The 228,520-nt window shown below is 64.6% G+C and carries 197 protein-coding genes, 3 tRNA genes, 1 other RNA gene, 1 pseudogene and 1 riboswitch (1 of these 203 cut by a window edge); of the genes and pseudogenes, 104 read left to right on the forward strand and 98 right to left on the reverse strand.

The annotated features are described in order from the left end of the window. The 9 genes from ACM608_RS02950 to glk all read right to left on the reverse strand — a co-directional run. Positions 1–319, reverse strand: partial view of a hypothetical protein gene (locus ACM608_RS02950; protein ID WP_419681743.1) — the 5' portion only. Its footprint begins 41 nt before the window's first position; 319 of the gene's 360 nt are visible here — the first part of the coding sequence; the start codon lies at positions 317–319; the stop codon falls past the left edge of the window. Between the two features lie 62 nt (positions 320–381). Continuing rightward, on the reverse strand, positions 382–933 hold the full coding sequence (locus ACM608_RS02955; RefSeq protein WP_419681745.1) for a response regulator transcription factor: 552 nt from the start codon (positions 931–933) through the stop codon (positions 382–384). A 154-nt stretch (positions 934–1,087) separates the two neighbouring features. After that, positions 1,088–3,532 (reverse strand): glycoside hydrolase family 3 N-terminal domain-containing protein, encoded by a 2,445-nt coding sequence (locus tag ACM608_RS02960; RefSeq protein WP_419681746.1) that lies wholly within the window; start codon positions 3,530–3,532, stop codon positions 1,088–1,090. Next, entirely contained in the window at positions 3,532–4,806 is a 1,275-nt protein-coding gene (locus ACM608_RS02965; RefSeq protein ID WP_419681748.1) for a cation:proton antiporter, read from the reverse strand. The genes ACM608_RS02960 and ACM608_RS02965 overlap by 1 nt, the downstream gene beginning before the upstream one ends. A 163-nt stretch (positions 4,807–4,969) precedes the next feature. Beyond that, positions 4,970–6,253, reverse strand: coding sequence for a sugar MFS transporter (locus ACM608_RS02970; RefSeq protein WP_419681750.1), 1,284 nt, complete (start codon positions 6,251–6,253; stop codon positions 4,970–4,972). Positions 6,254–6,390: 137 nt separating this feature from the next. Further along, positions 6,391–8,634 (reverse strand): beta-glucosidase family protein, encoded by a 2,244-nt coding sequence (locus tag ACM608_RS02975; RefSeq protein ID WP_419681752.1) that lies wholly within the window; start codon positions 8,632–8,634, stop codon positions 6,391–6,393. Continuing rightward, the gene (locus ACM608_RS02980; RefSeq protein WP_419681754.1) at positions 8,631–10,187 is read right to left on the reverse strand and encodes a tryptophan halogenase family protein; all 1,557 of its coding nucleotides are present in this window, start codon (positions 10,185–10,187) and stop codon (positions 8,631–8,633) included. The genes ACM608_RS02975 and ACM608_RS02980 overlap by 4 nt, the downstream gene beginning before the upstream one ends. 21 nt (positions 10,188–10,208) lie before the next feature. Next, the gene (locus ACM608_RS02985; RefSeq protein WP_419681756.1) at positions 10,209–12,695 is read right to left on the reverse strand and encodes a TonB-dependent receptor; all 2,487 of its coding nucleotides are present in this window, start codon (positions 12,693–12,695) and stop codon (positions 10,209–10,211) included. Between the two features lie 267 nt (positions 12,696–12,962). Further along, positions 12,963–13,934: a glucokinase gene (gene glk / locus ACM608_RS02990; protein WP_419681758.1), complete on the reverse strand. Its 972-nt coding sequence runs from the start codon at positions 13,932–13,934 to the stop codon at positions 12,963–12,965. A gap of 298 nt (positions 13,935–14,232) precedes the next feature. Here glk and ACM608_RS02995 point away from each other — a divergent pair, with 298 nt between their 5' ends. Continuing rightward, positions 14,233–15,225 carry a LacI family DNA-binding transcriptional regulator gene (locus ACM608_RS02995; protein ID WP_419681760.1) on the forward strand — a complete coding sequence of 331 codons (993 nt, stop codon included), beginning with the start codon at positions 14,233–14,235 and terminating at the stop codon, positions 15,223–15,225. A gap of 92 nt (positions 15,226–15,317) precedes the next feature. On the opposite strand, the gene ACM608_RS03000 is transcribed toward ACM608_RS02995, so the two are convergent. Next, positions 15,318–16,133, reverse strand: coding sequence for a shikimate 5-dehydrogenase (locus ACM608_RS03000; RefSeq protein ID WP_419681762.1), 816 nt, complete (start codon positions 16,131–16,133; stop codon positions 15,318–15,320). A gap of 133 nt (positions 16,134–16,266) precedes the next feature. Between ACM608_RS03000 and ACM608_RS03005 the strand changes: the two genes are divergently transcribed. From ACM608_RS03005 to queG, 4 genes are read left to right on the forward strand one after another with little or no spacing between them, the layout of a single operon-like run. Beyond that, positions 16,267–16,680, forward strand: coding sequence for a PepSY domain-containing protein (locus tag ACM608_RS03005; RefSeq protein WP_419681764.1), 414 nt, complete (start codon positions 16,267–16,269; stop codon positions 16,678–16,680). Positions 16,681–16,715: 35 nt separating this feature from the next. Then, positions 16,716–17,381, forward strand: a complete 666-nt coding sequence (locus ACM608_RS03010; RefSeq protein WP_419681766.1) for a response regulator transcription factor — start codon at positions 16,716–16,718, stop codon at positions 17,379–17,381. A 4-nt stretch (positions 17,382–17,385) separates the two neighbouring features. After that, a complete protein-coding gene (locus tag ACM608_RS03015) occupies positions 17,386–18,753 on the forward strand; it encodes an ATP-binding protein (RefSeq protein ID WP_419681768.1) in 1,368 nt (455 codons plus the stop codon). Continuing rightward, positions 18,750–19,880 carry a tRNA epoxyqueuosine(34) reductase QueG gene (gene queG / locus ACM608_RS03020; protein WP_419681770.1) on the forward strand — a complete coding sequence of 377 codons (1,131 nt, stop codon included), beginning with the start codon at positions 18,750–18,752 and terminating at the stop codon, positions 19,878–19,880. Before ACM608_RS03015 ends, queG begins: the two co-directional genes overlap by 4 nt. A gap of 54 nt (positions 19,881–19,934) precedes the next feature. On the opposite strand, the gene ACM608_RS03025 is transcribed toward queG, so the two are convergent. The 4 genes from ACM608_RS03025 to ACM608_RS03040 form a co-directional block, all read right to left on the reverse strand. Continuing rightward, positions 19,935–20,294: a hypothetical protein gene (locus ACM608_RS03025; RefSeq protein ID WP_419681772.1), complete on the reverse strand. Its 360-nt coding sequence runs from the start codon at positions 20,292–20,294 to the stop codon at positions 19,935–19,937. Positions 20,295–20,437: 143 nt separating this feature from the next. Continuing rightward, positions 20,438–21,466, reverse strand: a complete 1,029-nt coding sequence (locus ACM608_RS03030; protein ID WP_419681773.1) for a GGDEF domain-containing protein — start codon at positions 21,464–21,466, stop codon at positions 20,438–20,440. A gap of 207 nt (positions 21,467–21,673) precedes the next feature. Further along, on the reverse strand, positions 21,674–23,026 hold the full coding sequence (locus tag ACM608_RS03035) for a DEAD/DEAH box helicase (protein ID WP_419681775.1): 1,353 nt from the start codon (positions 23,024–23,026) through the stop codon (positions 21,674–21,676). Between the two features lie 174 nt (positions 23,027–23,200). Next, positions 23,201–23,605 carry a hypothetical protein gene (locus ACM608_RS03040; RefSeq protein ID WP_419681777.1) on the reverse strand — a complete coding sequence of 135 codons (405 nt, stop codon included), beginning with the start codon at positions 23,603–23,605 and terminating at the stop codon, positions 23,201–23,203. A 123-nt stretch (positions 23,606–23,728) separates the two neighbouring features. Between ACM608_RS03040 and ACM608_RS03045 the strand changes: the two genes are divergently transcribed. Both ACM608_RS03045 and ACM608_RS03050 read left to right on the forward strand, forming a co-directional pair. After that, a complete protein-coding gene (locus tag ACM608_RS03045; protein ID WP_419681779.1) occupies positions 23,729–25,147 on the forward strand; it encodes an FAD-binding oxidoreductase in 1,419 nt (472 codons plus the stop codon). Between the two features lie 223 nt (positions 25,148–25,370). Next, positions 25,371–26,144 (forward strand): SapC family protein, encoded by a 774-nt coding sequence (locus ACM608_RS03050; protein ID WP_419681781.1) that lies wholly within the window; start codon positions 25,371–25,373, stop codon positions 26,142–26,144. A 319-nt stretch (positions 26,145–26,463) separates the two neighbouring features. On the opposite strand, the gene ACM608_RS03055 is transcribed toward ACM608_RS03050, so the two are convergent. Next, positions 26,464–27,330, reverse strand: a complete 867-nt coding sequence (locus ACM608_RS03055) for an N-formylglutamate amidohydrolase (RefSeq protein ID WP_419681783.1) — start codon at positions 27,328–27,330, stop codon at positions 26,464–26,466. A gap of 120 nt (positions 27,331–27,450) precedes the next feature. Between ACM608_RS03055 and cpdR the strand changes: the two genes are divergently transcribed. Together cpdR and ACM608_RS03065 are read left to right on the forward strand one after the other, a co-directional pair. Beyond that, the gene (gene cpdR / locus ACM608_RS03060; protein WP_419681785.1) at positions 27,451–27,834 is read left to right on the forward strand and encodes a cell cycle two-component system response regulator CpdR; all 384 of its coding nucleotides are present in this window, start codon (positions 27,451–27,453) and stop codon (positions 27,832–27,834) included. 68 nt (positions 27,835–27,902) lie between these two features. After that, positions 27,903–27,977: transfer RNA gene (locus ACM608_RS03065), tRNA-Val, on the forward strand. 58 nt (positions 27,978–28,035) lie between these two features. Here ACM608_RS03065 and ACM608_RS03070 read toward each other — a convergent pair. Further along, complete coding sequence (locus ACM608_RS03070) at positions 28,036–31,878, reverse strand: calcium-binding protein (RefSeq protein ID WP_419681786.1); 3,843 nt, start codon at positions 31,876–31,878, stop codon at positions 28,036–28,038. A gap of 105 nt (positions 31,879–31,983) precedes the next feature. Continuing rightward, positions 31,984–33,315 (reverse strand): capsule biosynthesis protein, encoded by a 1,332-nt coding sequence (locus ACM608_RS03075; RefSeq protein ID WP_419681788.1) that lies wholly within the window; start codon positions 33,313–33,315, stop codon positions 31,984–31,986. A gap of 168 nt (positions 33,316–33,483) precedes the next feature. Between ACM608_RS03075 and ACM608_RS03080 the strand changes: the two genes are divergently transcribed. The 6 genes from ACM608_RS03080 (at position 33,484) to ACM608_RS03105 (ending at position 40,303) form a co-directional block, all read left to right on the forward strand. Further along, on the forward strand, positions 33,484–34,725 hold the full coding sequence (locus ACM608_RS03080) for a dicarboxylate/amino acid:cation symporter (RefSeq protein ID WP_419681790.1): 1,242 nt from the start codon (positions 33,484–33,486) through the stop codon (positions 34,723–34,725). A gap of 204 nt (positions 34,726–34,929) precedes the next feature. Beyond that, on the forward strand, positions 34,930–35,640 hold the full coding sequence (locus ACM608_RS03085; RefSeq protein WP_419681792.1) for a response regulator transcription factor: 711 nt from the start codon (positions 34,930–34,932) through the stop codon (positions 35,638–35,640). After that, on the forward strand, positions 35,637–36,962 hold the full coding sequence (locus ACM608_RS03090) for an ATP-binding protein (RefSeq protein WP_419681794.1): 1,326 nt from the start codon (positions 35,637–35,639) through the stop codon (positions 36,960–36,962). Before ACM608_RS03085 ends, ACM608_RS03090 begins: the two co-directional genes overlap by 4 nt. 92 nt (positions 36,963–37,054) lie before the next feature. Further along, positions 37,055–37,753 carry a carbonic anhydrase gene (locus ACM608_RS03095; protein ID WP_419681796.1) on the forward strand — a complete coding sequence of 233 codons (699 nt, stop codon included), beginning with the start codon at positions 37,055–37,057 and terminating at the stop codon, positions 37,751–37,753. After that, a complete protein-coding gene (locus tag ACM608_RS03100) occupies positions 37,750–39,252 on the forward strand; it encodes a SulP family inorganic anion transporter (RefSeq protein ID WP_419681798.1) in 1,503 nt (500 codons plus the stop codon). Before ACM608_RS03095 ends, ACM608_RS03100 begins: the two co-directional genes overlap by 4 nt. A 208-nt stretch (positions 39,253–39,460) precedes the next feature. Further along, the gene (locus tag ACM608_RS03105; protein WP_419681799.1) at positions 39,461–40,303 is read left to right on the forward strand and encodes a TorF family putative porin; all 843 of its coding nucleotides are present in this window, start codon (positions 39,461–39,463) and stop codon (positions 40,301–40,303) included. A gap of 91 nt (positions 40,304–40,394) precedes the next feature. Here ACM608_RS03105 and ACM608_RS03110 read toward each other — a convergent pair whose 3' ends face one another. Both ACM608_RS03110 and ACM608_RS03115 read right to left on the reverse strand, forming a co-directional pair. Next, complete coding sequence (locus tag ACM608_RS03110) at positions 40,395–40,649, reverse strand: hypothetical protein (RefSeq protein ID WP_419681801.1); 255 nt, start codon at positions 40,647–40,649, stop codon at positions 40,395–40,397. A gap of 39 nt (positions 40,650–40,688) precedes the next feature. After that, on the reverse strand, positions 40,689–41,486 hold the full coding sequence (locus ACM608_RS03115; protein WP_419681802.1) for a TetR/AcrR family transcriptional regulator: 798 nt from the start codon (positions 41,484–41,486) through the stop codon (positions 40,689–40,691). Here ACM608_RS03115 and ACM608_RS03120 point away from each other — a divergent pair. The 3 genes from ACM608_RS03120 to ACM608_RS03130 are packed head-to-tail and all read left to right on the forward strand — an operon-like array spanning position 41,468 to position 45,600. Further along, the gene (locus tag ACM608_RS03120; RefSeq protein ID WP_419681804.1) at positions 41,468–42,925 is read left to right on the forward strand and encodes an efflux transporter outer membrane subunit; all 1,458 of its coding nucleotides are present in this window, start codon (positions 41,468–41,470) and stop codon (positions 42,923–42,925) included. The genes ACM608_RS03115 and ACM608_RS03120 overlap by 19 nt on opposite strands. Then, the gene (locus tag ACM608_RS03125) at positions 42,918–44,066 is read left to right on the forward strand and encodes an HlyD family efflux transporter periplasmic adaptor subunit (protein WP_419681805.1); all 1,149 of its coding nucleotides are present in this window, start codon (positions 42,918–42,920) and stop codon (positions 44,064–44,066) included. The genes ACM608_RS03120 and ACM608_RS03125 overlap by 8 nt, the downstream gene beginning before the upstream one ends. 7 nt (positions 44,067–44,073) lie before the next feature. Then, positions 44,074–45,600, forward strand: a complete 1,527-nt coding sequence (locus tag ACM608_RS03130; RefSeq protein WP_419681807.1) for a DHA2 family efflux MFS transporter permease subunit — start codon at positions 44,074–44,076, stop codon at positions 45,598–45,600. On the opposite strand, the gene ACM608_RS03135 is transcribed toward ACM608_RS03130, so the two are convergent. The 3 genes from ACM608_RS03135 to ACM608_RS03145 all read right to left on the reverse strand — a co-directional run bounded on the left by ACM608_RS03135 (position 45,597) and on the right by ACM608_RS03145 (position 47,355). Beyond that, a complete protein-coding gene (locus ACM608_RS03135) occupies positions 45,597–46,151 on the reverse strand; it encodes a DNA-3-methyladenine glycosylase (RefSeq protein WP_419681809.1) in 555 nt (184 codons plus the stop codon). The genes ACM608_RS03130 and ACM608_RS03135 overlap by 4 nt on opposite strands. A gap of 14 nt (positions 46,152–46,165) precedes the next feature. Continuing rightward, entirely contained in the window at positions 46,166–46,669 is a 504-nt protein-coding gene (locus tag ACM608_RS03140; RefSeq protein ID WP_419681810.1) for a hypothetical protein, read from the reverse strand. Positions 46,670–46,800: 131 nt separating this feature from the next. Continuing rightward, entirely contained in the window at positions 46,801–47,355 is a 555-nt protein-coding gene (locus tag ACM608_RS03145; RefSeq protein WP_419681812.1) for a MucR family transcriptional regulator, read from the reverse strand. Positions 47,356–47,599: 244 nt separating this feature from the next. On the opposite strand from ACM608_RS03145, the gene ACM608_RS03150 reads away from it, so the two are divergent. Then, entirely contained in the window at positions 47,600–47,962 is a 363-nt protein-coding gene (locus ACM608_RS03150) for a hypothetical protein (protein WP_419681814.1), read from the forward strand. 499 nt (positions 47,963–48,461) lie between these two features. Here the strand turns inward: ACM608_RS03150 and ACM608_RS03155 are convergent, their stop codons facing one another. Continuing rightward, a complete protein-coding gene (locus tag ACM608_RS03155) occupies positions 48,462–48,815 on the reverse strand; it encodes a hypothetical protein (RefSeq protein WP_419681816.1) in 354 nt (117 codons plus the stop codon). Between the two features lie 300 nt (positions 48,816–49,115). Beyond that, complete coding sequence (locus ACM608_RS03160) at positions 49,116–50,375, reverse strand: TetR/AcrR family transcriptional regulator (RefSeq protein ID WP_419681818.1); 1,260 nt, start codon at positions 50,373–50,375, stop codon at positions 49,116–49,118. Between the two features lie 356 nt (positions 50,376–50,731). Here ACM608_RS03160 and ACM608_RS03165 point away from each other — a divergent pair, with 356 nt between their 5' ends. The 6 genes from ACM608_RS03165 to ACM608_RS03190 all read left to right on the forward strand — a co-directional run bounded on the left by ACM608_RS03165 (position 50,732) and on the right by ACM608_RS03190 (position 57,496). Continuing rightward, complete coding sequence (locus ACM608_RS03165) at positions 50,732–53,314, forward strand: TonB-dependent receptor (RefSeq protein ID WP_419681820.1); 2,583 nt, start codon at positions 50,732–50,734, stop codon at positions 53,312–53,314. A 70-nt stretch (positions 53,315–53,384) separates the two neighbouring features. Then, positions 53,385–54,572 (forward strand): phosphotransferase family protein, encoded by a 1,188-nt coding sequence (locus tag ACM608_RS03170; protein ID WP_419685069.1) that lies wholly within the window; start codon positions 53,385–53,387, stop codon positions 54,570–54,572. Next, positions 54,569–55,087, forward strand: a complete 519-nt coding sequence (locus ACM608_RS03175; RefSeq protein WP_419681822.1) for a hypothetical protein — start codon at positions 54,569–54,571, stop codon at positions 55,085–55,087. Before ACM608_RS03170 ends, ACM608_RS03175 begins: the two co-directional genes overlap by 4 nt. Positions 55,088–55,118: 31 nt before the next feature. Next, entirely contained in the window at positions 55,119–56,060 is a 942-nt protein-coding gene (locus ACM608_RS03180) for a DUF7064 domain-containing protein (RefSeq protein WP_419681824.1), read from the forward strand. Between the two features lie 119 nt (positions 56,061–56,179). After that, positions 56,180–56,476: an EthD family reductase gene (locus ACM608_RS03185; protein ID WP_419681826.1), complete on the forward strand. Its 297-nt coding sequence runs from the start codon at positions 56,180–56,182 to the stop codon at positions 56,474–56,476. 12 nt (positions 56,477–56,488) lie between these two features. Then, positions 56,489–57,496, forward strand: coding sequence for a DUF7064 domain-containing protein (locus tag ACM608_RS03190; protein WP_419681828.1), 1,008 nt, complete (start codon positions 56,489–56,491; stop codon positions 57,494–57,496). Between the two features lie 51 nt (positions 57,497–57,547). On the opposite strand, the gene ACM608_RS03195 is transcribed toward ACM608_RS03190, so the two are convergent. After that, entirely contained in the window at positions 57,548–58,297 is a 750-nt protein-coding gene (locus ACM608_RS03195) for a Crp/Fnr family transcriptional regulator (protein WP_419681830.1), read from the reverse strand. Positions 58,298–58,639: 342 nt separating this feature from the next. Here ACM608_RS03195 and ACM608_RS03200 point away from each other — a divergent pair, with 342 nt between their 5' ends. After that, positions 58,640–59,008, forward strand: a complete 369-nt coding sequence (locus ACM608_RS03200) for a response regulator (RefSeq protein WP_419681832.1) — start codon at positions 58,640–58,642, stop codon at positions 59,006–59,008. Here the strand turns inward: ACM608_RS03200 and ACM608_RS03205 are convergent, their stop codons facing one another. Further along, positions 59,009–59,737: a Crp/Fnr family transcriptional regulator gene (locus ACM608_RS03205; RefSeq protein WP_419681834.1), complete on the reverse strand. Its 729-nt coding sequence runs from the start codon at positions 59,735–59,737 to the stop codon at positions 59,009–59,011. 153 nt (positions 59,738–59,890) lie between these two features. On the opposite strand from ACM608_RS03205, the gene ACM608_RS03210 reads away from it, so the two are divergent. Both ACM608_RS03210 and ACM608_RS03215 read left to right on the forward strand, forming a co-directional pair. Further along, positions 59,891–60,445 carry a Crp/Fnr family transcriptional regulator gene (locus ACM608_RS03210; protein WP_419681835.1) on the forward strand — a complete coding sequence of 185 codons (555 nt, stop codon included), beginning with the start codon at positions 59,891–59,893 and terminating at the stop codon, positions 60,443–60,445. Further along, positions 60,442–60,600, forward strand: a complete 159-nt coding sequence (locus tag ACM608_RS03215) for a hypothetical protein (RefSeq protein ID WP_419681837.1) — start codon at positions 60,442–60,444, stop codon at positions 60,598–60,600. The genes ACM608_RS03210 and ACM608_RS03215 overlap by 4 nt, the downstream gene beginning before the upstream one ends. A gap of 23 nt (positions 60,601–60,623) precedes the next feature. Here ACM608_RS03215 and ACM608_RS03220 read toward each other — a convergent pair whose 3' ends face one another. Together ACM608_RS03220 and ACM608_RS03225 are read right to left on the reverse strand one after the other, a co-directional pair. Further along, the gene (locus ACM608_RS03220) at positions 60,624–61,322 is read right to left on the reverse strand and encodes a DUF2490 domain-containing protein (RefSeq protein WP_419681838.1); all 699 of its coding nucleotides are present in this window, start codon (positions 61,320–61,322) and stop codon (positions 60,624–60,626) included. 104 nt (positions 61,323–61,426) lie between these two features. Next, the gene (locus ACM608_RS03225; protein ID WP_419681840.1) at positions 61,427–62,593 is read right to left on the reverse strand and encodes a phospholipase D-like domain-containing protein; all 1,167 of its coding nucleotides are present in this window, start codon (positions 62,591–62,593) and stop codon (positions 61,427–61,429) included. Positions 62,594–62,730: 137 nt separating this feature from the next. On the opposite strand from ACM608_RS03225, the gene ACM608_RS03230 reads away from it, so the two are divergent. From ACM608_RS03230 to ACM608_RS03275, 10 genes are all read left to right on the forward strand, one after another. Continuing rightward, complete coding sequence (locus tag ACM608_RS03230; RefSeq protein ID WP_419685071.1) at positions 62,731–63,849, forward strand: DUF47 family protein; 1,119 nt, start codon at positions 62,731–62,733, stop codon at positions 63,847–63,849. A 14-nt stretch (positions 63,850–63,863) separates the two neighbouring features. Next, complete coding sequence (locus tag ACM608_RS03235) at positions 63,864–64,877, forward strand: anion permease (protein WP_419685072.1); 1,014 nt, start codon at positions 63,864–63,866, stop codon at positions 64,875–64,877. Between the two features lie 75 nt (positions 64,878–64,952). Then, positions 64,953–65,978 (forward strand): aspartyl protease family protein, encoded by a 1,026-nt coding sequence (locus ACM608_RS03240; protein WP_419681842.1) that lies wholly within the window; start codon positions 64,953–64,955, stop codon positions 65,976–65,978. A gap of 360 nt (positions 65,979–66,338) precedes the next feature. Then, complete coding sequence (locus ACM608_RS03245; protein ID WP_419681843.1) at positions 66,339–66,428, forward strand: potassium-transporting ATPase subunit F; 90 nt, start codon at positions 66,339–66,341, stop codon at positions 66,426–66,428. A gap of 12 nt (positions 66,429–66,440) precedes the next feature. Beyond that, entirely contained in the window at positions 66,441–68,144 is a 1,704-nt protein-coding gene (kdpA, locus tag ACM608_RS03250) for a potassium-transporting ATPase subunit KdpA (RefSeq protein WP_419681845.1), read from the forward strand. Positions 68,145–68,158: 14 nt separating this feature from the next. After that, complete coding sequence (gene kdpB / locus ACM608_RS03255; RefSeq protein ID WP_419681847.1) at positions 68,159–70,195, forward strand: potassium-transporting ATPase subunit KdpB; 2,037 nt, start codon at positions 68,159–68,161, stop codon at positions 70,193–70,195. Positions 70,196–70,206: 11 nt separating this feature from the next. Continuing rightward, complete coding sequence (kdpC, locus tag ACM608_RS03260; protein ID WP_419681849.1) at positions 70,207–70,737, forward strand: potassium-transporting ATPase subunit KdpC; 531 nt, start codon at positions 70,207–70,209, stop codon at positions 70,735–70,737. A gap of 347 nt (positions 70,738–71,084) precedes the next feature. Beyond that, positions 71,085–71,318: a hypothetical protein gene (locus tag ACM608_RS03265; protein WP_419681850.1), complete on the forward strand. Its 234-nt coding sequence runs from the start codon at positions 71,085–71,087 to the stop codon at positions 71,316–71,318. A gap of 18 nt (positions 71,319–71,336) precedes the next feature. Beyond that, positions 71,337–71,750, forward strand: a complete 414-nt coding sequence (locus ACM608_RS03270) for a hypothetical protein (RefSeq protein ID WP_419681851.1) — start codon at positions 71,337–71,339, stop codon at positions 71,748–71,750. Between the two features lie 142 nt (positions 71,751–71,892). Further along, on the forward strand, positions 71,893–72,303 hold the full coding sequence (locus tag ACM608_RS03275) for a YybH family protein (RefSeq protein WP_419681853.1): 411 nt from the start codon (positions 71,893–71,895) through the stop codon (positions 72,301–72,303). Between the two features lie 126 nt (positions 72,304–72,429). Here the strand turns inward: ACM608_RS03275 and ACM608_RS03280 are convergent, their stop codons facing one another. Continuing rightward, the gene (locus ACM608_RS03280) at positions 72,430–73,431 is read right to left on the reverse strand and encodes a LysR family transcriptional regulator (protein WP_419681855.1); all 1,002 of its coding nucleotides are present in this window, start codon (positions 73,429–73,431) and stop codon (positions 72,430–72,432) included. Between the two features lie 334 nt (positions 73,432–73,765). On the opposite strand from ACM608_RS03280, the gene ACM608_RS03285 reads away from it, so the two are divergent. The 3 genes from ACM608_RS03285 (at position 73,766) to ACM608_RS03295 (ending at position 79,511) form a co-directional block, all read left to right on the forward strand. Beyond that, the gene (locus ACM608_RS03285; protein ID WP_419685074.1) at positions 73,766–76,228 is read left to right on the forward strand and encodes a TonB-dependent receptor; all 2,463 of its coding nucleotides are present in this window, start codon (positions 73,766–73,768) and stop codon (positions 76,226–76,228) included. 94 nt (positions 76,229–76,322) lie between these two features. Continuing rightward, entirely contained in the window at positions 76,323–77,426 is a 1,104-nt protein-coding gene (locus tag ACM608_RS03290; RefSeq protein WP_419681857.1) for an alkene reductase, read from the forward strand. An 810-nt stretch (positions 77,427–78,236) separates the two neighbouring features. Beyond that, positions 78,237–79,511, forward strand: a complete 1,275-nt coding sequence (locus ACM608_RS03295) for a tyrosine-type recombinase/integrase (RefSeq protein ID WP_141459524.1) — start codon at positions 78,237–78,239, stop codon at positions 79,509–79,511. 8 nt (positions 79,512–79,519) lie between these two features. On the opposite strand, the gene ACM608_RS03300 is transcribed toward ACM608_RS03295, so the two are convergent. Then, positions 79,520–80,437 carry a nucleotidyl transferase AbiEii/AbiGii toxin family protein gene (locus ACM608_RS03300; RefSeq protein ID WP_419681859.1) on the reverse strand — a complete coding sequence of 306 codons (918 nt, stop codon included), beginning with the start codon at positions 80,435–80,437 and terminating at the stop codon, positions 79,520–79,522. A gap of 5 nt (positions 80,438–80,442) precedes the next feature. Then, positions 80,443–81,240 carry a type IV toxin-antitoxin system AbiEi family antitoxin domain-containing protein gene (locus ACM608_RS03305; RefSeq protein WP_419685076.1) on the reverse strand — a complete coding sequence of 266 codons (798 nt, stop codon included), beginning with the start codon at positions 81,238–81,240 and terminating at the stop codon, positions 80,443–80,445. 294 nt (positions 81,241–81,534) lie between these two features. On the opposite strand from ACM608_RS03305, the gene ACM608_RS03310 reads away from it, so the two are divergent. After that, positions 81,535–81,846, forward strand: coding sequence for a helix-turn-helix domain-containing protein (locus tag ACM608_RS03310; protein WP_141459520.1), 312 nt, complete (start codon positions 81,535–81,537; stop codon positions 81,844–81,846). A 231-nt stretch (positions 81,847–82,077) separates the two neighbouring features. Here the strand turns inward: ACM608_RS03310 and ACM608_RS03315 are convergent, their stop codons facing one another. The 4 genes from ACM608_RS03315 to ACM608_RS03330 all read right to left on the reverse strand — a co-directional run bounded on the left by ACM608_RS03315 (position 82,078) and on the right by ACM608_RS03330 (position 85,073). Further along, positions 82,078–82,860 carry a DUF5131 family protein gene (locus ACM608_RS03315; RefSeq protein WP_141459519.1) on the reverse strand — a complete coding sequence of 261 codons (783 nt, stop codon included), beginning with the start codon at positions 82,858–82,860 and terminating at the stop codon, positions 82,078–82,080. 2 nt (positions 82,861–82,862) lie between these two features. Further along, positions 82,863–83,978 (reverse strand): three-Cys-motif partner protein TcmP, encoded by a 1,116-nt coding sequence (locus tag ACM608_RS03320; RefSeq protein ID WP_141459517.1) that lies wholly within the window; start codon positions 83,976–83,978, stop codon positions 82,863–82,865. Positions 83,979–84,192: 214 nt separating this feature from the next. Next, complete coding sequence (locus ACM608_RS03325; protein WP_298090957.1) at positions 84,193–84,372, reverse strand: DUF5818 domain-containing protein; 180 nt, start codon at positions 84,370–84,372, stop codon at positions 84,193–84,195. A gap of 44 nt (positions 84,373–84,416) precedes the next feature. Next, positions 84,417–85,073 (reverse strand): lytic transglycosylase domain-containing protein, encoded by a 657-nt coding sequence (locus ACM608_RS03330; RefSeq protein WP_141459515.1) that lies wholly within the window; start codon positions 85,071–85,073, stop codon positions 84,417–84,419. 126 nt (positions 85,074–85,199) lie between these two features. On the opposite strand from ACM608_RS03330, the gene ACM608_RS03335 reads away from it, so the two are divergent. The 4 genes from ACM608_RS03335 (at position 85,200) to ACM608_RS03350 (ending at position 91,604) form a co-directional block, all read left to right on the forward strand. Further along, positions 85,200–86,090 carry a DUF7146 domain-containing protein gene (locus ACM608_RS03335; RefSeq protein ID WP_141459513.1) on the forward strand — a complete coding sequence of 297 codons (891 nt, stop codon included), beginning with the start codon at positions 85,200–85,202 and terminating at the stop codon, positions 86,088–86,090. 87 nt (positions 86,091–86,177) lie between these two features. After that, complete coding sequence (locus tag ACM608_RS03340) at positions 86,178–90,452, forward strand: strawberry notch-like NTP hydrolase domain-containing protein (protein ID WP_419681862.1); 4,275 nt, start codon at positions 86,178–86,180, stop codon at positions 90,450–90,452. A 19-nt stretch (positions 90,453–90,471) separates the two neighbouring features. Then, positions 90,472–90,885 (forward strand): MbcA/ParS/Xre antitoxin family protein, encoded by a 414-nt coding sequence (locus ACM608_RS03345; RefSeq protein ID WP_066704270.1) that lies wholly within the window; start codon positions 90,472–90,474, stop codon positions 90,883–90,885. Continuing rightward, positions 90,882–91,604, forward strand: a complete 723-nt coding sequence (locus ACM608_RS03350) for an RES family NAD+ phosphorylase (protein ID WP_419681864.1) — start codon at positions 90,882–90,884, stop codon at positions 91,602–91,604. The genes ACM608_RS03345 and ACM608_RS03350 overlap by 4 nt, the downstream gene beginning before the upstream one ends. Before the next feature lies 1 nt (position 91,605). Here the strand turns inward: ACM608_RS03350 and ACM608_RS03355 are convergent, their stop codons facing one another. Next, positions 91,606–92,190, reverse strand: coding sequence for an SLATT domain-containing protein (locus tag ACM608_RS03355; RefSeq protein WP_066704264.1), 585 nt, complete (start codon positions 92,188–92,190; stop codon positions 91,606–91,608). Beyond that, positions 92,183–93,502 (reverse strand): SMODS domain-containing nucleotidyltransferase, encoded by a 1,320-nt coding sequence (locus tag ACM608_RS03360; RefSeq protein ID WP_141459507.1) that lies wholly within the window; start codon positions 93,500–93,502, stop codon positions 92,183–92,185. The genes ACM608_RS03355 and ACM608_RS03360 overlap by 8 nt, the downstream gene beginning before the upstream one ends. Before the next feature lie 249 nt (positions 93,503–93,751). On the opposite strand from ACM608_RS03360, the gene ACM608_RS03365 reads away from it, so the two are divergent. The 7 genes from ACM608_RS03365 (at position 93,752) to ACM608_RS03395 (ending at position 100,231) form a co-directional block, all read left to right on the forward strand. After that, positions 93,752–95,740: a ParB/RepB/Spo0J family partition protein gene (locus tag ACM608_RS03365; protein ID WP_141459505.1), complete on the forward strand. Its 1,989-nt coding sequence runs from the start codon at positions 93,752–93,754 to the stop codon at positions 95,738–95,740. A gap of 155 nt (positions 95,741–95,895) precedes the next feature. After that, positions 95,896–96,837, forward strand: coding sequence for an ArdC family protein (locus ACM608_RS03370; protein WP_141459503.1), 942 nt, complete (start codon positions 95,896–95,898; stop codon positions 96,835–96,837). An 11-nt stretch (positions 96,838–96,848) separates the two neighbouring features. Continuing rightward, entirely contained in the window at positions 96,849–97,271 is a 423-nt protein-coding gene (locus ACM608_RS03375; protein WP_066703946.1) for a hypothetical protein, read from the forward strand. A 302-nt stretch (positions 97,272–97,573) separates the two neighbouring features. Continuing rightward, on the forward strand, positions 97,574–98,527 hold the full coding sequence (locus tag ACM608_RS03380; RefSeq protein WP_141461853.1) for a DUF2493 domain-containing protein: 954 nt from the start codon (positions 97,574–97,576) through the stop codon (positions 98,525–98,527). Positions 98,528–98,654: 127 nt separating this feature from the next. Continuing rightward, positions 98,655–99,101 (forward strand): DUF6878 family protein, encoded by a 447-nt coding sequence (locus tag ACM608_RS03385; RefSeq protein WP_141459501.1) that lies wholly within the window; start codon positions 98,655–98,657, stop codon positions 99,099–99,101. Positions 99,102–99,111: 10 nt separating this feature from the next. Next, positions 99,112–99,540 carry a DUF6915 family protein gene (locus ACM608_RS03390; RefSeq protein WP_141461851.1) on the forward strand — a complete coding sequence of 143 codons (429 nt, stop codon included), beginning with the start codon at positions 99,112–99,114 and terminating at the stop codon, positions 99,538–99,540. A gap of 301 nt (positions 99,541–99,841) precedes the next feature. Next, positions 99,842–100,231 (forward strand): single-stranded DNA-binding protein, encoded by a 390-nt coding sequence (locus ACM608_RS03395; RefSeq protein WP_066703960.1) that lies wholly within the window; start codon positions 99,842–99,844, stop codon positions 100,229–100,231. 116 nt (positions 100,232–100,347) lie between these two features. Here the strand turns inward: ACM608_RS03395 and ACM608_RS03400 are convergent, their stop codons facing one another. Further along, positions 100,348–100,680 carry a DUF6437 family protein gene (locus ACM608_RS03400; RefSeq protein WP_419681869.1) on the reverse strand — a complete coding sequence of 111 codons (333 nt, stop codon included), beginning with the start codon at positions 100,678–100,680 and terminating at the stop codon, positions 100,348–100,350. 220 nt (positions 100,681–100,900) lie between these two features. Between ACM608_RS03400 and ACM608_RS03405 the strand changes: the two genes are divergently transcribed. Beyond that, positions 100,901–101,137, forward strand: coding sequence for a hypothetical protein (locus ACM608_RS03405; protein WP_419681871.1), 237 nt, complete (start codon positions 100,901–100,903; stop codon positions 101,135–101,137). 104 nt (positions 101,138–101,241) lie between these two features. Here the strand turns inward: ACM608_RS03405 and ACM608_RS03410 are convergent, their stop codons facing one another. After that, entirely contained in the window at positions 101,242–101,436 is a 195-nt protein-coding gene (locus ACM608_RS03410; RefSeq protein ID WP_066703980.1) for a hypothetical protein, read from the reverse strand. Positions 101,437–101,877: 441 nt separating this feature from the next. Here ACM608_RS03410 and ACM608_RS03415 point away from each other — a divergent pair, with 441 nt between their 5' ends. From ACM608_RS03415 to ACM608_RS03430, 4 genes are all read left to right on the forward strand, one after another. Then, a complete protein-coding gene (locus tag ACM608_RS03415; protein ID WP_141459498.1) occupies positions 101,878–102,204 on the forward strand; it encodes a ribbon-helix-helix protein, CopG family in 327 nt (108 codons plus the stop codon). Continuing rightward, complete coding sequence (locus tag ACM608_RS03420) at positions 102,201–104,570, forward strand: type IV secretion system DNA-binding domain-containing protein (protein ID WP_141459496.1); 2,370 nt, start codon at positions 102,201–102,203, stop codon at positions 104,568–104,570. Before ACM608_RS03415 ends, ACM608_RS03420 begins: the two co-directional genes overlap by 4 nt. A gap of 37 nt (positions 104,571–104,607) precedes the next feature. Then, the gene (gene mobF, locus ACM608_RS03425) at positions 104,608–107,532 is read left to right on the forward strand and encodes a MobF family relaxase (RefSeq protein ID WP_141459494.1); all 2,925 of its coding nucleotides are present in this window, start codon (positions 104,608–104,610) and stop codon (positions 107,530–107,532) included. Between the two features lie 71 nt (positions 107,533–107,603). Further along, a complete protein-coding gene (locus ACM608_RS03430) occupies positions 107,604–107,873 on the forward strand; it encodes a hypothetical protein (protein ID WP_141459492.1) in 270 nt (89 codons plus the stop codon). A gap of 16 nt (positions 107,874–107,889) precedes the next feature. On the opposite strand, the gene ACM608_RS03435 is transcribed toward ACM608_RS03430, so the two are convergent. The 3 genes from ACM608_RS03435 to ACM608_RS03445 all read right to left on the reverse strand — a co-directional run bounded on the left by ACM608_RS03435 (position 107,890) and on the right by ACM608_RS03445 (position 108,685). Then, on the reverse strand, positions 107,890–108,087 hold the full coding sequence (locus ACM608_RS03435) for a DUF6961 family protein (RefSeq protein ID WP_141459490.1): 198 nt from the start codon (positions 108,085–108,087) through the stop codon (positions 107,890–107,892). Then, the gene (locus tag ACM608_RS03440) at positions 108,087–108,377 is read right to left on the reverse strand and encodes a DUF5818 domain-containing protein (RefSeq protein WP_419681875.1); all 291 of its coding nucleotides are present in this window, start codon (positions 108,375–108,377) and stop codon (positions 108,087–108,089) included. Before ACM608_RS03440 ends, ACM608_RS03435 begins: the two co-directional genes overlap by 1 nt. Positions 108,378–108,538: 161 nt before the next feature. Continuing rightward, a complete protein-coding gene (locus ACM608_RS03445) occupies positions 108,539–108,685 on the reverse strand; it encodes a hypothetical protein (protein WP_181443429.1) in 147 nt (48 codons plus the stop codon). Positions 108,686–108,955: 270 nt separating this feature from the next. Between ACM608_RS03445 and ACM608_RS03450 the strand changes: the two genes are divergently transcribed. The 3 genes and pseudogenes from ACM608_RS03450 (at position 108,956) to sul1 (ending at position 111,539) form a co-directional block, all read left to right on the forward strand. Further along, positions 108,956–110,311, forward strand: coding sequence for an IS1380-like element ISKpn23 family transposase (locus ACM608_RS03450; RefSeq protein ID WP_003168745.1), 1,356 nt, complete (start codon positions 108,956–108,958; stop codon positions 110,309–110,311). A 192-nt stretch (positions 110,312–110,503) separates the two neighbouring features. Next, positions 110,504–110,590, forward strand: a riboswitch (ZMP/ZTP riboswitch). Between the two features lie 47 nt (positions 110,591–110,637). Beyond that, a pseudogene (locus tag ACM608_RS03455) lies at positions 110,638–110,706 on the forward strand (QacE family quaternary ammonium compound efflux SMR transporter); the annotation flags it as partial. Next, on the forward strand, positions 110,700–111,539 hold the full coding sequence (sul1, locus tag ACM608_RS03460) for a sulfonamide-resistant dihydropteroate synthase Sul1 (protein WP_032072921.1): 840 nt from the start codon (positions 110,700–110,702) through the stop codon (positions 111,537–111,539). The pseudogene ACM608_RS03455 and the gene sul1, both read left to right, overlap by 7 nt. Positions 111,540–111,811: 272 nt before the next feature. Here sul1 and ACM608_RS03465 read toward each other — a convergent pair whose 3' ends face one another. The 10 genes from ACM608_RS03465 to ACM608_RS03510 are packed head-to-tail and all read right to left on the reverse strand — an operon-like array spanning position 111,812 to position 119,028. Next, positions 111,812–112,702 (reverse strand): MBL fold metallo-hydrolase, encoded by an 891-nt coding sequence (locus tag ACM608_RS03465; RefSeq protein ID WP_066706259.1) that lies wholly within the window; start codon positions 112,700–112,702, stop codon positions 111,812–111,814. Positions 112,703–112,723: 21 nt separating this feature from the next. Beyond that, on the reverse strand, positions 112,724–113,320 hold the full coding sequence (locus tag ACM608_RS03470; RefSeq protein WP_234036267.1) for a DsbA family protein: 597 nt from the start codon (positions 113,318–113,320) through the stop codon (positions 112,724–112,726). Positions 113,321–113,367: 47 nt separating this feature from the next. Next, positions 113,368–113,994 carry a DsbA family protein gene (locus ACM608_RS03475; RefSeq protein ID WP_066706255.1) on the reverse strand — a complete coding sequence of 209 codons (627 nt, stop codon included), beginning with the start codon at positions 113,992–113,994 and terminating at the stop codon, positions 113,368–113,370. Then, positions 113,991–114,800, reverse strand: a complete 810-nt coding sequence (locus ACM608_RS03480; RefSeq protein WP_066706253.1) for a TlpA family protein disulfide reductase — start codon at positions 114,798–114,800, stop codon at positions 113,991–113,993. The genes ACM608_RS03475 and ACM608_RS03480 overlap by 4 nt, the downstream gene beginning before the upstream one ends. After that, positions 114,800–115,582, reverse strand: coding sequence for a sulfite exporter TauE/SafE family protein (locus ACM608_RS03485; protein WP_066706250.1), 783 nt, complete (start codon positions 115,580–115,582; stop codon positions 114,800–114,802). The genes ACM608_RS03480 and ACM608_RS03485 overlap by 1 nt, the downstream gene beginning before the upstream one ends. Further along, positions 115,579–116,811 (reverse strand): NAD(P)/FAD-dependent oxidoreductase, encoded by a 1,233-nt coding sequence (locus ACM608_RS03490; protein WP_066706247.1) that lies wholly within the window; start codon positions 116,809–116,811, stop codon positions 115,579–115,581. Before ACM608_RS03490 ends, ACM608_RS03485 begins: the two co-directional genes overlap by 4 nt. After that, entirely contained in the window at positions 116,808–117,242 is a 435-nt protein-coding gene (locus tag ACM608_RS03495; protein ID WP_141459488.1) for a TIGR01244 family sulfur transferase, read from the reverse strand. The genes ACM608_RS03490 and ACM608_RS03495 overlap by 4 nt, the downstream gene beginning before the upstream one ends. Positions 117,243–117,260: 18 nt before the next feature. After that, positions 117,261–117,686, reverse strand: a complete 426-nt coding sequence (locus ACM608_RS03500; RefSeq protein ID WP_066706242.1) for a DUF6691 family protein — start codon at positions 117,684–117,686, stop codon at positions 117,261–117,263. Continuing rightward, a complete protein-coding gene (locus ACM608_RS03505) occupies positions 117,686–118,123 on the reverse strand; it encodes a YeeE/YedE family protein (protein WP_174525784.1) in 438 nt (145 codons plus the stop codon). The genes ACM608_RS03500 and ACM608_RS03505 overlap by 1 nt, the downstream gene beginning before the upstream one ends. Then, complete coding sequence (locus ACM608_RS03510; protein WP_371423995.1) at positions 118,123–119,028, reverse strand: MBL fold metallo-hydrolase; 906 nt, start codon at positions 119,026–119,028, stop codon at positions 118,123–118,125. The genes ACM608_RS03505 and ACM608_RS03510 overlap by 1 nt, the downstream gene beginning before the upstream one ends. Positions 119,029–119,124: 96 nt before the next feature. Here ACM608_RS03510 and ACM608_RS03515 point away from each other — a divergent pair, with 96 nt between their 5' ends. The 3 genes from ACM608_RS03515 (at position 119,125) to ACM608_RS03525 (ending at position 120,729) form a co-directional block, all read left to right on the forward strand. Then, a complete protein-coding gene (locus tag ACM608_RS03515; RefSeq protein ID WP_066706236.1) occupies positions 119,125–119,748 on the forward strand; it encodes a peroxiredoxin in 624 nt (207 codons plus the stop codon). Beyond that, positions 119,745–120,155 carry an ArsR/SmtB family transcription factor gene (locus ACM608_RS03520; protein WP_419681880.1) on the forward strand — a complete coding sequence of 137 codons (411 nt, stop codon included), beginning with the start codon at positions 119,745–119,747 and terminating at the stop codon, positions 120,153–120,155. Before ACM608_RS03515 ends, ACM608_RS03520 begins: the two co-directional genes overlap by 4 nt. 70 nt (positions 120,156–120,225) lie before the next feature. Next, positions 120,226–120,729: a DsrE family protein gene (locus ACM608_RS03525; protein WP_419685080.1), complete on the forward strand. Its 504-nt coding sequence runs from the start codon at positions 120,226–120,228 to the stop codon at positions 120,727–120,729. Between the two features lie 142 nt (positions 120,730–120,871). Here the strand turns inward: ACM608_RS03525 and ACM608_RS03530 are convergent, their stop codons facing one another. After that, positions 120,872–122,215 carry a transposase gene (locus ACM608_RS03530; RefSeq protein ID WP_141459483.1) on the reverse strand — a complete coding sequence of 448 codons (1,344 nt, stop codon included), beginning with the start codon at positions 122,213–122,215 and terminating at the stop codon, positions 120,872–120,874. Between the two features lie 150 nt (positions 122,216–122,365). On the opposite strand from ACM608_RS03530, the gene ACM608_RS03535 reads away from it, so the two are divergent. Genes ACM608_RS03535 through ACM608_RS03545 form a run of 3 tightly spaced genes read left to right on the forward strand, consistent with a single transcriptional unit; the run spans position 122,366 to position 123,944 of the window. Continuing rightward, positions 122,366–122,641: a metal/formaldehyde-sensitive transcriptional repressor gene (locus ACM608_RS03535; protein ID WP_018251376.1), complete on the forward strand. Its 276-nt coding sequence runs from the start codon at positions 122,366–122,368 to the stop codon at positions 122,639–122,641. A gap of 11 nt (positions 122,642–122,652) precedes the next feature. After that, positions 122,653–123,594, forward strand: a complete 942-nt coding sequence (dmeF, locus tag ACM608_RS03540) for a CDF family Co(II)/Ni(II) efflux transporter DmeF (protein WP_018251375.1) — start codon at positions 122,653–122,655, stop codon at positions 123,592–123,594. Beyond that, the gene (locus ACM608_RS03545; protein ID WP_018251374.1) at positions 123,594–123,944 is read left to right on the forward strand and encodes a DUF3147 family protein; all 351 of its coding nucleotides are present in this window, start codon (positions 123,594–123,596) and stop codon (positions 123,942–123,944) included. Before dmeF ends, ACM608_RS03545 begins: the two co-directional genes overlap by 1 nt. Here ACM608_RS03545 and chrA read toward each other — a convergent pair. Together chrA and ACM608_RS03555 are read right to left on the reverse strand one after the other, a co-directional pair. Continuing rightward, positions 123,941–125,350 (reverse strand): chromate efflux transporter, encoded by a 1,410-nt coding sequence (chrA, locus tag ACM608_RS03550; protein WP_018251373.1) that lies wholly within the window; start codon positions 125,348–125,350, stop codon positions 123,941–123,943. The genes ACM608_RS03545 and chrA overlap by 4 nt on opposite strands. Continuing rightward, positions 125,347–126,297 carry a chromate resistance protein ChrB domain-containing protein gene (locus ACM608_RS03555; RefSeq protein WP_018251372.1) on the reverse strand — a complete coding sequence of 317 codons (951 nt, stop codon included), beginning with the start codon at positions 126,295–126,297 and terminating at the stop codon, positions 125,347–125,349. The genes chrA and ACM608_RS03555 overlap by 4 nt, the downstream gene beginning before the upstream one ends. 94 nt (positions 126,298–126,391) lie before the next feature. Here ACM608_RS03555 and ACM608_RS03560 point away from each other — a divergent pair, with 94 nt between their 5' ends. The 3 genes from ACM608_RS03560 to ACM608_RS03570 all read left to right on the forward strand — a co-directional run bounded on the left by ACM608_RS03560 (position 126,392) and on the right by ACM608_RS03570 (position 127,993). Further along, a complete protein-coding gene (locus ACM608_RS03560; protein WP_267903937.1) occupies positions 126,392–126,514 on the forward strand; it encodes a hypothetical protein in 123 nt (40 codons plus the stop codon). A 16-nt stretch (positions 126,515–126,530) separates the two neighbouring features. Continuing rightward, positions 126,531–127,430, forward strand: coding sequence for a DUF1259 domain-containing protein (locus tag ACM608_RS03565; RefSeq protein WP_018251370.1), 900 nt, complete (start codon positions 126,531–126,533; stop codon positions 127,428–127,430). Between the two features lie 221 nt (positions 127,431–127,651). Next, complete coding sequence (locus tag ACM608_RS03570; RefSeq protein WP_133497062.1) at positions 127,652–127,993, forward strand: Rap1a/Tai family immunity protein; 342 nt, start codon at positions 127,652–127,654, stop codon at positions 127,991–127,993. Between the two features lie 235 nt (positions 127,994–128,228). On the opposite strand, the gene ACM608_RS03575 is transcribed toward ACM608_RS03570, so the two are convergent. Together ACM608_RS03575 and ACM608_RS03580 are read right to left on the reverse strand one after the other, a co-directional pair. After that, a complete protein-coding gene (locus tag ACM608_RS03575; protein ID WP_419685082.1) occupies positions 128,229–129,791 on the reverse strand; it encodes an AMP-binding protein in 1,563 nt (520 codons plus the stop codon). A 56-nt stretch (positions 129,792–129,847) separates the two neighbouring features. Continuing rightward, positions 129,848–130,492, reverse strand: coding sequence for a TetR/AcrR family transcriptional regulator (locus ACM608_RS03580; RefSeq protein ID WP_141459479.1), 645 nt, complete (start codon positions 130,490–130,492; stop codon positions 129,848–129,850). Between the two features lie 76 nt (positions 130,493–130,568). Between ACM608_RS03580 and ACM608_RS03585 the strand changes: the two genes are divergently transcribed. Beyond that, a complete protein-coding gene (locus ACM608_RS03585; RefSeq protein ID WP_141459477.1) occupies positions 130,569–131,468 on the forward strand; it encodes a crotonase/enoyl-CoA hydratase family protein in 900 nt (299 codons plus the stop codon). Positions 131,469–131,841: 373 nt separating this feature from the next. Here the strand turns inward: ACM608_RS03585 and ACM608_RS03590 are convergent, their stop codons facing one another. Then, on the reverse strand, positions 131,842–132,249 hold the full coding sequence (locus ACM608_RS03590; protein ID WP_141459475.1) for a thermonuclease family protein: 408 nt from the start codon (positions 132,247–132,249) through the stop codon (positions 131,842–131,844). A gap of 10 nt (positions 132,250–132,259) precedes the next feature. Then, positions 132,260–132,904 carry a S24 family peptidase gene (locus ACM608_RS03595; protein ID WP_141459473.1) on the reverse strand — a complete coding sequence of 215 codons (645 nt, stop codon included), beginning with the start codon at positions 132,902–132,904 and terminating at the stop codon, positions 132,260–132,262. Between the two features lie 409 nt (positions 132,905–133,313). On the opposite strand from ACM608_RS03595, the gene ACM608_RS03600 reads away from it, so the two are divergent. From ACM608_RS03600 to ACM608_RS03635, 8 genes are all read left to right on the forward strand, one after another. Further along, the gene (locus tag ACM608_RS03600) at positions 133,314–134,171 is read left to right on the forward strand and encodes a WYL domain-containing protein (protein WP_141459469.1); all 858 of its coding nucleotides are present in this window, start codon (positions 133,314–133,316) and stop codon (positions 134,169–134,171) included. Then, entirely contained in the window at positions 134,168–137,116 is a 2,949-nt protein-coding gene (locus tag ACM608_RS03605) for a DEAD/DEAH box helicase (RefSeq protein ID WP_419681887.1), read from the forward strand. The genes ACM608_RS03600 and ACM608_RS03605 overlap by 4 nt, the downstream gene beginning before the upstream one ends. A gap of 4 nt (positions 137,117–137,120) precedes the next feature. Then, on the forward strand, positions 137,121–142,073 hold the full coding sequence (locus tag ACM608_RS03610; RefSeq protein ID WP_181443428.1) for an Eco57I restriction-modification methylase domain-containing protein: 4,953 nt from the start codon (positions 137,121–137,123) through the stop codon (positions 142,071–142,073). A 1-nt stretch (position 142,074) separates the two neighbouring features. Next, positions 142,075–148,464: a DEAD/DEAH box helicase gene (locus ACM608_RS03615; protein WP_419681889.1), complete on the forward strand. Its 6,390-nt coding sequence runs from the start codon at positions 142,075–142,077 to the stop codon at positions 148,462–148,464. After that, on the forward strand, positions 148,461–150,635 hold the full coding sequence (locus ACM608_RS03620) for a UvrD-helicase domain-containing protein (protein WP_419681891.1): 2,175 nt from the start codon (positions 148,461–148,463) through the stop codon (positions 150,633–150,635). Before ACM608_RS03615 ends, ACM608_RS03620 begins: the two co-directional genes overlap by 4 nt. 117 nt (positions 150,636–150,752) lie before the next feature. Next, positions 150,753–157,970, forward strand: coding sequence for a sacsin N-terminal ATP-binding-like domain-containing protein (locus ACM608_RS03625; RefSeq protein WP_419681893.1), 7,218 nt, complete (start codon positions 150,753–150,755; stop codon positions 157,968–157,970). Further along, a complete protein-coding gene (locus tag ACM608_RS03630; RefSeq protein ID WP_181443427.1) occupies positions 157,948–160,644 on the forward strand; it encodes a DEAD/DEAH box helicase in 2,697 nt (898 codons plus the stop codon). Before ACM608_RS03625 ends, ACM608_RS03630 begins: the two co-directional genes overlap by 23 nt. A 99-nt stretch (positions 160,645–160,743) precedes the next feature. Then, on the forward strand, positions 160,744–160,971 hold the full coding sequence (locus ACM608_RS03635; protein ID WP_141459454.1) for a hypothetical protein: 228 nt from the start codon (positions 160,744–160,746) through the stop codon (positions 160,969–160,971). Between the two features lie 9 nt (positions 160,972–160,980). On the opposite strand, the gene ACM608_RS03640 is transcribed toward ACM608_RS03635, so the two are convergent. From ACM608_RS03640 to ACM608_RS03725, 18 genes are read right to left on the reverse strand one after another with little or no spacing between them, the layout of a single operon-like run. Then, entirely contained in the window at positions 160,981–163,683 is a 2,703-nt protein-coding gene (locus tag ACM608_RS03640; protein WP_141459452.1) for a conjugal transfer protein TraG N-terminal domain-containing protein, read from the reverse strand. A gap of 40 nt (positions 163,684–163,723) precedes the next feature. Further along, positions 163,724–165,148, reverse strand: coding sequence for a conjugal transfer protein TraH (locus ACM608_RS03645; protein ID WP_141461845.1), 1,425 nt, complete (start codon positions 165,146–165,148; stop codon positions 163,724–163,726). 1 nt (position 165,149) lies between these two features. Next, on the reverse strand, positions 165,150–165,986 hold the full coding sequence (locus tag ACM608_RS03650; RefSeq protein WP_141459450.1) for a conjugal transfer protein TraF: 837 nt from the start codon (positions 165,984–165,986) through the stop codon (positions 165,150–165,152). Further along, on the reverse strand, positions 165,967–167,688 hold the full coding sequence (locus ACM608_RS03655; protein WP_141459448.1) for a conjugal transfer protein TraN: 1,722 nt from the start codon (positions 167,686–167,688) through the stop codon (positions 165,967–165,969). The genes ACM608_RS03650 and ACM608_RS03655 overlap by 20 nt, the downstream gene beginning before the upstream one ends. Further along, positions 167,685–168,449 carry a type-F conjugative transfer system pilin assembly protein TrbC gene (gene trbC / locus ACM608_RS03660; RefSeq protein ID WP_141459445.1) on the reverse strand — a complete coding sequence of 255 codons (765 nt, stop codon included), beginning with the start codon at positions 168,447–168,449 and terminating at the stop codon, positions 167,685–167,687. Before trbC ends, ACM608_RS03655 begins: the two co-directional genes overlap by 4 nt. Beyond that, the gene (gene traU / locus ACM608_RS03665; RefSeq protein WP_141459443.1) at positions 168,446–169,474 is read right to left on the reverse strand and encodes a conjugal transfer pilus assembly protein TraU; all 1,029 of its coding nucleotides are present in this window, start codon (positions 169,472–169,474) and stop codon (positions 168,446–168,448) included. Before traU ends, trbC begins: the two co-directional genes overlap by 4 nt. After that, entirely contained in the window at positions 169,471–170,115 is a 645-nt protein-coding gene (gene traW / locus ACM608_RS03670) for a type-F conjugative transfer system protein TraW (RefSeq protein WP_141459441.1), read from the reverse strand. Before traW ends, traU begins: the two co-directional genes overlap by 4 nt. Then, positions 170,112–170,636 carry a S26 family signal peptidase gene (locus ACM608_RS03675; protein WP_141459439.1) on the reverse strand — a complete coding sequence of 175 codons (525 nt, stop codon included), beginning with the start codon at positions 170,634–170,636 and terminating at the stop codon, positions 170,112–170,114. Before ACM608_RS03675 ends, traW begins: the two co-directional genes overlap by 4 nt. Beyond that, a complete protein-coding gene (locus ACM608_RS03680) occupies positions 170,623–170,991 on the reverse strand; it encodes a TrbI F-type domain-containing protein (RefSeq protein WP_234036265.1) in 369 nt (122 codons plus the stop codon). The genes ACM608_RS03675 and ACM608_RS03680 overlap by 14 nt, the downstream gene beginning before the upstream one ends. A 35-nt stretch (positions 170,992–171,026) precedes the next feature. Continuing rightward, positions 171,027–171,422, reverse strand: a complete 396-nt coding sequence (locus tag ACM608_RS03685; RefSeq protein WP_141459435.1) for a hypothetical protein — start codon at positions 171,420–171,422, stop codon at positions 171,027–171,029. 32 nt (positions 171,423–171,454) lie between these two features. Next, complete coding sequence (gene traC, locus ACM608_RS03690; RefSeq protein WP_141459433.1) at positions 171,455–174,001, reverse strand: type IV secretion system protein TraC; 2,547 nt, start codon at positions 173,999–174,001, stop codon at positions 171,455–171,457. Next, positions 174,001–174,744: a conjugal transfer protein TraV gene (locus ACM608_RS03695; protein ID WP_419681899.1), complete on the reverse strand. Its 744-nt coding sequence runs from the start codon at positions 174,742–174,744 to the stop codon at positions 174,001–174,003. The genes traC and ACM608_RS03695 overlap by 1 nt, the downstream gene beginning before the upstream one ends. 5 nt (positions 174,745–174,749) lie before the next feature. Beyond that, on the reverse strand, positions 174,750–175,640 hold the full coding sequence (locus tag ACM608_RS03700) for a DsbC family protein (RefSeq protein ID WP_141459431.1): 891 nt from the start codon (positions 175,638–175,640) through the stop codon (positions 174,750–174,752). After that, positions 175,637–176,971, reverse strand: a complete 1,335-nt coding sequence (locus ACM608_RS03705) for a TrbI/VirB10 family protein (protein ID WP_141459429.1) — start codon at positions 176,969–176,971, stop codon at positions 175,637–175,639. The genes ACM608_RS03700 and ACM608_RS03705 overlap by 4 nt, the downstream gene beginning before the upstream one ends. Continuing rightward, positions 176,964–177,722 carry a type-F conjugative transfer system secretin TraK gene (locus tag ACM608_RS03710; RefSeq protein WP_141459427.1) on the reverse strand — a complete coding sequence of 253 codons (759 nt, stop codon included), beginning with the start codon at positions 177,720–177,722 and terminating at the stop codon, positions 176,964–176,966. Before ACM608_RS03710 ends, ACM608_RS03705 begins: the two co-directional genes overlap by 8 nt. After that, positions 177,722–178,294 (reverse strand): type IV conjugative transfer system protein TraE, encoded by a 573-nt coding sequence (locus ACM608_RS03715; RefSeq protein WP_141459425.1) that lies wholly within the window; start codon positions 178,292–178,294, stop codon positions 177,722–177,724. The genes ACM608_RS03710 and ACM608_RS03715 overlap by 1 nt, the downstream gene beginning before the upstream one ends. Positions 178,295–178,306: 12 nt before the next feature. Beyond that, complete coding sequence (gene traL, locus ACM608_RS03720) at positions 178,307–178,594, reverse strand: type IV conjugative transfer system protein TraL (protein ID WP_007013892.1); 288 nt, start codon at positions 178,592–178,594, stop codon at positions 178,307–178,309. 26 nt (positions 178,595–178,620) lie between these two features. Further along, positions 178,621–178,965 (reverse strand): TrbC/VirB2 family protein, encoded by a 345-nt coding sequence (locus ACM608_RS03725; RefSeq protein WP_141459422.1) that lies wholly within the window; start codon positions 178,963–178,965, stop codon positions 178,621–178,623. A 270-nt stretch (positions 178,966–179,235) separates the two neighbouring features. Here ACM608_RS03725 and ACM608_RS03730 point away from each other — a divergent pair, with 270 nt between their 5' ends. The 3 genes from ACM608_RS03730 to ACM608_RS03740 are packed head-to-tail and all read left to right on the forward strand — an operon-like array spanning position 179,236 to position 180,816. Further along, the gene (locus ACM608_RS03730; RefSeq protein ID WP_419681902.1) at positions 179,236–179,772 is read left to right on the forward strand and encodes a transcriptional regulator; all 537 of its coding nucleotides are present in this window, start codon (positions 179,236–179,238) and stop codon (positions 179,770–179,772) included. A gap of 50 nt (positions 179,773–179,822) precedes the next feature. Beyond that, positions 179,823–180,086: a helix-turn-helix transcriptional regulator gene (locus ACM608_RS03735; RefSeq protein ID WP_007010920.1), complete on the forward strand. Its 264-nt coding sequence runs from the start codon at positions 179,823–179,825 to the stop codon at positions 180,084–180,086. A gap of 37 nt (positions 180,087–180,123) precedes the next feature. Continuing rightward, positions 180,124–180,816, forward strand: coding sequence for a HEPN domain-containing protein (locus ACM608_RS03740; protein WP_141459419.1), 693 nt, complete (start codon positions 180,124–180,126; stop codon positions 180,814–180,816). Here the strand turns inward: ACM608_RS03740 and ACM608_RS03745 are convergent. From ACM608_RS03745 to ACM608_RS03765, 5 genes are read right to left on the reverse strand one after another with little or no spacing between them, the layout of a single operon-like run. Further along, positions 180,798–183,923, reverse strand: coding sequence for a helicase-related protein (locus tag ACM608_RS03745; RefSeq protein ID WP_141459417.1), 3,126 nt, complete (start codon positions 183,921–183,923; stop codon positions 180,798–180,800). The two genes, ACM608_RS03740 and ACM608_RS03745, sit on opposite strands and share 19 nt — an antisense overlap. Continuing rightward, positions 183,920–185,782 carry a phospholipase D family protein gene (locus tag ACM608_RS03750; protein ID WP_141459415.1) on the reverse strand — a complete coding sequence of 621 codons (1,863 nt, stop codon included), beginning with the start codon at positions 185,780–185,782 and terminating at the stop codon, positions 183,920–183,922. Before ACM608_RS03750 ends, ACM608_RS03745 begins: the two co-directional genes overlap by 4 nt. Continuing rightward, a complete protein-coding gene (locus ACM608_RS03755) occupies positions 185,772–186,938 on the reverse strand; it encodes a DUF6361 family protein (protein ID WP_141459413.1) in 1,167 nt (388 codons plus the stop codon). The genes ACM608_RS03750 and ACM608_RS03755 overlap by 11 nt, the downstream gene beginning before the upstream one ends. Before the next feature lie 60 nt (positions 186,939–186,998). Then, positions 186,999–190,385, reverse strand: coding sequence for a UvrD-helicase domain-containing protein (locus tag ACM608_RS03760; RefSeq protein WP_419681906.1), 3,387 nt, complete (start codon positions 190,383–190,385; stop codon positions 186,999–187,001). A gap of 8 nt (positions 190,386–190,393) precedes the next feature. After that, on the reverse strand, positions 190,394–193,003 hold the full coding sequence (locus ACM608_RS03765; protein ID WP_141459409.1) for a PD-(D/E)XK nuclease family protein: 2,610 nt from the start codon (positions 193,001–193,003) through the stop codon (positions 190,394–190,396). A 205-nt stretch (positions 193,004–193,208) separates the two neighbouring features. On the opposite strand from ACM608_RS03765, the gene ACM608_RS03770 reads away from it, so the two are divergent. The 6 genes from ACM608_RS03770 to ACM608_RS03795 all read left to right on the forward strand — a co-directional run bounded on the left by ACM608_RS03770 (position 193,209) and on the right by ACM608_RS03795 (position 198,469). Next, positions 193,209–193,550, forward strand: coding sequence for a hypothetical protein (locus ACM608_RS03770; protein WP_141459407.1), 342 nt, complete (start codon positions 193,209–193,211; stop codon positions 193,548–193,550). An 8-nt stretch (positions 193,551–193,558) separates the two neighbouring features. Next, complete coding sequence (locus ACM608_RS03775; protein ID WP_419681908.1) at positions 193,559–194,563, forward strand: helix-turn-helix transcriptional regulator; 1,005 nt, start codon at positions 193,559–193,561, stop codon at positions 194,561–194,563. Positions 194,564–194,628: 65 nt separating this feature from the next. Beyond that, positions 194,629–195,207 carry a hypothetical protein gene (locus tag ACM608_RS03780; protein ID WP_419681910.1) on the forward strand — a complete coding sequence of 193 codons (579 nt, stop codon included), beginning with the start codon at positions 194,629–194,631 and terminating at the stop codon, positions 195,205–195,207. Between the two features lie 105 nt (positions 195,208–195,312). After that, positions 195,313–196,488 carry an SHOCT domain-containing protein gene (locus ACM608_RS03785; protein ID WP_419681912.1) on the forward strand — a complete coding sequence of 392 codons (1,176 nt, stop codon included), beginning with the start codon at positions 195,313–195,315 and terminating at the stop codon, positions 196,486–196,488. Positions 196,489–196,594: 106 nt separating this feature from the next. Further along, positions 196,595–197,641, forward strand: coding sequence for a competence protein CoiA (locus ACM608_RS03790; protein WP_419681914.1), 1,047 nt, complete (start codon positions 196,595–196,597; stop codon positions 197,639–197,641). 87 nt (positions 197,642–197,728) lie between these two features. Then, the gene (locus ACM608_RS03795) at positions 197,729–198,469 is read left to right on the forward strand and encodes a PGN_0703 family putative restriction endonuclease (protein ID WP_141459399.1); all 741 of its coding nucleotides are present in this window, start codon (positions 197,729–197,731) and stop codon (positions 198,467–198,469) included. Positions 198,470–198,705: 236 nt separating this feature from the next. Here ACM608_RS03795 and ACM608_RS03800 read toward each other — a convergent pair. The 6 genes from ACM608_RS03800 to ACM608_RS03825 form a co-directional block, all read right to left on the reverse strand. Then, positions 198,706–198,781, reverse strand: a tRNA-Lys gene (locus ACM608_RS03800). Positions 198,782–198,858: 77 nt separating this feature from the next. Next, entirely contained in the window at positions 198,859–199,956 is a 1,098-nt protein-coding gene (rodA, locus tag ACM608_RS03805) for a rod shape-determining protein RodA (protein ID WP_419681916.1), read from the reverse strand. Beyond that, entirely contained in the window at positions 199,953–201,881 is a 1,929-nt protein-coding gene (mrdA, locus tag ACM608_RS03810; protein WP_419681917.1) for a penicillin-binding protein 2, read from the reverse strand. The genes rodA and mrdA overlap by 4 nt, the downstream gene beginning before the upstream one ends. Then, on the reverse strand, positions 201,878–202,387 hold the full coding sequence (gene mreD, locus ACM608_RS03815; RefSeq protein ID WP_419681919.1) for a rod shape-determining protein MreD: 510 nt from the start codon (positions 202,385–202,387) through the stop codon (positions 201,878–201,880). The genes mrdA and mreD overlap by 4 nt, the downstream gene beginning before the upstream one ends. Beyond that, entirely contained in the window at positions 202,384–203,259 is an 876-nt protein-coding gene (mreC, locus tag ACM608_RS03820) for a rod shape-determining protein MreC (RefSeq protein WP_419681921.1), read from the reverse strand. Before mreC ends, mreD begins: the two co-directional genes overlap by 4 nt. A 16-nt stretch (positions 203,260–203,275) precedes the next feature. Further along, on the reverse strand, positions 203,276–204,319 hold the full coding sequence (locus ACM608_RS03825) for a rod shape-determining protein (RefSeq protein ID WP_419681922.1): 1,044 nt from the start codon (positions 204,317–204,319) through the stop codon (positions 203,276–203,278). Positions 204,320–204,449: 130 nt separating this feature from the next. Here ACM608_RS03825 and mutL point away from each other — a divergent pair, with 130 nt between their 5' ends. Further along, on the forward strand, positions 204,450–206,219 hold the full coding sequence (gene mutL, locus ACM608_RS03830) for a DNA mismatch repair endonuclease MutL (protein ID WP_419681924.1): 1,770 nt from the start codon (positions 204,450–204,452) through the stop codon (positions 206,217–206,219). Here the strand turns inward: mutL and ACM608_RS03835 are convergent. Continuing rightward, complete coding sequence (locus ACM608_RS03835; protein ID WP_419681926.1) at positions 206,216–207,712, reverse strand: O-antigen ligase family protein; 1,497 nt, start codon at positions 207,710–207,712, stop codon at positions 206,216–206,218. The two genes, mutL and ACM608_RS03835, sit on opposite strands and share 4 nt — an antisense overlap. 277 nt (positions 207,713–207,989) lie before the next feature. Here ACM608_RS03835 and ACM608_RS03840 point away from each other — a divergent pair, with 277 nt between their 5' ends. Continuing rightward, positions 207,990–208,325, forward strand: a complete 336-nt coding sequence (locus ACM608_RS03840) for a hypothetical protein (protein WP_419681928.1) — start codon at positions 207,990–207,992, stop codon at positions 208,323–208,325. 22 nt (positions 208,326–208,347) lie between these two features. Next, positions 208,348–209,178, forward strand: a complete 831-nt coding sequence (locus ACM608_RS03845; protein WP_419681930.1) for an OmpA family protein — start codon at positions 208,348–208,350, stop codon at positions 209,176–209,178. A 53-nt stretch (positions 209,179–209,231) separates the two neighbouring features. On the opposite strand, the gene cysK is transcribed toward ACM608_RS03845, so the two are convergent. After that, positions 209,232–210,146 (reverse strand): cysteine synthase A, encoded by a 915-nt coding sequence (cysK, locus tag ACM608_RS03850; RefSeq protein WP_419681932.1) that lies wholly within the window; start codon positions 210,144–210,146, stop codon positions 209,232–209,234. Between the two features lie 12 nt (positions 210,147–210,158). Then, positions 210,159–211,421, reverse strand: coding sequence for an MFS transporter (locus ACM608_RS03855; RefSeq protein WP_419681934.1), 1,263 nt, complete (start codon positions 211,419–211,421; stop codon positions 210,159–210,161). 105 nt (positions 211,422–211,526) lie between these two features. On the opposite strand from ACM608_RS03855, the gene ACM608_RS03860 reads away from it, so the two are divergent. Next, entirely contained in the window at positions 211,527–213,233 is a 1,707-nt protein-coding gene (locus tag ACM608_RS03860; protein ID WP_419681936.1) for a DUF885 domain-containing protein, read from the forward strand. 196 nt (positions 213,234–213,429) lie between these two features. Here the strand turns inward: ACM608_RS03860 and ACM608_RS03865 are convergent, their stop codons facing one another. After that, on the reverse strand, positions 213,430–214,077 hold the full coding sequence (locus ACM608_RS03865) for an alpha/beta hydrolase (RefSeq protein WP_419681938.1): 648 nt from the start codon (positions 214,075–214,077) through the stop codon (positions 213,430–213,432). A 92-nt stretch (positions 214,078–214,169) separates the two neighbouring features. Between ACM608_RS03865 and ACM608_RS03870 the strand changes: the two genes are divergently transcribed. The 9 genes from ACM608_RS03870 to ACM608_RS03910 all read left to right on the forward strand — a co-directional run bounded on the left by ACM608_RS03870 (position 214,170) and on the right by ACM608_RS03910 (position 222,235). Beyond that, a complete protein-coding gene (locus ACM608_RS03870) occupies positions 214,170–215,267 on the forward strand; it encodes a cysteine desulfurase family protein (protein ID WP_419681940.1) in 1,098 nt (365 codons plus the stop codon). Further along, the gene (locus ACM608_RS03875; protein WP_419681941.1) at positions 215,264–216,370 is read left to right on the forward strand and encodes a cysteine desulfurase family protein; all 1,107 of its coding nucleotides are present in this window, start codon (positions 215,264–215,266) and stop codon (positions 216,368–216,370) included. Before ACM608_RS03870 ends, ACM608_RS03875 begins: the two co-directional genes overlap by 4 nt. Next, the gene (locus ACM608_RS03880; protein ID WP_419681943.1) at positions 216,367–216,702 is read left to right on the forward strand and encodes a 2Fe-2S iron-sulfur cluster-binding protein; all 336 of its coding nucleotides are present in this window, start codon (positions 216,367–216,369) and stop codon (positions 216,700–216,702) included. The genes ACM608_RS03875 and ACM608_RS03880 overlap by 4 nt, the downstream gene beginning before the upstream one ends. Positions 216,703–216,753: 51 nt before the next feature. Further along, the gene (locus tag ACM608_RS03885) at positions 216,754–216,954 is read left to right on the forward strand and encodes a hypothetical protein (RefSeq protein WP_419681945.1); all 201 of its coding nucleotides are present in this window, start codon (positions 216,754–216,756) and stop codon (positions 216,952–216,954) included. A gap of 55 nt (positions 216,955–217,009) precedes the next feature. Continuing rightward, an RNA gene (gene ffs / locus ACM608_RS03890) (signal recognition particle sRNA small type) lies at positions 217,010–217,107 on the forward strand. A gap of 246 nt (positions 217,108–217,353) precedes the next feature. After that, on the forward strand, positions 217,354–219,048 hold the full coding sequence (locus tag ACM608_RS03895; RefSeq protein ID WP_419681947.1) for a DNA polymerase III subunit gamma/tau: 1,695 nt from the start codon (positions 217,354–217,356) through the stop codon (positions 219,046–219,048). Further along, positions 219,045–219,374 (forward strand): YbaB/EbfC family nucleoid-associated protein, encoded by a 330-nt coding sequence (locus ACM608_RS03900; RefSeq protein WP_419681948.1) that lies wholly within the window; start codon positions 219,045–219,047, stop codon positions 219,372–219,374. The genes ACM608_RS03895 and ACM608_RS03900 overlap by 4 nt, the downstream gene beginning before the upstream one ends. 483 nt (positions 219,375–219,857) lie before the next feature. Then, the gene (locus tag ACM608_RS03905) at positions 219,858–221,048 is read left to right on the forward strand and encodes a glycosyltransferase family 4 protein (protein ID WP_419681950.1); all 1,191 of its coding nucleotides are present in this window, start codon (positions 219,858–219,860) and stop codon (positions 221,046–221,048) included. Further along, positions 221,045–222,235 (forward strand): glycosyltransferase family 2 protein, encoded by a 1,191-nt coding sequence (locus ACM608_RS03910; protein ID WP_419681952.1) that lies wholly within the window; start codon positions 221,045–221,047, stop codon positions 222,233–222,235. The genes ACM608_RS03905 and ACM608_RS03910 overlap by 4 nt, the downstream gene beginning before the upstream one ends. On the opposite strand, the gene ACM608_RS03915 is transcribed toward ACM608_RS03910, so the two are convergent. The 4 genes from ACM608_RS03915 to ACM608_RS03930 are packed head-to-tail and all read right to left on the reverse strand — an operon-like array spanning position 222,232 to position 226,410. Continuing rightward, on the reverse strand, positions 222,232–223,209 hold the full coding sequence (locus ACM608_RS03915; RefSeq protein WP_419681954.1) for a glycosyltransferase: 978 nt from the start codon (positions 223,207–223,209) through the stop codon (positions 222,232–222,234). The genes ACM608_RS03910 and ACM608_RS03915 overlap by 4 nt on opposite strands. Next, entirely contained in the window at positions 223,206–223,916 is a 711-nt protein-coding gene (gene mtgA / locus ACM608_RS03920) for a monofunctional biosynthetic peptidoglycan transglycosylase (RefSeq protein WP_419681956.1), read from the reverse strand. The genes ACM608_RS03915 and mtgA overlap by 4 nt, the downstream gene beginning before the upstream one ends. After that, positions 223,916–225,286: a cytochrome P450 gene (locus tag ACM608_RS03925; protein WP_419681958.1), complete on the reverse strand. Its 1,371-nt coding sequence runs from the start codon at positions 225,284–225,286 to the stop codon at positions 223,916–223,918. Before ACM608_RS03925 ends, mtgA begins: the two co-directional genes overlap by 1 nt. Beyond that, positions 225,283–226,410, reverse strand: coding sequence for a hypothetical protein (locus ACM608_RS03930; protein ID WP_419681960.1), 1,128 nt, complete (start codon positions 226,408–226,410; stop codon positions 225,283–225,285). Before ACM608_RS03930 ends, ACM608_RS03925 begins: the two co-directional genes overlap by 4 nt. An 18-nt stretch (positions 226,411–226,428) precedes the next feature. On the opposite strand from ACM608_RS03930, the gene ACM608_RS03935 reads away from it, so the two are divergent. Then, the gene (locus ACM608_RS03935) at positions 226,429–226,716 is read left to right on the forward strand and encodes a hypothetical protein (RefSeq protein ID WP_419681961.1); all 288 of its coding nucleotides are present in this window, start codon (positions 226,429–226,431) and stop codon (positions 226,714–226,716) included. Here ACM608_RS03935 and ACM608_RS03940 read toward each other — a convergent pair whose 3' ends face one another. Next, a complete protein-coding gene (locus tag ACM608_RS03940) occupies positions 226,717–227,121 on the reverse strand; it encodes a DUF3775 domain-containing protein (RefSeq protein ID WP_419681963.1) in 405 nt (134 codons plus the stop codon). Between the two features lie 157 nt (positions 227,122–227,278). On the opposite strand from ACM608_RS03940, the gene ACM608_RS03945 reads away from it, so the two are divergent. Together ACM608_RS03945 and ACM608_RS03950 are read left to right on the forward strand one after the other, a co-directional pair. Further along, positions 227,279–227,355: transfer RNA gene (locus tag ACM608_RS03945), tRNA-Met, on the forward strand. A 122-nt stretch (positions 227,356–227,477) separates the two neighbouring features. Next, the gene (locus ACM608_RS03950) at positions 227,478–227,642 is read left to right on the forward strand and encodes a hypothetical protein (RefSeq protein ID WP_419681965.1); all 165 of its coding nucleotides are present in this window, start codon (positions 227,478–227,480) and stop codon (positions 227,640–227,642) included. An 88-nt stretch (positions 227,643–227,730) separates the two neighbouring features. Here ACM608_RS03950 and ACM608_RS03955 read toward each other — a convergent pair whose 3' ends face one another. Beyond that, a complete protein-coding gene (locus ACM608_RS03955) occupies positions 227,731–228,321 on the reverse strand; it encodes a PEPxxWA-CTERM sorting domain-containing protein (protein ID WP_419681967.1) in 591 nt (196 codons plus the stop codon). Positions 228,322–228,520 lie beyond the last annotated feature (199 nt).

Raw genomic sequence — 228,520 nt, forward strand, 5'->3', positions numbered from 1 at the left:
CCGGAACCATCGGAGACTTCGGGGGCTTGCCCGCATCACCCGTGGCAAGCACGTCCAGGCCCAAGTAGGACCGCACCTCGGCGAGCTGCTCGTGGCTCTCGACGGTGCGCTCGCGGCCTTCGGTGATGCACGACAGCGCCTTGATGACGTTCTGCAGCGCGTCCTGGCCGACGGCGGCGGCGAGCTTCGCCTTCTGGCGGGCGCGGATCATCTCGGAACCGAGCGCAAAGCCCTTGATCAGGGCCTCGTCCATCGCGGTCTCGAATTCGCGGAGCGAGGCGGTCACGTCCTTCACGGCTTCCAGGCGGGTGTTGAGCATGAGTTTCTCCCTTCGCGCGGACGGCATCCGCACGTTTCGTCAGTTGGCCATGCAGCAGAACCTCAGGAGTTGAGGGCGTCCACGACGGGGGTAAGGTTGGCGAGGGCGCCGACCATCATGGCCGTACCCAGCAGCAATCCCACCACGATCGTCCCGATCCAGGCGAGGCGCAGCCACGGCCCGAGATCGTTCTTCGCCCTCCCCTGCGTCGGGAAAGGCAGGTCGGGGAGGAAGGACTGGGTCTCCGCGAAGGCGTCGAAGAACGCCTGATCCTCGTGGAGCGCCTGATCCGTCACCGCCCCGAACCGGCCGTTCCCGTAGTTCGGTTGCGGGACGATGGGTGACAGGTCGGATAGCCGTTCGGCAACCTGCTCCGGACCATGTATGGATTGTCCATAGGTGTCCCTACCCTCGTAAAGGGCGAGAATCTGGGCAGCCTCGCGGCTGTCGGCGGCCCCCAGCGCGGTGCGCGCAGCCTTCAGGTGCATCTCCACGGTCGTAGGGGCGATCCCCAGCTCCCGCGCGATCTCCTTTTGTCGCATATGCTTGTAGACGAGACGCAGGCACTCGCGCTGGCGCTCGCTGAGGCGGAGGCAGGCGTCAGCGCCGGACATCGTCCGCTCCGATCCGCGCGCTCAAACCGCCAGCCACCCGCTCGCCTCCGTCCGGATGCGGAGGACGCACCCGGCCGGAGAATACCGCCAAAGCGGATTCGTTCATAGACCATGTAAACAGTTGTTACGTTTTCCCGCGCCGGAACGGGACAGGTCAGCCCCCGCAGCGGTCCATCGGCACGTTCACGCTTTCGATGCGGATGTCGGAGAGGGTGATGTCGAGGGGTGCGGCGGCCGACAGGATGAACGGGCGGGTGAGGCTGCTCATGTCCAGCCCCGCCGACGCGAAGCAGCGGAGCGGAACGGCAAGGCTGGTCCAGTCGCCAACTTTCGTGAAGGCGGCGGTGAAGTGGACGTCCGCCGATCGCGCCGGATTGGCCATGCCGATGACGACCGGAGCCGTGGCCGGGCGATCGACCTTGTACTCGATGACCAGGCTCAGCTCGCCATTGGTCTCCCGCCCGAGATCGACGGGTTTGTCGGCGGTGAGGATCAGCTTGCCCGCGCCTGCCCAGGTGAGTCGGCGCGAATCCTCCTGCGCGCGGCGGTCGACGGGGACGATGCGCGCGGCGCCCTCCGCCGTCATGGTCCAGCCGTCGGGCAGGCGGCCCTTGCCGAAGAAGGTGCCGGTGGCGCCGGTCTCCATGCCGGCCGGGCGGCTCTCGTCCAGCTTCGGCAGGTGGCGGTCGTCCTGATAGGTCAGGCCGTAGCCATAGGCGAAGAGCGGGTCGTAGCCGGGATCGCGGCGGTTGAGGACGTACTGGTCGGGGCGCTTCGGCCAGGAGAAGGTGAGCTTGCCGTGGAAGTCGCGGTTCACCGTGCCGTCCACCTTGCGGAACAGCACGTCGGACACCCCGCCCCCCTCGCTGCCGGGCAGGAAAGCGGCGACGAAAGCGTCACTCGCGTTCAGTTCGGCATTCACCCAGAGCGGGCGGCCGGAGAGGAAGACGGCGACCACCGGGACACCCTTCGCCTTCAGCCCCGCCATCAGGGCGAGGTCGGCCTTGTCGCCGGGGCTGAACTCCAGGTTCGGCCGGTCGCCCTTGAACTCGGCATAGGGCTCCTCGCCGAAGACGACGATCGCGGCGTCGGGCTTGTCGGTGAAGGCACCGTCGGGCGCGTAGGTGGCAGTGCCGCCCGCCTTCTCCACCGTCTCGCGGATGCCGGACCAGATCGATTGGCCGTTGGGGAACGCCTTGTTGTCGACGCCCGTGCCCTGCCAGGTGATCGACCAGCCGCCGGATTGTTGCGCGATGCTGTCCGCCGCCTTGCCCGCGACGAGGATGCGCGCCTTGGGGCTGAGCGGCAGGGTGCGATTCTCGTTCTTCAGGAGGACGAGGGACTCGGCGACCGCCTGACGCGCGACTGCGCGGTGCGTGGGGGCGCCGATCAGCTCCATCTTGCCGGCAAGCTGGCGGGAGGAGGGGCGACCCCGGTCGAAGGTGCCGGCGCGCAGCTTGACGCGCAGGATGCGGCGAACGGCATCATCGAGGCGGGCGGGGGTGATCTCGCCCGATTTCGCCTGCGCCAGCGTGTTGGCGTAGAGCTGCTTCCAGCCGTCGCCCGAGTACATGAACATGTCGAGGCCGGCGTTGATCGCGGCGGCGCAGCTTTCGTTGGTGCAGCCTTCGACCTGGCCGTGACCGTTCCAGTCGCCGACCACGAAGCCGTCGAAGCCCATCCGATCCTTGAGCACGCCCGTCAGCAGGCTCCGGTTGCCGTGCATCTTGACGCCGTTCCAGCCGGAGAAGCTGGCCATGACCGACTGGGTGCCGGCGGCGATCGCTTGCGGATAGCCGCCGAGATGGACGTCGCGCAGCACGGTCTCGGGCACGCGGGTGTCGCCCTGATCGCGTCCGCCGGTGCCGCCATCGCCGAGGAAGTGCTTGGTCGTGGCGATGACCCGGGTGGGGGAGAGGAAGTCGCTGGTGCCGACGCGGCCCTGCACGCCCTCGATCATCTTGCCGGCATAGGCCTTCTGCACCTCCGGCTCCTCGGAGTAGCTCTCGTAGGTGCGGCCCCATCGGTCATCCTGCACGACAGCGAGGGTGGGGGCGAAGGTCCAGTCAATGCCGGCGGCGGCGGTCTCGGCGGCGGTGACCTCGCCGATCCTGCGGATCAGCTCCGGATCATGCGCCGCGCCCAGGCCGATATTGTGCGGGAAGAGGGTCGCGCCGACGATGTTGTTGTTGCCGTGGACGGCGTCCGTTCCCCAGATGATCGGGATTGCCGGACGGCCGTCGCTGCGCTGCATCGAGGCGTCGTAGAAGGCGTCGGCGAGCTTCAGCCACTCGATTGGCGGGGCGAGCTCGTCGCCGTTCGGGGCGGAGTTGCCGCCGTTGAGGATCGAGCCGAGCTTGTAGGTCTTCACGTCCTCGGGCTTGATGCTGGCGATATCGACCTGGAGGAGCTGGCCGACCTTGTCCTCGATCGACATGGCGGTGAGGAGCCGGTCGATCTTCGCCTCGACCGCCGGATCGCGCTTGGGCTGCGCGGCAACCTTCGGCCAGAGGTCCGGATGGGCGACCGGCGACAGATCCTGCGCGGCGATCGGGGTGGCGATCAGGGCGGCGCCCGTGAGCAGATGGGTGAGTTTCATCAGGCCTCGACAGTCTGGAGTTTTGTCCCACGCGGGGCGAGGAGCAGGCGGAGAAGCGGGCCGGTCATCACGGTGGTGACGACCGCCATGACGACCAGAATGGTGAACATCGGGCGCGGCAGGATGCCGAGATCGTAGCCGACGTTGAGGACGATCAGCTCCATCAGCGCGCGGGTGTTCATCAGCGTGCCGAGGATCATCGAGTCGCGATGGGCGAAGCCGCTCGCCCGGCCGGCGACGTAGACGGGCACGAGCTTGCCCATGATCGCGGCGGCGCAGACCACGGCCAGCCAGCCAAACTCGGCCGGGCTGAGCGCGAGGAGGTTGGTGCGCAGGCCGGTGAAGGTGAAGAAGACGGGCAGGAAGAAGACCATGACGAAGCGGCCGACCTGATCCGCCCAAGCGCGCGCGAAATCGGCATGGCGGTGGAACAGCAGGCCCGCCGCGAAGCCGCCGAAGATCGCGAAGATGCCGATGCGGTAGGTGACGATGGCGAGCAGCAGCATCAGGCAGAGCGCGAAGGCCATCAGGTTGGGCGGCAAGCGACCATCGGCGACCGGCCATCTCGCGAGCAGCCTGTCGATCAGCGGCATGGCGAGGCGGATTCCCACGATGAGGACAGCCAGGCCGGCGAGCTGGCCGAGCGCGTGGCCGCCGGAGAATTGCGCGGCGGCGAGCGCGGAGATGCTGGCGAGGAGGAGCCAGCCGGCGACGTCGTTGATCGCGGCGGCGGAGATCGCGACGATGCCGGTATCCTGATCGGTCAGCCGGTATTCGTTGATGATCCGGCCGAGGATCGGCACGGCGGTAATGGCCAGCGCCACGCCGCAGAACAGGCTGGAGGGCAGGGGTGACGCGCCGGGAACGAAATGCGCCGCGCCAGCCCAGCCGAGGCCGAAGCCGAGGGCGAAAGGCGCGACCAGCGACGCGGCGGCGACGAGGACGACGGCCTTGCGCAGGCGCGGCTGGGCGAGGCGACCGAATTCGAAGCCGGAGCCGATCTGGAACATCAGCAGGATGAGGCCGATCTGGCTGAGCACCGATATGACCGGCTGCGCCTCCGCCCCGAAGACGGTGGCGGAGAAGCCGGGCAGGAAGTGACCGAGCAGCGAGGGGCCGAGGGCGAGACCGGCGACGATCTCCCCGACAACGCCCGGCTGTCCCATCGCGCGAAACAGGCTGTGCATCGCGCGGGCGGCGGCGATCATCACAACGATCTGGAGGAGGACCGAGGAGAGCAGGAGTTCGGTCGCGTGGACGGAGGAGGTGGTCATTGTCATCCTCCCCTAGAAGGGGAGGTGGCGCGCCGAAGGCGTGACGGAGGGGTAGCCCCGTTAACCGCGAGGCATTCCTTCTGAAGCGTTGATACCCCTCCACCACCGGCTGCGCCGGCGGTCCCCCTCCCCCTGCGGGGAAGGATTTGGACTGCGTGCCCCATCACCCCCGCAGCACCGGATTGCGGCGGCAGTACTGGCCGAACAAGGCAATCAGCGCGTAGCAGATCGCCGGGACGATCAGCGCGAAGCGGAGCGTCGTTTCGTCAGCCACGCGGCCGGTGAACAGCGGCACGATCGCGCCACCGACGATCGCCATGCAGATGATGCCCGACCCTTCGGCTGCGCGGGTGCCGAGGCCTTCGCTGGCCAAAGTGAAGATCGTCGGGAACATGATCGCGTTCATCAGGCCGATCGCGAGCAGCGACCAGCCGGAGACCGCGCCGGCGGTGTTGGCGGAGATCAGGATGAGGGTGATCGCGCCCGCGGCGACCCCGGTCAGCACCTTGGCCGGGCTGACCGCGCGCAGCACGAAGCCGCCGATGAAGCGACCGACCAGCGCGCCGCCCCAGTAAAAGATAAGGTGCTGACCCGCCGCCTCTTCACCGAGGCCGAGGGCGTCGGTCTGCATCAGGTAGTTCACGATCAGCGATCCGATCGCGACCTCCGCGCCGACATAGAGGAAGATGCCGAGCGTGCCGAAGGCGAAGCGGGGGCGCTTCAGCAGGTTGAACGCCTGCAGGATGTTGTCCTGCGCCTGGGTCTCGCGAAGGCGCTTGCGGCCGAGCCAGACGACGGCGGCGATGACGAGGAGGGCGACGGCGAGGCCGAGATAGGTGTGGACGATGGTCCGCGTTTCTTCCGCATGGAAGGCGGCGAGGGCGGGGCCGGAGAGCGTCGCGGGATCGACGGTGGCGAGGCTGCCGAGGATCAGCGTCGAGCCGACCGCCGGGAAGATTGTGGTGCCGAGCGAGTTGAACGCCTGCGCGAAGGTGAGGCGGCTCGACGCGCTTTCCGGTGCGCCGAGCATCGAGATCAGCGGGTTGGCGACCACCTGCACGACCGTGATGCCCGAGCCGAGGACGAAGAGCGCGAGCAGGAAGACTCCAAAGGTGCCGGAGCCGGAGGCGGGGATGAAGAGCAGGCAGCCCGCCATCATCGTCAGCAGTCCGATGGCAGCGGTGCGGAGGTAGCCCACCCGCTGCACCACCATTGCGGCGGGTAGCGAGACGATGAAATACGCGGCGAAGAACGCCGATTGGACCAACATCGCCTCGTGATAGGTGAGCGTGAATAGGCCCTTCAGCTTGGGCACGAGCACGTCGTTCAGGCTGGTCAGCCCGCCGAAGATGAAGAACAGGGCGAAGACGAACCAGCGTAGGCTCGCGACCGAGCCGGTTGTCTGGGCCGCGGCGGGCGGTGTGCTGTCGGTGCCGATCGCGGCCATTGCTATCTCTCCCAAGCCGTTCGTCCTGAGTAGGCATTGAGCTTGTCGAAATGCCGTATCGAAGGATGCTTCGATACGCGTCTTCGACTTCGCTCAGCCGCTACTCAGCACGAACGGAGTTATTGTAATGAATTGACTTACGGCTTCATCGTCTTCGCGGCCAAGGTCGCCGTGCCCACCAGCGCGCGGGTCTGCGCGTCGGGGCCGACCGCCACGTCGTAGCTGCCGGCCTCCAGCGCCCAGCCCTTCGCCGCGATGTCGTAGCGGGCGATGGTGCGAGGATCGACGGTGACGGTCACACGGCGGATCTGGCCGGGTTCGAGCCTCACCTTCTCCCAGCCGACGAGGCGGAAGGTCTTAATGCCTTGGGCATCCACCGCGCGGACATAGACCTGCGGCACGTCGGCGCCCGCCACCCGGCCGGCGTTGGTGACATCGAAGGTGACGCTCAGCTTGTCGCCGCCCTGCACCTGCAGCCCGCTGTAGCGGAACGACGAGTAGGTGAGGCCGTAGCCGAAGGGGAAGAGCGGCCTGCGCGCCTTCATCTCGTACCAGCGATAGCCGACATTGGCACCTTCCGGGTAATCCACCTTGAAGGGGGCGATGCCGGCGGACTGGCCGTAGTTGACGTTGCCGTCCGCCGCCCGGCGCGCGTCCGCCGCCTTGAGGTTGGCAAGGCCGACCGGCGCGGGGCGCGGCGCATCCTCGGCACGGACCGGGAAGGTGATCGGCAGGCGGCCGGAGGGGTTCACGTCGCCGAACAGGATGCTGGCGATCGCCTCGCCCCCGCGCTGGCCCGGATACCAGGCGGCGAGGATGGCGGGTACCTTGGCGACCCACGGCATCAGCACCGGCCCGCCGGTTTCTAGCACGACGAGGGTCTTGCGGTTGGCCTTGGCGACCGCCTCGATCAGCGCGTCCTGCCTGTCGGGGAGAGCCATGGTCTCGACGTCCTGCGCCTCGGTCTGCCACTGCCAGGCGAAGACGATGGCGAGGTCCGCGTCCTTGGCAGCGGCCGCAGCGGCGCGGGGGTTCGAGCCATCGACATAGGTGACCTGCGCCTGCGGGGCGAGCGCCTTGATCGCCTTCAAGGGCGAGGAGGCGTGCCAGGTCATACGGGCGAAGGAAGCCGCCTGACCCTCGGTCAGCGGGATCTCGACCGGCGCGCCGCCGACAGAGCGGACCTGGCTAGAGCCGCCGCCGGAGAGGACACCGACATCGGCATGGCCGCCGATCAGCACGATTCTGCGCGCGGTCTTCGCGGCGGGGAGGATGTTGCCCTCGTTCTTCAGGAGGACGATGCCTTCCTCCGCCGCCTTCTGCGCGACCTTGGCATGGGCGGCATAGTCGATGGGCTGCGGCGTGGCGGCGACGGGGGTGTCCATCGTGCCGGTGTCGATCAGGCCGTAGAGGAAGCGGGTGACCATGTCGTCCAGCCGCGACATCGGCACGTCGCCCTGGCCGATCGAGACCGCCAGCGGGGTGCCGAAGTAGATCGCGGGATCGAGTTCCTGCCCGGACTGCTGGTCGAGGCCGGCGAGCGCGGCCTTCACCGTGCTATGCACCGCGCCCCAGTCCGACATCACCCAGCCGGGATACTTCCACTCGCCCTTCAGCACGCCATTCAGCAGCGCGTCGTTCTCGCAGGCCCAGTCGCCGTTGACCTTGTTATAGGCGCACATGACGGAGCCGGGCTTGCCGCGCTCGATCGCGATCTTGAAGGCGAGGAGGTCGCTTTCCTGCAACGCCGCCGGATCGATCCGCGCGTCGAGGACGTGGCGGCCGGTTTCCTGCGAGTTGAGCGCGAAGTGCTTGATCGTGGAGACGATCCGGTTGCTCTGCACGCCCGCGATCGCTTCGCCCGCCAGGACGCCGGCGAGGAGCGGGTCCTCGCCGAGATATTCGAAGTTGCGGCCATTCCACGGATCGCGGGTCAGGTTGACGCCGCCGGCGAGGAGGACGTTGAAGCGCTTGGCCCGCGCCTCCGACCCGATCATCACGCCGCCTTCGCGCGCGATCTGCGGATTGAAGGTGGCGGCGGTGGCGAGGCCGGCGGGGAGGGCGGTGGCGACATCGCCCTTGCGCTGCTCGACCTGGTTGGCGACGCCGAGGCTGGCGTCGCTCTCCCGCGTAGTGGGAATGCCGAGGCGCGGAATGCCCTCCAGGTGGCTGGCCGAGGGGATGAGGTCGAGCGGCTTGTCAGGCTTCGCCATCGGCGGGAAGTAGGTGTGGACGAGGCTCAGCTTCTCGGCGAGCGTCATCTTCTTCACGATCGCCTCCGCGCGATCTTGCGCCGCCTTGTTGACCGGATCGGCGGCGATCGCGCCGGAGAGCGCGGTGCCGGCAAGCGCGAGGCCGAGGATTGCGGAGGATGGCTTCATGACTGTCCCTTTACGCTGGAAAGCTTGGCCGCGGGCGCGGCGGTATAGGATGCAAGGAGCGCGCGGTGCGGTGGCAGGTGCTGGCTTGCCTGTGCGCCCGCCTGTGCCACGCGGATGAAGGCGGAGGCGGCCTGTGCGCTCTCCTTGTACCGCTGCGGCTGCGCGAGCTTCGTCTCGAAGCCCATCCCGTAGAGGATGTACTGGTAGCTCGCCGGCAGGAACGTCTCCAAGTCGACGATGAAGTCGAAACGCGACGGCGGGCGGTGCCGCCATTGGACGAGCAGGTCCTGCAGCCGCTCGGGGATCGAGGCGGCGTCGGCATTGTCGCGCCAATAGGCCGTGTCGGTGCGGCGGGTGACGCAGTAATGCAGCTTCAGGAAGTCGACGATCCGATCGAAGCGGCCTGCCATGATGCGGTTGAAGCTCCGCGCGGCGGCGTCGCGGGCGGCGCGATCGGGCGAGACGAGGAAGTCGCCGATCATCTTGCACGCCACCTCGATCAGCATGATGCCGGTCGATTCCAGCGGTTCGAAGAAGCCGGCGGAGAGGCCGACGGCGACGCAATTGCCGATCCACTGGCGGTCACGATAGCCGGTTTCGAAGCGGAGCATGCGGGGTTCGAGGCCGTCGCCCGCCGTCCCGACATAGCGGCGAAGCGTCGCCTCCGCCTCCTCATCGGTCGCATGGGCGCTGGAGAAGACGTAGCCTGTGCCGCGCCGGGTATCGAGGCCGATGTCCCAGGTCCATCCCGCCTGATGCGCGGTGGCGAGGGTATAGGGGCGGATCGCCTCGTCCGGGCTGGCGTAAGGCACCTGGAGCGCGAGCGCGCGGTCGTTGAAAAGGTGCTTGCCAACCGACCGGAAGCCAGAGCCGAGCGTCTCCCCGATCAGCTTGGCGCGGAAGCCGGAGCAGTCGATGAAGAAGTCGCCGGTGACGGTGCGCCCGTCGGCGAGGGTCAGTTCGGTGATGTCGCCGCTCTCGTCCTGCGCGACGGAGGCGACGGTGCCCTCGATACGGGTCACCCCCGCCGCCTCCGATATGCGGCGGAGGAAGGCGGCGAAGCGGGCGGCGTCGAAATGATAGGCGTAGTTCATCGGACCGGAGAAGTCCGGGTCCTGCGACCGCTTGGGCGCGAGGCCGGCGCGGATCACGCGCTCCTGCGCGGTCACCGCATCGGCATAGGCGCGGCGCTGCGGCGACCTGTCCGCGATCCAATAGGGGAGGAGCGCGTCGTCATCGCCGCCGAAGGGCAGGTTGAACGGGTGGAAATAGCTGTCCGCGCCGGTCGCCCAGCCGTCGAACAGGACGCCTTGTTTGAAGCTGGCGCTGCTTTCGCGGAGGAACTCCGCCTCGCTGACCTTCAGGCTGGCGAGGGTGGAGCGGATGGTGGGGAAGGTGCCTTCGCCCACCCCGATCGTGCCGATGTCGGCGGATTCGATCAGTGTCACCCCGCGCAGCCCGAGCGCGCGGGAGAAATGGGCGGCGGCAAGCCAGCCGGCTGTACCGCCGCCCAAGATGACTAAACGGCCGGGGGAGGGAGAAGCCGTCGTCATCGGATGCTCCTGTCCGTCAGGTCAGAAATTGGCCTTGACGCGAACTCCATAGGTGCGGGGAGGCTGGAGGTTCGACAGGAACACCGGATCGTACCGCGGCGCGCCGAAGGAACCGGCGCCGGTGCGAATATGCTTGTTCTCGATATTCTGGACGAAGGCTTCGACCAGATAGGCGCGGCTGTCCGGCTCGTAACGGAGCGAGAAGTCCGAGCGGAAATACGCCTTCTGGCGATCCCAGTCGGTGCCCCAATTGCCACGGTTCGGGATGCCATCCGTATTCGCGGTCACGAACGGATTGCTGTCGCCGTTGAAGTAGCTGAGCCAGCTCTTCGACTCGTAGTGGGTGGTGAAGCGCGGCGTGATCTTGCCGCCGTTCGCCAGCTCGAAGTCATGCTCGTAGCTGATCGTGCCGGAGAAGCGCGGCGCGTGCGCCAGCTCGTTGCCCTTCAGCTGCGCAACGGCAGACGGCAGGGACGAGTTGTAGAGACGGCCATCAACGGATGCGAGCTCGTCGAGCTTGGTCTTCTGCACGGTGCCCGACAGCTGCAGGCGGTCGTTCGGCGTGAAGTTCGCCACCGCCTCAAGCTCGAAGCCATAGGCGGTCGCGCCCTTGGCGTTCTGGGTCACGATCTGGCTGGAGATCACGTCGCCGTCCGCATCGCGGAAGGTGACGGCCTGGTTCACCTGATAGCCCTTGAAGTCCGAATAATAGGCCGCGACGTTCAGGGTCACCTTGTTGTCGAACAGCCGGTTCTTCAGGCCGAGTTCGTAGTTGGTCAGCGTCTCGGGATCGGTCAGGCCGGCATTGTCCTGGATGTTACCCGACTTGAAACCGGTCGACACGCTGGCGTAGCCGAGGATGCCGGGCGCGAGATCCGCGTCGGCACGGGCGAGCCAGGTCACCTTGTTCCACTTGCCCTTCACGTCGTTCTTCGAGATCGAGAAGCCGGGCAGCGCATCGACCAGTTCATCGGCCGTCGCACCCGGGAAGGCACCGAAGATGCCGCCGGTGCAGGCGCCGCCGGGCAGCTGATCCTCAGGCTCGCAGCCCGCGCCGCTGAACGTCACGTTGCGGCCGCCGATGTCCTCCTTCTTGTCGGAGGTGTAGCGGATGCCGCCAGTCAGGCGGATCGCGTCGTTGACGTTCCAGGTCGCCTGACCGAAGGCCGCGCGGCTGTCGATCTGACGATTGGCCTGGATGAAGGAGCCGGCCCAGCTGAAGGTGCCGTCGCGATAGCCGTTCCGCTGATCGATGTCGAAGCGGATGCGGTTCTTTTCGTGGCTGTAATAAGCGCCCAGGATCCAGTCGATCGTGTTCTCGCCGGTCGACTTCAGCTGAACTTCATGGCTCTGGAAGTTGTAGCGCGAGCTGAGCGTGCGGTTCTCGTTGAACGCGCCGATCGGATCGGTGTCGCTGGTCGGCGGCAGCGCGCCGGCGTCGGCGTCGGTGCGGGTCGAACCACCGATCCGCGACCAGCCGGCGATGTAGCTGAACTGGATGTTGTCGGTCAGGTCGTAGTTCATCGTCGAACGGATCGCGGCCGAGTAACGGTCGGTATCCGGCGCGGTGTCGGAGAGGGTGGACCAGCGCTTTTGGCCGGCACGCGGCGTCTGCATCAGGCCGATGACCGGAGCGCCCTGGTCCCAGAAATACTCGCCGGACAGCGTCCAGTCGAAGCGATCGGACGGCTCCCAGCGCGCGCTGACGCGGACGGACTGCTGGTCCTGCGCGTAATACTTCTTGCCGTCGGTGATGAAGGCGGAGCGGTTGATGCCGGCGACGTCGGGGGCGTCCTGATAGCTGGCATAGCCGTCATGCTTGTCGCTGACGAAGGCGACGCGGAAGGCGAGGGTGTCGGTGACCGGCAGGTTGATGGCACCACGCACGCCGATGCGGTCGTAGTTGCCGTACACCGTCTCGACATTGCCGTAGAACTTGTCGAGCGTCGGCTTGGCCGAAGTCAGGTTCAGCGCGCCGACCGTGGCGTTGCGGCCGAACAGGGTGCCCTGCGGACCGCGCAGCACCTCGACACGCTCCATGTCGTACATGAGCACGGACGCACCCTGCGAACGGGGCGAGTAGACGCCGTCGATGTAGATCGCGACCTCAGGGTCGGCGACCTCGGTGTAAGCGCTGTCATTACCGATGCCGCGAAGGGTGAGGAGAACCGCCGACTGGTCGCCCTGCTGGTTGAACTGCAGCGAGGGGACGAAGCGAGCGAGGTCGGTGACGTCGCGGACCTGCTGACGATCGAGGGTCGCCTGGCTGAAGGCCGACACCGCGAGCGGGGTCTTCTGCAGGCTGGTCTCGCGACGGGTGGCGGTAACGATGATGTCGCCGTCGTCGCTGGGAACAGGGCCGCTCGCGGTCTGCGACTCGGCGGCACCGCTGTTCGCGGTCGGGCTGGCCTCACCGGTCGCGGGATCGACCTGCTGAGCGAGGGACGGGGAAGAATAGAAAATCGCCGCAGCGAGCGCAGTGCTCGCGCAGAGGGTACGCCGGATCATAGCATCCTCCAACTGAACTCACCCCTATGAGGGGGCTTCAGGGCGCTTCAAATCAGGTTCAGACAACGGTGTCAATTAAGACATTGCCCGTTTGTTACAGGCATGGTCCAGACTGTGGCTGGAATGCTGCATCGCATCGGAGGATCGGCCTCCGCACAGAGAGAAACGATGACGTAAATCCGACATATCGGCAGCGGCGATGAGCGGCATGAGCCAAGTTCGCGTGCGCCGCAGAAAACCGACAACGCTTGCATTTTCGTCTGGGGATCAGACGCGATGCTCTTCCGCATAGGCCGCAGCGGCGCCGAGGAGACCGGGCTGCGGGTGGGTGATGAGCTTGACCGGGATCCTGGACATCATCCCCTCGAACCGCCCTTTGGCGACGAATTGCTCGCCGAAGCCGGAGCGGGGGAGGTGGTCGGCGAGCCGCAGGCCGAGGCCGCCGGCTATCACGACGCCCTTGGCGCCATGCGCCAACGCGAGGTCGCCCGCGACCGCGCCGAAGCAAAGGCAGAAGCGGTCGAGCGCTGCGGCGGCGAGACCATCGCTGCCCGTCATCGCCGCCTTCCACAGGCTCTTGTCGTCGCGATGCTCGACGGCGCGGCCGTCGCGCGCGGCGAGCGCGGTGTAGATGTTGACGAGGCCAGGCCCCGAGACAATCCGCTCGACCGAGACGCGGCGGTATTGTTGGCGGAGATGCGCGAGGATCGCGTCCTCGAGGCTGTCGAGCGGGGCGAAGTCGATATGCCCGCCCTCCGTCTCGCTGACCAAGTCATGGCCGCCGCGCCGGAGGATGCTGGCGACCCCCAAGCCGGTGCCGGGGCCGACGACGGTGACCGCGCCGGCATCGGGGAGCGGCTCGTCGGGGCCGCAGAGATGGCGGAAATGCTCCGGCCCCGCCTGCCCGACGGCATGGCCGACCGCACCGAAATCGTTGACGAGTGTGTAGCTGTCGACCTCCAGCTTGGAGGGGATCAGCGCCGGGCGGATGATCCACGGATTGTTGGTCATCTTCAGCACCTCGCCCCCGATCGGGCTGGCAATGGCGATGGCGGCGGCGCGGGGAAGGGCGCGTCCGGCACTCTCGGCAAAGGCCTGCCAGGCGAGCTGGAAGCTGGCGTGGCGCGCGGTTTCGAACACCGTCTCGGGGCCGAGCTTTACGACGCGGCCGTCCGCCACCTCCGCGATCGCGAAACGCGCGTTGGTCCCGCCGATATCGACCGCAACAAGCTCCGTCATCCATTCGCCTCCTGCAGACAATACGCACCACGCACGCGGTTTGGTTCCCTCGCGATGGCGTGCCGGGTCGGATCCGGCGATGTGGCGAATGACGCGTTCCAGCGCATTTCCAGGCCTCTCCCCCGATCGATTTGCGCGATCTGCCGCCGCCGAAGCCGCATGCGTTGTTGAGACAACGCTGTCAATGGCGAGCCAAGAAACGGCGCCCGCCATTGACCTGAGGGGGCCGCGCTGACAATCGTCAGGAACCGCCGCGATCCCGCGGCTATCGCCCGCCTTAACCCGCCTGGGGAGTGCCTTGGCCACAATCAGCGACGTCGCCGCCCAAGCCGGGGTCTCGATCAAGACGGTATCGCGTGTCCTCAACAAGGCGCCGCACGTCCGGGACGAGCTGCGCCAGCGGGTCGAGCGCGCGGCGCAGCAGCTGAACTACCGCCCCAATCAGGCGGCGCGGCGGCTGGCCGGCAGCAAGTCGTTCCTGATCGCCCATCTCTACGACAACCCGAACCCGCAGTATATCGCGGGCATCCAGGCTGGGGCGGCGCGGCGTTGCCGGGAACTCGGCTACCATCTGGTGGTCGAGCCGGTGGACGCGCATTCCCGGCATCTGGACGACGCCGCCGAGCGGATGGTGGCGACGCTGGCACCGGACGGCATCCTGCTGTCGCCGCCTTTGTCCGACAATGCGCAGCTGCTCGCCACCTTGGATCGGCTGGGAACGCCGGTCGCGCGGCTGGCGGCGGCGCGGCATGATCGCAACATCCACATCTTCATGGACGAGCGCGCGGCCGCCCGCGCCGTGACCGAGCATCTGATCGCCCTCGGTCATAAGCGGATCGGCATCGTGCGCGGCCATCCCGAGCACGCGGCGGCGAGCGCGCGCCTGTCCGGCTATCAGGACGCGCTCTCGGCGGCCGGCCTCCGTCCGGAGGCGGGGCTGGTGGCGCAAGGATATTTCGACATCCATTCGGGCATGGAGGCGACCCGCGTCCTCCTCGCTGCCAACCCGCGCCCGACGGCGATCTTCGCGACGAACGACGAAATGGCACTGGGCGGGATCATGGCGGCCCGCGCGATGGGCGTGGACGTGCCGGGCGAGCTATCGATCGCCGGTTTCGACGACACGCCGATGAGCCGCCTGATCTGGCCCGCGCTGACGACGGTGCGGCAACCGCTGGAGGAGATGGGGTGGACGGCGGTCGAGTCGCTGCTGGCCGGCCCGGCGGACTTCGCGGAGCACAAGCTGCCGTTCGAGCTGATGATCCGGGCGTCCACCGTGGCGGTGGGGTAACGCACCACCGCCCGTTCGCACTGAGCTTGTCGAAGTGCCTGTGCGACGGTGGCGCTGGCGCTTCGACAGGCTCAGCGCGAACGGCGTTGAGGTCAGCCCGCTCGCGCCCAGTCGGCCGCTTCCACGACCTGCGCTTCCGTCGGTGTCACCCCGGTATAAAGCGTGAACTGCTCCAGCGCCTGCAGCACGATGATCTCCGCGCCAGTGATGGTGGGCTTGCCCGAGGCGGCCTTGAGTAGCGGGGTCTCGGTCGGCATGGCGACGACATCCACGATCAGGCTGGCGGCCTCGATCTCTTCTGGGGGAAATGCCAGCGCGCCCTCGTCGCTCCCCGCCATGCCGAGGGGCGTCACATTGACCAGCACCGGCGCGGTCGTCTGCCCAAGTTCAGCCTGCCAGCGATAGCCGTAGCGTTCGGCAAGCGCCGGGCCGGTCGCCGGATTGCGCGCGACGATCGTGCCCTGCGTGAACCCCGCATCGTGGAAGGCGGCGGCGACCGCCTTGGCCATGCCGCCCGATCCGCGCAGCAGGATCGGCTGCGCGGGATCGGCCCCGCTCTCCTCGACCAGGCGGCGCACGGCGGCGTAGTCGGTGTTGTGGCCGGTGAGCACGCCGTCGTCGTTGACGATCGTGTTGACGCTGTCGATCGCCGCCGCTGAAGGGGCGAGACCATCGAGGAGCGGGATCACAGCTTCCTTGAACGGCATCGAGATCGCGCAGCCCCGCACGTTCAGCGCGCGGATGCCCGCCACCGCGCCCACGATGTCCGTGGTGGCGAAGGCCTTGTAGACGTAGTCGAGGCTAATCAGATCGTAGAGGCGGTTGTGGAAGCGCGTGCCGAAATTGCTCGGCCGCTCGGACAGCGAAATGCAGAGCCGGGTGTCGCGGTTGATCGGGGGCTTGGTCATCGGCCCGCCTTGGCAGATCGGGGCGAACGCCACCAGAAACCAGGGCCCTGGGGCTTCTCTGCAACACTCGCGCGTGCGATGAAACGACGGACATTCACGGCCTGTTCAACGCGCGAACCCTATGTCACAGCCTATGGCCGTGAGGACACAGTATTTGCGCAAGGCGTTGCTTTCGCTGGCGTTGATCGCCGGGCCGGCTCTCGCCGACCCTGGCCTTGCGCAGCATCGACCGGGGTCCGAGCCGGGCTCGCACCGCGCCCGCGAGGATCGCAGCCGCCCCGGTCGCTTCGGCGCTGACGACGGCCGGCCGGCCCGCAATCGCCCCGAACAGGACGCCGCGTTCCAGATGCGCCGCTCGGGTGCGATCCGCTCGCTCAGCGATATCGAAGGCCGGGTGATCCCGCGCATGGGCGGGGCCTCGTATCTTGGCCCGGAACTCGATACCGGAACGGGAACGTACCGCTTGAAGTTCATGCGGGGCGGATCGGTGATATGGGTCGATGTCGACGCGCGTACCGGCGCGATCATCGGGCGCTCGGGTCGTTGAGGGGCCGGCCGTAAACGGCATAGGAAAGGAAGCGAATGCGGGTTCTGATCGTCGAGGACGAGCCTAATCTCGGCCGGCAGCTTCGCGCCACGCTGGAGGGTGCGGGCTACGCCATCGACCTCGCGACCGATGGTGAGGACGGGCATTATCTCGGCGCGACCGAGAATTACGACGCCATCGTGCTCGATCTCGGCCTGCCGGAGGTGGACGGGCTGACGGTGCTCGACCGCTGGCGCAAGGACGGCAAGGAGACGCCGGTGCTGGTGCTGACCGCCCGCGACAGCTGGTCGGACAAGGTGGCGGGCCTCGATGCCGGCGCGGACGACTATCTCGCCAAGCCGTTCCAGACCGAGGAGCTGATCGCCCGCCTGCGCGCGCTGATCCGCCGCGCCTCGGGCAACGCCTCTTCCGAACTGACGGCGGGCGGGGTGCGGCTCGACACGCGTTCGGGCAAGGTCACGCTGGACGGATCGCCGGTCAAGCTGACCGCCCAGGAGTACAAGCTCTTGAGCTACCTCATGCACCACAAGGGCAAGGTGGTCAGTCGGACCGAGCTGATCGAGCATATCTATGACCAGGATTTCGATCGCGATTCGAACACGATCGAGGTGTTCGTCACCCGCATCCGCAAGAAGCTGGGTCAGGACGTGATCACCACCATCCGCGGGCTCGGCTACAGCCTCGAAGACCCAGCCGGCTGACATCATGAGCGCCGATGCGAGAAGACCACGCCGGGTAAGCGGATCGCTGACCCGGCGCATGATCGGCGTCGCCTCGCTGTGGATCGGGCTGATGCTGACCGGCGGCGGCCTGGGCCTCGATCGCATCCTGACATCGGCCATCACCCGCAATTTCGACCAGCAGCTCGACTATGTGCTGACCGCGATGATCGCCTCTTCCGAGGTCGGCCCGGACGGAGAGGTGCGTTTCAACCGGCCGCTCGCCGACCAGCGATTCCTGGAACCGAACTCGGGCGTCTATTTTCAGGTGTCCGGCGCGGGGTACGATCCGTTCCGGTCGCGCTCCTTGTGGGACCGGCAGCTAAGGGTGCCGGCGGATCGCGATCCTGACGTCCACATCTATGACAGCAAGGAGTTTCCGGGCGAGACCCTGCGGATCGAGGAGCGGGACATCGTGCTCCCCGGATCGCCGATCACCTGGCGGTTCCAGGTTGCGCAGAGCCGTGAGGTGCTCGACGAGCAGATCGCGACCCTTCGAAAGACGCTGGTCCGTTCCTTCGCGCTCCTGGCGCTCGGTCTTATCATCATGGCGGCGCTGCAGGCGAGCTTCGGGCTCTGGCCGCTCCGCAAGGTGCGGCGGGCGATCGCCGACATCCGCTCCGGCCAGGCGAGTCGCGTCGACATCAAGCTGCCGCGCGAGATCTCGCCGCTGGTCGAGGAGCTGAACGACCTCCTCGCGCATAACGAGCGGCAGGCGGAGGAGGCGCGAACCCATGCCGGCAATCTCGCCCACGCGCTGAAGACGCCGCTGACCGTCATCATGAACGAGGCGACGGCGAATAGCGCCGACCTGTGCAAGACGGTGATCCGCGAGGCGACGACGATGCGGCGGCAGGTGGACCATCACTTGGCTCGTGCCCGCGCCGTTGGCCGGCGGGGGCAGGCGCAGAGCCGCGCGGAGGTCTGGCCGTCGCTGGAGGCCGTCGAGCGGGCGGTCGCGCGGCTTTATCCCGAGGCGACCATCGATCTGGACGGCGCGCGCGATCTGGTGGTGCGGATCGAGCGGCAGGATCTGGACGAAATTCTCGGCAACCTCATCGAGAACGCGGCCAAATATGGCGGCGGGCGGGTGTTCGTAACCGTGCAGCGGCCGGAGGACAGGAAGGACCAGGTGCACATCCTGGTCGAGGATGACGGGGCGGGCATTCCCCAGGCGCAGCGCGACACCCTGTTCAAGCGAGGTGCGCGGCTGGACACGGGGAAGCCCGGCACCGGCCTCGGCCTCGCGATCGTGCGCGACGTGGCGGAGATATACGGCGGCACCGTGACGCTGGACGAGAGCGAGGATCTCGGCGGGCTGCTGGTGCGGCTGTGCCTTCCGGCGGCAGCATGATCGAGGCTGCCATCAAGACGCAAGCGGCGGCGCTCGGCTTCGTCGCCTGCGGGATCGCGCGGGCGGATGCGACGCCCCGCACGGCGGAGCGGCTGCGGCATTGGCTTGCCGAGGGCGCGCATGGGTCGATGATCTGGATGGAGGAGCGCGAGGGGCATCGCGCCAGTCCGGCGGGCCTCTGGTCGGAGGTGAAGTCGGTGATCGCGCTCGGCATGAGCTATGCGCCGCCCGCCGATCCGATGCTGCTGGCCGGGGAGCCGCGGGTGGCGCGGATCGCCAGCTATGCGCAGGGGGCCGATTATCACGATGTGATGAAGAAGGCGCTGAAGGCGCTCGCCCGGTGGATGGTGGCGGAGGCTGGGGGCGACCTGAAGGTCTTCGTGGATACCGCGCCCGTCATGGAGAAGCCGCTGGCGGAGGCGGCGGGTCTCGGCTGGCAGGGCAAGCACACCAACCTCGTCAGCCGCGATCACGGCAGCTGGCTGCTGCTCGGCGCGATCTACACCACGCTGGAGCTTGCGCCGGATCGGGCGGGGGAGGAGCGGTGCGGGTCGTGCGATGCCTGCCAGACGGCGTGCCCGACGGCCGCCTTTCCTTCGCCCTTTCGGTTGGATGCGCGGCGCTGCATCTCGTACCTGACGATCGAGAGCCGCGCGCCGATCCCACATGCGTTTCGGGCGGCGATCGGCAATCGCGTCTATGGCTGCGACGACTGTCTGGCGGTCTGCCCATGGAACAAGTTCGCCGCGTCGGCGTCCGCAAACCGGGCGTTTGCCCAGCGGGCGGAGCTTGCCGCGCCATATGTGACGGACCTGCTGGCGCTGGATGATGCCGCGTTCCGGCAGGTGTTCTCCGGCTCGCCGATCAAGCGGATCGGGCGGGACCGGATGGTGCGCAACGCGCTGATCGTCGCGGGGAACAGCGGGGATCGCAGGTTGGTGGATCAGGTCGTGGGGTTGCTGGACGATGCCGACCCGGTGGTGCGGGGCGCGGCGGTCTGGGCGCTCGGACGGCTGGATGTGGAGCGGGCATTGGCTGAGCAAGCGGTGCGCGCGGACGATCCCGATGAGAGTGTGCGCGAGGAGTGGCGCCTCCTCACACCCTCCGTGGCGGTCATGCCAGCGTAGGCTGGCATCGGTTGGTTCTCCAGGCGCAGCGATCCCAGCCTTCGCTGGGATGACTTAGGGGGTGCGAGGCCGCAAAGCCAACGCACCGACGCAGGACGCGCGGTCGAAATCATCGCCATTCGGCTTGCGGGCATCGACCCAGGTGACGACCGGCTCCGGCTGACCGGGTTTCGCGTAGAGATAGGCGTCGAGGACGCAGGCGGGACTGATGAAGACCAACCGCCGTACCTTGGGCTCGCGGAGGTCCTGCGCGGGTTTGCCGAGGAGGGCGGTCAGCTGGTCCAAGGTCTTGCCCATGACGCGGTCGAGGCCGGGCGGGGGAGGCGGCGGGGCGCTGACGGGGGCGGGGGGCGACGCGGTCGGGTCGCACGCAGCGAGGGTCAAAGCGAGGGCGAAGGCGACGGGTGTGCGCATCGGGCCCGCCGTAGACTTGGTCCGGCGAAGGTTCAAATCAGGCCGTGCTCCTGCGCAGGCAGGAGCCTATCGACGGGTGCGCGTAGGCTCCTGCTTCCGCAGGAGCACGGGTGGGCGAAAACACCCCTCGCCTTCACCGTTCCTTATGCCGCGTCGCTCTTCACTTCGAGTTCGTCGATGACCACGCGGTTACGGCCTTCGGACTTGGCGCGATAGAGGGCCCGGTCCGCGCGGTCGATGAGGCGGAGGGTGCCCTCCTCGGCGCCCAGTTCCGCGACGCCGATCGACAGCGTGATCTTGCCAACGTCGCGCTGCTGATCGCGCGAGCGGACGTTGCGGGCGGAGACGAAAGCGCGGAAGCGATCGGCGATGGCGGCGGCCTCGGCGAGGCTGCGGCCCGGCATCACCACCACGAACTCCTCGCCGCCCCAGCGCGCGACGAAACCGATGCCGTGGAAGAACTTTTCCAGCGCGCTGCCGACCAGCCGCAGCACCTCGTCACCGAGGCGGTGGCCGTAGCGGTCGTTGAACTGCTTGAAATAGTCGATGTCCATGAAGACGAGGCTGAGCGCCCGGTCTTCGGAGCGGACGCGGGTGACGTTCGCAGCGAGATAGTCGGAGCCCGCCTTGCGGTTGGCGAGGCCGGTGAGCGGATCGGTGCGCGACTCGGTGCGTGCGACCTCCAGATCGGCCTTGAGCGACTGAATCTTCTCGCCGGACTGCTCCAGATCCTTCTCGAGGAGCGAGGTCTTCTCGATCATCGCGTTCGTGGCGCGGATCATCTCGGACAGCATCGCGCGCTGGCGCTCGGCGGTGTTCGGCTCGGCCAGCGCCTTGTTGCCGGTGTCGAGACGGCCGCGATAGTCGCGCGCGTCCTGACCCGATTGATCGACATGCGCGGTCAGGCGCGCGATCTGCTGCTGCGTATCGTCGAGGAGCTTGCCCATGCCCCCGTGGTCGGCGCCGCCGTACAGCTCCAGGCGGATGTTCGTCATCGCCTGATGGCTGACCTTGCCGGCGCTGCGGCGCACGGCGTCGATCGCCTCCACCAGCTCGGGATCGGCGCCGGTGACGTAGCGATACCAGAATTCGTAGTTCGTCGGCGACGGCGCGATGTCGCCATCGGCCATGAGGGCGCGGACGCGATCGAGGATGTCGAGCGAATGGTTCACGGTCGCCTGCCTTGCTCTCCCGGCCGTTCGCCGGTTGCGCTCATGTAAGCCGGAGAAGGTTAATTAGGCGTAAGTCCGGGCGTTGATGGGAAGATTTGTCTCACCCCGTCATCCCGACGGAAGTCAGGATCCATGCGGCGCTACGTTGCCATTACGAGAGAGCGCGAATTGATGCTGAATCACGTTCAGCATGACGAAAACCGGGGACTAGTCCGTGGTTCCGAAGCCGAAGCTGAGGAAGCTCGGGATCGGGCCGTTCCAGTGTGCGTCCGCATCGGCGGCGACAGGTTCGGGCGGAACCGCTTCCGGCGTTCGTTCGGCACGCGACTCGGGTGCGCGCTCGCGGCGCTCTTCCCGTGGGCGCTCTTCGCGACGGGGGCGACGCTCGCGGCGCTCGGCCTTCTTCGGCTCCTCGCGTGCCTCTTCGGCGGGGGCCGGAGCGGGGGCGGGGCCTTCGACGCGCTCGATCTTGGTGGAGGTCAGCTTCTCGATCGCGGCGACGGCGTCCGCATCCTCGCTGGTGGCAAGGGTGAAGGCCTTGCCGCTCGCCCCCGCGCGGCCGGTGCGGCCGATACGGTGGACATAGTCGTCCGGCTGCCACGGCACGTCGAAGTTGAAGACGTGGCTCACCCCCTTGATGTCGAGGCCGCGCGCCGCGACGTCGGAGGCGACGAGCAGGTTGATGTCGCCCGCCTTGAACCGGTCGAGTTCCTTCAGGCGCGCGCCCTGATCCATGTCGCCGTGGATCTGCCCGGCGCGAAAGCCGTGGCGGTTAAGGCTGTCGGTCAGCTCGCGCACCGTCGTCTTGCGGTTGGCGAAGATGATCCCGGTGCTGACGTCCTCGGCCTTGAGCAGTTCGCGCAGCCGCTCGCGCTTGGCGCGGGGGGTGACGGGAACGAGGCGCTGGGTGATGAGGTTGTTGGTCTCGGCCGGCCGCGCGACCTCGACGGTCTTCGGGTTTGACAGGAACTTGTCCGCCAGCTTCTTGATCGGCGGCGGCATCGTCGCGGAGAACAGCAAAGTCTGCCGGTTGGGCGGCAGCTTGGTGCAGATCTCCTCGATGTCCGGGATGAAGCCCATGTCGAGCATCCGGTCCGCCTCGTCGATGACGAGCGTCGAGCAGCCGGAAAGGAGGATCTTGCCGCGCTGGAACAGGTCCATCAGGCGGCCGGGCGTGGCGATCAGCACGTCGACGCCCTTTTCCAGCGCCTTGATCTGGTCGCCCATCTGCACGCCGCCAATCAGCAGGACCATGCTGAGCTTGTGGTACTTGCCGTACTTCTCGAAGTTCTCGGCGACCTGCGCCGCCAGCTCACGCGTCGGCTCCAGGATCAGGCTGCGCGGCATCATCGCGCGGGCGCGGCCATGCGCCAGGATGTCGATCATCGGCAGGACGAAGGATGCGGTCTTGCCGGTGCCGGTCTGCGCGATACCGACGAGGTCGCGGTTCATCAGCACGGGCGGGATCGCGGCCGCCTGGATCGGCGTCGGCTCCTTGTAGCCGGAATCGTCCAGCGCGCGGAGAAGTTCGTCGGAGAGGCCGAGATCGGCGAAGGTCATGCAGGTTCCGGAACTGTCGCGGTCAACGGACACGCGTCAGGGCAGGCGCTTGGGGGAAGGGGGCGCTCAAGTCAAGGGAGAGGTGGTTCACGCGGAGGCGCGGCGGCGCGGAGAAGTAAAGGCAAGTGATTGCGCCTTGGGCGCCTTTCCCATTCTCTGCGTCTCCGCGTGAGCCTATTTGCCCGTATCCGGCACCAGCTTGCGGAAGCGCTCGATCATGCAGGAGCCGCCGGAGCGGGTGCGGACGAGGTCGCGGTCGGCGCAGATCTGCCCGTCCTCGCTCGGCCGCATGTAGAAGCCGGAATAGTAGTCGAGCGCGGGGCACTGCTTTTCGAGCTTGGCGCGGAGCCTTTTGCCGCCCCGCAGGATGAAGTCGACGCTGCTCGGCTCCGCCACGGCAGCACCCGCCACATCCGCCAGGTCGAGGCACTTGGGGGCGTGCTTCTCCTTCCACTTGGTGGAGGAGCCGGGGACGCCCGGCTGGCGGCGGAGGCGGACGACGATGCTCTCCCGCACGATCACCTGCGCCAGGCGCAGGTTGCCGTCTTCGGCCGCGCCTGCATCGGCGGCGGACGCCATCGCCAGAAGGCTCGCCAGTATCACGCCTGCCCCATCATCCGGCGCCGATGTCTCCCAAATCCGTTGAATGTCCGATGAACCCGCTCGGCTTTCGCCAGGCGTCGCGAGCGGTTAGATGACGGCATGGCCTCCCACATCGACATCGTCGAACGCTTGACCGCCCTCCTGGGTCCGCGCGGGATCACCACCGATCCGCAGGACATGGAGCCGTGGCTGACCGACTGGCGTGGGCGCTATTCGGGGCGCGCGCTGGCGCTCGTCTCGCCGGCGGACACGGCCGAGGTGTCGGCGGTGGTGAAGATCGCGGGAGAGGCCGGCGTGCCGATCGTGCCGCAGGGCGGCAATACCTCGATGGTCGGGGGCGCGACGCCGGATGCCTCGGGCTCCGCCATCATCCTGTCGCTGCGCCGGATGAATGCGATCCGCGCGCTCTCGCTCGAGGATGCCAGCGCGGTGGTGGAGGCGGGGGTGATCCTGTCGAACCTGCACGATGCTGCGGCGGCAGTCGGGTGGCGCTTCCCGCTTTCGCTGGCCGCCAAGGGGTCGGCGACGATCGGCGGGCTGGTCTCCACCAATGCCGGGGGGACGCAGGTGCTTCGCTTCGGCACGATGCGGTCGCTGGTGCTGGGCGTCGAGGCGGTGATGCCGGACGGATCGGTCTATGAGGGGCTGAGCGCGCTGCGGAAGGACAATCGCGGGCTGGACCTCAAGCATCTTCTGATCGGCACCGAAGGCACGCTGGGCATCGTCACGGCGGCGAGCCTGCGCATCGTGCCGGCTGCCGGCGAGCGGATGGTGGCGTGGCTGGGACTGCCCTCGGCAGAGGCGGCGCTGACGGTGCTGCGCGGGCTGGAGGCGGCAACGGGCGAGGCGGTCGAGAGCTTCGAGCTAGTGCCCGATGTCGGGTTGCAGCTGGTCCTTCAGCACCTGCCCGGCACCCGTGCGCCTTTGGCCGGCGCGCATGGCTGGCATGTGCTGGTGGAGGTGACCGGGCCGAAGGGCGCGCCGGTCGTCGAGCAGGTCGAGGCGGCGTTGGGCGAGGCGATCGAAGCGGGACTGGTCGAGGATGCCGCGATCGCCGCCAATGATGCGCAGGCGGAGGCGTTCTGGCACCTGCGCGAGTCCGTATCCGAGGCCGAGCGGATCGACGGCATGGCCGCCAAGCACGACATCGCCGTGCCGGTCGCCCGCATGGCGCGCTTCATCACCGAGGCGACGCCGAAGGTGGAGGATCGGTTTGCCGGCGCGCGCGTGCTCGCCTTCGGGCATCTCGGCGACGGCAATATCCACTTCAACGTGCGCGCGCCGGCGGGTGCCGACAGCAAGGCGTGGCTGGCGGAGACGGGGGCGGAGGTTTCCGCCTTCGTTCACGATCTTGTTGCGGCGGAAGGCGGTTCGCTGTCCGCCGAACATGGCATCGGCCAGATGAAACGTGTCGAACTCGCCCGGCTCGGCAATCCCGTCCAGCTCGCCGCGATGCGTGCGGTGAAGGCGGCGCTCGACCCGCAGGGCCTGATGAATCCGGGTAAGCTGATCCCGTGAAGGATCATCCTTCCCCGCAAGGGGGAGGTGGCAGGCGAAGCCTGACGGAGGGGGAGGACGACGGCTTCCCCCAGGCCTTCCTATCCTCCCCCTCCGTCGCCTGCGGCGCCACCTCCCCCTGGCGGGGGAGGATAGGGCTTCGGCTTGCGTGCGGGGCAGTGGGGCAATAGAGCCGCAGCTCTCAAATCCAGCCGACGAAATTCGAGACCAAGGGAGAATACCGATGGCGAGCGCGCCGCAGAACCTGCCGCTCTTCTACCAGCAGCTTGAGCCGCTCTCGACGCAGCGCCATGCCGACTTCAAGGTCCGCCGCACCGACACCATCGGTCATCTCGCGAACACCCATGCCGTGCCGATCACGGTGGATGAGTTCACGCTGGGCCAACGGCACTATCCGATCGTGTTCTCGGTGGGGCCGTCGCCGGTGCCGCTCGCGCTGCTCGGCCTGAACGAGGGCGTGAACACCTTCGTCGGCCAGGACGGCAAGGTGCTGGACGAGTCGGTCTACATCCCGGCCTATGCCCGCCGCTATCCCTTCATGCTGGCGCGCCTGCGCGAGGGGAATGACGAGATGTCGCTCTGCTTCGATCCCAGCTGCGAGCTGATCGGCGCGTTCGACGAGGGCGAGGCCTTGTTCGAGGACGGCAATCCCAGCGCCGCGACCCGCGCAATCCTGGAATTCGCCGAGCAGTACGAGATGGCGATGCAGCGCACCGCATCCTTCATGAACGACATCGTCGAGGCGAAGCTGCTCATGGAAGGCGAGCTGACCATCAACGCCGAGGGTGTTTCCGATCCGATCGTCTATCGCGGCTTCCAGATCATCAACGAGGAAGCGCTGATCGAGATGCGCGGCGACCAGCTCCGCAAGCTGATGCGCGCGGGCGCGATCGGGCTGATCTATGCGCAGACCTTCTCGCTGCGCCTGACGCGCGAGGTGTTCGACCGCCAGGTGCGCCAGGGCAAGGGGCCGATCGCGGCGCCTGCGAAGGCCTGATCTTCATCCTCCCCAAGCTTGCTTGGGGAGGGGGACCAGCGAAGCTGGTGGAGGGGACGCCGCGAAGACGGCGCTGGCGCACCGCCCCTCCACCATGCTGCGCATGGTCCCCCTCCCCACGCTTCGCGCAGGGAGGATTTTTCAGCCGCCCGATTATTTTTTTGCGTGTGCTCTTGCAGACACAGATCGGCTTTCCTATTTCGGGACTGGCGCTGGTTACGTCCCCCCCTTTCGTAGCCGCGCTGACGCACTTCGGTGCGTCTCCTCCCTGAACCTTGGCCACCCTGCGCTTTTAGCGCGGGGTGGTTTTTTATGGGGGCTACTCGGCGGCGAGGGGCCAGCCGACGGACAACTCGTCCGCCAGGCCGCTTGCTATGGCCGCGATCAGGCGGCGGATCCGCGCGATGCCGCCGCCGGGATGGCGGCCGTCGGGGGTGAGGTAGAGTTCGCGGTCTACCTCCACCTGGATCGCCTGCACGCCCCGGCGCGGCGCGCCATGCCGGTCGAGGGTGAAGCCGCCCGAATAGGGATCGTTGCGGGTCGTGCGCAGACCCTGCGCCTGCGCTTCGGCCACGGCACGCTCGGTGAAGCGGCCGGACGCGCTCCGCCCGAAGCGGTCGCCGATCACTACCTGCGGCGGATCGGTGACGCGGCGAAGCGGCGGCATGGAGTGGCAGTCGATCAGGATCGCGGCCCCGTATCTCCGCCGCATCTCCGCAAGGATCGTCGCGACCAAGGTGTGATAGGGGCGGTGATCCCGGTCGATCCGCTCGGCGACGGCCGCATAGGCTATCGCCCCCTTCAGGATGTCGCCACTGGCGGGCAGGCGGCGCGGGATGAGGCCAAGGCCGCCGCGCAGCTTGGGCGTCGACAGCAGCCGGTCGCGCGGGAAGGGGCCGGAGAGCATGCCGGAGTCCACCTCCCGCTCGTCGCGGTTGAGGTCGATCCAGGCGCGCGCGCGGGTGACGACGATCGCCGTCGCGCCAAGCTGCAGGGCGTCGTCGATCAGCGCGTCGGCATGGCGGTCCTCCAGCATCTCCAGTCCGGCCCGGTCGATCCGCGCATCGGCGATGAGGCTGTCGGGATAGTCCCGCCCGGCATGGGGCACCGTGATCAGGACCGGGAGGGAGGGGCCCTGCGGATCACGCCGGTAGAACGAAGGCTGTTCCGAAGCGTTGTCGGGCATGTCATAAGCCTAAGTGGGCCCACCGGCCGTGGCAATCGGGCGGCTCAAGGAAAATTAAGGGCTGCGGGTTACGATGGTGCAGCCCCACGATGACGCGTTTGCTGCCGGAGCCGCTGGACCATGATCCGTATTCTGCTTGCCGAGGATGACGACTCCATGCGCGAGTATCTCGCCCGCGCGCTCGAGCGGACGGGTTATGCGGTGACCGCGGTCGATCGCGGCACGGCGGCGCTGGCACTGATCGAGAAGGACACCTTCGACCTGCTGCTGACCGACATCGTCATGCCGGAGATGGACGGGATCGAACTGGCGCAGCGCGCGGCGACGATCGCGCCCGCCATGCGGGTAATGTTCATCACGGGCTTCGCGGCGGTGACGCTGAAGGGCAACCGGACCCCACCGGACGCGCGGGTGCTGTCGAAGCCGTTCCACCTGCGCGACCTGGTGCTGGAGGTCGACCGCATGTTCGAGGTCGGCACCGCGACGGGGCTGACCGAAATCTAGGCAGGCCGGATCGGGCGCGAAACGCGGTTGCATCCGCGCGTGGCCGCCGCTAGAGGCTCGCTTCCCGTGGGCGTGTAGCTCAGTGGTAGAGCACTGTGTTGACATCGCAGGGGTCGCAAGTTCAATCCTTGCCACGCCCACCATTAAAAACCCCGCCGTTCTTTGGACGGCGGGGTTTTTTCGTGGGCGCGGCGTTGCGCCTCAGCCGTTCTGATAGAACTGGAAATCGGCGTAGTTGATCTCGGTGCCCTTGTTGACGGTCGCGAGGAGGACCGCGGCGGTGAATGCGGCGCCGTCGCTATCCCACAGGATGCGGCCGGTGGTGTTGTCGTAGATGATGCAGGCGTTGAACGCGGTCGCCGCCTTTCCCTCCACGAAGCTTCCCGAATACAACACGCCGTTGCCGTCATAGGGACGGCCCGACCATCCATTGTCGCCGAAGAAGGCGCCGATGTTCAGGAGGAATTGGTCGTCCTTCGACGAGAAGTCGGTGATCCGGTCGGCGTCCTTGGACTTCGGCGCGGTGGAGAACGCGAAGGCATCCCTGCCGCTGCCGCCCTTCAGCGTGTCGGCGCCCGCGCCGCCGTCCAGCGTGTCGTTGCCGGACATGCCGGACAGGCTGTTCGCGGCCTTGTTGCCCTGGATGATGTTGGCAAGGCCGTTGCCGGTGCCGTTCACCTTGCCGCCGCCGGTCAGGGCCAAGTGTTCGACATTCTGCGCGAGCGTGGCCGAGACCGAGCTTTTCACCCAGTCGATGCCGCCGTTCGCCTTTTCGATCGCCCTGTCGCCCTTGTTGTCGAAGACATAGGTGTCGTTGCCGGCGCCTCCGGTCAGCGTGTCCGCGCCGCCCTTGCCGTCGAGGAGATTGTCGTAGCGGTTTCCGGTGATCTTGTTGGCAAGGCTGTTGCCGATGCCGCCGCTCGCCTGATTGTTCCTCATCAAGGTCGTCATGTCGTAGTCGATGATGACGAGGTTCTCGACATTGGCGGAGAGCGTGTAGGCCGGACGATCCTGGGGAAGCCAGCCCGGCAGGTAGACCTTGACGGTATCGATGCCGTGATTGGCCGCTTCGACGACGGTGTCGTGCTCGCCGACGATGTAGGTGTCGCCACCGCGGCCGCCCTTCAGCGTGTCGTGATTGCTCCCGAAGTAGCTGTCCGGGCCCCCGGCGCCGCGGCCGTCGAGCACGTTGGCGGCGTCGTTGCCGATGATGAGATTGGCGTGGCCGTTGCCGGTGCCGTTGATCGCCTTGGTGCCGGTCAGCGTCAGATTGAACAGCCGGGCGTCGGACATGAAGGCGTCCACCCGCGCGCGCAGCGTGAAGCTGACCGAGCTTATGATCGAGTCCCTTTCGGCTTCCGGGCCGGCGTCCAGACGAAGCTCGTCCTTGGTCGAGTCGATCACGAAGGTGTCATCCCCAGGGCCGCCGTATAAGGTGTCGGCACCGGCGCCGCCGTCCAGCGTGTCGTCGCCCGCGCCGCCCCAAAGGACATTGTTGCCGCTATTGCCGATCAGCCAGGTGGCGTCGTCCTTATTCCCTCTGGCGGTGATGTTGCGCTTGCCGGTCAGCACCACCTTCTCGATGCGGTACCAGCCCGTTTCGTAGTTGACGGACGTGTAAACGGTGTCGTGATCGCCGACCGTCCCGTCCAAAGCCTCGTCGCCGATGTCGTCGATATAGAAGGTGTCGTTGCGTCCGGTGCCGGCCATGCGGTCCTTGCCCGCGCCGCCATAGTAGACATTCCTGCCATCGCCGCCGTCCAGGGTGTCGTCGCCGGCGCCGCCATAGAGCGTGTCGTCACCCTTCCCGCCGGTCAGGGAATCGTTGCCCTCGTCCCCATAGAGCGCGTCATTGGCGTCGCCGCCATCGATATTGTCGTTGCCCGACGCGCCGAAGACCACGTCGTTGTCGGCACCGGCCAGAACCGTGTCTTTGCCTGCATTGCCGTAGAGCACGTCCTTGCCCGCGCCGCCGTCCAGAGTGTCGTCGCCGTCCTTGCCGCTGAGCGTATCGGCGCCGGCCGCGCCGGTGATCCGGTTGCCGTAATCGTTGCCGACGAACTTGTTCGCGGCGGCGTTCCCCGCGGCGATGATCTGGTGCGTGGTCAGGGACCAGCTGTCCCCCGAACCTTTGGTGGTGCGGAACTTCTCGTACTGCGTGGTGACCTGGCCGGTCGAGACGCCGGGAATGGCAATCGTCCTGGTCGCCTTGGCCAGTTCGATGTCCGTGCCGGCGAACTTGTCCTCAAAGTCATAGGCGGAGACGCCGAAATCCGCGTTCGGGATGCCCGGAACGTCGTTCTCCTCCCACAGCCGGGCGTGGAGGAACTTCGCTGCGAAGGTCGCGCCGACATGGGCGTAGACGGTGGAGGTGACCACCGCTTCGGCCTGGTAGCTGAGGTCGATGACGATCTTGCCTTCGCCCTCGGGCGTGGCGAACGCCAGCTTGTCCGTGGAAGTGCCCTTCACCGTCTCGCCGAAACTGCTCCGCGCGGTGACGAGGATGCGGGGATCGAAGACGACCTTTTCCTTCATCGACACGTCGCCGTGCATGTCGAGATCGATCGCCTGGAAGCTGACACCGAAACTGGCGATGCCGAGGTCCGCTTCCTCCTTGTGTTCCTTGAACAGCGTGCCGACGCCCGGGATGCCGTCCAGCACCTTCGCGATCATGGCGCTCAGATCGGCGTTGACGCTGATGAAGGAATCGCTGGTCGCGGTCACGACGATCGCCGTGCCGCCATAGGCGCCGGCCTGCGTGTCATAGCCGTCGCTGTCGTTCACCGGCTTCGGCAGGCTGACCGAGAAGCTGCCGTAGTCGCCGTCCTTCACGAAGGCGTCATCGGCGGTGATGTGCTCGTCGATGCCGGCGGTTGCGGACACCGAGAAGTCGAAGTCGACGCCGGGCGAGCCGAGCGCGCCGAGATCGACCTCTGCATAGGCGCCCGCAGACGCCGCTACCTTGGCGCCGACGAAGATGTCGATGAAGTTGTCCTTGCCCGCGCCGCCGGTGATCGATGCGTCGGCGGCGCCGTGGAGGGTGCTGCCGACCAGGACGTAAGGCTTCTTGTCGATGACGCCGGCGAGTTTTGACGTGGTCTCCGTCACGTCGAGGCCGCCGACGGCGTCGTAGGTGCTGGAGGTGAACCGCATTTCGGCGCGCAGTCCTGCCTCGGCCTTGACGCTGCCGCGAACGCCCCCTTCGAACGGGCCGACGCTGCCGCCCTCATCGAAGCTCGCGTCCACGCTGTAGTAGAAGTCGTCGAAGACGAAGCCGAAGGCGTCCTTGCCATAGGTCTTGCCCGCAAGGTCGAAGGTGAAGTCCGCCTTCGCGTCGTAGACGTGGAGATCAGTGGCGGCGAGGGCCGTGCCCTTCCCGAGAGTGGCGATGGCGACCGCCTTGCCCTTGCCGTTCCCGTCCGCGTCGTACCAGAGCGTGCCCCGCGCCTTGTCGTAGATGATCCGGTCCGAACCGTCCTTCGCGGCGCTGCCGAGCCGGAAGGCCGCGTCGTCGAGCGTGCCGAGACCCAGCTTGGAGAACGCCGGCCGGCTGAGGAGGATCGTGTCGGTGCCTGTCCGGAAGTCGGTGATCCGATCGATGTTCGAGGCGCCGGGCGCGCTGGCGAACACGAAGGCGTCGCGTCCAGACCCGCCGGTCAGCGTGTCTTTGCCGATGCCGCCATCCAGTTCGTCATTCCCCGCGCCGCCGTCGAGAAGATCCGCGCCCGCGCCGCCGATCAGCACATTGGCCGGAGCATTGCCGGTCACGCGGTTGTCGCCGCCGTTCCCCCGACCGGTGATCGCGGTGCCGGTGAGGACGAGGTATTCGACGTTCGACGGAAGGTCGTAATCGACGCTGCTGCGGATCGTATCCGTGCCCTGCTTAGCCAGCTCCTTCACCACGTCGGCACGGGCGTCGACATAGTAGATGTCGTTGCCGAGGCCCCCGGTCAGGGTGTCCGCGCCGGCCCGGCCATCCAGCGTGTCCGCGTTCTTCGTGGCCTTGATGGAATTGTTCTTGCCGTTTCCGATAAGCTTCGCCACGCCGCCCCCTGTCGCCGCGCGTCGTTACGACTTCCCCTGCGGCGGCAGGCCTTTACCCCTTATTCAAGGCCGAAAACAGACGCGCGTCCACAGAAACTCCGAACCCTAGCAATGCGGTTCATCCCCGCCATCCATGCCGCGCGACCAATTGAGGCCCGACAAAGTCCCCGGCAGGTGCAGGCGGCGGTAGAAGTTGCCGTTGATCTGCGTGCGGTTGATCAGGTGGTCGCGGAAGCGGCGGTACAGGTCGCGGTGGATCTGGTGCTGATCGGCGCTGGTCCAGAACTGGTCCAGCGTTGTCGATGCGGTGAGCCCGTCGATGCGGTAGATCGCGTCGCCCAGCGCCAGGGTCGGGCAGCCGTGGTGGATCGCGGACAGGCCCGCCGTGCTGTTGATCGTGATCACACCCTTCGCCTTGTTGAGCAACGAGGGCAGGTGTTCGTCGTGCAGGTAGACGATCCGCCCGCGCAGCCCGTGATCGCGGGCGAGGCCGGACAGGAACTGCGCGTAGTTGCAATAGGCGCGGTCCATCGGGTGATGCTTGAAGACGAGCAGCGTGTCCGGCGGGGCATGGGCAGCGAAGGATTTCACGACCTGCTCGATGAACGGCTTCACACCCGGGAAGTCCGAATGGACGCGGATCTGCGCGTCGTTGTGGACCTGCAGCGGCACTAGGAAGAAGGGGGCCGCGTCATCCGCCATCAGCCGCTCGAACTGCGGGCGGTTGCGCCAGGCGTACCATTGCTTGCGATACCATCCGCGCACCCAGCGCAGACCTTCGAACCAGCTGAGCGGGCGGTGATGGCGGTAGAAGGGGTACAACCCCCAGAGCAGCACCGCCGCGAAATAGTAGATGAATGCCCAGAGCCCCGTGTGCCAGATCGTCTGCCCGACGGAGAGCGCCTTAGCGGGCGGGGGCGCCGGGGTGTTCAGGAAGAATATGGGCGAGCGGGGCAGGGCGCTGTGGCCGTTCACCCCATGCGTTTCCATGGTCACGTAGTCGGGCCGGACATAGCCCTCCTCGAACACCTCGACACGGATGTCGAGCATCTCCGCCACTTGGCGGACCGAGCTGTGGATCGGGCGGCAATCGCCGAACAGCATGATCACGTCGATGCGCCGTGCGCGGCAGATCCGCTGCAGGAAAACCGGGAAGTCCTCGGGCTTGCCGCGGTAATTCGTGGCGCCGCGCGGGTAGAACAGCCAGTCCCCGCCGTTGAAGTTGATCTTGTGGACGTTGGCGCCGGCCCAGCGCAGATCCTGCGCGAGACGAACGAAAAACGGCCCAACCGGGCCCTGCAGCATCAGAATGTTGCGATTGCGAAACGCATAGGGCCCATCGGCGGCGATCGCGGGCAGCGAACGGCCGCTGCGGATCGGTGCCGACGTTCCGGTTTTGGAGGAGATCAATCTGGGCCCGGTGCTATCGAAGCTCATCCACAACCCCGGTTATCTCGCGGCACCTGATAGACGCGAGTATCGCCGCGCTGCAACGGTTTACGACCGATCGCGAAGCGGAACGTGGCACCTGTTGCACGGAACGCACGGCTGGCGGGCTGAACAGCGGTGGCTTTCAATCCGGCGATGCCGCGTTAGCATCGCGGCATGAACCAGCCCGCCCGCATCCTCGCCGCATTGCTGATCGGATTGGCGCTCGGCATTGCGGGAGGACGGTTCGGCTGGGCCCTTGCCGTCAATGTCGCCGATCCGATCGGATCCATCTGGATCGACGCCTTGCGGATGACGGTGGTGCCGTTGGTCGTCGCGCTGCTGGTGACCGGCATCCTGCGCACCGCCGGGCAATCGCGGGGCGGTGGCCTTGCATTGAAGGCCGTGCTGTTCTTCGTCGCGCTTCTCTGGCTGTCGACGCTGATCTCGGCCTTCCTGACGCCCGCGCTCCTCGCCGCCTGGCCGCTTGGCACCGCATCTCGCGCCGCATTGGACAGTGCGATGGGACAGGCGCCCGCCGTGACCACGTCCGCCCCTCCGCTCGGTGATTTCATCCGCTCGATCGTGCCGACCAACCCGCTGTCGGCGGCAGTCAACGACGCGATGCTGCCGCTGATCGTGTTCACCACGCTCTTCGCGCTCGCCGCCGTGCGCCTGGAGGAGGGGGCCCGCGCCACGCTGGAAAACCTGTTCTCCGCAATCGAGCAGGCGATGCTGACCATCGTCGGCTGGGTGCTGTGGATCGCACCGCTCGGCGTCTTCGCCCTTGCCTTCGTGCTGGGCGCACGGGCGGGGACGGCGGCGATCGGCGCCCTGGCCCACTACATTGCGATCGTCTCCGCCGCCGGGCTTGCCGCCTGGGCTCTTGCCTATCCGGTCGCGCTGTTGGGCGCGCGCGTGCGTCTCGGCGCCTTCATCCGCGCGGTCGCCCCAGCGCAGATCGTCGCGCTCAGCACGCAGAGCTCGCTCGCCACCCTGCCGACGATGCTGAAATGTTGCGAGCGGCTGGGCGTGCCGGTCGCCGTCGCCGGCGTGCCGCTGCCGATCGCGGTCGCCATCTTCCGCGTGACCAGCCCCGCGATGAACCTTGCGGTCGCGATTTACGTCGCCCACCTCACCGGCACGCCGCTCTCCGCCGCCACGATCGCGGCGGGGGCGGTGGTCGCGGGCACGACTACGCTCGGCACGATCAGCCTGCCCGGCCAGGTCAGCTTCCTCACCTCCACCACCCCGATCGCGCTGGCCATGGGCGTACCGCTCGCCCCCCTCGGCCTCCTCCTCGCCGTCGAGATGATCCCCGACCTGGTTCGTACCGTCGGCAACGTGACGATGGATGTCGCGGCGACCACCGCGCTCGCCCGGCACGAGGGGGCGCTGGACGCCTCGACAGGGGCGTGATGGCCGGATAGCGTCCGGTACTCAGGGGCTTGTGGGGGCAATGTAAATGGCGAAGGCCATACAGCTTCCTTTCTGTCCCGCCGCAACCACGTGACAAACTGTTGCCACGCCATCTGCCCACCGCCGCTTGGTTGACCACCGGCATGGCGCTTCCTAGCTGGCCATGGACGCGCAACAGTCCGGAAAGGCGTTGGCCAGGTTTCGATGTCTGCCCCCGTTATCGTTCTGGTCGAGGATGATCCCGGCCTCCGCACGCTGACCTCCCGCGCCTTGCAGGCCGATGGCTTCGACGTGCATCCGGCCGGCTCCGCGCCGGAGATGTGGCGCGTGTTCGAGAGTACGGCGGTCGACCTCGTCGTCCTGGACGTGATGCTGCCCGGCACCAGCGGCATAGACCTGTGCCGCCAAATCCGGCAGCGTAGCGACGTGCCGATCATCTTCGTCAGTGCGCGAAACAGCGAGACCGATCGTGTCGTCGGACTGGAACTCGGGGCCGACGATTACCTGCCCAAGCCCTTCGGTGCGCGTGAGCTGGTCGCCCGTGTCCGCGCCGTGCTTCGCCGTGGCGGTATGGAACGGCGCCACGGCGCGTCGGGCGAGGGCAAGGCCAGGTTCAACGACTGGACCGCCGATTTCCCCCGGCGCGAGGTCCGCTCTCCCACCGGCGCGGTCGTCGACCTGACCGGGGCGGAGTTCGACCTGCTGTCGAGCTTCCTGCACCACCCGCAGCGCGTGATCAGCCGCGACCGGCTGATGGAGCTGGCGCGTACCCGCCTCGGTGACAGCTCCGACCGCAGCGTCGACGTGCTGGTCAGCCGCCTGCGCCGCAAGCTCTCCACCGACGGGGAGCAGGCGCCGATCGTCACGGTGCGCGGGGCCGGGTACATGTTCAACACGGCGGTGCAGCGCTTTTGAACGAAGCGCGGCGCTGGTCGGTCGGCCTGCTCGGCCGCGTCCTCGCCGTCCTGCTGCTGACCGTCGTCGTCGAATTCGGTGTCAGTACGCTCCTCTACGAGCGGGCCAGCCGCCTTTCGGTGCATGAGGATGAGGCGGCGCGTCTGGCGGAGGCGATCGCGCCTGCCGTCCGCCTGCTCAACGCCACGCCGCAGGCGCAGAGGCCCACGGTCGCAGACCATCTTTCGACCGAACGCTATATCTTCACCTGGCGGCCGGTGACGGCCAAGCCGCCGCTCACCGCTCCGGCGCTGCCGGCGATGCGCCTGCAGGTGACAGCGTGGGAGCCGATGCTCGCCAATACCGGCCTGCGCCTGTACCTGCGGTCGCCGGGGCGCGGCAATGTCGTGGTCGGCGACCTCCTGCTGGCGGATGGCAGCGCGCTGGAGGTGCTGGCTCCGGGGCTCGTCCAGGAATCCACCCTTGCCTCCAACCGGATCGCGCTGGCGCTCGCACCCGCGCTCGCGCTGGTGGTGATCGGCGGATTGCTGCTGCGGGTCATGGTGCAGCCGGTGCGGCAACTCGCCCGCGCCGCCGATCTGGTCGGCGAAGGGCAGGTGATCGAACTCGCGGAAAGCGGCCCGACCGAAATCCGCCGTCTCATCCGCGCGTTCAACGGCATGCAGCATCGCATTGCCGGGCTGATCGAGGGACGGACGCGCGCCCTGGCGGCGGTGGGCCATGACCTGCGGACACCGATCTCCCGGCTGCGCCTGCGCACGGAGTCCATCGACAACCGGCAATTGCGCGAGACCTTCGACGCCGACCTGGCGGAGATCGAGCAGATGCTCGCCTCGCTTTTCGCCTTCTACGGCCGGGAAACGGAGACCGAGCGCCAGATACGGCTGGACGTGGCGGTGATGGTCGCCTCGCTCGTGGATGAGTTCGCCGATCATGGCGACGACGTTACCTATCACGGTCCCGACCACTGCGAGCTGATGGTCTATCGCACCGACCTTCGTCGCGCGGTCACCAACCTCATCAATAACGCCTGTCACTATGGCGAGCGCGTCGCCGTCTCGCTGGGGGATAGGCCGGAGGAGGTCGTGATCGCCGTTGAAGACGACGGTCCCGGCATTCCCGAAGCCCAGCTCAAGACGGTCCTCGAGCCGTTCGTTCGGCTGGACGAGGCGCGATCGCGCAACACTGCCGGCCTTGGGCTGGGCCTGTCGATCGTGGACAGCGCGGCTCGCAAGATGGGCGGGGAGTTTACCCTGGAAAACCGCGCCGGAGGCGGGCTGCGCGCTACCATCCGCCTGCCGAAAACTGCCACGGCAACATAACGTCATGAAACCGCTGCGCCGCAGCAAAGCCGTTCCGCCATTCTTGAGCGAACTCCCGCTGCGGCGGGACACTCAATTTCAAGAGGATGGCCATGAACGAGTTTCTCGGACGCGTATTCAGTTTCGAAAAGCAGGTCTACCGCGACCAGGCCGCGCTCTATTCCAAGCTCGCCACCGACGGGCAGAGCCCTAAGGCGCTGATGATCTCCTGCGCGGACAGCCGCATCGTGCCGGAGCACATCGTCCAGGCGGAGCCCGGCGACCTGTTCGTCTGCCGCAACGCGGGCAACATCGTGCCGCCGCATGCAACCCAGAACGGCGGCGTCACGTCGACTGTCGAGTACGCGGTGATGGCGCTCGGCGTGCGCGACATCATCGTCTGCGGCCATTCCGACTGTGGCGCGATGAAGGGGCTGATGAACCTGCCCGCCCTGGAGAAGATGCCGAACGTCGCCGCCTGGCTGCGCCATTCGCATGCCGCCAGCAATGTCGTGAACGAGTGCTACCCGGATCTGGAGGGCACCGAACGGGTCCGCGCGCTCTCGCTGGAGAACGTCGTGGCGCAGCTCAACAACCTGCGCACCCATCCGTCGGTCGCCGCCGGCCTCGCCCGCGGCGAAATCTCGCTGCACGGCTGGTTCGTCGATATCCATGAGGGCGTCGTCCTCGCCCTCGATGGGCAGAGCGGTGCCTTCGTGAAGGTCGACGAGACGCGGCCGCTGCCGATCGCCGTTCCTGCGCGGCAGCGTCTGGCGGCGGACCGTGGCGCGCATCTTGAGGCGGCCGAATGAGTACCGCCGCCTTCACGACGAAGTTCCTGTCGCGGGATCTGACGGCGTCGATCGTCGTCTTCCTGGTCGCGATGCCGCTTTGCATGGGCATCGCGGTCGCCTCCGGCGTGCCACCGGAAAAGGGCCTGATCACCGGGATCATCGGCGGCATCGTCGTCGGCGCGTTGGCGGGATCGCCACTGCAGGTCAGCGGCCCCGCCGCGGGCCTTGCCGTCATCGTGTTCGAGATCGTGCAGAAGCAGGGTCTCTCCGCGCTCGGGCCGATCCTGCTCCTCGCCGGTGTGCTGCAGTTCGCGGCGGGCGTGTTCCGCCTGGGTGGATGGTTCCGTGCGATCTCGCCGGGCGTGGTCCACGGAATGCTCGCCGGTATCGGCGTGCTGATCGTCGTCGGTCAGTTCCACGTTCTCTTCGATGACCGTCCTTTGCCCAGCGGGCTCGAGAACCTCGCCGCCATGCCGGGCCAGGTGCTCGGCCTGTCCGCGATGACCGTACAGAGTGCGGAGCTCGCCTTTCTCGTCGGCGTCATCACCATCGCCACCATGCTCGCCTGGGAGAAGTTCCGCCCGGCGACGCTGAAGCTCATCCCCGGCGCGCTGATGGGCGTGCTGGCGGGGACGCTGGTCGCCTATTTCGGCGGGCTGGATGTTGTCCGCGTGAGCGTGCCGGAATCGATCGTCGGCGCGATCACCCTGCCAACTTCGGAGGGCCTGTTCGGCATCAACGGGGAGATCGTCGTTACGGCGCTCGCCATCGCGTTCATTGCCAGCGCCGAAACCCTCCTCTCGGCGGCGGCGGTCGATCGAATGCATGACGGCGTGCGGACCGACTACAACAAGGAGCTGCGCGCACAGGGAATCGGCAACTTCCTCTGCGGCGCCGCGGGCTCGATCCCGATGACCGGCGTCATCGTCCGCAGCTCGGCCAATGTGCAGGCGGGCGCGATGAGCCGCTTGTCGGCGATCATGCACGGCGTCTGGATCCTCGGCTTCGTCGCGGTCCTGCCCTGGCTGCTTCGGGAGATCCCGATGTCGGCGCTGGCGGGTATCCTCGTCGTCACCGGCTTCCGTCTCGTCAGCCTGAAGCATGTTCGCCACCTCCTCCACAACTATGGTCCTCTGCCCGCCGTGATCTGGGCGGCGACCTTGGTGATGGTGGTGGCGACCGACCTGCTGACCGGCGTGATCGTCGGCATCTTGCTGTCGCTGGTCGAACTGCTGCCGCATGTCCGACGTCTCGGCCTCAAGATGGACCGGCGCGAGGAGGACGAGCGGAGCTATATCGACCTTGCCGGCACGGCGACCTTCGTCACCCTGCCCAAGCTGTCGGCCGCGCTGGACGCCACGCCGGCGGACCGTGGCGTCCGCCTCAACATGGAGCGGCTTCGCCATATCGACCATACCTGCGCGGAGATGCTGGGCGAGTGGCTGCAGCGCCGTCGCGCCAGCGGTGTCGAGACCGAGGTTCTGGGCGGTGGACGCTTCAAGGGTCTGCCCGCCTGATCATCTGGAAACAAGCCAGCCAAGCACGGAAACAATAACGAAACAAACCGTGTTTGGCTGGCCACGGTTCCAAGTTAACTTTGGTGCAATGCAATATTTGAAATGACGCGACTGTAGCTCCCGTATCAAATGGACCGGCTCACAACATCTCCTGCGATTAGACAGGGGAAGGGGGCCGCAGGAAGAACGGTTCATTTGGGGAGTTACCATGAAGCCGATCTACCTTTCGCTCGCGGCCCTGGCCGCGGCACTTCCGCTGCCTGCGCTGGCTCAGGATGCGCCCGCCGCACCGTTCACCGTCTCCGGCAGCATCGCGCTCGTCTCCGACTACCGCTTCCGCGGCGTGTCGCAGTCGGACGAGGAACTGGCGGTGCAGGGCGGCCTGACGCTCACCCATGAAAGCGGCTTCTATGTCGCGACCTGGGCGTCGAACCTGTCCGGCTGGGGCACTTTCGGCGGGTCGAACACCGAGCTCGATCTCGTCGGCGGTTTCAAGACAGAGGTCTCGCCCGGCGTGAACGTCGACGTGGGCCTCACCTGGTACATGTATCCGGGCGGCGCCAGCGAGACCGATTTCGCCGAGCCCTACATCAAGATCAGCACCACCTTCGGTCCGATCAGCTGGCTGGGCGGCGTCGCCTATGCGCCGAAGCAGCAGGCGCTGGGCAAGTGGTATAATTCGGGCGCGTCCTACGCGACGGGCATCCCCGACAATCCCGGCAAGAAGAACGACAACTTCTACGTCTGGGGCGATATCTCGTCGGCGATCCCGAACACGCCGATCACGCTGAAGGCGCATCTCGGCTATTCGGAGGGCAATTCCGGCCTGGGCCCGAACGGCACCTCGGTCGCGCCGACCGGCGAGTACCTCGACTGGATGGTGGGTGCGGACTGGGCCGCCTTCGGCCCGGTGGTGCTGGGCGTCGCCTATACCGACACCAACATCAAGCTGAAGGAAGCGAAGTACCTCTATCCGAACTTCTCGAACACCAAGGACGGCACCCGTATCGCCGGGCCGCAGGTGGTGTTCTCGGTCTCGGCCGCGTTCTGATGGTGAAAGGCCGGGCCGCGACGAGATCGCGGTCCGGCCTGCCTTCCGTGGATTGTCATCCCGATCCTGGTCGGGATGACAATCACAACATTCAGTCGTTGTCGGTCGGCGCTTCCGCTGTGCCCGCCGCCTGACCGGGATTTGCGACAGGCTTGATCTTGCCAGCCGGCGTATGATGCGCGACGCGCGCCGCCGTCTCGCTCTTCCTCATCGGACGATAGACGGGCGCGATGCCCTTGGCGCCTGGCGCCTCGACGCGCACATGGGTGTCGGTCAGGTCGGCTGCGATCGCGGGCGCGATCGTGAGTGGCGCGATCATCATCGCAGCGGCGAAGCGCATGAACATGTCGAAGACTCTCCTGGAGTTAGGAGTGTCTGTCTGATCTCAGCGGCTGTCGGTGTGTTTTCCGGCACGTGACAAACTATGTCCGTGCAGGTCGCCGACCACATAGCTGCGCAGGAATGTGTCCAGTGCTCGCCCGGCATCCTCTTCGATCACGCGCTCGTCCGGCTCCGTGATGAGGCCGAGCAGCAACAATTGATGCGTTCCGGCCAGGCAGAGGCTGGAGAGCAGCCGCGCGGCGATCAGCGGGTCGTCCCTCCGCAGGATGCCGCGATCCATCGCTTCGGCAAGGACCGGCACCACTTGCTCCCAGGTCCGGCGTGGCCCGCGCTCGTAGAAGATGCGGCCGACCTCGGGTGTCCGCCCCGCTTCGGCCGCGACCAGACGAAAAAGGGCGATCGCCTCGGCCGAGGTCGCGCGGGTGATTAAGCCCTGACAAAAGCCTCGCAAGGTGACGCGCAGGTCGCCGCGCGGGGCGAGGATCTCGGCCAGCTGCGCCTGAAAGGTCGCGGTGATGCGGTCCATTACCGCTTCGAACAGCGACTCCTTCGACTCGAAGTGGCCCCAGAGGGTGGCCTTCGAACCTCCGACGGCCGCCGCGATCCCGGACATCGTCGTCCCGGCATAACCGTGGGAGAGGAACAGATCGGCCGCGATCGCGATGATCGCATCGCGCCGGTCTTGCCCTCGCGTCTCACGCCGGGAAAGGGGATTGTCCGCGACCGCCATAGCCGTACCATAGAGTACACTTTTCTGATTGACGAGAACCTTCGCTGCGGCGCAATAGGATTTCGCTACCAAGCAGTACGGTTTTCCTTTTGATGTCTGCGTCACGTCCATTCTTTGCCGCCCAGCTCGGGTTCGCCGTCCTGGGGCTCGCCGCCTGCGCGCCGATGCCGGATCTCGGCCCCAAGCCGCTGGTCCGTACCGCCCAGAGCGTCGATGCCGCCCGCAGCCTGAGCGGCACCGCCTCGGCCTGGCCGGCCGACGGCTGGTGGCTGGCCTACCGGGATCCGCAGCTTGCCGCGCTGATCGAGGAAGGGCTCGCCCGTTCTCCCGACGTAGTCGCCGCCGCCGCGCGCTTCAGGAGGGCGGCGGGCCTTGCGCAGCAAGCCGGCGCGCCGCTCCTGCCGTCATTCGACGTGACGGGCCGGGCGGGGTTCGACAAGCAGAGCTACAACCTTGGCTTCCCGAAGGAGTTCGTGCCCCAGGGCTGGCTCGACACCGGTCAGGTGGCCGGGCAGTTCAATCTCGAGCTCGATATCTGGGGCCGCAACCGGGCGGCGCTCGCCGCCGCAACATCGGAGGCGCGGGCGGCCGAGATCGATGCGCAGCAGGCGCGGTTGATGCTGACCACCGGCATCGCGGATGCCTATGCCGACCTCTCCCGCCTTTACGCCGAGCGCGAAACCCAGCAGCGCGCGCTCGACCTTCGCCTCGCCACCCAGAACCTGGTCGGTCAGCGCGAGCAGAACGGACTGGAGACGCGGGGCAGCCTGCGCCAGGCCGACGCAACGGTGTCCTCCGCGCGCGCCAGCCTCGCCGCCGCGAACGAGGCGATCGCGCTCCGATCGAACCAGATCGCCGCGCTGATCGGCGCCGGCCCCGATCGCGCGCTGACGATCACGCCGCCGCGCCTCGCCGCGCTGGTGCCGCAGGCCCTGCCGCAGGACGTCACCACCGATCTTGTCGCGCGTCGTCCGGACATCGCGAGCGCGCTGGCCCGCACGGAGGCGGAGGCGAGCCGCATCAAGGTCGCGCGTGCCGACTTCTTCCCGGCCATCCGTCTGAGCGGGCTGGTCGGCTATCAGGCGCTCGGCCTGGAAAACCTCATCGAGAAGGACTCGATCTACGGCAGCGTCGGGCCGGCGATCAGCCTGCCGATCTTCCACGGCGGTGCGATCAGCGGCCAGTATCGTGCGCAGCGTGGTGCCTATGACGAGGCGGTTGCCGATTACGACCGCTCCGTGCTCGGCGCCTATCGCGAGGTGGCGGACGCGGTCGCCAGCCGGAACATCCTGACCGAACGCCTCGACAGCGCCAGGAAGGCGCTGGCCGCGTCGGAAGAGGCCTATTCGATCGCGCGGCAGCGTTACGAGGGTGGTCTCTCCACCTTCCTCGACGTGCTCGACGTGGAGGATCGCCTGCTTTCCGCGCGTCAGGCGGTCGCCGACCTCGACGCCCGCGCCTTCGCGCTGGACGTCGCCCTCATTCGCGCGCTCGGCGGGGGCTTCACGCCCGCCGGCATCTCCACACCCAAGGACCGTACGCATGGCTGACGCCGCTTCCCCCACCATCGAGGCCGACGCCGAGGCACGCACCGCCCGCAATCGCGCGCTGCGCCGGACCTGGCTGATCCGCATCGCCATCGCCGTGGCGGTGATCGGGGCGTTGTGGCTGCTCTACTATCTGCTGATCGGGCGCAACCATGTCGAAACAGACAATGCCTATGTGAATGCGGAGATCGCCCAGATCACGCCCTTGCTCTCCGCTCAGGCGGTGGAGGTGCGGGTCAGCGATACCGCGCAGGTGAAGCGCGGCGAAATCCTCGTCCGCCTCGACCCGTCCAATGCCGACATCGCCATCGCGCAGGCCGAGGCGGATCTCGCCGAGGCACGGCGCCGGTTCCGCCAGACAAGCGCCACCAGCACCGCGCTCACCTCCCAGGTGGCGGCGCGTGAGGCGGACATCGCCGCCGCGCGCACCCGCGTCGAAACGGCGCAGGCGGACTATGACCGCGCCCGCATCGACCTCGAGCGGCGTCAGAAGCTGCGCAACAGCGGTGCCGTCTCGGGGGAGGAGCTGACCAGCGCGGTCAACGCCTTTGCGGGTGCCAAGGCGGCGCTTGCCCAGGCGCGCGCGACGGTGCAGCAGGCCCAGTCCACGCGGAGCGCCGCCATCGGCGAACTCACCGCCAACGAGGCGCTGGTGAAGGGCTCGACCGAGGAGACCGATCCCGGTGTGATGGCGGCGCTTGCCCGCCTGCGCTCGGCACGCCTCGACCTCGACCGCACGGTGATCCGCGCACCGATCGACGGGGTGGTGACCAAGCGGCAGGTGCAGGTTGGCCAGCGCGTGACGCAGGGGACTCCGATCATGAGCATCGTGCCCCTGTCGCAGGTCTATGTGGACGCGAATTTCAAGGAGCGGCAGCTTCGCCGGGTGAAGGTCGGCATGCCGGCGACGGTGACGGCCGACATCTACGGCGGCGACGTCGTCTATCACGGGCGCGTGGCGGGCTTCTCCGGCGGCACCGGCTCCTCCCTGTCGCTGATCCCGGCGCAGAACGCGACGGGAAACTGGATCAAGGTGGTGCAGCGCCTGCCGGTGCGCATCGAACTGGACCCTAAGGAGCTTGCCGAGCACCCGCTCCGCATCGGCCTCTCCACAGAGGTCGAGATCGACCTTTCGGGCAACTGAGGCGGTCATGGCCGGCTCTGCAGACAGCGCCGTGCTGCCGGCCAACCGGCGGCTCCTTGCCGGGCTGGTCCTCGCCCTCGGCAACTTCATGGTGGTGCTGGACCTCACCATCGCCAATGTCTCGGTCCCGCACATCGCTGGCAATCTCGGCATCTCCGCCGATCAGGGCACTTGGGTCATCACCTCCTATGCGGTGGCGGAGGCGATCTTCGTACCGCTGACCGGCTGGCTGGTGCTGCGTTTCGGCGCCGTTCGGATGCTGACCATCTGCATGGCCGGTTTCGGCATCTCGTCGGTGCTGTGCGGATTGTCGCCGACGCTCGGCATGCTGGTGGCGTCACGCATCCTGCAGGGCATGTTCGGCGGATCGATCATGCCGCTGACCCAAACCCTGCTCCTGCGGGCCTTTCCTCCGGAATCGCGCAACCGGGCGATGGCGCTTTGGGCGATGACCACTTTGCTCGGGCCGGCGGCCGGGCCGATCCTGGGCGGCTACATCAGCGACAATTGGAGCTGGCACTGGATCTTCTTCATCAACGTGCCGGTCTGCATCGCCTGTGTCTCCGGCACCATCCTGCTGTTCAAGCCGCTGGAGACGGCCACGCGCAAGACGCCGATCGACATGGTCGGCCTCATCCTCATGCTCATCTGGATCGGCAGCCTCCAGTTGATGCTAGACATCGGTCGCGATCGTGACTGGTTCGCCGATCCGCTGGTGGTCGCGCTCGGCCTAGTGGCCGCAATCGGATTGCTGGTCTTCATCGTCTGGGAATTGACGGAGGAGCACCCGGTCGTCGATCTGCGCATCTTCCGGCATCGCGGTTTCACCTTCGGCGTCATCGCCCTTACGCTCGCCTTTGGCGCCTATTTTGCCAGCATCGTCATCATCCCGCAGTGGTTGCAGCTTTCGCTTGGCTACCCTGCGATGGATGCCGGCCTTGTCACCGCCTTCACCGCGCTGACCGCGCTCACCACGGCGCAGCTTGTCGGCAAGTTCATGTCGAAGGTCGATGCGCGTATCCTCGTGTCGGGCGGAGTGGCCTGGACCGGGCTGATGGCGCTGTGGCGGACGCAGTGGACCAGTGGTGCCGATTTCTGGACATTGGCACTCCCCCAGGTCGTGCAGGGCTTCGGCGTACCGTTCTTCATGATCCCGCTCACGGCGATAACGCTCGGGTCGGTCAGGCCTGAGGAAACCGCCTCCGCCGCCGGCCTGCAGAACTTCCTGCGCACGATGGCGGTCGCGATCGCAACCTCGCTCGTGCTGACCGAATGGGGCGACAACCAGCGCGTCGCGCGCAACGAAATGGCGGCGAGCCTCCGCCCCGACGACGCCCAGCACGTTCTGTCCTCCGCTGGCTTCGGTGCGGAACAAGGGCGTCAGGTGATCTCCAACTTAGTCGAGAACGAGGCGGTTGTTCTTGCCGTCACCCACACATTCATGATCGCTGCGGTGATCATCTTCGTGTCGGCGGCGGTTGTCTGGCTCGCTCCCCGTCCCGGCGGCAAGGTGGATATGTCAAAGGCCCACTAGGGGCCGATCTTCCGGCTTAGATATGGCGATCCGGCGAGGGCATAGCGCCTGACCAGATCGACGCCGGTGCTGATCCCGATCCGCCGTCCGGTCACGATCTCCGCCGATGTGCCGGCGGTCAGCACGAATGGCGGTCGATCGAGCGGCAGGCCGTCATGGGCGATGGTGACGCCGAGCGCCTGGCACAAGCGTCCGGGCCCCGCGCAGAGCAGGCGATCGGCGATACCGCCGCGCCGTTCGCGCATGAACTCCAGCCCCGCCTGCGGTTCGATCGCCCGGATCAGCACGGCGCTCCCGGGTTCGCCGCAGACGAAGTTGAGGCACCAGTGGATGCCGTAGCTGCGGTAGACATAGGCGTGCCCCGCCGGCCCGAACATCGAACGGTTGCGCGGTGTCTCGCCACGATAGCTGTGTGACGCCGGGTCCGTGTGGTCATAGGCTTCCGTCTCCACGATCACCCCGCCGATGCCATCAACCAGCAAGGTGCAGCCGATCAGCGCCCGGGCAACCGTCTCCACATCCTGCGCGAAGAAGTCCGAGGGTAGCGGCAAGACGAAGTCGCGGCTTAAGCCGCCTCACGCGCGCGCAGCAGCCGGATCGTCTCGGCCCAGCGTCGCGCGTCGAAGTCGGCCTGATGTTGCCTCGGCAGGAGCGCGCGGGCCTGGGCTTCCGCGGCGTCGACCTGTCCGCGCGACACACCGAGGGAGACGAAGACCGCGCCGATGTCGAGGATGGGGAAGGCCTTGGTCCCGGCCGCCTCCGCCAGGGTCTCGTTCCAGTAGGCGTCGAGTTCGCTATCGGCATAGACGGTCAGGCCGCGCGCCGCCTCGGCCAGTTCGGCCGCGACGGTCCCGACATCAAGGCCGTCGCGCTCGATCGTCTCCAGGGAGAGACCGTGCAACTGCTCCGCATCTTCGGACCAGTCCCAATAACGCCATCGCGAGGCGGGGCGGATCAGCCAGACGCGGGAGGGGCCATCCACCTCCGCCAGCGCAACCTCGATCGGATAGGACATGCCGTCATCGGGGAGGCAACTGGCCTCGAAATCGATGATGGCGATCCGGCTCATGTCCGGAAAATCGCCGGAAACGGGAAATGTTGCAAGGCGCGGCGATCGCCGTGCGACTATCTTTATCCGCTGTGCGAAGTCGAGTTGGCGGACTGACCCTCGACTTCGCACCAACGGGGAAGAGGAATAGGTTACTCGGCAGCAGCCTTGGGCTTGCGGCCGCGACGCTTCGGCGCCTCCGCGGGGGCGGCGGCAGGGGTGGGGGCAGCGGCGGGCGCATCCGCCTCGGCCTTGGGCTTGCGCGCGCGACGGGCCGGAGCGGCGGCTGGCTGCGGCGCTTCCTCGACCTTCGGCTTCCGGCCGAGACCGATCTTGTGCGCCAGTTCCTTGCGCTGAGCCGCGTAGTTCGGCGCGACCATCGGGTAGTCGGCCGGAAGCTTCCACTTCGCGCGGTATTCGGCCGGGGTCATGCCATAGCTATTCATCAGATAGCGCTTCAGCATCTTCATTTTCTTGCCGCTTTCCAGCGACACGAGATAATCCGGCTTGATCGAGGAGCGGACCGGAACGGCCGGCTGCTGTTCGACAGGCTCCGGCGCGGCAGGTGCACCCAGACCGGTGAGCGCGCCATGGACCTTCTCGATCAGGCCCGGCAGATCGGTCACCGAAACCGTGTTGTTGGCGACATGCGCCGCCACGATGTCTGCGGTCAGGGTCAGCAGCGCTTCATTGTTCACTTCGGTCATCTAGATCTCCGGCGGGTAAATTGGGGCAAGGGGCAGGTGATTCCAACGCGCGTCTTAGGAGCACTGCCGTGATGATGCAAGATTGCTTCGGATTGATCTTGAAGAAAGGAGCAATGGCGCCCCTGAACCAGCTTGTCGAAGAACAAGCGGAGGATCGTTTCTGCTCCGACAGAATTGCGGCGAATGAGATGTTTTGGATGTAAAATCAATGAAAAGGCCGGAACAATCGGATGTTTAGGTTCGTTTGAAGAACATGATCGCGTCCTTGGTTATCGCGTGTATGCCTGTTGCAGTGACATCGGCCACGGCCTTCGTCTGTCAGTCTGGCGAGAAGGTGATACTCGCCGACATCCGTGCATCCGCTTCCGATCAGGTCGAACGCGATAGGCAGCGCGCGGCGCTGGCATCCATCACGCTGAACAAGCGGCTAACCTGCGAAACGGTCGAGCAACGTGCGACTGTGCTCGTCGGCCGGTGCACCTCCAACGGGCAGGACATAGCGCTTCAGCACGTCGCGAACGGCAATGCTCAGTTACGCACGGATGTTCAGGCAACCAAGGGGCGGACAATAGATACAGGCGCTCCTGGCAGAAGTGGACTGGAGTGACTTCAAATGTGGTCGCCCGCTCTTGGAGAGAGGGCAGATCAGGGTCAGAGCCGCCCTCATCTTAGCGGGTCCAAACGATCGACAGGGGGTAGTCTTCGAAAACGGCGGCGAAGTAGACCAGATTCCCGCCTAGTCATCGGGACATAGAGCGAACGAAATCCAAAAGAACCGAACGGACAGGTCGGTAGTCTTTTCGTCATCATGACTAAAGCCAAAATCCATTTGAACTCCGGATCTGATGGAGCAGAAAATGGATGCTTACTCTCGTCAACATGGCGGGTCTTGTGCGGGCAGTCACAGCCACGAAGCCGAATTTCAATCGGTCCGAGGTGTCGTTCTCTGGTTCCGGTGGAGTTCGGCTGAAGCCGGCCGGCAGCTCCGGTCCTTTGGCGGCTGCACCTAAGGCGACGAGGTCGGCGGCATCGTTCCCTTGAATTGCCGGGCGCGACGGTCTCGGCTGTCAGCCCCTCGAGCTATCGCGTGCGGCAGTGTCCTCGCTTCACGGGCCTTCGATAAGAGGAGCCGAACCGATGTCCAGATCCTCCGTTTCCGCCGCGTGCCCCGCACCGGGATCCTGCCCCAGCGCGACGGCGATCATGCGCGACCAGATCGCGGCATCACCGGCGGCAGCCATCTCTTCATCCGGCTCCCGAAGCGTCTTGAGGACCGCGATCGCATCCTCTTCGAAGTCCCGCCATGTGCTGTCGACCTCCGACGCCGCCGACGCCTCATCGCCGGCGCCGTTGATGCTGATGCGTCGTGCCGCGAGAACGCGGGCGACCCGTTCGAGAGCTGGGCTCACCGAGATGTCCATGGCTTGGCCTTTCCGTTGAAGGGGCAGTTTGACTTCCAACGGTGCCAACCTGCGGACGTTCCCGACGGCTGGCGCGCACGCGACTGACGGAGCCTCGCTAGCTAGCCTTTCCGGAAATCGGGCGGACGCTTGGCGAAGAAGGCGGCGAGGCCCTCGCGACACTCCGCGCCCCCGCCGGCCGGGCTGATCGCAGCTGGGTCTCGAAGCCGCCGTCGAAGCTGCGCTGCAGCAGCAAGGGTCGGCGAGACCTCGCCAGGCGGGCGTGATGCTGTGAAGTCGAGGAAGCTCGCGCCGAACCCCACCGCCCGCTCGTTTGACTATTCTTAATGTAGCTCCGCGCTAGTCTGCTTTGATGGCACCTGTCTTCGTTGCAGGCGGTCGCCTGCCGAAGAATTCCGCGGCTCGTTTCACTGTGCTCGCGATCAGCGTTCGCTCCGCCTTGACGATGTTGTTGCTGATCGAAGCTCCCTTGATCCAGATGCCGAATGCCCTCGCTTCGGCTGGTCCGAAGTCCGTTGCTGCCGGCCAGTAGAGTTGACACGCCCGATACGTTCCGGTGCCGTCGATGATGCGAAGATGCCGTATGAGAGGTACGAGATCCTTTCGGCGAGCCGAAAGAAGCGCTGCTTGGCCTGTAATCCTTGTGTATCCGAGATAGAAGCCCGGCTGCTTCCCCGCGGCAGCCGGTTCGACCATGCTCGTCATCACGCCGGCCCAATCGTCCAGGTCGTCGCGCCGCGTCTCGGCGCGGATCGCGGGGTCCAGCGAACCCGGTATTTCGTGCAGCATCGCCCGCCATATCGCCTTTTGAAGGAAGGTTGCGGAATTGCCGAAGTTGTAGGCGATCATGGAAGGGGCCGTACCGGCGATCCGCGCGATCGCCCGGTCGTTTATCGCGCCGAGTCCTCCGCTGAATATCCGCGTCGACGCAGCCGTCAGCAGGCGGTTCGCGACCCCATTCGCCGGCGGCTCTTCGTGGATGGCGAACTGCTGAGGCTTCGAAAGGAGCCACTCGCCGATCTTGTTCGAGCCGCCAGATGGTGGCCGCCCGCCGTCCGCCCGAGATGCGAAGACGCGCGCAGTCTCCATGACCAGCGGCCAGAATGAAAAGTCGTCGTGAAGCGCGACGGCGTAGACTTCCTCCATCAACAGATGGTCGATCAGGAAGCGCGCGAGCACGGCATCTCCCGTGACCTTCGTCCAGAAAGTGCGGCGGATCTCACGCCAGCTTCTGACCGGGGCCTCCCCGGGGAAATCCTCGGTCCCGTTGAAGGCCATCTCAAGCCAGAAGCGAGGCACGAGAGCCGTTCTCCGGATTGTGACGTAGCTAACGATCAGCTCGGTTGTCTGCGCCGTTTCGATCTCCAGCCCCGTCAACTCAGCGAGGAGTGCCTGGTGGAGCTCTGACTCCAACATCAGAGCTTTTTCGGCGGCGGCGTGGAGTAGATTGGTCTTGTTGCCGAAGAAGTGGAAGATGGAGGCAGTCGACACACCTGCGCCGGCCGCGACGTTGCGGAGCGACATGCCCTGCAACCCGCTTTCCGCCACTGCCCTGATCGTCTGCTCGATCAGGTCCTCGCGAGAACTCAGGTCGCTCATTTTCGTCATTACCTCAACCTCTGCTCACCCGGTCGATCTGGCTCGATCCCCGCTTGCACCTCGCCTCAGAGCTCAACGTCACTCCGAAACTTGATCGATCACGCGTTATAGAGCCCGTATGCTGCTTTGTAAGCATTCCCGGCGGCGGCGTCGGTCACGCAGACGGCGGGGGCGAACCTTCCTCGAAATTCTTTCGTAATCCTGTTTATCGATTGTCGCCGGATCAATCAGCCGTTATAGGCTGTTCTACAGGCGGCGTTGCCCGCATCCGCGCGAGAGAAGCGGAGTGAGCGCCTGAGTTTCCGAAAAACGCGCCCCGCGCTTGCGGAGGTCGCGAGGAGATGGGGAGGATATATATGCGGAAGTCATGGATTCTGCTTGCCGTGATGGGCGGCGCGTCGACGAGCGCTCTGGCCCAAAGCGTTGCCGATCCCGCCACCGACACCCAGGGTCTACAGGACATCATCGTCACGGCGACTCGGCGGTCTGAAAATCTGCAGAATGTTCCCGTCGCGGTGACGGCGGTTTCGGCCGCCGACCTCACGAAGCGCGGCGTCTTCGAAACGTCGGATCTCAACAACTCGATGCCGAACCTTCAGGTCTCCTCGCCTTACGGCAAGCAGCAGCCGAACTTCTCCCTCCGCGGCATCGGCGTCGGTACTGAATTCAACGCCAACGCGGCCTCGCCCGTCGGCATCTATGTCGACGAGGTCTATCAGGCGTTCCGCTCATCGCATGGTCAGCAGCTTTACGATCTCAACCAGATCGAGGTGGTGCGCGGCCCGCAGGGCACGCTTTACGGCCGCAACACCACCGGCGGCGCGATCAACTTCATCACCAAGCAGCCGCAACTGTCCGGCAGCGAAGGCTATCTGACGCTGGGCTACGGCAATTTCGACCGCCGGTCGGCCGAAGGCGCGGTCGAATATACGCCGGTAGACGACATGTTCGGTATCCGCGTCGCTGGCACGTTCGTCGATACCGATCCCTACATTCGCAACGTGCTTCCCGCGGGACCCAGCACGATCGTGGGTGGCGGTGCGTCGGGACTGAACTTCAACACTGGCCGCTCGCCGGGCGGGTGGAAGAACTGGGGCGCGCGCGTGAGCATGCGGTTCAAGCCGACCGAGGATATCGACCTCAACCTCAAGCTGTACGCCGGGCGCGCGACGGGCACGAGCGATGCGAACATTCCCTTCGGTTCCTCGCGCACCAGCGACGTGATCGATTGGACCAACCCGAATTTCCTGCTGAGCGGTATCTTCCAGGCGCTCGCGCCGGCCGGAATCGTGCCGGCAAGCTATAGCGCCGACGCCCGAGGCTTGAAGGAGCGGGAGATCGAGACGGACTCGCAGCGCTTCGCCTCGTCGCGCGCCAAGGGTGCGGTGTTCAACGCCAGGATCCAGCTTTCCGATACGCTGAAGCTGATCTCGATCTCCGGCTATGACGACGGCCGCTATGTCAACAATCAGGATTGCGATGCGACACCGCTCCGGCTCTGCGCCATCGGCTACGATTCCAAGTTCAACGCATTCAATCAGGACATCCGGCTCGACTATGACGGCGACCGCACGAAGCTGATCGTCGGCGGTTTCTATGGCCGCGACAGCCTGACCGCGAACAACCACCCCGACTTCTTCAACTTCCTGCGCGACGTGAATGCGGCAGTCGGCTCGCCCACCGGGTACTTCAATCCCGGCGGCGCGTTCAACGGCGCGGGTCTTTCCGCCGGCTCGCTGCCGACGGGCATCACCGCGGAGCAGACCTACAAGCAGGTCCGCAAGTCCTACGCGATCTATGGCGAGGGCAGCTACGAGATCACCGACACGCTGAAGCTGACGGCCGGCCTTCGCTACACCATGGACCGCCTGAGATATAAGGACGGCATCACCACCTATTTCGACGATACCGGCGTCGCCCGGATGATTACCGTATCCGACTTCATGCGCGGCGGGGCGTTCGCGCCCTATTTCCTGCAGCCGGTGCTGAACGAGGCCGGCGCGGTCGTCATCCCATCCGATCAGGCGGCGGGAACCCCGCTGCCGGGCGGCCTGAGCAACAAGGGGCGGTCGAATGAGTTCTCCGGCCGCGTCATCGTCGACTGGAAGCCGACCGAGCGTTCGCTGATCTACGGCAGCTATAGCCGCGGCTATCGCGCGGGCACGTTCAACGGCCTTGCCTATGGCACGTCCAACCAGGTCTACTTCGTGCCGCCGGAAAAGGTGGACGCCTACGAAATCGGCTTGAAGTCGCGCTGGTTCGACAATCGGCTCCAGCTCAACGCTGCCTTCTTCTACTATGACTATCAGGGGCAGCAGGGGCAGGTCATCGATGCGACCGCGACGGGCAACCTCGTCTCCCTGGACGGCAAGATCAAGGGCCTCGAGATCGAGGCTCAGCTTGCCGCGACCGATCGTCTCCGCCTGAGCGCCTCGTTCGGCTTGCTCGACTCGAAGTATGCGGACGATCCATGCCCCACCACGCCGATCACCGGCTTCCCGGCGCAGGCCGGCAGCTGCGTGGTCTCGGCCAAGGGGCCGGTCAATGTCGGCGGCAACCCGTTCCCTTATGCGCCGAAGACGTCGATCAATCTTGGTGCGGACTGGACCGCGGTGCGCTTCAGCAGAGGCGAGCTGCTCGTCCATGCCGATGCGTCGTACACCGGCCAGTTCTATTACGACGCGTTCAAGGACTATTCGCGGGGCCCGCTGCCGCAGGTCTCCACCGGCAGGTTCTCGCAAGGTGAGGGCAAGTACTGGGTCGTCAACAGTCGCGTGACCTATTCGCTCGATCGCTTCTCGGTCTCCGCCTGGGTCAAGAACCTGACCGACAAGACCTATTACCCGTTCGCGATCGCCTTGGAGAACCTGTTCGGCAACGGCCATCTCGTCCGGGCCGAGCCCCGCACCTATGGCGTCGAGGCGACGGTCAAGTTCTGAGTTGAAGCGTGACGGGCGGTAGTTCCGCGACGCCGCCCGCCACCAGAACAGGAGACGTTCCTTGGGTGGCGTGAGTTACGGGACCGACAGGGTTGCGGAGGTGGACGGAGGGTTCGACCCCTTCGACAAGGACGACCTCGAACCCGGTGTTCGCCGCGTTCTGGAACGCCGCGCCGCACGGAAGCGCGGCGCGCCGCCTTACCGCCCGCGCGCCGAAGCACCGGTTGAAGAAGCGCTTGCCCGGTTCCTCGCCACGGCCGCGCCGGATGCGCGGATCGAAGGACTGAAACGCCTTGGCGGCGGCGCGTCCAAGGAGCAGTTCAGCTTCCATATCGCGGCCGGTCACCCGCAGGCCGGCCGATACGTGCTCCGCATGGAGCCGCTCCAGTCGATCTCCGAATCCGACCGCCGGCGTGAGTTCGAGGTGTTGCGCGCTTTCGGGGAGATCGTGCCCGCGCCCGTGCCGGTCTGGCTGGATGCCGAGGGCGAGGTTCTCGGCCAGCCGGCGGCGATCATGAAGTTTGTGGGCGGTGTCACGAAGCCCAGCGAGAATGTTGGCGGCGTCACCGGGCTCGGTACGATCCTTGGCGACCGGCTGCGCCCGCTCATCGCCCCGCAGTTCATCGACTGTCTTGCGCGCATCCATGGCTATGACTGGGAGGGCAAGGGTCTCGACAGTTTCGAGGCACCCACAGGTGACCCGCGCCGCGCGGCCTTGTGGCAGCTCAACTGGTGGTCGCAGGTCTGGCGCGAAGACCGGACCCAGTCGTTTCCGGTGATGGCGCTTGCCGAACGCTGGATGCGGCGGAACCTGCCGGCCGCTGACGACATCGTTCTTGTCCATGGCGACTATCGGACGGGCAACTATCTGTTCGACGAGGCGGATGGCCGCATCACCGCCCTGCTCGACTGGGAGCTGTGCCATCTCGGCGACTTCCATGAAGACATCGCCTGGATGCTGCAGCGTCTGTTCGGCTCGGTGGAGCACGATCGCCAGCTCGCCGCCGGGCTGCTGGAGCGGGGGGAGATGATCGCTGCCTATGAGGCAGCCTCAGGCCGCAAGATCGACCGGCGGACATTGCACTTCTACGAGGTTTTCTCCGCCTATAAGTGCATCGTCATCACCATGGCGACCGGGGTCAAGGCCGCGCGCGACCGGCACAACCATCAGGAGGTGCTGCTGACTTGGCTGGCGCCGATCGGCCATATCTTCGCCGCCGAGTTGGCCGATCTGCTGAAGCAGGAGCCCGGACTGTGATCCCCGCGATCGAAGACCGCCTCTCCAGCATGGAGCGCGCGCTGCAGGAGGCGATCCTGCCCGCGCTTCCGGCCGACCAGTCGCTGGCGATCGAGCAGGCGCACCTGCTCCTCGCGCAGATCGGGCTGCTGCGCGAGCAGATCGACTTCGCACCGGACTTCGAGCGGCAGGAGCACGCCGGGCTCGCCGCCCTGGGCAGCACTCTTGCCGGTAGCGCGGAAGGCGGCCCGCGCACCCGGGTCGCTGCGGATAAGCTCTCCACGTTGCTGGGCGAAAACGCCGCGAGCAGGCCCGCCGACCTGCGCGCACGGATCGTGGCCATCTCGCGGGCGATCGAGGACCTCGTGGAAGCAAGCGGGCTTGACGGAAGCGAGGCGTTCGTCGCGCAATCCGCCGACGCCATCATCGCACATACCGCAGTCGCGACGCGGCGCGACCGGGCATGGTTCCGCTCCACCGGTTTCGAACGCGGCGAAGTCAAACTGCCCTCGATCCGGGAAGTCCTGAACGTCTGATCCAACGAAACCAGCGTACAAAGGAAGTGCCATGAAGTTCGCCGAAGTCCGCAGCAGCCTGCCGCCCGTACCGGCCGCCGATGATAACCGTCACGTCCTGCGCGACGTCCCGCATTCGCGCGAAGCCAACGCGCTGATGTTTCAGGTGCCGGAAGAGGGCCTTGCCGGCTTCGTCTATTTCTGGGTCACTCGGGAGGGGATGGCTGGCACGGCCGCCTACATCTTCGGGCCGAGCATCGGCGAGCCGATCCTGGAGCGGTTCGACGCGACGCCGGTCAGCCCGGAGATGGATTACCACGACTGGAAGGTGGACGGCCTCACCGCCAAGGTCGGTGCGCCACACCAGCACCTGGACTTCGCCTTCTCCGGCAAGCGCGTCAAGATCACCGCCCATTACGAGGCATCACATCCGGTCTATGCGTTCAGCTCGCACAAGGACGGGTGCCCGCCATACTACGCCGACGACCGCACCGAGCAGCACGGTGTCCTGACCGGCGAACTCGTCGTCGATGGCAAAAGGATCGCGCTCAACCACTTCATGCAGCGCGACCACAGCTGGGGTCCGCGCGTCTGGGGCCTCAACCAGCACTACAAGTGGTTCCACGCGACGACACACAGCGCGAGCGTCCATTTCTTCGAGATGCAGTCCTTCGGCAAGGTCCTCGTCCGCGGCTTCGTGGCGAAGGACGGTCGCATGGAGGAGATCGTCGGCCTCGACTACGACTTCGAGTTCGACGAGACGATGTACCACAAGAGCTTCGACGTCGTCGTCACCGACGCGGCGGGGCGGAAGACCGACATCAAGTGTCAGGTCTATGCGCGGATCGAATTCGACGCCGATCCCATGATCTACCTCAAGGAGGGCGCTACAACCCTCGTCATGGATGGAGAAGACGGGACGGGCTGGTGCGAGTTCTGCTGGAACCGAAACTACTTCGATTTCGCCAAGAACTTTGCCGCGCAATATAGCTGATCAGCTCCTTGCGGGGTGATGGGCACGGAAGCCGATGATCACCGCCAGCAGACCCGTTTGGGAACTCGCCGTTCACGGCCCAACGAAGGACTGAGCTCCATCGAAGCGAAGGAAAGACAATGACCACGATCGTCCAGGTTATGTATCCTCCGGAAGACACGTTCGACTGGGATTATTATCTCTCGACGCACATGCCCATGGTCGAGCGTGAGATGAAGTATCTTCGCAAATGGTCGGTGCTGCGCGGCATCGACGATGGCGTGCCGAAGACATACGGCGCGATCGCTGTTCTGACCTTCGACAATGCGGGCCAGTGGGCGGAGGACTTCGCCACGGTCGGACCCAAGCTGCTGGCCGACATCCCGATGTACACGAAGACGCAGCCGGCGATTCAGGTCAGCGACGTGGTCGAGTAAGAGGAAAAGAACATGATCACCGAGGCCGATCTCGACTTTCACAACAAGGGCACGACGGAGTTCGACTACGCCGAGACGATGTTCCTGATCTTCTCGGTGCCGGAGGCGGGGATCAGCGGCAACGCCTATGTTCTGGCGCGGCCGAACGCGGGGATCTGCCTGTCTTCGATCTACCTGCACAAGGGGATCGTCCCGAACGCCTGGCAGGCGGATTATTGCGATGCGCCGATGCATGTGAAATGTCCGGAGAAGCTGTCGGACTTCACGCTTTCGAACGGCCTGTCGGTGAAGGGCAGCAACGGCGCTCGCGACTATCGTTTCCGTTATGACGGTCGGGACGGTCTGTGCCGCTTCGACCTCGACTTCGAAGGCCTGATGAACCCGTTCGATCCGCTCGACCCGGATCAGAACCCGATGCTGGCGAAGTTCGGCGGCGATACCCAGGCGTCCACCGGTGCAGGCGACAGCTGGTCGAAGGGGCACTATGATCTCGTCGGCCAAATCACCGGCGAGCTCGAACTCTACGGCAAGTCGTACAGGGTCGATTGCGTCGACGGCCTGGACCGCAGCTGGGGTCCGCGCGCGGAATGGGACTCCGCTCCGGTGTCGTGGATGCACATGACCTTCGGCACCGACCTTGCCTTCCACCTCATCATGACGCTCGACGTGAAGGAAGGGCAGACCTGCTACACAACCTTCCGCTTCGGCTATGCGGTCGTGGACGGACAGGTCTCCGCGATCGTCGATGCATCGGTGGAGGGGGAGAGCGTCAACCTCCTCGGTATCCACCGCGTCGTTCGCATCACCGACGAGCATGGTCGAACATGGGAAATGACCGGTTCCGCCATCGCGGCCGCTCCCTGGCACGGCGCCTATACCAGCTTCATCTCGTTCCAGTCGCTATATCGCTGGACGATGGGCGAACGCGTCGGGTTCAGCAACGTGACCGACGTCATCGGCGTCACCACGCTCTCCAAGCGCCTGTCTCGTCTCGGCAGTAAATGGAAGGGTGCCGCCTGACGCGCAGGCTCTGGACGCTGCGGGCGGTCAAGGAGAGGGGAAGCGCTCGCCCTATCCCTCCTGGGACGTCGGAGCAGCGCGCATGCCGGACAAATGGAGGTAATTCGGATCGAACCCGGCCACCGCCTTCAGACCCGGCCAATCCTTGACCGTCAGCATGTGCTCGCGCAGGTCGATCAACCCATCCTTGCGGAGCGCCTGCAGCACGCGGTTCACGTGAACCGAGGTGAGCCCGAGCGTGTCCCCGATCACCTCCTGCGTGAAAGGCAGCGCGAAGGCGTTCGAGGTCTGCAGTCCCACGCTGCTCAGGCGGACGAACAGCTCGCAGAAAAGATGCGCGACACGCTCCCGTGCCGAGCGTCGGCCCATCGAGGCGATCCGCTCGCTCATCAGGGCGTTGTCGAGGGTCGTCAGCCAGAGCAGCAGGTCGGCGAGGCGGGGATGCGCGCGGCCGACGGAGAGCAGGGCATCGCGCGAGACGACGGCGACGATCACACTGGTCAAGGTCGCGACGGACGTGTCCTGGCGGCCGACGAGGACGCCGTCGAGATCGCACGGATCGCCCGGCAAGAGCAGAGCGACGATCTGGCGTCCGCCTCCGCCCAGCAGCTTGTACCGGCAGGCCCAGCCGCTGAGCATGATGTGCAGCTGGTCCGGACGGTCGCCGGCCTTGACGATGTCCTGCCCCGCGCGAAACTCGCGCCTGTCCTGAAGCAGCCGCTCGAGGGCGAGAAGCTCGGCGATCCCGAGCGGCGTCATGAGCTTCAGGCGCGCGATGAAGCGGTTGTCGGCGTCAGCCATGATGAATCTCGAACGAAATGCCCTGCTGGGCCGAGCCCGCCGATGTCGTTCGCGCCAGATGAGCATCGCCCGTCCGTCTGTGCGCTGCCCGGATGACGCGAGCCGGTCGCCGCTCGTCGCGCCCGCGATGATGGTCGGTATCTCTTTGCATCGTCTAGTCTTTGCGTTCCCCAGGCGATCACTACCGCCTTCGGGTGTCGATAGCATTGACTTGGATTGATCGGCGGCATGGTCCGCCAGCGGACCGACCGGCTTCGGGAGACGAGCGGAGCGTTTCGCAGATCGGCTCGTTCAGCGTGCCCGCAGCGGTGGCGTTTCGCCGCGACTGGCTAAGGCGATCCGATGGCCGATATCCTCGTTGTAGAGGACGAGATCGCGATAGCGATGACGTTGGAGGCGTTGCTGGAGGATGAGGGCCATCAGGTCCGTGTCGCCGAGCAGGGGCGGGCCGGACTGGCCGCGATCGCAGTACGGGTGCCGGCGCTGGTGCTGACTGACACCAACATGCCGGAGATGACGGGCCCCGAAATGGTTTCCGCCATGCTCGACGAAGGGCAGCGGGCCATCCCGGTGATCGTCATGAGCGCCATGCCCGAAGAGCAGGTTAGGCCGGCCTATCGCCGCTGTGATGCCTTCATCGCCAAGCCGTTCCGCCTCCACCAGCTTGCAGCCATGATCCGGCACATCCTGGCCGAGGCGGAGCCGCGTTAGTCAGCGCCGCGAGCCAAGGTTCTGATCGCGATGCAGATAGTCCGCGTTGAAGTCGCTGGCCTGCATCAGCCCCGGCGCGTCCAGAATGGTCAGCACGCGGTCGCTGAGCGTGATCAGCTGCTCGCGGCGCAGCCGTTGCAGCACGCGGTTGACCGTGACCGGCGTCAGCCCGACCGTGTCGCCCAATTCGGTCTGGGTCAGCGGCAGGTCCAGCCGGCGGTCGGCGGCGAGGCCCACGGCGCGCATGCGCAGCCACATCTCGCATAGGAGATGCGCGACGCGCGCATAAGGGTCCCTCCGGCCGATGTTCACCAGCCACTCGCGCAGCGTCGCCTCGTCCACCAGCGTCGACCAGGTGAGGGCGCGGGCGATGCGGGGGTGCTCGTCGATGAGGCCGATCATCGTATCCGCCTCGATCAGTCCGATCGTCGCATCGCTCAAGAGGCTGAGCGCATGGTCCATGCGCTTCAGCACGAACACATGGATGTCGCATAGGTCGCCGGGGATCAGATAGCCGACGATCTGCCGCCGCCCGTCCGGCAGCGCCTTGTGGCGAAAGGCCCAGCCTTCGATCAGCAGGTGGACTTGGCTCGGTTGCTCCTCCTCGTCGATCAGCATGTCGCCGGCGCGCCGCGTTACGGTGGTCATCGGCAAGCTGCCGAGCACCTGGCGATCCTTGTCGCCAAGCGGCGTCAGCCCCTCCAGCTTGCGGACCAGCGGATTCGTCATGACGCTTCCCTTCGGGCGCCGGCGGGACGCTTATAGGCGTATAGCCTCGATCCGGTCCGCCCGGTGGTATTTCTTCCGCATCGCGCGCTCGACCTCGGACGTGCGCGATGTGGGTCGCGCTTGACGCTCCTGCCCGATGCAGGAGCACAGACTTTGACCGACCAGTCCGCCACGGCCAATCATCTGCTGCGCAGCATGGAGCCCGACGACTTCGCCCGCCTCGCACCTGCATTGACGCGCCGGCGTTTCGAGACAGGTGCGATGATCTTCCGCGCGGACGAGGAGCCCGCCGCAGTGCTCTTTCCCGTGACCTGCGTCGGCTCGCTGGTCGCGATCTCACCCGAGGGTCATCGGGTCGAAAGCGGCATCTTCGGATGTGACGGATTTGCGCCCGTCGGCTTGGTGATGGGCGCGCCGATGAGCCCGTATCACTGCATGATCCAGATCGCCGGGGAGGGCTGGAGCTTGCCGCCCACCGCTCTGAGCGAGGCTGTCGCCGAGAGCGGCTCGTTGCGCGACCTGCTCCTGCGCTACGCCTATGCGCTGTCCATCCAGACGACCTACACGGCGCTCTCCAATTCGGTTCACCCGGTGGACGAGCGGCTCGCGCGGTGGCTGCTCATGTGCCACGACCGAGTCGACGGGAACGAGCTTGTCCTCACCCACGAGTTCCTGTCGCTGTGCTGGCGGTCCGGCGGCCGAGCGTGACCACGGCTCTCCATGTCCTTGAAGGCAACCGCTTCATCCGTAGCGAACGGCGCTGCATCACCATCCGCGACCGCGCCGGCCTGGAGGAGTTCGCGGGCGACGCTTATGGCCGGCCCGAGCGGGAATACAGGCGCCTGTTGGGTGATTTCGCCTGAAGGCGCGGCATCATGCCCCCCGGTCAGATCTTCGGAACAGCCTTCAGATTGATGGTCAGCTGAATGCTCAGCGCGTGGTCCATCTGTGAGCGTCCGCCGTGGCGGCCAGGCCGGTACTGGTTGAGGTAGCCGATGTCGGCGCTCACCTCGCGGCTCACGGGAAGCACAAGTCCGACGATGTTGCGCATGCGGTCGTAGCCGCGGGCCTGCCCCCATTTGGTCCGATTGGGCATGATGAAGCTTTCGTGGCTGATGAACAACGCCAGCCGGCGATCCGCGCTGAGCGGGTGATTGTAGCGAACGAGCGGGCGAATGCGGAAACCGATCTCATCTCCTTCCGGATGGAAGCGCTCGTCCACCCGGAAGCGGGTCGTGAACCTGCCGCGCGATATGATCACCTGCTGGCGCAAACGATGCTCGTCCCGGGCGGTATTGCCGTTGTGCATGCCGACATAGCGATACCCTGCGCCGAACTCGACGCCCGGAGCGACACGGTAGCCGAACAGAGCTCCGACCTCGCTCTGGTAGAGACCACCCTGCCGGTCACCGAAGCGAGCGATCTGCTCCAACGTGACGCGGAAATCCTTTGCGAGCGGCACATTCGTGTTTGCCTGAAACCAGAACTGCTCGTCCTGTCGCTGCGCCAGCGCCGGCATTGCGGTGAAAAGAACGATGCCGAGAAGAGGGACCCGGCTCAGGCTTCGATAGGTGGCGCTCTGCATCACGCGCCCCGTAATGTCCCGCAACGCGATATGCAAAGGTCGCTCCGATGTCATGATGGTCCGATCTTCACGGGGTGCTGTTCTCGATCCGTCGAAGGCAGCGCCTACTGCCCGTCCACTTCACGATCGAGTTCGCGGAACCGCGCGAGGAGCGTTCGGGCGAGCACGGGGTTGGTCGAGCGAACGAGCAGCTCGTCGTTGAGCAGTCGCGAGTTGCGGTTGAAGTTGAGGCTGCCGAAGAACGTGACCCATCGATCGTCGTTCTCGATGATGAAGAACTTGTCATGCATCGGCAGCTTGTCGCGGTGCCGATAGCGGCGGATCGAGACGCCGGCATTGCGGAGGCGGTCCACCGCCCTCTGCGGCACGCGCCGTTCCGTGTCGTGGACGATGAGGTCGACCGTCGCGCCGCGCTCGACCGCGTCTTCAAGCGTACCGACCGCATCACCCTTCAGGTGCGAGATTGCCGCATAAAGATGGTCGCCCTCGCCGAGGTGGTCGAGAGCGCTCTCGACGATGTCGGTGTGGATGCGGGGATAGAAGTAGAGCTGCGTGTCGCCAGCCCGCACGATCCGGTTGTTCTCCGCGCTGAACCGTCCGACCGACCCTCCATTCTTCGCCAATGCCCCGACATGACGCACCAGCGCATCGACCAGCCCGGGACTGACAACCTCGACAAGCATATTGTGGCCCCGGTCCTGGTCGCCGATCTCGCGGATCGTTGCCGCATCGTCGTCGCCTGCGCCACCCGAAGGGTTGAAGGAGCCGACCAGCGCCACCGGCTTGGGCCAGGAGAACGCGTAGATCTTCGCGTGTAGCTTCCCGCTCGTCAGGTTTAGCGGGAATCCATATGCGGAGCGGATCGTCAGTCCACCTCTCAGCCCATCCTTCTTCAACATCGAGATGACGGCGTCGTTCGCCGCTTCAAACCTGGGATCGCCTTCGACAATCAGGCGGACCCTCACGCCGCGCCGGCTTGCCGCGATCAGTGCGCGGGCGAGTTCCGGATCGAGGAAATAGTAGGTCGCCCAGTCTATCGACTGACCCGCCGGCATCGCCCGCACTCTTTGCAGGAGAAGGTTGCGCAGCGCGCCCGCCGGCCTGTCCGGTCCTCCGAAATAGACGCGTCCCAGCGTTGGCTCATGGAGGTCGGAGGTCACGTCCTCCACGTCGTCCGCGCGCCATGCCAGCGCGGCGACAAGACCGACGATCAGAAGTGCGGGAACGATGATCGCCGCCAGGAGGCGCCGCGCTTTTGGAGAGAGCCGCATACGTGCTTGCTGATATCCTTCGACGCTGTCGCTGAGACCGGTCAACCGATCGGCCCTCTGCTCCTTTGACCGCACGGAGGCGGATGTATAGCAGCGCGTCACGAAAGTGTCATAATCAGTGAGGCAGTCACCGCGTGATCCGGCAGATCGCCGCTCTCCCTTATCGTATCGAAGGCTCCACCATCGATGCGGCCGTGCGCGTGCTGCTCGTCACCTCGCGGGAGAGCCGGCGTTGGGTGATCCCCAAGGGCAACCTCGTCCCCGATCTGGCCGACCATGCCGCCGCCGCGCTGGAGGCGGAGGAGGAAGCGGGTGTGCGCGGCCTCGTCTGCCCGACCGCGATCGGATCCTATCGCTATCGCAAGCGCCGCCGGAACGGGGCGTCGTTGATGATCGACGTCGACGTCTATCCACTCGCGGTCAGCAGCGAACTGCCGGCCTGGAAGGAACAGGGGCAGCGCGATCGCCGCTGGTTCACGCTCTCCGAGGCAGCCGACGCGGTGGAGGAGCACGATCTTCGCGAGCTCATGCGGTCCTTCAGCCCGGCGGCATTCCGGGCGGCGACACAGCGAACGGCGTTCCTCACCGCCGTCGCACAGAAATCCAGGATGAGTCAGATGTTTGCTTGGTTCCAGAGACTCCTGCCGAAGACGGGCAACTTCTTCGACATGTTCGAAGCCCATATCGTCACCGTCACGGCGGCGGCGGACGCGCTGGCGCGCCTCCTGCAGGACGGCAATCGCGACCACATCCGTGAGGTCATCGAACGCGAGAACGACGCCGACGAGATCACGCGCGAGGTCCTGCGCACCGTGCGGGAGACCTTCCTCACACCCTTCGATCGCAGCACGATCACCAGCCTCATCGGATCGATGGACGATGCGATCGATGAAATGCAGGCGACCGTGCAGGCCGTCGATCTCTACGAACTCATGCAGTTCGAGCCGGAAATGCGCGACATGGGCGCGATCATCGTCGATGCGGCGCGGCTGACGGCGGAGGCGATGCCGCTCCTGCGGGACGTGGCCTGTAACGGGAAGCGCCTCCACGAACTCACCGAGCGGCTGGTGCGGATCGAGAGTCACGCCGATGAAATCCATCGCGCTGGCGTGAAGCGCGCCTACAAGGAACAGGGTGCCACCGACACCCTCGGCTTCATCGTCGCGCGGGAGGTCTATAAGCACCTCGAACGCATCGTCGACGCGTTCGAGGATGTCGCGAACGAGATCGACGGCATCGTGATCGATCATGCCTGAGGCCGATTGCCGTGGTGCATGAACTGGCGCTGCCCGCGCTGATCGGCCTGATCGCCGTCGCGCTCGCCTTCGACTTCCTGAACGGCCTTCACGATGCCGCGAACTCGATCGCCACCGTCGTTGCGACGCGATTGCTGCGGCCGGTCCATGCCGTCGCCTTCGCCGCCTTCTTCAACTTCGCGGCTTATTTCCTGACGCTCGCCTTCCCCAGTCTGCACAAGGTGGCCGATACGATCGGGCGCGGCCTGATCGAGCAGGACCTCGTCACGCCCGCCGTGGTGTTCGGGGCGCTGATCGGCGCGATGTTCTGGAACGTGGTCACCTGGGCCAAGGGTATCCCATCCTCGTCCAGCCACGCGCTGGTCGGCGGGATGATCGGCTCCGGCGTCGCCCATGCCGGGCTGACCGGCATTCAGTGGTCGGGGCTGAACAAGACGCTGATCGCCATCGTGCTGTCGCCGACCATCGGCATGTTCCTGGCCATGCTGCTGATGCTGGTGACCAGCTGGCTGTTCCGCTCGGCATCGAACCGTGTGGCGGAGCGCAGCTTCCGCGCCCTCCACCTCCTTTCCTCGGGCGCTTACTCCCTCAGCCACGGCCTGAACGACGCGCAGAAGACGATGGGGATCATCACCGTCCTGCTGTATTCGACGGGCTACCTCCGCGGCGGGTTCGAGGTGCCGCACTGGGTGGCGATCAGCTGCTATGTCGCCATCGCGCTCGGCACCATGACCGGCGGGTGGAAGATCATCGAGACCATGGGGTCGCGGATCACCAAGCTGTCCCAGCACCAGGGGTTCAGCGCGTCGCTCGGCGGTTCGGTCGTGCTGTTCGGTGCCTCGCTCATCGGGGTGCCCGTCTCCACCACCCACACCATCACCGGGGCGGTGATCGGCGCGGGCACCGCGCGGCGTGCGTCCGCCGTCCGCTGGGGCGTGGCGACAAACGTCGTCACCGCCTGGATCATCACCATCCCCGCCTCGGCGGCCGTAGGTGCCTTGTTCTACGGAATAACCACCTTGTTCTGATCCACCCGGGCGAGGCACCTTCTGGATTGGTAACCTGGGTGAGCGGGTGTATTCTGGGCGGCGATGCGCCGAGGTATGACGATCACCGCCGCACTGCTCCTTGCCGTGCCGAGCACCGCGTGGTCGGCCGAGCCTGCCGTTGCGCCGGTGACGAGGCCCGTCCTCTCGATTGCCGAGGTCGATGACAAGCTGGAGATCGGCGGCGAGCGCATCGATGCGCGGACTGTCCGCACCCGGATGACGGTCGATGTACACGTCAACGGCCGCGGTCCCTTCCGCTTCATCGTGGACAGCGGTGCCGACACGTCGGTGATCGGCACGCGCGTCGCCGGCGAGCTGCAACTGCCGGCCGGCACGTCGATCGTCCTGAACGCGACGACGGGAAGCAGTTCCGTGAACCGCGTTCGCGTCGCCACGCTCCGGCTCGGCTCCAGCGAGTTCGAGGACCTGCAACTGCCGGTTCTCGACACCGTGCACCTGGGTGCCGATGGCCTCATCGGCATCGACGCATTGCGCGGACAGCGCCTCATGCTCGACTTCGAGGCTCAGCAGATCAGGGTGGAGGACGCCAGCGAGCCGATACGCCCATCCGACGGTGAGATCGTGGTCACCGCGCATCGACGTCGGGGCCAGCTGATCCTCACCACCGCCCGCATTGCCGGTCAGCCTGTGCAGGCCATCATCGACACCGGCTCCGAGGTGACGATCGGCAACCTGCCGCTGCGGGACCGGTTTGCCCATCGTGGTTGGGTGAAGCTTCCACCCGTCGTCGTGTCCGGCGCGACCGGCGCGAAGGTCGCCTTGGAGACGGATCAGGTGAAAGACCTCCGGCTCGGCCCCGTGCTCCTGGAGAACGTTCCCGTCGCCTTTGCGCAAGTGCCGCCCTTCCTAGCGTTCGGACTGGACGATGAGCCGGCCTTGCTGATCGGTACCGACCTGATGAGCTCCTTCCGGCGCGTGTCGCTCGACTTCCGCCATCGCAAAATCCGCTTCCAGCTCCGCCGCTGTTCACCGCAGAACGTCGCGATCCCCGGCTCGGATCTTCCACTCTCGCGTCTGTCGGCAGCGCCAGGGGCACCGCGCACGTGCGACGGCGGATGAGAACCGCGAGCCGCCACGGCTGATCGACCTTCAGAATAGTCGAAGGAACGGGCCGGTTTCTTTTCGTCGGCATGACATGCTTTGTGGGGGCCGGGTGGTGGAATTCAGTCCCGGCATCTCGTGGATCGAGTTGACGGGCGATCATACGCGAATCCTATGCGGACACGCCCTGCTCCGTCTCGTATTCCACCGTTCATGTCCGCCATCTGAGCGACCGTGATTGATCCCGCATGCCCCTCGCGTGCGGGCAGCGGGAGCTTGATATGCAGGACATCCTCTGGGTCGGCCTGGTCCTCGGTCTGACGGCCGCCAGTCTCGGCTACGCCGCCCTATGCGGCCGCGCCTGAGAAGCGCGCTGCCATGACGTTCGACCTCTGTCTCGCCGGCGTCACGGCGCTCGGCCTCCTCCTCTATCTGGTCGCGGTGCTCGCCCGGCCGGAATGCTTCTAGGAAGGGCATTCCATGACCTTGCAGGGATGGACCTTGATCCTCGTCTTCGTCGGCATCTTGCTGGCGCTGACCAAGCCGGTCGGCCTCTGGCTCGACGCCCTCTACGAGGGTCGCCGCACCCCGCTCCACGCCATCATCGGCCCGGTCGAGCGCGGGTTCTACAAGCTCGCCGGGATCGATCCGGAGGAGGAGCAGAGCTGGCGGCGCTACGCCGTCCACATGCTGATCTTCAACGTCGCGCTCCTGCTCCTGACCTATGCGGTGCTGCGGCTACAGGCGGGGCTCCCGCTCAACCCTTTGGACTATGCCGGCCTGAGCGAGCATCTGTCGTTCAACACGGCGATCAGCTTCGCCACCGACACCAACTGGCAGAGCTACGGCGGTGAATCGACCCTGTCGTATCTCAGCCAGATGCTGGGCCTGACCATCCACAACTTCTTGTCGGCCGCAACCGGCATCGCGCTGGCCTTCGCTTTCTTCCGCGGCTTCGCGCGGCGGAGCGCGGCCGGGCTCGGCAACTTCTGGGCGGATGTGACGCGGGTGACGCTCTACCTGCTGCTGCCGCTCTGCATCGTCTACGCCATCTTCCTCATCGCCAGCGGGGTGCCGCAGACGCTCGCGGCGTCGGTGGATGTCAATACCCTGGAAGGCCCCAAGCAGACCCTCGCCCTTGGCCCGGTTGCGAGCCAGGAAGCGATCAAGATGCTCGGCACCAATGGCGGCGGCTTCTTCAACGCCAATTCGGCGCATCCGTTCGAGAATCCGACGGCGCTGACCAACTTCGTTCAGATGCTTTCCATCTTCGTGATCGGCTTCGGCCTGACGTGGTGCTTCGGCAAGGCCGTCGGCAACACCCGTCAGGGCTGGGCGATACTGGCGGCCATGTCGGTTCTGTTCTTCCTGGGCGTGGCCGTCACCTACTGGCAGGAGGCGGCGGGCAATCCGGTCCTCCACAACCTCGGTGTTGCCGGCGGCAACATGGAGGGGAAGGAGGTCCGCTTCGGCATCGCCGCCTCCTCCCTTTTCGCCACAGTCACCACCGCCGCATCCTGCGGCGCGGTCAACGCGATGCACGACAGCTTCACGGCTTTGGGCGGCATGATCCCCCTGTTCAACATCCAGCTGGGAGAGGTCGTGATCGGCGGCGTGGGTGCGGGCATCTATGGCTACCTCCTCTTCGCGATCCTCGCCGTGTTCGTCGCCGGGCTGATGGTCGGGCGCACGCCGGAATATGTCGGCAAGAAGATCGAGGCGCGAGAGGTGAAGCTTGCCGTCCTGGCGATCGCCGTCCTGCCGCTGACGATCCTCGGCTTCACCGCTATCGCGTCGGTGCTGGACGCAGGCCTCGCCGGCCCGCTCAACAAGGGGCCGCACGGCTTTTCGGAGATCCTCTACGCCTTCACCAGCGCGGTCGGGAACAACGGCTCGGCCTTCGCCGGGCTCACCGCGAACACGCCCTTCTACAACGGGATGCTCGGCATCGCGATGTGGGTCGGGCGGTTCTTCATCATCATCCCGATGCTGGCGATCGCGGGGAGCCTGGCCGCGAAGAAGTACACTCCGGAGACGGCGGGTTCCTTCCCGACCACCGGCCCGCTGTGGACCGGTCTGCTCGTCGGCATCGTGCTGATCGTCGGCGGCCTCACCTTCCTGCCCAGCCTCGCGCTCGGCCCCATCGCCGATCATCTCGCGATGATTCGCGGCCAGCTCTTCTGATCGGAGCACAATCGATGGCACGCACAGCGTCCAAGTCGCTCTTCACCGCTGACCTGATCGTACCGGCGATCGGCGATGCCTTCCGCAAGCTCGATCCCCGTCAACTGATCCGCAACCCGGTGATGTTCACCACGGCGATCGTCGCTTTGCTCCTCACCATCCTACTCGTCGCCGGACAGGATGGGTTATCAACCAGCTTCAAGCTCCAGCTCGTCATTTGGCTCTGGTTGACGGTTCTGTTCGGCACCTTCGCGGAGGCGCTGGCGGAGGGTCGCGGCGAGGCGCAGGCCGCCTCGCTCCGCAACACCAAGGCGGAGCTGAAGGCCAAGCGGCTTCTTGGTGTCGGCGACACCTTCGAAGTGGTGCCGGCCGGGCAACTCCGGCGCGACGAAGTCGTGCTGGTCGAAACCGGCGACCTGATCCCTGCAGACGGCGAGGTCGTGTCCGGCGTGGCATCGGTCAACGAGGCGGCGATCACCGGGGAAAGCGCTCCCGTGATCCGGGAGGCGGGAGGCGACCGGTCGGCGGTCACCGCCGGCACCCGTGTGATTTCCGATGCCATCCGCGTGCGCGTAACCGTCAACCCCGGTCAGGGCTTCCTCGACCGCATGATCGCGCTGGTGGAAGGGGCCGAGCGGCAGAAGACGCCGAACGAGATCGCGCTGACCCTGCTGCTGGTCGGGCTCACTATCATCTTCCTGATCGCGGTCAGCACCATCCCGGCTTTCGCCAGCTATGCGGGGGGTTCGATCCCCGTCGCGATCCTCGCGGCTTTGCTCATCACCCTCATCCCGACGACCATTGCCGCGCTTCTCTCCGCGATCGGCATCGCGGGCATGGACCGGCTGGTGCGCTTCAACGTGCTGGCGAAGTCCGGCCGCGCGGTCGAGGCGGCGGGCGACATCGACGTGCTCCTCCTCGACAAGACCGGCACCATCACCGTCGGCGATCGGCAGGCGACCGAATTTCGTCCGGTCGGCGGCGCGACGCCGGACATGCTGGCGGAGGCGGCACTCCTCGCCAGCCTCGCGGACGAAACGCCCGAGGGACGCTCGATCGTCCTCCTCGCCCGCGATAAATTCGGCCAGACGGCCGCTGCCTTGCCGGATGGCGCGAAGGTCATTCCCTTTACCGCCCAGACCCGCATCTCCGGGGTGAAGATCGGCGGCTCGATCATCCAGAAAGGCGCGGTCGACTCGGTTCTCCGCGCCAAGCCAGGCCTCAGCGATCAGCCCGCGGCGCAGGAACTCCGCTGCATCACTGACGAGATCGCACGCGCCGCCGGCACGCCGCTCGCCGTCGCCAGGGCCGGGCGGCTGCTCGGCGCGATCTTCCTCAAGGACATCGTCAAGGCGGGCATTCGGGAGCGGTTCGGCGAACTGCGCACGATGGGCATCCGCACAGTGATGATCACCGGCGACAATCCGCTGACCGCCGCCTCAATCGCCGCCGAGGCAGGAGTCGACGACTTCCTCGCCCAGGCGACCCCGGAGGACAAGCTCGCGCTGATCCGCAAGGAACAGGAGGGCGGCCGCCTCGTCGCGATGTGCGGCGACGGCACCAACGACGCGCCGGCGCTGGCCCAGGCGGATGTCGGCGTTGCGATGAACACCGGCACGCAGGCGGCGCGAGAGGCGGGCAATATGGTCGATCTCGACAGCGACCCGACCAAGCTGATCGAGGTCGTCGGACTCGGCAAGCAGCTGCTGCTGACACGCGGCGCGCTCACCACCTTCTCCGTCGCGAACGATGTCGCCAAGTATTTCGCGATCATCCCGGCGATGTTCGTGGTGCTCTACCCCGGCCTCGGCGTGCTCAACGTCATGGGCCTCGCCACGCCGGAAAGCGCGATCCTGTCGGCGATCATCTTCAACGCGCTGATCATCCCGCTTCTCGTGCCGCTGGCGTTAAAGGGCGTCGCCTACCGCCCGATCGGCGCCGGGCCGCTCCTTGCGCGCAACCTCGCCATCTACGGCCTTGGCGGCCTCCTCTCCCCATTCATCGGTATCAAGCTGATCGACCTGCTGGTCAGTGGCATCGGCCTCGCCTGAAGGAACGCGACATGGGCAACGACTTCATCACCGCGCTGCGTCCGGCACTCGTCCTGACCATCCTCTTCGCCGCCTTGCTCGGCATCGGCTATCCGCTGGCGATGACCGGCGTCGGGCAGGCGCTCTTCCCCGTGCAGGCGAACGGCAGCCTGATCGAGGACCGCGGCCGGGTCGTCGGCTCGGCACTGATCGGCCAGAACTTCACCGCGCCGCGCTACTTCACCGGCCGGCCCTCGCCGGCGGGAAAGGGCTATGACGGCATGGCCTCCTCCGGATCGAACCTTGGCCCGACCAGTCAGGCGCTCGCGGATCGGGTGGAGGGCGACGTCGCAAAGCTGGGCGGCGGACAGGTTCCGGTGGATCTGGTCACCGCCTCCGGCTCCGGCCTCGACCCGCATATCTCCCCTGAGGCGGCGTATCTTCAGGTGAACCGGGTCGCCGCCGCGCGATTGCCGACCGCTTTTCCTCGGAGCAGGTTTCCTGTCCCCGGCTCGGTAGGCGCTTGCCAACTCTCACTCGTTTCCAGCTTAATCGTGCCCTGAACTGCCCGCGGAGCACCGTCGTGCGTGTCAGATCTGACTGCACGTGAAAGACACCATCCAGCACTAGAACTGAGACCTATTGCGGTTGAGCTGATGGCGGGATGGTGACTCAAGGTGGCAGTGAGGTGTCGACATGGATGCCCGAACCTCGGTCGGCGCGCTTGGCGATCCGCGCAACGCCTCAACGGGGGGGCAGACTGGCTGCGAGACCACAGCCTGTTTAGATGCTCGGCGCGGAGGCTGGCCGCGATAGCGCATTGATCCTGGACACGAGCGCGTGCCGCTCGCCTCTTGCAAGCCGATGCACTCGTCCCATCCACCATCCGAGTGGATGGCACAACTGAATCATGCCTCAGCAGGCGACTAAGGCACGCGATAGCGAGAAGATCACCATCAATTTATGCGGGGCATCGTCCTGTCGGACGAAGTCATCGACCTACAAGCTGGCACTGCTCAGGGCCGTGGCTCGCATCGCCGAATATGCCCCGGCCGTGGCGACGCCAGCGCCCGGCGGCCGCGATGCGGTCGAGGTGCCGCTCGGCCTAGTCGCGCTGAACTGGCTGAGGATGTACCTGCCCTAGTGGGCGAAGCTCCCGCAGATGCCGGGCAACATCGGCACGGAGCCATTGGGGTTCGCCAAGGACGGCTTCGAAGCGCTGCTGGCCTCAAGCACCGCACCCATCGAGCTGCGGGTCGGCGCTTCGTTCGCTGGCGGGCAGGCCCGAGCCGTCACCTCCGCCCTCTCCCGGGCAGCTCATGCTATCGCCAAGATGCCGGCGACCTTCACCCGCTATTCAAACAGCGACTCGCAGGTGTTCGGCGTGGCCCGCGGGCGCCGGGTCGGCGCGCTCGCAACCGTGCTCGACATCGCGACGCTGCGCGGCTGGGGCCTGATTGAGGTGCCGGGCCACCTGTGGCGGGCCATGTTCCGCTTCGGTTCTTGGATCGAACCGATGCTGGTGGCCGAATGGTCCCGCCTTACGCGCACCTATGCCGACCGCATGAAGCTGTGACACGCTTGCGGCTCTTGCTTCTCCTTTCATCAACCGACCGTTCGTTCACAATCGGTCGAATGCTTGCTAGCGAGCATGCCCCCTACCAATCTCGGGTGGGGAATTTGGACATGCTTGCATGCGGCGGCGATAAGGAGGCGGTATGAGCGAAGTGGCGACGGATCATGAAGTGGCAACAATCGAAGCGGTCATCGTCTCATATCTTACCGCTTTCAATCGCGGCGATGCGGCAGCGGTGGTGGCGAACTATGCCGATGACGGTGTGCTGATCGCGCCCGTGGGGCCGGCCGTGGAAGGAAAGGCGGTGCTTGCCAACCTCTACCTCGGTCTTTTCGAGGCTGTCAGCTTCGACATGAAGTACGAGATCAAGGAAGTCGTGCAAACCAGCGCGGATTGGGCCTTCGTTCGGAGCGCTACGGAGGGCACGGAGACGATCAAGGCGACTGGCGATGTGCTGCCGGCGCGTTATCAGGAGTTGTTCCTGCTCCACAGGTCCGCGACCGCGGCGTGGCAGATCGCTCGCTACTGCACCTCCAAGATCGTCGAGTCCTGAACAAGTGCAACCCGCTGGCCTGACGCGCGCCAGACGGCGACTACTCTTGCAACTCAGTTTGATGGAGGACGTCGGTTCACCGCTTCTCCGGTTCATCAAGCGCTCTCCCGCCGCGCCAGTTTTGGCTTAAGCTGAAAGCATCATCGAAGACGTGAGCGGGAGGCGGCGGGGGCGTACGAACAGCGAAGTTGGGCAGACCTTGCGCGCAGCGGAGCCCTCGGCATTGAGGCCAAGCTCCTCCGCCGCGCGTCTGATCGTCTTGGTGAGCAGCAGGCCGCCCGCGCGTTGGGCCGGCGTCGTCTCCCGATTGCTGTCGGACGCGAGCGACAGGTGGCCGCGCAGGTCGGGACTGACGATCCGGCGCGCTTGCAGGTTTCCATCGGCGACGTCCTGCAGGATGCTCGATCGGGGCAGGATGGTGAAGCACGCACCGGTGAGCGCGAGAGACCGCAAAGCCGCGTAGGAGTCGGATTCGAACGTGACCGACAGGCACTTGCCCCGGCGATCGGCCGCCTCTTCCAGGATCTTGCGCCAAGATGTGGCGCGACAAGGTGCAGCCAGCGGGTAGTCGAAAATGCTGTCGAACAACACCTCGGAGGAACCTTCTCCCTCCGGGAACTGGCCGACTAGGTAGTAATCCTCGGCGAAGAGGGGCTGGAGGGACATGCCGACGTCGTCGGGCAAGTTGAAGAGCACAGCGAAGTCCAGTTTGCCCGTCTGCAGCCATTCGTAAAGCGCGGCGGTACTGGCATCCAGCACATACACGCTGACGTCGGGCAGTTCCGTTTTGAAGGCCTCGTAGATGTACGGCGTCATCAATCCCGGCATGGTCGACGGCATGCCGAACGAGATCGACCCGGTCGGCTTCGTCTTGGATCGCTTCAAGGAAAGGATCGCATCGCTGTGATAGCGCAGCAGCTTGACCGCGCGCTCATAAAGCAACTGGCCCTGCTCGGTCAGTTCGATGCCACGATTGCTGCGGTGGACAAGGATCACCCCCAGCTCCACCTCTAGGTTCGACAAGTGCACGCTGAGCGCAGGCTGCGCCACATGCATCCTCTCGGCCGCCTTCATGAGGCTTCCTGCCTCTGCCATCGCCACGAAGTAGCGCAGGTGCTTCAGGTCCATGACATCCTCCCGCCGTTTCGTGGAACGGCATCAAACCGGGGCTCATACCCTGGATCGGAAGCTAGTTTACCGAGTGATCAGCGGCGGGCAATCCGCCAAATCGCAGCAGATGCGTCTCCGTTGCCCGTATCCGCTCCTCGATCGTCATAGGATGACGTTATCGCGGGCAGGCGGAGTTTTTATTTCCACTCTGACGCGCTGGGTACCAGCCTGGATCACGAGGACTATCGGGGGAGAGTTCGCGCAAATCGAAGCGCGGCGATCCGTCGCAGCCCGACAGTTCAAGTCACACACAGAGCGGGTGCACCCCGCCGATCCTGGGAGAGTAGTGACCATGTCCTTCCGCGTCTTGAAGACTGCGATGCTTTGTGCCACGGCAGCGCAGGCGATCGGTTCAAATTCGGCCTCAGCGCAGGCCCTCTCTCCCGACATGCCCGCAACGACCGCGCCCACTACCGCCCCAACGGCGTCCGGATCTGCGGCGCAGACCTCACCGGCCGGGACGGCCGGGCTCACGGGAGCAGGCGGCACGTCTCCCGCATCGGTCGAGGAGGGCTTGGGCGAGATCGTCGTCACTGCGAACCGCCGGAGCGAGAACCTGCAGAAGGTGCCGGTGACGGTTGCGGCAGTAACGTCGGAGCAGCTTCAATCGCGCGGGATCGTCAACGCCGCCGATCTGGGCGGCTCGATGCCGAACGTCCGCGTGAACTCGCCGTTCGCCAGCACTCAGCCGAACTTCACCATTCGCGGCATCGGGGTCGCCAACGAGTTCAACTCGAACGCCCAGTCGCCGATCGGCGTGTACTTCGACGAGGTCTATCAGGGTTTCCGGCCGAGCCATGGTGCCGCGTTGTTCGATCTCGAACGCATCGAGGTGCTGAAGGGGCCGCAAGGCACGCTTTACGGTCGCAACACCACCGGCGGCGCGATCAACCTGATCAGCCGTCGTCCGGAACTCAACGGCAGCAACGGCTTCGTCACCGCCGGTCTCGGCAATTACGACTCGTATCTCGTCCAGGGGGCGGTCGAGACAACGCTGGTCGAAGACAAGCTGGGTATCCGCGCCGCCGTCACGCGTAGCAAGCGCGACGGGTTCATCAAGAACGCGGGCCCGGAGAACGGCTATCCGGGCGTCGTCGGCAACAAGGATTTCCAGTCCGAGGATTCAGTCGCCGGGCGCCTGACCATCCGCGCCAAGCCGACCGACACGCTGGACATCACCGTCCGCGGCTACTTCGCCTACAACGACCCGATTGGCTCTGGCGGCGTCCCATACCTGCTCGGCCCCGGCCAGACCGATCCGCTCGGCTTCAGCCGCGCCAATCTGGGCCGCCGTGAGGTAATCGAGCCGAACCAGGGCAAGTTCATCACCAAGGCTCGTGGCGTGCAGGCCAAGATCGACTGGGAGGTCGGCGATGTTACGATAACCTCCGTCAGCGGCTATGACACGGGAGACTACGACTTCTCGTTCGACTTCGACGGCACGCCGAACTCGATCGGCGAGTACCGTGACAGCCGCTCACACTTCTACGGACTGAACCAGGATGTTCACCTAACCTATGACGGTGATAAGCTGGACATCATCGCAGGGCTCTACGCTGGAAAGCAACAGGTCCGCACCTTCCAGGATCTACTTTACTTCGGCTTTCTGAACGACTCGGCCGGACCCAACCAGTTCAACCCGGGTGGCACGTTCTTCAGCGGTCCCGGCGCGCCCCCCGCGACGGGCGTCAGCACCACGCTCGGCTTCAAGCAACGTCAGACTTCGCTGGCCGCCTATCTGGAGGCCAAGCTGGACGTCACTGACCGTTTTCACGTCACTCTCGGCGGTCGCGTGACGCGCGACAAGGTCAGCTTCTTCGACTCCTACTCCCTGCTGCGCGACAGCAGCTTTAACGACGTGATCTATGCCTATACCACGTTCCAGCCCACGAACGGGCTGCCGATCCTCACCGGGGCGGTGTTGCCGGAGCTGAAGCAGAAGGCGACCAAACCCACCGGCCGCCTGATCCTAGCCTACGACGTGTCGGACACGGCGATGATCTATGCCAGTGCCAGCCGCGGCTACCGCTCTGGCTCGTTCAACGGGCAGTCGGTTGTCCTCGCCCCGAATGCGGTCGGCCCCGAATACGTCAACGCTTTCGAAGCCGGCTTCAAGTCGCGCTTCGCCGGTAACCGGGTGCAGCTGAACGGTGCGATCTTCTACAACAAGTACAAGGGCCAGCAGGTGCAGGAGGTTGCGAATGGCGCCGCCTTCATCCGCTCGCTGGATGGCCGGCTCTACGGTGCCGAGCTGGAACTCACCGCGCAGCTGATGGACAATCTGCGCATCACGGCTGCCGGTGGCTATCTCAACACCAAATATGATGGCGGTCAGTTCCTGGCGCCGGGCGATCCCCGTCAGATGGACCCGCGCGGTATCGAGATCGGCGGCAACCGCTTCCCGTTCGCGCCGAAGTGGACCGCCTCGGTTGCGCCTGAGTGGACGGCAATCCGGTTCGACGACGACAAGCGGGTTGTCCTGTCCGGCGAATACCAGTTCCAGTCCAAGCAGGAATACGACTTCTTCAACGATCGACAGGCGGTCGGCCCGCTTGCGCAGGGGCAGAAGGCCTATTCTCTGGTGAACGGGCGCATATCGTTCCGCACCGAGCGGTTCGACGTCTCCGGGTACATGAAGAACATCTTTAACAAGTACTACAATGTGTTCGGCATCAACACGGAAAGCTTCTTCGGAAACTTCTTCGTGCCGGGCCCACCGCGGACCTTCGGCCTCGAAGCTACGGTGCGCTTCTGAGCGATCGGGCGGAAGCCAAGCCTCGCCTTTCACCGTTTGCACGTTGGAAGACGAGCGGCTTTCGCCTATCAAGGCGCAATCTTGGGGAGGCATAATGTCGATTGATCCGCTGTTCTCGCCGGTGATGCTCGGCACGCTTGAACTCCCGAACCGCATTGTCATGGCGCCGCTCACCCGCGCGCGCGCAACCGAGGCGCATGTGCCGACCGCGCTGATGGCGCGCTACTATGCGCAGCGCGCCGACTGCGGATTGATCGTGTCGGAGGCAACGGCCGTCGATCCGCTCGGCATGGGCTGGTTCCGCGCACCCGGCATCTGGACAGCGGAGATGGTGGATGGATGGCGCCTCGTCACCGACGCGGTTCACGCGGCGGGCGGTCGCATCTTCGCACAGCTTTGGCATATGGGCCGCCTCGTCCTGCCCGACTACATCGGCGGCGAATTGCCGATCGGTCCGTCGCCGATCGCCGGAGAGGGCGAGACCTTCGCCCCGCGTCCCGCAGGCGACACCAGCCTCTTCCTGCCGATGAAGCCCTATGTGGTGCCTCGCCAGATGAACGAAGAGGATATCGCCCGCGTCGTGGCTTCCTACGGCTCCGGTGCCGACAACGCTCTTGCGGCAGGATTCGACGGCGTCGAAATTCACGGGGCGAATGGTTACATCATCGATCAATTCCTGCAGTCCAAGACCAACCAGCGGACCGACGCCTATGGCGGCAGCCTGGCGAACCGCATCCGCCTGCTGCGCGAAATCCTGGAGGTGGTGACCAGCCGTGTTGCACCGGGCCGCGTCGGCCTGAGGATCAGCCCCACCAGCGCGCGCAAGGGCATGGGTGACGAGGATCCGGGCGCGCTTGCCGAGATGATCGGGGAGGTCGCCGCCGACAGCGGCATTGCGTACGTCCACCTAATCGAGCCGATCGCGTCCGGCTTCGTCGACAAGCCGGAGCATCCGGTGATGACCCGCCTGCGTACTAAATTCACGGGCGCCATCATCCAGAACGGCAGCTTTGACGGCGACACTGCGGCGGAGTTCATCGCGAACGGCCAAGCGGACGCGATCTCCTTCGGTCGCCCCTATATCGCTAATCCGGACTTGGTCGATCGCATCCGCACCGGCGTGCCGTTTGCACCCGCGAATTTCGATTACGCCTATGTCGGCGAAGAGCGCGGCTATACCGACTATCCTCTCTCCTAGGGGGTGAGAGCAACGCCTCATCCCCGCAGCATCGTGCGCTGCGACGATCCCGGCCGCGATACCGTACCAGCAGAGAGCGCCAGCTGCGCGGCCGAAGGGCGAACCTGGTATTGCCAGTTTCATCATTTCTCAGGCCACAGGCGGCAAGCAGTCGCCCGCCGGCCTGGCTTTTGATTTGGCAAGCTCACGAAGGGCACATCTCAGGCCTGTTCGACTCTTGGTCAGAGCACCTAGAGCCGCTGCCACGGCGCTTGTAGCTGTCAGCTCGCGTCCCTAACGAAAGTCGGCTTGTCGTGATCGAGATCGGAAAGCTGCCATTCCGGTTTCCAGCAGACGTGACGTCTACCCTCGTCGCAGTCGTCCAAAGTGAGCAGCAAAACCCGCCCGCGTCATCTCGGAGCAGAGTCAAGGCTAGCTTCGAGCGTCGTTGTCCATGAACGCAGGCTTATCGACGGCGCATGAGCCACGCCATTCTTAGCGGAGATAGCATCGCGTCGGCTTAGTGATGGGGTCAGGGCTCACGCTTGGCGAGTTGGAAGCGTAGAGCAGACCTACAAGCTGCATCATTGCGCTTACCCGGTGCTTGCCGGTCGCCGCAGCGCAGCGGCAGAACTCTCGTAAGTCTTCGAAAAGGTGGTGGACGCACTTGGGCTCGAACCAAGGACCCGCTGATTAAGAGCTGCAATCAGAGGGTCCTAGCGTGTCCACATGGGTCCAAAAACGGCGGAAATCTGCGATTCATAGTCCGCATTGTTCTTGATATGTTCGCAAGTATCCAGTACAAAAAGCTACCTAAGGTAGCAGGTGCATATGGCGAACAAAGTTGGTTTGACGGACGCTCGGATTGCAGGCTTGAAGGCTCCTGTCACCGGGCAAATTGAGCTTGCTGACCGCATCGTGACCGGGCTCCGGCTTCGAATGGGTGCGAGCGGCATCAAGACGTACATCTTGCGTAAGCGCGTTCAAGGCAAATGGTTGAACGTCACGATCGGGCGACATAGCCCGAGCTTCACGCTTGCCAATGCTCGGCGTAAGGCACGGGATCTCCTGGTCGATGTTGAGCAGGGCAAGAACATCGCCAGAAAGCCAGGCGCGAAGAGGAAGGGATCGAAGGGCGTCGGGACGGTCGCTGAGCTCTACGAGATTTATCTGTCTCAGCAGATCGAGGGCAAAAAGCGGAGCGCGAAGGAGTTCGACCGGGTTTTCCGGAAGTACATCGAACCCGAGCTGGGTGACCGTCTCGCGGATTCCATCACTCGAAGCGACGTGAGCCGCTTTGTCGAGAAGATTGCATTCGAGCGGGGCAAGGAAACCCTGACGATGGCGCGCATCGTGTATCGCCATCTTTCGACTTTCTACACTTGGGCACTCACCAGACTCGAGCATTTGCCAGCCAATCCTTGCCGGGACGCATGGCGTCCGAAGCGAAGTGAGCCTCGCGACCGCGTACTCAGCGATCGAGAGCTCGCGGCCCTGTGGCAAGCCGCTGTCGAGGATGGCTATCCGTTTGGTCATCTTGTGCAAATGCTTGTTCTCACAGCCCAGCGCCGGGGAGAGGTGCTCGACGCCACTTGCGACGAGTTCGATTTCAAGGCGAAGGTTTGGACCGTCCCGGGAGACAGAGCGAAAAACGGCAAGGCGAATGTGGTGCCGCTGTCGGCGCAGGCCCTTGCAGTGGTCACCGACATCTTTGCGGCCGCGGGGATCGCCCCTGACGACGCGCACAAGCAATCCCAAATTCTGTTGGCATCCAAGGTCACCAACACGAACAGTGTTAGCGGACTGTCAAAGGCCTGGAAGCGGATTAGGGCAAGCGTGGACGAGAAGCTCGGCTATGAGGCCGGTCATTTCACCATGCACGATATTCGCCGGACGGTGGCAACTGGCCTTCAGCGTCTCGGGATCCCTCTGGTGGTTTCGGAAGCCGTCCTTAATCACCAGTCTGGATCAGCTATGGCTGGTGTGGCGGGAGTTTACCATCGGCACCAGTACACCAACGAAAAGCGCGAGGCGCTTGCGCTATGGGGCAGGGAGGTTTTGCAGATCGCCGCCAAATACCCTCCGCAACAGGATCAGGATGGCTGACCTGTCACTCACGGAAACAGCACCTTCTCCAGCGCTTCGGCCAGTTCGCGCCGCTTGCCGACGGAGAGGCTGTCGAGGTTGCGCTGTTTCCACAGGACCGCGGGCAGGTTCTGCGCTTCGGCGATGCCCAGCAGATCCCAGTCAGGCTCTCCCCGTTTGAAGCTGCGAAGAAAGCGTCTGTGCTCCTCCGGCATGTCGACGACCATCGCGACGATGATCGCCTCTCGCGCGGCTTCAAGCTCGGCAAGCTCGACCGGCTCCTGCGTCATTCCGGCAAAGCCACGCGTGAACTCATCGTACAGCGGCTTGCGCGCCGGGGCGAGGATTTCCGCCATCGGGCGGTTGTGGCTGGCGAGGTAGACAAGGAAGGCGCGGCGCAGCGCGTCCGTGACACGTTCGTTGGCCAGGAGCTCGCGCACATCGAAAAGATCGCGGGGATGCTGGCGGTCGAGCGCCGCCACGATCTTGCCCGCGTAGAGGTCGGCGAAGGACACGACCTGAATCTCGGCGAAGCCGAAGGCATCTTCGACGGCGGGCGTCACGCCGGTGACGACGGGATCATAAACGGTGCCGCGCAGTACGGGGGTCACCTCGATCTTGATTTGCACGTCCCCTGCGCGGACGATCAACTTGGTGACGATGTTCTCGCCGGCCGAGCGTGAGGCATGGACCCGCGCACCGCGTATGCCCTTCTCGATCCGCTTCTCGATGCGCAGCATGGCGGCGTCGGTCGCGGCGAGCGAGGCGGCGCGATCCTCGACCGGCAGATAGGTGAGGTTGATGTCGACCGAGAGGCGTGGCAGGTCGCGCACGAACAGGTTGATCGCTGTGCCGCCCTTGAGGGCAAAGACTCTTTCCTCAGCAACGAACGGGAGAACGCGGATGAGAAGGGCGACCTGTTGCCGGTAGTTGTCGAGAAAAGCCATGGCGATCAGTGCGCCTCGAGATCGGCGGGAACGGTGATCTGGTAGCGCGGGTTCAGCCTGCCGTCTTTGACGAGGACGCGCTTGCCCGCGCCAAGATCGAGGCGCGAGGTATCGAGACGCGAGCGCCACGCATGGCGGTGGCGGTCGGCGAAGAACAGGAAGAGCCGCTTCACCTTGACGCTGGTGCAGGATTCAAGAAGTGTTTGAAGGCGGCGCGGGCTCAAGTCGCTCATGCCTTCCATCAGGGCATCGACCTGATGGAAACTCTCGTGCCCGGGGAGTTCGTCGAGCATTTCGAGAACCGCACGCTCCTTGCTGGAATAGCGTAGAGGCAAGGTCTGGCCAGCGGCGCCCGCCATGACAGGGCTGGGCTCGGGCGGCGCATCGGCATCGCCGGGAAACAGCCGTAGGCTGTTGTGCCAGTGGAAAACGACATCGAGCGGCAAGCTGGCAAGCCAGGTTGGCGGGCGCTTCGGCCCGTAGAGGTGAACTTCGCGCATCGAAGCCGACAGGTAATGGGCATAGCCCTGCTGTTCGAGCGCGGTGCGCCCGCCCACGGTCAGGGGCAGGTCGAGAACGGACTGGAGCGAGACAATGGTCTGCTGCCATGTCAGCGGGGTGCGCGCGCGGCGATAGACGCGCCGCGCGGGACTGGTGAGCCAACCGGCGCGAACATACTGGCTGCGCAGGGATGATGAATAGCCGTGGGCTTCCATCCATGCCGCATCGGCAAGGAGTCCCTCGGGGAGTTCCTGCTGGAGGCGGTTTAACTTATGATCGGAACGCATAGCCATCCTTAGCATTTTGCCGGATTCATAAACCGATGTCGAGTTTATAAATTCCAGTTTTTGCAAAGCCTAACTTGGCGTTTCGTGCGATCCGTAAACCTATCAACCCTATTCACCGCACATTATGCGGTGAATAGGGTGATATTCGCCGCAAACCGGCCGGAAGGCCGGGGGCACGTCAGCGCCCTCGGCCTCCGCTGGATACAAGCTGAAGGCGGTCGAAGTGTTCGACCGCAAGGTTCCGCTCGTGGCGTTAGCGTGGCACCGTCCGGCTTGATCTGTTGTCATGTTTGACTACACATTGCCGCGATGGCTGACCCAGACAATTCATGCGAGCTGGTGTACGGCTCGGGCAATGTCTTCGCCGATTTCGGCGTGCCCGATGCGGGCTTGCGCCAGCTGCGCGCGATCCTCGCCGCCGAAATCATCAAGGCGCTCGATGCCGAAGGGCTGAGCGTGCGCGAGGCCGGGGAGCGCACCGGCGTGGCGGCGGCGGATTTCTCGCGCATTCGTCAGGTCAGGCTCGACCGCTTCACCATCGACCGGCTGCTGCGGATTCTCGACCGGCTCGATCGGGATGTCCGGGTGGAGATTGCGGTGACGCCGCGCGCATCCGGCTAGGCTGACTCCGTCGCCGCAGGACGTCTGATCCCTTTGCCAGGGCTTCTGGCGGTATGTGCCTTGAACACCCCCGGAAAACCCGGGACGCTTCAGGCTGCCGCTCAACCTGACGAAGGTCGTCAATGGTGACTAAGCGATCGCCATGGCTTCAGCTGAAGCCATGGCCAGCTACGCCAATTATCAAATGCACTTGAACGATCGCTACGCCAATATGGATTTTTGACGGCGAACCTAGAAGGACACCGCCACTAAGGCGGCCTCACTGCGTAGAGGCTCCTTGGGGAACTCGTCCCACGTTTGGCCATCGAGCGTCCGGCCAGTCTTCTTCTTGTTGACGCCACCCCATTGTTTGAAATGGAAGGCCACATCGGCGGACTGGCACTGGTCGCGTATCGATCGCACCCAGCTTGGGTCCATCGGTCTTGCGCCTGGGCCGCTCTCACCCCCCGCGATGACCCAGTCGATGCCCTGGAGGTTCATATTTTCGAGCGGTCCAAGCAGGGGCTCTAAGCTCAGAAACTTGATTGCCCCCTCGGTCCGGCGAAGGTGGTCGATGCGATAAAGATAGTCTGCATTTTCGACGCTGACCCCCATCCAGACATTGTCCGGCCAATCCAACTTGGGAGCGAGCTCTTCAAGCCGCTCCGCGCGCTTTGTCAGAATCTGATAACTGTGCTGCGGCGTTGCTGCCATCGTTTCGAAAACGCGTTGGACAAATTCGAGCGGCACTTCGTCGTGGAACAGGTCTGACATTGAGTTGACGAAGATCATGCGACCTGTCCGCCACGTCGCTGGCAATTTCAGGCTTTCGTCGTCTACACGAACGACGCCGTTCCACTTCGGCCGACGGCCAGACATGCGAGTGGTGCCAGCGTATTTCGGCTGGCCCATGGCTTCGAGCCGTCGCGCCATCCGCATGGCGTAGCAGTTTGTGCAGCCTGGTGAGATCACATCGCAGCCTACAACTGGGTTCCATGTGGCCTCAGTCCACTCGATCGATGAATTCGTTGCCATGTTCAGCCCCCTTCCTTGAACTGGATCTTCACATGGTCGGGGTAAGTGCCTTTACGACGTGTCCCTTTCGTCGAATACGCCGATACCCTGTCTGCAGCCTCCAAAGCACTTAGCGCCTCGCGATAATTCTTTCGGATGTATGGCTTGCCGACGCTGTGCCGCTCATAGATTTCCGTGAGCGAAAGCGTCTGTCCTGCAAAATCTTCCAGCAGCATTTCCTTCAGCTTCGACATCGGTTGGGCAAGAGAAAACAAGAGCGGCATTGAGGCATCAGCCGGGGAATAGGTGAGCGACGGAACGCCTTCGTCTAGCGTTGAGCTTTCCGCAGCCATGATATCCTTCATAATCTCATAGCCCTTGAAGTGCTTTGAGACGAAAATCAGCTTGTGCGAGGTCCGCGTGCCCTCGCTGTTCCGGAATGTGAATGGCAGCACATACTTGCCTCCGAGTGACTGAATTTCGTTGGCTAGCTCTTCCAGGATGGCAGCTTCTCGCAACTCTGGCGTCAAACCGGACAACCTTGCCCTTAGAGCATCCGCACGCTCCTCTCCGAACAGTGCATCCATATGCTTCTTCACGCCGGGATTGTTGATGCCCGCGTTGATCCGATTGTAGTTGAAGAAAAAGACACAGTCGCAGCCCCAGTCTTTAATGACACCTTGGACAATCCGCAACGACAGGCCCTTGTATCCGAAAGGATCGACGAACGAGAACGACGGGACAAGCCGTGTTTCGTTGAAATAGGTGGCGGCATCATCATCAACCTCTCCGCACGTGACGACAGGCTTGTGCTTGAGCTTGTCGATGCCCGGCAGCTTGTCGATTTCTGTCTGAAGTGTTGAGACGTTATCTTTCTTTCCGTCGTTGAAATACGAGGTCAGCATCTGCGACATCTGCGGATGATTGATGGCCGTTTGCAGCACGAGCAGGGGTGTAGAGGCAGCGCCGTCTCTGTAGCGGCCTGGGCCTGCATAGAGATCCATGTACGCGATCTTCTCGCCTCGCTTCGCTACCGTTGGCATGACGACCTGCGCCCAGGTGGAGAAGTACTTGTTCACGATGCGGGCTTTGACCTCAGACTGGTCAGTCCGCTCTTCGAAGAACTTCTGGTTCGTCATGCTTCTACGTTGCCCCACTTGAGATTCTGGATCACATAGAACAAAATACGAACAAGGGCAATTTGATTGTCTTTTGAATGGGGAAAGCCTTTCAGTCCCCCGTAGGGCAGGGCGGGTGGAACGAAGTGAGCGCACCTCATAGGGGCGGCTCGATCACCAGCGGCTCATGCTGGGAGGTTCTCCAACTCGGCGCGAAATATCCGCCGCAGGAGAATCAGGAAGGCTGACTGTCCGCGCCAATCCAGTCGGCGCGTAGGCGATCGATCCCTGCAACGACGCCATCGACGATCACCTTCGAGCCGATGAGATCGGCGGCATCTTCCTCGCTTTCGACAATCCAGACCTCGTCTGTTTTCGTGGTCCGGATCATCCCGCGCCTGCCGCGGCTCAGCATTCCTGACACGGGTATTCGACCGGAACTCACCACTACCCCCCTGTTCAGAAGCGCCAATGACGCAGCACATCGCGCACATAGGCCGGTGTCTCGCCATTGCGTGGGATACCGCCCGCTCGCTCGACGGCGCCAGGGCCTGCATTGTAAGCGGCGAGGGCCAGATGCACTACCCCGAACTTGTCGAGCATCTGACGCAGATACTTCGCCGCGCCGAAGAGGTTCGCTGCGGGATCGAAGCGATTTGGCACGCCAAGGTCGCGCGCGGTCCCCGGCATCAACTGACCCAGGCCAGCGGCACCAGCCTTGCTGATCGCCAGGGGGTTATACCGCGATTCCGTCCATACCAGGGCGTCGAGAAGGCCAATTGGCAGCGAGTATTGAGCCTCCGCTGCATAGACATGGGGAAGGTAGCTTGCCCGTCGAAAGCCCGATGGGCCGGTGCCTTCGGGCTTCGCATAGCGATAGGGGAGGTAGGTCCTGCCCGCTTCGAGAACCGGAGCGCCGGACGAAGCTGCCAGGGACTGTCGCCAGATCCCATGTTCGACCAGTTGGAAACCGTTCGCTCCCTCGGCCACACGGAAGCCGTCAGATCGGATCTCGTGTACAGTGGCCTCAGGGGCAGCCTCCATTTGCGCGTGAGCCGGGACGACGAACGCCCATCCCGTCACCGCCGCTGCGATCGTTGCCCATCTCAGTCTCATTTCCGGATTCCTCTATGGCCGAATCGGGTAAGAACATATATAGAACATTGCATGTAGGAAAATGTATTGTCGGCGACGCAGAGCGGAGGCTGCGCGGGTGGAGGCATGTCACGAAGGAGATGCCCCATGTCCCAAGTTCACGCGTCGCTCGAAGCTCGCGCCAGGAAGATCGTCGAGGCACTGGGCGGTACCTGGTCGCGTTCGCGCGGCATGTGCTGCTGTCCGGCCCATGCGGATCGCACCCCCTCGCTCAGCATCACGCTCGGTAAGCGTGCGATCCTTGTTCACTGCTTCGCCGGTTGCGCCAACGAGGCGGTCATCGCGGGCATGGCCAAGCTGGGCGTGCGAATCTCGGACCTGTTCGACGGTCCAGCCGGCGAACACGCATCGGAGCCACGCAAGGAAGTTGCGAACCGCAACGCCCTGAGACTCTGGCGCGAGGCCTCGATCCTCGCGGGGAGCCCGGCCGCCCGCTACCTTTCGGCAAGAGGGATCACGATCGCATCATCCGACCTGCGCTTCCATCCGCGTATGCCGCTGGGGCCAAAAGGCGCGGTGCGGTTTTTGCCGGCTCTGGTGGCAGCGGTTCGCAACGATGCGGGCATATTGGCTCTGCACCGAACCTTCCTCGATACCGATAGGCACAGTCTCGCCGCATTCGCGCAGCCCAAGCGCGCGCTAGGCAGCCCCGGCTCGGGTGCCGTGCGCCTGGCTTACCCGCACGGTGGCCGCCTCGGCCTTGCCGAGGGGAACGAGTCCGCGCTCTCGGCGATGCAGCTGTTCGGTATTCCCTGCTGGGCCACGCTTGGCAATGAGCGGTTCGGCCTGGTCACGATCCCGGAATCGGTGCGCGAGTTGCATCTGTTCGTCGACAACGACGCCGGCGGTCGCCACGCCGAGGAGCGCGCCAGCGAAGCCTATGCTTGCGAAGGCCGGCGGATTGTCACCCGGCGGCCCGAACGACCTGATGAGGACTGGAACGACGTGCTGATGCGCCGGGTCCGAGCGGCCGCTTGAGTTTCTGAGAGAGGAAAGAGGGCTTGGGGCCTGTTGAGGCCTCCGGACGGACCCCCGAACGGACATGGCCTCGTCAGGAGGTTTTCCATGTCCCATGCTTCTCCCGCTTTCGCGTTTTCCGAAGCCGAAGAACCGCTGGCGCTCGCCGCGGCCAGAGCGCTTGCCGCCCGGCTCGGCGCCGATGAGCCGATCTCACGCCCTGCGCTGAACGCCGTGATGGCCGACTGTTTCGGCGGCAGTGATGCCGAGGGGCGCTGGTCGGTGCGCGATGCCAATGCCGCGCTCGAACTGGCGCAGGTGCTGTTCGTGGCGGAAGCAGCCGAGCTCACCTGCGCAATGTCGCCCGATCTTGCCGATCGGGTTTTCACGCGCCTCGAAGCGCTGGTGCCGACCCAGACCAACCGCAGCGACGAGCAGATCGAGTGGCAGCAGTTTGCAACGCCGCCGCGTCTCGCCTGGCTCGCTGCCCGGGCCTGCGCGATTTCTGCCGGAGAACTGGTGCTCGAACCCTCGGCGGGCATGGGGATGCTTGGCGTCTGGGCGGCAAAGGCCGGCGGGCGTCTCGCGCTCAACGAGATCTCGCCGCTGCGCCGCGAATGCCTCAGCCTGTTGTTTCCAGATGCGGCCGTGACGGGGTGCGATGGCGAACTGATCGACGAACTGCTCGCGCCCGACGTGGGTCCGAGCGTGGTGCTGATGAACCCGCCCTATTCGCACGGGATCGAGCGCGGTCACGATGGGCGCACCGGGGCGCGGCATTTGCGCTCAGCCTGGAAGCGGCTGCTCCCCGGAGGTCGCCTCGTTGCGGTCATGCCCGAATGGTTCGACTTGCCGCGCTTCGTTGCCGGGATCGCCGGTCCGGTGGCGCTCCGGCTCAACGCCGCGATCGAGCGAGGCTTCGTCAAGCAGGGCACCTCGATCACCACCCGGCTGCTGGTGCTCGACAAGGCCGATGGTGGCGACAGTCCGATCATCGCCAAGCCTGTGAACTTTGCGGAACTTTGCTTTCTGCTCGATATGTTGCCAACTCGGGCGGAGCGGACGGCCGAACCGATCATCGCAGCGAGACCGGCCTTGCCGCTGCGCCTCGCCGCTTCAGCGAGGAAGCCGGTTCCGCTTGCGGTTCGGCCCGTCGTGGCCGCGCCATCGATCCTGCCGCTCGTCTACCAGCCGCTCGACGCGCCCGCGCCGATCGCCGAGCAGGTCGGGCACTATCTCCCCTACCGGCCGAGCCGGATCGCGATTGAAGGCGCGCATCCGCACCCGACCCCGCTTGTCGAATCCGTCGCCATGGGATCGATCACCGCACCGGTGCCCGAGGCAGTGCCGCAACTCCCTTCCGACCTCATCGCCAAAGGCATCCTCTCGGCCGCCCAGGCCGAGACCCTGATCTATGCCGCGAGCGCTCATGCCCGTGATCTCTCCGGACGCTTCGAGCCCGAGGACAAGGGCTGTACCTTGAAAGCGAGCGCCGAAGGCAAAGCCTACCGCATGGGCTACTTTCTGGGCGACGGGACCGGGGCTGGGAAAGGCCGTCAGGTCGCCTCGGTCATCCTAGATCGCTGGGTGAGGGGCGAGCGCCGCCACATCTGGATTTCGAAGAACGAAGCCCTGCTCGAAGATGCGCGCCGCGACTGGACGGCGCTCGGTGGTCTGCCGATTGACGTCCAGCCGCTCGGGCAATGGAAGCTCGGGGGGGCGGTCGGGATGCGCGAGGGAATCCTGTTCGTCACCTATCCGACGCTGCGATCCGGTCGCAGCGATGCGACCCGGCTCGAGCAGATCCTCGAATGGGCGGGCGACGACTTCGACGGGGTGATCGTCTTCGACGAGGCTCACGCCATGGCCAACGCCGCGGGCGGCGAGGGATCGCGCGGCAAGGTCAAGGGCTCTGAGCAGGGGATCGCCGGGGTGCGCCTCCAGAACCTGCTGCCGCGCGCCCGCGTGCTCTACGCTTCGGCAACCGGTGCCTCGGACGTCAACAACCTCGCCTATGCGACCCGGCTTGGCCTGTGGGGACCGGAAACCGCCTTTGCCAACCGCGAGACATTTGTGGCCGACATCCGCGATGGAGGGATCGCGGCGATGGAGCTGGTCGCGCGCGATTTGAAGTCCCTCGGACTCTACACCGCGCGGGCACTATCGTTCGCCGGGGTCGAATACGAGATCCTCGAGCATTGCCTCACCGCCGATCAGATCGCGGTCTACGATGCCTATGCGCAAGGCTGGGCCATCATCCATGCCAACCTGCGCGATGCCCTCGAAGAAACCCGGATTATCGATGCCGACAGCGGCGACACGCTGAACTCGGGGGCCAAGGCAGCTGCGCTTTCGGTGTTCGAAGGAACCAAGCAGCGCTTCTTCGCGCAGTTGCTGCTCTCGATGAAGTTGCCGAGCCTGCTTCCAGCGATCGACAGCGCGCTCGCCGAGGGCAACGCCGTGGTAGTGCAGCTCGTCTCGACCGCCGAGGCGATGCTCGATCGTCGGCTTGCCGATCTTTCCGATGCCGAACGCGAAGCGCTCGAGATCGATCTCAGCCCCCGCGAATATGTGATCGACTACCTCACCAAAAGCTTCCCGGTGCGGCTGATGGCTGTTTTCACCGACGAGAACGGCAATCCGCGTTCCGAGCCGATGAACGACGAGAACGGTGCACCGGTGCTGTGCCGCTCGGCGCTCGCCGCGCGCGACCGGATGATCGAGCAGCTCTGCGCCTTGCCGCCGATCGCTACCGCGCTCGACGCGATCATCGAGCGGTTCGGGGTCGACCAGGTCGCCGAGGTTACCGGGCGTACCCGCCGCCTGATCGTCGGGCGCGACGGGCGTCAGCAACTCCAGTCACGCAGCCCCCGCGCCAATGTCGCCGAGACCCAAGCGTTCATGGACGGAATCAAGCAGGTCCTGGTCTTCTCCGATGCCGGCGGCACCGGACGCAGCTACCACGCCGACCTCGCCGCGAAGAACCAGGCTCGGCGGGTTCATTTCCTGCTCGAGCCGGGCTGGCGGGCCGATGCCGCGATCCAGGGGCTCGGCCGGACCAACCGCACCAATCAGGCCTCGGCGCCGCTGTTCCGTCCCGTCACCACCGATGTGCGGGGCGAACGCCGGTTTATCTCGACCATCGCCCGGCGGCTCGACAGCCTCGGTGCGCTCACCCGCGGCCAACGCCAGACCGGTGGACAGAACCTGTTCGATCCCGCCGACAATCTCGAAAGCGCCTATGCCAAGGAAGCGCTCCACCGCTGGTTCGGCCTGCTGTTCATCGGCAAGCTCGAAGCCGTGACCCTCGCGCGGTTCGAGGAACTGACCGGACTCAGGATCGAAGGCTCCGACGGCTCGATGGTCGATGATCTCCCTTCGATCCAGCGCTGGCTCAACCGCATCCTCGCGCTACCGATCGGCTTGCAGAATGGCATTTTCGATGAGTTCCTCGGCCTCGTCGAAGCACGGATCGATGCCGCGCGGCAGGCGGGTACGCTCGATCTCGGGGTCGAGACCATCGCAGTCGAGCATTTCGATATGCTCTCCGACACGCTGTTGCGCACCGATGCGCTTTCGGGTGCGACGACGCACCTCCTCGAACTTGAGATCGCCCGCGCGCTGAAGCCGTTGCGCCTTGAACGGCTTGAGGAGCTTTACGGCTTTTCGGGCGAGCGCCAGCAGTTTCTGCGCAATGCCCGTTCAGGCCGGATCGGGCTGCTTGTCCCGGCGCGCAGCCTGCTCGCTGATGACGGAACCCGGGTTGCCCGCTTCGAACTGGTCCGGCCCTTGAAACATGGCCATCTCACCGCCGAGCAGCTTGAGGAGAGCAACTGGGAGCCGGTCGATCCCGCCGAGTTCCACCGCCTCTGGCAGGTCGAGGTCGACGAGGCGGCCGCGAGCCACAAGCGCGAACGCCTGCATCTCGCGACCGGCCTGCTGCTGCCGGTGTGGGACAAGCTCCCGTCCGATTATGTTCGGGTGAGCCGGATTTCGGCGCGCGACGGGCGCTCGCTGCTCGGCCGCGAGGTGCCGCTCCACTGCGTTCCCGAACTCTGCCAGGCGCTTGGTCTTGAGAACGAACACGCGTTCTCGGCCGAGCAGATCGTCGATACCGTGCTCGCGGCAGGACGGCCGATGCAGGTCAAGGGCCGCGAGGCGCTCACGCTCAAGCGCAGCCTGGTCAACGGGGCGCAGCGACTCGAGCTCGCCGGTTGGTCTGCGGCGCGGCTCGACTGGTACAAGGCGCAAGGGTGCTTTACCGAGATCATCCGCTATCAGACGCGGTTGTTCGTGCCGACGGCAAGTGCCGCTGTGGTTCTGGCTCGGCTTGCCGGGCGAACGAAGCAAGTATTGCCAAATGGCAGCATATATGCCATATAGTGCCATATGGAGATTTGATATGTTGGCTTTGCAACCCGTTGATACCGTGCCCCAGGCGTTCCGGCCCGATCCTGTCACCCAGGAGGAGGCGGCCGCGATGTTCCGCGCGGTACTGAACCTGTTCGGAAAATGGGACCTCACCGATGAGCAAGCCGCGACTTTGCTCGATATGCCGGTGCGTTCCTATCGGCGCTGGAAGGCCGAAGGGCCGGGCCGAGTCTCACGCGACGGCGCGGCGCGGCTCTCGAACCTGATGGGGATTCACAAAGCGCTGCGGATCATCTTTTCCGAAGCCCAGCGAGGCTTCGCTTGGATCAAGGCCGACAATGCGGCCTTCGCCGGATCGAGCGCGCTCGACGTCATGCTTGGCGGTGAACTTACCGACATCATGCGTGTGCGCCGCTATCTCGATGCGACACGCGGTGGCTGGTGACCGACGCCGATATTCCCGTCAGCCATGTTGAGTGGAAGGGCGCGGTCAGAATCATCCGCAGCGCCTTTCCGCCGATCGACGTGTTCGAGGATCTCGCCGACCCCGCCGACTGGCCCCTGCTGATTTCGGCCGAGCAGAAGACCAATCCCCGGATCATGGCGACGATCGGCAATCTCGATCTTGTGCCGGTCGAACGCCGGGTTGGTGGAAACGGCGCATCCTATCTGATGGCGCCGTTTACCCATGTCAGCACGGACCGGCCAAGCCGCTTCACCGATGGCAGCTACGGCGTCCTTTATGTGGGACGGGTCTTCGAGACGGCGCTGTTCGAAACGATCCATCACCATGCCCGATTCATGGCCCGGACGGCTGAAGCGCCCGGTTGGACTTCGCAGTTTCGCGAGATCGTCCTGTCGGTGGGCGCCGATCTTCACGATCTCAGGGGTGGCGATGCCACTGACCATCCTGCCCTCGATTCCGATAGCTACACGGGCTCGCAAGGCATCGCGATCACGCTCAAGGCTGCCGGTTCCAATGGCGTAGTCTATCCGAGCATTCGGCATCCTGGCGGTGAATGCGCCGGGTTATTCTACCCCGATTGCGCTTCCGAGCCCATCCAGGGACGCCACCTTGACTACCATTGGGACGGCACCCGCGTCGATCTGGTGCGAGACGCAGGAACCGGGACGGTTTTTCGGGTGGTGAGTCTGGCCGGATGAATCAAATGAGCCGACAAACTATAGCGGCTATACTCGTTAGCGTTGCTACAGCTAATGTGAGCGAGAGGGACAGGGGCATTTTGTCGCGCCAGAACGTAAATTGCTTCTGCTCGTCAATCCATTCAATCTGGTGCTGCCAGAAGAACTTGTAGTGGGCATACCAGTCGCTGAAGAGGATTTGTTTGGACTGGTTGGAGCCGAACACCTCCGATTGGAGGTCGTCTAGGCGCTCGCGGTAGACCGCAAGGTCATCGTCCTCACCCGTCGCCTGCACGTCGCGGTAGAGGTCGCGCAGCCGATAGAACAGGGCCGTGAGCCGCTCCCCCTCCTCGCAATAGGCAACCTTGTTGTGATCGTAGTGCGTGACGTAGAGGCTCGCGATCCCGAGTACGACAAGGGTCGCGGCAATCCACTTGCTATTCAGTGGTTCGTAGATGAGCGCGAAGACGCCCACGGCGAGCGAGAGGAAGCCGATGAGGCCGGGAGCCTTCTGCACAACGTCGTGCGTGGCAAAATTCTTCTTCGCCCCGAAACCGACGTTGTAGCCGGTCTCAGCAATGCTCCTGAGCAGCCCCTCCCTATTCATCCTCGTCCTCTTGATTCGCGCTGATAGGGACGTGGATGCGGTCGGTCGCCACGACTACATCGTTAATGAGGGCATAGCACTCAACAACGTGGTCGCCCTTGAATTTCGTATGCTCCACGTTCCTCTTGTATCCCTCGTCGGCGACTATCTGGCCCCGGATGCAGTCACGGTTGATAGCCTCCTGCCCCCGATTGAGCACTTTCCAGAACAGACCGTAGGAGCCGGGGATGTCCGTCTCGACTACGGAGAAGGTGAGCTTCTTACGCGGCATTAACAGGGTGCGATTGCTCAGCATCTCCCGCAGGGAAGCGGGGCGAAATCCGTTCTGTTCGACCTGGCAGTCGATACGGATGTTGTTACGAATGTCGATGGTGGCGAATACATCCTCGGGGAACTCCTCCGTCATGCGGACAGCATGGCCCGCGCGGTCGGTCAGCGCCGCCTTCTCCACCTTCTCGGCAGCGGGGAACAGCCGTCCGTATACCGCGCGCCACTTGTCGTTCTGGTTGTCCTTGCCCTCGGCCTCGATTGCCTTAAGGCAAAGCTCGTGGGCCTTCTTCGCCTTGCGCTGGAAATTCTTTTTCACCTTCACCCGCTGGCCGCTCCCCAGCGCAGCAAAGTAGTCCTGCTTGGGCAAGTCCTTGAGATAGGCGAAGAAATCGCGGCTCATCCAGTCATAATAAAGATAGCTCTTGTCGTCATACTCGCTGGTTGATTTTAGGAAGTTGTGCGCAAGGGTGTCGATCAGGAGGCCGCCGATCCCCACTCCGTGCTTGTTCTTCCAAGCCCGCGCCATCTTGCAGAGCCGCCGGAGGTTGTTGTTCTTCTCCGCCACAAATTCCGACATAGCCTGTATCTCGTCACGGGGCTTGGTGATCTTCCAAGACCCGCCGTTGTAGGTGTCGGGATATTTGAAGCTGCCGTCATCCTGCTCGAATACGGGCTGAGCCTCCACGGTAAAATTGGAATAGACGGCCTGAACAACAAGCCGATCCACCCTGACGGTCGTCTTGGGGTAGCGCGCGCGGATGGCGGCGGCGGCGTCGGACAACAGCTTGGACTGGCCGCCGTCTTTGTAGTTATCCCACTCACCCTTCGGCATGATGTAGAGCATGTCGAGGTCCGAGATACCCTTAATGGCGGTGTGTCGCCCATAGGAGCCGACTTGCAGTGTGTTCGCGGTCTTGGATTCAGTGTCGCGGAAATTTTTGTTGAGCGCGCAGGTGATCTCCCCGTACCGATCCGAGATCGTCTGGGCATTATCGACTGCAAGATTGCTGAGAAACTGCTTGAACGTGTCCGCGATACTCAAGCTGACTACCCCCGGTTGAGATCCCCTGAACAACATGTAGATCAAATCGGGAACATTTCAATGGTTCCGCACAAGTCACCCCCAACAAATGTCAAGCGGCCAGCTAAACGGGCGCAGTTCATCGAGTTACGGCATGAAGGCATCTCTAAGCCCGCCTGCAGGCACAAGAGAGGGGAGGGGGCTGGCTTCTGATTGAGCCATTGAGTGTCGATGGTCGACGTCTCGGGCTCACAGTCAGGAGTATGTCCCATGATAAAATCGCTCCCGCTGAACAAGTTGGTTCAGTCACCCCGCAATGTGCGTCGTCACGGTGATCCAGCCGCCGATGCCGAATTAAAGGCGAGCATCGCTGCCCACGGGCTGTTGCAGAATCTCATCGTCCGTCCTGCATCACGCGGCAAGTTCGAGGTCGAAGCCGGCGAGCGACGCCGCCGCGCCATGCTCGCCCTGGCCGATGACAAGATCCTGCCCAAGGATCACGAGGTGACTTGCTTGGTGCTCGAAGACAGCGCCGACACTGCAGTCGAGACCAGCCTCGCCGAAAACTTCCATCGTTTGGCCATGAATCCTGCTGACGAAGCGCAGGCCTTCGCTGCCCTGATCGACGCTGGCACATCGACTGACCAGGTTGCGCGCCGGTTCGGGCTGACTGTCCGCTTCGTCGAGGGCCGCTTGCGTCTCGCGACGCTTGCTCCGGTCGTGTTCGAGGCGCTGGCCTCGGGCGAAATCACACTGGACCTCGCCAAAGCGTTCGGCGCCACGTCTGACCAGGAAATCCAGGCCCGCGTCTTCGAACAGGTCTCCTCGGCCTATTATGCGCCGAGCGCAGACAGCATCCGGCGAATGGTGCTTTCCGGCACGGTCCGGGGCAGCGATCCCCGGGCCCGGCTCGTTGGACGCGACGCCTACATCGCCGGCGGCGGCCGGATCGAGCGCGAATTGTTCGACGATGACGACAGCGAGTCCTGGGTCGATGTCGCGCTTCTCGAGAACCTCGCTGCTGCGGAGATGGAGAAACGAGCGAAGGCGCTCGCAGTCGAACAGGGCCTTGCCTGGGTCAAGCCAACACTCGATCCCTACGCGAGCCACGATCTCGTCGAGGGCCTTGTTCGACTTCCCGCAGAGCCTGCCCCGCTGACGGAAGCAGAACTGGCAAGGCTTGATGAGCTCGATGCCTCTTATGACGAGCATGCGGCCATTCTCGAAGATGAAGACAGCGCCGAGGAAGCTGTCGCTGCGGCCGAGGCGACGATCGAGGCGATCGAGCGCGAATGCCAGGATATCAGAGCAAAGCCGCCGGAACTCGCGCCCGAACTCAAGGCTGAAGCCGGAATGATCCTGGTGCTGTCGCGGGATGGCACGCCGGTGCTCCAGCCGGTCTTCTACGGTGAGCGCGAAGCTCACGTCGATGATGACGACGATGCCGTCGAAGTCGTCCCGGGTGATGGCAGCGAGGGCAAGCGTCGCGCGGCGCTATCGAAGCGCCTGGTCGACGAGCTTGCCATGCAGCGGCGCGACATTCTCGCGCTCCACGTTGCGTCGGATCCCGGACTTGCGCTCGACATCATGGTCTTCACGCTCGCCGATGCCGATACCCACGACTGGCGATCGCGTGCTGCAACGACGCTTCGCGGCAGCGTTCCTGCAGGACCAATTATCGGGTTCGAGGCGAAGGATGCACCGGCCAGTGCGTCACTCGCTGACCTGCGGTCCGGCCTCGATGAGACCTGGCGATCTGGCGAGGACGCCTCGACGCGCTTCGAGATGTTCCGGGCGCTTTCCGATGAAAGCCGTGCAGCCTGGCTCGGCTTTGTCGTCGCGCGCACGCTCGAAGCGAGTCTCAATATGGTGGGCGAACGTCACATCGCGTTCCAGGATCATCTCGGCAGCCTCATCGGCATCGACTTGGCGCAATGGTGGCGGCCGACCGCGGCGAACTACTTCGACCGGGTCTCGAAGCAGGTGATCCTCGATGCGCTCACTGACGTTGGCGGCCTGGAGCTCTCCTCGCGCTTCGCATCGGTCAAGAAGGGGGATCTCGCGATGAGCGCCGAGCGCGTCTTCGCAGGCACATACATCACCGAGGTCGAAGTGCGCGAACGGGCACTTGCCTGGGTGCCCGAAGTCATGCGCTTCGCTGGTCAGTCGGCAAGCGACGCCGGGGACGAACCGCAGGATTCGGACGCGGATTGCGTTGCCAATGACGACCATCAGCCCCCGAGCGAGGTGGCCGCCTGACCTCCTCCTGACAGGTAAGGCCAATCGCCAACGAGAAGCGGTCCTTCGGCTCATGCCGGAGGGCCGCTTCCTTTCTGGGAAGAGAGCGGAGGGGGCTCCGGGATCTCCGGCACTGACCGACGAGCCTGTCGGCAGGCCGCATCAGGAGATCCAACATGGCCTATCGCAAGGGACAAAGCGGCGGATTGTCGCCCGCTACCCGTATCACCCAGGAAATCATCGCTCGTCTCGAAGCCGGGACCAAGCCGTGGATCAAGCCGTGGCGCGGCGTGCCGGTATCGCGGCCGTTGCGGGCTTGCGGCGTTCCATACCGCGGCATGAATGTGTTCTGGCTCTGGATGGTCGCCGACATGTGCGGCTACGGCTCACCGTTCTGGATGACCTACAACCAGGCAAAGGAGCTTGGGGCGCAGGTGCGCAAGGGCGAAAAGTCGACCATCGCCATCTTCTACAAGAGCTACACCAAGGAGGTCGAAGCCCCCGACACCGGGGAAAGGGCCGACGAACATCGCCGCGTGCTGAAGGCCTATCCGGTCTTCAACGCCGATCAGGTCGATGGTCTTCCCGAACGGTTCCATCCCGCCGCAACGCTGGAGGTTGTAGAGCCGGAAGGCCGCCAGGCCGAACTCGACACTTTCTTCGCGAGCATTCCGGCAGTGCTGCGTCACCAGGGCGATGAAGCCTATTATGAGCCGGTGGCCGATCGCGTGACGATGCCGCCCGCGCATCTCTTCTCCGGGTTCGATCACTATTATGCGACCCTTGCGCACGAGCTGTCGCATTGGACCGGCCACGCCAGCCGCCTGGACCGCGATCTCAAGAACCGTTTCGGCTCGGCCGCCTATGCCGCCGAGGAGCTCGTCGCCGAGCTATCGAGCGCCATGATCGGGGCCGAGCTTGGTCTTCCGGTTGCCCATCTCGATAGCCACGCGAGCTACATCGAGCACTGGCTCACGCTCCTTAAACAAGATGATCGCGCCATCCTCACCGCCGCCGCCAAAGCCGAGGAAGCTTCAAGCCTTCTGCTCAAGCTCGGTGGGCGGATCACTGCCGATGACAGCGACGAAGCGTCTCGCGACGCCGCGCTTGCCGCCTGAAGGAGGATGTCATGGGCCGATCGGTCAGCTATCCCAGCGGGGCAATCGTCGCATTCACGGTGCTCAATGTCGAGAACGATGACGACTGGGAATTCGAATATGAGTGGCTTCGCGAGGACCTGCGCGAGCGGGCAGGCAAAGCCTTTCCTTCCTTGGTCGCACACGACGGCTGGCGAGGCCGTGAGGACCGCGTTCTCATGCGCAATGCCTATGCCGATTTCGGAGTGTCCGTATACGGTGGCCTCGTCGCGGTGTGGATCGCCGAACGAGACGATGGCGCCTATTGGGACGCCGATTGGCGCACGGCCAGGTCTCCCCGGGCGCAGCGCTGGCTGTCCCAGATCGCCGCCCGCTTCGACGCCCTGTTCGGCGATTATGATTGCCTCGGGCACATGTCGAACGGTGAGGGCGTCTATGCAAAGCGGGTAAGCTGAGCGCGAAAGTCGCAGGTCGTGCTGAGCTCGCTGGCTTTGTCCCTTCTGGCGAACCTGTCTCGACGCCCATGGCCTGTAGCCATGCGAGAGAGGCCCTGGGCCAGCCGTCAGTCTCCGCAACCCGGCTTGCGCAGGCCCGTGTTGGCCCGGCCCTTTGGGCCATGGGCCTGCCCGCGCCAGCCTGCCCAAGCGGGTTTCCCCTGTCGGGTGCGGATCCTGCCTCAAGCTGGCCCTGACGGGCTCTCGCCGGCGCAGCCATGAGCGGGTGCGTCAGCCTCACGCCAGTCAGGAGGACAACACCCATGCACGCATCATTTACCGACCAACTCGCCGGGCTCGATCTTTCCGGCTTCTCGATCGGACCTGCCCCCGTTTCCACCAACGATTTCCCGGTTCGCGAAGCTGTCGTCCAGACCCTTGAAGCGATCTGGTCCGATCTTTTTGCCATGGTTTCCGGGACTGCGCTCGAGGCCGACGCCGAGGACCTCGGCTGGGCCTTCGTCAACATCTTCCACCGTTCCGCGACCCGCAAATCGGCTACCGTGGACCGCGCAACCGACGAAGTCCGCGCGCTCATTGCCACAGCCGATGGATCCGAGATTCACACGCACGAACTCGAGACCCAGGTCGAGCGTGCGCAATGCGCCGAAGGGGCCATGCTCGCCCTTGAGGAAATGCGCGAAGTGGCGGCCACTCTCTATCTCAACGAATTCGGCTCGTCCTGGAAACCCGTATCGAGTTCGCGCTTCAATCACAGCGTTATGCTCACTTCCGCGCTCGTCGAAGGCCGTGACTTCGTCCGTGCCCGTTCCGAAGCCAAACGCCGCGCCGCAATGCCCGAAGGCACGCCTGTTATCTTTGCCGGTGGCCGCACGCGCCATCCCAGCGAGCAGGACGCACTCACATTTGCCAACAATGTCTGGGCGACCCTGGACAAGGTGCATGACCGGGTTCCCGACATGGTTCTCGTCCACGGTGGCGATACCAAGGGCGTCGACCGCCTGGCATCGTCGTGGGCCGAACGGCGCAGCGTCCCGCAAATCAGCTTCTCACTCGACATGCGGCTCGGAGCCCGTGCCGGCTTTAAGCGCAACGAGCGGATGCTCTCGCTCGACCCGCGCTATGTCGTTGCCTTCCCTGGCAATGGCGTCCTCGAACGCCTGGTGATCGAGGCCAAGGCCCGGCGGATCACGGTCGTCGATCGCCGCGGTCCGCTCGGCACCAGCCCCAAGGCGCATCTCCCTTCGCCCGGTTGATGGCCGATCGGCCTTTGCGCCAGCGCCGGATTGGCGCTGGCGTTGCCGGGACAGAGGAGAGGCGTGCGCCTGCGTGGATGGAGGCAGGCGGATGGTCCGTCCGACCCCATCACTGGAGGAACTTCCCATGGTCGATATGTCCCAGGCGCTGGCTGATTTCGAGCGGGCCCGCGCCGAAAGCCGTGTGCGCGTCACCACCAAAATCGATCGGCTGAAGCACGCCGTGCTCGCGCCTTTGCGCGAGCTTGGCATTACCTCGGTCGAAATCGCCTTCGACGGCTACGGCGACAGTGGCGCAGTCGAACGCATCTTCTCTTATGATGCCGAAAACCAGGAATCCGAACTCCCCGAGGAGGCGGTGGTTTTGCTTGAAGGCGACGGTACGGCCCGAGAAACATCACTGCGCAGCGCGCTCGAAGAGCTCACCTATGCCGCGCTCGAACTCCACCATCCCGGCTGGGAAAACAATGACGGTGCGGGCGGCGCACTCGAAATCGACGTGGCGCAGGGCAGTTTCATGCTCGACTGCAAGCTTCGCTACACCGCCTACGATGACCATTACGACGAGCTGTGAGGAGGAGGCGATGGCGCATTGCTATTTTCACGCCCTCTCTTCGGTCCGGAAATGGGGCGGAGTGGTCGAGGACTATCTCCCGCTCCATCAATGGTTCGACCAGTCAAAGGCGATCCTGGCGGATCCCCGGCATCGCGCGCTGCGGCACCATGCCGAGGGTATATTCATGCTCGAAACGCTGTTCGGTGCGGCCATCGTCAATGCCGATGGGCGACCCGTTCCGGTGCGCCTTGTGGGCGAGCAGCACGTCCGCGAGGACCTGGGCTCGATCCCCTCCTTTGCCGATTGGGCACGCCTCATTACGCCGCAGGCCTGGATGCTGCGAGGGCACCGTCTGGACGAGGCCGTTGCGGCGGCGAAAGACCATGCTGCTCCTGGCGCTGCGCTGTCGGCCGGGGGCTTGCCAGCAGCGGGCGGGGCGGTCCGTCTCGAAATCTGAGGCTGACCCCCTGGTGGATTCGCTGGAGCAGTGCGACCCGGCCGATCGGAACACGAACGAGGGCAGGGCACATCTGCTCAAGGCATCGGGCGCAACCCGGCTTCCATGCAAACCTGTCCCTGAAGCAACCCCCGTCGAGACGCGCAACCCGGATCGGGTCCGGCCGAGTTGCCGGGCTACGCCCGGCTGCCCGCACCACCCGAACCAGTTCCGGGTTCCCCTCCGGTGCGCTTCGCCGTGGGCCGCTTCTGCTCGGGTTTGCAGCCGGGATGGACCCGGATGCTCGATCAGGAGAAGACCCATGACCAATCTCGTTATCCTCGTCGGCCGCATCGCTCGCGACCCCGAAACCCGCACCACGCAAGGTGGAACCAGCATCACCTCGATCTCGGTCGTCACCGACCGGCCCGCCCGCAAGGACGGCAAGACCTACAAGGACGAAAACGGCTACACCGCCAAGGAAAGCGAATTCCACCGCGTCACCTGCTTCAACGGCCTCGGCGAGAACGTCGCCAAGTACTGCACCAAGGGCCAGCTCGTGACGGTCGAAGGGCGCATCCACTACACGCAGTGGGAAGATCAGAGCGGCACCAAGCGCTACGGCTGCGAGATCATCGCCGACAAGGTGGACTTCCTCACCAAGGGTCGCACATCGAGCAACGACGGTGCGCCCGACATCGACGAGGACTGAGCGACCGTCCCCTATGAAAAGGCCCCGGTGGCACGCGCCGTCGGGGCCTTTTCTTTTGCTTCCCGGCGTGGGCGGCGGGGCGGGGCATCGAGCCCGCGCCCACCGCCAGAGAGTGTTCAGGCGGGGGAGAGCCGCTTGAGAGCGTCCTCGATCCCGATTGCGAGCGATGCGCGGATAAGCTGCTTAAGCTCTGCCGGTTCGATCGTCTCGGCGCCGCATTCGACGAGAACCTTGCCCAATTCGCCGGCCGCTTCGTCGCGGAGCCTGGCTTCCTGGGCATCGAGTTCGTCGCGCTGCTCGCGCAGCTTTTTGAGCGCGTTTCGTGCGCTCGGTTTGGACCTGGCCATGTGATGTTCCTTTCGCTGGCCGTTGGTCCCCTCCGCAAGCGATAATGGCAGCTCACCCGCATGTAGGAAAACGGTTTTTGGCGCGAATGGCGGCGCTTCCACCAAGCGTTGGAGAGGTCTCTCTCGCAGAAAGACCAAGTGTGATGCGGGCTTTGGGGCCGCGTCAAGGACGATGGGGCCCCACCATTTTTGCCGGGCAAGCCCGGAAAAAATCGTTTCCCCCATCGCCGCTTCGCGGCCGCGTTCCGCGGTCCCTGACCCGGCCCGTCACCCGCCTCTCGCAGCTCCTGATGCGACGCATCGAACATCAGGAGGAAAGATCATGTACGCTTCATCGAATATCGCGCAGGGCACGTTCCAGGCAGACCAGGCGGCATTCGTTGCCGCGCTCGACAAGGCGCACGCCAGGTCCTTTCACAGCTACTTCACGCAATTTGTTCTGACCGACGATGAGGCTGGCTATATCGCGGTCGACGAGGGCGATTACGGGGCGCTGCCCAAGGCCATGTTGGACAGGGTCATCAACACCGTGCCGGGTAAGCTCAACGATGAGTTCTGAAACCGCCGTAAGGAGGAAGTCCGTTCAGGGCTTCCTCCTTTCTTTTTGCTCGGCTCCCGATTCTTGGTGACCCGGATGATGCTGGTCGAGCGCGCCAAACGGCGTCAGTCGTCGACGCTTGGGGCGTCGAACTCCTCAAGGCGGTCGGGCATGTCGAGCACCTTCATGGCCGCTGCGGAAATCGCCTCCGCTTTCGTCGGGAAGGCCTCTGCCGAGCTGATCGAAACGCCGTTCGAATAGGTCACCGTCGCCTGGAAACCGTTGCCCTTGCGCGTCGCGCTCAGCGTCACGTTCGTCATCGCCATGCTCCCGGATGGGGGTGCCCACGATGCTCTTATGCCCGGGGCGTTCACGCTTGGCCTATAGCAGAAACCGCGCTCCAGCGGCACTGTCCTTGCTCCACCAGATGGGAACTTCAAGACCGCCGATCCTGTTCAGGGCAAGGCACTGGAACCCACCTTTGAAGCTGGGGACAGGGGAGCACACCGTACGCGACAAATCGCATTCGGAGGGAGGTTAAAAGGCACGGAAAATCAGTTAGTTGAGGGTATTCTTGCGAAATGGCAGCTTCTCAATCAGAAATGAATGGGCCTGCATCTGCCAATCATATTCGAATGAACAGGGCTCGAAACGGCGCAATTCCGCGCTCCACTATGTTCTTGACATGTTCTCGTTTCTGATTTAGACAAGCCAGGCCTTTCGCAGTGCGTTCCGGGCTCCTGACCACAAGGAGTCCGTGCATGACACGGCCAAAATCTCTCCAGGTTCATGTTTCCCTCGACCTCGCCGAGCGGGTTCGCGCTGCCGCCAGGCGGCGGGATATCAGCGTCAGCGAATGGATCAGATCGCTCCTGTCGCGGGCCTGCGATGACGACGATCTCGCCTCCAGGCTCGAGACTTCGATGGAGCGCGTCAGCCGTCAATCCGTCTTTGTGATGGTCGGCGTCGATGCGCTTCTCGCCGGGCATGCCGACCATGGCCTGCGTGAGCGAGCCCATCAGGCCTATGCCCGCAAATGCAAGGAGCTGGGACTCTCCGCCAACGCTGGTGAGGGAGGCCAGGCATGAAACGCAACCTCGTCAATTTCACGCGCGGCAGCCAGCTTCTCGGGCATTTCAGCTTCATGTTTGCAGCTGGTCTGAAGGGACCGCTGATCATTGCTGCTCTGGGCATCTCAGGTGCGAGTTGGTGGACCATCTCGTCGGGCCTGACCGATCACGAGGTCTACCTCGTCTGGATGCGGATCTACGCTGCCATCTACGGCTTCATGGAGTTCGATTCCACCAAGCAGGTCGCAGTTGAAACGGCTTTCGGCGGGACCGTCCAGCTCCCCATCATCATGCTCGATGCCTACCCGCCAGTGGTGCGCGCCTCGGACCATCTGATCGATTTACTGGGCCATGCCCTTATGCGATCGGCGCTGCTCCTCGTCCCGGCTTTTATACTCTTCTACTGGTTCGCGGCGCGGTTCGGCAGCCGCTCCAAGGAACGCAAGCACGAGCGCGGGGCCATGCTCGTCACGCTTCCCGAACTGGTCGAGGAATTGCGCGGCCACAACCAGCGCGAGCGAGCCCGCGAGCTGTCCACCGCCATGGGTTGGAAATGGCGTCTGTGCTCACCCAGGGAGATCGCTGCGGCATTCCCCTATCGCCCCTCGCATCTCGCAACCGTCGTCTATCCCTGGCGGCTCGAGCAGAGCCATGCCATGCTCATCGGTACGACCGGTATGGGCAAGACGGTCGCCATCTCGGACATGATTGCCGAAGCCCGGGCCAAGGGACAGCGCTGCGTCGTTTTCGATCTGACCGGCGCCTTCATCGAGCATTTCTACCAAGGGGACCGGGACATCATCCTGAACCCGCTCGATGCGCGATGCCCCCAATGGAGCCTCTTCGACGAATGCCGCGCCGAAGGTGATTTCTGGGCCGCAGCCGAAGCCCTCGTACCCCATGACGGGGGCGGGGAAGCGCAGTTCTGGGTCATCGCGGCGCGTGCGCTCTTCGTCGAATTCTGCCTCAAGCTCGTCGCAGAGGGCAGGGGCACGAACGAGGCGCTCGCCCGCGAACTGATGACCGCGGACCTGTCCCGGGTTCACGCCATGATGCGCGGAACGATCGCCGATCCGCTGACCGCTCCCGAAGCCGCCCGCATGGCGGAATCGATCCGCGCGGTGTTCAACGTCAACGCCAAGGCGCTGAAACTCCTGCCCACCTCAGGAAAACGCTTCTCGGTTCGTGAGTGGATCGAGGAAGGCACGCATGATGGGACGGGCAAAGGCTCGATGGTGTTCATATCCGCGCGCTATGTGGACATGAGCGTCTGCGCACAGTTGCTCACGCTCTGGCTCGATACGGCGATGAACACGCTGATGACCACGCCGCGCACGCAGGATCTCAAATTCTGGTTCTTTCTCGACGAACTGGGGGCACTGCATCGCCTCCCCGCGCTCGAGAAGGGCCTGCAGACCGCGCGCAATTTCGGCGGTGCGATCGTCACCGGCATTCACGCCTATGCCAAGCTCAAGGAGGTCTATGGCGAGAACATGGCGATGACGCTGTCATCGCTCGCCCGGACCAAGCTCATCCTGGGAACGGCGGACCGCGACACGGCGACCTGGTGTTCGGACTTTATCGGCCACCGTCAGGTCCGCGACATGGAAGAAGGGTATACCTACGGCTACAACAACGCTCGCGATGCGGTCAGCCTGACGCCGCGCAAGCACATCGAGCCGCTGCTCCTGCCCGACCAGTTGATGAACCTTCCCAAGCTTACCGGGTACGTCAAGTTTCCCGATGGCTTCCCGGCGGCGCCTGTCAGGCTGAAGCCGGTGAACCGGGTGAAAGTCGCCGAAACCTTCATTGGGCGGGCCAAGGACCGGCCTGCGATCATACGGCAAAACGACAAAGGCGAGGAAAGTGCTGGTGCCGGCCATCCGCCGGCGACACCGAGCGATCATCCATCCTCGAACGATGACGGCGCAGGCAAGCCCGTGGTTCCCAAACAGGGTAGATTGCCGCTCGAACCGGAACCGGCGAGCGATGCAATAGAGCCGCCGCAGCCGCCCGCAAAGCACGCCCGCAATCAGGGCTTGAGCAGCACCGAAAAGGTGGCAGGTAAGCCGCGGCGTTCAGCGAAACCGGCCCCGGAGCAACGCGAGGCCGGGGAGCGAAATGCCCGGCCGACGCCGCCCAAGGGCCTCGCCTTGCGCAAGGGTGCGGCACCCGAGGAAAGCGATCCAGCCAAAGATGGGAAGGATGGCCGCCGTAGCGACGCGCCGCGGGCGGAGCCGCCGCCCGACAAGCAGCACACCGCCGATCAGACCACGCAACGGCAGCGTGATACCGATGCACGCAAGCTGATGATCGACGACGGCGTTCCCGAGCAGGAGCAACCATCCCGCGACGAGCCGGATCTGGGCGATTTTGAACCCTGATGCTGGTGGCAGACGCAGTTTGGCGAGGTGACAAGCCATGCTCTCTGTAGCCAATGTCCGCACCGCCCGCGGCGCTGCCAACTATTTTGCAGCCGACAATTACTACACCCGCGCCGATGCCGAACGCTCCGGCCAATGGCTGGGGAAGGGCGCCGAAAAGCTCGGGCTGCTTGGGTCCATCGAAGCCTCGCAGTTCGAGGCTGTGCTCAAGGGATTGCTGCCGGACGGAAGCCGTGTCGGCACCGACAACCGGGGGCATCGCGCGGGCACCGACCTGACGTTTTCGATGCCCAAGAGCTGGTCGATCCTTGCATTGGTCGGAGGGGACCGGCGCATCCTCGATGCCTATGGCGCAGCGGTCAGGGAGACGCTGGCATGGGCCGAGAAGAATCTCGCCGAGACCCGCATGGAGGTCAAAGGCAAGGAGCGGGTCGCCCAGACCGGCAATCTTGTGATCGGGCTCTTCCAGCACGACACGAACCGCAACCAGGAGCCCAATGCGCATGTTCACGCCGTAGTCGCCAACGTGACCCAGGGGCCCGATGGCAAATGGCGTGCGCTCAGGAACGACAAGCTCTGGGAGCACAATACCCTCTTGAATGCCATGACCATGGCGCGCTTCCGCTTGGGCGTAGAAAAGCTTGGCTACCAGGTCGGCGAGTACGGCAAGCACGGCAATTTCGAAGCGGTCGGCGTGCCGAAGGCGGTTCGCGATGCCTTCAGTTCGCGCCGCGCGGAAATCCTCGACAAGCTCTCGTCGATGGAAAGCAAGGGGCTGGCGGCCCGCAATGCGGCGAACCTCATGACGCGGGCGAACAAGGGGCCGGTGGAGGATCGCGGGGCCCTTCTGAACCGGTGGCGCGAGGAAGCAGCGCGACACGACTTCGACCCCGCGATCGTGATCGCGCAGGCCAATGCGCGCACCGTCAATGACATCGGCTCCGTCTCGGGGATCGGCAACTCGGTTCGCGTTATCGCGCAGCGCGGGCGCCTCTTTGCCGCAGCCATCGCCGAACGGCTGGGCCTGCGCGAGGGGGACCCGCTCGTGCCTCTCAATATGGGCAATCGCACCCCGGAGCAGATCGCGGCACTCCATGCGGTTGCGTCCGCCGTCCGGCACCTCGGGGAGCGCGAGGCGGCGTTCTCGCGAACCGAGATCTATCGCGCTGCGCTTGGCTTCGCCTTGCCGACGTCGCTTGCCGACATCGAGCGCCGCGTCGATCAACTGCTGCGCCAGGGCCATCTGCAAAGAGGCAAGGGCGCGGACCGCGATCTTGTCACGACCCGCGATGCCATCGGGCTTGAGCAGCGCATCATTGCCGCCGTCGAAAGCGGGCGAGGACTTGGCGCTGCGATCGTCTCTGCCGAAGTTGCCGGGGAACGTCTCCAGGCGCTTTCCCAGCTCAAATATGGCCTGAGCTTGAACCCCGGTCAGGAAGGGGCAGGGCGGTTGCTCCTCGCCTCGCACAACCGGATCGTCGCCATTCAGGGCGTGGCGGGCGCGGGCAAGAGCACCGTCCTCAAACCTGTCGCCGACATCTTGCGGGAGGAAGGCAAGGCCGTGCTCGGGCTCGCGGTCCAGAACACGCTCGTACAGATGCTCGAGCGCGAAACCGGCATTCCCTCGATGACCGTTGCACGTTTCCTGCGCCAGCATCAGGGCCTGCTCGAGGGTGCCGATCGGGCACGGTTGGCCGAAGCGCGCGCCTCGATGCGCGGCACCATCGTGCTGCTCGACGAGGCATCGATGGTCGGCAACGCCGACAAGGAAAAGCTCGTGCGCCTTGCCAATCTGCTCCAGCTCGACCGCTTCGCCAGCATCGGCGACAGGAAGCAATTGGGCGCGGTCGATGCCGGCAAGCCTTTCGACGTCATGCAGAAGGCCGGGGTCGAGACGGCCGTCATGAACATCAATCTGCGCGCCCGTGGAAAGGCGCTGCGCGACGCTCAGCACGCGGCCCAGGGCGGTCATATCGACGGGGCGCTGCGGCATCTGGGGAGCCATGTCGTGGAGGCGGGCAACCAGGCTGCCGTCGAGGCGGCGGCAGCCTGGCTTTCCTTGTCGCCCGGCGAACGCGAGACGACCGCGATCTATGCCTCGGGCCGTGCGCTGCGCGGCGAGGTCAACGAGGCTGTCCAGACCGGGCTCAAGGCCAATGGCGAGCTGGGGCCCGGCTCTCTCAAGCTGGCTGTGCTGTCGCGCGTCAATCTCACGCGCGAGGAACTGCGTTATGCGCGCAGCTATGCTGCCGGAATGGTGCTGGAAGTAGGCCGGCGGCAGAGAGGGCAGGGGCTGAACAAAGGCCGCTACGAGGTGGTCGATACCGACCCTGCCCGCGAACGCGTGACATTGCGGAACGAGCGGGGGCGGCACTTCGAGTTCCGGCCGGGTCAATTGCGCCCGCAGGGGGAACAGGAGGCGTTACGCCTGTTCGAGGTTCGGCCTCTCGAGATTCACGACGGCGATCGGATTCGCTGGACCGCAACCGATCACAAGCGCGGCCTGCTGAACGCCGACCAGGCCCGCATCGTGGCGATCGACGGGAAGGGCGTGACGGTGAAGACCTCGCTCGGCGCCGAACACCGCCTGGCGCAGGGTGAGCCCATGCTCGAGCGTCTCGACCTCGCCTATGCGCTCAATGCGCATATGGCGCAGGGGCTGACCTCCGATCGCGGAATTGCTGTCATGGACAGCCGCGAGCGCAATCTCGCCAACCAGCAGACATTCCTCGTCACCGTTACCCGGTTGCGCGATGGCCTGACCCTGTTCGTCGATAATCCCGGCAAGCTTGAAGCCGCGGTTGAGCGCAATTCCGGCATGAAACGATCGGCGCTCGAGACGGTGAACCTGCTGCGCGATGCCGCGGCTTCGGGCCTGGCCAACGGCAGAACGCCGGAACCGATGCGCGAACCTCCCGAACTCGATCGCTCGATCACCAAGCCGTTCGAAATCGGCATCTAGCCGGCTTTGGTCCGCAGCTGTCCACAGGGAACCGATTGACTGTTAGTTCTTCATTTGTTCTCATATGCGATATGTCCCGAATCACCGACGATATCCTCCTGACCCATCTCGAAGTCGCGCTTGCCGTCGCGCCGGAGGCGATGCTTGTCAGGCTCAGCGCCGACGACCCGCGAGCCCAGCGCAATGCCCGCTTCGATCTGGCGCGCCATCTGGTCGAGCGGATGCAGGGGTTCGCGATCGAATGCGAGGCAAATGGGAACATGAGCGTTCAGCCCTGCCTCTTTCCGGGCGATCTGCGCCGATGGGATGACATCCATGGGCCGATTGGCGGGCAAGCGTGATTGCTTTGGCGTCCCGCTATTGCAGGGGCGTGTCGCTATCCTTGCCCATCAGTCCGGCAATGCGTTGGGCGATGGCCTGCCATGTCGCGATGCCTGCCTCGTCCCCCACTAGCGCCAGCGTGCCGATCTGTTCGGCGACATGGAGCGGGGCCTTCTCGCCATGGGTTTTCAGGACCTGGTTGGCGCAGGCCCAAAGTTCCCATTCGCTCAGCATCAGCCGAAATATCCGGCAAGGCCGGCGAGGGTGGTGATCAGGCCGTACGCAACGAACGCGCCGACGAGGAGATATTCGAGGTTGAATTTCGACCGGCGGGGCCGGGACTGTCCCGCTGGCCAGATCTGGTCGCAGACAAGTCCATTGAACCCGGCGCGCCGCCCGACGACTTCGACCTGGCAGCCGATCAGGCCGCGGGTGGAGCGCCGCGCCTCCAGTTCCCACACGCCTCCGTCCCCGGTGCGAAGAAGCAGGAAGAGGCCGGAAGGCCCCTCTTCGAGACGGCCCATAAGGTGCAGGTCGGCGCTCAACGGCACACCGGTCCCTTCCAGTAGCTGTAGGCGCTTGCAATCGTAGCGGCGTCTGCTCGCAAACAGCCGGTTTTTCTGCTCACGCTCTCTGCCACTGGCAGGTGGCATCCTGCTCGAATTATCTGCCAATGTGCTCGCCATCATCCGGCGCTGCTTGCAAACGGGGCGTCGTGCTCACGCTTCCTGCCAATGGGTTCTCTAAACCCGTCGCCGGCAGCCGCTTTTGCGAAGAAGGTTTTCAGAACAGTTTTGACAAGCAGCAGGCCGCAGAAATGCGTTGCGGTCATGGCCCGCCGGCAAGGTCGTCAGAAAGGAAGGTTTTCGCGAACAGCGGACGACGCATAGAACGCGCACAGATATACGTTTATGACCGAACCAGTCGAACTGCGCTGGCCTCGATCGTCCCGTTTGGGATCGAGTTTCGGGAATGCCGGACGCTTCCCAAAATCCGTCTCTATTGCAGCCCACATTCCCCAAGTAAATCGCTGATTTTGCTGTCAGGATCTCAATATTTCCGATATAAATCATGGTGTTGATGGCCGTGAGGGGCGCGTTTGATAGATCACCCAGAGGGTGCGGGTTCGAAGCGGGCAGATCGGGTCGAGTTCGACCGCCGGGTGCATGTGGAGTTCCGAGGTGCGCAGCTCAGTTCCGACGGCGGCCTGCTGGTGATGCGCGAGCTGGATGACGCGCTCGGGCTGTCCGATCTGGCGGCAAAAGCATTGCGCGACACCCGGCGCGGCAAGAACACGGTCCACCGGCTTGACGGGTTGTTCCGGCAATCGGTGTTCGGGCGACTGGCCGGATACGAGGATGTGAACGACGCCGACCGCCTGGCCCTCGATCCGGTGATGCGCCAGGTCGTGGGTGGAAGGGCTGTCGATGCGCAAGCGGCCTCGGCCTCGCAGATGGGACGGTTCGAGACCGAGACACTGGCACAGCCCGAGAACCGTGCCGCGCTGGCCGACCTGAATGGCCAATGGATCGACCGGTTCCATGACCGTAACGGGCTGAAGTACATCGTTCTGGACATGGACAGTTCGGTCAGCCCCACCCATGGCGATCAGGAGGGCGCGGCCTGGAACGGGCATTTCGACTGCACCTGCTATCACCCGAACTTTTTGTTCAACCAGTTCGGCATGCTGGAGCGCTGCGCCTTGCGCCATGGCAACGTCCACAGCGCCGATGGCTGGCGGGACGTTCTCGACCCCGTCATCGCCCGCTACGCGGAGCGCGACCTTTGCGGCCGGTTCTTCCGGGCTGACGCCGCCTACGCGATCCCCGCGATCTATGAGCGGCTGGAAGAAGCCCGATTCTTCTACGCCATCCGGCTGCCTGCGAACAACGTCCTGCGCGAGAAGATCGCGCATCGGCTGACGCGCCCTGTCGGGCGACCTTCGCTGACCAAGGTCAAGCGCTTCTACGAAGACTTCGAGTATCAGGCGGCATCCTGGGACAAGGAACGCCGGGTGATCGCCAAGATCGAATGGCATCCGGGCGAACTGTTCCCGCGTGTCGGCTTCATCGTCACCAACCTGCCGATGGAGCCCGACTGGGTGGTGCGGTTCTATAACCAGCGCGGCACCGCCGAGCAGCACATCAAGGAAGGTAAATATGCCTTCCACTGGACGCGGCTGTCATGCCGGAAGTTCCGCGACAATGAGGTGCGACTGCAACTGCATGCGCTGGCCTACAACCTGGCCATCTTCTTGCGCTGCATCGAGTTGCCCGAGACGATGGCCGACTGGTCGTTGACCAGCCTGCAACTGAAGCTGATCAAGATCGGGGCACGTGTCGTCCGCCATGCCCGCGCCATCACCTTCCAGCTGGCCGAGGTGGCCGTCACCGGTCCGATGGTCCGCGCCATCCTCGCCGCCATCCGCCGATTGCGAGCGCCTCCGCTATGCGCATGACCGCCATCCACGCCCAAACTGAACGAAAACGGCAGGATGGGTCTGTCCGCTGCGCTGAAAAACACCGCCACCAGGGCACAACACGGCGGCTTCGCGGGCCGATCTGCCCTGTCTCAGCGCCTTGCGCGCCCGACGACGCCGCTCGGGACGGAAAATGATTGTCCTGCGGTCGGATTCAGGCTAAACTCACGTCAGACGGCATGCCACTTGGGGAATGTATGCTAAGTGGAGCACCACTAGGGAGCGTAGCGTAAATGGCCGTTCGCCTGGGCCCGCCGAGTCAGCTCGGTGAAACTTCCACGTGGAAGTCGCCAATGTGCCACGGCGTCATTGCTGCCTTTTTGCTCGCCCGATCCCCATCGTGGAAGTCGCTGCGGAGGCCGACGCCATGGTGACGGTGTTCGGCATTCTGAATCTCACCGAGGACTCCTTCTTCGATGAGAGCCGGCGGCTAGACCCCGCCGGCGCTGTCACCGCGGCGATCGAAATGCTGCGAGTCGGAGCAGACGTCGTGGATGTCGGACCGGCCGCCAGCCATCCGGACGCGAGGCCTGTATCGCCGGCCGATGAGATCAGACGTATTGCGCCGCTCTTAGACGCCCTGTCCGATCAGATGCACCGTGTTTCAATCGACAGCTTCCAACCGGAAACCCAGCGCTATGCGCTCAAGCGCGGCGTGGGCTACCTGAACGATATCCAAGGATTTCCTGACCCTGCGCTCTATCCCGATATTGCTGAGGCGGACTGCAGGCTGGTGGTTATGCACTCAGCGCAGCGGGATGGCATCGCCACCCGCACCGGTCACCTTCGACCCGAAGACGCGCTCGACGAGATTGTGCGGTTCTTCGAGGCGCGGGTTTCCGCCTTGCGACGGAGCGGGGTCGCTGCCGACCGGCTCATCCTCGATCCGGGGATGGGATTTTTCTTGAGCCCCGCACCGGAAACATCGCTGCACGTGCTGTCGAACCTTCAAAAGCTGAAGTCGGCGTTGGGGCTTCCGCTATTGGTCTCGGTGTCGCGGAAATCCTTCTTGGGCGCCACCGTTGGCCTTCCTGTAAAGGATCTGGGTCCAGCGAGCCTTGCGGCGGAACTTCACGCGATCGGCAATGGCGCTGACTACGTCCGCACCCACGCGCCTGGAGATCTGCGAAGCGCAATCACCATCTCGGAAACCCTCGCGAAATTTCGCAGTCGCGACGCCAGAGACCGAGGGTTAGATCATGCCTAGCATTCACCTTCCGGCCGCCCGCTAGCGGACCCTGGTCAGGTTCCGCGAAGGTGGGCGCAGACATGCTGGGCTCGTCAGGATCAAACTGCACTATGAGGCGGCGGTTCATACCGCGCCAGGGGAGCGAATGGACAGCGAGGAGCCTCCGAACGTTCGGGTCGCCTGCTCGGGTGATATCGATGCAGAAGTGAGAAAGTGAAGCCCTCAAGCCTAGGTGTCAGAACCGTTCGGTTGTGACACTTAAAACATTACCGGCTTCGGTGCGGATAGAGCTATGGGATGGCAGGCCCAAACCGATTTAGAGGCACCTTGAGAAACGCCGTGCCGCAAGCCTCCGCGTCGGGCAACCGGCCTCCCCGGATGTTGACCTGAAGTGCGGCAAGCATCAGGTCGGGAAGCGGCAGCGAAGCGTCGCGCTTCTCGCGGGTCGCCACGAACTCCGCCTCGTCGATGCCATCGCGCACATGGATGTTGTCACGCCGCTGATCGGCGACGGTCGAGCGGCCGATTACGTCGCGACCGTCCTTGCCATAGTCATGCCCGACATAGGTCGCGGTTTCGGGTGAGAGGTCGAGGATTGCGCGGATCGAACGCCAAAGTTCATGCGCGTCACCGCCGGGGAAATCCGCCCGGCTCGTGCCACTGTCGGGCACCATCAGCGTATCGTGAACAAACGCCGCGTCACCCACGACATAGGTAATCGAGGCGAGCGTGTGGCCGGGCGACGGCATGACGTGCGCGTCGAGCGAACCAATCCTGAACCGTTCGCCATCGGCGAACAGCCGATCCCACTGGCTGCCATCGACGGGCAGGTCGGGCAGGCAGTAGATATCCTGCCAGAGCTTCTGCACTTCCACGACCTTGGCGCCGATCGCGGTTTTGCCACCCGTCTTTTCAGCAAGGTACGGAGCAGCGGAGAAGTGATCGGCGTGGGGATGGGTATCGAGTACCCATTCCACTGTAAGACGCTTCGCGCGGACATATTCGAGGATCATATCGGCATTGTCGGTTGCGGTCGCACCGGCACGGGGATCGAAGTCGAGGACTGGATCGATGATCGCGGCGGCCTTCGTGGCTTCGTCGACCACGACATACTGGAAGCTGCCGGTGCGCTCGTCATGGAGCGACGCAATCGTCATGCCTTTGTGATTATACTCGATCATGTTTCGTATCCTCTCGCATCGTCAGCTTTCTTCCCGGGCACGCGCGAACAGCCGTTCAAAGTCGCTGGTATCGATCGCGCCCATCACCAGCATGCGTCCGGCAAGATAACCCGGGGTGCCGGCCAGTCCGATCGAATAGGCTTCCTGTCCGTTCGCCCGCAGGCGTGCCGCGACAGCGTCCGCGTGGGCGGCAAGCCAGGTCGTCGTGCGCAGCCAATCGCCGCCAGCGCGCATCACGACGTCCCGTAGCATGTCGTCGTCGATCGTGCGGCTGTCCGTCATCAACGCACGGTGGACGGCCGGGTAAACTCCCTGTTCGGCGCACGCGAGCGCCACGCTTGCGGCACGTTCGGATGGCGGACCGAAGATGGGCCAGTCCTTGTAGATGATCTGCACCTTGCCGTCGCGTTGTACAGCCTCTTCCAAGGCGGGAAATCCATGACGGCAGGCTGGGCAACGATAGTCGGTGAACACGGCAAGCCGAAGCGTAGCATCGGCAGGTCCGTCCTCGGGCGAGCCGTTACCGGCAAGGATCAGGTCAGCGGTCGGCCCGACGTCGCGCCCGATCGGGGCGGTATGCCGCAGCACCTGTCCGACTGCCCAACCACCCACGACCACCGCGCCCAAGCCGGCAAGCTGTCTCCGATTGAGCGGCCCAGGCATGATCAGCGCGCCGCAGATTTTTTGCGCGCTTCGGCGACGAGACGACGCAACGTCGGGAGATCGACAGCACCGGCGACGACCTGCGAGCCGACGATCAGCGCCGGCGTCCCGTTGAAACCGATCGCTTGGGCGATGCCATCGGTGCGCGTGAGCAGCGCGTCGATTTCGGCGCCGCGCGATTTCAGATCCCGTTGCAGACGGGGCCAGTCGACCCTGGCTTTGGCAGCCGCTGCCTTGACGCCCGCGCTGTCGAGCCGCGCCGGCGAGGTCATCAGCGCCTCGTGAAAGGCGGCATGCCTGCCCTGCCATTGGCTCGCGACGGCTGCGCGCGACGCCTCACGTGAAGCAGGTCCGAAGATCGGCCAATCCCGGTACACGACCCGTACCCTCGGGTCAGAGCGAAGCAGGGCGTTCAGCACCGGCTCCATGCGACGGCAATAGGGGCAGTTGTAGTCGAAGAACTCGACCACCGTGACGTCATAGGTCTTGCCGGCGCGCTTGGGTGCCACGGGATCGTCGACGACGGCCTTGCGCGACAGATCGGGCTGCTGCGCGATAACCGGGGAGATCGGCGCGGCGAAGGCAAGCGCAGCCAGGAGGCCCCCCGACAACAGGTTGCGACGGTTCATCGGTGTTTCCTTGCTAATTCGATTCCATCGACGAGGGCGGCGCGTGACAATTCACCGAGCTGGAGCTGTACGATTGTGCCGTCGCCCGCGACGAAGGCCGTTGCGGGATACCCCGCCACCTTCAGGGCTTGGGAAAGGCCACGATCGGTGTCGAGCGCGACATGGCGCGCTCCGATATTTTCACGGCCGAGAAAACCGCTGACGATCGCTTGCGCCTCGCCCTGATCGGCAAGAAGGATCGGGACCTCGCCAGGGCGCGATGCAACCGCATCGAGCATCGGCAGCTCACGCCGGCACGGGCCGCACCATGTCGCCCACAGGTTGACTACGAACGGCTGGCCACGGAAACGATCGAGTGGAAGCGGCGCGCCGGACAGGGTCGTCAGGTTGAGATGATAGGGGAACGGGCCGTAGGTCACGGGAGGGATCAGCGCCTGAAGCAAGAACCAGAGGCCACCCGCAACAGCCAACGCTCCCCAGCCTGCCGCCAGCGCGCTTGAGCGACCAAGCCGGATCGCCAGCATCGCCGCTGCGCCGAGAAGCCCTGCAAGGGGGGAAAAGCCGCCCTGCCACATGGCAAGGATGGACAGCGGAGCGTCGACGTAGCTCGACCAATGCGCTGCAACGTAACCGATCCGCGCCGTAACCAGTCCAGCGACGATGGCGCTGGTGGAGACCGTCGACACGCGAGGGATGTGAAGCCGACCGGCCAGCGTCGTTAGACCAAGGAACACGACGATACACAGCACGGCAAGCCCGCGATCGACGGCCAGCATCAGCGGCCCGATGGTAATCGCACCCCCCATCAAAGAAACGCGGCCGCGCTTTTCCAGAGCATGTAGGTCGCCACCACGAAGATCAGGACGGCGAAGACCGTGGTGAGCGTGCCGCCCGAGCCGAGGCGCTTCGCGATGCGCGTGCCGATCAGGCCGCCGACAACCCCACCGGCGATGAACACGAAAGCGAGCGGCCAGTCTACCAGACCGGAAAACGCGTAGTTGGCGGCCGTCGTCAGCCCGAACGCGGTGACGGCGATCAAGGACGTGCCGACAGCGTTCAAAATCGGCATGCCCGTCGACCCGATCAGGCCGGGGACGATCAGAAAGCCCCCGCCGATGCCGAAGAAGCCCGAGAACAGACCGGTGCCAAGGCCGTAGCCCAGCACCTTCGGCGCCTTTTCCCGGTTGCACTCCGCCCCCGGGCTGCCCGTGTCACCGCGCCCGCGCAGCATCAGGACGCCGACGACGACCATGACCAGCGCGAACAGGAACAGGAGCTTGCCGCCATCGACGGCCTTGCCCGCGGTGGAGCCGAACAGGGCGCCGATGACGCCGGCGGTCGCATACATGCCGCCACAGCGCCATTTGACGTTATGCGCCTTGGCATGACCGATCAGGCCGGTTGCAGCGTTAGCGGCCACCGCGAACGCGCTCGTGCCGATGGCGAGGTGGGCGTTGGGCACGCGCACCAGATAGACCATGAGCGGCACGGCGAGGATCGAGCCGCCCCCGCCGACAAGCCCGAGGGTAAAGCCCACCAGGCTGCCGGACAGCGCGCCCAACAGATACTGGAGCGGTTCGAGGGTCATGCCGCTTTGCCGATCTCATGCGGGGCCGCCATCCACTCATGGCCTTTCAGCATGGCCTGCCAATAGATCGGGGGCAGCATCCGCTCCTTCAGGAACCAGGCAGCTCGCGTCGGGCGCGTGCCGTTCAGGAGCCACGACGGAAAGCTGGGTAGCAGTTTCCCACCATAGCCGAACTCGGCGAGGACGATCTTGCCACGCTCGACCGTGAGCGGGCACGATCCATAGCCGTCATAGTCGACAATAGGTGGCTTGCCATCGAGTGCGGCGAGCGCGTTGACCGCCACCACGGGTGCCTGCTTGCGGGCTGCCGCAGCCGTCTTCGCATTACTGGTGCCAGCGGCATCACCCAGGCCGAAAACATTGTCGTACCGCTTATGGCGCAGCGTCGCTTCATCGACCTCAACGAAGCCGTTTGCCGCCGCGAGCGGACTTTTGGCGACGACATCATGCGAAACCTGAGGCGGCACGACATGGAGCATGTCGAACTCGCGTTCGACCCGCTCGCTGACGCCGTCCCGCTTGCGCTCGAAGGTGGCAATACGCCGATCGGCGTCGACCGCGACGAGGTTGGATTCGAGCCTAAGGTCGATCCCATACTTCTCGACATATTCCATCAGCGCAGGGACGTAGGTCGCGACGCCGAATAGCGCCGCACCGGCGTTGTGAAATTCGACGTCGATCGCGGGGAGCACACCGTGATCGCGCCAGATGTCGCAGGACAGGTACATCGCCTTTTGAGGCGCGCCGGCGCACTTGATCGGCATCGGCGGTTGCGAGAACAGCGCGCGTCCCCGCTGCAATTCCTGGACAAGCCGGTAGGTGTAAGGTGCCAGATCGTAGCGGTAATTGGACGTGACGCCGTTGCGGCCCAACGCCTCGGGAAGCCCCGCGATCTTATCCCACGCCAAACGCAGGCCGGGAGCGACGATCAGGACACGGTAGGCGATCGTATCCCCGTCTCCCAGGGTGATCGCCTGACGCTCGGGGTCGATGGTGATCGCAGGCAGCCGGATCCATTCAACGCCCTTGGGCATGACATCGGCTTCGGCCTTGCGGGTCTGCTCGGACGTGAAGACGCCCGCCCCGACCATCGTCCAACCCGGCTGATAATAATGGTCCCGGGCCGCATCGACGACAGCGATTGACACCTTGGCGTTGCGCTTCAGGATGCTGGCGGCTGTTGCGATGCCCGCGGCTCCGCCTCCGATGATGACGATGTCGTAGGTCATTTGCCGGCCCCTTCGGAACGACGGGCCAGCGCCGGCTTCAGATCGGCGAGATCGTACCCGGCTGCCTTGGCCTGACCGATGATCGTTTCTGGATCGGCATGATCCGCCTCCGCCAATGCCCAAAGGGTAGCCGCCCGCATGCCGCTTCGGCAGAAGCCGAGCGTCGGTCCCGGCAGCGCAGTCAGCGCTTCCTTCATCCGGTCCGCATCGGCATCGGTCGCCTTGCCCGGCACGATCGGGACATGGGCGAACGCAAGGCCGTGTTCTTCGGCGATCCGGGCCATCTCGTGTGCGCTCGGCTGTCCCTGCTCCTCGCCATCGAGCCGGCTCGAAACGATCGAGCGAAACCCCGCCTGTGCGGCGGCAGCGACATCATCCCGGGTGAGCTGGGGAGCAGCCGAGAAGGACGGTGTGATCCTCTTGAAGGCCATGTGACGTCTCCTGTCCGGTCATGCCGAACGGCGTGGGATGAGTGCGAAGCGGTGGATGGCTGCGCCGAGCGCCATCGCAGCGATGAAGAGCAGCGCGGGGGCAGGCTGGATCGCGAGTGCGGCGATGGCGGGGCCTGGGCACAAGCCGACAAGGCCCCAGCCTATGCCGAACAAGGCGGCGCCAGCGATGAGGCGCGCGTCGATCGGCGACGTGGCGGGCGTATAGAACTGCTCCGCGACGATCGGCGTGGAGCGCCCACGCACGACGAGCCAGGCTATCGCCATCGGCAGGATCGCTCCCGCCATGACGAAGGCGAGGGTCGGATCCCAGGCTCCGGTGACGTCGAGAAACGCACGTACCCGGGCAGGATCGATCATGCCGGAAACGGCGAGGCCAGCGCCGAACAGCGTGCCGCTGACAAGCGAAAGGATGCCTTGCCGCATCACGCTACCACTCCCGCCAGGCGCATGAGGGTCACGGTGGCGATACCGGTCGCCATGAACGTACCCGTCGCGACGATAGACCGCGGCGACAGGCGCGACAGGCCGCAGACGCCGTGACCGCTGGTGCACCCTGCGCCGAGCCGCGTACCAATCCCGACGATCAGCCCGGCGACGGCGATCAGCCCGAGCGACGTCGGGAAGCGGGCTTCCACATCCCGATTGGCCGCAACAAGGGCTGCACCCAGGGGCAGCCCCACTGTAAACAGGAGTGCCATCATCCAGGGCGCGCCTCCTTGGGAAAGGCCGAGGACACGGGCGAACATGCCACTGACCCCGGCGATGCGGCCGTTGCCCAGTAACATGATCGCCGCAGCGACACCGATCATCAGCCCACCGATAAAGCCGGCGAGCGGCATGGCATGGGGAAATCCGGGCATCACAGCGCATCCAGTGGGATCTTGAGGTAGCGGGTGCCGTTGGCTTCCGGCTCCGGCAGATGGCCGCCGCGCATATTCACCTGAACTGAGGGCAGGATGAGCTTGGGCATCGACAGGGTGGCATCGCGACGGGTGCGCATCGCGACGAAGTCGTCTTCGTCCACGCCTTCGTGGACATGGACGTTGCCGACGCGCTGCGCGCCCACGGTCGTCTCCCAGACATACTGGTCGCGACCCGCAGCCTTGTAGTCGTGACACAGGAACAGCCGCGTCTCGTCAGGCAACTGCATCAGTCGGCGGATCGAGCGGAATAGCTGGCGCGCATCACCACCGGGGAAGTCCGCGCGTGCTGTGCCGTAATCCGGCATGAAAAGGGTATCGCCGGTGAAGACCGCGTCGCCGATGACATAGGCCATGTCGGCGGGGGTGTGCCCCGGCACATGCAGCGCGATGGCCTCGATGTCGCCGATCGCGAAACGATCGCCATCGTCGAACAGGCGGTCGAACTCGGAGCCGTCGCGTTCGAAGTCGGTGCCGGCGTTGAAAATCTTGCCGAAGACGTTCTGTACGCGAATGATCTCGCGGCCGATCGCGAGCTGACCACCCAGCGCCTTCTGCAGATAGGGCGCCGCAGACAGGTGATCGGCATGAGCATGGGTCTCAAGCAGCCAGTCGACCGAAAGGCCGTGCTCCCGCACATAAGCGATTACCACATCCGCCGACGCCGTCTTGGTGCGACCGGCCGCAGCGTCAAAATCCAGCACACTGTCGACGACCGCGGCCTTCCGCGTGGCAGGGTCCCAGACGACGTAGGTCGCGGTGTTGGTCGGCTCATCAAAGAAGGAATGAACGACCGGCGCTCCTGCCGCCTTCGCACGTTCAATCTGCGCAACTGCCTCGCTCAACGCCGATTCCACAATTGCCTCCGTTTATCGATTTCACGGTTTATGTAGTCGTGTAACCCACTTGCGTCAACGGGCGCCCCGTGCCATCTGAAAAACATGGAAACGATGGATGCAGACGCACCGCGCTCGTTGCGTATCGGGGACGTTGCCCCGAATTTTACCGCCCGCACGACGCAGGGCGAAATGACGCTCGATCAGTATCGTGGTCGCTGGGTCGTGTTCTTCTCGCACCCGGCTGATTTTACGCCGGTCTGCACCAGCGAGTTTGTAGCCCTGACCAAGGCCGCACCGCAATTCGAGGAGCTGGACTGCGCCTTGCTCGGGCTGTCGGTCGACAGCCTGTATTCGCATGTCGCCTGGTTGCGTGCGATCAAGGATGTCTTCGGCGTAGAGGTGCCGTTTCCGGTCGTGGAAGATCCGTCGATGGCCGTGGGTTACGCCTATGGCATGCTCGACGAACAGGCCGGCGATGCTTCAGCCGTGCGTGCGACCTACTTCATCGATCCCGAGGGCATTATCCGTGCGCTCAACTGGTATCCCATGAACGTCGGGCGATCGGTCGACGAGATGCTCCGCACGGTGAGGGCGCTGCAGCGATCGGCCGATGGGCAAGCCTACATGCCGGCCGATTGGCAGCCGGGTGACGATGTTCTGCTGCCGCCTGCCCTGCCGGGCAACGCCGGTGCAGACTGGTTTCATCAGTTGAAGGCCGATCGATGACGGCGATCCATCAATCCCGCGCGATCGCGGACACGGCGGTTGAGAAGCTGCGGGTGTTCGCTCAGCCCCAGCGTCTCATGATCCTGTCCTATCTGCTCGGCGGTGAGCGTCAGGTTGCGGACATAGAGGCTGCTACCGGCGTGACCCAACCGGCCCTCAGCCAGCAGCTTGCCGAGCTGCGCCGCGCCGAGCTGGTGAAGACGAGACGTGAAGCCAAGCAGGTCTACTACCGTCTTGCCGATGAGGCCGCTGCACTGTGCGTGCGCACGCTGGAAGCGATGTTCGGCGCCGACGATCTAGCCGTGCATGAGGCAGCGCCCGCTTCCCGACCGTCGCGAGCGCGCGGGGCGTCGGCTGCCACGCGGCCGCAAAATATAGGCGCAGCCGTATTTGCGAGGGTCGGATAATCATTCCGGTTTCGAAAGGACAAACCAGATGCGGCTTCCCGCTATCGCAGTTGCAGGATGCTTGGCCGTCATGAGCAGTGCCGGGTCAGCAGGCGTCACCGCGCAACAACCCGTGATTGCCGGCTATGGCAGGATCACGCCGGTAGAAGGCGCGGTTGAGCGGCCGGACCACTCGCTGCGATATCGTGTGCTGTTCAGTGTGACGAAGGCGGCGTCATCTCCCGACAAGGTCAATCCCTCGCTGGAGAAGGTCGCACGCTTCCTGAACCTGCTCGGGGCGGACGGCGTGCGGCCGGCACAGGGAGATGTGGTCGTGATCGTCCACGGCCCGGCGACGCCGATTATTTCCGAAGATGGGGAATATGCGACAAAAACCGGTGCTGCGAAGAATCCCAATCTTGCCCTGATAGCGGCGCTGAAACGAGCAGGCGTGTCCGTTCGGGTGTGCAGCCAGGCTTTAGTCGGGAATGGGATCGCTCCGGTTACGGTCGATAAGGCTGTCGAAGTCGACGTCTCGGCTCTCACCACAATGGCGACGTTGCAGATACGTGGTTGGGCGCTGATCCCTGACTGATCGTACCGAACTACTTCCTGTTTTATCATTCCAGTCCGTAACTCGGCCAGTGTCACAACCGTCCGAGGCCGTTGAAAAAGGCCTGCGCGAAATCGGCGTGGCGGATGGCTGGTGACGCCGGCACGGTAGGATACGCCGCGTGTCAGGCCGGCGCGGCCTGCCGGGCGAGCAGCTGAAGGTTGTATGCCGCGGCGGCCATGGTGAACTCCTCGGCGGCTCCTGACAGGCCTCGCAGCTTGAGCGTTCGCAGCCCCAGGTTGCGTTTCAGGTGGCCGAACACGCGCTCAATCCGCTGTCTTCGACGCCGCGCGTGCACATAGGCGTCGGTGCCAGCAAGGGCGCGGACGGTATCGCGGGCATCCTCGCTGACGAGGCGGGTGACGCTGCGTTTACGGCTGACGGTGCATCGGGGCTTCAGTTCGCAGCCAGCACAATCGGCGACATGGCTTCGGTATACGCGAACCTGGCTGGCGCGTCTGGTGCCGCAATAGCCGAGCAGCTTGTCCGCCGGACAGCGGTAGGCATCCGCTTCCCGGTCGTAGCGGAAGGCATCCCGGGTGAAGAAGGCGTCCCGCTGGCGGGTCCGGTCGATGACCGAGATGTATGGCGTGATGTTCCGGTCGATCAACCAGCCAAGCAGCGGACCGCTACCATACGCCTTGTCGGCCGAGAGACTGGCGGGTTCGATGCCCAGCCTGGTGCCGGCGCGCGACACCAGAGTCCGGGTCGCCGCCACCTCGGCTGCGAAGCGGGCGGGCGTGGCCTCCACGTCGAGGATGCAGTCGGTGTCGAGGTCAAGCAGGGGGTTGATGGCGTATGCGTAGCGCGCCGGTCCGTGCTTGCAGGTGAGCGCCGCCTGCGGATCGGTCGGCGAGATGCTGGTCGAATCGACGGGCGCCGGTTCGTCGGGGTCCGGCGGCAAGGCGGCATCGAGCGCCGCCAGATATTCGGCGACGGGTCGCGATATGCTTTCCCTGGCACGAAGCTCGTCCGCAGCATCGGCCCCCTTCAGCTTCTTCTCACGGCTGGCGTCGGCCATGATCGTGCTGCCGTCCACCGCCAAGTCGCGCCCCGTTACCAGCCCGGCCGCGGCGCACCGCGCGACTACCTGCTCGAACAGCAGACGATGCAGGTCGCAGGTGCGGAAGCGGCCGTGCCGGTTCTTGGAGAAGGTGGAATGGTCGGGCACCCGGTCGGCCAGATCGAGCCGGCAGAACCAACGATAGGCGAGGTTGAGGTGCACCTCCTCGCACAGGCGGCGTTCCGAGCGGATGCCGAACAGGTAGCCAACCAGCAGCATCCTGAGCATTAACTCCGGGTCGATCGACGGTCGCCCGCTCGCGCTGTAGCTCGACGCCAGCGCCTCGCGCACGAAGCCGAAGTCGAGCAGCCCGTCGATACGTCGGAGCAGGTGGTCGGCGGGCACATGCTCATCCAGCCGGAAGCCGTAAAACAGTGCGCCTTGTGCCACCTGCCGACCCATCATCTTCGTGATCCTCCGACCCCTCTCAGGGGTGAATCACGCCTCCGAACCCCGCGCAAGCAGCCGTTTTTCAACAGTCTCGGGCCGTTTTCTGAACAGCGGTAATGCGCCGGGTTGTTCTTGCGATCTGCCCGGCATAGGGGAGGGGGGTATATGGCTCATCTCTCCGGTTCCAACGCCGACCTGATCGCACGCGTGCGTCGTATCGCCGGCCAAGTCGGGGCCGTCGAACGCGGCCTCACGTCAGGCGACTCCTGCGCGACGGTTCTGCACTTGGTCGCGGCCGTCCGCGGCGCGGTGAACGGGCTGATGGACGAAATTATCGCCGAACACCTGGAAGCGCACGTTGCTCGGTCGGGGCTGACGGACGAGGAGCGCGCCCACGGAGCCGACGAGCTGCTGGCGGTGATCCGCCGTTACGCCAAGTAGGATTGTGCTCGATGCCTACCGCTTCCGAAATCGACCGCTTTGCCCACGATCACGTTTTCCTGGGCAGCTCGCACGACGAGAACGCCCGCCGAACCCTGTGGGTGGTCGCACTCACAGCCGTGATGATGGTCGGCGAAATCATCGCCGGATACCTGACCGGCTCGATGGCGCTGCTCGCGGACGGGTTCCACATGGCGACGCACGCCGGCGCGCTCTCGGTCGCTGCGGCGGCTTATGCGTATGCCAAGCGTCACGCGCGCAACCCGGCCTATAGCTTCGGCACCGGCAAGGTTGGCGACCTCGCCGGTTTCGCCTCGGCCATGGTGCTCGGCCTGATCGCGCTCGGGATCGGGGTGGAATCGGTGCTGCGCCTGTTTCAGCCCATCACGGTCGCATTCGGGGAGGCCACGATCATTGCCGTCGTCGGCCTAGGTGTGAACATCGCCAGCGCCTTTCTGCTCTCGAGCGGTCACCACCATCACGGGCACGGGCCCGGGCACGATCATCACCACGGGCACGATCATGCGCACGCCCACGGCTCTCACGGCGGCGACAACAACCTCCGCTCTGCCTATGTTCATGTCCTCGCCGACGCGCTCACCTCGGTCCTCGCCATCGCGGCGCTGCTCGCCGGCCGGTATCTCGGCTGGGTCTGGATGGACCCGGTCATGGGGATCGTCGGCGCGGTCGTCATCGCCCGCTGGTCATGGAGCCTGATGCGCGACACGGCCGCCGTCCTGCTCGATCGCACCGACGCGCATGTCGCCGACGAGGTGCGCGAGCTGGTCGAAGCTCCCGGCGACGCCCGAGTGACCGACCTGCACGTCTGGAAGGTCGGACCGGAAGCGCACGCGGCGATCGTCAGCGTCGCCGGCGTTCGGAATGGCGAGCTGGTCCGCCAGCGGCTCGCGCCGGTTCACGAGCTGGCGCACCTCACGGTCGAGGTGCGCTGATGCTCTACCTGCTTCTCAAGGCCGGCATATCGGCCGTCATCATCGTCGCCGTGTCGGAGATCGCCAAGCGCAGCCCCGGTTTCGGCGCGCTGATCGCCTCGCTCCCGCTCGTCTCGGTGCTGGGCATGATCTGGCTCTGGCGCGACACGCACGATCGGGCGCGCATGGCGGCCCATGCCGGCGCGACCTTCTGGTACGTGCTGCCGTCCTTGCCGATGTTCCTACTCATTGCGGCGATGCTCAACCGCGGCGCGCCGTTCTGGCTGGCGCTCGCCTCGGGGTGTCTCCTCACGGTTGCGCTCTACCTCGCGATGACGTGGGTGGGGCCGCGCTTCGGGCTCCAGCTCTAAGCGAGCCCGGACAAGCGAAGCGCGACGCCCGCCGCAGCGCACGCGCCTAAGGTCGGGATCACGCCCGACTTGAACCGGAACATCGCGACCAGGGCCGCGACGGTCAACGCTAGCGCGGCCGGGTCGAGGGTGGACAACACCGGCACGTCCAGCGTCCTGCCGGCGATCGGCAGGGCGCGGACTTGGTGAAACAGGGTGTGGAGCGCGAACCACACCGCCAGATTGAGCACCACGCCGACCACGGCTGCGGTGATGGCGGCGAGCGCGGCCGACAGCGCCTTGTTACCGCGCAGCTTCTCGATGAACGGCGCGCCCAGGAAGATCCAGAGGAAGCAAGGCACGAACGTCACCCAGGTCGTGAGCAAGCCCCCCAAGGTGGCGGCGAGCAGCGGGGGCAAGCCGGTCGCTTGCCGGAACGCGCCCATGAAGCCGACGAACTGCGTCACGATGATCAGCGGCCCCGGCGTCGTCTCCGCCATGCCAAGTCCGTCCAGCATCTCGCCGGGACGAAGCCAGCCGTAGTTTTCGACGGCCTGCTGAGCGACATAGGCGAGCACGGCGTAAGCGCCCCCGAACGTCACCACCGCCATCTTGGAGAAGAACAGCGCGATCTGCGTGAACACATTGCCCGGTCCGACTGACGCGAGCAGCGCCGCAATCGGCGCGAGCCACAGCGCGAGGAGCGCACCGCTGATCCGGAGCGACCATGCGAGGCTGGGGCGGGCGTGGTCGGGGACGTGCTCGCCAAGCGCGGTTTCGGCATCGCGGACGATCTTGCCGCCCGATGCACCGTGGCTGCCCCCGCCCATGAAGGCGGGGTGGCGTGCGCGCCCGCCAAGGAAGCCGGCGATGGCGGCCGCAAGAATGATGATCGGGAAAGGAACGCCAAGGAAGAAGATCGCCACGAACGATGCCGCCGCGATCCCGCGCATGACGTTGTTCTTCAGCGCGCGCGAGCCGATGCGCACGACGGCCTGAAGCACGATCGCGAGCACGGCGGCCTTCAAGCCGAAGAACAGCGCCTCAACAAAGGGGACGTTGCCGAACAGCGCATAGACCCAGCTCAGCGCCATGATCGCGACCAGGCCGGGGAGCACGAACAGCGCGCCAGCGACAAGCCCGCCCTTGGTCTTGTGGAGCAGCCAGCCGATGTAGATGGCGAGCTGCTGCGCCTCGGGGCCGGGCAGCAACATGCAATAGTTGAGCGCGTGAAGGAACCGCTCCTCGCCGATCCATCGCCGCTCCTCGACCAGCACGCGGTGCATCATCGCGATCTGGCCGGCCGGGCCGCCGAAGCTTAAGGCGGCAACCTTGGCCCAGACCCGCAGCGCTTCGCCGAAGGGGATGCCGTGATCCCGCGGGCTCGGGCCTGCGATCGGCGCGGTCGCGGTCGCCTCCATCGTCATTCTCCTCGTCGCCTGGTGAAGTGGGCGTAGAAGCCGTCGAGCGCGCCCGCGCCTCGCGCGAGCCGGTCGGGGTCGTCGGGCGTGGCGGCGCATATCCCCTCGATCAGCGCGCTGACGCCGGCCGTCTCCGGCCGGCCGAACTTGTCGTCGGCGATGTCGAGGTCGTGGATGATCTCCGACAGCGCGACGAGCGCCGGGTCGCCGTCGAGCCCTCGGCGGAACACCAGCGTCTCGAAGGTGCAGCGGTCGCCTTCGTGCGTGAACTCGGCGTCCGCCATGTCGAAGCGCAGCTCGCCGGGCTCGGGGGCGTAACCCTTGCCCTCCACGAACTTGAAGGTCGCGTCCGGGTCGATGAAGCGCCGGATCAACCACGCTGACGCGATGCGGTCGACGTGGATGTGGACGCGCGTGACCCAGGTGCGCCCGCGAAGCTCGGCCTGGGCCAGCTCGGGCGCGCCCGGCCCGGTCACGTCGGGGTGCTGGCCCGCCCGGGCTTCCGCCGGGGCAAGCGCCGCCTCGGCCGTTTGCCGCCCGTGCGCGCCGAAGAAGTCGATCGCGGCGATCTCGTCCAGCCGGCGGCGCAACCGGCGAACCTCGCCGGGGGGAACATACTCGCCTTCCGCCAAGGTCCGCGCCTCGCGCGCCAGCTCCTCGTAATCGGCATCGCGCGCCGCGTCGAAAGTTCCGCGAAGCTCGGGGTCACCGATGCCACCTACCAGCCGCGCCTCTAGGATCAGCGCCTCGCCGCCATTGTCGGCAATCTCGCGGTGCAAATCCTCGAACAGCGCGCGAGTGTCGGCGCGGTTGGGGAGCGCGTGGACCGCGTTCTTGAGCGGCGCGGCCCCGATCGCCTGCAAACGCCGCCACACCTTCACCCGCAAATAGGCGGGCTTGGCGGGAAGCTGCGGGATCAACAGCAACCAAGGGCTGGGTTCGGCGTTCGTCATAACTGTATCATCCGGATTTTGGAGTGTAACGGTTGCATCATCGTTCATGCAACCATAGACATGCTTGGGTTGGCGAACGCGCGAGGAGAGGGCGATGTCACGTCTGACCGGGACCATGCTGGCGCTGCTCGTCTCGGGCGGGATCGCTCCTACCGCGGCGCACGCGCAGCGCGGGGAGACCGTCGCGTTGCGCGAAGCCTATCCGTGCCGGCGCTGATGATAGGAGAGATTGGATGATGAAACCCCTTCTGGCCGGCGTTCTCGCCGCGCTCGCCGCCCCGGCCTGGGCCGCGCCCGACTGGAACAAGGTCGATGCTGCGCTCGGCCGACCGGGCACCGAACAGGCGGGCGGTGTCCATCGCTACGGCTTCCCGCGCTCCGACCTGCACGTCACTCTCGACGGCGTGGCGATCAAGCCAGCACTGGCGCTCGGCTCCTGGGCGGCGTTCCAGCCGATGGGTGACGACACTATGGTGATGGGCGACCTGGTGCTGACGCACGAGGAGGTGAACCCGGTGATAAGCCGCCTCTTGGCCGGCGGCTTCACGATCACCGCGCTCCACAATCACCTGCTGCGCTCCGCGCCCGCCACCATGTACCTGCACATCGCCGGGCATGGCGACCCGGTGAAGCTCGCGACCGCGTTGCGCGCCGCGCTGGCGGAAAGCCGCACCCCGCTCGCCGCGCCGTCCAGGGACTCGCAACCGCCCTCAGCCGGGGCCGGCAGCTCGCCGCCCGTCGATCTCAACACGGCCGCACTTGACGGCGTGATGGGGGCCAAGGGCAAGCCGAATGGCGGCGTCCTCCAATACAGCTTCCCGCGCGCGGAAAGGTTGATGGATGCCGGTATGGTCACGCCGCCCACGATGGGAACCGCGACCGCGATCAACTTCCAGCCGACCGGGGGCGGCAAGGCCGCGATCACCGGCGATTTCGTGCTGGTAGCGAGCGAGGTCGATCCGGTCATGCGCGCGCTGCGCGCCAGCGGGATCGAAGTTACGGCACTGCACAATCACATGCTGAACGACGAGCCGCGCCTGTTCTTCATGCACTTTTGGGCGAACCAGGATGCAGCCAAGCTCGCCCGCGGCCTGCGCGCTGCCCTTGACAAAATGAACCTGCAACGAAGCTGACGATCAGGCGATCGGCTTTTCGGGCCGTCATCGCCGCCCGACCCCGACCACGGCCCGATGGGCAACTGGAACAGAGCTGGCAAGACAGTCGAGCTGTTCGTGACGCCCGAAGGCCAGGTGCTCGGTAGCGAGGAATGAAAATGCGATTGAGGCGTGTCAGCACCTTAAGCTCGGACGCGCCCCTTCACCCGGCCCAGCCGGGTTCGGAAAGGACGAAAACGGTGAAACGTGCAACCATGATCTTGGCGCTGATGGGGGCGGTCGCTCCTCATGCTCCGGCGCTGGCGCAAACCAAACAGTCGGACATGCAAGGTGCCGCGCTTCTCGCGAGCTGCCGCGCCGCGGAGCAGAGGTGTGGAGCATATCTCCAAGGCGTGCTGGACATGATGATCGTCGCGCGAAAGGCCGAGTGCGGCGCGCCGCGCGATGATCGTGCGGCCTTGCGTGCGGCCTATCTGCGCTGGGCGGAACGGGACAGCTATTTTCAGAGTGTCCACATGGTCGCGGGGGCCGAACAGGCCTTGAGTTCGGCTTGGCCGTGTCCGGGGCAAGTGAACCGCTAACAGGCTCCCCTAAAGCTCTCAGCTACTTCGCCTTGATCGTGGCAAGACACTCGGCTCAGCCTGTTCAACAATCGGTCGGGGCTGTTGAAAAATGTGCCGCTGGTAGCCGGGTCCGGTTGGGGGCGGAATGACACCCCAAAGCATAGCGATCCCGTCTCGCATGGGATGGTGTAGCGGGAAATTGGCGGTATTCTCGAATCCTAGATAGACAGGTTTCGAGAACCCTTGCGTTTTCCTAAAGTGAATGGAGACTGCCTTCTGCCGCCTGCTGACTAAGTGCGAACTTCTGAATCTTACCAGATGCCGTTAGCGGAAACTCGCTGGCGACAAACCAACTGGAAGGCGTCTTCTGGGGGGACAGCAGAGATCGGCAATGGTCCTTGAGTTGCTGATGATCGACGGTCGCCAAGCCTTCACGCAATCTGACGGATGCTGCGACTGTCTCCCCCCATGTCGGGTGTGGAATGCCGAACACCGCCACCTCGGCGATCGCCGGATGCCTCAGCAGGACGGCTTCGATCTCCGCCGGATAGATATTCTCGCCTCCGCGGATAATCATGTCGCTTAGGCGCCCCGTGACCTGGACGTATCCCCGATCATCCATCAGGCCCAGATCGCCGGTACGAAGCCAGCCATCGGCGAGAAGGGTGAGGTCGGTCTCGTCCGGTTGACCGTAGTAGCCGATCATAGTCTGATATCCGCGGGCCTGTATCTCGCCTTGATCACCGAGCGGCAGCGGATCGTGCGTTCCGGGCTGGACGATCCTGACCTCGACCTGCGGCAGCGGTCGGCCTGCGGTGCCGGCGCGATCGGCCTGCGTGTCGTTGTAGTCTGTTGCACAGATGATAGGGCTAAGTTCGGTCTGACCGTAAACCGACATCATTCGGCAACCGAACCGCTGTTCGACCCGGGCCAGCAACTCGGGCGCGACGGGAGCCCCACCGGAAAACAGGATGCGGAGGCTGGAGAGGTCATAATCGGCGCGATCAAGCTCCGCCATCATGGCGGCCAGCATGGTCGGAACGCCGCTGGTCACTGTTCCGCGTTCGCGCTGGATCGTGTCCAGCATCAGCACCGGATCGAACAGGACCGGCAGGACCAATGTCGACAGGCTGGTGACCGCACCAAGCACGCCCAGCACCGATCCCGCCGTATGAAAGAGCGGCATCGGCGTCACCACCGTATCACCCCCTTGTCCGATGCGGGTTGCGACGAGCGATGCGTTGGTCACGAGCGCGCGGTGCGTGAGCAGCGCCCCCTTGGGCCTGCCGGTAGTGCCGGACGTGAACTGCATCTGCGCCGGAGCGAGCGGCGACACGGCCGGCAGCGGGGAACCGTGGCGATGCCGGGGGATGGCGGCGGCGACTTCACCGATCAGGATGTGATCGAGCGATGGCGCCGCGATGCGGGCGATAGCCGTCATGTCCGACCCGCGGAACGCCTCGACGTGGATCAGCGCCTTCGCCTTCGATCGGTCGAGGACATGCCGAAGTTCCTCGGCACGGAGCGACGGATTGGCGGTGACGAGGACCAGCCCTGCCAGCGCCGCGCCATATTGGACGATCACCCACTCGGGCACGTTCGGCGCCCACAGGCAGATATGATCGCCAGGAGCGAACCGTGCGAGCAGCCAGCGGGCGCACGCCTCCGCATCAACCAGCAACTCGACATAGGTCCACCGGCGATCGGTCGTGGCCGCGCCGGACACGGATGCAAGCCCCTTCGGCGCGGCTTCCACCAGTGCGGCACGATCCCTTGCCAGCTCCGCCGCTCGTCGCAAGGCGTCGCCCGCAGTCATCTCCCACACGGGTCGGGAGGTATCGGCGGCACGATAGGATGAAGTCAGTCCCGAGGTCATGGAGCGGGTTCCGAGGGTGGTTGATGCAAGAGCAGCCGCGCTGCGTCGATCCAATGCCGCAGCAACCGGTGACGATGGTCTGTGTCTGACCGAAGGACCCCCGATACGGCTATGCCGCGAACCAGTTCGAGGGTCAGGGCGATGACCGTCGCGCAGCCGGGCAGGTGGGCAATCGGTGCGAACAGGGCAGCGACGACGCGGTCGCGCTCGGCGCGGGCAGCGCGCTCGGGTCCGCGCAGCGCGGCATGAAGCTGGCGGTCTGCCCGGGCTACGGCCCATAGTTCCAGTTCGGCGAGGTAGGACGGGCTTTCAGCCGCAGAAGCCAGCGACACAATCGCGTGTGCTAGGGGATCGACGCCCGGTGCGGCGGAGCGATGCTCGCGCAGCACTGTGACCTCGTTGCGACGGACCAGTTCGGCCACGGTCGCCGAGAGCAGCTCGGCATGGGTCGGAAAATGATGCAGGAGCGTACCGCGCCCGACCCCTGATCGCTTCTGCACCTCCAGCGTCGTCGTGCCGGCGACACCGCACTCTATCAGCACAGCGACTGCGGAGAGAAGGATGTGATCGCGCGTCGCCTCGCGCTGTTCGCGGCGCGTGGACCGACGCACCGGCCCCTGGACGGCGGATTTGCTCTCCATGGCCGGACAATCTGATAGTCAGCGTTGACTGTCAATGATGAACGCTGATAGTCAGGTCTGACCAAGGAGAGATGCGATGCCCGAGTTCTCGACGCTGCGCGTGGATCACGATCCGTCCAATCGGCGGGTCGCGCGGCTGTTGCTCAATCGTCCCGAACGGCTGAATGCGATCAACGACGATATGCCCGGCGAGATACGCGCCGCGGTCGAATGGGCGGAAGCGGACGACACCGTTCACGCGATTATCGTCGAGGGCGCGGGGAAGGGGTTCTGCGGCGGCTACGATCTGGTCGGCTATGCCGAGAGTGAGGACGATCATCCCTGCCAGCAGGAGCGCGATCCTTGGGACCCGATGGTCGATTACGCGCACATGAAGCGGAATACCGCAAACTTCATGGCGCTCTGGCGCTCAAGCAAGCCGACGATCGCCAAGGTGCATGGAGCCGCTGCCGCTGGCGGCAGTGACATCGCGCTATGCTGCGACCTCCTCATCATGGCCGAGGATGCCCGCATCGGCTACATGCCTACCCGCGTGTGGGGCTGTCCGACGACAGCCATGTGGACCTACCGCCTCGGCCCTGCGCGCGCCAAGCAGATGATGTTCACCGGCGACCTGATTTCGGGGCGGCAGGCCGCGGACTGGGGATTGGCAAACCTCGCCGTGCCCGCCGGGGAACTGGACGATGCGGCATTGAAACTCGCGACCAGGATCGCGGGCGTGCCTGCGAGCCACCTCGCCATGCACAAGCTGGTGGTCAATCAGGTCATGCTCAACATGGGGCTGGAACAGTCACAGATGATGGCGACCGTCTTCGATGGAATAACCCGTCACAATCCCGAGGGTCTATGGTTCCGTCGACACGCACAAGCTCACGGCTTCAAGTCGGCGATCGAGTGGCGTGACAGTGGCCGCTCCATTCCTGAAGGGGACGAGGCTCGTCGCCTGATCCGTGAGATCGACAGTGCGCCCAAATAATCTCCGTGGGCGCGATAGGTGACTCCCTTGAACAGCGTTCCCGATTGGGAAGGTTCAGGGAGACGGCTGACGGTCGCAAGGCGCGCCGGACGGCAGGGAAATAGCCGTTTTCCCAAAATATGTTCCCGATTGCTCATTCCCGAAATGGCCAGTTGGAGACGGAGAAATGGGACGATCCGGCCCGTGAAATGAACCCGCCTTTGACATCCGCCCGGAGCGGATAATGTGAGCAGCCATGTCCGATTGCGAGCAGCCCCGGATGATGGCGAGCACGCTGGCAGCTAATTTGAGCAGGATGCTACCCGCCAGTGGCAGAGAGCGTGAGCAGAAAAACCGGCTGTTTGCGAGCAGACGCCGCTACGATTGCAAGCGCCTACAAGTAGCGGTCCCAGCGGAGCACCGTGCGCGTGTGGATCATGGAGCAGGAGAGATCGGCTCCGCTTGGCAAACGGCACCAGGCCGCTGTCCTGTTGCCTCCTGCCGAACCTTCGGACCGGCAGGTCAGCCTTGGTCCTCGCACCACGATATGCCCCGTCGAAATCGTCCCGCGAGGGCCACCGAGAATATCGACGAGCGCGTCGCGCGCTTCGATCGCCGAGGCATTGGGGCAGGGCTGGTTGGTCCGGCAGGTGCCGTCCATTTCGCGCGCGGCGATCCCGGCGATGCGGATATGCGGGCCTTCGGCGCACCAGACAGGGCCATCGCCATCCCAGACATGCGTCGGCGTACAGGTGAAGCTTTGCCCGGCGGCAACGATCGAAGCGGCGAGAAGTGCAAACATTGGCAAGTGCCTAGCGCAGCGCGCGGCCGAACCAAAGAACGCGGCCGACGATGTTGATCGTGCGCTTCTCGATGCCGCGCCAGCTTGGATAGGCAGGATTGTCGCTGAGCACCGACACCCGCTTGCCCTGCGGTTCGATGGCGACCCGCTTAACGCTGAGCATGTCATCCATGCGCAAGACATAGATTCCATCGCGCAGGCGGGATTGGCCGTCTCCGAGGTCGACCATGACCTCGTCGCCATCGTGCAGCGTCGGCTCCATCGAATCCCCGTGCACGGCTATGATCGAAAGGCTCGCCGCCTTGCTGGCGGTCAGCCGACGCAGCCACTTTTCATCGAACCCGAACTGGGCACATTTGGCTTCCATCTCGGCCAGCGCGCCGTGTCCGGCAGAGGCCTCGACAGCGAGAACCGGGACATGGACCAGTTCGACGACCGGACCGGATCGCCGCTCGGGAGCGCCAAGGACCTTTTCATCCACCCCGAAGAACCGAGCGAGGACCGCGCGATCCTGCTCGTCCAGCTGCCTGGGGCTGCCGCGCCGGATGTACTGCTGGATATAGGCGGCATTGCGCCCGAGAAGGCGGGAAATCGAGGAGTAGTTGCAGCCTCGTTGCTGGATCAGTTCGTCCAGGGTTCTACGTGCGTCTTCCATCGCCGCTGGTCCTATCGCATCTGTCTAGGAAATTCGATCCTAGACTCTAGGAAACCTTCCTAGTAGGAACATAACGGGAACACAAGCGGAAAGCGAGTCGAAGGCGATGGAGCTTCTCGAGCAGATCGAAAGATATCTGGCGCGCAGCGGCACAAGAGCCAGCATGTTCGGAAGACAGGTCGTCGGAGATCCACGGTTTGTGCAAGATCTCCGCAAGGGTCGTCGCCCCAGGCGAAAGACGGCGCAACGCATCCTTAATTTTCTTGCGTCTACAGAAGGCGTTGCATCGGCCAGATCGGATCGCCTTGATCGTCCGACGCCGTAGATTGGCGTTGCCAAAATCCTATCCGTCCAATAGGTGTGCCCATACAGAAACTGGTCAGTCCAGCTTTTGTGGGGGCTTCGGGGCATGGACGGCGAATCAGGTTTACGGCGCGGGGTCGAGAACAGGCTGGAATTCATCGAATTCCGGTTGTTCTGGGAAGGCCACGTAAACCGGAGCGACATCGTCGAGACGTTCGGCGTTTCGATCAATCAGGCGTCTGCCGATCTCAACAGATATCTGGGTCTGGCCGAGACCAATATGGTCTACGACAAGAGCGCACGGACCTATGTCCGAAGCTCATCGTTCAAGCCGATCTTCCATAAGCCCGACGCGGAGAGATATCTCACGCAGATCCGATCGATCGCCGATGGCGTCATCACGCCCGACGACGCATGGATTGGCAGCGTTCCGGGCTTCGCTTGCGCTCCCACGCCGGCGCGCGGCGTTTCCGCGCCAATCCTCAGAGCCATCGTAACCGCCATCAAGCGCAAAGAGTTGATCGAGGTACTCTACCAATCGATGTCCTCGCCTGAGCCATCCTGGCGCTGGATCGCTCCGCACGCTTTGGTGTTCGACGGTTTTCGATGGCACGCTCGCGCCCACTGCGATCGGAGCGGCGCATTCAAGGATTTCGTACTTTCCCGCATTGCTGAAACGCGCTCAAGCAAAGCGTCGGAAGCGCTCGCTTCGCGAGATCAGGATTGGCAGGACGATGTCGATCTGATCATTGCGCCGCATCCCCAATTGAGCGCCGGGCAGCGCAAGGCGATCGAGCTCGATTATGGGATGGAAGGCGGCAAGGCCGCGATCCCGGTCAAGCGCGCGCTCCTCTATTACGCTCTCAGGCGGCTCGGGCTCGATACCGACCCATCCGCACGGCGTCCGCAGGATCAGCAGATAATTCTACTTAATCGGGCCGAAATCACGGGGGGCATGCTATGAATTCCACGCCTCAGCCCGGGGCCGTAATTGAGTTGCGCTCAGCGACCTGGAAGGTGCTCGGCGCCTCAACGCTAAAGCTTGGGTACAGCGAAGTACATTGCCGCGGCCTCTCCGGTTTGGTTCGCGACAAAGAGGCCCGGTTCGTTTGGAACCTTGAGAAAGATGCACGCGTATTGGATCCGACCGGGGTCCACCTCGTCTCCGACACGTCCCCGGGTCTCAGCGACACCAAGCTGCATCTCGAGGCGGCATTCCGCCACACGCCGACTACTACCCGACGCGCCATCACACTTGGCCAAGCGGCGATCGATGACCTGACGTTCCAACACCTCCCGGTTGAACGGGCACTTGCGCAGGATCGCGTTCGGCTTCTGATCGCAGATGATGTTGGCCTCGGGAAGACGCTGGAGGCCGGGCTTATCGCTTCCGAATTGGCTCTGCGTGGCCGGGCGAACCGGATACTCGTGGTCACCACCCGGGCAATGCTGACCCAGTTCCAAAAGGAATTCTGGACCCGCTTCTCGATCCCGCTTGCGCGGCTCGACAGCGCAGCGATCCGGCGGATGCGAAACAGGATCCCGGCCCATTACAACGTTTTCGACCAGTTCGACCGGTCGATTGTCTCGATCGACACACTGAAGCGGGATGCCCAGATCCGGGACGCGATCCGGCACTCCTACTGGGACTTGATCATCATTGATGAGGCCCACAACGCTGCGGTCCGCAAAAATACGACGGGGACAAACTCCCAACGAGCCGATCTGGCCCGGCTTCTGTCGCGCCGGACCGACTCGCTCCTTCTGCTGACCGCTACCCCGCACGACGGGTCCCAGGAGAGCTTCGCCAGCCTGATCGAGATGCTGGACCCGACCCGAGTTCCCGACCCGTCCCGCCTGCACCGGAGCGACATTGAGGACCTGGTGGTGCGCCGGTTTCGGACCTCCCCCGAGGTGGTCGCGGATATCGGCCGGGAGGTTCCGAAGCGGGAGCTGTTCCGGCGCTCTTTCCCGCTCAGCCCCCAGGAGGAGCTCGCTTATCAATCCGTTGCAGACCTGCATCTCGATTTGGACGAGGAGTCGTCTCGGGGACGTGCGATCGACTTGTTCCGGACCACGCTCGCCAAGGCGATCTTCTCGAGCCCGGCTGCCTGCCGTGAAACCCTTGAGCGGCGCATCCGAGGGATCGAGAATGGGACCGCCCGCGGCACTCCGGAGGACCGGGACCGGCTACTGGCTCTGGCAAGCCAAGTAGATGCGATCGATACGGTCGCGTTCAGTAAGTATCAGGATCTCCTGCAGCTGCTGCGCGACCTGCGCTGGACCGGACGAGACCCACGAGACAGGCTTGTGATCTTCTCCGAACGGATTGCCACCGTCTCCTGGCTCTCCGAGCGCCTGCGACTGGATCTGGGCCTATCGGGCGAGCAGGTGGCCCGGGTCGACGGGGGCAGCGTCGAGGCGGACGTCCGGACCCAGCAGGTGATTGAGGCATTCGGGCAGGCGCGGTCCTCGGTCCGGATCCTGATCGCCTCCGACATGGCATCGGAGGGCCTCAATCTGCACTTTCAGTGCCACCGGCTAATCCACTTCGACTTGCCTTGGTCTCTCCTGCGATTTCAGCAGCGGAACGGACGCATCGACCGGTACGGACAGGACCGGCCACCCCAGATCACCTATTTCGTCGGGGAGAGCACCCATCCGAAGGTCCGGCAGATGTGGGTGCTCGAGAAGCTGGTTGCGAAGGACGTGGCGGCTCAGGAGGGGGTCGGGGATCCGGCCGTTTTCCTAGGAGCCGGGGACACTGAGGGAGAGGAGACCGTGGTCGCCGAGGCAGTTGCCGCAGGGATCGGCGCCGACGCATTCGAGGCGCAAATGGACGCGCGGGCCGCGGAGGCCACGAGCCATTTGTCTCTGGACGATGAGTTCGCCGCCCTTTTCGGTGACTATGCGATCCCCGCCCCGCGGAAGGCGGAGGTGGCTGCAGACCTGGCTCCTCCTCGCCTGTTCAAAGACACGTTCACCTACGCCACGGCCATGATCGAGCGCCTCTCTCGCCCCGAGGAGTGCGTCTTCGCTGTCGCGCCGTCCGTCGTTCAGGAAGAGCGGATGATCCGGATGACGATCCCGGAGGATATGCGTGCCCGCGATGGCTTCGGATACGCGAGTGAAGGGGCGGTCGACGGGCGGTACATGCCAGAAGAGGCGGTCGGGCCCGGGGACCGGATCGAACTGACAGACGAGGCGCAGGTCATCAATCAGGCTATCGACCAGGCGAAAATGCAGGAACGGTCTTGGCCGACCGTGCAGTACCTGTGGGACGGGCACCCGATCCTTGAATGGTTCGCGGACCGGGCCAGCACCTTCTTTCCGGAGCACACCGCCCCCGTTGCGTACCTGCACGGGCGGCTCGAGCCCGGCGAGGTGGCGGTGATCCTGCACGGGGCGGTCCCGAACGCGAACGGGGCGCCGGTAGTGGACCGGTGGGCGGTGGTGGTCCGGACCCCGGACGGGATGCTCCGAATCGAGGAGGTCCCGGACTTCCTGAGCCGGACCCGGTTCGCGGACAACACCCCGAGCCGGCCAATCGATGACCTGGACCGGGCGCGGGGAGTGATCCCCGCCGCTGTAGACCGGTTCCAGACCCATCTCGTCGATCTGCGCCGGGCGCGGGAAGCGGACATTCAGCGGGACCTGGACAACGTCCTTGACCGGCTCGCGGCGCTGGAAACCCGGTTCAAGGCGCAGCTCGCGCTCGATCTCGGGGATGTGCTGGCGGATGAAGAGACGCTGAGTTCCGCTGAGAAGCGGCGCCTGACCCTGCGCCGGGTGAAAGAGCAGAAGATCGAACGGCTGTTCCAGGACTGGACGGAATGGTTTGAACGGACCCGCCGCATGGTGGCCGATCCGAACCCGCATGTCGACGTCAAAGCCGTGTTGGTGGGGTGACGGGATGGATCTGATCGGGATCGAGAACGAGGCTGAATTCTTCCCGTCCGGGACCCTTTCGGACGTGCTGAAGGAGGAATTGCAGGACATCACGTCGCGCTGGGGCGGCCTCGACAAGGGGGCTCATCCGGTGGAGCGGCTTTCCCGCGTCGCCACCCCGACCATCGAGGCGCTGCGGCAGGTCCGGAACGCCTCCGACCAGACACGGCAGTCGGAATCGGTCCGGGACGCTCATCACGCGCTCCTTGCCGCTCTCGGTTACACCTGGAGGCGGGAAACGGCGCTTACAGCCCTCAACGGAAGCCCGGTGATCCCTCTCGTCGGCCGGGTCGCGGACGCGTCCGGTCGTGACGCCCTCTGGATAATCGAGGCGCCGATTACCGATGCCGACGATGAGGCGGCCGATCCACTCGGGGTCAAGTTCACGCCGGAGCAGTTCCCGGAGGAGCTTCGAGAGGCGGCGCTGCTCGACCGATCGATCGAGGAAACGATCGCGGAGGGTGTGTTCGAGCTCCCTGACGGGCCTCGTCATCTCCTTGTCCTCGGCTTGTCCCAGATCGTGCTCGTCGACAAGCGGAAATGGCCGGCCCGGTCGGTGCTCCGTTTCGACCTCCAAGAGATATTCACCCGGGCGGAGCGCGATACGCTCACCGTCATGGCCTGCCTCATCGCGCGCGAGGCGCGCGTTCCAGAGCAGGGGGTGCCAATATCAGACCGGCTCGAAGAGGAGGCGCAGCGGAACGCCAACGCGGTCACCACCTCACTGAAGCGGACCGTTCGGGACGCGATCGAGCTGCTCGGCCAGGAGGTGCTCGAAGTCACCGGGGGCAAATACCCGTCTACCTTCCCGGAACCTGGTCGCCGTGGAGTTTGGATCGATGGGCCAGAGCTCTCGCGCGAGTGCTTGCGCTACATGTATCGCCTCCTGTTTCTGTTCTACGCGGAGGCGAATCCCCGGCTGAACCTACTGGACCTTCGGAATCCGATCTACGCGACTGGATATTCCCTGGAAGCGCTTCGCGAGCTCGAATCCGTTCCGCTTCGGACAACCGCTGACCGCGAGGGAACATTCCTCTGGGACAGCCTCCAGCGAACCCTCAACCTCCTCCACGACGGGCTGGACCTGGTCGACGAGGGGAAGGCGACCGGACTGCGCCTCCCAGCGGTCAAGGTATCCCTGCTCGATCCGGAGAGTACGCCGCTTCTCAACGGGCTCCGGCTCCGGAACGAGGCGATCCAGAAGGTGATCCGCCTCTTGTCGCTCCGGTCAACTGGGAAGAGTACCGGTCGGATTTCCTACGCGAAGCTGGGGATAGGCCAGCTGGGCGCGGTCTACGAGACCCTGATCTCCTTCACCGGGGTCGTCGCCAAGACGGACCTGATCGAACTGAAGCCGCGGAAGGGTCGATCGGCGGAGGCAGATGACGATGGTACCGGCGAAGCGGCCGAGGTCGATGAGGACGCAGAGGAAGAGGATGTCACAGGGGAGGCCGATAGTGAACCGGAGGATGACGTGTTCCGCCGGGACAAGGTGGACCCGCTTGCGCCAAGCTGGTTCGTTCCAAGGAGCCGGATCGGCGAGTTCGCCGCCGAGGAGATCGTCTTCAAGGGGGCTGAGGCGCTAGTCTACCCCAAGGGGACCTTTATCTACCGGCTCGCGGGCCGCGACCGCGAGAAATCCGCCTCCTATTACACCCCGGAGCCGCTCGCCCGCCTGCTGGTCAAGCACGCGCTCATGGAGCGGTGCCGCTGCCTGACAGCCGACGAACTTCTCGACCTGAAGATCCTCGAACCGGCGATGGGGTCCGCCGCCTTCCTCGTCGAGACGACGAACCAGCTCGCCGATCTCTATCTCGAACGGAAGCAGAAGGAGACGGGCCGGACCATTCCGCAAGATCAGGTCGTCATCGAGAAACAGCGTGTCCGGGCTTATATCGCGGACCGGAATTGCTTCGGGGTAGACCTCAACCCAATCGCGGTCGAGCTTGGCGCGATCTCCCTGTGGCTCAATAGTCTGCACGCAAGCGATTTTTCGCCGTGGTTTGGCGATCAGCTTCACGCCGGGAACTCCCTGATCGGTGCGCGCCGCGCCACCTATTCGACCGATCTGCTTAGCGCGAGGGCGCAGGCGGACCTCTGGCTCAACGGCAAGCCGGAAGAGATCGGCTGGCGCAAGCGCCTGCCCGAGGGGCATGTCTGGCAGTGGCTCCTGCCCGCCAAGGATATGGCAAACTTCGATAAGGACAAATCGATCGCCCCCTTTGCCAAGGACGCCCAAGATCAAATCAAGGCGTGGCGGAAGGATGGCTTTTTCAAGAAGCTCGAGCCGCATGAGATCAAGTTGCTCCAGAAGCTCAGTCGCGTTGCCGAGGCACTGTTCGATCAGGTGGCTGACGATCTTGCCCGCTCTCGTGTCGCAGCCAACGACGAGATAACGATCTGGCCCGATAAGGTGATGCCCGGCAATAAGGGCATGGATTTCCATGACAAGGCGCGTCTGAACGCGCGCATCACCGGTGAGGACCGCGCCACCAATACCTTACCCTACAAGCGCCTGAAGACGGCGATGGACGCCTGGTGCGCGCTCTGGCTCTGGCCACTCGACGAGGTGGATCAACTACCCAGCCGGGCAGAGTTCCTTCAGGGCATGGCGATGATCCTCGAAGGTGGGTTTACCGCTGACGGTGCGCTCGCCGCACCAAGCATCGAGGAGTTCTCGGAACCCGCGCCGGATTTCTTTGACCGGCTGGAACCCGACGCGCCCGCGCGCGACCTGTTCAAGGCGGCAGCCAAGCGGCAGGAGGGGTTGTTCCGCGAAACGAATGTTGAGGCGCTGATCGATAATTTCGACTGGCTGAAGACGGCGGTCGAGGTCGCCGAGCGAGAGCGCTTCGTACATTTCGACCTGATCTTCGCCGACGTGATGAAGGCGCGTGGCGGGTTCGACGTGATCGTCGGGAACCCACCCTGGGCAAAGCCATCGTGGAACGAAGGGTTGGTGCTGGCCGATATTGACCCGCTTTACGCTGGGCTGTCTGCCTCGGACGCGAAGAAGGTTTTGCCCGAGGCGCTGCCGAAGGCCCCGCCCGTGCGGCGCGAGGGCCGGCTGCTTCCAGCGACCGAAGTCTTCCTGCAAGACTTCGTGTCGACCCGGGGGGCGATGGAGGTGACCTCGTCCGAGGTGATGAACCCCTTCGCCGGAGGCGGGTCGAACAACCTCTATCGCTGTTTCATCGATCTGGCGTTCCGGCTGGTCGCGCCGGAGGGGTGCGCGGCGCTAATCCATCAGGACGGGCATCTGGGAGATCCTAAATCAGGTCATTTCCGAGAGCATTGGTACAAACGCGCGTCACGTCATTTTCATTTCAGAAATGAAATCAAACAGAAAATGTTCACGGAAGTCCATAATGAAACCGAGTTTTCACTGAACGTTTACAGGGGAATAGACAATGCAATTGAATTTGAGCAGTTTACTCAGGCATTCCTTCCCTCTCAAGTTGAAGACTCGTACGATCATGACGGCGCAGGGCCAATAACTACAATCAAGAATAGTGAAGGAAAATGGGAGACGCGCGGCCACAGAGAGCGCATCATTAAGTTCGACGAGGCGTCAATTTCAGCGGTACACGAGCTTTCGGAAAGACCTGATGTTCCAATCTATCAGGCTAGGTTCATTCAGCCATTCTCAAAGAGGGTGCTCGCAGTCTTCCGGAATCTCTCTCGGCATCCGAAATTAGAGGCAGCAATCCCGACAGTATCACGGGCAATTTCTACATCGGAAGGCGAGCAAACCATCGAGTTGCCAACGTGGCATATGTCATCAGGCTGGCATGAAAGTGGACGTCAAAAGGATGGTACGATCCGAAAGGAAACGAGCTTCCGAAGAGTGGAGGAGATGATACTACAGGGTCCCATATTCCATGTGGGAAACCCGCTGTATAAAACTCCACGGGCGATATGCATCTCGAACAAAGCCTACGACGTTATCGATCTCCCTGCTGCGCATGAAGACTATGTTCCGAGGACTAATTTTGGTGCTGCGCTATCGATTGGCGAATACACTAGACGTGCTCCTGCAGTTCGGTGGGACCAGACGCGGTCGCACACAGATTTCTTTCGTATGGGATTCCGGAAAATGCTGGCGCTCAACGGCGAGCGAACACTTATTGGAGCGTTGTTGCCTCCGGGAGTTACACACATCGACTCCGTGCAAAGCGTGGCGTTCGCCGACGAAGCATATCTTGTTAAGTTTCAACCCATCGCTCTGTCCTTGATTTCTGATTTTGTGATCAAGGCAACTGGCAAGCAAAATCTTCATGAGGACGAAGTCGGAGCCCTGCCATGGATTGAAGCCGGTTCAACGGCTTACAGCAGAGCTCTGCGTCTCGGGTGTCTCACATCCGCTTATGCTGATTTCTGGAACCGCCATGCAGCTGCGCTTGATGTGCTCCCTTGGTCTTCCCACGATCCCCGCCTCAAAAATGAAGGGCCAATTAAAGGCCCCTCGGAATGGGATCGAGGAGCTGGTCTGCGCTCCGACTTCGCTCGTCGGTTGGCATTGATAGAGATCGACGTGCTCGTCGCTCAAGCGCTGGGCTTAACAATTGAACAGCTGATCGAACTCTACCGCATCTATTTCCCACTCATGCAGCAGTATGAGCGCGGTACATGGTTCGACCAAACAGGGAGAATTGTTTGGACGAATAATAGCAGTGGCCTGCCCGGCGTCGGCTGGCTTGACGAACGCGGCAAAAGCCCCGGCCGCGCCGCCTGGGAGAAGATCCTCGCCGAGAACCCGTCGGAACTGACCTGCACCGCCATCGACGACACGATGCCCGGCGGCCCTCGCACCGTGACCCGCCACTTCGTCGGACCCTTCACGCAATGTGACCGGATCGAGGACTACAGGTGCGCTTGGGCCCATTTCGAGCGGCTGAAATCCGACAAGGCCGCTTGAGATGAACCCGATCCTCCTTGCTCGCCATGTCCAGGAGAGCCTGCGCGAACTGGTCCACACGACCCTGAACAGTTCGAGCCGGGCCTTCGAGGGCATGGTGGATCGGTTCCTCGAAGAACCCGCAAATTTCATCAAGGGCCCGTGGATTTCGGTCGACATGCCGTTCCGGCAAATTGACGGGGCGGCGAATGGGGCCTGGGCGCAGCCATTCCCTGAAATCCCGCTGCGTTTTGCCCCCTACCAGCACCAGATCGATGCCTTCGCGCGGCTAAGTGGCGAGGGCATGCGCTCGACCCTCGTGGCGACCGGGACCGGATCGGGCAAGACAGAGTCCTACCTCTGGCCGATCCTCGATCATTGCCGGCGAAATAAGGGAAAGCCGGGGATCAAGGCGATCCTGATCTATCCAATGAACGCTCTGGCGACCGACCAGGCGCGCCGGATTGCGGCCGCGCTATCCGGGATCCCATCCCTGCACGGGGTGCGCGCAGGGATTTACGCGGACGCCGAACCCAAGAACGCGACGCACGAGGTGACGGCGGACAGCATCATCACCCACCGTGAGACGATGCGGCGCAACCCGCCGGATATTCTGCTCACCAACTACAAGATGCTCGACTACCTCCTCCTGCGCGGGCGGGACAAGCCGTTGTGGCAGGCCAACGATCACGAGACCCTGAGATTTCTCGTTGTAGACGAAATGCACACGTTTGACGGCGCGCAGGGGGCGGACCTTGCCTTGCTCCTGCGGCGCCTCAAGTATCGGCTTGGGACCCCCGAAGGACACCTCGTCTGCGTTGGCTCCTCGGCGACGCTGGGTTCCGGGGACGAGGCGGCAACGGAGCTCCGGCGCTACGCGGAGACGATTTTCGGCGAGCCGTTCGATGCAGACGCTGTTATCCGGGAAACCCGGAAAACGCCCAACGAGGTGTTTGGCGACCCCGAATATGTCGATCGCCCTGATCCCGTTGGTATCCACGCCGCCCTGCGGGAGGCGGTGGAGCTCGATCAACCGTTCGCGGCTCAGCGGCTGGCTCACTGCCTCTTCCCTGACGAAGCCGACCCGGACTTCGCAGTTCTTCGCGACGGGAACCCTGCCGACTCTGCTTGGCGGATCGCGCTCGGAGAACGGCTCCTTCAGCACCACCTTTGCCAGCGCGCGCTCAAGATCATCGCCGAGCATCCGGGGCCGGCGTCGCTCGACGCGATCACAGCGGGTCTCGCGCAAGTGCGCGTATTGCGGGACTGGGTGGCAGCGGACCACCGAGCCCTCGCCGAACTGGTGGTCGCCTTGGTCGCCTGGGCGCGCTCTGGAGCGGTCGACAACCCGCGCCCTCTGTTCAACGTCCGGCTCCAAATCTGGGTCCGGGAGATGTCCCGCATGGTGACGAACCTGCCGCGTCTTGAAGCGGTCGGGCGACGTTCGACTATGCACCTGTCCCACGCACTCGACCTCGACCGCCAGGCACTCCGTCGTTCCCTCCCGGTTGTGAACTGCAACCGGTGCGGCGCAACGGCCCATGTTGGTCGCCTGAACTCGGGGTCGAAATCTTGCTGGGCCCCGCTAGACCAGCTTTACGAAGAGTTCTTCGACGAGAATGGTGCCGACCGGATCCGTCTCTTTTATCACGACTCCATCGATCGCATGGTACAGGCGAGCGGTGGGGGCAGTCAGATCGTCAAAGGGCTGCTCGATGCGGAGTCGGTCGACTTCACCCCCGCAGACCACGAGGGACTCGAGCCAGGTTCAGCATCCCCGGTCTGGATGTACAGCCCGACTGATGGTCAGGGACGGATAGATCGGACTTGCCCCGCTTGCGGTCAGGCCCGCGGGCTCCTCCTGTTTGGAATGCGGGCCGCCCGACTGACGACCGGGATCACCGGAACCCTCTACACCTCGGCGCAGAATGAAGAGCGACCGGAAGCGAAGCCGCGTTTCCTGATGTTCTCGGACTCGGTTCAGGACGCGGCGCATCGGGCCGCGATTGCGGAAACGCGAAACGCCCTCTCCGTCTATCAGAAGTCCCTGTTTACTGCGTTGACCGGCGCGGAGACAGGGCAGATGACCCTTCGGGAGGTGATTGAGGAGGTCCCTGCTGCACATCTCGATGCACTCGGGGCTGACGATTTCACCGCACTCTTCATCGCCAAGGAGCAGACTTGGCGCCGCAGGTATCAGGACCTGATCCGCGACGGGATTTCGATTTCGGACCCTGTCTTCCTTGAGCAGATGCAACTCCGCCTCGGCTGGGAGTATTTTGTCGATCTGAGCTACCGGGCGCATTTCAGCCACACACTCGAAGTCAATGGAATGGCGGCCGCGGACGTCGCGGTGGACCTGTTGCGGTCCTCGGCCGAGCGCCTAGCGAACGAAATCCGCAACGCGTTCCCGGGCGCGCCGCAGATTAACCCGAACGTACTCACTCAGTTCTTGTCCGGAATCGTGCAGCGGATGCGTCAACAGGGGGCCGTCGGCCACCCCTATGTTGTCAATGCGGTGGCGACAAGCCAAGCTGCGCGTGGCCTGAACTGGTACCGTGCGGCGGTCCAGATGGGGCTCGGCCAGAGCAGAACTCTGCCAGTGCCGAACTATCGCAGAGGGCTAGCTCCTACTCCGATCACCCTTCAGGGCAGTCCGCCAGGATTCGAGCGGATCACCCGTAACCACGTCTCGAACTGGTACCGAGACTGGCTCTTCCGTGCGCTGGGGCCAGTCGATCTGCAGGTCGGGACTGACCCGGACACGATCTATCCGATTGTCCTGAACCGGCTGGAAGCCGATGGCCTTGTCCGACGGGTAAATGGTCCGGACGGGCAAAACTGTCACGCGTGGCTCCTCGAGCCAGAGCATGTCACCGTCTCGACCGCCACTCTCGGGCTTGTTTGCGGCCGATGCGGGCGTCACGAGACCGCTCTCGCAGAGAACGCAGAGAGCGCGCTGGGGGCTCCTTGTGCCCGGATTGGATGTGACGGTTATTTGGAGGCAGCTTCCGTGCCGACGCGGCCAGCTCTCCGCCGGTCACTCGCCTCCGACCGAAATCACCGGGTCGTGGCCCGTGAGCACACCGGGATTCTCGAGGCGGATGAGCGGTTGCGGGTTGAATCCGGCTTCATAAAAGGGGAGGCCCGTTGGGCCCCCAACCTGATCTCGGCAACCCCGACGCTCGAGATGGGGATCGACATCGGAGACCTGTCGACCCTGCTCCTTAGTTCCGTCCCGCCGGAGGAAGCGAACTATGTCCAGCGAATGGGTCGGAGCGGGCGCCGCGACGGTAATGCGCTGAATCTGGTCCTCGCTAACGCCCGCGCCCATGATCTCCAGTTCTGGGAGGATCCGACCCCGATGCTGGCCGGCCAGGTACGTCCTCCGGGTGTGTTCCTCGCTGCAGAAGAGGTGCTTTTGCGTCAGGTGACAGCGTTCACCCTCGATGCCTACGTATCCGCCTCTGCGGAGAGCGGAGATTACGGGAAGGTCCGGGATGTCCTGAAGCGCCGCGCTGCCGGAGCGGCCGAGGGGTTCCCGGTAGAATGGCTAGACCTCGTGCGGGTACGCGGGGCTGAGTTCGCCCAAGTCTTCTTGTCCGGCCTGCCCCCGGAGGTGCAGGAGCGCGCTGACCTCGTCGAGCGTGTGAGGGCCTATTTGACCGGCACCGACTCACGGTCGATCGGTTGGCGGGTCGGGACCGCATTCGATGCGGCGGCGGAGGAGAGAGCGAATCTCCTGCAGAAGCGGGAGGAGGCAACACGCGAGCTGGAACGGTTGCGGCGGCGTCGAGCCGAGCTGACGGAAGAGGAGTTCGAGAAGCGGGAGCAGGAGATCTCACGGGACCGGACAGAGATCAACCGGCTGATCAGAAGTGGAATTGACGACGTCCCGGTCATCAAGTTCCTGACAGACAAAGGCGTACTGCCAAACTATGCCTTCCCCGAGGAGGGGGTGAAGCTGACCTCGATCCTGTCCCGGCGCAACGACTCCGCCAGGGACGAAGATGGCCTCCTTTATCTCGAGTATTCCAGGCCGGCCAGCTCGGCGCTTTCTGAATTTGCGCCGGGCCAGTTCTTCTATGCGAACGGCCGCCAGGTTCAGATAGAGCGAATCGAAATCGGTAAGGACGACCTTACCGCCTGGACCTTCTGCCCATCCTGTTCGCACGTCGCGCATAGGATTGAGGGGACGGAGAGCCGCACCTGCCCGAAGTGCGGCGATGATATGTGGTCTGACACCGGGGCGCAGCACGAGGTCGTGAGGCTCAAGTCGGTAATCTCGGTTGATAGCGAGGAAAAAGCAGCCATCCGTGACTTGGACCAACGGGACCAACGGCAGTTCGACCGGGTCCTGATGCCGTTTCACAATCCTGAGGATATCGCCACGTCCTGGTTTACCAGCCGCGATACGGGAACACCCTTCGGCTTCGAATTCATTCCATACTGCACGTTCCGCGACTTCAACTTCGGCCCGAAATCCAGTCTTCCCGGGCCGAAAATCGCAGGCGATCGCCGACCTGCGCAACCGTTCCGAATTTGCCGGCACTGCGGCGGCCTGCAGAAACCCCCACGAGATCCAGAGGATCGCGGAACGCACCCGCCAAACTGCCGCGTCGTGCGAGAGACAGATCTGCCGCGGGACCGGTGGGAAACAGATGTTTTCCTGATGCGCGGGTTCGATACGGAGGCGATCCGGATCGTAATCCCCGTCGTGGGAGACGCAGATGACGACGATCTGAAAAGCTTCGTTGCAGCGATCAACCTCGGCATGCGGCGCCATTTCGCCGGGAAGGTGGACCACATCAGGTCCACGGTATTCGCGGCGCAGCTGGACGGAATGACCACGGTACGCAGCCTCTATCTTTACGACTCTGTTCCCGGCGGTTCGGGCTATCTGCGCCAGATCGGCGAGCATCCGGAAACGATGCGGTCGGTGATCACGCGCGCAGCGGAAGCGCTACGCGACTGTCCGTGTAACCAGGAGACGGACCGGAACGGGTGCTTCCGCTGTGTTAAGCCTTACCGGTCACAGTTCGGACCCGGGGAGCCGGATCGGGACAGGGCGCGCCAGCTGATGGAGGCGATCCTTCAGAAATGGGACAGCCTGACCCGGACCGAGACCGGGATCGATGAGTTGATGCGCGGTGCACTGGTTGAGAGCGCGCTCGAGAAGAGGCTCCTCAGCGCCTTGTCCGAACTTTACGGCGACGGAGCCCTGACTCCGCAGGTGCTCGCCGGCGGGCGCCGTGGCTTCGTGTTACGGGCGGGGCGAACAGAGGCGCCGCGCCTCTGGACAATCGAACCGCAGGTCCAGATCGACGCTCGGTTTCGAGGTCTCCCGAAGAAGCGGATTGACTTCCTGCTCACTCCGATCGGACGCGCCGGGCACCTCCCGGTCGTGATCGAGATGGACGGACTCGAATACCACGCGGGCACCGTCGCCCAGGATTTGCTTGACCGGATCACCATGATCCGGTCCGGGGAGGTGCGCCTCTGGACCCTCTCGTGGCGAGACCTCGACCCGGAAGATCGGGGCCTGCTCAACCCGCTGACAGAATCGGAGCTCGGCGCAGAGAGGATCGGGCGTCTCGGACGGGTCCTGGCCCATCCAGGGTTCGCATCCGTTGCTGACACCGTTCGGAGATTCCAAACGGAAACCGCTCTCGCAGCGCTCCGGCGCCTGCTCGACGGGGAGGCCGAGGAGGATGCGCCAACCAGGTCTGTCTTGGTCCGGGCCCTCGTGGCGACGGGCAGGCCGTTGGATCAACTGCCCAGATCAGCTGCTCTCTCCGAGGAAGGGCGCGGGTTCCTGCGGACCCCAGAGCTCGCAGAGCATGTCGGAGCTGGAGCGATCGATCTTTATTTGGCGTGTCAGAAGATCTCGCCAAGCGAATGGCTTCAATCCGACAAAGACCTGCGGCTCGTTCTTCGGGCTGTGCTACCGGACCCGGGCGCAGCGCCTGCGGCGAAGGCTGTTTACACGGATACCTGGCGCGGTCTGTGGCGGCTTGTGAATCTGTTCCAAGGGGTCCGTGGGTTCCATGTTGAACTTGACGGACTCGACACCCTGTCGCCGCCCGATATGTCCGATCGATCGGATCCGCCTGATAGCGCGGCAGAGGCCTGGATGGAGGCGCGCGCCCTTTGCGACGAGGCTTTCCACCCCCTGATCGATGCGCTGATCGCTGCGGAGGCCCCTGCACCGGATCGGTTCGGGGACGACCTGCTAGCCGGGGGGCGGGTCGTTGGAATGATGGAGTTCGGCTGGTCTGCGGCCGGGCTCGCCGTCGCGGAGGAAATCCATGACGGCGTTGGCTGGAACCTGATCCTGTTCGAACCGGACACAAATCCGGTCGGGGAGGTCGTCACACGGGTTCTGCAAGCACTTGAAGAGGCACAATCATGACAGACACGATTACCAAGCGGGTCTCCTATGACATCGGCTGCATGAAGAGCCTAAGGAAGCTCCCAGACAAGGTGGCGATCCGGTTCATGGACATGATGACCCGCTACATGTCCGACCCGTCCTGCAATGGGCTGAACCTTGAGACGGTCGAGGGGGCAAAAGACAGCTCGATAAAGTCCCTCCGGGTCGACCAGGCGTATCGTGCGGTCGCCTTCGAGGTGGGGCGAGACATCATGTTCGTTCACGTCAACGAACACGACAAGGCCTATCGTTGGGCGGCAGGTCGGCGAGTCAAGCTTGATCCGGATACCAATCGGATCCGGGTGATCGGGGAGATCGACGCGGCGGTGGAACCGGTCGCCGCTCCGATAGTGTCGGAGCCGCGTCTGTTCGCCGAGGTTTCCGACAAGCGGCTCCATGCCCTCGGGGTTGCGGAGGAGGAGATCCCAGCAGTCCGGCTCGTCACAACCATCGAAGCGCTCGAGGCAGACGAGGACCGGTTCGACCCGCTCACCTATCAGGTCCTTTACGCGGTTGCGGCCGGTTTCAGCGATGACGAGATCCGTACGCTGACCGGAGTTGGGGAGGAGCAGGAGTTAGCGGCGGCAAAGTCGGATGCGGACCTGACGTTCGACCGGCTCATCGAAACAGAAGAGAGCCGCCAAACCATCTTCATCCCCGACTCAGAGGCTGAGCTGCGGCGCGTATTTGAGGAAGGGTTGGAGGGTTGGCGGGTCTTCCTGCACCCGGAGCAGCGCAAGATTGCCTATCGAGACTACAACGGCCCGGCTATGGTGCGAGGCGGTGCCGGTACCGGCAAGACGGTGGTCGCCATGCACCGGGCGAAGCACCTCGCCGACCAGATCGAGAATGATCCGACCCGTGCAGGCCAACGGGTCCTGCTTACCACTTTCACGACCAGTCTCGCACAGGACATCGAGGCCAATCTTCGGACGCTTTGTCCAGGGCATCTCGACGCCCGTCCTCCTCGGATCGAGGTGATTAACCTCGACCGCTGGGTATCCCAATTCCTCAAGCGCAAAAGCTTCGAACGGCAGGTGGCGTATTTCGGTGAGGCGCGCGACCGGCTCGATCAGATCTGGCGGGAGGTATTCGACGATCATGAGTTGCCCGAAGGGCTGTCGGAAGCCTTTGTCAGGGCGGAGTGGGCCCAGATCGTTCAGGCAAAGGGCCTGACCGATCAGCGTGCCTACCTAAAGGCGTCCCGTGCTGGCCGCGGCACTCCGCTTGACCGACGCAAGCGGACACTCCTCTGGGACCTGTTCGCCGATTATCGGGCGCGGATGATCAGCGAGGGGCTGGCCGAACCGGACGATGCCTATCGCGAGGCGACCGACATCCTGTGCGCGGAAGCGCCGAATCTTCCCTATGCGGCAGTCATTGTGGACGAGGCGCAGGATATGGGAGAGCAGGCGTTCCGCTTGATCCGTGCGATCATGCCGGAAACGCCCTCCGGGGACCGGAACTCTATTTTCATTGCCGGGGACGCGCACCAGCGCATCTACGCACGCCGGGCCAGCATGTCTGCCTGCGGGATCAATGTTCGCGGGCGATCCCGGCAGCTTCGACTGAACTACAGGACGACCCAGGAGATCAGGGCCTGGGCAGTCTCCATCCTTGAGGGGGTGAGCGTAGACGACCTTGACGAGGGGACAGACACGCTGCGCGGCTATGTGAGCCTCATGCATGGGCCCGCGCCTCAGCTTGTCACGTGCCGGTCGGAATCTGACGAACTGGATGGCCTCGTCTCCTGGGTTCGAGCACTTTCCCCGGAAGACATCCGCCTTGCCGATATCGGAATTCTGTGCAGCAGAAGGGCAGATATAGATCGAGTTCAGGGATCGCTGAGAGCAGCGGGTATCGACACCGTGGTCCTCCAGGCTGGCACCGCCGATGATCGCTCCATCCCCGGGGTCAGGATTACTACGATGCACCGGGCGAAGGGGCTCGAGTTCTTCGCTGTGGCAATCCCGTTCCTATCCGAGTCGACCTTCCCGCCCGCCGGCGCGTTGAAGGCGGCCGTCGATGCGGCGGACCGGGAGGATGTGATCGCCCAGAGCCGCTCGCTTCTCCATGTGGCCGCGACCCGCGCAAAAGGGGTATTGCGCATCTCCTTTTCCGGCGAGCCAACAAAATTGATGTCAGCTTAGCGCGCCAGTAAAACGTAGATAACGGATCAATTCATCGAAAATTTCCGAAGTTTTATTTCACGATGATGAATAGTTTTCAGTACGTTTGTGCCGCAAAGGTTGATAGGGGGAACCGGGGTGAATGTGACCGTATCTGACGCATCAATCTCGTACCAGGTCGAGATGGATGTGAGATCGAGCGGACTGGTTCACTCGGCGGAGAGCGATATCGAGCGGCTCCAGCAGATTCTACGCGAGAGCTACGCCTCTGGCTTCACGATCTTTAAAGAACTGCTCCAAAACGCCGAAGACGCCGGCGCGAAGCGTTTGATTGTCGTCGGGCACAACGGCTTTCCGGAGGCGAGCAATCCGTTGCTGCAAACTCCTGGCCTGATTGTGGCAAACGACGGGGAAGTCTTCGCCCGGAACATGGACGGGATCACTCGCGCCAGCGGTGGCAGCAAGGCAGATGAGCGCGCTGCGGTAGGACGCTTTGGGCTCGGGCAAAAGTCAGTTTATCACCTTTGCGATGCCTTTATCGCGCTGGGAAGGGTCGAGGACGAAGGTGGACGTCCACGCCTTCTGATCATGAACCCGTGGGAAAAGGTAAGCGAGGCCGACGTTGCGGCCACGGCCTGGCCTTCCCTGACTACTGCCGACGCCGAAATGCTGCTCGAGAAAGTCGCGGAAATCGGCCTTGGCAAGGGTATGGCGCTTTTCCTCCCGCTGCGGACAGCGAAATTGCGGCCAGGGTATGATCTTTGTCTTTCTGACCGAAATTGGGAACCCGACAGCGCTATTGCAGACATATTGCAAGGTGCGGAGCTTCCCGCGGCACTTTCCTGTCTTCGTAGCCTGCAATCCATTGAGGTCAGGCCAACTGTGGGGGAGGGACGCCGGCTTTCGCTCGGAAAGGGAGCCCGCCGACTATCCGGACCCGGAATTGATCAGGGCGATCCGATTATTGCCGGACAGATCGATGGTGCCGGATTTGCGCTCGAGTTCAATGGGCGGCAGCAATGGATGCCCGGCGGCAAGGCCGCCAGGCTGCTTGACCAGGATGGATGGGACAAGGTCTTCGACATCCATCGCAAGCTAATCCCGCCCAAAGCCAACCCTCACGGAGCAGTCCTTGTCTGCCGCTCGTCGGCCAAAGAGGGTGAAGCGGTCCTGCGTGTCCGCGACACGGTCTATCTACCGCTTGGCCAGCCCGTACTGAACACGCCGCTCAGTCATGGAACGCATGACATTGACGTGCTGATCCACGGCTATTTTTTCGTTTCCAGCGACCGTCGGAAGCTGCGTAGCGACGATCACATCGAGAGCGATTGGAACGAAGCGCTGCGCCGGGAGGCCAGTTTGCCGCTGATGCTCGACGCGCTGGCAGATTCACTTCCGGGTATGCCTGCCGAGCCAGATCGTCATGCGCTGGTCCGCGCGCTCCGAAGCACTGCTTGGTGGGACGAGAACCGCGTCGATGTCTGCCAGGGCAGGGGCATGGCCCGGTGTTGGCCCGGTGAGAAGACGGAGAGCTGGCAAGTTTGTTCCAGCGCATCTTTGCGGCCAATAGTGAGGGGCGATGCGACGTCGCTGGCCCGCCTCAAGGCCGCTTTTCCAGGACTTGAAGACTGGTGCCGCGACAATGGGATCGTCCTGGCTTTTGGTACCGTGCTGGCTGATGCCGATCCGCGCTGGCCGGACGCGCAGCTCGCCGAGTTGGTGCGCCTTGCCGGTCCCTCTGCTTTTCAGAAAGGACAAGTGGCCGAAACGCTGTCGGCGGTGCTCGATGTGGCGCAGCCCGGCGAAGCAGCACGGGCGGCGCTGGCTGAAACTTACCGCAGCGCCATCGCCATGGTCGAGCAAAGTTTTGCCAGTGCCGAGAAGCTTAAACCGCTGGTTCGGCGCCTGCCGCAGGATCGCCTCCTTGTCCTTCCTACCAGCGTAGAAAATCGGGAGCTTGTTCGGGCGCTGGCTGCAGTGGGAAGTAGCATTCCGGTCAAGGCAACATGGGCGGAGCAGGGCGGGGCGATGTCCCGGCAGCTGGGGCTGAATGAGACGATCGAATTATTGGCGGTCGCGGAGCCCTTCCTTTCAGCTCGAGGGAGCGTAGCGCAGGAAGCTTCGGCACTGATATCGCATTTGTTGCGCAACGGCCCCTCGCTCGATGCATTGGCGGCGGATCGCCGGGGTAGCGATTTGCAGGTTATCCCCGCGCGGTTGATGCAAGACGAAGCGGACGTTCGGTTATCTCTGGGCGCCATCGCGGGTCTGAGGCGTAAAGGCTTTCTGTTCGATGCGGCACCGAATCGGGAGCTCCTCGTGCTCGCCGGTGCGATCGCGGCGCCCGAAATCTACCGAGTCGGGTTGAAGGATGGCGGTCTTGGGGACCTGGCTTCGGCAAAGAAGGCGGAATGCCTCTTGGCCGTCTTGAGGCAGGCCGAAAGTTTCGGGGATCCTGGCAAGTGTGGGGAGCTCGCGGAGCTGCTCGGTGCAGATGCGCCTCGCGACGAATTGCGCCAGCTTGTTGTACGCGATCCCACCTTGCCATCGCATGTTGGGCTGATCGAGCTGGATGATCTCGGCGGGATTCTCGACGATCTGGTGCAAGTGCTGCTGCAGGGTAGAGAGGAACGTCTCGTGTCCTCGGTGACGGCGGCAGAATTGAAAAAGGCTCTTCGCGATCGGATTGGCCTGCACCGTGTCGATGTCACCAATTTGGGTGCTTGGTTGCTGGATGCACAGCGCGCCGGTACCTTGCCGATCCTCGACGATGCCAAAGCCATCGCATTGCTCAACGCGGGTATCGATGACGATGTTCTGAAAGCGCTGCCTTTGCACCGATCCGATGGGTGCGAAAGTCTGCTTCCAGCCACAGACCTGTTCCGCGGTCGCACTTCGGATGTCGCACCCGCGCTCTTGCCTTTTACGCGTCTGGTCGAGCTATGGGGAGATCCGCCAGCAGCGGCGGTTCAGAACAGGCTTGTCGCGCGTTGGGGGCCTGAAGCGGCGATCCGCACGGCATTGGCCGCGCCAAACCCTGAACGCTTCACCTCGGAAATTGCTGCGGGATTGGGCGGAATAGAGCACCTGCCTGATGATCTGTTAGAAGCGCTTCGTCAGACCGCATGGATCGCTGCGGATGGCAATGCATGGACACCAACCAAGGTTCTCGACCTGCCCCTGGATGCGGGACGTGCCCTTGAGAACCTGGTTCTCGACCAAGGCGGACTTTTATTTGCCAGTACGCTTCCCGGCTGCCTGCGCGACGGGAATGTGCAGCGCCACCTAGGGCGCCTTCAACCGGATCGGTCCCAGTCATTTCTCTTGGCCTCCCAGCTTGCAGCCGACCACGGTGCAACCGGTTTGTGCCTCGATGTCGTGGAGCATCTTGACGAGTTGACGAAGTTGGCGAGCTCGAATGCAGAGCTCAATGCGGAAGCGTGGCCTTTGATCTCTGCAGCCTTGCGCGACGGGGCGATGGAAGCGGTCGTTGCAGGAATGGCCGAAGTTCTAAATGCGCCCCCTCGGACGGGCATCGTTGCTCAGTTGAATGCGGTGGCCGGCCTGAGCGGGCTCGGCACAAATGCTGAAGCGGCACGGCGACTCTACCTTGCAGCATTTGGCCGAAATCTGACGGCTTTGACGAATGGGTCCAGCTATCTTCCCGCCGATCTGCTTGTTCCGAACGAAGCGGGTGGTTTCGGCCGGGCAGATAGCCTCGCTTTGAGTGCAGCCGGAATCGAGCCATCATCGCTGTTGGCGCGCGATTATGCAGACAAGCTGGAGCAGCGCGATGATCAAGCGGCGCCATCCAGCCGAACAGTTGTACCGGTCGCTTCGGACTGGCTGAGCAGTATCGAACGCGCTTTCTCGCCGCTCAGCCAGTATGACGTGCATGACGGCATCCTGCTGGCGCTGGCCATGCTCGGCAGGGACGAGCAAATTCAGGCTCTCGCCAGCAAGTGGGAAGGTCAACGCTCCTTCCACCGCATTTGCGACGATCTCGATGCGTTGGCCGACGAACAGCGCGGCATGGCCAACGCCAATCTGGAGCGCCTTGCCGAATTGCGCTTCGCAGTGGAGTTGCCGGAACACGGGCAGGTCACTGTGCGATCAGCGGCTGGCTCGGATTGCACCGTCCCCCTGTCGGGAAAAGACGATACCCTGCTGCTGGATTGTATCTACCGAGGACTTGAACGCGACGAAGCGGGCTATCGGCACGTCTTTGATCTCGTGATCGGACCGGTTTCACCATGCGATGAGGCCGAGGCACGGCAATTATTGGATCAGTTTGTCCGGAAGCTGGCCATTGCTCTGATGCTGGGTTTCGAGCGTCACAAGGCGACACTGTCCGAACTGCTGGCCAGCTATTTTGCCAGCGATCAACGCACACTCGCCGATACCTGCGTGGAATTGCAGGAGGTACTCCACGATCGCCTCGCCGGCATTAAGACCGGACCTGTGATGCGCGCAGCAGTGAATGACTATCATCGCGATGCGCCCCGCGACCGGGACAAGGCCCGCAACGCACTTTGGGCAGCCGCGCAGTCGGACAAGGGAGCGAGGGAGCTCCTCGAAGCCACCCGCCAGAAGATCGACGAGATGGGCTATGCCCCACATCGAGTGTTGTTCGAGCTATACCAGAACGCCGTCGATGCCCAGGCGCAGTGGCACGGGGACGGGCGCTTCCGCGTCGAAGCCATCTACGATTCCAATGAGGTGCTTGCCTGTTTGCGGGTGATCCATTGGGGGCGGCCGATCAATCAGCCCGGGAGTCACCCACTCAAGGCAGAAGAAGAAGGGCACCGCCGCGACCTCTCGAATATGCTGGCCATCAACCATTCTGCCAAGGAAGGGGATGCGGTAACTGGCCGCTTCGGCCTTGGGTTCAAGACAGTGCACATGCTGGCTGACGAGATCCTGCTCGCCAGCGGCGGAATCGCTATCCGCATCTTGGGCGGGATGATCCCTGCCGACTGGGAAGCCGGTAGCCGAGCCGTGTCCTCATTTCATGATAGGGGGCGCAAAGCGACCCTCATTGAAATTCCAGTGGCACCGGATCGGTCTCGGGAAGCCCTTGAGGCCTGGGACGCATTTCGCGAGGCTGCGCCGTATCTGACGGCACTTGGCCGGGATGCCGCCATCGAATTGGTGGACGGAAAAAACGAGCAGGCGTTCCGGCACGAGGAACATCCGCTGATCGAAGGAGTAGGCTGGCTTACCCTCGACGGCGCCCGCTATGTTTTGCGGTTTGATTTGGGGAATGAGTTCCGCCTGTTTCTGCCGTTCGGACGCAGCGGACCCCATGCCTTTCCCGAGGATGTGCCGCAGTTCTGGCATCTGGTTCCGCTCGTGGGCGAGCGCCGTCGCGGCGCCTGGTTGTTGGAAGGCCGCTTTCCCGTTGATCCCGGTCGCACGCAATTGTCCGGTACGGCTGACGAAAAGGATAGCCGATTTGCCCGGCTCGGCCTTGCTCTCGGGCCGCGGCTCATTGCTTTCTATGACTATTGCCTCGCGGACTGGGCAAGCTTCGCGCGTGCTACAGGCCTGGATCCGGAAGGGTTCGACGATTTCTGGCGAAGGCTTGTGCCACTCTTTGCCCGAGACTTGGTAAGTCAGGGGTCCGAACAGTCGCTGCACAAGTCCGGACAAGGGCTGGCACGACTATTGGCGGAGCGACCGCTAGTGCCATTGGCCTTTGGCGGTTCGGCGCGGGCAGCCGATGTGAAGTGGCGCTTTTCGGGAGGGCTTGCCGCTCGCGATGCCCAAAGCTCTATCTCGGATTTGTTAGCCCAAGAAGAGCTCGAGAAGGCAATCGTTACCGAGGAAACGGGACAATTGCTGAGAGCTGTGGGGTTGCCTTCGGGGCAACCCTTGGACGCGGTCAAATTGGCCGAGACGTTTGCAGGAGACGAAGGAATAGATTCCGGCCTGGCGGATGCGCTTGCCTGTCTGCGTGACGAGGCAGTCACGCTCGCGATGACCGGAGAGGAAGATTTTGAACTGCGCAAGTTCTTCCGCGAGCGGCTCTGGCTTGCAGAGGACGGCAGTTGGCAGTCAATCCGGCTGCTGGCGTTTCCACAGGGCAATAGCGATGAACAACAACGCGCGGCCTTCGCCCCGTCCTCAGGACGCCTCGCAGCGAGCTATGCGGGCGCTGGCTTCGAACTCGCCGCCTTTGCGCGTGAGCAGGCAGGTCATAGCCCGAATGTTTGGGAGAAATGGGCAGAGAGCGCCGGTGACAGTGCCGCGCGTCAACAAGGCTTTATTCGCTACCTGGTCGGTGCGGATGATCGGACCGTTGCTCAGCTGGCGAGCGCCGCAAAGTGGCTCCCCAGTGTGAATGAACTGGCGAATTCACCTTTGCTGGCCGGACTGCAGCAGGACGAGAAAAATCGGCTGCTCGCAAAGCTAGGGTATTCCTTCGGCATCACTCCAATACCGACCGATCCGAACAGCCCCTGGCAACCTGATGCTGAGCTGGCGCTCTCGGGTATTGCGCAATGGTGGCGGGACAATCGCAGCGAACTTCGCGATGCCTATGATCGCGCGGTGTATCCTGAAGACTTTTCCTCGGCAGCCCTGGCTGACGGGGATAAGCCCGCCTGGTTTACCATGCTCTCGCTCGCAACGTTCCAGACGCTGGGGAGGATTAAGCCAGCTCAGTCCCGGCAGTTTGTTGCCAAAGCGATCCAGGATGGCTGGTGGCACGAACTCGCGACAATCGATCCGTGTGACAAGGAACTGAGACCTTTCGTTGAGCGCCTACGCGCCTGGAGCGATCCGGATGCGGATGAAGGCTACCTGATGTGGCGCCGATGCCTTCCTGACCTGTGCATGATCGCGAGGCATCTCGAAAGCTACCAGAGGCTCTTCCTGAAATTGCCTGCCGTCGTAGCCCAGGAGGGCGAGGTAAGCCTACGCGGACACTTGCGACCGGCCTTCTCTCAAGTTGCCGCTCGCATGAGCATTGAAGCAGCGCCTCTGGCACGATCGCTCGGCATCGGCGCGAACTGGCTCGTGCGCGAATTGGCCCGCAAGGGTATCTATTCGCAGGCGCAGGTCGAACGGATCATGCCGTATGGCTGGAGCACGGCGGAACGCGTCCGTCGTCTCGCATATACGCTCGGCCTGGGCCAGTTCGAGCGCGGCATTGACGAGGGACGCGCCCTGCATGGGGCAGTTGAGCGTCTTATCGGCGACGACGCTCAATTCGATGGCGACGGTGATCTGCCATTGCACATAATCACACTGGCCAAGCACCGCGATGACCTCGCCTCGATCCTCTACGATGCGGATGTCGAGGAATGGCGACCGGACAACGATTGGGACGATGCCGACGATGAAGATGCCTGAAGCACTGGCCGCCGATACAAGGGTGAACCACCCACGTCACGGCGTGGGTCAGGTGATCGCAGATGCCGGCGAATTCGTTGTTGCGCGTTTTGGCGCAGCGATCCAGCAGGTTCTGCGCACGGAACTCACGCTCGCTCGCTCGCTCGATCAGGCACTGACGACCCGTACCTTCGATGAAAGTGCGGAAACTTTGATGCGCGCAAGCGCGATGGCGATACGCTCGGTGAACGATCAGTGGGGGGTGTTCTCAAGATCGCGCGTCCAGCTGCTCCCGCATCAGCTCTGGGTCTGTCACAAGGTCAACCGGACATTCCCTTTCCGATGGCTGGTGGCCGACGATGTGGGGTTGGGCAAAACCATAGAAGCTGGCCTGGTGCTCATGCCTTTGGTGGCTCGGGCGCAAATCCGTCGCCTGCTGGTGCTGGCGCCTGCCAAATTGGTGCCCCAATGGCAAAAGCGTTTGCGTCAGATGTTCGATATCCGCCTGCAGGTCTACGACCGCTCGGTTGATACGCCGACCGTGGATTTTTGGGATACGGCGAACATGGTGGTCGCATCCGTCCACACACTTCGCCGGGAAGTTGCAGACGGCCGATCCGAAGGCAGTCGGTTCCTCTCCGCTGACCCGTGGGATGCGGTCGTGGTTGACGAGGCGCACCACCTCCACGCCGATGAACGGACGGGAGAGACGCTTTCTTTCCAGCTTCTGCGCGCGCTCGAGGAGCGGCACAAAATCCGTTCTCTGCTTCTGTTCACCGGCACGCCGCACCGCGGAAAGGACTTCGGCTTTCTTTCCCTGCTCAGCCTGCTTGATCCGGACCAGTTCGGACCCGAACATGACATCGACGAGCAGTTGACTAAGCTTCCCGAAGTCATGATCCGCAATAACAAGGCGACGGTCACCGACCTCAAAGGGAACCGCCTCTTCACGCCGGTCACGGTCGAGACGCGAGAATACGCCTTCAGCCCGGAGGAAAGCGCCTTTTATGAAACGCTGAGCAGCTTCATCATTGATGGGCGAGCCTATGCATCGACCCTCGATGGCCGGGCGCAGTCAGCGCGGATGCTGTTGCTGATTGCGCTGCAAAAGCTGGCCGCCAGTTCCATTGCGGCCATTCGCAGTGCTCTGACCAAGCGCCGGGCGAAGCTGGCCGATGTTGCCGAGCAGGCACGCGCACCGTTTCCGACCATAATGGAGGGAGACGAGGACGAGACATTGGACGATCGTGCCCGAGCCGACGAAGAAGCATGGAGCAAAATGCTCGCCGAACTGATGGAAGGCGAGATTGCGAGGCTTGATGAACTGCTCGAGTTGGCCGAACCCATTCAGCAAGAGCGCAAGATCGGACGTCTGGTCGATCTCATCGACCGCGAATTGCCTGCTGACGAACCCGTACTCCTCTTCACCGAATACAAGGCCACCCAGGCTCTGGTCGTCGATGCCTTGCACGCGCGTTTTGGTCACGGTTGCTGTGCATTCATCAATGGCGATGAGCGCTTGGAGGAAATCAACAAGGCGGACGGGTCGCGGGGGCCAAAGAGTTGGTCGCGCGAGGCGGCAGCAGAAGCGTTTAACCAGGGCACCATCCGTTTTCTTGTTTCAACTGAAGCGGCCGGCGAAGGTATCGACCTTCAAGAGCGCTGTGCGACTCTCATCCATGTCGACATGCCTTGGAATCCGATGCGCCTGCACCAACGCGTTGGCCGGCTGTCCCGCTATGGTCAGACGAGGCCGGTTCAGGTCTTCATCCTGAGGAACCCGGATACGGTCGAGGCGCGAATTTGGGATCTATTGAATGCCAAGCTCGAGCGGATTCAGCGCACCCTCGACGAGGCCATGGACGAACGAGAAGACATCAGTCAGCTCGTCATCGGCATGACCGGCCCGAGCGCATTCGAGAAGATTTTTGCGGCTGGGCAGACGCAATCGCGCGAAAGCCTTGGCCAGTGGTTCGACCGGGAATCTGCCACCATTGGCGGAGAAGATCTGGTCGACAAGGTCAAGACGATGCTCGGGAACGTGACCCGCTTCGATTTTGCCCAAGTTGGACGAAACCTCCCGCTGGTCGATCTTCCCGATCTCGAGCGCTTCTTTGCGATGATGATGGAATCCCAAGGCCGGCGCGTGTTCCGGAGGGACGACGGGCTGGATGTCCTGACGCCTGAGAAATGGGTGGATGAAGATTACGCGATGCAGGATCGGTACAAAGGCCTGCTGTTCGATCGCAACGCCCGCCTGGGCAATCGGGAAGGCCCGACGCGTCTTGTGGGGGTGGGGCACACGCTTTTCGATCGCGCTTTGAAGGAAGGAGAGGGCCTGCAAAGCACGTTGGCGATCTGCCTGCGATTACCCGCTCCCTTGCTCATTGCTTCGGTCGAGGACCAGGTCACCGGCCAGGACCATTCGGTTACCAGGATTGTGCTGGGGGCATGGCGCGATCAGGAAGGCCAGACCCATGTCCTGCGGGATTGGGAGGTTCTGCAGATGCTCAACACATTGGGACGAGCAGACAATCTCAAGCCGCCTTCCGTGAACGGCGAGCAACTGAAGACACTGGAGAAGAATCTCCTTTCTGCAATGTCGGCAAGCTTGCCGGCTATCGCCGACATGATGACCCGGCCCGGCATCCGTAGTGAGGTCATGCTTCTGCCGGATCAAGAAGCCGGTACATGACCGTCCTCTCCGAGTTCTGAGGAAAGGCTGCGCGTCTCCCGTGGGGCATGTTTTTCTGGCTTGAGCCCTTGTTTCTGCTATGTTCTAAGGAGAAGCGAGATGAATGCGATCATGACCAAGTTCGACATCGAAACTGCCGAGCATCGCGCCCCGAAGTGGGAGGGCCTGTCCGAAATCGATCAGGCGATCCGTGACAATCGCCTGATGGAATATCGGATCAAAAAGTCCTGGGCCGATCCGTGGGGGCGGAAGCTGACGATCACGGTTTTGCTCGTGATTGCCGCAGGTTTCGCGTATTTGGCTGGTGCATCAACCGGACTTTGGTGATCTCATTTATCACCATTCTTTCACCTCATCCGCCGACTCCGCGCTCGCACCCTGCGCGCCTTTGGTAGCGGCATCCAGACGCCCTCTGGATCCGCGGATCCTCTGACGACCGGCCGCTTGAGCTCGCCGAACCTCGTCGTGAAGATCGCCGGAATCCACCTGCGGCACATTTCCTGGACCTCCTCCGCCGATTTGGGCGCGGCCGCGCACTGATCCCGGACCAGCGACCGTAGGGCGCGAGATTGGCTGGCCCGCAGACAGGACGAGCCGGTCCTCGATCCCGTCACGGAGTTGATCGGCATAGCTCTCGATGAACTTGCCTTGCAGCGCCTGGCCTTCCGGACTGAGCTGGAACGCCAGATCGTCAAACCGCACATTGCCATAGAAGTCGCGATTGCGCTCGATCTCGACCAAACCCCATTCGCGGTAGGCTTGTGACAGATTGAGGCTGCCTGCGGCACTGTTGCCTTCGAAGAACGATGCCTGGCTTTCGAGGCGGTTTGCCAGCTCCTCTGCCCGCCGAGCTTCGCGGCTGTAGCTCTGCGCCTCGGTAAGCGAAGCGTTCATCCCGCTCGCAGTCGATGAGATCGAGGAACTCGATGACGTGCTTACGGTGCGAATGAACCCATCGCGCGTGCTCGACCAGTTCCGGCTGTCGGACATCTGCGCGAGGCTGCCGAAGATTCGCGAGCGATCCTCCGATGCGATGCCGATATCGCTGTCGGTCCAAGTGCGCGTGCCACCACCCTTCAAACCGACATTGGCTGATGCCACCCCGTTTGTAACTCCAGCGCTGGCGCCGGCTTCGCCACCGAGAAACCATGCGGTCGAAATGTCGTCGGCTGCCCGTCGCGAAAGGCCGAACTGCCGCTGCAGGTTGGTCGATGCCTGATCGACCTCGTTGAAGGCGGTCTGGATGCTGTCGGAGTTGGACGTTCCAGTGGCGCTTTCGAAAGCCGATCCGCGACTGAACTGACTGCGGAGTTCGCGGAATTTCGTGACGGCGCTGGTGGTCGATTCCGTGGCGATGTTGGCATAGCTCTCGCTGTTGGAGCGGGCCTGCGATGCCATCGTCGACAGGCGCGAGGTGAACTCCTGCCCGAGGCTGGGCGTGAACGGATAGCTCGAATTCGGCAGCTGATCGTAGCTGGCTTCGGAGAAACTGGTCGTCATCGAGCCGGTGTCGCTGAACGTCCGGGTTTGGGCCGCGCCATACGTGAAGCTGGGCGCAATGGTCCCTTGCGCGAACTGGCGGGTCAGCACGCTCGAATTCTCGAAGCTTTTGTTGCCCAGCGAGACATTGCCGGTGCTGGCCTCGCGCGCGGCTTCCTCGGCTGCATTCTGGCTGGGATTGAGATAGCTTGTCGCGTGGTGCGAAATGGCCATCGCGCCCTTGGCGACCCCGCCGGCGAGAAAGGGCACGGAGGCTATGAGGTAGCCTGCCAGCAATCCGATATCGCTGTTGACGTCGGCCATGCCGGTGAAACTCGCAAGACTGAGGCCATTCGTTCCGGCGACCGCTGCCATGTCGGTGGCGCCCTTGTACATCAATATCATGTGCAGGATCACAAAGAGCGGCCCCCAGGCAGCGAGATAGAAGAAGCCGGTGATATAACCCTTGAGGGCGACCGGGCCGGTCTTGGGCAGCAGGAACAGCGGGAAGAGGACCGGGAAGAGCGCGTAGAACAGCACCGTCAGGACGATGTTCAGGAGCGGCACCCACTTCATCGCGTTGCTGGCGATCGAACTGTAGGTGCGCTCGGTCTGGATGTCCGCCCGCGTCTGGGAATAGACGTCGACACTGGAGGCACCGCTGCCGCCGGCCATCGAATGCATGGCCTGGCTCATCGCGTTGATTGTCAGGGTCTGCTTGAAGATTTCGGTCGCGTTGGCCGAGACGCCGCTCAGATATTGATAGGCCACAGGCAGGTCTGCGAACAGCTTGGCCTTGGCGAGCGCCGCCGTCTGGTTGGGATAGAGCTGGCGGCCGAAAACGGTTCCCATATCGTCGACGAGGCCCGCCCACTGGGCGTTCAGCGTGTCATAGGCTTCCCGGCAGGTCACGATGGCCGAGGTCACCTGGCCGGACGTCGCATCGCGGGTCAGGAAGCGCTGTGCCCGAGCCTGGCTGCCCGGCGCGATCGTTGCCCAAATGTCGCCCGTTTCGGCGAGCTGCTTCATTGAATAGCGGCCAAGCAGCACGTCGTAGAAGACGCATTGGCGGAAATGCTCGTCGAGATTGGCGGCAAATTCGGGGTCGGAGATGCGCAAGCTACGCGTCGCATCGTAAAGCCGCGCGCCGTAGATCATGCCGTTCTTCGAGTAGTTGAGATCGCCCGGAAGCCCGAACACCACCTCCGCCGATCCGGTCAGATAATCGCCGACTTGGCTGGTGAAGCTCGCCATCAGCGCAAGACCCAGCGGCACGTTGCTGACATTGGTAGGGGCGAGGCCGGGGTTGAGTCGATCGGTCACATGCACGTCGAGCCGCGGCACCATCAGGCATGAGTAGATCAGCGTTGCGCCTAGGAACCAGTTGATCCAGGCGCGCCAGTCCTGATTGAAGGCGAGCGTGAGGGCGGACAGGCCAAGGCCCATGACCAGGACGACCTGGAGGAGACTCTTGTAGCCACCATTTCCCGTCCAGGCGGCGACCGCCTGAAAGACATTGACCAGGTAATCGCCGCCGCCAACCGTGAAAATTTCGACCATGCTGCTGGGCTCCCGCCGTTCCCGGCGCGCTGAAAGGGGATCAGTGGGTGAGGGCGCGCGACTGCACGCCGCGCGACCAGTCGAGCGAGGCGGCCATACCCGGCGACATCGAGGCGGCGAGCACGTTCTCAATGAACGCTGTCTTCTCGATAATCTGCATGATGGCGCCCACCTTTAGGTGGGTGTTCGCCTGCCGGTCCGCGAGTGCCTGCCGGACAACGTTGACCTGTCCCTGCCACATGGCGATCTTGGCTTCGTCCGCGCCGATGAAGCTCGACATCGAGCGGCCGGCTTCGCTGACGATCCTGTCGAGCACCGCGAACAGAAGGTCGACGCTGGCAATCTCCGCGAGCGTCTCACGATCATCGGTCGGCATGCCGCGGCCATAGGCGGCCTGGACGGTGAGGATCTTGTAAAGCGGGACCGAGGCGACCTGCAGCAGCTCCTTCTGCGCATCGGTGATCGCGGTGTCGTCGTGGATCGCCTGGACCATGCCCGCAATCAGTGCAGAGACGCGGGGGCGGAGCGCCTTGGAGGCAGGCAGGCTAAGCGTCTTGAAGCTGGGATTGAGGCACTGGTCGGGCTCGTCGCAGTCGAAGACCTTCACGCTGCTGCCAGACGTGCCGTCGAGCAGCGCGGTCACCAGCGTCGAGGAGGCGTCGCCCGCAAAGGGCACGAACTTGCCCGGCTCGTCATCCTTGGGCGGCACGTAGATGATCGTGCCGATCAGCGTCATCGCATATTCCGCGAGTTCGCGGTCGAACGTGCCGTTCGGCGAGAAGAACGCGGACTTCTTGAGGATGGTCCAGGTGTAGTTGCGCGCGACGGCCGGGTTAACGTCGGCATATTCGCCGTCGCCCTGCGCGGTCGTGCTCGCCCGCTGCCCCTTGGTACCACAGCCGTGCTTGGCGGCGGCATAGTCGGTGAAGATGCCTTCCGAATTGCCGATCGCCTCGCAGATCGCTTTGTCGGCAAGATCACCCTTGGGCCAGATGCCGCCGACCAGCCCCTGCGCCATTTCGCAGGAGTTGATGTTGAGGTTGTTCATGAGCTGAGCCTTCTGGCTGAACTCCTGCATGATCTTCGAGCATTCCGGGCAGACCGTGTCGATCGCCAGGCTGAAAGCAAAGCCGACCGCATTGTTGGCGACAGCCTTCAGCATCGCGACGATCTCGCTCGCGTTGATGAAGCTGAAGGATCCGGCAAAGATGTCGATGCCGCCGCAGCCCGCACGGGCGCGCGGCAGCTGCAGATTGGCGATGTTGGTCGTTTTCTGAGGGAAGCGCGTCCAGACGTTGCCGAGGCTGTAATAGCCTGCCGACTGACCCTGGAACGCGGTCGGCCCATTGACGTTGGCGGCGCCGCCGACATCGTTCAGGAACGAGTCCATCGAACTACCGACATCGGCCGATGCACTGGTAAGGGGCAGGGTGGCCGCGAGGATCGCGGCGACGGCACGTTTCATCCTAGTAGTCACGTCCGGCTTCCTTCGATGTGAGGAGGTAAATGCGGTCCTGAAGCTCGTCGGCGCTCATCACGCCGTAGCCGATCGGGATGGGCTGACCCTTGGCGGCATCCCAGAGCACGACCGCCGGCGTGACCTTGGGCTCGAGCCCCATCCGGCTGCGCTGGTTGGTCTCAACGGTGTAATTCGGGAAATGGCGCGAGGGGCCGCCGTCGGTCGAAATCGCGCGCACGGTGATGTGCCAGGTCGAAGCGACGCTCTGCACGATCGGCGACATGACTTCGCAGGCGCCGCAGCTCTGGGCGAAGAAATAGAACAGCCCGTAGCGCTGCGAGAGCTGTGCCATCACCGCATTGCGCTCGGCATTGCGCGAGTCCTGCCACTGGCGCTTACCGAGCGTCGAAACCGGGCGCTGGAGCGTATAATCGAGGTCAGGATCCTGCCAGATCGCCCGCTGCCAGACATCGCTGAACAGAGATGCCCGGTCGAGCTGGGCGCGCTGAAAGCGGATATAGGCCGTCACATTGGCCGGCGTCGGCTCGAGGATCGCCTTGGCTTTCAGTTCGCGCAGATTTGCCGTGATTGCATCGAGCTGGCTCGTCGCACTCGGAGCAGGCTCAGATGCCTCCTCCTGCACTTCGGACGGCTTGGGCTTGGCGCAATAGAACCAGTAACCAAGGCGTCGTTCCTCGCAGTAGAAGCTGTCCTGGCTGTCGCTGGTCGTGACCAGTGGCGGTTCCTGGCTGTGTGCCGGAGCACTGAGCGCGGGCGCAACAGCGGTGAGCGAGAGGCAGGCGGCAAGCAGCCGCCGGGCGGCCTTATTGGCTGGCGCGGGCATAATAGTCCTCGATTTTCTGCTGGATTTCGGTGGCGGCCTGGAGCTCGTCGGGCAGGCGCGCGGCATCTGTGAATTCGGCGTAGACCTCGCTGAAATCCATCTTTGAAAGATCGAGCCGCGAAAACTCGTCGATGGTAAAGCCAAGGCACTGCTCGGTCTTGGGCTTGCCCCAGGGCTTGTTCAGCTGCTGGCGGCCCTGTTCCTGCAGGATCCGCGAAAGCTTGGACTCAAAGCAGCAATAGACCTTCTTCTTGGTCAGGCAGACGCCCAGAAAGCTGTCCGAGCAATAAGTCCCGACATAGGCGCACAGGCCTTGCGCATCGCGCTGGTGAAGCAGCATTTCCTCGCGGCTGCAGCCGAGCGCGACAAGCAGCTGGATACCCGGAATGAGCGGGAAACCTTTGCCCTTGCAACAATTGAGCACGCCGAAGACCTTGGACGAGCAGGTATTGCGCGTGCCCTTGAACAAGGTGAGCGTGTCGGGATCGAACTCGCGCCGCGCCTGGTCCATCGCGTTGAGCGCGACAACCGCGTCCTTGAACTCGTCATTGGCCTCGCGCTCGATCGTCTCGCACGAGCCATCGATGCAATAGACGTCGCCGTCGCAGATGAACTGGCTGGTATCAGCGGGCTGGTCCGGAACCGGGCAGTCGTAAACCCGCTCCCAGGTCCGACAGGGCTCACCCGAAAGGCAGTCTTCGCGCACCAGCGAGCAGCCGGGCGTGCTTTCCAGCGTCTGGCAGTCCTGGGCTTCGGTAAATTGGGCGCAAGTGTAGCTGCGCGACCATGCCCAGCAGGGCTGGGTCACCGAGATGCCATCGACGATCCGGGTGACAGGATCGCTGTCGGTGCAAGTTTCGGTGTCCTGCTGGCATGAATTGTCCGCGGCAAGGCCCGCGCACTGGCTTTCATCGCGGCTCGTCGTGACGACGTTCTCGCCGGTCACGCTGTAGGGCGTCGCGCCATCGACCGGCGCGGTGCAGCTTACGAGATCGACGCGCAGGTCGCCCGAGTTGCAGCCCCAGTAGATGCCGAGATAGGGATCGCACAGATTGATCGGATAGGACTGCGTGACCGTGCATTGCGGCGCCGGGTAGCGATTGCAATTGTAGATCGATGCCGGATCGACGCCGCTCCCGCCGACGCAATAGTAGCCATAGACCTGCCGCTGCTCGATCGTGGCATTCAGCGTCACCGGGCAGGTTCTGTTCTCCTGGGAAGCCGTATAGCCGACGTTGCAGGTCGCCATGTAACGCGCTGCCGTGCCGGTTCCCGGAGGCAGGGGGACGCAGCGGCCCTGGCTCCCGCTGATGCTCATGCCGCTCGTGTAGGAGAGCGGGTCGTTGCTGATGACAGTGCTGCGCGCGACAACCGCGTCGAGATCCTGCGGCGCGAACTGCGCACGGCGATCCATGGAATCGCGCATGGTCCGGTATCCGGTGTTCGCCGTCGCCTGGCTCGCCGCTTCACGCGCCATCCGGTCAGGATCATCGAAATAGCCCGACTGGTTCGGGACTGCCCCGAAGTTGGGAACGCGGGTTGCGTCCGGGTCGGTCGTCGCCGCGCTCTGCGCCGTAGCCGCCTTGTCGCGTCCGAACGCCTTGCCATCCGCTTTGGCGGCATCGGTCGTGGTCTGGGCCGAGACGCTTGTCGGCAGACAGGCGCAGGCGAGGTAGAGAAGCGGGAGGAAAAGCCGTTTCATGGGTCACTTCGTTTCAGGCGGGCAAGATGCTGGGATGCGAGGAGGGCGCCGGGACCGCCGCCCTGCGCGAAGGTTTCAAGCGCGTAGGACACGCTCACATTACCGCTCATCCGGTCGTGGGGCGGAACCTGGGTCCGGCAATCGAAGCCATCGCAGAGATCGAAATCGCTGCTGGTCACGACATAGGTTGGGACTGCCTCGACCCCGAAGGCGCGAAACAGGCGCGGGTCTATGCCGACCGCGTCGAGCTTGCCGCCCTCCGCTGCAACTTTCGCGAGCGCTGCGGTCAGGGTCTTCGCGCTGCCCCCTGGCAGCCCGCGAAGTACGACCACACCTCCTGCACGGGCAACGTCGTCCGCCATGGCGCGCAAGGCCGCTGGCGGCATCGAGAGCGAAGCGAACGCGATGAAGCGGGGTGCTTCACCCAAGCCCTCGCTGGCCATGGTACCCGCATCGGCCACCATCTTGTCGAAGTCGAAGATGTCCGCGCTTTCTGGCCGCAAGGATTTTGCCGCTTGCTCGGTGTAGCGCTTGTCATGCGCCTGAGCTTCGGCGGCGCTGTCATTGGCTTGGCTAAGGACTGCCTCGGCGCGCGCGCGGGCATTGGCGGCAAGCGCATCGGCTTCGCTCGCCTCGACCTTGGCGCGGGCGCGTATCGCTTCGAGATTGAGCTCCGGTTCGCTCGTCTGTGCTGCGGCTCCCGCTATAGCGGCCGCGCCAGTGATCGACGCGATTACAAGGAGATGAGGGAATATTTTCATAGCGCGCAGCAGTTCCGTTTGCGCCAGACCAGATAGCCCATGTCCTCGCCGATGGCGGGATAGACCTGACCTGCCGACATGAAGGTGGTGGAGGCGCCAATGGGCGCGCAGGCGTAGCGGCCCTTGGTCTGCGGATTGGGATTGGTGGCCTGGAAGCGGTATTGCTGCTTCCTCATCACCGGCATCAGATACTTGCCGCAAAGCCCCTTGCTGCCCATCGTGCCCCAGGCGACGAGTTCGCGGTGCAGCTTGTAGGAGAAGCGGGCGAGGGCGAGCCGCGATGCCTGGACATGCCCGATCGTTGCCGAGACATTGCCGTTCAAAGGATACATGCTGCCCTGGCATCCCGCGCACCAGAAGAGCTCGTCGGTCGGAAGCTTGGCCGTCGCAGCAACGCAGTCAGCCGCACAGGCCGCAAGCGCCAGCGGATTGGCGAAGAGAACCGCTTCGGGATTGATAATCGCGGTGAGTTCGCTGTCCTGCCAGAGCGGATCGATCTCGGTGATATAGAGAATGTCGACCGAGCCCTGCTCGAGGCACAGGAAATCGGCAACGATCTCCATCCAGTAGATCAGCGGATAGGCATACCAATGGACATGCCACTGAGAATTGTACTGCGTCGCGCCGCCCACCGCCGAGGGTCCCGCCATCGACTTGAACCCGATGTCGAAGCCGGGATCGAGTTTCATCCCGCCGAGATTGACGAAACACCAGGGCTTCATGCTGACGTCGGCAAGCCGCACCGGCTCCCAGAAGCCCATGGCGATGCCCGGCCGCAAACCGCAGAGGCAAACGGGAAGCGCAGGGTTGCTCGTGTCGGGACGGCTCGACGGCCAGATCTTCAGGCCGCCGACCGAAATCGGAAAAAGACACGACCAGCAAATGTCGGTGATCGGATTGACGAACTTGCCCGTGCAGCGGCCCGGACCGGCAGATGCCTGCGCTGGCGAAGCCGCAGCAAGGCTGAGACTACAGACAAGGATCGCGCAGCATATCCATGTGAGAAAACGATTTTTTCTGCTCATGACGATGCGCGCTCCTTGGGGCGAACCGGCTGCTCGGTGATGATGAGGACGCGGCCCTGCTGCTCGACGGTTGCGGGCACGGCGCGAATGCCGAAATGCTTCACGAGGCTGCCGCCCTGGTCGAAATAGAAGCGGCGCTGGCGGGCCTTCATCAGTTCGAGCGGCGCGCCGCGCACGAGGATGAGCTTGGCCTTGGTGCTGGCATAGCGCCGGGTTGCCCAGGCAAGCTGCTCGGGATCATCGCCGTCGAGGAATACCAGCGTCACACGCAGCGGTACGGTGTCGAGCGGATTGACCCGCGTTCCGGCCGCCACGATCACCCGACCCTTGTCGTCGGCAATGTCGCGCTCGACGCTGATCGTCGGATCGAAACGCCAGCTGCGCGCTGCCGCCGCAGCATTGATCCCTGCGACTGGCTCGGGGCGGTTGACGCGCGCTATCGTGCGCCGCTTCAGCTCCTCGTTGAGCTTGGCCGTCTCGCCGGTCTTCTCGAGATGGGTGAGACGGGCATGGATTTGCTCGAGCAGGTCAGGCTCGATCACGGGCCAGACCGTGCCTTGCTGGCCGTAGTCGCGGGCGCTTGCCGGCGCGGCCATCAGAAGACCGGCTACGAGGAATGGGGCGGCGCGAAGCGGTGTCACAGGATCGGCCTCCCGACCCCGAGAATGCGCCTGGCGCAGATCCACCCGATCGCCGCATAGCGACTGTCGAAGCCGTCCTTGTGCGCGGTGGTGACGAAATAGCAGCCTTGAGGAACGACGCCTGTCGGGCCGAGCGCCAGCGGTTCGCCGAAACGGCTAGCACGCTTGGCTACCGCGACCTTGCGGCCATTGACGAAGAAGCTGCGCTCCTTCTCGGTCACGATATCGCCGGGCATGCCGCTTACCTTCTTGCCGAATGGCTTGGGCTTCTTACCGAAATGCCTTTCGAGCAGCGGCGAGCCGGGCGGATCGAACAGGATGATCTCGCCGCGCTTTGGCAGCGTGCCTCGATCGAGCCAGATCGCCCAGTAAGGCAGGCTCGGACTGGCGTTGATCATCAGCGCGTGGTCCTTCGAGAAGGCGGCGAGCGAGGTGAGCGCGAGCGCTGCCGCGCCAAGCCCTGCCCACAGCGCGAGGCGCCGCCCGGTTGGCGAGTGGAGGACAAGATCAGCGGCGCGCATCGGGAATGGCTCCCACGCGGCGCGCGACATCGGCGCGCACGGCTTCGGTGAGATCAGGCGTGCTGCCGGCAACCACCGCTTCGGCGACAAGGACCGTGCGGCCCTCGCGGCCCAGATGTTCGACCGAGGCTTCGACCGCCTGGAGATAGGCCTGGACGCGCATCTTGGTTTCTTCTGGCGGTCTTCCCGCGCGCGCCTCGGCTTCGATGAAGTCGCCCATGATGCGGCTCAGCTGCACGGTCACCACTTCGCGCTTGTCGAGCGCGAGCAGCTTGTCGGTGGCCCAGACACCCCAGAGCGCCGAGCCGACCATGCTCAAACCGAGCGCGACGGCGGTCCAGTTCACCGCACCCATGCGTCCGCGCAGAGACTGTGTTGCCAATATGTTCGTCACAGCTTTTCTCCCGAAAGCTCGCGCTCGAGATCGCTGATGAAGCGCGGCAGGCGCCAGACCACGACGAGCGTTGCGACACCGATGAGGACGAACTTGAACTCGTCGAGGAAGCCGATCTGGCGGCCTTGCTCGGCGCCCAAGAAGCGGTCCGAAATATTGGCGAGATGGGCGAAGAAGACCCCGGCATCGCCGCCAGAAATCAGAAGGAAGAAGAGCAGCGGGAGCCCGAGCGCCATGAGGTAGCTCGAGGCGAGGAAGGTGCTGCCGCGAAGCACGATGTAGCAAAGGTCGGCGGCATGGGAGCGCCAGCCCTTGGCGGGCAGCTCGAGACTTTTGCTGTCGGCACGGGCATCCTGGGCCCGGTCGATCGGCGTGACGAGATGGAGTGGCATCGGTTTTGGGTGTCCTTGGATGGAGGGAGAAGTCAGGTTCGATTGGCAAAGGCGATCCGTTCGATCGCGTCGGCAAGCTGGTGGCCGCGCGCGATTTCGGCATCGATCGCGGCAAATGTCTGGGGCGAGCTTGAGAACAGCGTCGCCGAATAGTCGTCGAGCACAAGCCGACCGATGGCTTCGGTCTCCGGGCCCTTGATGAAGACTTCCGAATAGTCGCTGCCCGAACGCTTCAGGCTGCGGATCAGGGTCTCGGTGCGGTCGTCCATGTCGAGGCGCTTCGACGCCTTGAAATCGGCGATCGTCTCGGGCTTCTGCTGGAGGATCAGCATCCAGTCGCTGTTTTCCAGCGCAGCGGTCGCGCCGTCGGACTTGTAATAGTCGTTGAGCGACTGCGTCGCGGTCGCCAGCGCCCCGCCATATTTGCGGCAAGTACGGGCGTAGGTCTCGACGAACTCGCCCATCGAGCCGCCCTTGAGCATCGACCACGCCTCGTCGATCAAGAGCAGCTTCCTCACCGAGCGTGGGCTGCGGGTCATGGCCTGGCTGGTCATGAACATGATCGCCGAGAGTACGACGCTGCGCAGTTCCTCGCGGGTGGCGAGGTCCGACATCTCGAAGACGGTAAAGTCGGTGTCGAAATCGAGGCTAGCCTGGCCTTCGAAGAAGGCACCATAAGTGCCGCCGGCCATGTATGGCGCAAGCGCGGTGGCGAGATCGCTCGCAGCTTCATTGCCGAGACCGGCCAGTGCTTCGCCGACGCCGGTGATCGATGCCGCCACGCCCCGTTCGCTCCAGACCATGTTGACCGCCCGGTCGATCAGGCCGCGCTCGGTGTCGCTCAGCTTTGCGCTGTGCCGCGCCATCTGGCCGACGATGGCCTTGACCATGCCGAAACAGTCGAGCCGGTAATCCTCGTCTTCGGCCGCGCGCTCGCCATCGATCATCGAGAACGGATTGAGGCAGAATCCGGCCTTCATCGTGAACTCGACGAACCGGCCGCCTTGCAGCTTCACCGAATGCTCGAAGCTGCGTCCGTCGTCGATGACCACGACCTGCGCGCCAGCACCGCGAAGCGCCGCGCACATTTCCTGGAGCAGCACAGACTTGCCCGATCCCGACTTGCCGCAGATCGCGACATTGTGGTTGCCAGCATCGTTCTCGAACGGCGACCAGAAGAAGGGCTGGCCGCGTCTACCCACAAACAGCAGATGCGGATGGACGCTGCCGAGATATTCGCCCTGCATAGGGGCGATATTGGCCGCTGTCGTCGACAGCACGGTCTTGAAGCGCTTGAGGCGCTCCATGTCCGCGCCAAGCCCATCGGCCAGCGTCATCGGCATTGCCGCCAGCAGTCCCTGGATCTGCAGGTAGCGCTCGTCGGCAAGATCCCAGCCCGCCGCCTTGTAGATCGACTTGATCGCGCGTTCGTCGCGGTCCCCGCGGCCAAGCGGGGAGTAGGTCGTCAGGCCGTAGAAGACCCGCACCAAACGGCGGCCTTCCTGCAGCTCGGACTGCACATGCTGCCACTCGGCCGCCTGCTCGCCGATGCGGGGCAGGAAGCGCGCGCTGCGCGTTCCGGCAAGGCTCGTCGTGCGCATGAACTTGAAGCCGGCCTTGGCTGAGGCGGCTTCCTGGTCGGGATAGACGAGGCACAGCATCGTCGCGGCCGGGCAAGGGAAGCGCAGCTTGTCGGTGAACATGTCGCCGATGAGCCGCGCGCATTCCCACGGTGCCCAGCGCTGGGGCATGTTGCGCGAGGAAAAATGCCGCACGTCGAACGCATCGGGGTAGACCGTGCCGATCTCGGGCACGCCGTCCTCGATCTTGCCCGTCGCACGAAATCTCTCGGTGACGAGCCGCATGCGGTCTTCCTGGATGACGAGCTCGATATCGTGCCGGATCGCCTGGGCCGCGATTGCGTCGTTGGGATTGTAGGGTACGGCATCGTCCTGCGGCGCGGTGGTCGGCGAGGTCAGGTCGTCGATGATCGCGATCAGCTGCTGCGGCTCGACCTCCGCCACGCCTAGGTTGAGCGACTTCAGCATGGCGATGAGCCCGTCGCGGGTCTGCTTGAGATCCTCGTTGCTGACCGCCTTGGCGGCAGGCACACCGACCGAAACGATGACCTGATGGTGCCGGGCGTGGAAGGGTGCGTCCTGCGAACCCGATTCCCAGACGAGACCGTAGAGCCGACGTGCGCGGTGGCGGGCAATCGCCTCGTAGACGCCGCCCTGGACGTAGCGCGGCGCAAACCAGGGTGCGACGATACGGCTGATGCGCGGCGAGGCGAGATGCAGGACCTGGAGGCAGGCGCCAGCCGGAAGCCCCTCGGAGAAGAAGGACCCGAGGATCTCGCCGGTGCGTTCGTCCGCTCCGATCAGGGGGGTGACCGAAAGCACGAAGCCTTTCGAGCGCGCGTTGAAGTAGAGTCGACTCGCCGGATCGTAGACCCGGTAGGGGAGCCAGTCCGACAGCAGATCGAGCATCAGGGCAGGTCGGTCATGCTCGGCATGCTCGGCATCACCCAGAAGCCCGGTGAGGAGCCTGTCGACAATCGTCTTGAGTTTCTCGGCCATCACTTGGGCTCCTTCTGTGCGCGCCCTGCGTTCTTGGCGGCCTCGATCGCCTCGATGGTCGGGAAGATCAGCGGGGCCTTGTCGGCAGAGGGCCGAGGGGTTCGATCATGCGGGGGCTGCGCCATGTCGAACCCCTCGACCGCCGGTGCTGTCGCACCGGCAACCGCCTCGCGCGCCGTGGAGGGGAGGACCAGCGGCGAGGCAGAGGGGATGTCATCAAGCGAGGACGAAGGCTGAAAGGGCTGTCCGAGATCGAACGTCTCGGCTTCAGGCTGTTCGGCCTGGGGAAAGGTGGTGGTTTCGTTCAGGAGATCGCTCTTGGCCTGCGCGGCCTTCAGCTGGCGCCTGAGCTGCCGCATCAGCGGCGGGGCGGTATCCTCGCCTGCCTTGCGGCGCAGTTCTGCGACCCAGCGCGGATTTTCGACCACCGCCCAGGCGACCGCATCGTCGTGCAGCGTCCCGGTCTCATCGATATGCGCCGGAAAGACGATTCTGAGCGTACGCTCGGAGGTGCGACCCTGATCGCCGGAAGCGACGGAAACAGGGGGACGCAGGCCGTCCTGGACCGGTCCGGTCGCGGACAAATCCTTGGTCGCGCGCGCATCGATCACCTGGCTGGGCGCGCAGTCGCCCTTGGGGGCACGACAGGTGAAATCGCCTTCGATATTGGTGCCGAAGGTGGCGCAGCCACTGGTCAGCACGGCAAAACAGGCAGAGACGAGAATACGGTGGGAAATTCCCATGACGATTATCCTTTCTTGGCCGGAGCGGGGGCGGCCGCTTTTGCGGCTTTGAGGAATTCGCGGAGCACGGAAGCCGGGCGGTAACCTTCGAGGATCGCGCCGTCGGACGGGCGCACGATGACCGGCGTGCCGTTGAAGCCTTGGCGCTTGGCAAAGGCTTCGTTGGCATCGAGCCCGCTCGTGTCACACGGCTTCGGATTGGCGAGGGCGAGGCCCGAATAGGCCATGTGGAGGGACACCTCGGGGCGCGGCGAGCACAGCACCCGTTCGGCATCGCGGCGGCTCTCGGCGCCGAAGATCGAAATGGGCCGCTCCTCGACGCGCGCGCCGATCGCCTTCAGCTCGGCCTCGAGCTTCTTGCAGTAGCCGCAGTGGAAGTCAGAGAAGACGACGACCTTGGGGCCATTCGCTGGTCCCCAGGTGATCGCGCCGTTCGCGGGCAGGCCGGCGAGCGATACCTTCTGCGGGGTGGCGCGCGGTGCGGGCTGGTCTTCTTCGCCGGCATTGCTTCGCCGCGCAGCGCCCGCTGCCAACAGGTCGGGATTGAGCGCGAGGAGACGGGCTGCGGTCAGGTCCTGACGCGCCTCCATGTCGTAGATGCGCCCGATCACCAGATATTTGGCCGCGCGATCGACGTAGAACAGCGTCGATTTCGAAGCGACTTCGCACAGGCCGCCAAGGCCATCGCAGGTGATGGCGTCGATCGGCGTCTTCGGCAGGCGCAGCTTGAGCGCGGCGCGTACCTTTGCCGTATCGGGAGCCTGGGTCGGGGAAGCGAGGCTGGCCACGCCCCAGCCCGTTGCGGCCGACAGGGCGATGACGGCAGCGGCCGCCGCCATTGGTCGCAGCCAGCGCCGCGGCTCGGTCGGTGTCGGATCGTTTGTGGCGGGGGTCATTGGGAGTTCCTCACGTAGACGCCGTCGAGGAAGACGATCTCGACATCGATGCCGGTCGGCATCTCAACGACGGGTTGGTATTGTTCGGCGCGCTCGATCAGATATTTGCTGACCGTATCGGCGGCGTCCGCGGCGCCCTGGCCGAGCCCGCCGCCGAGGATGTCGCCGGCGGAGAGCTTCGAGCGGGTGCCATCAGCATTGGTCGTGACGCCGGAGAAGACGCTGTTGGCGTTCGCCGAAAAGCCGCGCCCGAACCCGCCGACAATCCCGGCAAGCAGAGCCTGACTGACAAGGCTGCCCTCGCGGCTGACGACACGCCCACGCACGCCCGATTTTCCGGCAAAGCTGATGAAGCCTTTGACCTCGCTCACCGCGACGCGCCCGCCGGGCTGGTCGCAGGTCATCCGCGCCAGCTTCACATAGACCTTCTCGGACGAGAGATCGCCGCGTGCTGCGCCATTGACGATGCAGCCCTGGAGCCGCGTGGTCAGAACCTTGCCGTTCTGCATGACCGATCGCGCCGGACCGGTAATGCGCAGCACCACGGGAAGCGGATCGGTCTGGCTCGCGACGCCGGCCGACGCATCGACGCCGACGATGACCTTGGCCGGAGCATAGGAATTGGGCGGCAGATAGTCCGGCGAGTCCTCGACCACGACCGGCGGCACTTCCGGGCGTGCCGCTCTCAGTCCACTGGCCCCTGCCTTGTCGGAGGTGAAGCTCATGAGTTTGACTTCACCGGGCCCGGGCAGGCCCGCTTCGCTCGCGCCCAGCGCAGCACCCGCAGGGGCAGGCTGAACCGGTCGACCGCGCGCATCGTAGCCACCCGCCTGCGGGCCATAGGCCGGTGGCGGCAGGCTTGCGGCTGCTGGGGCGGCCTGGCTGGCAAGGCGCGACTTGAGATCCGCGTTCTCAGCGGAGATCGCATCGATCGCGGCCTGGCCGTCGATCCGCATGGCCTGGTTCTCCGCCTTGAGTGCGGCCAATTGGGATTCGATTTCCTCGCGCGGGAGGCTCGCGTCCTTCATCGCCTTCTGCTCGCGGGTCACGGCATCGAGACGATTGCCGTAGGTCGCGACGAACTCGCGCTGCGAAAGGTCGCGATTGATGAGCCCTGCCGTGTCGATGGTCTGGGCGGCGGTGGGATCGTCGCTCTTCGCGCCGTCGTCGCCGCCCAGGATGAACCAGCTGCCGCCGACAAGCGCGAGTGCGCCCAACGAGCCCAGCAGAAGCTTCTGCCGCCGCGCGGTCTTCGCGTTGAGGCTGGTTACTGGCGACGGCGATGCCGGATCGGCCTGTACCGGGGTTGAGATCGAAGGAGTATCAGTCATGGCCCAACCCTCCGTTCGAACCGACGATGAAGGCGACCGTGCTTTCTCCCGATTTGAGAGTGGGCTGGGCGATCGAGATTGCGAGTGTCTGGGAGGACGCGAGATCCGCTTCGGTAAGCGTCAGCGGCTTGCGGCCACGGTTCGCCAGGCGGATGACCTTTCCGGCGAGCGCGCTGCCGCGGTAGTCGGCGATGAGCTGGATTTCGAGATCGCCGACCCGTGCTGGAAGGGCTGAGGATTGCCTGACTTCGAAGCCATCGACCGTCCGGTCATTGGCCATGGCCTGGATCAGCCGCACCGCGCTTGTTTCAAGCGGCGTTTCGCTTTCCCAGCCAGATGCCTTGTTTGTCGCGATCGCCGGGTTGGTGATGAAGACCTGCACTGCCGGGACAGGCTCGACCTGGCAGGAAACCTTGTAGACGAAGCCCTTCTTGGTCGTGGCGAAGAAGCTGATCGACCGCGCCGCATAGGTCTCGGGCACGGACACGTAGATGTCGCCGCGCAGCGGTTCGTTGGTGACCGCAAAATCGTTGTAGGGCGTGCCGGTCGAGATCTTCGAAACGCTGGCAAACTGGTCGTCGATGAGCGCGAAGCGCGTCAGCTCGCGGGACGACACGGCGCATTCGATGCTCGCTCCGTCTGCAGCCTGTTTGAACTGGTCGGCGGCCTGGGCGCCGCTCCCTGAAAATGCGAGGATGGTACTGGCACAAAGAGCCAGGCTCCACGCGCGCGTCTTGCGTCGGTAAGCCATCACTGGGCCTCCTTCGTTGGGTCTTTGGGGGGCAACTGGCTGAAGCCTGACAGCGCGAGACGCAGGCCCCGGTAGGTCCAGTTGAAGCGGAAACGGCGTTCGTCGCTCGCGATGACCTGGGCGCCGACAAAGGTCTTGAGCGTGCCCGTCACATCGGAAGTCAGCCCCTTGGGATCGACGGTCATCGACCGGATGACGAAGGCCTGGGTGACGTCCGACCCCCGCTGCTCGTCGACAATTCGGACAAGATCGGCCTTAAGGCGTCCGTAGCTTGCCGGATCGGCGAGCTTCAGGATCTCGTCCATCCAGTAGTCGAGGCCTTCGGGGCTGCGATTGAGCAAGACGAGCGCGGCATCGCGGGTCACGAGTTCGAGATAGTCGGCCTCGACCCCCGCGCTGCTGACGGTGAGCTGCTTGGGGAGCGTTGGCAGGAGCACAACTTCGCGGTCGCGGGTGGCAGCAAGGCTGACGGCGACGACAAGCGCAATGCCAAGCCCGGCGCTGGTGAGCGCAAAGAGGTTGCGCTGGCGCAGCAGCGATTGCTGACGCTCGTGTGAAATGTCGGCAAACATGGATATCTCCCCTCAACCGGCAAGCAGGCGGCAGTGGGAAGGCGGCGTCGATTTCAGGCCCAACAATCCGGCAGGCAGATACCAATAGGCGGCATGGGCTACCCAGGAGCTGGCGCGTCCTGCTTTTGCCTTTCGCAGCGCGAACCAGGCGCCGAAGGCAACGATGATGCCGATAAAGATATGCTGGCTGAGGATCCCCCAGGTGAAGGGGATGAGCATCCCGGCGAACTCGTCAATGGTCCAGAAGCCGATGAGCTCCGGATCGTCGAGCCGACGCGGGATGATGTATGGGTCCGCCATGGCGACGCGCCTTCCCGTCCGATGCGTCAGATGACCGCGGTGACGACCGAGGTGACGATCGGAACACCCGTGCCGACGCCGATGCCGACACCGACCGGAACAGCGACCTGTCCGAGCGAGAACCGGCCCGAGGCGAGACCGATGAGTCCGCCTGCAAGGCTGAGGACCGTGATGATCTTGCCGCCCGAGCCTTCGAGGAAATCGGTGAATTTCGTGAGGGCAGGGGTGAAGGTTGTGTCGGCGCCCGCGTAGGCGGAGCTGGCGGCCAGTGCTGCGACCGCAAGCGGTACCGCGAAGGTCATCGCCCGCCCGAATTTCGAGGGGCTTTGATCGGTGGCGCCGGAACGCCGGGAGAGGGTGAGAGACTGCATATGGAGCTCCATCTGGAGGGGTGAACCCAGCGTTCTTTCGTTCGCTGTGTGTTCCACATGCATCTAGGAAATCGATGTAGGAAAGCCTGAGGTGACTGAGCACCTGTGGTCCGGACGAATATGGACTTACTGAATTGCCCGTGTCGGAGATTGCGTTCGGAAATGGCGGTTTATGTGGCTTGTTGGGTCGGTGAACTCCGACGAGTCAGGCGACCTTCGCCGACGAATCAGGTGCGAAGATGATTCGCCTAGAAACGAGATGTTCCGCTAATGTTCTTTTTGTTTTCCTACATGCGGTGCGCGCGATATGGCTACGACTCAGTTGTTCATCGTCGGAGTTTCTTCCATGCACCAGCCCGCGTCATTCCGAGGCAAGCGAACGCCAGTCTCGCGCACATTCTGGCCCACGCCATCGAGTCGTCCGACAAACCGAGGCACCAGATTGCCCGGGAAGTAGGCATCCATCGCGAGACCCTGCTTCGCGTCATGCGCGGCGACCGGCCGATCGGTCTAGATGAAGCTGCCCTCGTACTCGACGTGTGCGGCGCCTTTCCACGTGCGAGCATGATCCTGGCTCTTGCTGGTCAGGAAGATCTGGCCTGCGAATGGATGCGCAGCGAGATGGGGGAGTTCCTTGAAGACTTCTTCACCGCTTTGCCTGGTCAGCTCGAGCGGACGCTTGGTCGACGGGTCGAAGATCTGAGGCCGCGGTGGGCTAACGGCACCTCGCAACTCGTAGCGCGCATGCTCGCCAAGCATATCGACGATTTTGCCAATCGTGACATCGCGATGGCGCTGCCGCGCTAAGGCTATTCACCTCGGAGGGGACCGAGCCAATCTACCCGACAGGACAGACCATGAATGCGAAACCCCAGATCACCGATGGCGCTTCGACCGATGACGAGGCGCTGCGGCAAGTCCTTCCGCCGGCGCGGCTGTTGCGTCTACCCGAAGTCATGGACCGGGTCGGCTTGCGGCGTTCAGCCATCTACCTGCGGATGAGCGAGGGCCGCTTTCCTAAGTCGCGGTCGCTTGGTCCCAAATGCGCAGTATGGGTCGAGGCAGAAATCAACGACTGGATCCAGTCGATCGCTCTGAATTCGTCGCGCGCCGATCCATGATCTATGCCACGGAAAATCCTCGCGCTAAGCTGCGCGCATGGTTCATCGTTACTCGGCGGGCAATCCACTTCATCCAGAGGCCTTGAAAGAGAAGCAGCGATCGCTTCGCGCAGGTTTTCCAACGCCTCTGACCCTGCGTGTTCACCGCGCCCTGTCCTGGCTTCGCCGCGCTGTAGCGGAGGACGAGGACCAGGACGTTCGCTTCATTCTCCTCTGGATCGGGTTCAATGCTGCCTATGCTGGCGACGTCGAAGCCTCGGCCAGTAGCTCAGCCCCTGAAGGCGAGCGCGGCCTGTTCCAGACGTTCTTCTCGACACTGGTGAAGTTTGACGGGCGCCACCGGGTCTATGACGCTGTCTGGCAGCGTTTCAGCCAGGAGATCCGCCTCCTGCTCGATAACCGCTATGTCTATCACCCCTTCTGGCAGTATCAGAATGGTGTGCCCGGATACGATGATTGGGAGCAGAAGCTTGAGCGTAGCCGGACCGCCATCAATCATGCCTTGCGCGAGCACGACACAGTCCGGATCCTCTCGATCCTGTTCGATCGGCTTTACGTTCTGCGTAATCAGCTCGTGCATGGCGGCGCAACCTGGAACAGCGATGTCAATCGCGACCAGGTGAGGGACGGGGCGTCGCTGCTGGGTTGCCTGCTGCCGATCTTTGTCGATCTGATGATGGACAATCCGCAGCACGAATGGCCGATGCCGAACTATCCTGTCGTGGAATGATCAGAGCTGGCAGTCAGGCAGAGGCCGGGTCTGAGCGAAATCTGAAACTCGGCTAGCTCGCTCACGACATCTTCGCTCATTCCTGAGAAGAGTTCGATCAGCTCGTCCTGCCGCGGTTGCCCGAATGCCAGTCGATAGCTCGCCAGCGATTTCTTCAGGTTCTCATAGCGTTCCAGCTCACGGCTGAAGGGGGGCATGAGGACCATGCGCTCGATCTTCGCCTCGCCGGGATATATCCAGTAGGGCACGATATCGCCGGCATGCCCATCGGCCGTTTGTTGATCCTGCGCCGCCTTGAACATGGCAGTCCATGGTGCCTCGGCGCCGACGAGCGCCGAAGCGCAACTGCCGAAATCTGCCGCGATATTGCGGCGCACCGCATGATTCTTGAATCGATGGACACGGCCCTCGCGCTGTTCGATGTCGACCGGATTGCGAGGAAGGTTCCAGTGGACGATCCGCGCGCAATACGGGTGAAAATCGAGGCCCTCTTGCCCGATTGACGTGGATGCCAGCACGAACGGGCGAAAAGGCGATTTGAAAGCGGCCTGGACGAGAGTGGTTCGGCGAACGCCCTTTTCCTCTTCGGCTTTGGTCGCGAAGCGCATGGCGAACCGCGCGCGGATTTCGAAGGTCTGGTCCTGCAAGCGTGCGCGGCCGGCCGTCCAGTGGTCGAGCGTAATCTGAGCGGGCCGCAGTGCGACAACCTCGACCACCTTCATGGCGATGAGCCGGGCTCGTTCGGCCGCATCGACTTGCTCGGCGCGTTCACTTTCTAGGACCAGATGGAGATACTCATCCAGCACCGCTGCGAGATCGTGCTGCGCCGAGTGTGCGTTGACCTGGCGCCAATAGTTCAGAGGCGAGACTTCCTCCAGCAGAGCGCGGCTCTCTGGTTGGTTGTACAGGCTGCGAAACCCGAGCGCGACCACGATCGCCGCGCCGACTAGCGCCGGATCGTCGATCTGCAACTCCGGGCAAAGGCGAGCGAGCGCGCGAAGTGCGCAGGTCGCAGGCGAGCCAAGCGCAAATTCCGCCAGCTTGTCGACTATGTCTCTTGGATCGGGGGCGCCGTGATGGTCGTCGGAATCCAATGCCTGCTTAATCGCTTCGATTGTCCGTGCCATCGCGCCATGTTCGTCATGCGCATCGTGCTCAATGGCACCGACGCGGCCCCAGTCCACACCCCGGTCCAGTTCGGCCTCGATTGTAAGGGGCAACAGGCGGTCGGATCGCTCGGCCAGTCGGGAAAGACACGCCGGATTGAGGCGTTCCCCCAGAACCTGACGAACCTGGACAAGCAGTTCAGCATAAGTGCCCGCTCGTCCATGGCGCTGTTCTAGCTGCAAGGGATCCACCCAAGCGGCAAGGGTCGGAGACGGACACAACATCGGCATCATTTCTTCGACGCCGATTGGGCGGCTTGTGCGCCCCACCAGGTCCGGTGACATGTTCATGCGCCGGCTCGCCTCATGCGAGAGAAGTGCCGCAATCGCATCCGGGACCATCGACCAGTCCGAGAAAACCAGCGTCTTGGTCGCAGGGACAGGCTCTCCGAACGAAGGACGGGAAGGCGGAATCCACAGCGCACGATCAAGGCCGTATTGGAAGGCCGTGTCGGCGAGCGCGCGCATTCGTCCGTTGCGAAGTGGTATCTCAGCGAAGTTTTCGACTTGAGCCTTGTCGATGAAGTACGGCGCGGCGGCTCTAATCGCCGTGCGCAGCTCCCTGGCCGGCCGCAGCTTAACTGCCTGCAGGCGCTCTCTCAGCTTGTAGCCGCGCATGAAGTTGAGAAGGTAGGGCGACGACTTCCAATATTCGACGATGCCGGGCGCACTGACGAGCTCGGCCACCTGCGAAACCGCTTTTGCCTCCCTCAGGTCGTCCGTCTCTATCGTCAGCATGGGCTTCAACTCCCTTACCAGCGAGTTGCGATCCGCGGTGGAGTCCACGCGCTCCGTCCGGGCAACAACCTGGCTGAGGATGTGATGCACGCGGTCGCGTTGGAAACGCGCGGCCGATCTTGACGCAGGCATGGCTTGCAACGCACGTCGGAATTTCGAGAGCTCAATCTCGAGTTCACTGACACGCGCCTCGCCGTCCACGTCGCCGAACAGAAAGCGCATGGTTCGCAGGAAGTCGCTGTAGTGATCGCCTTCTTCCGGATCGTCGCTGCTCAAGGTGAGCATCCGGTACGGCGTAGCGGACAGCAACAGCAGGCGTGCCGACGAGCCGTCCGGGCCGGAGTAGGAAAACAGCGCCCGCGCAAGCTCCGCAGCCGCTGCTTTTTCGGGTGCAAGACTCTCATCGTGCTCATGCAACAATTCGGCAAACCGCTGGAACTCGTCCAGGATGATGAGATCTGGGGTAAGTGCATCGACGCATATCCGTGCCAGGATGCGGCGAAGTTCCCCGATTATCGCGGCCGGGCGCTGGTCGGGTGGGTAGTCCGGACTTTTCTTGTTCCGTGCCAGCTCCGATGCCTCGCGAATGCGCAGGATGAATTCATCCCCGATAGCGTCGTTGAATTTCTCGGATATCTCCTTCGAAATCGACTGGGCGCGCATCCAGTCTGTCCAGCCGGGCCAGTTCTCAGGCGTAACTCCGCCGCGAAAAATGCGCTGCACACCGCCATGCCGGATGCCGAGCCTTTTTCTCAGCATCTCATAAATGAGAGCGCGCTCTTTTGCCGTCCCCAACGACGACTTCAGATCGAGCGCCGTCCCCGGTGTCAGGCTGATGAGATTAATGGGCCTGGATGCGATCCCTCCTTCCTGCTCGATCTCAAGCGGCAGGAGGGTGAGGCGGGTGTTCAGCGGTTTCGTCGCTGATCCGATCACATTGAGTGACTTGATATTCTGCTCGGCTATCGCCTGGTTCGAGCAGATGTAGACCACGTCTATCCGGTCAACCTTCCCGGTCAGTTGTTCGATCGTTTTGGCGATAACGCCGCGCGCAACCATGGTCTTTCCCAAGCCGACTTCGTCGGCAACGAGGAACTGACGCGTAGTCGAGGCATCCGTGAACAGGCGCTGGAAGACATAGTCGACCGTGGCGCGCTGGAAGGGCTTCAAGAGCTCCAAATGGTCGTTCGCCCGATAGCTCACTGTCGTGTTCCCTTGGTGGCCAGGAGCGGCGCAAAACTTGCCCAAAGCGCGAGAAACTCCGGCGGAACAATGTTCGCGCCGCCTTCCGGATCTTCGAGACGCTTGATGAGCTGATCGATCTCGACGAGCTCGCCGCTATCGAGACTTAGAGCGCGGACCATCGGTTCGAGAAGCGATGCTCCGCCCTGACCGAGCCGGCGCAGCCATTGCCCTTCGCCAGCAGTCTCGCTCTCGAGGAAGCTACCTTCCCCCAAGCTCCCGAGTAGCAAGCTCAAATATCGGAAGAAATTCTCGACATTCGCAATGTGCGCCCGCAGTACGGCGGCGTCGCGCCCATCAGGCACCCCGACCAGCCGCGCGCCAAGGGTGAAGGCGACTTCCACGCCAGTCCGCTCGTCGCGAAGGCGGATTCCCAACCAGCGGGTGACCTCGCTTAGCGGCACCGAACCAAGCGTCATTCTAGGCTGTGCTTTCGCGAGCAGCGCCGCGGCATCATACCCCCGTTCGTTCGCAACGGTGATTGCGCGCATGAAACAGCTTACGCCGTCCGGTAATTCCAGGGATGGGGCTTTGCCTGCGATCTCGACTTCGAGCGCGATGGTATCCGTCAATTGCGTGCAATGAAGGTCGAGCGCGATCGCCGCGATTTTGATGCGCAGTTTCTCCAGCGCCTTTTCGGCTGCCGCCGCGGCGTCCTGCTCGGGCGGCTCGGATGGCGTATAAGGGGCCAGGAGGCGCCGAAATCCCTCCGAGAATACCGCATCCTCAATCGTTCCCATCCGGGATTTCGGGCCATCGAGCGTCGCCATGACCTCTACGTTCTGCGTTCGGCCTCCGTGGGTCGGCACCAGCGCAGCCGTCGTCGCATTTGCGGAACCAAGGTGAATGTGCAGGCGTGAGCCGCGCTCGACGACATAGGCCTTGGCGTGAAGACCCTCGAGATCGGCCGAACAAGCCCCCTCGCGGTCTTCTTTCTCGTATTCGGTGGCGCGGTCGTCGAGGGTTTGTATCTCAAACAGACTGCGAATGGCCGGTTTGACGCAGTCGAGTTCCTCGGCTCGCGCGACGAGCTGGCAAGATGCGGGATCATCGTATCCCGAAGCCAGTTGCTTGAGCGCGTCCCCGCTCACGAATGGGGATAGGATTGCCAGGCGCTCCCCCTTTTGCGGGGCCCAGGCTCCCGCTTCCAGGCCGTTGACAGCGAAGCGGATCTTGGTTGCCCCGGCAGGGAGATCGTTCCACCAGCAGCGAGCGAGATCGCGCAGCAGCGCAGGAAGGAACTTGGGTGCGGTCGGCCGATTGGCCGCATTCGCCAGTCCCGGAAGAGCGCGTAAGAGCCCGACGACTGGTTCATTGCCTTCGCAAATATCGTCGGTGACCGTGCCATCGAGGCAAAGCGCCAAGTCCCAGCATCGATCATTGGTCAGGTTACGCGAGAGAATCGCCAGCCGCATGCGGATGGGCATCCCCTTGCGCTCCGGTTGGAAACGGATGCACCACAATTTAGGATGAAACGCGCCGCCGGCCGGCGCCGCAACCTCGGTGATGGTTTTCTCATAGAGGGCCATCAGGCGCGCTGCATTCGGGCGCGCTTCCTTGATGCGGCCGCGATCGCAGTAAATGGCCATCCGGCCCGCCATCCGTTCGACGCTTTGCAGCAGAGCCAAGGGGCTGCGCAGCATCTCGTCGCGATTCTCCGCGTCGCGAAATACAATGGCGATCGGGATCGCGAGGGCGGTCTCGAAATCGAGCGAATAGGTGGTGGCTATCGCGTTGTCGAACCTATAGCCGTCGGGTGAGCGCATGAGCGACGTATAGAGTTCGCGATTTTCAGGGTCGAAGGCGGGATCAACCGGCATCGGCAAGCTCCCCGAGATAGCGGCTGGCGATGCCCCACCTGAAATCGAGTCGCGCGTCCCCCGAAGCCCCTGACCAGCGTTCAAGCGGCGCATCGTGAAGGAGCCTTGCCTTCATCCGTTTCAGCCCATGCTCCCGCTGCTTGAGCAGTTCTATCGCCTGGTGATCGGCTTCGACTGGGCCAGTGCCATCTCGGGCGATTGTCACCCATCCCCGGATGAAGTCCCGTGATGACTTGGTGAGGTTGTGGCTCGTCCTGCCAATCAGGCCGAAGAGATCGTCGAGATCCCAGTCGTTCAACGCCAGGTGGTCGATCTCCGACTTCCAAGCTTCGATGCGTGAGCGATAATCCGCCGCCAGCGTCGACGCATCGGCGTGCTTCTTGGCGTTTGGCCGCTCTGCAGCACGAAGGGCCAACAGGAGATTATAGAGAAGGCTGGCTCCGTACATGACCCCCGAAAATCGTTCGGCGTGCCGGAGGATCGCGCGATTGGCGTCTGACATGGTGTCTTCGCTGATCTGCCACGGCCAATCATCCGCGAAGGATTTGCCCTTGCGAGCGAGCTCGTTAAGCAAGCTTGAGCCTGCATGGCTTTCGATGCGGTCTCGCAGGAAATCGGCCTCGCCATCGGCCAGGGCGAAGGAAGCCCGATCCAGTAGATTTGCGGGCGGCTTCGGAAGGTTCGGCGCCCATAGCTTGAGATCATGGTCCTTCAGGCTTTCGGGACCATAGGACAAGAAGGTCGAATGGCTGCCCGGCAGTGTCCGAATGCCCAGAGTGCTCAAACCTGCCCAGTAAACACTTGAGGGAAGCCGCTTGAGTTGTCGTCCAGCAAGACGGCCAATTACATCAACGGTTTCTCCACCACGCAGCAATGCTTCGCTTAAGTCGAACTCCATGTCGCGAGCAATGATCGTACGTTCCGCCTGCGTGGCCTTGCGACTCTGTGCTTCCAGATAGATCCACGGAATGAACAGCATGTATCGCAGCCGCGTCTGGATCGTGCTGGTTCCGGGAAAGAGGAGATCGGCCAGCCCGTCACGCACGGTGCCGAGGCCGAGCTCGTCGCGAGCCTCGGGCTGCTTGAACAGGTCGATCAGGGTTTGAGCGCGGCGACGCTCTTCCGGGTCAAAATCAATCCAGGCGAGATAGGACATGAATGCTTCTTCGGGACGTGCTGGGAAGGGCAGGGCGGCGAGGTCAGGTTCTCGGCCCGATCACGGCGTCGAGCCGACGCTGGATGGAGAGACCTCGATAATCTCACCCCTGGTCATCAGGACGATCATTCCGCGTTCGGCGCCAGTCATGTCGAGATAGGCTTGCACCTGACCTCGATAGTGCTCGAGCGACAGAGCATCGGGTGCTACATCGCTCTTCCAATCCACGATCATTCCCGGCTTGCCCTCAGACGTCAGGGTGAGAGCGTCAGCAATTCCGGAGGTCGCATATTCATGCCCATCCGCGGTGTGGCTCGCAAACACCGGGAACTCGGCTATCAGTTCGCTCCGCACTGCTGCAATCGGATCAAGCTTGAGTGTCTTGTCGACGCAACTGGCCAATTCCTCGGGGGATAGGCCTGTCGCGGCATCGCTAACCGCAGTTCGGCCGAATTGAACGATCAATTCCTTCGCTCGCTCGGTCAGCGAACCAAGATCGTCGAAGATTTCGCCCGTCAGAACCTCCTCCATCAGCTTGTGGAGGATCAGGCCCCGCTCGCGGCTGCCTTGAATGGCGATCTGCGGCGGGAGCTCCTGAGGTTGCCTGTCGTCGGAATCTGTCCAGAGGTCTGGTTCCTCCTCGACGACTACGGGGCCGGAGGTATTTTCGCTGCGGCTCGGGGCGAGCCAGGTCAGACGGGCCTGTCGCCGCAAGATTTCTTCAGCTTCCGCCGCAAATGCCTCTCTCGTCTGCGCGTTGCCCGCTTCCCCTGCTGGCGATGGCACGCGCTCCGGCAGATCATCGGGATTGAGTGCTGGAAGCTCGGCAAGCGAAAGGTCGAGCAGACTTATCCATGCCGACTTCGATGGTGAGACATCGAGGCGAGGAAGAATCAGCAATTGCCGCGCCCGCGTGGCCGCCACGTACCACAGACGTATCCGCTCCCGATCCAGCTCGAGCTTTTCGGCCTCGATCGCCGCTTCGTGCCCCTCGGGGGGCACGCCGAAGATCGGGCAATAGAATGTATCCGACTGGCGGTCTGTCACCGCGCTATCGGGACCCATGACGCCGGTCATGGTGTTGATTGGTATGACAATAGGCCATTCGAGGCCCTTCGCCGCGTGCATCGTGAAGAGCGAGATGGCTTCCTCTTGCGCGTCGGGGCGACCTTCGACTGCTCGAGTCTCATCCTCCCACGCCGTAGTCATCGCCTCAGAAAACGACCGCAGGCCGCGCACCGCATATGCAGTCGCAAGATTGAGGTAGAGGTCGACATTGGCGAGCGCGCGCTCCGCCTGACCGCGATGGCGCTCGACGAGAATGGGCCTGATACGCAGGACATCAATCGCCTGCGACAGGAGTTCATGCGGCGTGGTGCTGTTCGCTCGCCGCGCAAGAGCCTGCAGTTTCACCAGGACCGCCCGCGCCAGATCGTGAGTGATGGAGTCGGTATCGACGGACAGGGTCAGACGCGGGATGCGGTCGGGTTCGCTCTCATTGCGCGGGAGAGCCCAGACGATGTCGAGCAATTCTTCATCTGTAAGGCCGACCAATGGCCCCCGAAGCAGCGCGCCCAGCGCCAATGTGTCGCGACGGTCAGCAAGGACACGGGTGACCGCGATCAAATCCTGGATTTCCTGACGACGGAAGAGCCCTTTGCCGGCTTGGGTCGCAACCGGGATACCGCGGCGTTCCAAAGCTTCTTCGTATCGCCATAGTTCGGCGCCTGTCGGGGCGAGCAAAGCGATATCGCCCGGTTGGCAGAGACGCGGAGTCCCGGTCCGGCGATCGACGATTTCCTGCCCGCCGATCAGACGGGCGCACAGGTCGGCAACTGCCTCGGCTTCACCGTCCCGTTGCTGCTCCACCTTCGCTTTGCCATCCTCGCCTGCAACCGCGACGTCGAGGGCAGCTACGCACACGCCCTCGATGGGATCGGAGTGGAACGCATCGAGGGCCGTGAAGCCCGGTTGGCCATCGGCAGACAGGACCGCTTCGAAGCGCGCGTTGACGAAGGTCAGAACGGAGGCGCACGACCGAAAATTGGTCGAGATGGAGAGCAGGCTTTCCTGACTCTGCGCGATAAACGCGCTGCGAGCCTGTACATAGGCACCGACGTCGGCGCCGCGAAAGCGGTAGATCGCCTGTTTCGGATCGCCCACGAGAAACAGTGCGCCCGGACGGATACGGAAGTCCGCCCAATCGTCGCCTTCATGCTGCGGATCACCGCATAGCCGCCAGAAGATCTCGGTCTGGAGCGGATCGGTATCCTGAAACTCGTCGACGAGGACGTGGGCAAAACGCTTGCCAAGCGCCTGGCGTACGGCCTCATGACTGCGCAACAGGTCGCGCGCGGCATAGATCAGGTCGTCGAAATCGAGCTGCGCGCTTGAACGCTTGTAGTCGCGGTAGCGTTCGAGGATTGGCGCGGCTTCTGAGACAAGCGCTGCCAGAACGTGGCTGGCAACCGCCTGCTGCATTGCGGACCACGTCGTGCAGCTTTTCGCGTACAGATCGTCGGCGGCGATGTTGAGCTGCTCACCGTCGGCTTTGGACAAACCGGCCTGCTTCGCCGCTTCGACCCACTTCCCCTTCTTGCGATAGGCGGCAAATCCACCGGTCTTGGTGCAAACGTCCGGATGGGGGCGAGCCACCAGCAACTGAACAAGGCCCGCTGGTGATTGGGGGTCGGCAACCGCGGCTACCGCTTGAGCCATCTGCGCGAAGCCTGCCGCATAGGCGGCTGTCTCGGGCTCGTGGGCCGAGGCATTTTTGATGAAGTCGCCAAAGGCTGTGGCCGCCTGTTGGAATTCGGCCATGAGCGGAGCGAACGGGGACGGCGCTGGTGCCTTGAGAGTTCGCCTGCTGCGCAAATTGGCCGCGATCTTGTGAAGCAGCTCCACCGTGCTTTTCGGATTGTAGAGCACCATTTCGGCAATGATGCCGCCATGTTCGCCGGATAGCCGCTCTCGCAGCCAGCCATCAACGATTTCGAGAAACGCAAGATCAGCCAGGTTCCGATCCATGACCGTCGCGCCAGGATCGATGTCTGCCTCAGCCGGGTAGGGCTTGATGAGACGCTGGCAGAAGCCGTGAATCGTCGAGCAGGTGACTTCATCGATCGCCGCGCTCGCGGTGACGAGATTGTTGCGCTGGGCATCGCTGAGGCCATCGGGAAGTGCGACTTTAAGCTCTGGCGCGATGCGGCCTTCGCTCAACTCGGCGACAAACTCCCTGACCCGCGACACCAATTCGCTTGCCGCCAGTTCGGTAAATGTCACCGCAGCGATGGCGCGCGGAGAGGTTCCCTCCGCGAGCATTACGGCGATGCGCCCCGCCATAACCGCGGTTTTGCCCGAGCCAGCGCCAGCCTCCACGAGGATCGAGCGGGTATGCCGACCAATTGCATCGAAGCGGGCACCGTCGTCCTTCAGTTGCGCAGCCATTGTCGTCATCACTCCGCCTCCCACACCTGAGCCGCATCTCCGAGCATTGCCGCCGCGATTGGACGCTTGCGTTTGCAGTAGGTTGGGCCGGCGTTTGCGGGCAGGGCGAAGGCGAGATCGTCGTAATCATCGCCGGTATCCGGGCCGGGGATCGCCAGCCCGGATTGCAGGTTCGACCGGGCAGCAACAAGGTAGCCGGTGACCTCGGACAAGGCGGCGTCGGGATCGTCGAGCTGGAGGTCCAGGTTCTCCCTAGGATACAACAGCGACGCGGTTATGCTCACATCCTCGCCCAGCAAGGATTTCACGGCGAAGCCATAAAGACATCGTTGAAGCTCCTTGCCCCCGTTGAGGCGAATGGCCGACCGTGGTGCGCGTCCGGTCTTATAGTCTCGCACGATGGCGCACTTGCCATCGTCAAGAATGTCGAGGCGGTCGATGTAGCCCTTGATCGCAAAGCCTGCGCCGGGAATTTCGACCCTGGTGCTCGGATCCCAGGGAATGGCCCCTTCCGATTTGGGCATGGATCCACCGAACGGCACCTCGGCAAAGCTTTGCGCTGCCGCCAGTTCCAGATGGCCATAGGTCAGGGCATTGCTTGCCGTCACTCGAGCGTCTGAGAGCGTGCGCGTCCAGATGATCGCCGGCGGCACCGGACGTTCACTTTCCCAATCGGCCGCCACTCGGGCGGCCGCACTCCCGACCAATTCGTCGATAACTTGCGCCGTTGCGCTGCCGAGACCGCCGGCGGCCTCGATGTTCTGGAGCGCGATGTCGAGCACCATGTGGACAAGGTCGCCCATTTCCAGCGGATCGAGCACCAACGGTTCGGCTCCGGCGTCAGGGGCGCTCCAGTGGAGTCCATAAACCCAGACAAAGCCGAGGGGGTTGCGGAGCAGGCGTCGCAGCGAACTGGCTGACTGCGTGCGATCGAGCACGGCCTGGATCAGGGGATGGTCTGGTCTCACCTTGCCATCGTGAGCGGTAATCTCCTCCCGCTTCCAATCTCGCCAGCAGGCCAAGGCGCTGACCGCTTGGGGATAGGCGCGAAACTCTTCCGTTCTGGCCATCAACCGATCGGTCTCGCTGAAAGCATGAAGCGGAACCGCATTGCGGCGAAGATACATCTCGCTGCCAAGTCCGGCGAGCAGTGGACTGCGCCCGAGGAGCCGGCCATCGCTGTCGCGGCGGGCACGAGACAGAACGAGCTGGCCGGATGTCGTCGCCAGAATAGTCTCGAAATCACGCCTATCCGCCTGATTGATCGGAAGTGGATCGAGCACATGGGTCGGGATGATGTGATCGGGAATCAATCTGTCTTCAGAAATGCCGCGCGGCCAACGCGAGGAATTCAGGCCGATCAGACGGACAAACCGGCGCGGTGATGCGGCAAGCGCACTTGCCGGCATCCACGCAACCGAGACGCAGGAATCGAGACCGTCATCCTGCTTCAGGTTTTCCAGCGAAGCGTCGATCGATGAGGCCGGCCCGGCCATGAGTGCCTTGCGCCAAATCGCGAGCGCGCGGCCTTCAAGAAAGGCTGGGCCGACTTCATCGGCAGCGTCGGACCCTTTTGCGAGCAGCTCGATCACGGATTTCAGTGCAGGGGAATAGTCGCTTCCATCCGGCCAATCTTTGGCTGCGAGACCCGACAACAGTCGGTTCCACGCAGCAGACGTCGCCATCGGCGCGTCGGTTGGCAAGACGCGCAGCCACCCTTCCGGCAGTGCTGAGAGCGCGGGACCATTCGAGCAGAGTGCGGCGAGCCGCCGGATACGGGTCTGCGAAAGGCCGCGAACAAGAATGTCGGCCAGCGCCGCCGCGGCCTGACCGTCGCGGGTCGTGACTGTCCTAACCCCATGGACAAAGTGCAAATCGATGTTCGCATCGGACCGTAGCGCCAGGAAATGATCGTCATATTCGGCAGGCGACGCTGATGCGATTGCGATTTCATGCGGGGCGACATCGCCGGATGCCAGAAGGGATCGTACCCAGCGCAACGCCTCGATAGCCTCGTGGAGACCCGAGGCGGCGCTTGCGAGGCTAACCTCGGGATGCTGGGCCGCTGCTTCGACTACCTTTATCGGGGACCCAGCCAACCAGGCCGGAATCCGGCGCGGCCCGGCATTCCACGTCACCGGAATCTCGGTCGCGAGCTCGATCAGCAATGGGCGCCAGCACGGCGAAAGCTCGGTCAATCCCTCAACGGTCAGGGCGCCGAGCACCTTCTGAGAATGATGAATTCGGCTCCGCGCGCAGGCGACGATATCCATCGGCCTGAGCATTCCTGCGGGAAGTTCGGCCAGAACAGCAGCTTCGAGGTGGGCCAGCGCCTCTAGCCTGGGATGGTCTCCTGCGCGTGCGGAGAGGTCGATCCCGGCCCGCCAAACCTTGTGAAGAGTGTCGGCCGCAGCGTTGACCATACCGGGGAGCGACTTGATGTTTTCCAGCTCACCCAGCGGCGTATTGGGAAGCACAGACTGCAATGTCGAACGGAGCGTTTCGTCGTCAATCGGCTTGATGAAGCCTCCGGCCAGTCGCACCGCTGATTGCTCGAACGACATGATCTGGGTGCCATGGTGCCGATCGCGTGCAGCATGCAGCCGCTCGCAGCGCATGGCATGTCTTCCGTGACATACAATAGTTGAACGCCCAGCCGCAGTCACAATCGATATCCCCCCTGACAACAGTCAGCAAACTATACGAATTTGCTACGCCGACTTGGTGCGCAGATTCGTGATCCTCGTGATTATTGGCCCCCACCGACGAGTAGCTCTTATACAAGCCTTTTGGTGATCCGATGCAAGGTGCCTGAGAGGGCTTTTGATCGGATTCGAGCTTGCTGCGACCGGTTTTGTCGTGGAGACTGTTTTGAGATGGCCGATGCTAAGGGCAGGATTCGGCCGAGAGGCGTCGGGGGAAATGATGGGATTGTTCAACCGGATATTTGCCGGGCAAAAGATCGACGAGCGGGCGTCCGATTACACCCTTGTCGCCGCGAGAACGCTTAATCAGGCTGCAGCCGCCAGCGCGGAAACGCTGGAAGAATTGGCAAGGCAGGAGATCTCCGGACGCGACTGGCTGGAAGCCTCACGATCCGAAACCAACAGCCCTCCGCTATTCCTTTCGGTCGGGCCGTCCGACATTCAGGAGAACACGCCGTGACCCAGAGGATGGCGAAGCTCGATCGCTCGCTGAAGCTCGTTCATATGTTGTGCGACAGCGGGGAAGGCCTGACACTCGACGAGATGGCTTCCGGGCTCGGGGTTACCAGGCGGACCGTTGAGCGCTTGCGCGACGTGATCGCGCTTCATTTCGATGTGGTCGAGGAAAGCGATGGGCGAACCAAGCGGTTCCGCATTCGAGATGCATTGAGGCGGGTGTACACGCGCCCCACGGCTGCCGAGATCGCGGCACTCCAGGCTGAAGCCGACGCTCGCAATCGCGAGATGGCACCTCAGGCAGCATTGCTCTCCAGTCTGCTCGACAAGACAAAGGCTGCATTGGATGATCGGGAGAAGCGAAGGGTCGATCCGGATCTCGAATCCTTGGCCCGCCTTCAGCGCAGCCGGGTCCCCGCCGGTCCGGCCGTCGTCGCCGACCCGGAAAATTTGGCCGCTATCCAGGGCGCCATCATGGCCGGGCAATGTGTGGAGTTCGATTATCGCGCTGACGGGGTCGATCTCCCGCGGTGGCGCCGCGTGATACCCTTTGGCCTAGTGCATGGTCCCATCACCTACCTGATTGGCCAAATGCCCGATCGCGATGCCGATCCCGTGCCCTTCCGTTTGGATCGGATGAGCAACGTGCGTGCGGCCAACACGTCGGGATTGCCCCCAGCGGACTGGGACATCGACCGGTGGTTATCACAAAGCTTCGGCATTTGGCGGGAGGAAGATCACGCGGTCGTGTTGCGGGTGCTTCCATCCTCGGTCGAACGCGCACGGCACTGGCGTTTCCATCCCGCTCAGGAACTGGAAGAAACAGATGAAGGAATGATCGTAAGGTTCCGGGCCGGTGGCCTCCGCGAAATTGCCGAGCATCTTTTTACATGGGGCGGCGAGGTTGTGATCGAAGGCCCCGATGCGCTCAAAGCGGTCATGCGGGAGCGGCTGGATGCGGCAAGCGCCTGCCTGCGACCGCTTTTGACGCAACATGACGCTAGGGCAGGGGCATGAGAAAGCCCGATTCTGTTTCTGCGCTCAATGACTTTGGCCGCGTTCGGTTGTCGAAGTCGTTCTTCATGCGGGATTTCCTGTTCTCCGACATTGCGGCGGTCCACGGTCTGAACAACCTGCCGGACGATCCTGATCTGGCGATCGCTGCAGGAAGCAGGCTCTGCGAAGAACTGCTCGAGCCTTTGCAGGATAGGTTTGGCCGCATCGCCGTTCGCTCCGCCTTTCGCTCCTGCGAGGTCAATGGGCTGGGCAACGAGATGCAGGCTGCTGGGAAGAGCGGGTACAATTGTGCTTCGAACGAAGCGAATTTCGCTGGCCACATATGGGATCGTCGCGACGCCAAGGGCCGAATGGGGGCCACGGCGTGCGTCGTCGTTCCGGCGTTCTGGGACGCATTCCAGGCGGAAGGGGATTGGCGAAAGCTCGCCTGGTGGATCCACGATCACCTTCCCTATTCGAGCCTCTACTTCTTCCCGAAGTTCTGGGCCGTGAATATCGCCTGGCGCGAGGAGCCGGAACGGCGGATCGACAGTTACGCCTCTCCCAAAGGCTGTTTGACCAAGCGAGGCATGCCGAACAATTTGGGATCTCACGAGCAGGATTGGGCTGGCATCGAGAGAGCAACGGTCGGCGCGCTCGCCTGACGGGGTATCGGGCATTCGCGTTGAGTAATTTGAGAAAGTTCGGGGGGGATTATGAAGCAGTCGTGCAGTTGGGCGTTTGGATTGATTGCAGCGAGCGCGTTGGTCATGCCGTCGCTTGCCCATGCCCAGGACAAGAATGCATTTCGCGATCAGGCCAAGGCTTCGCTTGCTCAGCTCCAAGGCCAAGGCGAACCCAAAGATCGCTGTTCGATGGGTGCCTTTGTCGGGGAGGGCGGCCTCGTGACGCGGACGTTCTCGGCATCCGCTCTGAAACCTGGAGATCGTCTCATCTCGATCAATCGTGTGGACGTATCCGGCAAGCGGGCCGAAGACATCATCGCGCTCCTGCGCGAGACTGGCCCGGCGACGGTGATCCCGGTGAGCATTGAGCGAGGCGGGCAGCCCACGGACGTGGAGGTGAGTTGCTCCAATGCCCGGCCTGCCACGGAAGCGTTGTTGAATGGCCTCAATCTTGCCGCCCGCGGCAAATTCGACGAATGCGTTTCCGCCTTTGGGCAGCGCGATGATCTCGGAACATATGGCACCGCAATGAAGGTTCAGTGCGCCTCGCTCTCGCGTAACTCCGAGCGATACAACCTCGCGCAGTTCACCTTTGATGCCATGCAGATGCTGGTCGAGGATGCGCGTTGGGCACCTTCGATGCGGACCGATGTCATCCGGCGCCTGCGCGCGAGCGAGGGCCTCATTACCCAGGGGCTGGGAATTGCACGTTTTCAGGAGCTGGTCGCCGTGACACGGTCCTGGCCTGGAGGCGAGCGCATGTTCGAGGAATCTGCGCCCGATTGGGCCATGTTTCGGCGCAATTCCGAGGCTTCGCTCCGCGCCCGATTGATCGATCCGGATTCCGCGCGGATCGAATGGCCTTATGGGTTCACCTATGGGACTTGGAAGCCCATCCTGTCCAAGCGTGTCGAAGGCTACTGGACTTGCGGGTCGATCAATGCCCGCAATCGCATGGGGGGCTACACCGGCAACACGTCGTTTGTCGTCGTCCTGGATTCCAATGGTTTCGTCCAGTTCGTCGACATGGGCGAAGCGCGGGACTTCGACTTTGTCACGAACCAGTGCAACGGGTCCGTGAAGTTTTTGCCCCCTCCGCAGCGAGAGCTTGCCGGGGCAGCGGTGGCCCAACCTGCGCAAGGGACATCAATTGCCGACGAGTTGAGAAAGCTGGTCGATCTCAAGAACAGCGGTGCCCTGAGCGAAGCAGAATTTCAGGCTGCCAAAGAGCGACTGCTCGGCACCTCTGGGCAGCAGTGAGCGATGATGGTCCCCGGCCAGCTGATCACAGCAATCGATACGGCCATTGGTCCTGGCTCGAAGCCTCCGCCCTTGCCGGCTCACTGATCGTTTCCTGGGGGCTGAAATGGCATTGCGATGTATCGACACTCATTCGGGCAAGAGCATCCATGCGTTCGAATTCGCCCCGCAGGAATGGCAATCGCTTTCCGTTAAAAACGCGCTCGAACGGCACCTGCGAGCACCTTGCTGTCAGGCAGAGATAATCCTCAGACGTTCGAAGCTCGGCACGCAGCATTTCGTTCACAGGTTCCGCGGGGCCTGTACAAGCGCGCCCGAAAGCGAAGACCATCGCCAAGTGAAGCAAGTGATAGTCGAGGCGGCGAGGGCCAATGGCTGGCTTGCAGAGGCAGAGATCGACGGACTGAGCGCAGATCGCGAGCCGTGGCGGGCCGACGTGCTCCTAAGCAAAGGGGCTGCTCGCATCGCCATCGAGGTACAATGGTCAAAGCAGAGCCAAGAGGAGACGGCTCGCCGACAATCCCGCTACGCTTCGTCCGGGGTCCGCGGTCTCTGGCTTTTCCGGCAATCGCGTTTTCACGCATCCAAGGACATTCCCGCTGTCCGGGTCAGTGGCGCCCCGCTCGATGGCTACGAGGTCTTCGTACCGACCGGTGCCGGCGAGCAGGCCTTGCCGCTGGCATCATTCATTACAGCAGCTCTGAACCGGCAGTATATGTTCGGCCTGCCGCTCGGCGCGCCGGCGGACGTTGAGATCCGGTGCGGCAACTTGGATTGCTGGAAGTGCGGGGCCGAGACGCGGATCATCACCGGACTCGATATCAGCATTGGTCCCCATACGCTTTCGGCGACCATCCCCGATCTCAGCGGTTGCCCTGATCTCGTGCGGAGGACCTTGCAGGCGATCCCTGCACAAGCATCACTTGGCCGGATCACGCACCGCGACAGCCGAGAGTTTGGTTCTCGTTACCTGAGCAACGGATGTGCCCACTGTGGCGCTCTAATCGGCGCTCACTACGAATATCAGGCCTGGGACCACCAGGGTGTCGTGGCGAGGTTCCGCACCGTTGTCGATGATCGGATGCGGCAATTGGCGATCAACCTTGGTGAAGAGCCGGGATGGGGCGTCCACATGGAAATTTCGTTGACCTGAAACATCCCATTTCAATCCTCGGCAAATCGCCATCCGTCAGCGGCAGTTACGACCGCTTTTGACGGACGACTGAAATATGAGACGCTGATGAGCGAATTGTTCCTCCCAGGCGTGCCAGCCGACCTGGTCCGCCTGTCCCTAGATAGAGCTGGTGGCAACGAATTGGCCTCTGGCAAATTTGCTAGTCCAGAAAGTAGCGCCGCATTGGCGGCGAATGGGTTTGGTTGGTTCATCGAAAGACCAAGCCTACTTCCGGCTTTCCCTGGCCTCGATGACATCGAATGGCCAGCTGCGTCGGTCGAGATTGAACGGCAAATGCGCTTTCCCTGGCAAGGCGGTCGTCACCCATGGCTTGATGCAGCGGTTGTTACCGGCACCCATCTCATTGGCGTGGAGTCCAAGCGGTTCGAACCATTTCGAGATCAGAAGCAAGCCGTTCTGGCCCAAGCGTATGATCGCGATGTTTGGGGCGAGACGATGGAGCCTTGGCTGGCCATGCGCGATGCCTTGCGAGAGGATCCGCTTTCCTATCGCTATCTTGATGCCGCGCAGCTCGTGAAGCACGCTTTTGGGCTCTCGACCGAAGCCAGGCGAGTCAATCGAGCGCCGGTCTTGCTGTACCTCTACGCCGAGCCACCAAGTGTGCCTGCCTCTGCTTGTTCAGGGCACCGCGCGGAAATTGAGAACTTCTCAGCCGCGGTGCGCGGCGCGCGTGTCCGATTCGCCGCGACGAGTTGGGCTGACTGGCTGGATCGCTTTGCTGTGCCGACCGCGCCCCCTGCGGTAAGGGCGCATGCCGAAGCTCTGCGTCTCAAATTTCAGCCATAGATCGACGAACCAAGTGGCATCCTAGGTGCCAAGACCCGTATTCGCGCCGATGCTGCTCTTCCTGCCCCCGCGACGCCAGACAGTGGGTCATTGCGATGCCGGGATTCTCTCGCGCAGCCGCAACCAAAAAAATATGCGACAGCTGGCCGTGCTACCTAGCCTGCTACCTAGGCGGAAGACGGACCGTCGCGACCCAAATTTCAGGCCGCGTAAGTTATTGAATTTATGGAGTAAGGTGGTGGACGCACTAGGGCTCGAACCTAGGACCCGCTGATTAAGAGTCAGCTGCTCTACCAACTGAGCTATGCGTCCACTGCCGGGTTGCGGCGCCCCGAGGCATCGGGGAGGCGGCCGGTTAGCAGGGGGTCGGGGGCTTGTAAACCCCGGTTTCAGTAAGCCGGGCGCATTCGGCTGGATCGGTCGATCGACATCAGGATGCCAACGACGATCATCATGGTCATCATCGCCGATCCGCCGAACGACACCATGGGGAGCGGGATGCCGACGACCGGCGCCAGGCCCATCACCATCATCAGGTTGATCGCGACGTAGAAGAAGATCGTCGCCGACAGCCCGCCCGCCGTCAGCCGCCCGAACCGGCTGTCCGCGCGCAACGCCACGCGCAGCGCCCACCACATCAGCGCCAGGAACCCGCCGATCAGGAACAGCCCGCCCGCCAGCCCCCACTCCTCCGCCATGGTCGCGAAGACGAAGTCGGTATGCCCCTCCGGCAGGTAGTCGAGATGGCTCTGCGTGCCGTTCAGGAACCCCTTGCCGAACAGCCCGCCCGATCCGATCGCGATCTTCGACTGGCTGATATGATATCCGGTGCCGAGCGGGTCGCTCTCTGGATCGAGGAAGATCAGCACGCGGTTGCGCTGGTAATCGTGCATCATCGTGAAGGCGATCGGCAGCAGCGCCGCCACCCCCGCCGCCGCCCCCAGGAACAGGCGCAGCGGCAGGCCGGCGAGAAACGCCGTCACCACGCCCCCGAAGACGATCATCAGCGACGTGCCGAGATCGGGCTGCAGCATCACCAGCACGAACGGTACGCCGATGAACAGGGCGGCGGGCCAGATCGCGGTCAGCCGCCGCGTCTCGCTGGCAGGCAGCAGGTCGTAGAACCGCGCCAGCGTCAACACGACCGACAGCTTCATCATCTCGGACGGCTGCAGGCGGATGATGCCGAGGTCGAGCCAGCGTTGCGCCCCGCCGGCCACCGCGCCAACCGCGTCGATCAGCAGCAGCAGGAAGACCAGCACCGCCCAGGATGGAAAGGCGATCGCCTTCCAGAACCGCTCGGGAAAGCGCGACAGGACGAGCGCCATGATAAGGAACGCGATTAGCCGGGTGCCCTGCGACGCGGCCCAGGGCCGCATCGAGCCGCCCGCCGCCGAATACAGCACGACCAGCCCGAAGCCGGCGATGGCGAGGAGCAGGAAGACGATCCGCCAGCGGATTTCGGCCAGGATGCGGGGGACGATCATGCCGTGCGCGCCGCCTTCGCCGCAGCCCAGGCGTCCGCCTCCTTCGCCATGCGCGTGCGGATGTCGCCGCCCCAATCGCCCTCCAGCGCCGTCAACGTCCGCATCGCGCGCTCGGGTTCGTAGAGGAAGGTCAGGATATCGCGCGCCATTGGCGCGGCGGTGACGATATGGCCGCTATGTTCCAGCACCACCGCGCAGGCGTAACGCGGATTGTCGAACGGCGCGAAGCCGATGAACAACGAATGGTCGCGCATGCGGAAGGGGAGGGCGCTGTCGCCCAGCACCCCCGATCGCCGTTCCGCCATGGTGATCCGCCGCACCTGCGCGGTGCCTGTCTTCCCCGCCAGCAGCACGTCCGGCACCTGCATCCGTGCCGCACCGCCGGTGCCGCCGCCGTTCACCACCGCCGCCATTGCGTTGCGCACGATGGCGAGATGGTCCGGCGGGATGCCGAGCGTGGCGGCTGGTGGGGCCGGCGTGCGGTCATGCGCGGGGTGGATCAGCAGCGGATCGATACGCTTCCCCGTCGCCAGCCGCGCCGCCATCACCGCCAGCTGCAACGGATTGGCGAGCACATAGCCCTGGCCGATCGTCGCGTTGACGGTGTCGGCTACGGTCCACGGCTTCTTGTATTTCGCCAGCTTCCACGCGCTGTCCGGCATGGTGCCATAGCGTTGCGACGCGACCGGCAGGTCGAAGCGCTGCCCCATGCCGAGGTCGCGCGCCGTCGCGGCGATCCGGTCGATGCCGAGCTGCCGCCCCATATGGTAGAAATAGATGTCGCAGCTCTGCGCCACAGCCCGCTGCATGTCGACGGGTCCATGCCCTCGTCGCCGCCAGCAGTGGAACAGCCCCCCGCCGACGCGGTACGCCCCGCTGCACGACACGGTCGCGTGCGGATCGACGCCGGCACGGAGCAGGGCCAGCGACATCATCGGCTTGACCGTCGATCCCGGCGGGTAAAGCCCCTGCAGCACCTTGTTGGTCAGCGGCAGATGGTCGTTCGCCGACAGCATCCCCCATTCCGAATGGCCGATCCCGTCGGAAAAGCTGTTTGGATCATAGGCCGGCATCGACACCATCGCGAGGATGCCGCCCGTCAGGCAGTCGATCACCACCGCCGATCCGCTGTTCGGCCCCAGCCGCCGCGCGGCATAGGCCTGGAGCGGCGCGTCGACCGTCAGCTTCAGCACATGCCCCGGCACCTCCGGCCGCGTGGTCAGCTCCTTGACCAACTTGCCACGCGCGGTGACCTCGGCCCGCTTGGCCCCCGGCTTGCCGCGCAGCCAGCGCTCCATCGTCCGCTCCAGCCCCTCCTTGCCCACCTTGAAGCCGGGGGTGATGAGCAAAGGATCGCGCTCCGCCTCGTACTGCTTGGCGGACGCCGCGCCGACATAGCCGGTCAGGTGCGCGACGGCCGCGCCTGCCGGGTAGAAGCGGGAGAAGCCACGCGCCGGGGCGACGCCGGGCAGCTCGGGCAGGCGGACGGAGACCGCCGCGAACTGTTCCCAGCTGAGGTTCTCCTTCACCGGCACCGGCCGGTATCCGGCGCCGCTCTTCAGATCCTCGCGCACCCGCTCGACCTCGTCCGGCGTCAGCGACAGCAGGCGGGTCAGCGCGGCGATCGCGCCCTCCGCATCGCGCAGCCGGTCGGGAATGAGATCGACGCGGAAGTCGGTGCGGTTGATCGCGATCGGGCGGCCGAAGCGATCGACGATCCAGCCCCGGCGCGGCGGGATGACCAGCGCCTGCACCCGGTTGCTCTCGGAAAGGCCGGTATACCGCTCGTTCTCGGCGATCGACAGCCAGGCCATGCGCGCGCCCAGCATCCCCGCCACGCCCGCCTGCAGTCCGCCCAGCACGAAGGCGCGCCGCGTGAAGGTCAGCGCCTGCTGCTGCGCGGAGACGATGCGTGGGCCCTTCACCGCGCCAGCCGCCAGCGGTCGAGCCGGGCACAGAGGCGCAGGATGGACGGGAAGAGCAGGATGCCCGCAAGGCACGCGGGGAGCACCGCGCGCAATGAGCTATCCGCGCCGCTCATCCACCCCAGCACCACGTCGCCCGCCGTTACGAACAGCACGGCCACCGCGACGATGCCCCATTCCTGCCAATGGTTGCGCCAGAGGAGGCGCGTGTCGCTATAGTCGATGGCGAGCAGCACCATCGTCCACAACGCCATGCCGGTGCCGATCGGCCGACCGGTCAGGATATCGTCGGCAAGGCCGAGGGGGAGGGCGACCCAGGCCTGCCAGATTTCCGGTCGCAGCAGCCGCCAGCCGAGCAGCATGAGGAGGCCGAAGGGCGGCAGCATCGCCCAGGATGTGACGACCGGCAGCAGCGAGGTCGCGGAGCCGAGGATCGTCGTCGCGACCGGCACCGCCGCGACCCGGAAGGGCAGGCGGTAGGGATCGGCGGAGCGCGGCGCGATCACGGCGCAGGGGCCGGTGGGGGGGCGAGGGGCGGGCGATAGGCCGGCAGGATCAGCCCGTAGTCGAGCAGCTCGGGCCGGGCGAGCGGCCAGCCCCGCGCGACGTCGCGCGTCGTCCGCGCCACCACCGCGACCGGTATGCCCGGCGGATAGAGGCCGCCCGCGCCCGAAGTGACGAGCAGGTCGCCGCGCCTGAACGGCATCGCGCCGGTGCCGAGCGCGCGGATCTCCAGCCCGCCCGTCCCGTTCCCGGCGGCGAGCCCCGGCGTGCCGCGCCGCACCTCCCGCACCGGAATCGAACTCGCCTCGTCGGTGACGAGGAGGACGCGCGCCGCGGTGAAGCCGGTGTCGAGGACGCGGCCGACCAGACCCTCCGCCGCGCGCACCGGCTGGCCCGGCCGCACGCCGTCATTATAACCGGCGGTGATCGTCACGATGCGCCGGTCGGACATCGTCGTGGAGGAGACCAGCCGCGCCACGGCGACGGGCCGCACCTCCGGCTCGATCACCCGCATCGTCGCGCGCAGCCGCCGGTTCTCGAACGCGGTCGCGCGCGCCTCGATCAGCTTCAGCCTTGCGCGACCCAGTTCCTCACGCAACGCCTGGTTCTGCGATCCCGCGCGCACATAGGCGGCGATCGCATCGTCAATGCCCGACACGCCCTGTGCACCATAACGGAGCCCGGCCGAGACGGGCGTGGTCAGATCGTCGAACGCGCTGCGCAACCGGCCGAACCCGATCGGATCGAACGCGGCGAGTGCTGCCAGCAGAAGGCCGGCGATGATCCCGGTGATCGCCACGACATAGGCCGCGAACACGCCGAACTGCGCGCGCCGCGAAAAGCCCGGTCGGCGATCGGCGCGCGGCGCCACCACCGGCGGAGACCCTCCGTCAGGCGGTCTGGAGGACGCCGCGGAAGACCGGATCTTCCAGGGCGCGTCCGGTGCCGAGCGCGACGCAGGTCAGCGGCTCGTCGGCGACGGTGACCGGCAGGCCCGTCTCCTCGCGCAGCACCTCGTCCAGCGCGCCGAGCAGCGCGCCGCCGCCGGTCAGCACGATGCCCTGGTCGACGATGTCGGCGGCCAGTTCCGGCTGCGTGTTCTCCAGCGCGATGCGCACGCCTTCGACGATCGCGGAGACCGGCTCGCTCAGCGCCTCGGCGATCTGGCCCTGGTTGATCTCGATCTCCTTCGGCACGCCGTTGACGAGATCGCGGCCCTTGATGTGGATCGACTGGCCGGTGCCGTCCTTCGGCATCTTGGCGACACCGTAATCCTTCTTGATCCGCTCCGCCGTCGCCTCACCGATCAGGAGGTTGTGGTTGCGGCGGACATAGGAGGCGATCGCCTCGTCCATCTTGTCCCCGCCGACCCGGACCGAGGTGGTATAGGCAAGGCCGTGGAGCGAGAGCACCGCGACCTCGGTGGTGCCGCCGCCGATGTCGACCACCATCGATCCGATCGGCTCGGTCACCGGCATGTCCGCGCCGATCGCCGCCGCCATCGGCTCCTCGATCAGCCAGACCTGGCTCGCGCCCGCGTTCGACGCCGCGTCGCGGATCGCGCGGCGCTCGACCTTCGTGGAGCCGGACGGCACGCAGATCACGATCTCCGGAAAACGCATGAAGCGGCTCTTGCCGTGCACCTTCAGGATGAAGTGCTTGATCATCTGCTCGGCCACGTCGATGTCGGCGATGACGCCATCGCGCAGGGGCCGGATCGCCTCGATCTGGTGCGGGGTCTTGCCCATCATCAGCTTGGCATCGTCACCGACCGCCTTCACCCGCTTGACGCCGTTGATCGTCTCGATCGCGACGACCGACGGCTCGTTCAGCACGATGCCGCGCCCCCGGATGTAGACGACGGTGTTCGCCGTGCCGAGGTCGATCGCCATGTCGTGCGACATGAACTTGAACAGCTTTGTGAAGGAAAGCATCGTGTCTGCCGGTCCCGCCCGCGTCGTCTGAGAATGCACTGCCGCAGTCCGGATTAGGGCATAAGTGAGCGGTTCACCAATGCATTTCCGGATGTCGCGGAGGGCCGTCCGTTGGGCTAGGGGTGAACCCATGTCAATACGACGCCTGCCCGAACATCTCGTCAACCGGATCGCCGCCGGTGAAGTGGTGGAAAGACCGGCCAGCGCGCTCAAGGAGTTGGTCGAGAACGCGATCGACGCCGGGTCGACCCGCGTCGCCGTCAGGCTGATCGACGGCGGCACCACGCTGATCGAGGTGGCGGACGACGGCTGCGGCATGACCCCGGCCGAGATCGCGCTCGCGCTGGAACGCCACGCCACGTCAAAGCTGCCCGACGACGCCATCGAACTGGTCGCCACCCTCGGCTTCCGGGGCGAGGCGCTGCCCTCGATCGCCAGCGTCGCCCGTGTGACCATCGAGAGCCGCCCGCGCGGGGCGGACGGCTGGAGCCGCCTCGTGGACAACGGCCAGCTGGTGGCGGAAGGCCCCGCCGCCATCCCGCCCGGCACCCGCGTCACGGTCGAGGCTTTGTTCGAACGCGTGCCCGCCCGCCGCAAGTTCCTGCGCAGTCCCCGTGCCGAATATGCCGCCTGCCTCGATGTCGTGCGCCGGCTGGCAATGGCGCGGCCGGACATCGCCTTCGCGGTCGAACATGACGGTCGCCGTGCGCTGTCGGTGCCTGCGGGCGAGGACCGGCCGGCCCGCGTCGCCGCGCTCACCGACCGCGCGCTCGCCGAGAATTCGGTCGGCATCGATCATCTGCGTGGGCCAGTGCGGCTGGGCGGTGTCGCCGGGCTGCCGACCTTCAATCGCGGCGTCGCCGACCACCAGTACCTCTTCGTCAACGGCCGCCCGGTGAAGGACCGCCTGCTGATCGGCGCCGTGCGCGGTGCCTATCAGGACATGCTCGCCCGCGACCGCCACCCGGTCCTCGCCTTGTTCATCGATCTCCCGCCCGAGGAGGTCGACGTGAACGTCCACCCCGCCAAGACCGAGGTCCGCTTCCGCGACCCGGCGCTGGTGCGCGGCCTGATCGTCGGCGGCCTCCGGGCGGCGCTGGACGAAGCCGGCTTCCGCAGCGTCCAGCGTGCCGACCTGGGCGCTCTTGGCCAAACGCGAAGCCCCTCCCCTTCAGGGGAGGGTTTGGGGTGGGGCAGTCCGCCAGCAAGCTACAGCCCCGTCTCTGCCGGAGAGACCCACCGCCTCTTCGATGCCGCGCTCGACTATCGCCCCGCCGGCCGCGCCGAACCCGCCACCCACGCCCCGCCGGCCGCCGCCCAGCACCCGCTCGGCATCGCGCGCGGCCAGGTCGCCGCCACCTACATCGTCGCCGAGGCGGAGGACGGGCTCGTCCTCGTTGACCAGCACGCCGCCCATGAACGCCTCGTCCTCGAACGAATGCGCCGCGCGGTGGCGGATGGCGGCGTCGCGGCGCAGGCGCTCCTCCTCCCCGAAGTGGTCGAGCTGGACGAACCCGGCTGCGACCGGCTGGAGGCGCGACAGGCCGAACTCGCCGGCTTCGGTCTCGAACTCGAACGCTTCGGGCCCCGCGCGATGCTGGTCCGCAGCACCCCCGCGCTGCTCGGGAACAGCGAGGTGAGGGGCCTCGTCACCGATCTCGCCGACGAACTCGCCGCCTTCGATGAGGCGTTGAGCCTCAAGGAACGCCTCGACCATGTCGCCGCGACCATGGCCTGCCACGGCTCCGTCCGCGCCGGCCGCGTCCTCTCCGTCGCCGAGATGAACGCCCTCCTCCGCGAAATGGAGGTCACCCCCCATTCCGGCCAATGCAACCACGGCCGCCCCACCTGGGTAAAGCTCGACCTCAAGACCGTCGAGAAGCTGTTCGGTCGCGCCTAGGCGGGAAGCGGGTCTGGGGCGACCGGCGGCACGATGCGCTCGCGCCTGGCTTGCGGCGCCAGCGACACCGCCCGCGCGCTCGCCAGCAGGAGCATCATCAGGAGGGGCATGCGGCTGATGAACGACATGAAGGCGAGCTGCGCGAGGTAGGTCGCGAAGCTTGCGAGCACGAACCCGCGATAGGCGTTCATGCGGCCCGCAGCCGGATTGCCGGTGATCAGGCGGAGGAGGACCATCGCCAGGCCGGTTACGAAGATGAGCAGCCCCGGCAGGCCGGAGACGAGCGCGACGTTGAGGTAGAAATTCACCAGATCGACGATCTTCTCGCCCTGCTTGATGTCCTGCAGGCTTGCCAGCGTGTCCTCGAAGGTCTGGCCCGTCAGCGGGTGCTTCCTGATCTCGTCGACACCCCGGTCGAGCAGCAGGCCGCGATAGTCGCTATAGACCTTGCCGGCATAGACGACGCGGGTGTCGGTGCCGAACAGGGCGGCGTCGCGGCCGCCCACCGACATCGTCGCGCTGGCGGCATAGGCGGCAAGACCCGTCGCCATCAGTGCCGCCGCCGTCCCGATCTGGCGTCGGGTGAGGAGGAGGATCAGGATACCGAGGCCCAGCATCACGGTGTTGCCCCGCGACTGGGTGGTATACAGCCCGTAGAGGATCACGAGGCAGGTGCCGATCCACGGCACCGTTCCGTTGAAATCACGCCGCGATACGCCCGCGCCAAGGACCGCGAGCGACAGGAAGCTCGCGAGCGCCAGCGGGTTCAGGAAGCTCGCGGATGCCCTGAGCGCGCCGTTCCTGATCGACAGGTTGGCGTTGAAGCTGGTCGCATACTCGAAATTGCCGGTGATCTGGCCGAACAGCACCCAGCCGAACCTGTACTCGTAGGCGGTATAGACCGACAGGATGACGGCCGCCGCCACGATCGCCAGGATCAGGCGCTGCAGGCTGCCCTCCGTGCGGATGGTGGAGCGGAGCGCCAGGTACGGGATCACCAGGTTGATCACGGTATCGACGATCTGCCGGCCGGCGATGGTGACCGAGGGGAAGCGGGTCCAGGCGACCGCGAACATGAAGATGAGGAAGGCCATGACGGCGTCCTCCGCCGACATTCCGCGCCGCGCAGGCTGATCCGCGGGAAAGCGCTGCAGGTTGATCAGAAAGGCGAGGGTGAAGGCATGATGCAGAAAGACGGTGAAGAGGTAGGTGCTGCCGACCGACCATTCGTAGCGGATGTCGGGGAGCAGGACGTAATAGAGCAGGAACTGCACGAGCGCATCGGTTCGGTTCCGCGCGGTCACGGCGCTCACCACCGTGCAGACGATCAGCATGAGCAGGATCGAATGCAGCAGGAACCCCGCCAGCAGCATGATGGCGGAACCCGCACAGAAGCGCGGCGAGACGACCTCCCGCATCTGCGCGTTGCCCGCCCAGCGCAGACCTGCACAGGCCAGCGTGAACAGGATCATCATGATCACATAGATCTTCATCGCGCCGCTCCGTGCCGGAATCTGCTTACGCAGAAATGAAGAAGGGGGGAACAGCGGAGAACGGGCCGACACGCCGATGCACCGGGACGTGAAGCCCCGAATACAAGTGTTAAGACGCGTTAAAGAACGAAGTGATCTTCAAAGTCTTCGCAAGACGGGTGGCAATGCCCAGAACTCGCCCGCAACATGTCTCTCCGATGAACGGCCCCAAACGGCGGAACCAATCGCGCGATCAGGTCTTTTCGCCAGCGGCCAAGCAACCATCGGAGTATCTGAGATGCGCAACCAAATTCTTGCCGCCGCCGCCTCGGCAGCCCTCGTCCTCTCGCTTTCCTCGCCGGCGCTCGCGGGTGACCGGGATAATGCCCGCGTCGCGATCGCCGCCGCCAAGGCGAAGGTCGACCTCAACGAGAAGAACGGCGTCACCGGCGAAGCCGCCGATATCCAGTCGCGCGCCCGCATCGCCCTCGACAAGGCGCAGCACGAATTCGACAAGAGCGACGAGGACACCGCCATCGCCGCCGCGAAGGAAGCCAACGCGCTTGCCGAGCTCGCCTCCTCGACCCAGCAGAAGCAGCTGATCCAGAACCAGACGGCCACGCTGAACCAGTAATCCGCCGATCAGGAGAGACACGATGAAGACCATGTTCCTCGGCCTGATGGCCGCGACGGCGCTTGCCACCGTCTCCACCCCCGCTTTGGCTGACAAGGCCGACAAGGTCATGCTCGAACAGTATCGCGACAAGATCGTCGCGGCGCGCGGCGAGCCGGGTGTCCAGCAATATGGCGGTGCCGAGCTCGACCGGGCTATGGCGGCGCTCCCGACGCTGAAGAAGCGGCTGGACGACGACAAGACCGACCAGATCAAGGCGACCACTGCCGAGATCGACACGCTGATCCAGACAGCGCGCAGCCGCGCCCAGGTCGAGATGGCGAAGCAGGATGCGTCCGCCGCCGCCAAGGCCAAGCAGGATCAGCTCGCCTCGCAGGCGGCGGATGCCGAGCGCGCCCGCGCCGATGCGGCCGCCGCCGCTGCCGAGGCCGAGAAGGCCAAGGCGCAGCTTGCCGAGCTGAAGATGAAGCAGACCGCCCTCGGCGCGACTCTCGTCCTCCAGGACGTGGTGTTCGAGACCGGTCGTGCCGAGCTGAAGCCGGGTGCCTCGGCCCGCCTCGCGCCGCTCGCCAACTATCTGCGCGCCAACCCTGAGGTTAAGGTCCGCGTCGATGGCCATACCGACGCGCAGGGCAGCGACGCCCTGAACCAGCAGCTGTCGGACGCGCGCGCCAGCGCGGTGCGCACCGCGCTCGGCTCCATGGGTATCGATCCGAACCGCATCCAGGCGCTCGGCCACGGCGAATCGCAGCCGATCGCCGACAACAACAACGCCGCCGGTCGTCAGCAGAACCGCCGCGTCGAGATCACGCTGGTCGGCCAGCAGGCGAACAATCTCGCCGCCGTCCAGTAAGGTCTAGCCCGCGAAAGAAGGGCCGCGCGCCAGCCGACGCGCGGCCCTTTTCTTCATTCGGGCAGGAAGTCCGGCACCGACAGATACCGCTCGCCCGTGTCGTAGTTGAAGCCGAGCACGCGCAGTCCCGGCGTCTCTGCCAGCTTCTGCCTGATCGCCTGCAGGGTCGCGCCGGATGAGATGCCGACCAGCATCCCTTCCTCCCGCGCCGCCCGCCGCGCCATCTCCTTGGCGTCCGCCGGATCCACCTGGATCACCCCGTCGAGCATCTGCGTGTGCAGGTTGCGCGGTACGAAGCCCGCGCCGATCCCCTGAATCGGATGCGGCCCCGGCTGGCCGCCCGAGATCACCGGCGACAAGGTCGGCTCTACCGCGAACACCTTCAGCCCCGGCCACTCCGCCTTCAACACGTCGGCGACCCCTGTGATATGCCCGCCGGTGCCCACGCCGGTGATGATCGCGTCGAGCGGCGCATCGGCAAAGTCGGCCAGGATCTCCCGCGCGGTCGTCCGGTGATGCACCGAGATGTTCGCCGGGTTCTCAAACTGCTGTGGCATCCATGCGCTCGGCGTCTGCTCGACCAGCTCCAGCGCCCGCTCGATCGCGCCCTTCATCCCCTTCTCGCGCGGGGTGAGGTCGAAGCTCGCGCCATAGGCCAGCATCAGGCGCCGCCGCTCGATCGACATGCTCTCCGGCATGACAAGGATCAGTTTGTAACCCTTCACCGCCGCGACCATGGCGAGGCCGATGCCGGTATTGCCGGACGTCGGCTCGACGATCGTGCCGCCCGGCTGCAGTCTGCCCGCCGCCTCCGCATCCTCGATCATGGCGAGCGCGATGCGGTCCTTGATCGACCCGCCGGGATTCGACCGCTCGGACTTGATCCACACCTCGGCATCCGGGAACAGGCGGCTGACGCGGATATGCGGCGTGTTGCCGATGGTGGCGAGAATAGAGTCGGCCTTCATGTCAGCACCTCCTTAGAGCGGCGGGTTCTCAAGTGTCTTCGGCGGCTCGAATGTGCGCGCATTCTTCAGTTCGGGAAACCATTTCAGCCATAGCACGGTGACGAGCACTGCGCCCACGCCCCCCGCGATCACCGCCGGCACCGGCCCGATCGTCGATGCGAGCAGCCCGGATTCCGCCTCGCCCAGCTCGTTCGATCCGGAGATGAACAGGCTGGACACCGCGCCGACCCGCCCGCGCATGTCGTCGGGCGTGTAGATCTGGATCAGCGACTGCCGAACATAGACCGACAGCATGTCCGCCGCGCCCAGCACGGCCAGACAGGCGAGCGACAGCGGCATCCACCGCGAAAAGCCGAAGATCACCGTCGCCAGCCCGAACACCGCGACTGCCGCCATCATCTTCAGCCCGACATTGGTCTTGAGCGGCCGGAAGGCGAAGAGCAAAGCCGTCGCCGCCGCACCCACCGCCGGCGCCGCGCGCAGCTCGCCCAGGCCCTCGGCCCCCACCATCAGCACATCGCGCGCGAAGATCGGCAGCATCGCCGTCGCCCCGCCCAGCAGCACCGCGAACAGGTCGAGCGAGATCGCGCCGAGCACCAGCCGGTTGCGCCGCACATAATGCACGCCCTCGATCATCTGCCGCCACGGGCTGACCCCGCTGTCCAGCCGCTTGCGCGGGAACGGCCGCACCATCGTCAGGCAGAGGAACGAGACACCGAACAGCCCCGCGCTCACCGCATAGGGCAGGAAGTGGCTTTGGGCGTAGAGCAGCCCGCCGAGCGCAGGCCCGATCACCGCACCACCCTGCCAGGCGATCGAGCTCATCGCGATCGCGGTCGGCAGCGACGCCGCCGGGACGATATTGGGCGCGATCCCCGACAGCGCCGGCCCGGCAAAGGCGCGCGCCACGCCGAGGAGGCCCGCGATCACGAACAGGTCGGTTAGGGTCGTCGTCCCCTCCCATGCGAACCAGGCGAGCGAGGCGGCGCAGGAAAACTCCAGGAACACCGCCCCCCGCGCGATCCATCGCCGATCGACCCGGTCGGCCGCCCAGCCCACCAGCAGGGTCAGCGCGAGCAGCGGTACGAACTGGCACACGCCTATATAGCCGAGTTGTAGCGCCGCATCCTGGATGCTCATCGTCCGCCGCGCGATGTCGTAGACCTGCCAACCGACCACGATCACCATCGACATCTGCGCGATGGTGGCGGCGAATCGAGCGGTCCAGTAGAAGCGGAAGTCACTGAAAGTGAACGGGTGGGGTGCGCCGGACATCGCGGCTCGTCTAGGCGTGTCGCCGCGCGGCCCGCAACCCTCGCGCTGGACAAAAGCCGGCGCGCGGGCGACTTGATGGCGGGGGATTCAGGGAGAGTCGATAAGATGAAAATGCCGCGCCCGATGATCGCGATCGCCGCCGCCTTGCTCGCCAGCGTTCCCGCCGCCGCCCTCGCCGCACCGAACTGGCAAAGCTTTGTGGACGAGACGCTGGAAAGCTTCTTCAGGATCGAACCGTCGAACGCGGTCAATCTCGGCCGGCACGAGTTCGACGGCAAGCTGCCCGACTGGAGCGATGCCGGGCTCAAGGCCGAGATCGCGTTCTTCAAGGACGTTCAGGCCAAGGCGAAGACCTTCGACGACCGCTCTCTGACGCCGGAGCAGCGGCTGGAGCGCGACTACCTGATCGTCATGATGTCGGGCTTGCAGTTCTGGATGGAGGACGCCGATCAGCCGCACACCAACCCGGCCTATTACCTGAACTGGATCAGCCCCAGCATCTACGCGACCCGCCCCTATGCGCCGCCGGCCGAACGGATGAAGGCGATGACGATTTGGGCCGACAACGTCCCCGCCGCCATCGCCAACATCCGCCGCAACCTGAAGACGCCCATGCCGGTCAGCTTCGTCGACTATGGCGTATCGGCCTATGGCGGCTTCGCGGAATATCTGAGCGGTCCCGATGCCCGCGCGCCCTTTGCCGAGGTCAAGGACGCCGCCGCCAAGGCAAAGTTCGAGGCGTCGCTCACCAAGGCCGCCGCCGCCTTCAAGGGCCTGAGCGACTGGATCGAAAGCCAGCGCGCGACCGCCAACAAGACCGGCTTCGTCCTCGGTGCCGACCGCTTCGCTCGGATGCTCAAGGCGACCGAACTGGTCGACACCCCGCTCGACGAGCTGGAGCGGATCGGCCGCGCCGACCTCGCCCGGAACCAGGCCGCGCTGAAGGACGCCTGCGCCCAATACGCGCCCCGCCAGACCATCGAGGCGTGCATGGCCAAGGTCAACGCCGACAAGCCGCAGGGTGGCCCGGTCGAGGGCGCCCGTGCCCAGCTCGCCGGCCTCAAGCAGTTCATCATCGACCGGAAGCTGGTGACCGTCCCCGGCACCGAGGAGGCGCTGGTTGACGAGGCCCCCGCCTATAATCGCCAGAACTTCGCCTATATCGAGATCCCCGGTCCGTACGAGAAGGGCCTGCCCTCCACCTACTACATCGCCCCGCCGGACCCGAGCTGGTCGAAGGAGGTGCAGGACGGCTTCGTGCCCGGCAAGGCCGACCTGCTGTTCACCTCGGTGCATGAGGTCTGGCCCGGCCACTTCCTCCAGTTTCTCCACGCCAACCGCGTGAAGTCGAAGGTCGGTCGCGTCTTCGTCGGCTACGCCTATGCCGAGGGCTGGGGCCATTATACCGAGGAGATGATGTGGGAGGCGGGCCTCGACGCCGGCAGTCCCGAGACGCATATCGGCCAGCTCTCGAACGCGCTGCTCCGCAACTGCCGCTACCTCTCGGCGATCGGCCTTCACGCGCGGGGCATGACGCAGGAACAGTCATACGACATGTTCCGCACCCAATGTTATCAGGACGAGGGCAATGCGCGGCAGCAGGCGGCGCGCGGCACCTACGACCCCGCCTATCTCAACTACACGCTCGGCAAGCTGATGATCCGCAAGCTCCGCGAAGACTGGACGGCGAGCCGCGGCGGCCAGAAGGCGTGGCGCGACTTCCACGACGCCTGTCTCAGCTTCGGCGGCCCTCCGATCCCACTCGTCCGCCAGTCAATGCTGGGCGAGGAAAAGCCCAAGTCTGCGTTCTGACCAAATCCTCCCCTGAAAGGGGAGGGGGACCACCGCCGAAAGGCGGTGGTGGAGGGGTAGCGCACCGCGCAAGACCGGTTCGAGCGTGTAGCGCCGCCTTGACGCGGAGCGGTTAGCTTCAACCGCGGCTTTCGCGGCACCTACCCCTCCACCGCCTGCGGCGGTTCCCCTCCCCCTCCGGGGGAGGATGCTCTCGTTACCCCGCCCCGTTCAGCCGCATATCCAGATACCCGTCCACCGACTTCATCAAATCGGGCATCTCATGCTCGAAGAAGTGGTTCGCGTTCGGGATGGTGTCGTGGTGGATGGTGATGTGCCGCTGCGTGCGGAGCTTATCGACCAGCTTCTGGATGGCGGGCGGCGTCACCACCTCGTCCTTCTCGCCCTGGATGATGATGCCGGAGGAGGGGCAGGGGGCGAGGAAGGAGAAGTCGTAGAGGTTCGCCGGCGGCACCACCGAAATGAAGCCCTTGATCTCCGGACGCCGCATCAGGAGCTGCATCCCGATCCACGCGCCGAAGGAATAGCCCGCGATCCAGGTGGTCTGCGCCTCCGGATGGATCGACTGCACCCAGTCGAGCGCCGAGGCCGCGTCGGACAGCTCGCCGATGCCGTTGTCAAACACGCCCTGGCTCTTGCCGACTCCCCGGAAGTTGAAGCGGAGGGTCGCGAAGCCCCGGCGCACGAAGGTCTGGTACATCGCCTGCACGATGCGGTTGTTCATGGTGCCGCCCGCCTGCGGATGCGGGTGGAGGATCATCGCGACCGGCGCGCGCGGGCGCGGGCCGGGGTTGAAGCGGCCCTCCAAACGTCCTTCGGGTCCGGGGAAGATCACTTCGGGCATGTGCGGCTCGCAAAATCTGGGTTGCCCACGGCTCGCGCGGGCGGAAGCGCGCCTATATAGAAATGCGAACCGCAATCGCAATCATAACGGACATGCCCCCTCAGCCGCGCCTCTATCTCGACCATGCCGCGACGACTCCCGTCCTGCCGGAGGCGCGCGCGGCCATGGCGGAGGCGCTGGTCAAATGGGCCAACCCCTCCAGCCCCCACGCCGAAGGCCGCGCCGCCCGCGCCGCGCTGGAGGATGCGCGGGGGAGGGTGGCTCGCGCGCTCGATTGGGCGGGCGAGGTCATCTTCACCAGCGGCGCGACCGAGGCTCTCGTGATCGCATGGGGCCGCGCGAAGCGCCCCAACCGCTGGATGTCCCCGCTGGAACACGACGCCCTCCTTCGCCTCGGCGGCGGGGGTGAGGGGCGTGATGACGCCCTGATCGCCCAGCAGCATGTCAATAACGAAACCGGCGAGATTTTCGGAACAGGCAACGAGAATCCGTTCGTGCTGAGCGAAGTCGAAGCACGGGCAACAAGCGACGACGTCAGTTCCCCGTCCCTCGACTACGCTCAGGACGAACGAGCCTCCCTTGAACCCACATCCCTCCATCTCGCCGACTGCGCCCAATCCGCCGGCAAGCTCCCGCTGCCACAAGCCGACCTCATCGCCATCTCCGGCCACAAGCTCGGCGCGCCCCCCGGTACTGGCGCGCTCCTCGTCCGCGACTTCGCCATGCTGGACGCCACCGGCGGCCAGGAACGCGGCTATCGCGGCGGGACCGAGAACCTCCCCGCCGCCATTGCGCTCGCCACCGCGCTCGAAGCCCCGCGCGACTGGTTCGATATGATGCCCGCCCTCCGCGCCCGCCTCGAAGATGGCATTCGCGCCGAAGGCGGCGTGGTCGTCGCCGAAGACCGCCCCCGCATCCCTACCATCGGCAGCTACCGCCTTCCCGGCATGGCGGCGACCACCCAGCTCATCCGCCTCGACCTCGCCGGCATCGCGGTCTCAGCCGGCAGCGCCTGTTCCTCCGGCAGCATGAAGCCCAGCCACGTCCTCGCCGCCATGGGCTGGCCGGAGGAGGAGGCGCGCGAGGTGATCCGCGTCAGCTTCGGCCGCGACACCGACGCCGCCGCCATCGACCGCTTCCTCGATGTCTGGTCGAAGATGGCCCGCGAAGCGCGGAGCCGCGCCGCATGATCTACCTAGACTACCAGGCGACCACCCCCCTCGCGCCCGAGGCGCGGGCCGCGATGCTCCCCTTCCTCGACGACAAGTTCGCCAACCCTCACAGCCCCCACAAGCTCGGCCGCGAGGCCGCCGCCACCGTCGAACTCGCGCGTGACCGCGTGGCCAGCCTCTTCGCTCCCGCCGGCCGCATCCACTTCACCAGCGGCGCGACCGAGGCGTTGAACTGGGCGATCAAGGGCGCGCTTGCCGCAGCACCGCCAAACCGCCGCAAGATCGTCACCCCCGCAACCGAACACGCCGCCGTCCTCGACACCGTTGCCGCACTCGATGCCGAGGTCGTGATCCTCCCCGTCAACCACGCCGGCCTGGTCGATTTCGACGCGGCGGAGGATGCCATCGATGACCGTACCGCCCTGGTCGCGGCGATGCTCGTCAACAACGAGATCGGCGTCATCCAGCCGGTCGAGGCGCTCGCCCGCTTGGCGCACGACGCCTGCGCGCTGATGCTCTGCGACGCCGTGCAAGGCTACGGCCGCCTCGACCTGCCGACCGACGCCTGCGACCTCATCGCCATCTCCGCCCACAAGATCCACGGCCCGAAAGGCATCGGCGCACTCTGGATCCGCGACGGCGTGACAATCGCTCCGCTCCTCCACGGCGGCGGGCAGGAGGGGGGCGTCCGCTCCGGCACGCTCGCCCCGATGCTCTGCGCAGGCTTTGGTGCGGCGGCACAGGTCGCGGGCGAGCGTTCCGTCATCAACGCCGCCCATACCGACACTCTCTGGCGCCGCTTCCGCGAGGCGCTGGGCGACGAATGGACCCTCAACGGCGCGGAACTCCCCCGCTATCCCGGCAACCTCAACGTCCGACGTGAGGGTCTCGACGCCGCCCGCCTGATCTCCGAACTGCGCGACATCGCCTTTTCCGCCGGCTCGGCCTGCGCCAGCGGCTCGGGCCGAACCAGCCACGTCCTCCGCGCCATCGGCCTCACCGACCGGCAGGCCCGCGCCAGCATCCGGCTCGGCTTCGGCCGCTACACGACGGAGGAGGAGATCGACACCGCCGCCCGCCTCATCAACGAGGCCGCCCATCGCCAGCAGGCCTTCGCATGACCATCGCCGTCCGCTTCATCGCCGCCGACGGCAAGGCGGAGGTCGCCGTCGCGGCGGAGGAGGGCGCGCGCCTCCTCGACGTCGCCCAGGCCGCCGATCAGCCGCTCGAAGGCACCTGCGAAGGTCAGATGGCCTGCTCCACCTGCCACGTTATCGTCGACGCCGCCGATTTCGCGAAGCTCCCCCGCGCCAGCGAGATGGAGGACGACCTCCTCGACCTCGCTCCCCATGTCACCCGCACCTCGCGCCTCGCCTGCCAGATCGTGCTGACCGGCCTCGACAGCCTCACCGTCCGCCTGCCGCCCACCAGTCGCGACATCGCCCGCCGCTAAGCCGTGATCCCTTTCCATTCCCATGCGTTCGGCGGGTGAAGGAGAAGGATCATGGCACGAGACGGCGTGGAATCGGGCGGCGGGCGCACCGGCGGCGGCGAAAGCGGCGGCGGCGCGCTCAAGGACAAGGATCAGGTGAAGGGCAAGGGCGACTTCGGCCCGCGCGGCGGCCAGAGCGACATCACCTATCACGGCCCCGGCGGCGAACCCGATCCCGACAAGGACAACCCCAACGGCGTCACCAAGAGCTGATCGCCGGCAGGGTCGCGACGGCTTGCCCTTCGCGGCCCTTTCCACCATATGCGCGCCCGGAAGTCGGGCGGACGGTGCCGTCGCCAACCTGGTCAGGACCGGAAGGTAGCAGCCACAACGATTTCGCCCCGGGTCGTTCCGGCTTCCACCTCCGACAGCTCAACACGCACCTTCCCCCTCCCATCCTCCCCCGCCAGGGGGAGGTGGCGCCGAAGGCGACGGAGGGGGAGGACGGCGGCACACCTCATTCAGCGGACATTCCTGTCCTCCCCCTTCGTCAGGCTGCGCCTGCCACCTCCCCCTGGCGGGGGAGGATGACCACTAAAAGCGCCCAAACACCCTGTCCTACAGCCCCGTCGCCGTGCCATAATCCCCGCATGACCGCCGCGTCCCGCCACCATGTCTGATCTCGGCTTCGACCTCGGCGAGCCGCCCCAGCCGCCACCACCTGCCCCCCAGCCGGTCGTGCAGGCCCCCGCCTACCGCGTCCTCGCCCGCAAATACCGCCCGCAGAGCTTCGCCGAGCTGATCGGGCAGGATGCGATGGTGACGACGCTCGCCAACGCCATCCGCCGCGGTCGCCTCGCCCATGCCTTCCTGCTGACCGGCGTGCGCGGCGTCGGCAAGACCTCGACCGCCCGCCTGATCGCCAAGGCGCTCAACTGCATCGGCCCGGACGGGCAGGGCGGTCCCACCATCAACCCCTGCGGCGAATGCGAGCCGTGCAAGGCCATCGCCGAGGGCCGCCATATCGACGTGGTGGAGATGGACGCCGCGTCCCATACCGGCGTCGACGACGTGCGGGAGATCATCGAGGCGGTGCGCTACGCCGCCGTCTCCGCGCGCTTCAAGGTCTACATCATCGACGAAGTCCACATGCTGTCGAAGAACGCGTTCAACGCGCTGCTGAAGACGCTTGAGGAGCCGCCGCCCCACGTCAAATTCCTGTTCGCCACGACCGAGGTGAACAAGGTCCCCGTCACCGTCCTCTCCCGCTGCCAGCGTTTCGACCTGCGCCGCATCCCCGCCGACAAGCTCGCCGGCCATTTCGCCCATGTCGTCCAGCTGGAAGGCGTCGAGGCGGAGGAGGAGGCGCTCGCCCTCATCGCCCGCGCGGCCGAGGGCTCGGCGCGCGACGGCCTGTCGATCCTCGATCAGGCGATCGCCCACGGCACCGGCGGGGTCACCGCCGGGCAAGTCCGCGAGATGCTCGGCCTGTCGGATCGCGGCGCGGTGCGCGATCTCTTCGCGCTCCTCCTCTCCGGCGATGCCCCCGCCGTGCTCGCCGCCGTGCGCGGCCAGTACGATCTTGGGGTCGAGCCCGCCTCACTGATCCGCGGCCTCCTCGAAACCGTCCACGGCATCACCCGCGCCAAGGCCGGCGGCGCGCCCGATCCCGCGCAATCCGCCGAGGAGCGGGAGGCGTTCGGCGACTGGGCCAGCCGCCTCGGCCACGCCTCGCTCCACCGCTTCTGGCAGCTGCTGCTGAAGGGTCTGGAGGAGGTCGACCGCGCCGCCATGCCGATCGAGGCGGCGGAAATGGCGTTGCTCCGGGTCGTCCACGCCGCCGACATGCCCGATCCAGGCGAGCTGCTGCGCCGCCTCCAATCCGGTGATTCCGGCGGTGACGTAGCGCAAACTTCGCAAACTTCCGACGCGTCACCCGCCGCAACTTCGAGCTCCGCGCCAGCCGCAACTTCCGCAACTTCCGCGCTCCCGGCCAGCATGGCCGAGATCGACGCCCTGCTGGAAAAGGCCGGCAAGCCCCGCCTCGCCCAGCAGCTCCACGACTGGTGCGGCGTCATCCGCTTCGCCCCGCCCGAACTGGTCCTCCGCCCCGAACGCCCGCTGGAGGGCGATTTCACCAAGGAACTCGCCGCCACGCTGAAGGCGGTCACCGGCGCGGCATGGACGGTGACCTTGGGGGAGGGGGCGGCCGAACCCTCGCTCCTCCGCCAGGCGCAGGCGCGCGAACAGGAGGATGAGACGCGGGTGCGCGACATGCCTGCCGTCAAGGCAGCACTTGATGCGTTTCCCGAAGCAAAGCTGGTCGGCTATGGCGTCGCCGGCAAGGAATGGAGAAATCTGTCGTGAAGGACCTCAACGACTTCCTCAAGGCCGCGCAGGAAGCGGCCCAGAACGTCCAGGCGGAGATGTCGAAGGCGCAGGCCAATCTCGACGTCATCGAGGTGGAGGGCGCGTCCGGCGGCGGCCTCGTCAAGATCAAGGCCTCGGCCAAGGGCCGCATCATCGCCGTCGACATCGACCCCTCGCTCCTCCAGCCCTCCGAAAAGCAGATGCTGGAAGACCTCATCGCCGCCGCCTTCAACGACGCCCGCAAGAAGGCCGATCAGGTCAGCGAACAGGAAATGGGCAAGATGACCGCGATGCTCCCGCCGGGCTTCAAGCTGCCGTTCTGACCACCAACGCCCGTCATCCCCGCGCAGGCGGGGATCCACCGACCCGCATCCCGGCCGGTAACCAGTTGACAGCGTTCGGTCAGTAACGTCGGTGGACCCCGGAACACGTCCGGGGTGACGGCAAGGGGAACGCGGCAGCGTGCGCATAGCCTATCTCACCACGGCCAAACTCCGCGCGGTCACCCCCCGTCCGTTCGCCCTGAGCCTGTCGAAGGGCCAGCAAACACCGTCGCGCTGGCGCTTCGACAGGCTCAGCGCGAACGGAGGGGGAGGTGGGATCGCAGGTACAGCGGTGCACATGGCTCATCTCAGCCTCCGCCTCATTCACCGCCAACCCCGCGCGGTCCAACCCGGCCACCTAAACGCCACCCCCACGCCGTTCGCCCTGAGCCTGTCGAAGGGCCAGAGAACACCGCAACGCTGGCGCTTCGACAAGCTCAGCGCGAACGCATCCAAGGGTGAGACAAGCCGGGGATCACAACCGTGCGCATAGCCTATCTCACCAACCTCTACCCCGCCGTCAGCCACAGCTTCATCCGGCGCGAGATCATCGCCGTCGAGGCCGCCGGCGCGACGGTCGACCGCTACTCGATCCGCCCAAACCCCGGCACGCTCCCCGACCCCACCGACCAGCGGGAGAAGGCGCTGACCACCGTCATCCTGACGCAAGGCGGCGCAGCGCTCCTCGGCGCATTCCTCCGCACCCTATTCGGCAAGCCCGCCCGCACCATAGCCGCCCTGAAAGCCGCCATCAGCATGGGCCTGGGCGGTCCCGCCAAACTCTTCCGCCACTTGATCTACCTGGTCGAGGCCTGCTGGCTCGCCCGCCATCTCACCGACGCCGACCACCTCCATGCCCATTTCGGCACCAACCCGGCGGCGGTCGCGCGCCTCGTCCACATCCTCACCGGCCTGCCCTACAGCTTCACCGTCCACGGCCCCGACGAGTTCGACGACCCGCGCGGCCTCTCGCTCGGCGCCAAGATCGCCGACGCTCGCTACGTCATGGCGATCAGCTCCTACGGCCGCAGTCAGCTGATGCGCTGGAGCGATCCCGCAGACTGGCCGAAGATCGTCGTTGCCCGCTGCGGCATCGACGCGGGCTTCATCACCGATCCCACGCCCGCGCCGGCTGCCCCCAACCTCTGCTGCGTCGCCCGTCTCAGCGCGCAAAAGGGCCTCCCTTTGCTGATCGACGCCGCCGCCGAACTCGCGCACGAAGGTGTCGACTTCACCCTCACGCTCGTCGGCGACGGCGAACTCCGCCCCCAGATCGAGCGCCGCATCGCCGACCAGGGCCTCGGCCACCGCATCCGCCTGACGGGCTATTGCAGCGGGCAGGAGGTGCGCGCCCATATCGCCGCGTCCCGCGCGATGGTGCTGCCGAGCTTCGCCGAGGGCCTTCCCGTCGTCATCATGGAGGCGCTGGTGCTTGGCCGCCCGGTCGTCACCACCGCCATCGCCGGCATCCCCGAGCTGGTCGACGGCGAATGCGGCTGGGTCGTCCCCGCCGGATCGGTCGATGCGCTGAAGTCGGCGATCCGCGACGCGCTCGCCGCCGATCCGCAGGACCTTACCCGCATGGGCGAAATCGGTCGCCGCCGCGTCCTCGAACGGCATGACGCCGCCGCGATCGGCCGCGACCTCGTCGCCCTGTTCGGGGCTGAGGCATGACCATCCCCGCGATCATCCTCACCATCGTCCTCGCCCCTCTCTGGCTGCTGACGGGCGTGTTCGTGATCGAGGTCGTCCTCGGCCTCGCGCCGCAGGACAAGCGCCGGCGCGCCTTCTACCGCCGCCCCGCCAGCTTCACCGTCCTGATCCCCGCGCATAACGAGGCGGAAGGCATCGGGGCGATGCTCAACGCGCTCGCCCTTGCCGAGCCGCATGGCCGCCGCCTCGTCGTCGCCGACAATTGCACCGACGACACCGCCGACATTGCCCGCGCCGCCGGGGCCGAGGTGATCGAGCGGCACGATCCCACCCGGCGCGGCAAGGGCTGGGCGCTCGCCTTCGGCCGCGACCATCTCCTCGGCAGCGAGCGGCCCCCAGAGGTCGTCGTCGTCCTCGACGCCGATTGCACGGTGGAGCCGGGTGCGCTGCAGCGTGTCGCCGACACCGCCTTCACCCGCCGCTGCGTCGCGCAGGCCGCCTACATGTTCCGGCCCCGCCGACGCGCCAGCCCCATGGTGCAGATCTCGTCCTTCGCCATGCTGGTGAAGAACCTGATCCGCCAGCGTGGCGGCTTTCGCCTCGGCGCGCCCGCAGCACTCACCGGCTCCGGCATGGCGTTCCCCTGGGCCATCTTCGCCGCCGCGCCGCTCGCCAGCGGCCATATCGTCGAGGATCTCTGCCTCGGCCTCGACCTGCTGCGCGCCGGCAAGCGCATCCGCTTCGAAGGCCGCGCACAGGTCTGGTCGGAACCGAGCGGGCAGGCGGGGACCGAGGTCCAGCGCTCGCGTTGGGAAGCCGGTTTCATGGGCGTCGCCGCGACCCAAGGCTTGCCGCTCCTCGCCTTCGGCCTCACCCGCCTGCGCTGGCCGGTGATCTGGCAGGCGCTCCACGTCATGACCCCGCCCTTGGCACTGCTGCTGGTTCTCGACGCCCTCGGCCTCGGCGCGGCGGCGGGCCTGCGCGCGTTCGACGGCTCGGACCTGCCGCTGACGATCTCGCTGGTCCTGACCGGCCTCGCCATCCTCGCCGTCCTCGCCGCCTGGGTGACGTCGGGCAGAGCTTACCTCTCGAGCGGAACGCTGTTGCGCATCCCGTTCTATATCTTGTGGAAACTACTGCTCTACGTCCGCATAATGACCGGCCGCCTCGCCCCGTCATGGACGCGCACCGAACGGGTCGATCCCTAGCGATATTCGATGATTGCCCGCTTCCGCCCGCGCAGCCGGTCCGCCCAATAGGACAGGAACCCCTGCATCCCGGCGAACTGATGAGCGAGGCGGAGGAGGGCGGCTCGCTGGGCCTGCGCCTTCGACGCCGTCCACCACCTTTCCCGGCCCCAGAGCCGCACCCAACGGGCAACGTAGAGGAGGAGAATCAGCAACGAGACGACCGGCCACCCGGCAACAAGGGCAAACACCGCCACCAGCGGCAGCAACCCGCCATAGATCAGTGACCTTGCGACCTGACCCCGATCGCTCGGCAGCCCCGCTCTGCCATGCCGCGCGACGTGCTCCGCCGCCGCATAGCCGGCCCGTGTCGCCCGCCGCCACCACTGGCCGAAGCGGAACAGACCGGCGTCATGCACCGTCATCGCCGCATCGATCCGCCGGAACCGCCAGCCATGCCGCCCCATCCGCAGGCACATATCCGGCTCCTCCCCGGCGATCAGCTCCGGATTGTACCCGCCGACCTGTGCCAGCGCCTCGGCGCGGAACAGCGCGTCACCGCCGGTCGCCGGTGTCGGCCCGATCGGCACATCCCATTCCTGGTCGCACATCCGGTTGTAGAGACTGGACTCCGGAAACCGCTCGCGCCGCCGCCCGAACACGCCGCCAAGCTCCTGATCGCCCCGCAATGCCTTCAGCCCGGCCGCGATCCAGCCCGCCTCGACCTCGCAATCGCCATCCACGAACTGCACGAAGCCGATCTCCGGCATGATCTCCCGCAGCCGCGCCAGCCCCTCGTTCCGCGCCCGGGCTGCGGTAAAAGCGGGCGGCACCTGCAGCGCCACTACCTCCACCCCGACCGACCCGGCGAAGTCCTGGCTCCCGTCCGTCGAACCCGAGTCCACGTAGACGGTCGGAACACCCGCGAGCGACCGCAGGCACGCCTTCAGCCGCTCGCCCTCATTGCGTCCGATCACCACCGCACCGACGCTCACCGCAGGCACCCGTCCAGCCCGTCGCGCCGCACCACGCCGATCCGCGCCGCGATGCTGCTCCCGTATCGCCGGGTAAACCCGGTCGGCGCCACCGCCCCGCGCTTCTGCGGCAAGGGCAGCACCGCCGCGATCCGCGCCGCCTCGGTCACCGACAAGCGCGACGCGTCATGCTTGAAATAGCGCATCGACCCCGCGTTCGCCCCATAGGTCCCGATCCCCGTCTCCGCGATGTTCAGGTAGACCTCCATGATCCGTCGCTTCGGCCACATCAGCTCGATCAGCGCGGTGAACCATGCCTCGAAACCCTTGCGAACCCACGAACGCCCCTGCCACAGGAACGCGTTCTTGGCGGTCTGCTGGCTGATCGTCGATCCGCCGCGCAGCTTCCGCCCGCTGGCATTGCGCTTGAACGCTTTCTCGATCGCCTCGACATCGAAGCCGTGATGCGAACAGAAGCGCGAGTCCTCGGCGGCGATCGCGGCGCGGGCCATGTCCGGGTCCATGTCGGACAGGCTCATCCAATCCTTGGTGATGCCCCGTCCGTCGAACAGCCCGCCGATCATGGTCATGGTGACCGGCGGCGGCACGAAGCGGTAGATGCCGACCCAGACGATGCTGCCGACCACGAACCAGATCACCGCCCGCACCACGAACCAGCCGATCCGCCCCGGCAGCGACCGCTTCACCCGAGGGCCGCGCACCGCCATCACAACGCCTCGACCATCAGCCGCGCGCCGTGTTTCGGCCGCAGCGTCAGGCGGCTGACCGGCTGCGGCTTGTCATGCGGAAGGGCGGTGAAGCGGAAGCGACGCAGCATCTCGGCAATGACCAGCACCCCCTCCTGATTGGCGAACCCTGCGCCGATGCACACCCGCGGGCCCTTGCCGAACGGCATGAAGGCATGGCGGCACGCCTCCTTGTCCTCCGGCCTTGAGAACCGCTCCGGATCGAAGGCATGGGGGCATTTCCAGTGATTGGAATTGCGCTGGATCAGCCAGGGCGAGATCACCAGCATCGCCCCCTTCTTCATCCGCTTGCCGCGCATCGTGGTGTCGCGGGTCACGGCGCGCAGGAAGAAGCTGACCGGCGGGTACAGCCGCAACGTCTCCTGCCAGACGTTGCGGGTAAGGGGGAGGGCGCGTGTGTCCTCGAAGGTCGTGCCGTCCGGCCCGACCTGCGCCGCGATCTCCCCACGACACGCGTCCTGCCAGTCCCGGCACTCGCCAAGCAGGTAAAGCGCCCATGTCATCGAACTCGCCGCCGTCTCATGCCCGGCCAGGAAGATCGTGGAGATTTGCTCCATCAGCTCGTCCACGCTGAACGGCGCGGCGGTGACCGGATGCCGCGCCTCCAGCAGCGAGGCGAGAATGTCCTCCGGCTGCCCCTTCATCCCGGCATGGTAAGCGGCATGGCGACGCTCGACGATCGGCCGGAACACGGCATGGATCGCGGCGGCATGGCGGATGGCCCGCTTGCGATATCCGAACAGCGGCAGGCCGTAGAGCCGCAGCATCGCCGCCGGTTGCACCTGCTCCTGGAAGCGGTGGAATGAGGTATAGATCCGCTCCGCCCCCTCGTCGTCCAGCTTCACCGAGAACAAGGTGCGGAAGATGATGTCGGCCGCGATATGCGTCATCAGCGGATCGATATGCACCGGCTTGGACAGGTCCATCGCCGCCAGCTTCGCCGCGAGATCATCGACCGCCGCCCGCATCACCGGGAATACCCGCTTCAGCGCGGTGTGCTGGAACGAGGGGTTCACCATCTCCCGCTGGTGCCGCCAGTCCTCGCCATTGGCGGAGAACACCGAATTGCCGATCAGCGGGTCGAGCAGTTCCTTGAGGAAGGCGTGCTTGGGATAGATGCCCGCCTTGTCCTCCATCACCGCCTCGACAATCGGCGGATCGTTGGCGATGAAGAAATCGAGGCGGGGCAGGCGGATGTCGCCCATCTTCATCGTGTAACTGCGTTCGAACAGCGTGTGGATCCAGCTGTCCCACCCGCTCAGGAACCGCCTGAACAGCGACGACTTGGATCTGTGCGGGATCGGGTAGGGTGGGGTGAACAGCTCGGTCATGCCACCGCCTTGAACGCCTCGACCGCCTCGTCCAGCGATCGTCGACCCGCCGTCATGCTGACATGGTCGATGGGCGACAGCCGCTCTCCGCAGCGGAGGTAGTCGAAATGGGTCTCGTACTTGTTGCGCCGCCGCTTGGCATAAGCGGCCGGGCTCCAGAACCGGAAGAAATTGGGCGTGATCTGGCGCAGGTGGACGGTCTCGGCGGAGGCGATGCGGTCGAACGGATTGACCCGCGCGAATGCCGCACCGTCTGGCGGAGACCCGATGTCCAGCCAGTCGAACCTGCCACGCGCGACCTCGGCCAACTGTGCCCGAAAGGGGCCGGCATCCTTGCGATGGGTGAGGAGCGGAATGCACTGGCCAAGCGTCAGCAGGCGAAAGTTCGCCGGCATCACACCGCCACGCAGCCTCAGCAGCCGCTGCATCAAGGGAACCGACAGGATCGATCCGTTGCTGTGGGTGATCAGCAGCACCTCGTCATAAGGGCCGTCCAGCTGCCCGGCCACATGATCCGCGAAGCTGTCGAGCCGGGCATGAAGCGCCGGATCCTCGGCACCACGCGTCAGCTCGTCGTTGAAAATGAAGAACCGCAGCAGCCAGAAGCTCTTCATCCGGTGAAGGATGGCGAAACCGGCCCCGAGCGCGAAGACCAGCGCGAGTGAGACCGCAGCCCAGCCGCTCAACCACACCGCCGCCACCGCGAACACGATCAGCCCTATCAGCAGCGGGATCAGGACCGTCGAGAGCGGCGGGTACATCAACGTCACCACCGGCCCCTGCGGCAGCTTCGCGACGCGCGGCCAGTCGAGCAGGCGAACGTAGTTCCAGTATGTCCGCGCACTTCGCCCCAACAGGGTCAGCGGATTGCTTATCCACCCCCGCCGGATGATGTCGTCCCAGGCGAGCACGTCATACTCGGTGGTGACGCCCGCCGCCGGATTCTCGACCTTCCAGACGACCGTTCCCGCCGGGCCGCGCCGCCGATCCGACACCTGCAAGGCCTCGCCTGAAAGCCGGCCATAAGTCTCCGCCTCCGTCCGGTACATCTGGTGATAGTGTCGGGCCCCGCGCGGATCGAAGCCCGGCAGGTAGAACACTTTGCGCTTGAAGGGGCCGGGCACGGGGGCTTAGGCGGGGGCGTGAAGAAGCTGCATCGCGACTACTGCTACTTCCTCGACGGCTCCAAATACAATCGGAACTGGGGGTGCAAGGCGCATGACAACGCCTATGGCGTCAACGGCGGCGGCACCGAGCGGGACCGCTGGCGCGCGGATGCGGCGCTCTACCGCCACATGCGCGCCAACAGAGACCCGATGGCGCCGGTCGCCTGGTTCTTCACCGCCGTCTACGGCTGGATGTTCTTCAACTACCGGGGCGGCTGGCTGTGGCGGGGTCAGCTGCTCCGGCGCATTGGATTGATGCGGTAATCAGTCGACCTGACCCACGCCGTCGCAGCTGAGATCGAAAGCTGCGAGCCCGCCGTCGAGATAGCCCGCCAGCATCGGCATATCCAGGATCTGCGCGATCTTGTCCTCACCGCCCTCGTTCGCCTCGGCGAGCGCATCTTCCCACTCGCTGGCGTCATAGGTGCCCTGGCCGACCCAGGCGAGGGCGAGCACTTCGGCAAGCTGATCCTCGCCGAGATCGTCGAGAAGCGCCTGGATCTCCTCCTCCACCACCTCGTTCGCCTCATCCTCCAGCACGGCAAAGCCGTCGTCCGACTCGGTGGGATCATCCTCCTCATCGGTCTCGATCGCGGTGACCTGCGCCTCCGCCTCGCGCGCCCGGATGATCAGGCGGCAGATGGTGTCGAGCGGGGTGATCAGGTCCATCGGGGGCATTCCTCTCTCGCCTGGGATTCGCCAAGGGAACGTGAGGAAGGGCACGCGGTTCCGGGCAAATCGCCGTCTCCGGATGCCAGGCGTTGACCGGATGCTCCCGCCTGCTATAGGCCCCGCCTCGGTGCCGGTCATCGGCCTTGCCCATTGGGGCGGAGTAGCTCAGCTGGTTAGAGCAGCGGAATCATAATCCGCGTGTCGGGGGTTCAAGTCCCTCCTCCGCTACCATCGGGACCATTTGCTTTTCGTGTTGCGTCAGGCTCTTCGATGGCGAAGCCATGGATCGCGAATGAAAGCCGGAAGTTCACTCGCTCGGTGTCCTTACGGGCATCCTGCGGGAGTACTTTCACATGAGCAACGAACCGGTGAACCCCGGCGATGTCGCACCGGAGGGTGCGCCCGGCACCGGGCAGAATGTCTGCAAGATCTGCGGCGGCACTGGCGATGTTGACGGGGATTCGTGCGAGAATTGCGGCGGCTCCGGGATCGTCATCGAGGGCATCGGTGGCGCGTAGGTCCGCAGTTTAGCCGTGCGGCGCGCACAGACGCGCCGCCGACCTTTGGTGATCGACGGCGCACCGATTGCGGCGATCTGCGGCAGGATCAGCCCGCGAAGCCGACCTGCGCGGCGCGGCGGCGCATCGCCCCGCCAACCAGACCGAAGCCGGCGATCATCATTGCCCAGGACGCAGGCTCCGGCACGGCGGGGTTTGCGTTTATGGTCAGCGACGCGAAATCGAGGCCCGCGCCGTTGAACGGCAGGTCGTTGTTTGCCGGCGGTTGCAAGGTAAGGCGGAAGGCGGCTGATCCCGTCGAGAGCGCCGCCAGGGCGGAGCCGCTCAGCGCCAATGTGTAGACGCTCACCTGCTGCTGCTCGCCGCCCGCGCCTTCGAACAGTGCGTTGAGGCTTGCCGTCAGATCGATGCCATTCACGCCGAAATAGGCGAGCTGGCTTCCGGGCGAAGAGCTGTCATGGTCATAGATGCCGAAGGTCAGCGATCCATCCGTCACCGAACCGGGAGCGTAGCTGAAGGTGAACGTCTTGTCGAAGTTGGAGGAGACGTCGGAGCCGTAGAATTGATCGAACGGCGCCGCTTCGCCAGCAGCGCTCGCGCTGTAATCCGCGAATGAGGTAATGGTGCCGTCGGCGTAATCCTGCTGCCCCAGCGTGTATGTCGCCGCGAGTGCCGGCATGCTTGCGAACAAAGCGGCCCCTGCCGTGAAAAGACATCCTCGAATCATTGGTCGTTCCCCTGTTCTTGATGAACATCCGGAGAGGAGCATTAAGGATGTTCGGAGTCCAGCGGATAGCGCAGGCGTCGGCGTTCTGAATAAGTCTGCCGTGGTGGGATCCGCATCGGCGGGCGAGTCCTGGGTTGATAACTGTCTGTTG

The organism is Sphingomonas sp. ID0503 (genome assembly GCF_048565625.1).
Classification (GTDB): domain Bacteria; phylum Pseudomonadota; class Alphaproteobacteria; order Sphingomonadales; family Sphingomonadaceae; genus JBLZUR01.

What these genes read in the sequence shown, in the direction of transcription:
- ACM608_RS03600 (WP_141459469.1), top strand. Translation starts at nt 133,314, where the DNA reads ATGGACGGCGAATCAGGTTTACGGCGCGGGGTCGAGAACAGGCTGGAA.
- ACM608_RS03435 (WP_141459490.1), bottom strand. Translation starts at nt 108,087, where the DNA reads ATGCTGAGCGAATGGGAACTTTGGGCCTGCGCCAACCAGGTCCTGAAA.
- ACM608_RS03645 (WP_141461845.1), bottom strand. Translation starts at nt 165,148, where the DNA reads ATGAAACGTGCCGTCGCCGCGATCCTCGCGGCCACCCTGCCCCTTACC.
- ACM608_RS03620 (WP_419681891.1), top strand. Translation starts at nt 148,461, where the DNA reads ATGACAGACACGATTACCAAGCGGGTCTCCTATGACATCGGCTGCATG.
- ACM608_RS03760 (WP_419681906.1), bottom strand. Translation starts at nt 190,385, where the DNA reads ATGGCTGCGCAACTGAAGGACGACGGTGCCCGCTTCGATGCAATTGGT.
- ACM608_RS03080 (WP_419681790.1), top strand. Translation starts at nt 33,484, where the DNA reads ATGAACCAGCCCGCCCGCATCCTCGCCGCATTGCTGATCGGATTGGCG.
- ACM608_RS03705 (WP_141459429.1), bottom strand. Translation starts at nt 176,971, where the DNA reads ATGACTGATACTCCTTCGATCTCAACCCCGGTACAGGCCGATCCGGCA.
- ACM608_RS03655 (WP_141459448.1), bottom strand. Translation starts at nt 167,688, where the DNA reads ATGAAACGGCTTTTCCTCCCGCTTCTCTACCTCGCCTGCGCCTGTCTG.
- traC (WP_141459433.1), bottom strand. Translation starts at nt 174,001, where the DNA reads ATGGCCGAGAAACTCAAGACGATTGTCGACAGGCTCCTCACCGGGCTT.
- ACM608_RS03240 (WP_419681842.1), top strand. Translation starts at nt 64,953, where the DNA reads ATGACGATCACCGCCGCACTGCTCCTTGCCGTGCCGAGCACCGCGTGG.
- ACM608_RS03205 (WP_419681834.1), bottom strand. Translation starts at nt 59,737, where the DNA reads ATGACGAATCCGCTGGTCCGCAAGCTGGAGGGGCTGACGCCGCTTGGC.
- ACM608_RS03595 (WP_141459473.1), bottom strand. Translation starts at nt 132,904, where the DNA reads ATGGAAGACGCACGTAGAACCCTGGACGAACTGATCCAGCAACGAGGC.
- ACM608_RS03575 (WP_419685082.1), bottom strand. Translation starts at nt 129,791, where the DNA reads ATGACTGCGGGCGACGCCTTGCGACGAGCGGCGGAGCTGGCAAGGGAT.
- ACM608_RS03285 (WP_419685074.1), top strand. Translation starts at nt 73,766, where the DNA reads ATGTCCTTCCGCGTCTTGAAGACTGCGATGCTTTGTGCCACGGCAGCG.
- ACM608_RS03895 (WP_419681947.1), top strand. Translation starts at nt 217,354, where the DNA reads ATGTCTGATCTCGGCTTCGACCTCGGCGAGCCGCCCCAGCCGCCACCA.
- ACM608_RS03415 (WP_141459498.1), top strand. Translation starts at nt 101,878, where the DNA reads ATGACACGGCCAAAATCTCTCCAGGTTCATGTTTCCCTCGACCTCGCC.
- ACM608_RS03565 (WP_018251370.1), top strand. Translation starts at nt 126,531, where the DNA reads ATGATGAAACCCCTTCTGGCCGGCGTTCTCGCCGCGCTCGCCGCCCCG.
- rodA (WP_419681916.1), bottom strand. Translation starts at nt 199,956, where the DNA reads ATGATCGTCCCCCGCATCCTGGCCGAAATCCGCTGGCGGATCGTCTTC.
- ACM608_RS03630 (WP_181443427.1), top strand. Translation starts at nt 157,948, where the DNA reads ATGCCGACGATGAAGATGCCTGAAGCACTGGCCGCCGATACAAGGGTG.
- ACM608_RS03765 (WP_141459409.1), bottom strand. Translation starts at nt 193,003, where the DNA reads ATGCGCTGCGAGCGGCTGCATGCTGCACGCGATCGGCACCATGGCACC.
- ACM608_RS03035 (WP_419681775.1), bottom strand. Translation starts at nt 23,026, where the DNA reads ATGACCTTCGCCGATCTCGGCCTCTCCGACGAACTTCTCCGCGCGCTG.
- ACM608_RS03495 (WP_141459488.1), bottom strand. Translation starts at nt 117,242, where the DNA reads ATGGCCTTCAAGAGGATCACACCGTCCTTCTCGGCTGCTCCCCAGCTC.
- ACM608_RS03555 (WP_018251372.1), bottom strand. Translation starts at nt 126,297, where the DNA reads ATGACGAACGCCGAACCCAGCCCTTGGTTGCTGTTGATCCCGCAGCTT.
- ACM608_RS03680 (WP_234036265.1), bottom strand. Translation starts at nt 170,991, where the DNA reads ATGGGTGCGGTGAACTGGACCGCCGTCGCGCTCGGTTTGAGCATGGTC.
- ACM608_RS03445 (WP_181443429.1), bottom strand. Translation starts at nt 108,685, where the DNA reads ATGACCGCAACGCATTTCTGCGGCCTGCTGCTTGTCAAAACTGTTCTG.
- kdpA (WP_419681845.1), top strand. Translation starts at nt 66,441, where the DNA reads ATGACCTTGCAGGGATGGACCTTGATCCTCGTCTTCGTCGGCATCTTG.
- ACM608_RS03105 (WP_419681799.1), top strand. Translation starts at nt 39,461, where the DNA reads ATGAAGCCGATCTACCTTTCGCTCGCGGCCCTGGCCGCGGCACTTCCG.
- ACM608_RS03025 (WP_419681772.1), bottom strand. Translation starts at nt 20,294, where the DNA reads ATGCGCACACCCGTCGCCTTCGCCCTCGCTTTGACCCTCGCTGCGTGC.
- ACM608_RS03710 (WP_141459427.1), bottom strand. Translation starts at nt 177,722, where the DNA reads ATGGCTTACCGACGCAAGACGCGCGCGTGGAGCCTGGCTCTTTGTGCC.
- ACM608_RS03010 (WP_419681766.1), top strand. Translation starts at nt 16,716, where the DNA reads ATGCGGGTTCTGATCGTCGAGGACGAGCCTAATCTCGGCCGGCAGCTT.
- ACM608_RS03735 (WP_007010920.1), top strand. Translation starts at nt 179,823, where the DNA reads ATGAATGCGAAACCCCAGATCACCGATGGCGCTTCGACCGATGACGAG.
- ACM608_RS02960 (WP_419681746.1), bottom strand. Translation starts at nt 3,532, where the DNA reads ATGAAACTCACCCATCTGCTCACGGGCGCCGCCCTGATCGCCACCCCG.
- ACM608_RS03870 (WP_419681940.1), top strand. Translation starts at nt 214,170, where the DNA reads ATGCCCCCTCAGCCGCGCCTCTATCTCGACCATGCCGCGACGACTCCC.
- ACM608_RS03530 (WP_141459483.1), bottom strand. Translation starts at nt 122,215, where the DNA reads ATGATGGGTCGGCAGGTGGCACAAGGCGCACTGTTTTACGGCTTCCGG.
- mutL (WP_419681924.1), top strand. Translation starts at nt 204,450, where the DNA reads ATGTCAATACGACGCCTGCCCGAACATCTCGTCAACCGGATCGCCGCC.
- ACM608_RS03560 (WP_267903937.1), top strand. Translation starts at nt 126,392, where the DNA reads ATGTCACGTCTGACCGGGACCATGCTGGCGCTGCTCGTCTCGGGCGGG.
- sul1 (WP_032072921.1), top strand. Translation starts at nt 110,700, where the DNA reads ATGGTGACGGTGTTCGGCATTCTGAATCTCACCGAGGACTCCTTCTTC.
- ACM608_RS03715 (WP_141459425.1), bottom strand. Translation starts at nt 178,294, where the DNA reads ATGTTTGCCGACATTTCACACGAGCGTCAGCAATCGCTGCTGCGCCAG.
- ACM608_RS03590 (WP_141459475.1), bottom strand. Translation starts at nt 132,249, where the DNA reads ATGTTTGCACTTCTCGCCGCTTCGATCGTTGCCGCCGGGCAAAGCTTC.
- ACM608_RS03140 (WP_419681810.1), bottom strand. Translation starts at nt 46,669, where the DNA reads ATGAGCCGGATCGCCATCATCGATTTCGAGGCCAGTTGCCTCCCCGAT.
- ACM608_RS03295 (WP_141459524.1), top strand. Translation starts at nt 78,237, where the DNA reads ATGGCGAACAAAGTTGGTTTGACGGACGCTCGGATTGCAGGCTTGAAG.
- ACM608_RS03520 (WP_419681880.1), top strand. Translation starts at nt 119,745, where the DNA reads ATGACGGCGATCCATCAATCCCGCGCGATCGCGGACACGGCGGTTGAG.
- ACM608_RS03300 (WP_419681859.1), bottom strand. Translation starts at nt 80,437, where the DNA reads ATGGCTTTTCTCGACAACTACCGGCAACAGGTCGCCCTTCTCATCCGC.
- ACM608_RS03855 (WP_419681934.1), bottom strand. Translation starts at nt 211,421, where the DNA reads ATGTCCGGCGCACCCCACCCGTTCACTTTCAGTGACTTCCGCTTCTAC.
- ACM608_RS03000 (WP_419681762.1), bottom strand. Translation starts at nt 16,133, where the DNA reads ATGACCAAGCCCCCGATCAACCGCGACACCCGGCTCTGCATTTCGCTG.
- ACM608_RS03130 (WP_419681807.1), top strand. Translation starts at nt 44,074, where the DNA reads ATGGCCGGCTCTGCAGACAGCGCCGTGCTGCCGGCCAACCGGCGGCTC.
- ACM608_RS03390 (WP_141461851.1), top strand. Translation starts at nt 99,112, where the DNA reads ATGGCGCATTGCTATTTTCACGCCCTCTCTTCGGTCCGGAAATGGGGC.
- ACM608_RS03535 (WP_018251376.1), top strand. Translation starts at nt 122,366, where the DNA reads ATGGCTCATCTCTCCGGTTCCAACGCCGACCTGATCGCACGCGTGCGT.
- ACM608_RS03880 (WP_419681943.1), top strand. Translation starts at nt 216,367, where the DNA reads ATGACCATCGCCGTCCGCTTCATCGCCGCCGACGGCAAGGCGGAGGTC.
- ACM608_RS03340 (WP_419681862.1), top strand. Translation starts at nt 86,178, where the DNA reads ATGTCCCATGCTTCTCCCGCTTTCGCGTTTTCCGAAGCCGAAGAACCG.
- ACM608_RS03055 (WP_419681783.1), bottom strand. Translation starts at nt 27,330, where the DNA reads ATGCCCGACAACGCTTCGGAACAGCCTTCGTTCTACCGGCGTGATCCG.
- ACM608_RS02965 (WP_419681748.1), bottom strand. Translation starts at nt 4,806, where the DNA reads ATGACCACCTCCTCCGTCCACGCGACCGAACTCCTGCTCTCCTCGGTC.
- ACM608_RS03115 (WP_419681802.1), bottom strand. Translation starts at nt 41,486, where the DNA reads ATGGACGTGACGCAGACATCAAAAGGAAAACCGTACTGCTTGGTAGCG.
- ACM608_RS03050 (WP_419681781.1), top strand. Translation starts at nt 25,371, where the DNA reads ATGGCGAGCGCGCCGCAGAACCTGCCGCTCTTCTACCAGCAGCTTGAG.
- ACM608_RS03405 (WP_419681871.1), top strand. Translation starts at nt 100,901, where the DNA reads ATGTACGCTTCATCGAATATCGCGCAGGGCACGTTCCAGGCAGACCAG.
- ACM608_RS03835 (WP_419681926.1), bottom strand. Translation starts at nt 207,712, where the DNA reads ATGAAGATCTATGTGATCATGATGATCCTGTTCACGCTGGCCTGTGCA.
- ACM608_RS03580 (WP_141459479.1), bottom strand. Translation starts at nt 130,492, where the DNA reads ATGGAGAGCAAATCCGCCGTCCAGGGGCCGGTGCGTCGGTCCACGCGC.
- ACM608_RS03245 (WP_419681843.1), top strand. Translation starts at nt 66,339, where the DNA reads ATGACGTTCGACCTCTGTCTCGCCGGCGTCACGGCGCTCGGCCTCCTC.
- ACM608_RS03785 (WP_419681912.1), top strand. Translation starts at nt 195,313, where the DNA reads ATGCCGTCGCTTGCCCATGCCCAGGACAAGAATGCATTTCGCGATCAG.
- glk (WP_419681758.1), bottom strand. Translation starts at nt 13,934, where the DNA reads ATGACGGAGCTTGTTGCGGTCGATATCGGCGGGACCAACGCGCGTTTC.
- ACM608_RS03750 (WP_141459415.1), bottom strand. Translation starts at nt 185,782, where the DNA reads ATGCCGGTTGATCCCGCCTTCGACCCTGAAAATCGCGAACTCTATACG.
- traU (WP_141459443.1), bottom strand. Translation starts at nt 169,474, where the DNA reads ATGAGCAGAAAAAATCGTTTTCTCACATGGATATGCTGCGCGATCCTT.
- ACM608_RS03075 (WP_419681788.1), bottom strand. Translation starts at nt 33,315, where the DNA reads ATGAGCTTCGATAGCACCGGGCCCAGATTGATCTCCTCCAAAACCGGA.
- ACM608_RS03505 (WP_174525784.1), bottom strand. Translation starts at nt 118,123, where the DNA reads ATGCCCGGATTTCCCCATGCCATGCCGCTCGCCGGCTTTATCGGTGGG.
- ACM608_RS03465 (WP_066706259.1), bottom strand. Translation starts at nt 112,702, where the DNA reads ATGATCGAGTATAATCACAAAGGCATGACGATTGCGTCGCTCCATGAC.
- ACM608_RS03165 (WP_419681820.1), top strand. Translation starts at nt 50,732, where the DNA reads ATGCGGAAGTCATGGATTCTGCTTGCCGTGATGGGCGGCGCGTCGACG.
- ACM608_RS03345 (WP_066704270.1), top strand. Translation starts at nt 90,472, where the DNA reads ATGTTGGCTTTGCAACCCGTTGATACCGTGCCCCAGGCGTTCCGGCCC.
- ACM608_RS03775 (WP_419681908.1), top strand. Translation starts at nt 193,559, where the DNA reads ATGGCGAAGCTCGATCGCTCGCTGAAGCTCGTTCATATGTTGTGCGAC.
- ACM608_RS02955 (WP_419681745.1), bottom strand. Translation starts at nt 933, where the DNA reads ATGTCCGGCGCTGACGCCTGCCTCCGCCTCAGCGAGCGCCAGCGCGAG.
- ACM608_RS03095 (WP_419681796.1), top strand. Translation starts at nt 37,055, where the DNA reads ATGAACGAGTTTCTCGGACGCGTATTCAGTTTCGAAAAGCAGGTCTAC.
- ACM608_RS03015 (WP_419681768.1), top strand. Translation starts at nt 17,386, where the DNA reads ATGAGCGCCGATGCGAGAAGACCACGCCGGGTAAGCGGATCGCTGACC.
- ACM608_RS03925 (WP_419681958.1), bottom strand. Translation starts at nt 225,286, where the DNA reads ATGACCGAGCTGTTCACCCCACCCTACCCGATCCCGCACAGATCCAAG.
- ACM608_RS02980 (WP_419681754.1), bottom strand. Translation starts at nt 10,187, where the DNA reads ATGACGACGGCTTCTCCCTCCCCCGGCCGTTTAGTCATCTTGGGCGGC.
- ACM608_RS03330 (WP_141459515.1), bottom strand. Translation starts at nt 85,073, where the DNA reads ATGAGACTGAGATGGGCAACGATCGCAGCGGCGGTGACGGGATGGGCG.
- kdpC (WP_419681849.1), top strand. Translation starts at nt 70,207, where the DNA reads ATGGGCAACGACTTCATCACCGCGCTGCGTCCGGCACTCGTCCTGACC.
- ACM608_RS03790 (WP_419681914.1), top strand. Translation starts at nt 196,595, where the DNA reads ATGGCATTGCGATGTATCGACACTCATTCGGGCAAGAGCATCCATGCG.
- ACM608_RS03685 (WP_141459435.1), bottom strand. Translation starts at nt 171,422, where the DNA reads ATGCCACTCCATCTCGTCACGCCGATCGACCGGGCCCAGGATGCCCGT.
- ACM608_RS03885 (WP_419681945.1), top strand. Translation starts at nt 216,754, where the DNA reads ATGGCACGAGACGGCGTGGAATCGGGCGGCGGGCGCACCGGCGGCGGC.
- ACM608_RS03110 (WP_419681801.1), bottom strand. Translation starts at nt 40,649, where the DNA reads ATGTTCATGCGCTTCGCCGCTGCGATGATGATCGCGCCACTCACGATC.
- ACM608_RS03910 (WP_419681952.1), top strand. Translation starts at nt 221,045, where the DNA reads ATGACCATCCCCGCGATCATCCTCACCATCGTCCTCGCCCCTCTCTGG.
- ACM608_RS03860 (WP_419681936.1), top strand. Translation starts at nt 211,527, where the DNA reads ATGAAAATGCCGCGCCCGATGATCGCGATCGCCGCCGCCTTGCTCGCC.
- ACM608_RS03280 (WP_419681855.1), bottom strand. Translation starts at nt 73,431, where the DNA reads ATGGACCTGAAGCACCTGCGCTACTTCGTGGCGATGGCAGAGGCAGGA.
- ACM608_RS03085 (WP_419681792.1), top strand. Translation starts at nt 34,930, where the DNA reads ATGTCTGCCCCCGTTATCGTTCTGGTCGAGGATGATCCCGGCCTCCGC.
- ACM608_RS03120 (WP_419681804.1), top strand. Translation starts at nt 41,468, where the DNA reads ATGTCTGCGTCACGTCCATTCTTTGCCGCCCAGCTCGGGTTCGCCGTC.
- ACM608_RS03180 (WP_419681824.1), top strand. Translation starts at nt 55,119, where the DNA reads ATGAAGTTCGCCGAAGTCCGCAGCAGCCTGCCGCCCGTACCGGCCGCC.
- queG (WP_419681770.1), top strand. Translation starts at nt 18,750, where the DNA reads ATGATCGAGGCTGCCATCAAGACGCAAGCGGCGGCGCTCGGCTTCGTC.
- dmeF (WP_018251375.1), top strand. Translation starts at nt 122,653, where the DNA reads ATGCCTACCGCTTCCGAAATCGACCGCTTTGCCCACGATCACGTTTTC.
- ACM608_RS03795 (WP_141459399.1), top strand. Translation starts at nt 197,729, where the DNA reads ATGAGCGAATTGTTCCTCCCAGGCGTGCCAGCCGACCTGGTCCGCCTG.
- mobF (WP_141459494.1), top strand. Translation starts at nt 104,608, where the DNA reads ATGCTCTCTGTAGCCAATGTCCGCACCGCCCGCGGCGCTGCCAACTAT.
- ACM608_RS03005 (WP_419681764.1), top strand. Translation starts at nt 16,267, where the DNA reads ATGGCCGTGAGGACACAGTATTTGCGCAAGGCGTTGCTTTCGCTGGCG.
- ACM608_RS03700 (WP_141459431.1), bottom strand. Translation starts at nt 175,640, where the DNA reads ATGACCCCCGCCACAAACGATCCGACACCGACCGAGCCGCGGCGCTGG.
- ACM608_RS03725 (WP_141459422.1), bottom strand. Translation starts at nt 178,965, where the DNA reads ATGCAGTCTCTCACCCTCTCCCGGCGTTCCGGCGCCACCGATCAAAGC.
- ACM608_RS03320 (WP_141459517.1), bottom strand. Translation starts at nt 83,978, where the DNA reads ATGACGAACCAGAAGTTCTTCGAAGAGCGGACTGACCAGTCTGAGGTC.
- ACM608_RS03370 (WP_141459503.1), top strand. Translation starts at nt 95,896, where the DNA reads ATGGCCTATCGCAAGGGACAAAGCGGCGGATTGTCGCCCGCTACCCGT.
- ACM608_RS03200 (WP_419681832.1), top strand. Translation starts at nt 58,640, where the DNA reads ATGGCCGATATCCTCGTTGTAGAGGACGAGATCGCGATAGCGATGACG.
- ACM608_RS03635 (WP_141459454.1), top strand. Translation starts at nt 160,744, where the DNA reads ATGAATGCGATCATGACCAAGTTCGACATCGAAACTGCCGAGCATCGC.
- ACM608_RS03525 (WP_419685080.1), top strand. Translation starts at nt 120,226, where the DNA reads ATGAGCAGTGCCGGGTCAGCAGGCGTCACCGCGCAACAACCCGTGATT.
- ACM608_RS02975 (WP_419681752.1), bottom strand. Translation starts at nt 8,634, where the DNA reads ATGAAGCCATCCTCCGCAATCCTCGGCCTCGCGCTTGCCGGCACCGCG.
- ACM608_RS03305 (WP_419685076.1), bottom strand. Translation starts at nt 81,240, where the DNA reads ATGCTAAGGATGGCTATGCGTTCCGATCATAAGTTAAACCGCCTCCAG.
- ACM608_RS03125 (WP_419681805.1), top strand. Translation starts at nt 42,918, where the DNA reads ATGGCTGACGCCGCTTCCCCCACCATCGAGGCCGACGCCGAGGCACGC.
- ACM608_RS03365 (WP_141459505.1), top strand. Translation starts at nt 93,752, where the DNA reads ATGATAAAATCGCTCCCGCTGAACAAGTTGGTTCAGTCACCCCGCAAT.
- ACM608_RS03355 (WP_066704264.1), bottom strand. Translation starts at nt 92,190, where the DNA reads ATGAATAGGGAGGGGCTGCTCAGGAGCATTGCTGAGACCGGCTACAAC.
- ACM608_RS03040 (WP_419681777.1), bottom strand. Translation starts at nt 23,605, where the DNA reads ATGGCGTCCGCCGCCGATGCAGGCGCGGCCGAAGACGGCAACCTGCGC.
- ACM608_RS03220 (WP_419681838.1), bottom strand. Translation starts at nt 61,322, where the DNA reads ATGCAGAGCGCCACCTATCGAAGCCTGAGCCGGGTCCCTCTTCTCGGC.
- ACM608_RS03335 (WP_141459513.1), top strand. Translation starts at nt 85,200, where the DNA reads ATGTCCCAAGTTCACGCGTCGCTCGAAGCTCGCGCCAGGAAGATCGTC.
- ACM608_RS03160 (WP_419681818.1), bottom strand. Translation starts at nt 50,375, where the DNA reads ATGAGCGACCTGAGTTCTCGCGAGGACCTGATCGAGCAGACGATCAGG.
- ACM608_RS03475 (WP_066706255.1), bottom strand. Translation starts at nt 113,994, where the DNA reads ATGAACCGTCGCAACCTGTTGTCGGGGGGCCTCCTGGCTGCGCTTGCC.
- ACM608_RS03395 (WP_066703960.1), top strand. Translation starts at nt 99,842, where the DNA reads ATGACCAATCTCGTTATCCTCGTCGGCCGCATCGCTCGCGACCCCGAA.
- ACM608_RS03585 (WP_141459477.1), top strand. Translation starts at nt 130,569, where the DNA reads ATGCCCGAGTTCTCGACGCTGCGCGTGGATCACGATCCGTCCAATCGG.
- mtgA (WP_419681956.1), bottom strand. Translation starts at nt 223,916, where the DNA reads ATGGCGGTGCGCGGCCCTCGGGTGAAGCGGTCGCTGCCGGGGCGGATC.
- ACM608_RS03490 (WP_066706247.1), bottom strand. Translation starts at nt 116,811, where the DNA reads ATGACCTACGACATCGTCATCATCGGAGGCGGAGCCGCGGGCATCGCA.
- ACM608_RS03185 (WP_419681826.1), top strand. Translation starts at nt 56,180, where the DNA reads ATGACCACGATCGTCCAGGTTATGTATCCTCCGGAAGACACGTTCGAC.
- ACM608_RS03740 (WP_141459419.1), top strand. Translation starts at nt 180,124, where the DNA reads ATGGTTCATCGTTACTCGGCGGGCAATCCACTTCATCCAGAGGCCTTG.
- ACM608_RS03950 (WP_419681965.1), top strand. Translation starts at nt 227,478, where the DNA reads ATGAGCAACGAACCGGTGAACCCCGGCGATGTCGCACCGGAGGGTGCG.
- ACM608_RS03610 (WP_181443428.1), top strand. Translation starts at nt 137,121, where the DNA reads ATGGATCTGATCGGGATCGAGAACGAGGCTGAATTCTTCCCGTCCGGG.
- chrA (WP_018251373.1), bottom strand. Translation starts at nt 125,350, where the DNA reads ATGACGATGGAGGCGACCGCGACCGCGCCGATCGCAGGCCCGAGCCCG.
- ACM608_RS03325 (WP_298090957.1), bottom strand. Translation starts at nt 84,372, where the DNA reads ATGCTGAGCCGCGGCAGGCGCGGGATGATCCGGACCACGAAAACAGAC.
- ACM608_RS03825 (WP_419681922.1), bottom strand. Translation starts at nt 204,319, where the DNA reads ATGCTTTCCTTCACAAAGCTGTTCAAGTTCATGTCGCACGACATGGCG.
- ACM608_RS03380 (WP_141461853.1), top strand. Translation starts at nt 97,574, where the DNA reads ATGCACGCATCATTTACCGACCAACTCGCCGGGCTCGATCTTTCCGGC.
- cysK (WP_419681932.1), bottom strand. Translation starts at nt 210,146, where the DNA reads ATGAAGGCCGACTCTATTCTCGCCACCATCGGCAACACGCCGCATATC.
- ACM608_RS03225 (WP_419681840.1), bottom strand. Translation starts at nt 62,593, where the DNA reads ATGCGGCTCTCTCCAAAAGCGCGGCGCCTCCTGGCGGCGATCATCGTT.
- ACM608_RS03315 (WP_141459519.1), bottom strand. Translation starts at nt 82,860, where the DNA reads ATGGCAACGAATTCATCGATCGAGTGGACTGAGGCCACATGGAACCCA.
- ACM608_RS03410 (WP_066703980.1), bottom strand. Translation starts at nt 101,436, where the DNA reads ATGACGAACGTGACGCTGAGCGCGACGCGCAAGGGCAACGGTTTCCAG.
- ACM608_RS03865 (WP_419681938.1), bottom strand. Translation starts at nt 214,077, where the DNA reads ATGCCCGAAGTGATCTTCCCCGGACCCGAAGGACGTTTGGAGGGCCGC.
- ACM608_RS02985 (WP_419681756.1), bottom strand. Translation starts at nt 12,695, where the DNA reads ATGATCCGGCGTACCCTCTGCGCGAGCACTGCGCTCGCTGCGGCGATT.
- ACM608_RS03545 (WP_018251374.1), top strand. Translation starts at nt 123,594, where the DNA reads ATGCTCTACCTGCTTCTCAAGGCCGGCATATCGGCCGTCATCATCGTC.
- ACM608_RS03650 (WP_141459450.1), bottom strand. Translation starts at nt 165,986, where the DNA reads ATGCCCGCGCCAGCCAATAAGGCCGCCCGGCGGCTGCTTGCCGCCTGC.
- ACM608_RS03730 (WP_419681902.1), top strand. Translation starts at nt 179,236, where the DNA reads ATGTTCTTTTTGTTTTCCTACATGCGGTGCGCGCGATATGGCTACGAC.
- ACM608_RS03780 (WP_419681910.1), top strand. Translation starts at nt 194,629, where the DNA reads ATGCGGGATTTCCTGTTCTCCGACATTGCGGCGGTCCACGGTCTGAAC.
- ACM608_RS03265 (WP_419681850.1), top strand. Translation starts at nt 71,085, where the DNA reads ATGCCTCAGCAGGCGACTAAGGCACGCGATAGCGAGAAGATCACCATC.
- ACM608_RS03375 (WP_066703946.1), top strand. Translation starts at nt 96,849, where the DNA reads ATGGGCCGATCGGTCAGCTATCCCAGCGGGGCAATCGTCGCATTCACG.
- traL (WP_007013892.1), bottom strand. Translation starts at nt 178,594, where the DNA reads ATGGCGGACCCATACATCATCCCGCGTCGGCTCGACGATCCGGAGCTC.
- ACM608_RS03430 (WP_141459492.1), top strand. Translation starts at nt 107,604, where the DNA reads ATGTCCCGAATCACCGACGATATCCTCCTGACCCATCTCGAAGTCGCG.
- ACM608_RS03515 (WP_066706236.1), top strand. Translation starts at nt 119,125, where the DNA reads ATGGAAACGATGGATGCAGACGCACCGCGCTCGTTGCGTATCGGGGAC.
- ACM608_RS03640 (WP_141459452.1), bottom strand. Translation starts at nt 163,683, where the DNA reads ATGGTCGAAATTTTCACGGTTGGCGGCGGCGATTACCTGGTCAATGTC.
- ACM608_RS03290 (WP_419681857.1), top strand. Translation starts at nt 76,323, where the DNA reads ATGTCGATTGATCCGCTGTTCTCGCCGGTGATGCTCGGCACGCTTGAA.
- ACM608_RS03190 (WP_419681828.1), top strand. Translation starts at nt 56,489, where the DNA reads ATGATCACCGAGGCCGATCTCGACTTTCACAACAAGGGCACGACGGAG.
- ACM608_RS03270 (WP_419681851.1), top strand. Translation starts at nt 71,337, where the DNA reads ATGCCGGGCAACATCGGCACGGAGCCATTGGGGTTCGCCAAGGACGGC.
- ACM608_RS03045 (WP_419681779.1), top strand. Translation starts at nt 23,729, where the DNA reads ATGGCCTCCCACATCGACATCGTCGAACGCTTGACCGCCCTCCTGGGT.
- ACM608_RS03485 (WP_066706250.1), bottom strand. Translation starts at nt 115,582, where the DNA reads ATGACCCTCGAACCGCTCCAGTATCTGTTGGGCGCGCTGTCCGGCAGC.
- ACM608_RS03500 (WP_066706242.1), bottom strand. Translation starts at nt 117,686, where the DNA reads ATGCGGCAAGGCATCCTTTCGCTTGTCAGCGGCACGCTGTTCGGCGCT.
- ACM608_RS03955 (WP_419681967.1), bottom strand. Translation starts at nt 228,321, where the DNA reads ATGCCGGCACTCGCGGCGACATACACGCTGGGGCAGCAGGATTACGCC.
- ACM608_RS03100 (WP_419681798.1), top strand. Translation starts at nt 37,750, where the DNA reads ATGAGTACCGCCGCCTTCACGACGAAGTTCCTGTCGCGGGATCTGACG.
- ACM608_RS02970 (WP_419681750.1), bottom strand. Translation starts at nt 6,253, where the DNA reads ATGGCCGCGATCGGCACCGACAGCACACCGCCCGCCGCGGCCCAGACA.
- ACM608_RS03145 (WP_419681812.1), bottom strand. Translation starts at nt 47,355, where the DNA reads ATGACCGAAGTGAACAATGAAGCGCTGCTGACCCTGACCGCAGACATC.
- ACM608_RS03615 (WP_419681889.1), top strand. Translation starts at nt 142,075, where the DNA reads ATGAACCCGATCCTCCTTGCTCGCCATGTCCAGGAGAGCCTGCGCGAA.
- ACM608_RS03420 (WP_141459496.1), top strand. Translation starts at nt 102,201, where the DNA reads ATGAAACGCAACCTCGTCAATTTCACGCGCGGCAGCCAGCTTCTCGGG.
- trbC (WP_141459445.1), bottom strand. Translation starts at nt 168,449, where the DNA reads ATGAAAATATTCCCTCATCTCCTTGTAATCGCGTCGATCACTGGCGCG.
- ACM608_RS03840 (WP_419681928.1), top strand. Translation starts at nt 207,990, where the DNA reads ATGCGCAACCAAATTCTTGCCGCCGCCGCCTCGGCAGCCCTCGTCCTC.
- ACM608_RS03845 (WP_419681930.1), top strand. Translation starts at nt 208,348, where the DNA reads ATGAAGACCATGTTCCTCGGCCTGATGGCCGCGACGGCGCTTGCCACC.
- ACM608_RS03385 (WP_141459501.1), top strand. Translation starts at nt 98,655, where the DNA reads ATGGTCGATATGTCCCAGGCGCTGGCTGATTTCGAGCGGGCCCGCGCC.
- ACM608_RS03275 (WP_419681853.1), top strand. Translation starts at nt 71,893, where the DNA reads ATGAGCGAAGTGGCGACGGATCATGAAGTGGCAACAATCGAAGCGGTC.
- ACM608_RS03605 (WP_419681887.1), top strand. Translation starts at nt 134,168, where the DNA reads ATGAATTCCACGCCTCAGCCCGGGGCCGTAATTGAGTTGCGCTCAGCG.
- kdpB (WP_419681847.1), top strand. Translation starts at nt 68,159, where the DNA reads ATGGCACGCACAGCGTCCAAGTCGCTCTTCACCGCTGACCTGATCGTA.
- ACM608_RS03695 (WP_419681899.1), bottom strand. Translation starts at nt 174,744, where the DNA reads ATGGGAATTTCCCACCGTATTCTCGTCTCTGCCTGTTTTGCCGTGCTG.
- ACM608_RS03480 (WP_066706253.1), bottom strand. Translation starts at nt 114,800, where the DNA reads ATGGGGGGTGCGATTACCATCGGGCCGCTGATGCTGGCCGTCGATCGC.
- ACM608_RS03675 (WP_141459439.1), bottom strand. Translation starts at nt 170,636, where the DNA reads ATGCGCGCCGCTGATCTTGTCCTCCACTCGCCAACCGGGCGGCGCCTC.
- ACM608_RS03195 (WP_419681830.1), bottom strand. Translation starts at nt 58,297, where the DNA reads ATGGCTGACGCCGACAACCGCTTCATCGCGCGCCTGAAGCTCATGACG.
- ACM608_RS03755 (WP_141459413.1), bottom strand. Translation starts at nt 186,938, where the DNA reads ATGTCCTATCTCGCCTGGATTGATTTTGACCCGGAAGAGCGTCGCCGC.
- ACM608_RS03440 (WP_419681875.1), bottom strand. Translation starts at nt 108,377, where the DNA reads ATGGGCCGTCTCGAAGAGGGGCCTTCCGGCCTCTTCCTGCTTCTTCGC.
- ACM608_RS03940 (WP_419681963.1), bottom strand. Translation starts at nt 227,121, where the DNA reads ATGGACCTGATCACCCCGCTCGACACCATCTGCCGCCTGATCATCCGG.
- ACM608_RS03875 (WP_419681941.1), top strand. Translation starts at nt 215,264, where the DNA reads ATGATCTACCTAGACTACCAGGCGACCACCCCCCTCGCGCCCGAGGCG.
- cpdR (WP_419681785.1), top strand. Translation starts at nt 27,451, where the DNA reads ATGATCCGTATTCTGCTTGCCGAGGATGACGACTCCATGCGCGAGTAT.
- ACM608_RS03310 (WP_141459520.1), top strand. Translation starts at nt 81,535, where the DNA reads ATGGCTGACCCAGACAATTCATGCGAGCTGGTGTACGGCTCGGGCAAT.